Genomic DNA, 230686 nt, shown 5'->3' with positions numbered 1-230686 from the left:
CTCGGCCACCGCGGCGCCGTAGAGGTCCTGGACGACGACGCCGACCGGGCAGCCGCGCCCCCAGGTGCGGGCGACCCAGCGCGCCGCGCCCACGCTCAGCAGCGCCGGGCTGACGGCGATCACGACGTCGGGGCGGGGCCCGCGCACCATCGCCGCGCGCAGGGCGAACACCGCCTCCATGCCGATGCGCGAGGCACCGGTCGGGCGGGCGGGCACGGGGTGGGGCACGCGGGTGACGCGCACGGCGCCGTCGCGCTCGCGGCGGGTCCGGCGGGCGTCGCGGTAGTCGTCGGCGACGCGCCACTGCGGGTAGTGCGGCATCCCCGTGACGACGTGCACCGCGTGGCCGTCCGCGGCGAGCATCTGCGCGAGGCCGGTCGTGTAGGGGGCGATCCCGGTGGTCTCCGGGGCGTGGTTGAGGCCGATGATCAGGACGTTCACGGGGTGCTCCTGTCAGTACGCGCCGCGGGCGCTGACGACGGCGGTGACGGTGCGGGCGAGGATCAGCAGGTCGAGGGCGGGCGACCAGTTCTCGACGTAGCGCAGGTCGAGGCGCACGGTGTCCTCCCACGAGAGGTCCGAGCGGCCGCTGACCTGCCAGAGCCCGGTGAGCCCGGGCCGGACGAGCAGCCGCCGGCGGGCGTCCTCGGCGTAGGCGCCGACCTCCTCGGGCAGCGGCGGCCGCGGCCCGACCAGCGACATCGAGCCGCCGAGGACGTTGAACAGCTGCGGGAGCTCGTCGAGCGACCAGCGCCGCAGGACGGTGCCGATCGGGGTGACGCGCGGGTCGGCGCGCAGCTTGAACAGGGGCCCGGCGCCGTCGTGCTCACCCTCGGGGCGGACGCGGTCGGCGCCGACGACCATCGAGCGGAACTTGACCATCGCGAACGGGCGGCCGTCGCGGCCGATCCGGACCTGGCGGTAGAACACCGGGCCGCCGTCGCGGCGCACGAGCACCGCGACGACGACGAACACCGGCGCGAGCAGGGTGACGGCGAGCGCCGCGGCGACGCGGTCGACCACCGCCTTGGCCGCGTGCGGGCCGCCCCGGAACGACGGCGGGCGCAGGCGCAGCAGCGGGAGCCCGTCGACGGGCGCGACGTGCAGCCGCGGCCCGGCGATCTCCATGAGGCCCGGGTCGACGACGAGGTCGACGTCGAGGCCCTCGAGGCGCCAGGCCAGCTCGTGCAGGCGCCGCGGGGTCCAGCCGGGGGACGGGGCGACGGCGACGACCTCGGCGCCGGTGCGGTGGACCTCGGCGGCGACGGCGTCCAGGTCGCCGACGACGGGGACGCCGGCGATGTCCCTGCCCGCCCCGGTGGCGGTGCAGGCGGCGACGACCTCCCAGCCGTGCCCGGGGACGCGGCGGGTGCGGGCGGCGAGGTCGGCGACGGCCGCCGGGGTGCCGACCGCGAGCACGCGGGCGGTGAGGCGGCCCTTCCGGCGCGCGCGGGCGACGCCGAGGCGCAGGGCGATGCGGCCGAGCACCGCGGCCACCCCGGTCGCCGGGACCGCGAGCAGCGCCCAGGCGTGCCCGACCGGGTCCGCGCCGCTCGCGGTGAGCACGAGGGCGAGCAGGGCGATCGCGACGGTCGCGCTGACGGTGCCGCGGGCCAGCCGGGAGAACTCGGTGCTGCCGGCCCCGATCGCGGTGGCGTCCCAGGCGCGGGCGGCGGCGAGGCCGCCCAGCTCGGCGACGACGGTCGCGCCCGCCAGACCCAGGGTCGTGGGGGTCGCGCCGGCGACGGCGAGGGCGCCGCCCGCGACCGCGGTGACCGTGACGGCGTCGAGCACGACCGCCGCGCGCCGCAGGACCCGGCGGTGGCGGTGCCGCGCCGGGCGGTCGGCCACGGCGACCGGCCACCCCCCTGGGGTCGCCGCGGCCCGTCCCGGGACGGACCGCACGACCTCCGCTTCGCTGCTCATCAACACCCCTCCTCGCTCCCGGTGGTCGACGACCCCGGAGGTTCTGGAAGTCGCATCGGGCGAACGAGGGAGGGCGCTACAGCCGGTCGTCGTAACGAGATGCGCTCAGTGCGCTTTCGCGGCGTCCGTTCGGGGTAACAGAACGGCGACACGCGGACACGATGTGGCGTCATCGCGTCGTCCGGATCCGATCCGACGCGCGACCCCCGGAGACGTGTCGCGAGAACCCGCGATCTTCACCCGATGGGGTCGTCGCCACCCGAACCGCGTCATGAGTGCGGTCGTCGCGCGCGGCGACCGACCGGCCCCGCGGAGCCCTGCCCGCGTGATCGGGACAACACCCGTGCGAGTGATCGGCGGACGGTGCGCAGGGTGATCGCTCCGGGTGCTCCGTCGGGGCGATGACGTCGACCCGCAGGAGCACCCGGGGCGATCACGGCGGGAATCCGGGGGATCCGGGGGACGGCGAGCTGCGTCCAACCCGGTATGGACACCGAGACCGACCTCGCCGCCCTCCTCCGCCGCCAGGACGGGGTGGTCAGCCGCGCGCAGGCCCTCGCCTGCGGCCTCTCCCGCGCGGCGATCAAGCACCGCCTGGCCCGCGGGATCTGGACGCTGCTCTGGCCGGGCGTCTACCTGTCCGCGGCACACGCCCTCGGTCCGCGGGCGCGCCTGCGCGCGGCGTCGCTGTGGCTGGGCGGCTCCGCGACCCTGATCGGCGCCGGTGCGGCGTGGTGGTGGCGCCTGCTCGACGAGCCGCCCGAGGTCCTCCGTTTCGCGGTGCCGGCGGATCGCCGCGTCCGTTCCCGCCGCGGCGTCCGGGTGGTGCGACGGGTCGTGCTCGGGCGGCGCAGCACGGTCGACGGCGTCCCAGTGGTGTCGAAGGCCTACGCCGTGGTCGACGCGGCCGCCGAGCTGGGGCTGCGGCGGGGCGCCGAGCTCATGGACCGCGCCCTGCTCGCCGAGCGGGTGACCTTCGAGGCGTTGCTGCGCGCCCACCGCGCGCGTCTCGGCCGGCCGGGCTCGCGCACGGTGGCCCGTCTGCTCGCGCTCGCCGCCGGAGGTGCGCGGTCGGAGGCCGAGCGGCGCCTGCACCAGCTCCTGCGCACGGCGGGTGTCACCGGCTGGAGTGCCGAGTACCGCGTCGTGGTGCCGCGGTACGGCGTGGCCCTGCTCGACGTCGCCTTCCCCGGTGCTCGCGTGCTCGTCGAGGTCGACGGCTGGGCCTACCACCGCGATCTGCCGGCCTTCCGCCGGGACCACGCGCGACAGAACGCACTGGTCCTCGCCGGATGGACGGTGCTGCGGGTGACCTGGCACGACCTCGAGGGCGACCCCGACGCCGTCCTCGCGACGATCACCGAGGCGGTCGCCGCCGCGGCATGATCGGCCCGGGTGCTCCCGCCGGTCGACCACATCGCCCCGACGGAGCACCCGAAGCGATCACGCCCACCGTGCCTCCCGTCTCGACAAGGACGGCCCGACCGACGGAGGGTGCAGGGGTGACGACCACGGACAGCCCTCCGGACGCCGCCGCCCTCGCGCGGCGGGTCGAGGAGTTCCTCGCCGAGCACGACCCATCGACCACCGACTCCGCCGAGTTCCTCCGCGAGCGCTTCGCCGCCGGGCTGGCCTGGGTGCACTACCCGGCCGGTCTCGGGGGGCTCGGCGCCGAGAACGGCCTGCAGACCGCCGTCGACGCCGCCTTCGCACGGGCGGGCGCGCCGGAGAACCGGCCGCGCCTCAACGTCATCGGCCTCGGCATGGCCGCGCCGACGATCCTGCGCTTCGGCGACGACGCGCAGAAGGAGCGCTGGCTGCCGTCGCTGTGGACCGGCGAGGACATCTGGTGCCAGCTGTTCAGCGAGCCCGGCGCGGGATCCGACCTCGCGGGCGTCGGCACCAGCGCCGTCCGCGACGGCGAGGGGTGGGTGCTCAACGGGCAGAAGGTGTGGACCTCCATGGCCCACCACGCCCGCTGGGGCATCCTGCTCGCCCGCACCGACCCCGAGGCGGTCAAGCACCGGGGCCTGTCCTACTTCGTCGTCGACATGACCGCGCCCGGTGTCGAGGTGCGCGGGCTGCGCCAGATCACCGGCGAGGCGGAGTTCAACGAGGTCTTCCTGACCGACGTCCGCGTCCCCGACGACCAGCGCCTCGGCGAGGTCGGCCAGGGCTGGGCCGTCGCGCAGTACACGCTGATGAACGAGCGCGTCGCCATCGGCGGCGGCACGCTCCCGCGCGAGAGCGGGGCCGTCGGCGCGCTGGCGACGCGGTGGCGCGAGCACCCGGAGGCGCACACGCCCGGGCTGCACGACCGCATGCTGCGCCTGTGGGTCCGCACCGAGGCGGCCCGCCTGACCGCCGAGCGCCTCGGCCAGCAGCAGGCCGCCGGCCAGCCCGGCCCCGAGGGCTCCGGCGTGAAGATCACCTACGCCGGGCTCAACCAGGAGTGCTCGAGCCTCGAGCTCGAGCTGCGCGGCGAGGACGGCCTGCGCTACCCCGACTACACCGAGCGCCGCCCCGAGGTCGAGGACTACGGCAGCCGTGACGCCGGCTGGCGCTACCTGCGCTTCCGCGCCAACTCGATCGAGGGCGGCACGTCCGAGATCCTGCGCAACGTCGTCGCCGAGCGCGTGCTCGGCCTGCCCGCCGAGGCCCGCGCCGACAAGGACGTGCCGTGGAAGGACCTGCCCCGATGACCGTGACGACCCCCGAGACCGGCGACCTCCTCTACTCCGACGTCGAGGACGACCTGCGCGCCAGCGTCCGCGCGCTCGTCGACAAGCAGGCGCCCTGGGACGCCGTACTCCGGCGCACCGACACCGACAGTGACGATCCTTCTGGGCCTGTCGACACCGACCTCTGGAAGCGGCTCACCCAGGAGATCGGCGTGGCCGGGCTCGCCGTGCCCGAGGAGCGCGGCGGCGCCGGCGCCTCGTGGCGCGAGGCCGCCGTCGTCGCCGAGGAGCTCGGCCGCGCCGTGGCACCGGTGCCGTTCCTGGGCACCGTCGTCGCCACCGCGCTCCTGGCGGGGACGACCGAGGACGACCTGCTCGCCGCCGTCGCCGCGGGCGAGCGCACCGCCGTGCTCGTCGTCGGCGCCACCCACGGCGCCGGACGGCCGGTGCCGGTCACCGTCGAGCGCCAGGGCGCGGGGGATCTCCTGCAGGGCACCGTCACCGCCGTCGTCGACGCGGTCACCGCCGACGTGCTCCTGGTCCCCGTCGACGGCGGGATCGCGATCGTCGAGGCCGACGGCGACGGCGTCACGCGCACGACGTCCGAGTCGCTGGACATGACCCGGCGCCTCACCGACATCACCTTCGACGGGGCACCCGGCCGCGTCGTGGCCGCCGACGTGGACCACGCCCTGCAGGTCGGCGCCGCGATCCTGGCCTCCGAGCAGCTCGGGCTCGCCGAGCGCTGCCTCGCCGACACCGTCGCCTACCTGCGCGACCGCCACCAGTTCGGCCGCCGGCTCGCGTCCTACCAGGCGCTCAAGCACCGGCTCGCCGACCTCTGGGTCGCGATCACCCAGGCCCGCGCGGTGGCCCGGTACGCGGCGCGGTGTGCCGCGGACGTCTCGCCGGATCTGCCGGTCGCCGCCGCGGTCGCGCAGGCGCACTGCTCCGAGGTCGCCCTGCTCGCCGCCGAGGACGGCCTGCAGCTGCACGGCGGCATCGGGTTCACCTGGGAGCACCCGGCGCACCTGTTCCTCAAGCGCGCCCGCGCCGACGCCCTGGTCCTCGGCTCGGCCGACCACCACCGCTCGGTGCTGGCCGGTCTCGTCGACCTGCCGGCCTGACCGCCGTCGGGAGCGGGGCCTACCGTTGGCTGGTGGCCTCGCTCCTGACGACGACGGACCTCGACGGGCTCGGCGCCGACGCCGTCCGTGCGCGGGATCCGCGCCCGTACGCCGACGAGCTGGTGTCCGCCGTCGACGAGGGGCGGCTCGCGGACCCTGAGGACGCCGGCTACGCGCTGAGCATGGCCGCCGAGGCCCGCGAGCAGGCCGGCGACCACGACCGGGCCGTCGAGCTCTCGGCCCGCTCGGTCGCGGCCGGCGCGGAGACGCTCGACGCGTACTGGATCCGGGGCGGCCACGCCGAGCGCCTGCTGCGCCTCGGGCGCGAGGACGAGGGCATGGCCGAGCTGGCGACGCTGCGTCCCCTGTTGCTCCGCGAGCCGCGCGCGGTGCGGCCGATCAGCGACGCGCTCACCGAGAACGGGCGCGGCGAGATCGCCGAGCAGTGGCTCAGCGCGGCGATGATCACCATGATCGAGCGGGAGGAACGCCTCACCGAAGGGTCCGAGGAGCAGCTCGACGCCGCGGACCTGGTCGACGAGCTGCTCGGGCACCGGCGCACCGTCCGCGCCGACCTCGGGCTCCCGCCCGACGAGTACGACGCCCTCGTCGACGAGATGGACGCCGCGCCGGACCTGGTGTTCCTCCCGGAGGCGGAGCACACCCGGCTCCTCGCCGCCCAGCCGGACCTCGCCGACGAGTTCGGGCGGGACTGGGACGCCCACCGCGCGCTCGTCGAGAGCGAGCTGCAGGCCGCCGACGCCGAGGGCGACGCGCTCGTGGTCGAGGTCGCGACGCCGGCGATGGTCGCCGCGATGCTCGACGACACGAGCGACGCCGACCCCGTCGGCACCGCGCTCGCGTGGCCGCCGGGGCGCAACGACCCGTGCTGGTGCGGGTCGCGCACCAAGTACAAGAAGTGCTGCCTGCCCCGCGGCCGGGTGCCGCGGGAGAGCGCCGCGCCGGAACCGGCCCCGGAGCCGACACCGACCCCGGCCCCGGCCCCGGCGGCGTCGACGTCGGAACGCGTGATCAGGCGCGGCACCGGCTCCCGTCCCCGGGCTCGCTGAGCCGCCGGGTGCACTGGTCGGCCCTGGGCAGCCGGGCGCCGTCACGGCACACTGCGACGATGGCCGGTCGCCGGGGTCTGCGCTGGCTCCTGCGGCGTGACCCGGGGCTCGCCGCGTGCCGCCGGGCGCTGCGCGTCGGCGTCGTCGCCACCGTCGTGTTCATGGTGTGCCGGTACGGCTTCGGCAGCCCGACCGCCGCCACCTACGCGGTGTTCGGGGCGATCGGCTTCGGGGTGCTGTCGCAGGTCGTCGGGACGCCGCGGCAGCGCACGCGCACGCTGATGGGCTGCCTCGTCGTCGGCACGGTCCTGCTCACGATCGGGACGCTGCTCGCCGGCAGCACGGTCATGGCGTCGATCGGGATGCTCGTGGTCGGCGTGTCCGTCGCGTTCATCGCGGTCGGCGGGCCTCGCCTCGCCGGCGTCGCCAACGGCCTGCAGCTCATCTACATCCTGCCGTCGTTCCCGCCGTTCGCCCCGGACACGCTGCCCGCGCGCGTGCTCGGCTTCGTGTTCGGGGTGGGGCTGCTCGCGGTCGCCGACCGCACGCTCTGGCCGCCTCGCCCGGTCGAGACCTACGCCCACCGCGCGGCCGCGGCGGCGCGGGCGCTCGCCACGATGCTCGAGGCCATCGGGGCGGGGAACACGGCCGTGCTCCCCGCACGCCGGGCCGCGGCCGCGCACGCCGCCGACCGGCTGAAGCTGTCGGGCACGCCGTGGGAGGGGCGCCCGACCGGCCCGAGCCTCGAGGACCGCGGGCTCGCCCACCTCGGCGCCGCGCTGCGGGGGGTCCAGGGGCGCGTCGAGGCGCTGCTGTCGGCCAGCGCGGACGCGGTCCCCGTCGACGCCGGGACGACCCTCGGCGAGACCGCGGAGACGCTGCGCCGCACGGCGGACGCGTTGCGCGGGCGGGGCGCGGTGCCCGCCGTCGAGGAGCTCGACGCCGAGCGCGTCGCCTACACCCAGCGTCGCCTCGACGCGATCGCCCTGCTCGACGACGGTGACGACGCGGTCGCGCACGCGCGGGCGGCGGTGGTCGTGGGCCAGACGCTCGCGGCGGCCCGCGTGGTCCTCCAGGCGGCGGAGATCGTCGTGAACCCGCGCGGCTCCTGCTCCCCCGCGGCCGCGGAGCTCTCGTGGTGGGCGACCGCGCCGACCGTGACGCTGTGGTGGCGCCGGGTCCACGCCCACCTCTCCCTGCGGTCGGTGTACCTGCAGAACGCGCTGCGGCTGGGCGTCGGCCTCGCGCTGGCCCGGCTCGTGGCCGGTGCGCTCGACCTCTCCCACGGGTTGTGGGTGCTGCTGGCGACGCTGACGCTCATGCGGACGTCGGTGCTCTCGACGCGCGCCACGCTCGTGCCCGCCGTCGTCGGGACGGCGCTCGGCGCGGTCCTCGCGGGCGTGCTGCTCGCGCTCGCGGGTCCCGACACGGTCGTCTACGCGGTGCTCTTCCCCGTGCTGTGCGTGGTCGCGGTGGCCGCGGGCCAGGTGCTCGGGATGATCGCGGGGCAGGCGAGCTTCACGGTGCTGGTCGCCGTCCTGTTCGCCCAGCTCGCGCCGACGGGCCCGTCGCTCGCGGGGGTGCGGCTCCTCGACGTCGCCGTCGGCGCGGCGGTCGGGATCGGCGTCGGCGCGGCCGTGTGGCCGGCCGGCGGGCACGGCGAGGTCCGCCGCGACGCCGCCCGGTGCCTGCGCGAGACCGCCGCGCTCGTCGCCGCGTCCTCGTCGTGGCTGGCGGGCACCGGCACCCGCGAGGAGGTCGCCGCGCGCCTGAAGCCCGCCGAGCACTGGCTGCTGCTCTTCGAGGCCACGTTCCTGCAGTACCGCTCCGAGCGACGCGCCCGCCACGAGGGCGACGTCGACTGGTTCGTCGTGCTCGGCGTGGTGCACCGCGCCGTCCGCAGCGCGCGGACCTCGCTGGACGACGTCGACCCCGCCGGGCCCTGGCTCCCCGGCCGCTGGCCCGACCTCGTCGACCTCCTGCGCGACGACGCGCACGCCCTCGCCGACGGCTACGCGGATGTCGCCCGCGCGCTGGCCGAGGGCCGCACGCCGGCGGGTGTCCTGGCGATCCCCGCCGACTTCGTCGACCGCGCCTTCCGCGCGCTCGCCGCCGCGCCGGGCCGGCGCGAGCACCCGCACGAGACGGCCCGGCTCGCGGACGCGTGGGGCCGGCTGGGCTGGCTCGCCGACGACCTGGCCGCGCTGGGCGTCGTGCTCACCCCGGTGAGCGCGTCCCCGCCCGCGGCCACCCGGTCCCTCCGGCGCCGGCGGCCCCTTCCCGCGTGAGGGGTCAGCTGCTCTCGTCCACCGCGGCGCTCTCGTCCTCCTGGTCGAGGCGGGCGCGACGCTGCTGCTCGCGGGTGCTGTAGGCCGCGGCGCGCACGTCCTCGGGCGCCGCCGTTCAATCTCCGCACGCGGCGTGATCGATCGCGAGCGAAGTGCAACGTTCAACGGCCGGGAAGCGACAAGACGGGCATGGCCCTGTCTCCGCCCCCGTCGCGGCTGCCGCGCGACCACTTCGTCGACACCCCCACGGTGTCGCTCGAGATCCCCCGGGCGCGGCAGGGCGGGCGGTGGGTGGACCCCCCGGCGTCGCCCACTCCGCCGCCGGCACCCCCGCGGTCGACCCTCGCCCTCGCCCTCGCGGCGCTCGTGCTCGTGTGCCTCGTCGTGGCGGGCCTGGTGCTGGTGCTCGTCGTCAGCGGCCTCTGACGCGGACGGGCCGAGCCGCCGCCCCGGGCCGCGTCCGCACACCGTCGGCGCCCGAGGACCGAGGCTCTTCCACCGAGACGCTTCGATGTCCGAAGCAATCTCACGAAAGCGACCGGACCCTCCCGCGCGCCCGCGCGGCGCCCCGTCCGCGGATCACGGGCGTCCTCATGCACCTCGCCGACACGCTCAGGTGGATGACGTCGCCCGTGATCACTCCGAGGGCCCCGGCGCCCCGCTCACCGACTGCGTCGGCAGGCACAACACCGCGTCGTAGCCGGCGGCGACGTCGACGGGGATGTGGGTCGTCGCGTGCCGGATGCTGCCCGGCCCCGGCAGGCCCCGGGCCGCGCGCAGGTCGAGCAGTACCGGGTCCGCGCCGAGCCCGGCGTCCGCGACCGCCTGCTCGACGCTGTCGGGCGCGGGCTCGCCCAGCGGCTCGGACGAGAGCACGATGCCGTGGCGCGCGGTGTCGTCGAGGGCGAGCCCCGTCGTCGAGCCGGCGAGCGCCGTGAGCCCGAGGACGACGTAGTCGTCACCCAGGGACTCGGCGAGCAGCGTGCCCGTCGACGGCGCGCTCACCCCGGGCAGGAAGGTGAACGGGACGCGCTGGGCGTGCCCGTTGTGCAGGAGCAGCACGATCCGTTCGCCGGAGCGGCGCAGGAAGTGCACGGTCTCGGCCATGTACGCGTCGCGCGACGACACCACCCGCGACGGCGGGTCCGGCGCGAACAGCACCGCGAACTCGCGCAGCTGCTCGTCGAGCCGCAGGGCCCCGAGCGCGAGGTGCCGGGCGAGGTCGTCACCCGAGGCCCGCAGCAGCAGCCGCGCCAGCGCGGTCGTCGCGGCGTCCTGGGTCGCGGTGTCCAGCGCCGACCACCGCCCGGGCGCGAGGCCGTTGTTCGCCGACGCGTAGGGCGCGGTCGCCTCCCGGGCGCGGTCGACGACGTCGGCGGGGACGAGCTCGCGCAGCCGCCGCAGCGCCGCGTCCGGCGAACCGCCCGAGCCCGGGACGTCCAGCCCGGAGAAGCGCACCGGCCCCGGGTGCGCCCGCAGCTCCTCCAGCAGCGAGCGCATCTCGGCGTGGTCGCCGGCGCGGAAGGTGAAGCCGTCGCGGGCCAGGTCGTCCCAGGCCCCCGGGCCGCCCTGCACCCAGTCGTCGACCAGCGAGCCCTCGGCGAACCCGGACTCCAGCGCGACGACCCGGAACCCCCGCTCGCGGACCAGGTGGAGCGCGAGCCGCGCGCGGAGCTCGCCGAACTCGCGGATGCCGTGGTTGTTCTCGCCGATCGCGACGACCCGCGCGTCACCGATGACGGCGTCGACCACGGACTCGATCACGGAGTCGACGGGCAGCACACGCACGGCGTCGGGGAGCGTCACGCCCCCCAGCTTTCCGTGCACGTCGATCGCTTTCCGGCCACCTGGACGTCCAGGTTTCAACCGTTCGGGTGGCGTGGCGCACCGCCGATAACGACGGGGCTCTGAGCTGCGACGACCATGCAGCACGTCCCATCGGGGGAACGTCGGGGATCGTCGGGGGAAATCATGAGCGTTCTGGCTGCCGTCGGTGCGGTGGGCATCGGTGCCGGTGCCTGGGTGGTCACGCCGCTGGTGAGCATGGCTCGCCGGGGCACGCGCGACCAGCAGGCCGTCGACGCGTGGCGCGAGGAGGCCGACCGCGCCGCCGCCGTGCAGCGCGCCCGCCGCCGCTCCGCGATCGTCGCGAGCATCCCCATGCAGCGCAGCCGCAGCGTGGACGCGCCGGCCGGGGCCGAGGCCCCGCAGCAGCGCCGCTCGCCCCTCGCGAGCTGAGCCTCCGCCTGTTGTTAGCGTCCCGCGCCTGACCGGCCCGTTCGAGCCGGTCGGAGCGACCGGGGGGGTTCGCCCATGGCGTCACGCAGGACCTGGATCGTCGTCGCGCTGGTGGCCGCCGTGGCGGCGGGGTGCAGCTCACCACCGCCGCCCGCGGCGCAGCCCGAGCCGGCCGCCGAGGCCCGTGACGCGCGCGCCGCGGCCCCGGCGGACGGGAACGTCCTCGCCTTCGCCGACGCCCAGCTCGCCGCCACGGCCGACACGCTGGCGCCGCCGGCCTACCCGGTCCGCACGAACCCGGACGGGACGTGGCTGACCAAGGAGGCCGACGACTGGACCGCCGGCTTCCTGCCCGCGGCCCTCTGGCGGGTCTACGAGCGCACCCGGGACCCGGTGTGGCGTGAGCGCGCCGAGCGCTGGCAGGCACCCTTGGCGCCGGAGACCACGCACGACGACACCGACCTCGGCTTCAAGATGTTCATGACGTTCGCGGTCGACCACGAGCTCACCGGCGACGAGGGCGCGAAGCAGACCGCGCTCGCCGCCGCGGACACGCTCGCGTCCCGGTTCAACCCCACCGTCGGCATGATCCGCGTCTGGGACGACCGCGACGACGAGGAGAAGTACCAGGTCAACATCGACGCGATGATGAACCTGGAGCTCCTGTACTGGGCCGCGCAGAACGGGCGCCCGCAGTACGCCGACATCGCGAACCGCCACGCCGACCGCACGATGCGCGACCTCGTGCGCCCCGACGGCAGCACGTCGATGTTCGGCGGCTACGACCAGCGCACCGGCGCCCTGCAGCGCACGTACACGATGCAGGGGTTCCGCGACGACTCGACGTGGGGGCGCGGGCAGGCGTGGGCGGCCTACGGGTTCGCCATGGCCTACCGCTACACGCAGAACCCGGCCTACCTCGAGACCGCGCACCGCACCGCCGACTGGTTCCTCGGCCACCTGCCCCCGGACCGCGTCCCGTACTGGGACTTCGACGTCCCGCAGGCGCCGCCCGAGCCGCGCGACACCTCGGCCGCGGCGATCACCGCGAGCGCCCTGCTGGCGATGAACGAGCTGGACGCCGACCCGGCGAAGAAGTCCGCCGACGTCGACGGCGCCCGCGGCATGCTCGCGTCGCTGTCGACGCCCGCCTACCTGGCACGCGACACCCCGTTCCGCTCGATCCTGCTCCACGGCACGCAGAACCTGCCCGAGGGCCAGGCCGACTCGGGGATCATGTTCGGCGACTACTACTTCGTCGAGGCCCTGAACCGCTGGGAGCGTCAGGTCGGGCCGTCGGCGCAGCTGACCGCCAGCTAGCCGCGGAACCACCCGGCGAGCTCGAGGATCTGGAACGCCACGCGCGCGGTGAGCAGGGTGTCCAGCGCCGCCGGGTCCCGCCCGGTGATCTCGCGGATGCGCCCGAGGCGGTAGCGCACGGTGTTCTCGTGGACGCCGAGGTCGGACGCCGCGCGCTGCACGCGCGCCTCCGCCGCGAGGAACGCGCGCCAGGTCGGGAGCAGCGCCCCGTCGGCGCCGTCGTGGTCGCGCACGGGGCGGACGAGCTCGTCGGCGAACCGCACGGCCTCCTTGACCCGCCCGCTCGACACGACCACCCGGAACAGGCCCAGCTCGTCGACCGTCACCACCCGGCGCGACCAGCCGAACGACCGCGCCAGCTCCTCGATCTCGCGCAGCTCGCGGTGGGCGCGCGGGAACTCCTCGGGCTCGCGGCACACCGCCGAGACCACCGCGCCGCGGATGCGCACGCGCAGCACGAGGGCGTCGGCGACCGCGGCGACGTGGGCGCGCACCTCGTCGGGCGTCGACACCTCGCCGAGCCGCACCAGCACGACCACCGCGCCGGGCAGCGTCGTCGCGGGCGGCTCGTCGGTGCCCAGGCGCCGGGCGAGGTCGCCGACGACGAGGCGGCGCGCGACCGAGGCGTGCGGGTGGCCCTCCCCGCTCTCCACCGTCAGCCGCACGAGGACGTGGGGCTCGGTGAGGTCGACGCCGAACGGCAGGCCCCGGCGCGCGAGCTGGGTGACGTCGCGGTGGTTGTTGAGCAGGTCGGAGAGGAAGTCGTCGCGGGCCTGGCCCTCGGCCTCGATCTGGCGCCGCTCGGAGAGCACCTGCAGCGCGAGGACGGTGGCGCCGCGCTCGGCGAGCTTGGTGTCGAGGTCGCCGAGCGCGCGCCCGGCCTCGACGACGACGAGGTAACCGCTCGGGCGGCCCTCCACGATCAGGCGGCAGACGACGTGCCGGCGGCCCAGCCCCGTCGGCGACGACGGCTCGAGCACCGTGCTCGGCCGCGCCGCGGAGAGCTCGGTGAGCGCCGTGCGCAGCGCGGGCCGGTCCCGCGCGCGCTCCCCGATCGCCGGCGGGCCGGTGCGCAGGGCGCTCGGCGCGGTCCAGGTCAGGACGGCGAAGTCCTCGTCGAGCAGGGCGACCGGGGCGGCGGCGAGGTCGCTCAGCAGCTCGACGACCGCGCGGATGTCGGCGCCCTCGAGCACCGCGCCGGTCAGCCGCGCGTGGACGTCGGCGAGGAACTCGAGCATGCGCTTCTGCCGGTCGAGCTCCTCGGCCTGCGCGGCGAGCCGCGCGGCCTGCAGCGCCTGGCGGATGACCAGCGCCGCGAGGCCCCCGAACAGCTCGCCGAGGGAGATCTCGTCGTCGGTGTAGGTGTGGTCGCGGGCGACGTTGTCGACGAAGATCAGCCCGATGACGTCGCCGTCGAACACCAGCGGCACGCCGAGCATCGCCCGCACACCCCAGTGCTCCATGGTGCGGCGGTGCGGGCGCGGGTCGTTGGCGACGTCGGTGATGAGCACCGGCGCGGCGCTGCGGATGACCTCGCGGCTGAAGGCGTCACCGGGGATGCCGGCCTCCTGGGCCTGCACCGCCGCGCTGATGTTGCCGTCGTCGCCGCACCAGCCCGCGGCGCCGCGGAACCGCCCGTCGTCCTGGCGCAGGTAGACCGAGCAGCGGCCGACGCCGAGCAGCAGGCAGAGCTTCTGCCCGACGAGCGCGAGGAGGTCCTCGAGGCGGGTGGCGGTGATGGCCTCGGTGGTGATGTCGGCGAAGGCGGCGATGACCTCGCGCTCCCGGGGGCCGTCGTGGGCGTCCGGGCGCGCGACGGCGAGACCACCCATGCCGGTACCGCCTCCCCGTCGACGCGTCCGCAGGCCGAGTGTGCCCTGCGGGACGCGCCGAACGGGAGGGGTCACCTCAGACGGCGGCGGGCGTCTTGGTGCGCATCTTGTGCAGTTCGGGCACGACCTTCTCCCCGAACAGCTTCATGCTCGCGTGCACCTTCTCGTAGGGCAGGCCCGCGTAGGAGAAGGCCAGGTTGGCCATGAAGTCGCCGACCGCGTCGCGCCGCTCCTCGTACTTGCCGATGATCTGCTCGGGCGTGCCGTAGACGTTGGCGTCGACGTACGCGGTCGCCGCGGTCTCCATGCCGGCCTCGCGGATCATGTCCGCGCCGACCTGGTAGGCCTCGTAGCCCGGGGTCTCGCGCCAGTGCGAGCCGGCGAAGTCGTAGTGCTTGATCACCGACAGGAAGTACCGCGAGATGTACTCGTGGGCGATCGCCTTCGCCTCGTCCGGGTCCTCGTGGCAGTACGTGAAGTCCTGGAGCAGCGGCGGGCCGGGCTCGGTGCCGTGGTGCTCGCGGTGCAGCCCGCGCCACCGGTCGATCGCCTGCGCGTGCGTGCCGATGTCGTACTGCATGAACGTCATCATCTGCACCGGCAGCGACGCGATCGCCGGGATCGAGTCCGGCGACATCGCGACGCCGAACAGGCGGCCGTCCAGCGAGCGGCTCGGTCCGGGCCGGACGGCGGTGCGCGGCTGGTGGTAGTGCGTCCCGTCGTGCTCGACGATGCCGTCCCGCAAGCCCTTGATGATCATCGGGGCGGCCTCGTCGAAGCGTCCGCGCGCCTCGCCCATGTCGACCCGGAAGGCCTCGTACTCCATCTTCGCCAGGCCGCGGCCCATCCCGAACAGCACGCGCCCGTCCGAGAGCTGGTCGAGCATGATGACCTTCTCGATCACCCGCAGCGGGTCGTTCCACGGCAGGATCACCGCGCCGGTGCCGAGCTTGATCCGCTCGGTGCGACCGGCCAGGTACGACATGATCTGCAGGTTGTCGGGACACATCGAGTAGTCGTCGAAGTGGTGCTCGGCCGACCACACCGAGTCGAACCCGTACTGCTCCGCGAGCACCCCGAGCTCGGCGTCGGAGCGGAACACCTCCTCGTCGGTCTTGTCTGCGAACCAGTTCTGGAAGACGAGCAGGACGCCGACGTCCATGGATGTACCTCCTGGTGGGGGGTGACGGTCAGCCGAGGAAGACCGAGCGGGTGTGCTCGGTGTCGAGGTACTCCTTGACGCGGCGGATGCGGCCGTCGGAGAGCTCGAAGACGAAGTGGTAGTGGTTGTTGTAGACGCGGCCGTTGGTGAGCTCGGCGTACGACTCGGTCTCCGCGGCCACCCGGTCGCCCTCGGCGGTCAGCGCCTTCGGGGTCAGGCCGATCGCGCCGGTCGTCGACAGCGTGGAAAGGCCGGCGAGCATCTCGCCGAAGGCGGCCTTGTCCTTCTCCCCCGAGATGCCGTCGATCGTGCCCGCGACCCACCACGTCGCGTCGTCGGTGAGGAACGCGAGGATCGCGTCGACGTCCCCGCGCGAGAACACCTCCATGAACTCGGTGACAACGGCCTTGTTGGCCTCGGCCTGGCTCTGGGTCGCGGTGTCGGTGCTCATGGCGCGGACGCTAGGAACGACGGGCGGGCGACGGAACGTCACGGACCCGTCACCGTTGGAGGTCCGCACAAGGGCACTCATCCCGTCCCGCCGAACGTCGCCATCAGCCCGCCGTCGACGGGCACGACCGCGCCGGTCATGTACGTCGCGCCGGCCACGGCGACGACGACGTCGGCGATCTCCTCGGCGCTGCCGGTCCGTCCCGCCGGGATCGCGGCGACGATCCGTCTCCGCGCCGTCGACGACAGGCCCGCGGTCATCGCGGTGTCGACGAACCCCGGGACGACGAGGTTGACCCGCACCCCCGCCGGCGCGAGCTCCACGGCCAGCGACCGGGTCAGGCCCGCCAGGCCCGCCTTCGCCGAGGCGTAGGCGCTGTCGCCGGGGAAGCCGCGGAACCCGACGACCGCCCCCACGTTGACGATCGCGGCGCCGTCCGCGAAGTGCGGCACCGCGGCGTGGCAGACCTCGTACGCGCCGGTGAGGTTGGTCGCCAGCACCTCGTCCCAGCGGTGCCGCGCGAGGTCGGCGATGCGCCCGCCGCGGTGCACCCCGGCGCAGTTGACGACGACGTCGACGCGCCCGAGGTGCTCGCGGGCCCGGGTCAGGGCGGCGTCGACCGAGGCGCCGTCGGTGACGTCCGTCGGGATCTCCAGGACGTCGTCGGCGGCGTACGGCTCCGCGGCCGGCGTGCGGGCGAGGACGGCGACGGCGCCGCCGGCCTTGGTGACGTGGTCGACGACCGCCCGCCCGATGCCCCGGGTGCCCCCGGTGACCAGCCACCCCCCGGTCACGGTCACCGGCCCGTCGTCTCCAGGAATCCGCGCAGCTCGGCGAGGTAGGTCTCGCGGTCCTCGAGGTGCGGGGCGTGGCCGACGCCGTCGAACGGGACGAGGCGCGCGTCCTGGTAGAGGTCGATCGCGGCCTCGGCGCCGGAGAACGCGACGAAGCCGTCGTTGCGCCCGTGCAGGCTCAGCACCGGCACCTCGAGCGTGCTGATCGTCTTCCGCTGGTCGAGGTTCGCGAGGTCGCGCAGCGAGTCGTCGGCGCGCGGGCCGTTCTCGAGGAACATGCCCCACATCCAGTCGACGACGTCGCTGCTCACGGGCACCGCGCACACCGCCTGCGCGACGCCCTTGAAGGTCGTCGCGCGGTCCGCGGCGGCACCGGCGAGCACCGCCTCGACGTCGTCGGGGCTGCCGCCGTGCGGCCAGTCCGGCGCGGCGGTGTAGCGCGGGGTGGCGGCTCCGGTGAGGACGAGCCCGGCCGCGGCCGACCCGAGCCGGGCGACGGCGTCGACGGCGATCGCCCCGCCGAGCGACCACCCGTTGACGACCGGACGCTGCAGCCCGAGGTGCTCGCAGAGACGTGCGACGTCGGCACCCATCGCGGCGATCGAGACGTCGGCGAAGTCCTTGTCCGACCGCCCGCAGGCGCGCGAGTCGAGCAGCACGACCTCGTGCCCGTCAGCCTGGAGCGCCGGCGCCACCGTGTCCCACGAGTGCGCCGTGAGCCCCCACGCGTGCACCAGGACCACCGGTTGCTTCGTGCCCGCGTGGTGCTCGAAGTAGATCCGCCGCCCGTCCTCGACCTCGAGGTGTCCCACGTCGTCCTCCCGGTGCTGGTCGTGTGCTCGCCGGAACCTAGGAAGGTTCGACAGGGACCCGGGAGCCGTCGGCGCCCGCGGCGTTGTGGGTTCCTCCAAGGAGCTCGCGCAGCCCGCGCTTGTCGACCTTCCCGACGCTGGTGCGCGGCAGGGTGTCGACGACCTCGACGCGGTCGGGGCGCCACCAGCGCGGCACCCGGCCGTCGAGCGCGGCGAGGACCGCGTGCGGGTCGAGGTCGGGAGCGGCCGGCACCACCACGGCGACCGGACGCTCCTGCCAGCGTTCGTGCGGCACCGCGACCACGGCGACGTCGGCGATGCCGGGCGCCTCGAGCAGGACCGCCTCGAGGGCCAGCGAACTGATCCACTCGCCGCCGCTCTTGATGAGGTCCTTGGTGCGGTCGACCACCCGCAGCCGCCCGTCGGCGTCGATCGTCGCGACGTCGCCGGTGCGCAGCCAGCCGTCGACGAAGGCCTCGGGGCGCTCGCCGCGGTAGTAGGAGCTCGCGACCCACGGCCCGCGCAGCAGCAGCTCCCCGCGGGAGACGCCGTCGTGCGGGACGGTCGCGCCGTCCTCGTCGACCAGCCGCCACCGCAGACCGGGCAGCAGGCGTCCCTGCATCTGGATCTGCGCGTACCGCTCGGCCGGTGGCGCGTCGGGCTCGGGCCGCGAGAACGTCGCCATCGGGGAGGTCTCGGTCATCCCCCAGCCCTGGAACGCCGGCACGCCGAGGTCCTCCTCGATCGCCCGGATCAGCTCGCGGCTCGGGGTGGACCCGCCGAGCACCAGGGCCCGCAGGCTGCGCAGGTCGGCGCCGGTGCGCCGGGCGTGCGCGACGAGGTCGACGGCGAGCGTCGGGACCATGCCGAGGTACGTGGCGCGCTCCCGTTCGATGATCGCGGCGACGTCGGCGACGCGCGGGGACGGGCCCGGCAGGATCTGGTCGGCGCCGGCCATGAGCGCCGCGAACGGGACGCCCCAGGCGTTGGCGTGGAACATCGCGACGAGGTGCACGACGCGGTCGCGACGGCTGATCGCGTGCCCGTCGGCGAGCCCCGCGGCCATCGTGTGCAGGACGAGGGCCTTGTGCGAGTAGCCGACGCCCTTGGGCGCGCCGGTGGTGCCGGTCGTGTAGCAGAGGGCGGCGAGGTCGTCCTCGTCGCGCGGCGGGGGCCCGTCGATCTCCGTGCCGCCGCCGACGAGGTCCTCGTAGCGCAGCTCGCCCGGCTCGGGGTCGCCGTCCAGGGCGATGACGCGCATGCCCGGCCGGGCCGCCCGGGCGAGGGCGGCGGCCGGGCGCAGCGCGGCGTCGAGGAACAGCAGGGTGTCGTCGGCGTGGTCGACGACGTAGGCGATCTCGTCGGGGGCGAGCCGCAGGTTGACGGTGTGCAGCACCGCCCCGGCCAGCGGGATCGCGAGGTAGAGCTCGAGGTGGCGGTGGTGGTTGCCGGCGAGCGTCGCCACCCGGTCGCCGGGGCGCACGCCGAGCGCCACGAGCGCGCCCGCGAGCCGGCGCACCCGCGCGTCGTACTCGCGGTAGGTGCTGCGCCGGACGCAGGCGCCGTCGAGGTAGTCGACGATCTCGCGGTCGGGGTGGTGGTCGCGGGCGCGGTCGAGGAAGGCGGTGACGAGCAGCGTCACGCCATGGCCCCGGCCGTCAGACGCTGTCGCACGGCCGGCGCCACCTGCGTCGCCAGCAGCTCGATGCGCCGCGACCCGTGGTCGACGGACTCGCCGGGCAGCTGCGCCCAGAAGTGCACGTCGCGGATCTGCGGGCGCGCGGTGAGCAGCGCGGTGAGCTCGTCGACCGCCGTCGCGGGGTCCCACAGCGTGAAGGCGCCGGCGGCCACGATCTGGTCCGGGTCCTCGAAGCGCGGCACGACGTCGGGCGGCCCGAACGCGCCCCAGGTGATGTAGGTGTTGAGCTGCTCGAGCACCAGCGGGCCGATCTCCGCCCACTCGCGCTCGGGGTCCTCGGCGATCAGCGCCCACTGCCCGGCGTAGATGCGGCCCTGCTCGCGCGGGGTGCCCTGGCGCTCGAGGGCGTCGAGGTACATGTCGTGGTGGTGGTTCTGCGTGGAGAGGAAGCCGTCGCCGATGCGCGCGACGCGCTCGATCGCGGGCTCGGCCATGGCCCCGACCAGCAGCTGCGGGGGCTGCTCGGGCACCGGCGTCACCGGCAGGCCCGGGAAGCGGTAGCGCGTGCCCTCGTACGGCTCGGTCGACCCGGACCAGGCGCGTCGGATGATCTCGACGCCCTCGGTGAGCAGGCTCGGGCGGTTCTTGATGTTCTTGCCGAACGCCGCGAACTCGCGCTCCCAGTAGCCCTGGCCGACCCCGAGGTCGAAGCGCCCGCCGGTGAGCAGCGAGACGGTCGCGGCGTCCTCGGCCAGCCGGATCGGGTCGTGCAGCGGCGAGACGATGAGGTTCGTGCCGACCCGCATCCGCCGGGTCCGCTCGCCGATCGCGGCGGCGAGGGTGAACGGGCTCGGCGTGTACCCGTCGTCGCAGAAGTGGTGCTCGGTGAGCCAGACCGAGTCGAGACCGATCTCCTCGGCCCACGCGATCTGGTCGAGCACCTGGCGGTAGAAGGTGCTGAACGGCCGGTCTCCGACCGGGTTGCGGAAGTCGTACCAGAGCCCGAACGCCACCTCGCGGTTGTCCATGCGCTCGATGCTGGCGAGCACGGTGCCGCGTGCGGGACCACCGCGGCGCCCGGCGCTTGTGGACCTCCCCAACCCCCTTGTGAGCACTTTCCGGGTTTATAGGCCCGGAAAGTGCTCACCTGGCCAGCAGCGGGTGCTCGAGCTCGTCGGCGAAGCGGGCGAGGGCGGCGGCGCGGCGGGTCGGGACGTGCTCGGTGGGCACGTCGGTCGGCGTGTAGTCGCGCAGCAGGCGCCGGGCGACGCTGACGCGGTGCACCTCGTCGGGGCCGTCGTAGATCCGGGCGGCGCGGGCCCAGCGGTACATCTGCTCCAGGGGCATGTCCGTGGTGAACCCCAGCGAGCCGTGGATCTGCACGGCGCGGTCGAGGACGTCGTGCAGCACCTGGGCGCCGTGGTACTTGATCATCGCGATCTCGGTGCGCGCCGCCGGGGCGCCGACCTGGTCGATGCGCCAGGCGGTGTGCAGGGTGAGCAGGCGCGCGGCCTCGATCGCGGCGGCGCTGTCGGCCACCCAGTTCTGCACCGTCTGCTTGTCGGCGAGCGGCCCGCCGTGCACGGAGATCGACACGGCCCGCTCGGCGAGCATGTCGAACGCCCGCCGGCAGACCCCGATCCAGCGCATGCAGTGGTGGATGCGCCCCGGCCCGAGGCGCCGCTGCGCGAGGGTGAACGCCTCGCCGCGGGCGCCGAGCAGGTTCTCCGCGGGGACGCGCACGCCGTCGTAGACGACCTCGCCGTGCGCCCACACCGGGTTCTCGCCGCCCGGGTCGTTCATCAGCCCGAGATCGCGGACGCGGATGCCCGGCGCGTCGCCGGGGACGAGCAGCATCGACATGCGGTGGTGCGGGTCGGCGTCGGGCTCGGTGACGGCGAGGACGATGTGCAGGTCGCCGCGCGAGGCGTTGCCGACCATCCACTTCCGCCCGGTGATCACCCACTCGTCCCCGTCGCGCTCGGCGCGGGTGGTGAACTGCCGCGGGTCGGAGCCGGTGCCCTGCTCGGTCATCGCGAACGCCGACAAGATGCGCCCGTCGAGCAGCGGGTCGAGCCAGCGCCGCTTCTGCTCCTCGGTGCCGGCGAGCGCGATCAGCTCGGCGTTGCCCGAGTCCGGTGCCTGGCAGCCGAAGACGAACGGGGCGAGCTCGCTGCGCCCGAGCACCTCGTGCAGCAGGCCGAGCTTGAGCTGGCCGAAGCCCTGCCCGCCGAGCTCGGGGTCGAGGTGCGCCGCCCAGAGCCCGCGCTCCTTGACCCGGTCCTGCAACGGCGTCGCCAGCCGGCGGAACGTCGCGTGGTCGAGGTCGAGCACCTCGAGGGGATGGATCTCCTCCTCCAGAAAGGACCGCGCCCAGTCGAGCTCCGCGGCGAACTCCGGCTCGGTCGTGAAGTCCCAGGCCATGGTCCCGGACGCTAGGGAGCCCGCCGCTCCCCCGCGACCGGGTGCGGTCCGGCCGTTGGAGGTCCGCCCAAGGTGTCCCACGCGACACCCCGGCCCGTGGGCGACGTCGCAGGTCGATCACCCGCCGACCGCGGGCATCCTGGATTCGATGGTTGAGGACGGGACGACACGCCGCCGCACGTGGCGCCGCCACGCGTCCCTGTACGGCGACCACGTCGCCTTCTGGGACTCGGGGCCGGTCGACGTCAGCACCGACGACGACGGCGAGCTCGTGCTGCTCGTGCACGGCATCGCGGGCTCGGCGCACACCTGGAGTCCGCTGCTCGCGCAGATGGCCCGCCGCCGCGAGACGCGACGGTTCGTCGCCCCCGACCTGCTGGGCCACGGCTCCTCGTCCGCGCCCTGGGCCGACTACTCCCTCGGCGGCTACGCGACGGGCCTGCGCGACCTGCTCGTGTCGCTCGGCCACACCCGCGCGACGGTGGTCGGGCACTCGCTCGGCGGCGGGGTCGCCCAGCAGTTCGCGTTCCAGTTCCCCCAGCACACGAGCCGGCTGGTGCTCATCGACTCGGGCGGTCTCGGGCGCGAGGTCAGCCCCACCCTGCGGGCGGCGACGCTGCCGGCCGCCGAGTGGGTCCTGCCCGTCATCGCCGGCACCGGCGTCGTGACCGCCGCGCAGCGCCTCGCGTCGGCGGCGGGACGTCTCTCGCGGCACCTGTCCCCGTCGACGTGGGAGTCGGGACGCGCCTACGCCTCGCTCGCCGACCCCGTCCACCGGCGCGCCTTCGTGCACACCGCGCGCAGCGTCATCGACGCCGGCGGCCAGCGCGTGCGGGCCACCGACCGGCTCGACCTCGCCGGGGACCTGCCGCTGCTCATCGCCTGGGGCACCGCCGACACCATGATCCCCGTCGAGCACGGCCGGCGCGCCCATGCGCTCGTGCCGGGCAGTGAGCTCGCCCTGTTCGACGGGGCGGGCCACTTCCCCCACTGCGACCAGCCCGACGCGTTCGCCGACCGGCTGCTCCGCTTCCTCGACGAGCACCCGCCCGCCTCGCTCGACAGCGCCGACCTCGCCGACCGGATCGTCGCGCACGCCGATCTCGACGCGACGGGCTAGATCACCCCACGCGCACGCAGGTCGGCGCGCGCGGCGTCGTCGACGCCGATCCCGGCGAGCACCTCGTCGGTGTGCGCCCCGAGCGGCGGGCCGAGGTGGTCGACGCGCGGCGCGACGCCCGAGAGCCGCGGCGCCGGCATCTGCACGAGCAGGCTGCCGAGCTCGGCGTCGTCGACGCGCCGGAACACCTCGCGGGCCACCATCTGCTCGTCGGCCACGAGGTCCGCGACCGTGTAGACAGGGCCCGCGGCGATCTCCGCGGCCTCGAACACCGCCATCGCCTCGTCCTGGGTGTGCCGCCCGACCCAGTCGGCGACGACGGCGTCGACCTCGCCGGCGCGGGCGAGGCGGCGCTGCGGGTCGGCGAAGTCCGGGTCGTCGGCGAGGTCGGGGCGCCCGATCGCCCGGAACACGCGCAGCGCGACCGTCGGCGCGCTGCCCGACATGGCGATCCAGCGGTCGTCGGCGGTGCGGTAGGTGTTGCGCGGCGCGGAGATGTCCCAGCGGTTGCCCCGGCGCCCGGGCACCGCGCCGGTCGTGTCCCAGGTCAGCAGTGACTGCTCGATCAGCCGGGCGAGCGGGTCGACGAGGTTGACGTCGATCAGCCGGCCCTCGCCGCCCTGCACGTCGCGCTCGTAGAGCGCCGTCATCACCGCGTACGCGGCGGTCAGCGACGCGACGCCGTCGGCCAGCATGAACGCCGGCAGGGTCGGCGGCCCGCCGGGCTCGCCGGTGAGGTGCGCGAACCCGCTCATCGCCTCGCCCACCGTACCGAAGCCCGGGTGCTCGGCCTTCGGTCCCTCGAGCCCGAAGCCGGTGACGTGCAGCATCACCAGCCGCGGGTTCCCGGCGCGCAGCCGCTCGTGGTCGAGGCCCCAGCGGCGCAGGGTCGCCGGGCGCGTGTTGGCGACGACGACGTCGCAGCTCGCCGCGAGACGCCGCGCGAGATCCTGGCCGTCGGGGGTGCGCAGGTCGACGGTCACCGAGCGCTTGTTGCGGGCCACGCTCTTCCACATCACGCCGACGCCGTCGCGCTGCACGCCCCAGCCGCGGATCGCGTCCCCGACCCCGGGCGGCTCGAGCTTGACGACGTCGGCGCCGAACTCGCCCAGGTACGTCGCGGCGAGCGGACCGGCGGCCAGCGAGGCCATGTCGAGGACCTTGAGTCCGTCGAGGGGGAGCGTCACACCGTGACGGTAGGTCACCGAACTCTTCAGCCCAGACTGAACAGTCTAGACTGGTCGACGTGACGGAGACCCGGGAGCTCAGCGCGTCGGCGGTACGGGCGGCGCACGAGGTGCGCGTGGTGGTGGGGCGGCTGCGCCGGCGGCTGCGCGAGTCGCACCAGGCCGGGGAGCTGACGCTCACGCAGACCTCGCTGCTGAGCCGCCTCGAGCGCGAGGGACCGCGCACCGCCAGCGAGCTCGCGGCCGCCGAGGGCATCCGACCGCAGTCGGTGGCCGCGTCGACGGCGGTGCTCGAGGAGCGCGGGCTGGTGACGCGCCGCCCCGACCCCGACGACGGCCGCCGCCAGCTGCTGACGATCTCGCCGCGCGGCCGGGAGCTGATCGACAGCACGCGCGCCGCCCGCGAGGAGTGGCTGGCGGTGGCGCTGCAGGAACGCCTCACCTCCGACGAGCGCGCCACCGTCGTCGCGGCGATGGAGCTGCTGGACCGGGTGACGGACCGGTGACGACGGCACTCCAGCGGCTCTCCCCGAGAGCGACGGCCCCGGAGGGCCACTTCGACCGCCGCCTCATCACGCCGATGGTCCTCGGCGCGATCCTCAACCCGATCAACTCGACGATGATCGCGGTGGCGCTGATCCCCATCGGGATCGCGCTCGGCGCCCCGCCGTCGCAGACCACCTGGCTCGTGTCCGGGCTCTACCTCGCCACCGCGATCGGCCAGCCGGTCGTCGGACGGCTCGTCGACCTCTTCGGCGCGCGGCGGCTGTTCCTCGCCGGCGCCACGCTCATCGGCGTCGGCGGCGTCCTCGGCGCGCTGGCGCCGTCGATCCAGGTGCTCGTGATCGCCCGGGTGCTGCTCGGGCTCGGGACGTGCGCCGGCTACCCGGCGGCGATGACGTTGATCCGCGGCGAGGCCGACCGCACCGGCCGCGACAGCCCGGCCGGCGTCCTCACGGTGCTGGCGGTGTCGACCCAGACGGTGGCCGTCATCGGCCCGACGCTCGGCGGCTTCCTCATCGGCGTCGGCGGCTGGCGGGTGACGTTCACCGTCAACATCCCGCTCGCGATCGCCTGCCTCGCGCTCGGCGCGCTGTACCTGCCGCGCTCGGCCGCGGCTCGCCGCGACGTCCGCGAGGTGGTGCGCGCGATCGACCCGCCGGGCATCGTCCTGTTCGTCGCCACGCTGGTGTCGCTGCTGCTGTTCCTCACCCACCTGCAGGCCGACCTGTGGTGGCTGCCGGTGCTCTCGGTCGCCGCCGGCGCGGCGCTCGCGTGGTGGGAGCTGCGCGCGCCGCTGCCGTTCCTCGACCTGCGGCTGCTCGGCGGCAACCTCCCGCTGCTCGCCACCTACGGGCGCTCGCTGCTGGCCGCGATCTCGTCGTACGCGTTCCTCTACGGCTACACCCAGTGGCTCGAGGAGGGCCGCGGGCTGTCGCCGCAGGTCACCGGGCTCGTCCTGCTGCCCGTGTTCGGCGCGGCGATCCTCGTGTCGACGGCGACGGGACGCCGCCGCGAGATCCGCGGCAAGCTCGTCGCGGGCGCCGTCGGGCAGGTCGTCATCGCCGCGCTGCTGCTGCTCCTCGACGCCGGGAGCGCGCTGTGGCTGATCCTCGCGGTCTCGCTGCTCGCCGGGCTGCCGCAGGGGCTGAACAACCTCGCCAACCAGAACGCCGTCTACTACCAGGCCGACCCCGAGCGGCTCGGGTCCTCGGCGGGCCTGATGCGCACGTTCTTCTACCTCGGCGCGATCATCGCCTCGGCCGCCAACGGGATCGTGTTCCGCGACGGCGCCACGACACCGGGCATGCACGAGCTGGCGATCGTCATGCTCGCGGCCTCGGCGGTCTGCCTCGTGCTCACGCTCGCCGACCGCTCGCTGGCGCGGGTGGTGCAGCGCGTCGACACCCCCGACCCAGCGTGAGGCTCAGACGCGCGTGACCGGCCGCGCGTCGTCGGCGGGCAGCCGGACGGTGGGCAGCGCGGCCCGCCCGTCGCGGCGCGCCTCCACCGCGAGGATCGCCCGCTGCGCGCGCCGGACGAGGTCGGCGTCGGCGCGGTCGAGGGCGGCGGTGAGCCACCGCAGCGCGCCGCCGTCCCAGCGGCCCGGCTCGGGCGTGTACGCCGCGGAGCGCTCGGCGAGCACGACACCGAGGCGGTAGAGCACCTCGGGCTCGAAGTCGTCGGGCGGGACCTGGGTCGCGAGCCACAGGGCCGGCTGCCCCTCCCCGCGGGCGAGGGCGACGCGGGCGACGCGGGCGCGCTGCGCGGTGTCGAGGCGGTGCCACAGGTCGCGGGCGAGGTCCTCGGAGACGGGCCACCCCGTGTCGGCGTCGGCGAGGAACGAGAAGACCCGGTCGGCGGCGACGCGGGTCCGCGCGGACGGCACCGTGTGCAGCAGCCGCAGGCCGCCGTGGTCGGTGCGCAGGAGGTCGCGGATGGTGCGTCGCAGCTCGCCGCGCTCGGCCGGCGGGGCGCCGAGGGCGGTGAGGGACAGCGGTGCCACGTCGGCGAGCAGGGCGGGCGTGAGCGGCAGGGGGACGCCGAGGCGCTCCCAGTCGACGGCCGTGCGCAGCAGCGCGAGCGGGACGCGCGACGACCAGCCGACGGGGTCGAGCACCGCCCGGGCGCGCGCCGTCGGACGGATCTCCGCGCCGATCGTCCCGGGCATCGCGATCGTCGCGTCCTCGAGCAGCGCCCGCGTCGGGGCCGTCAGAGACGCGGCGAGGAACGTGCGCCGGGTGGTGAGGACGAGGCGGACGTCGCCGCCGAGCGTGCCGAGCAGCGCGTCGTCGACCTGGTCGAGCAGCGCGGGCGGCGCGTCGTCGACGGCGATCACGACCGGTCCGGAGCGCGCGGCGGTCGCGCGTGCTGCGCGGACCGCGGCCGCGAAGTCGACGGCGTGCGGGTCGGTGACGGGCAGCAGGAGGCGGTCGCCGAGCATCCGGCGCAGCGCGCGGTGCAGCGCTCGGGAGGCGCCGGCGAGCCGGTCGCCCGTGACGACGACGAGCGGGCGGTCGGCGCCGAGGGCGTCCTCGAGCACGTCGTCGACCGGACGCGGGCGGTACGGCCCCGCGGCCTGGGCGTCGTGCACCCCGAGGAGCTCCGGGCCCGCCTCCGCCATCGGCACCGGACCCCGGAACGACCCCTCGCGCGCTCTCACCACCTCCGAAGTGTCATGAGAAGGCCACCGAAGAACCAGTCACCGGTGTGAGTGTCACCCGTTTGCCCGGCGCGTCGCGTGGACACCGGGCGGCGGAGACGTCAGCCTGCCCACCGCTCCGTGACCGGACCGAGCCCGACGGAGTGGCGCCCGCCCGGAACCGCCCGCCGAGCAGGCGATCTCCAGGGTCCCGACATCACTCAGAGATTGTTCCGTGATGTGTTCGTTACTTCGATCCGCCGAACGTCGTTACCTGAACGGCGTACCGGGCGATGGCCGTTCACCCGAAGCGTCCTGCAAGCCGAACCCCAACCATGGAAGAAGGACGTCCGATGGGCGCACACACTGCTCCGAGCACGCTCCGGAGCGACCGCGTCGCCGGCATCGCCGGCCGCGGTGCCCTGACCGCCGCGGCGGCGATCGCCCTCGTCGGCGGCGGCAGCAGCATGGCGTTCGCGACCCCCGCGGACCTGGGTCACGACGACGGCCCCACCGACATCACCCACGAGGCGGCCCTGCCCGTCCTGGGCTCGCTCCCCGGGCTCCCCGCCCTGCCGAGTGAGTCCAGCCTGCCCGGTGCGCACAGCCTGCCCGAGGTCCAGGACCAGGTCCCGGCGCAGGTCCAGGACGAGATCACGAGCGCGACGAGCTCGACCTCGGAGGACTCGGAGGAGGACTCCGAGGACTCCTCCTCCGAGAGCACCGAGGCCTCCGACGACAACACCTCCGACGTCACCGCGGAGTCCGACGACTCGTCGGCCCCCGGGGCGTCGTCGGTGGGGATCCTCAACGGGATCCTCTGAGCTCACCGAGCTCTGTCGGGGGAGCGCCGCGGGTCCGTCCGCGGACCCGGGGCGCTCGTCCGTCCGTCCCCGGAACGTTCGCCCAGGTGTGAACCAGCGCACCGTGGCTACCCGGTCTCCTACGCCGACCAGCTCAGCGTGAGGGAGCGCTGGGGCCACGGAGGTACTCCATGGGACGCCACAGCCGCCCCGACCAGACCGAGCATGCAGAGCAGGCGGAGCACGCAGAGCAGACCGAGCAGGTCCGCCCGCGGCGGATCGCCCTCGCCGTCCGGCACACGATCCCCGCGCCGACCGCCGGCTCCCCCGCACCACCGGGCCTGGACGTCACCACGCTGACCATCCGCCCGCTCGGGCCCGCCGCCGCCCTGGACGGGGCCGCGCTCGCACCCCGAGCTGACCGGCGTCCCGACGCCCCGGTCCCGCCGACAGGGCCGCCGGCGCGGCTGAGCCGCCGCGAGCGCCGTGCCGCCCGCCACGAGCAGGAGGACCGGGCGGCGCTCGCCGCGCGGATCGCGCGCGCGAATCGACGGAATCGTCAGGTGGCCGCGTCGGCCGTGCGCGCCGCCGTTCCCGCGCCGCGTTCCGTCGACCCGTCCTCGATCAGCGGGCCCCTCTCGATCGACGCCCTGAACGCCGCCCGGCCGCCATGGGGAGGCGCGCCGCTCACCCATTCCTAGAAGAGCGCAGACGAATGGCCCGACCCACCCCCGAGGTGGGTCGGGCCATTCGTGCCCGCGAATACGGTGGACTAGCGCTCGTGCTTCGGCTTGCCCTGCCCGCTGTTGTCGATCAGCGTCACGTTGAAGCTGTCATTGAAGCTGTCGTCGATGAACGAGCTGCAGGTGAGGCCCCGGGCGTCGCCGCCCGCCGCGTCGGCCGTCGGGGTGACCAGCTGGCTGAGGGCGGTCGCGGCGCCGCGTCCGGCCTCGACCTCGCTGTTCGCGCCGCCGCCCGACTCCGAGGCCGCGTCCCCGCCGTTGATGCTGCAGTCCTGCGTCGGGCCGTGGTGACCGCCGTGGTGACCGCCGTGGCCGCCGTGGCCCTCGGTCGCCGAGGCCATCGGCGCGGCCGCCATGAGCGCGGCGCCGATGCCGACGGTGACGATTCCGGCCTTCTTGAGGATCATGAGCTTCTCCTTGTCCTTCACTTCGGGGGATATGCGGCTCGCACGACCGGGTGCCACCCCGCCCGTGCCCCCGCCACGAGCCACACACTCCGGCGTCACCGACACCATCGAGTGAGGTTCGCTCCCTCCAACGAGGCGGATATCGAACAGGTAACGAGAATGCGCGAAGATTTTTCCAGTCGAATTGCGCGCAGTTCGGATGATCAGAACCGAGCAGTCCGAACAATTCCCGTCGTGATGTTCAGCCGCACGTCGAGGCCACGTCTCGGCGCACCCACAGCTCGCCGTAGCCCGTCGCCGTCACGGCCACGCGGCGGTACGAGGCCTGCAGGTCGGCCTCGGTGCGGCGCCACTCCGGGTCGTCGAGGACAGCGGGCACGGCGTCCCGCCGCCCGGTCACCAGCACCGTCTCGAGCGGGTAGCCGGCTGCCACCGCGGCGCCCAGCGTGACGGCCGGCGGCACCTCGTCCAGGTCGGCGTCGGAGGCGACGAGCCGGGGCACGGGCCGCGCCGCCGGGGTGAGCGTCCAGACGTAGTAGTCGACCGAGCCGGCGGCGTTGCGCAGGTCGAGCAGGTCGCGGTCGGCCGCCAGGTAGCCGGAGAGGTCGACGAGCGGGGTCATCCGCGTCGCCCGGTCGTCGCCGCCGGCCACGCTGAGGGCGGCGATCGTGCTGCCCGCGGGCGCGCAGGGGGCGAGGGTGCGGACCTCGGCGAGGTCGCGGCCGAGCGAGAGCAGCGGGCCGGCCCGGGCCACCGGCAGCGCGACGGCGACGACCGCGGTCAGCGTTGCCGCCACGACCACGGTGCCCCGCACGAGCCGCGTCGCGTCCGGCCGCCACGCGGACGCGATCCACGCGCCCAGCAGCAGCGGCAGGAACAGCGAGAGCCGCCCGCCGATGTAGGACGCGGACCCGAACCGGTCCGGCGCGGCCGCGGCGGCGAGCCCGAGGACGACGGCGGCGACGAGCAGCCCGTCCGCGGCCACCACCGGCCGCCGCGCGCGGACCCGCACCACGAGCAGCACCGCCGTCGCCCCGTACAGGGCCAGCGCGAGCAGCGCGGCGAGCCGGTACTCGGGGTGGGCGAGCGCGACCAGCGGGGTGCGCAGCGCGAGCACGTCGCCCCCGCGGTCGAACAGCCCGACCGCCTGACTGCCGCCGGTGCCGCCGCTCGCGGCGAAGGCCGCCGCGAGCACGGCGAGCACCCCGAGCGGCACCGCGAGCCGGCGCACCGTGAGGACGGCCGCGCGGCCGACCCCGTTCTCCGCCAGGAGAGCGCAGAAGACCACGGCGACCACCGCGATCGTCGCCGCCACGGTCGGGACGAGGTGGGTCAGCCAGCTCAGCACGAGCAGCGCGGTGAGCCCCGCGGCCGGCGGGTCATGGGCCCGGCGCAGCGCGAGTGCGACCGCGAACAGCGCCGGCACGATGGCGACGACGAAACCGAGCAGGCCCACCAGCAGCGAGGCGCTCATCTGGACGGGCAGCAGGAGCAGCGCGGTCCACGTCGGAGCGCCGGCCGCCCGCACGAGCGCGACCGCCCCGGCCGCGAACCCGACCAGCGCGAGCACGACCGTGCCGCGGACGACGACGTCGGCGTCGAGGACCCCGCTGGTGGCGCCGAGCAGCAGTTCGACGAGCAGGTTCGGCGGCAGGCCCGGGTGCCACACCAGCAGGTCGGGCCACCGCCCGGCGAGCATCCCGCGCAGCGCCACCGACGACGACAGGTGCAGCCCGCCGTCCATGACGACGAGCTGGGCCGGCAGCAGCACGACGACCACCGGCACGGCGGCCACCGCGGCGGTGACGAGCGCGCCTCGATGCCCGCGCGTCACCGACGACAGCCGCTCAGGCGTCCGCAGGCCCCCCACCGTTCCCCCCGGGTGTGCTGCCTACTCGTCCCGCTCGGTCCGGAAGTCGTCGGGCGTCGCCTCGGACAGCGCGCGGCGCAGGGCCTCGACCTCGTCCTCGACGTCGGTCGGCGGCGCCGTGGCCGTGGGATCGGTCTCGTCGGGCTCGTCCTCGGTGCCCCCGACCGTGGCCACCGCGTTCGCCGGCAGCGCGGCCTCGGCGAGCACGTCCTCCGACGCGTCGATCGGGCAGCCCTGGTGCACGGCGAGCGTGACGGCGTCGCTCGCGCGCGCGGACACCGCGCGCGTCCGCCCGTCGGCCGTGATGAGGTCCAGCTCGGCGTGGAACTGCCCGTCGACCAGCGCCGTCAGCCGCACCCCCGTGAGCTGCGCGCCGAACGCCTCGACGGCGTCGAGCAGCAGCCGGTGGGTCAGCGGGCGCGGCAGCGTGGCCGCGACCTCCGCCGCCGCGAGCGCCGTCGCCTCGGGCGCCCCGATCCAGATCGCGAGGTAGCGCCGCCCTCCGCTCTGCTCACGCAGGAGGAGCACCGGGTCCTCACTGCCCTGTTCCTGGCCCACACCGGCGACCTCGACCACAGCCATGTCTCCACTATCCGCGCACCCGCCGCCCGCCGTCGACCGGCCCGGTCGATCCGCGTCCGACGGGGTGGATGTGCGAGCCGGACGCCGCGTCGGTCCTGGCCGCTGTGCGAGTGATTTTACCGGCGATCGCCGTGAATTTCGCTCACATAGCTGTCATCTCACGGGGCGAGGTACCCCTCACCAGCAGGGGTACCTCGTTCTCGTGCACGCCGAACTCTCGCTCACCGTCGACGGCCACCACCACGACCTGACCGTCGACACGCGCACCACCGTGCTCGACGCGCTGCGCGAACACCTCGACATCACCAGTCCCAAGAAAGGCTGCGACCACGGCCAGTGCGGCGCCTGCACGGTGCTGCTCGACGGCCGCCGCACGCTGTCCTGCCTGTCGCTCGCCGTCGCCCACGACGGCGCCGAGATCACGACTGCCGACGGGCTCGCCCCCGACGGCGAGCTGCACCCGCTGCAGGAGGCGTTCGTTCAGCACGACGCCTACCAGTGCGGCTACTGCACGCCCGGCCAGATCTGCTCCGCGGTCGGGATGCTCGACGAGGCCGCCCACGGCGCGCCGAGCATCGTCACCGAGGACCTGACCGGCGGCGTGCGGCTCGACCGCGCCGAGATCGCCGAGCGCCTCTCGGGCAACCTCTGCCGCTGCGGGGCGTACGCGCACATCGTCGACGCCGTCTCGCAGGTCACCGAGGAGGTCGCCCGGTGAAGCCCTTCGCCTACGAGCGCCCCGACGACGCCGCCGGCGCCGTCGCCACCGTCACCGCCGACCCGGACGCCGCGTTCCTCGCCGGCGGTACCAACCTCGTCGACCACCTCCGGCTCGGCCTCGCCACGCCGAGCACGCTGGTCGACGTCACCGGGCTGACCTCCACCGGGATCACCGACCTCCCCGACGGCGGGCTGCGGATCGGGGCCGGGGTGCGCAACGCCGACCTCGCCGCCGACGAGCGGGTCCGCGCGCGGTACCCCGCGCTCGCGCAGGCGCTGCTCGCCGGGGCGTCGGGCCAGCTGCGCAACATGGCCACCACCGGCGGCAACCTGCTCCAGCGCACCCGCTGCTCCTACTTCCAGGACCTCACGACGCCGTGCAACAAGCGCGAGCCCGGCTCGGGCTGCGCGGCGCTGGAGGGCTGGGCGCGCCACCACGCGATCCTCGGCGCCACCCACGAGCCGGCGGCGATCGCGTGCGTCGCCACCCACCCGTCCGACATGGCCGTCGCCCTGGTCGCGCTCGACGCGCAGGTGCACGTGCTGGGCCGCGACGGCGAGCGGACGTTCCCGCTCACCGGGCTGCACCGGCTCCCGGGCGACGACCCGTCGCGCGACACCGTCCTCGCCCACGGCGAGCTGATCACCGCCGTCGACCTGCCGCCCGCGCCGATCGCCGCCCGCTCGACCTACCGCAAGGTCCGCGACCGCGCGTCGTTCGCGTTCGCGCTGGTGTCGGTGGCGGCCGCGCTGACCGTCGAGGACGGCACGATCACCGACGCCCGGATCGCCCTCGGAGGCGTCGCGCACGTGCCCTGGCGGGCGAGCGCCGCCGAGCGGGCGCTGATCGGCGCCCCCGCCACCGAGGACGCCTTCCGCGCCGCCGCCGCGGCCGAGCTCGACGGCGCCCGTCCCGTCGACAGCCCGCGCGGCGGCACCGCGTTCAAGGTCCCGCTGGTCACGGCGACGCTCGTCGCGACGCTGCGCGGACTCGCCGGGGAGGAGACCGCATGACCACCGCATCCCGACCCTTCGTGCCCCGCGCCGTCGGCACGGCGATGCCCCGGCCGGACGGACCGCAGAAGGTCCGCGGGACCGCGCGCTACACCGTCGAGACGCCGGGCACGGACGCGCTGTACCTCTTCCCGGTGCAGGCCGGCGTCGCGCGCGGGCACGTCACGGCGATCGACACCACCGCCGCCGAGGCGCTCGACGGCGTCGTCGCCGTCCTCACCCACGAGAACGCGCCGCGCCTGGCTCAGGGTGACGGCGTCCTGCAGTCGGCGACGATCCACCAGCACGGCCAGTACCTCGCCGCCGTGCTGGCCACCTCCTCGGAGACCGCGCGGGAGGCCGCGTCGCTGGTGTCGGTCAGCGTCGTCGAGGAACCGCACGCGGCCGTCCTCGACGAGGACTCCCCCGACCTCTACGCCCCCGACGCCCTCGTCGTCGGCGCCACCGACGACACCCGCGGCGACCCCGAGGCGGCGCTCGCCGCGGCGGACGTCGTGCTGCGGCAGACCTACCGGACGCCGATGGAGCACCACCAGCCCCTCGAGCCGCACGCCACCGTCGCCCTGTGGATGGACGAGGGGGAGGGCGAGCGCCTGGTGGTCCACGACGCGACGCAGGCCGTGAGCTGGACGCGGCAGGCACTCGCCGGGGTGTTCGGGCTCGAGGAGTCGGCGGTCGACGTCGTCGCCCAGCACGTCGGGGGCGGCTTCGGGTCCAAGGGCGGCACCCACCCGAACACGACGCTCACCGCGCTCGCGGCGAAGGCGGTGCCCGGACGGTCGGTGCGCTACGCGCTGACGCGCCAGCAGATGTTCGACCTGGTCGGCTACCGGCCCGCGACCGTGCAGCACGTCGCCCTCGGCGCCGACCGCGACGGCCGGCTCACCGCGATCACCCACGACGTCGTCGACCAGGGGTCGCGCATCGGCGAGTTCGTCGAGCCGGCGGCCGCGTTCAGCCGCGGCATGTACGCGGCGGAGACGCGGCGCACGACCCACCGCGTGGTGCCCCTGGACATCGGGGCGCCGACGTTCATGCGCGCCCCCGGCGAGGCGCCGGGCAGCTTCGCGGGCGAGTGCGCGATGGACGAGCTCGCGACCGAGCTCGGCATCGACCCGGTCGAGCTGCGGGTGCGCAACGAGCCCGACGTCGACCCGGAGACCGGGCTGCCGTACTCCAGCCGCAACCTCGTGGCTTGCCTACGCCGGGGCGCGGAACGCTTCGGGTGGGCCGAGCGCGACCCGGCGCCGCGGGCACGCCTGGTCGACGGGTGGTGGCACGGCACCGGGGTGGCGGCGGCGTCGTTCCCGGTCGTGCGGTTCCCGGGCTCGCTGGCGACGATCCGGGCGGTGGGTTCCGGGGGCTATGTCGTGGAGATCGCCGCCTCCGACATCGGCCAGGGCGCCCGGGCGGCGCTCACCGCGATCGCCGCCGACGCCCTCGACGTGCCCGTGGAGCGGATCGACCTGCGCATCGGCGACACGGCGCTGGGGCCGGCGGGACCGGCCGGCGGCTCGGCGGGCACGACGTCGTGGGGTGCGGCGGTCGTCGAGGCGGCCGAGCGCTTCCGCGACAAGTACGGCGACGACCCCGACGACGGCGACGAGGCCGACGCGTCCACCCCGGACAACCCCTGGGCGTCGGACTACGCGATGCACGCCTACGGGGCGCACTTCGTCGAGGTGGCCGTGCACGCCGACACCGGCGAGATCCGCGTGCCGCGGATGCTGGGCGTGTTCGCGGCGGGCCGGATCGTCAACCCGCTGACCGCGCGCTCGCAGTTCCTCGGCGGCATGGTCTGGGGGCTCTCGGCGGCCCTGCACGAGGAGAGCGTGCTCGACGACCGCTTCGGGCACGTCGTGAACCGGGACTTCGCCGGCTACCACGTGGCGACCCATGCGGACGTCGGCACGGTCGACGTGGAGTGGCTCGACGAGGACGACCCCTACGTCAACCCGATGGGCACCAAGGGCATCGGCGAGGTCGGGATCGTGGGTGTCGCGGCGGCGATCGCCAACGCGGCGCACCACGCCACGGGCGTCCGCGTCCGCTCCCTGCCGATCACCCTCGACGCGTTCCTGTAGCGGTCCCACGTGAGTGCTTTCCTGCCCTATAGGGCAGGAAAGCACTCACATAGACCGGTCGGGTCAGCGCACCGAGGCGATCCCCTGGGCCAGGCGCGTGACCGCCGCGCGGGTCTCGTCGATGGCGGCGATGCAGGCGTTCGGGTCGGTGGGCGTGGAAGTGCAGCCGCCGCGCACGAAATGCTCGTGGCCCGCGCGGACGGCGACGGCGGGGTCGGTGATCTCGCGGTCGCCGGGCCGGGCGCCCGCCGCCGCGTTCCCGACGTTCAGGACCTCCTCCTCCCACCGCCCGCACACCGGCCACTGGCGGGCCAGGTCGGCGCTCGTGTAGCAGGAGTCCTGCTGGACGAGCCGCAGCTTGGTGCGCGCGGCGTCCAGCGACCCGTCCGGCCGCGCGGCGGGCGCCGACGTGCCCTCGGTGTACTCGGCGGAGCAGCCGGTGAGGGCGGTGAGGGCGAGGAGGGCGAGCAGCACCCCGACGACGACCCGCACCGATGCGATCACCGCGCCACGGTGGCACCGGCACGCCGGCGTCGCCACCGCGGCCGTGCCAGCGATGCGGCTTCGCTGGCATCTGACGCCAGGATCGCCACACGCTCGCTCGCGCGACACGCCGAGTGCGGGCCTGCAGGGAGATCACGGGCGTCCCTGTGCACCCCCGTCGCCGCGCCGCGGTCGATGACGTCGCCCCGGATCTCCCCCGCGCGCCCCGACGCTCAGGTCGCCGCGAAGTCCGTGTCGCTGCCCAGCGGTTCCACCGCGTCGACCTCCGCGAGACGCGCCCGGTAGGTCTGGCGCACGTTCTCGAACGCGTTCGGGCCGAGAGGGAGGCGCAGGGGCGGGTCGGCGAGGTCGGCGACGGCGAGCACGACCTGCGCGGCGCGGTCCGGGTCGCCGGGCTGGGTGCCGTGCAGCTTGACGAACTTCTCCCGCGACTCGTCGAGCACCGCCGAGTACTCCGGCATCGCCTCGGGACGCGCCGGCGATCGGCCGGCGAAGTCCGTGCGGAACGGCCCCGGCTCGATCATCGTGACCTTGATCCCGAATCCCCTCACCTCCGCCGCGAGCCCCTCGGACATGCCCTCGAGCGCGAACTTCGTCGCCGAGTAGATCGAGCCGCCCAGCGCCGAGCGCACGCCCGCGAGCGACGACATCTGGATCACGTGGCCCGACCCCTGCGCGCGCATCACCGGCAGCACCGCCCGCGTCACGGCGAACGGCCCGAACACGTTCACGGCGAACTGGTCGCGGATCTGCTCCTCGGTGAACTCCTCGAACGCCCCGCGGCTGCCGTACCCGGCGTTGTTGACCACGACGTCGATGCGCCCGAACTCGGCGACCGCGACGTCGACCGCCGCGGTCACCTGCCCCTCGTCGGTGACGTCGAGCGCCGCGACACGCGCGCCGTCCGACGCCGCGAGGTCGGCGATGTCGTCCACGCGCCGCGCGGTCGCGAGGACCCGGTCGCCCCGCTCCAGCGCGGCGAGGGCGATCGCGCGCCCGAACCCGGTGCTCGTCCCGGTGATGAGCCAGACCCGTCCGGCCCCGTCCTGCGGCGACATCGCCGCCTCCTCCCGCTGCTCGATCCCGACGGTCTCGGGGTCGAGTCTGCCCGGCGCCGGACCGCGGGGGACGGAGACAGCCCTCACCCCATGCGCACGACCTCGGACGTCCCGAAACGGCGCGCGACGAGGTGCTTCACGCCGCGCGGGAAGTCCTGCTCCGAGGCGACGTGCGCCGCGGCGATGGCGCGCTGGGCCGCGGCGTCGCCGGCGAAGGCCTCGACGCAGCGCTCCGGCTCGACGTTCGCGAGCGCGAGGATCGCGCCGGCCCCGCCGAGCAGGCCCGTGAGCAGCAACATCGCCGACGACCCGGTGTAGAGCGGGCCGTCGTAGACCTCGAGCGTCGCGAGCAGCCGCGTCGGGTCGCTCGTCGAGTCCTTGCACCCCGCGACCGGCAGCGACGGCAGGGTCTCGAGCGGGATGCCGGGCGGCGCGACGGCCGGGAAGTGGTACGCGAGGACGGGCACGTCGCCGGCCGAGTCGGCGACCGCCCGGTAGTAGCCGGTCGGGTCGGCGAGGCCCCGCGGGGTGCGGGCGATGACGGCGTCGACGCCGGTGTCGCGCGCCGCCGCGGTGAGGCGCGCGGCCTGGTGCGCCGACGACGCGCCGGTCCCGCCGACGACCACGGTGTCCGGCACCGCCGCGCGCACCGACGCGAACAGCGCCAGACGCTCGTCGTCGTCGAGCGCGTCGGCCTCGCCGGTGGTTCCGGCGACCACGATCGCGGTCGCGCCGAGCTCGCCGAGCTGGGCGGCGAGCTTGCCGGTGCCGTCGTGGTCGACCTGCTGGGCGTCGTCGAACAACGTCACGAGGGCGACGCCGACGCCGGTGAACACGGGCTCCGTCATTCCGGTCCTCCTCGCTGCAGGGCTGTGCGCTCCACGTTCGCTCACGGAGCGGCACGACGCGAGGGGCTTCGGGTGAGCGAGCAGTCGTTCTATCCCGCCACACGGGTGGCGCTGGGGTCGCCTCGCAGAGATCTCACACCATCGTGCCGGGCTCGTTACCTACTCGCGGAGCGAGACGTTGGGCCATTCGGCGTAAGGGGGCACGCCCCGGAGTCCCCCATGCGCCCCAAAGAATCCGGCACGCAGAAGGGGAACTCCCACATGGGTGTTCACACCGCTCCCCACACCTTCAACAGCGACCGCATCGCTCGTTACGCCGGCCGTGGCGCACTCACCGCCGCCGCCGCGTTCGCGCTCCTCGGCGCGGGCAGCAGCATCGCCTCCGCCACGGAGTCGCACGGGCACGAGCACTGCCAGGACGCCGACCACCACGGCGACAAGCACGACGACGGCGGCGACAACGGCTCCGCCGGCGGCAACGGCGGCAACGCCTCGGACGCTGGGGCCGGCGACGGTCTGGGCTCCGTCCAGGACGGCGGCGGTGACGGCGGCGACGCCGGTGACGCGGGCGACGGCGGCGCGGGCGATGACGGCGCGGCCGGCGGCGACGGCGGCCTCCTCGACCCGATCCTCGGCGGCGCTGCGGGTGCCGGCGACGCCGGCGACGCGGGTGACGGCGACGCAGGCGACGGCGACGCAGGCGACGGCGACGCAGGCGACGGCGACGCAGGCGACGGCGATGCAGGTGCCGGAGACGCGGGCGACGCCGGTGACGGGGAGGCAGGCGACGGCGATGCCGACGCCGGCGACCCGACGGGCGCGCTCGACCCGGTCGTCGACATCGTCACCGGCGGCGGTGACGCGACCGACGGCGACGCGACCGACGGCGGCGACGGTGGCGACGGTGGCGACGGCGGTGCGGGCGACGCCGGCGACGCGGACGCCGGTGACGCCGACGCCGGTGAGGAGCCGGACACGATCGGCATCATCGAGCCGGTCACCGACGTCGTCGACGAGGCCACGGGCGACGCCACGACGCCGGTCACCACCCCGGTGAACGACGTCGTCGACACGATCATCCCGCCGACGCCGGCCACGCCCGAGGCCCCGGAGGACGGCGACGGGGACGGCGACGGGGGCGCCGCCCCGGTCGGTCTCACCGAGCCGCTCACCAGCACGGTCGACGACGCCCTCGGCGGCGCCACCACGCCGGTCACGGACGTCGTCGACGACCTCGTCAACGCGATCGTCACGCCGGCGACGCCCCCGGGCGACACCGTCGGGGTCCTCGAGCCGGCCACCAGCGCCGTCGACAACCTCCTGGGCGGTGCCACCACCCCGGTCACGACCCCGGTGAACGACCTCGTCAACACGATCATCCCGCCGGTCGCGGCGCCGACCGCCCCGGCGCCGGCGCCCGCCCCGGGGCTGCTCGACCCGATCCTGAGCATCTTCTGATCCACCCCTGATCGACCCGGACCCCGGCCACCCGACGCGGCCGGGGTCCGCGTCGTTCCGGACCCGAGGACGAGGCCCCGGTCGCATCGCTGCGGCCGGGGCTTCGCCTGTCTGGGCGTCACGCTCGGCTGTGCGCGAGACGTCTGTGGGCGACGAAGATTCCCGCGCGGCCGGTGCCCTGTCGTGTGGTCAGCGGGAGGCGCCCCGCACCCGGAACCACCGCCCCGACCGCGTCCCCGCGAGGCGTTCCAGTCCCGCCTCCGGGAACCACGGGCGCGCCCGTTCCGCCGTGACGACGACCCACCGGCCGGCGACGGCGCGGGCGAGCTCGACCCAGTCCGGCGTCAGCGGGGTGGGGACGGTGTGGTCGCGCGCGAGGGCGAAGCCGTGGTCGGAGGCGCGGGGGTCGGTGAACATGGGGTCGAGGAGGACGACATCGACCCGCTCGCCCGCGGCGGCCATCGAGGCGAGCACCTGCCGGGAGTCGCCGTGCCGCACGCGCACCGGGGCCGAGCCGACCCGCGGCACGTCGCCGGCGAAGCCCTCCGTCGCGAGGATCGCCAGCACCAGGTCGGCCTCGACACCGAGCACCTCCCCCTCGGACCCGATCACCCAGGCCGCCACGAGCGTGTCGCGCCCGAGGCCGAGGGTGGCGTCGAGGACGCGGTCGCCGGGCTCGAGCTCCCCGGCCCGCACGAGCGGGTCGGTCTCGCGGTGACGCAGGGCGCGCAGTCGTTTCGCCGCCGTGCCCTGGTGGAACGTCAGCCGCCCGCGACCGGACTCGGCGACCAGGCCCTCCGCGGTGCAGACGAGCGCGGTTGCGGCCTCGCCGCGCGCCCCCGCCACCGACCCGCGATGGCGTTCGACGAGCCGCAGCCCCCACCGGTCGGCGAGCTCCCGCGCCTGCGCGCGCACGGCGTCGGACGGCGACTTGCTCGTCGTCACGACGACCTCGTGTCCCACGGCCCGCGATGGTGCCGGACCCGGGCGGGCGCTCAGCGACGTGGCGGTGGCGAGGGTGCCGGGCCCGGGGCCGGCGGCATCGGCCCGCGCTGTTGCAGGGTCGGCGGCGGGGACGACGCGACCTGCTCCCGGCCGGGCTCCGGGCGCGACGGACGGGGCTGAGGCGACGGAACCGGCCGCCGCCGCGACGGCCACGCGATCACCGCCGCCATGGCGAGCATGACCACCGACAGCAGGTCGGCGGTCGTCACGCCGTGCCGTCGCGTCAGTTCGAGCAGCACCTCGCCCTCGACGGGCTTGTTGATGCGCACCCAGATCACCGCGGCGACCACGAGCAGGGCCGCCAATAGGAGACGCCGCGTCGAGAACACCATGCAGAGAAGACGTGCGCGGGCCACGCATCGTTCCCCGGGGCGTCACCGGTGTGACGTGTCAGTGCTCCAGCACCAGCCGCAGGAGCAGCACGACGAGCCCGAGCACGCCCGCCCCGACCGCGCCGCGCAGCGCCCCGAGGAAGCGCCGTGCCCGCCACCCGCCGATCCCGCCGATCACGACCAGGAACGCCAGCCCGAGCCAGATGACGGCGTCGATCGCCGTGACGGGGTCGTACCAGTCGCTGACACCGCCGAGGACGACGACCGCCATCGGCACGACACCGAGCAGAAGGAACTGCGACGCGTGACGCGCGAGGCCACGGATCTCGGACCGCGTCGGCGGCGGCAGGTCCTGACGCGCGCGGCGGGCCAGCACCCGCGAGAAAAGGTGCGCGGCGAACGTCGCGATCAGCGGCCCGAGGATGATCTGCCCGGCGACGACGAAGTCCTCGATGCCGTCGTCCAGGGCCACCACCAGCACGGTCATCAGCACGACCGTCCCCTCGACGCCGATCTCGACGTCGAGGCGCAGCGGCCCCCACCGCACGACGGGCACGTCGCTCACGGGAGGTCATCTTGCCCGCGCCGCGGCCCGGGCAGCGGTCAGGACACGATCAGGGCGCCATCGCCAGGACGTCGCGGATGCCCCGGTCGATGAACGCCGTGTCCTCGGGGTTGTCGCCGCCCCCGGCGAAGTGGCCCCACACGCCCGGGATGACGCGCACCTCCCCGCGCCCGATGTGCTGCGACGCCCACTGCTCGTCCTCGGGCGGGAAGTACAGGTCCTTCTCCGCGGGCATCGACAGCACCGGGCAACGGATCGAGTTCAGCGCGGCGACGGTGTCGCCGTCGAAGCCGGGCGTCTGCCCCACGTCGCCGTGGAACCACGTCCACGCCATCGCGAGCAGGTTGTTCGGGTCGCGCCCGTCGAGCCAGAAGCCCTCCCAGAAGTCGACGAGGAAGTCCTCCAGCGACGAGGCCCCGAGGCGCCGCCACTCCTCCTGCCAGTAGAAGGCCTGCGAGAACCCCCACCCCGCGTAGACCCGTGCGAAGGCCCGGATGCCCTTCTCGGGGAGCCGGCGGTACCAGCCCTCCTCGAACACCGCGTCCGCCCGCAGCGCCGCGGTGATCGACTCGAGGAAGACGCGGTTGTGCGGACTGGTGACGCTCGACCCGCAGAACGGCACCGCCCGCTGCACCATCTCCGGGTGGCTGACCGCCCACTGGTAGGTCTGGCCCGCCCCCATCGACCACCCGGTGACCAGCGGCAGCGTCGAGATCCCGAAGTGCTCGGTGACGAGCTTGTGCTGGCACTCGACCTGGTCGTAGAAGGTGACGTGCGGGAACCTCGCCCGGTCGTAGGGCGGCGGGGTGTTGCTGGGCGACGACGAGAGCCCGTTGCCGAGCATGTTCGGCACGATGATGAACCACTCGTCGGGGTTCAGCGCCTTGTCGGTGCCGATGAGCCACTCGTTGTCGGTGTGCCGGCCCGAGTACCAGGTCGGGTAGACGATCGCGTTGCTCCGGTCGGCGTTCAGCGTGCCGTAGGTCTTGTAGGCGAGCCGGGCGTTCCGCAGCGTCGCCCCGTGCTGGAGGACGACGTCGCCGAGATCGAAGATCTCGTGATCGGTGGGAATGGGCATGAGCAGTCTCCCGTCGAGCGGTCGAGAAGCTTTCTCTGGAAACTAGTACGACGGTGACGGTCGTCAAGGCCAGCAGAGCCGAGCGCTGCGACGGGCGCCACGAACACGGAGGAACCGCGTCGGAGTTCCCTCGGGCCGCCGGGTTCTAGAGTCCGCACGTGACCCTGTGGCACGCGGTGCTGATCGCCGTCGCCGGCGTGTGGGCCGGCATGATCAACACAGTCGTCGGGTCCGGCACGCTGGTCACGTTCCCGGTCCTCGTCGCGCTCGGTTACCCCCCGGTGACGGCGACGACATCGAACGCGATCGGGCTGGTGCCCGGCAGCATCACCGGCGCGTGGGGCTACCGCCACGAGATCGCGGGCGCCCGGCGCCGGCTCGTGTCGTGGTCGGTGATGTCGGCGCTCGGGGCGCTCGGGGGCACCGCGCTGCTGCTCTCGCTGCCCGAGGACGCGTTCGAGACGATCGTGCCGTTCCTCGTCGGGATCGCCCTGGTGCTCGTCGTGGTGCAGCCGTTGCTGACCAGGCGCCTGCACCGCACCCCGTCCACGGCCCGCCGCACCTGGCCGCTGTACCCGCTGATCTTCCTGGTCGGCGTCTACGGCGGGTACTTCACGGCGGCACAGGGGATCCTGCTCATCGGCGTCATGGGACTCCTGCTCACCGAGCCGCTGCAGCGCCTCAACGGCTACAAGAACGTGCTCGCGGCCGTCGTCAACGTCGTCGCGGGCACCGTATACGCCGTCGTCGCCCCGATCAGCTGGCCCGTGGTCGCGATCCTCGCGGTGAGCTCGACGATCGGCGGCCTGCTCGGGGCGCGCGTCGGGCGCCGGCTCTCCCCGACCGTCCTGCGCGCGGTGATCGTCGTCGTCGGCCTCGTCGCGATCGTCCGCCTGGTCACGGAGTGAGCTAGTTCCGACGGTGCTCGGTCGCGCGGTCGTGCTCGCCGTCGCGCGGGGCGGGCAGGTCGGCCGGCTCCGCGCCCTCCGGGCCGCGCTGCGCCCGCAGCACCTCTCCCGTGGTGTGGCGGTTCCCGCGCACGAGCCGTGCCAGGACGACGGCGACCGCCACCGAGACGACCACCCAGATGGTGGCTCCGACCAGCACCCACCCCAGCACCGACACGCCGGCTCCCACACCCGTCCTGGACCGGGCCCGTACACCGCCCCCCGCCCGATCACCGGAGGTGACCGACACGTCCCAGACTAGGCGGGCCGCAGGACCCGGCGGGGCAGTCGATCATCACGATGCCGCGACGAACACGGCTAGACCGGAGGCTTGACGAGGCCCCCGAGCCGCCCCCGCGGCTCGCGCAGGACGGCGTCGGCGTCGGCCTCGAGCACACCGTCGAGGACGGTCGCGTAGACATCGCGGAAGTCGACGGTCGGCCGCATGTCCCCCGCGTCCAGGTCCGTCAGACTCGGCATCGTTCCGTGCAGGCCGCCCTGCACGCGGTCGCCCAGCAGGAACACCGGACCCGCGGTGCCGTGGTCCGTCCCGTCGCTGAGGTTGGCCTGCACACGGCGCCCGAACTCGGAGTAGACGATCACCACGACGTCGCGGCCGGCGGGCGTCCCGGCCATCCGGGCCAGGAAGGGCGCTACCGCGTCGTCGAGCACTCCGAGCAGTCGCTCCTGGGTGCCACGTGCGTCGGCGTGGGTGTCGAAGCCGCCCAGCGACGCCGAGTACACGCGGGTCGGGACGCGGGCGGTGATGAGGTCGGCGGCGAGGGAGAGCTGCTCGGCGAGCTCGGTGCTGTCGATGGGGGTCCGCCCTGCCAGCGCGGGGGCGAGCGAACTGCCGATCGACCCGAGGTGCTCGACCGACTGCGCGACGCGAGCGCGGAACGCATCGTCGGTCGCGTCGGGCAGGCCGAGGGCGGCTAGGGCCTCACCCAGGCGGCCCTGAGGCATCGGGAGGCCACCCAGCGGGAGGGTCGCCGCAGCAGATCGCTCCCCGACGAGCAGCGGCGGCAGAACGGGGTCGAGCGAGAGCGCCCGCAACGGGTCGTCGCCCGTCGCGTCGAGCCAGCGCCCGAGCCAACCCGCCCCGCTCGGCGTCACGGGCGAGGCCGTCTGCCAGATCGCCATGGAGCGGAAGTGGCTGTGATCCGGCCGCGGGTAGCCGACGCCCTGCACGACGGCCATCCGTCCCTGGCGCCACACCGCCTCGAGGCCCCGCATCCCGGGGTTGAGCCCCAGGCCGGCGGCCAACGGCAGCACCTCGTGCGGGTCGTAGGCCAGATCCGGGCGGGCGCGGACGTAGGCGGGGTCGGCGACGGGGACCACGGTGTTGAGGCCGTCGTTGCCGCCGTAAAGCGTGACCACGACGAGCACCCCCTGGCCGTCAGGGCGTGGGTCGCGGGCAGCCGCGGCGAGGAGGTCGGACCAGGGTAGGGCCGTCGCCCCGAGTGCGAGGGCGCCGGCGGCGACGCCGCTGAAGCCGAGGAAGCGACGCCGTGTCACCGCTTTCATCACCCGCTCACCACGTACTCCGGGCTGATCGCAGCCACCGCCAGGAGCTCGCGGGGCTCGTCGAGGCGGTCTAGGGCCGTCGCCGTGCGCGCACTCCAGGTCTCGACACCGAGCACGTCGCGCGCCCAGTCGAGGCGCCCGGACGTCGGCGGGCGCAGGTCCGCACGGCTCAGTACGAGGCGGGCGACGGTGAGCCGGTCGAGGTTGGCGCTCGGGGTCAGCCAGGCGATGCCGTCGGGCCAGCCGCCGACGGACGGCGGGCGGAACGGCAGCTGCCCGAGCGACTGCAGCGCGATGACGAGGTGATCGGCCTCGTCGTCGGTGAGCGCCACGGCGCGGACGCCGACCGCCCGCATGAGACCGATCGCCCACTCCACCGGCTGCTTCACCAGCACCGAGGCACCGTCCCGGAACTCGGGGGCGCCGACGATCGCCGCCAGGAGCGCGCGCAGGTCGGTGGCCGGACCGTAGGCCCGCCGGAGGACGTCTCGTGTGCCCGCCGACGGCGGCGTCGACGACACGAGGCGGGCCCACAGGCGTCCGATGACGAAGTCGGCGGACTCGGGTCGCGCGACCAGCACGTCCACGAGACCGACGGCATCGAGCTCACCCGTGCGACCCAGGACGGTCTTGGCCCCCGGGTCCCACCGTCCCGGATCGAACTCGGTCACCCGCAGGTCCGGGTCGATCGTCCACCCGGTCAACGCCCGAGACGCCTCCTTGACGTCGGTCTCGCCGTAGTGGCCGAGACCCAGCGTGAACAGCTCCATCAGCTCCCGGCCGAGGTTCTCGTTGGCCGCGCCGACAAGGTTCGCCTGCCCGTCGAGCCAGTAGACGAGCGCGGCGTCCACCACCATCGCCCGCGTCATCGCCCGGAAGTCACCGCGCACGTGGGCGCGCAGGGTCTCGTTCTGGGCGAGCACCAGATCGGGGTAGTCGACCTTCGCCTCGCTGGTGGCGAAGTGGCCGTGCCAGAACCACGTGAGCTTCTCGGCGCACGGGTCCTCGGCCGCGGTCATGCGGTCCAGCCACCATAGGCGCAGCAGTCGCTGCTGGTCCTCCTTCATCCGATCGGCTGCGGGTCGCCGGGGATCATCCACCTCCACCGCCGGAACGGGGGGGAGTTCTGGCGGTGGAGAGGAGACCGCGTCCGGCGACCCGCCCGGGCCGGTCAGCAGTGCCGCGGCGACGGAGTCGAACCCGCGCACCACCGACCGATCCAGCTCTCCCGGGCGCGCTCCGAAGGCGAGTCGGTCGTGAAGACGACGGATCGCGGCGCGCTCGGACAGGACCACCATCGCGTCAGCCCCCGGTAGGGCTCTTCTGCACGAAGACATGGTGCATCGACCGCAGCGGCGGCGGCGTGACGGCGTGCAGGGCCTGGAACAGCCGCCAGGCCGCCGTCGACGTGCCGGCGTATGCAGGTTCCGCGTCGTGCAGATAGCTGTGGTGGGTGAAGGCGGGGCTCGGGAAGCACCGCTCGAGCGCACGACGCGTGTTCATGCGGTACGCGGTCGGGAAGGTGTCCTCGGTCTTCTTCTGCGGTTGGAGCACCGAGAGCACCCGATCGTGCAGACCGTTGGGCACCGCGCGCGCGGCCATCCCGATGTAGCCCCACTTGTTGGGAGTGCGGGCGCAGAGCCATCCGCCCGGCCGCAGCACCCGGCCCAGCTCGCGACCCGCCCACACCGCGTCCTGGACGTGCTCGAAGGTGAAGTCGGAGACCACGACGTCGATCGTGTCGTCCTCGAGCGGGAGCGGCTCCCCGATGGTGATGACCTCGGCCGCGGTCAGCGTCGGGTTGCCGAGGACGACGTCGTCGACGTCCAGCCCGATCACCTCGCCCGCGTGGGCGCGCAGGTCCTGCAGGTGCCTCCGCAGGGCCACGGGGTCCTCCACGAACCGGCCGCGACCCGCGCCGAAGCTGAGCACGCGATCGTCGGGACCGAGAAGTGCCACCACCCTGCTGTAGAACGCGACGGTGCCATCGATGCGGCTGTAACCGCCGGCCGCCGCCTCGGGATAGAGGGTCGGCGGGAGATCGTGCTGGGCCAGGGCCATCGGGTTCACCTGCTCGCGGGTCGGGAGGTCGGGAGGGTCACGGAGGAGGCCGCGGTCTCGTACACCGCAGTGATCGAGCGCAGCCAGGTGGCGGCGGTGAAGCGCTCGGTGAACGACGCGCGCGCCCGATCACGCAGCGGTGGTCCCGCGGCGAGCACCCGGAGCAGGGCCTGGGCGACCTCGTCGGTGTCCGGCGAGGGGCCGGTGACGACACCGAGGCCGTGCGTGGCGACGTCGTCGGCAGCGCTGTTGCCGGGGAAACAGATGACGGGCACCCCGGCGGCGAGGGCCTCGAGGTAGACCGTCGGCAGCCCCTCGAACCACTTGCTCGGGATCACCAGGCCCGCGTAGCCGGGCATCCGATCGCGGAGGTCGGTGTTGTCGAGGCTGCCCAGGAGCCGCACTCCGGCCGGCGCCACCGTCCGGATGTCGTCGGCGAGCGCCCCGTCGCCGACGATGTCGAGGTCGACATCCGCGGGCCAGGACCGAACGAGGTCGAGCACACCTTTCTCCGGGGTGAGGCGCCCGACGCAGAGGAATCGCTTCTCGGGGTCACGGTGCACGGGCACGGACGCGGAGTCGGCGACGAAGTTCGGCACCACCTCGAGCCGGTCCTCGGGGACGCCTGCCCGGACGTAGACGTCGCGGGCTCGCGCGGACAGCGTCACGAGGACGTCGGCGCGCCGCACCAGAGGGTCCGCCGCGGCACCGTGGCGCCCCCGCCAGGCCAGCGGGAGCGTCGCGACCCGGGAGCCGTGGAAACACCCGTGCCGCACGCCTGCCCACGGGTCACCGTCGGGGCAGGCCGTGCACGTCGCGCCGTCGCGGTACAGGTATCCGGTCGCGCACATCGGGCGGAAGTTGTGCACCGTCACCACGAGGGCCCCGCGCCACCGGCCCAACCAGCGGGTGCCGAGGTTGGGGAACAGGTTGTGGACGTGGACGACGTCCGGGCGGAACGCCCGGAGCTCCTCGACCGGTTCGGGGCCGACGCCGGTGACGGTGGTCAGGGCCGCCTCGACGGGATAGGTGGGTCGGCGGAGACGGTCGTCGGTGGAGCGGGACACCAGCGCGACGTCGTGGCCGGCCTCGCGCAGCGCCGCGACCTGCGCGAGGACCACCTGGTTCTCGCCGCTGGGCACACGAGAGCTGTAGAAGCTGTGGACGACCGCGATCCTCATGGTGCGCTCCCGGCAGGTACCGGGGTGCGCGTGACGGCCACCGGATCGTCGTGGGTGGTGGCCAGGTCGCGCACGTGGCAGACGGCACGCCAAGCCAGGTCGATGAGGGCGGCGTACACGAGCAGTCGGACCGAGCTCCGCAGGTTGTACTGCAGGCTGTAGAGGATGAACAGCAGCGGCAGCGCGGTGAGGACCAGCGCCATGCCCCGGTGCCCGGCGGCCGTGAGCGAAGGAATCCGGACGGCGAGGTAGCCGAGGAACAGACCCGCGATCAGCCAGAACACCACGACGACGACCCAGCCGTGGTTGCCCAGCTCGCCGATCGTCGCGTACGGCGTGTACGGGTTGATGCGCACGCTGCTCGCGACGTCGTACCAGCCCGCCGAGTCTCCCGGCAGCGGATTGAGCTCGATCCACATCGTCGATCGCGGGATCGCCGCGAACTGGAACGCGGTCGCCCCGATGAGCGGGAACGAGATGAAGACGTTGTCGAGGGCGCCGGCCAGGACCTGGATCGGGGACTGCGCGTCGGGCAGGGCCGCGAGGTAGGGGAACAGCCCGTGCTCGCCGCCGCCGCGGAGGAACAGCGGCAAGGGCAGGAGCGCGAGGGCGACGACGGCCGCCGCGACGAGGGCCAGCTGCGAGCCCCGGAAGGGCCGCGCGACGTGGAACCCGACGGCGAGCAGGACCGGACAGAGCGCCATCTGACGGCTGCCCAGCGAGAAGTACAGCAGCAGGTAGCCGACGGCCACGACCGCCGGCGGGATCCGCCGGGCCCCCTCCTCCAGGTTGAGGAGCATCCCGCAGGCGATCACGCCCGCCATGCCGACGGTCGCGGCCGGGCCGGCGAGCGAACCGTCCTCGCCGATGAGGTAGTTGTTCCTGCTCAGGAGGTCGGTGCCGTCGATGCCGATGACGACCAGGAGCGGGGTCGCGGCCACGGCCAGGACCGCCGTCCGCCGGCCCGGTGAGAGCACCGCCCCGACGGGCCGCCGGGGCCGGGCACCCACCGCGCGCACGACGTCGAGCCGCCGGGCGATGTGGAGCGCGATCGCTCCGCCGACCAGCAGCGCCGACGCCGAGACGCTGAGCAGGACAGCGGTGAGCAGGGTCTCCTCGTCGTTGAGCGCCAGCTGCACGCTCACGTTGCCGGACAGGTTGACCGAGCGGGCGACCGTGACACCGAGGGCGGCGGTGAGGACGAACGCCGCGGGGACCACGATCACCGGCGACAGGTAGGTGTCGAGATAGGTGCGCCGCACGAGGACCGCGAGCAGGAGTGGTGTGCCCAGCAGGACGATGTAGCCGACCGCGTCGAGCTCCCGGGACACCCACAGCGTCCCGAGCGGGACGAGCAGGGCCGCCGCCGTGTAACCGACTGCGGCCGTCCTCGCGTCGGCCCGGTTCATCGTCACGACGACGTGTCCGGGGTGGAGACGGGCCGCGGGCGAGGGGGGCGTCCGTTGTACCGCGCCGAGGCCGGCCGCGGCCCGAGACGGACGGAGAGTCCCACCAGCGAGTCGACTCGGGACGTCCCGCCGCGGGCCTCGGGGATCGTGACGGTCTCCGGTTCCGGCGTCGGTGCCGTCTCCGGTGCCGTCTCCGGTTCCGGCGTCGGTGCCGTCTCCGGTGCCGTCTCCGGTGCCGTCTCCGGGGCGTCCACCGGAGCCACGTCCGAGACCGGCTCGGGCTCCGGCGTCCGTGGGTCCGCCACCGGCTCGAGCCCGGCCGGCGCCGGCAGGGGGATGTACGCCGGGACATGGATGGTGGGCGTGGCCGACGGTGCGGGCGCGAGCTGCTGACGCGACGTCCCCACTGGGATGCCGAGGCGACGCGGACGCAGGTCGGGAACCTCCGTCAGGAGGCTGCCCAGCATGATCGTGCCGACGGCCCGGAGCATCTCCCTCGCCCGGCTCACCGCGTCGCGCGACGTGACGCCGCTGCGGCACACGACGATCGCGCCGGTGCACAGGGGCGTGAGAGTGGCGGCGTCGGCCGAGGTGGAGAGGGCCGGGGTGTCGAGGACGACCCAGTCGTACGACTGCGTGAGATCGTTGAGCGTGACGGGCAACAGCGACGACGACAGCAGCTCGCCGGGATTGGTCGGCACCGACCCGGCCGGGACGACGTCGAGGCACGGGCCGTAGCGGTGCACCACCTCGGCGGCGGGCACCCCGCCGGCGAGCAGAGCAGCGAGTCCGGGGCCCTCCTCCGAAATCCCCAGGAGCCGCCCGACGGCGGGCACACGGAGGTTCGCGTCCACGAGCAGCACCCGGTCGCCGCTGTGCGAGAGGACGAGCGCGAGGTTGACCGCCGTCGTGCTGCGGCCCTCGCCGGGCTCCGCGCTCGTGATCGCGATGGTCACGGGACGGCGGGCCGGAAGGGTGTGGCGCAGCGTCGTCCCGATGCGCCGGTAGTCCTCCGAGGCCGGCGAGTCGGGACGGGCGACCATCAGCGGCGCGCCGGGGGCGTCGGTCGGAGCCGTCACGACGCGGCCCAGATCGCGGGAGCCCACCAGCTCGGCGAGGTCCGACGACGAGACCAGGCTGTCGTCACGGCGGCGGCGCACGACGGCGACGACGGCGCCGGCCACCAGCCCGAGGATGATGCCGACGGGGATGTCGACGGCCGCGCGGGGTGAGACCGGCTGATAGTTGGGCGCCGCGGGGAACGCCGTGCGCACGTCGACCACGGACTGCTGTGTCGGGTCGCTCGGCCGCTCGAGGCCCGTGACGACCTGCTGGAACGCGTCGCCGTAGGTGTTGGCGATCAGCGCGGCACGCTCCGGGGAGCGGTCGGTGACCGTGACCGTCAGCAGCACGGTCTCGGGCTGGTTCGCGATCTCGGTGTTGTCGACGATCTCGGCGACGGACACGTCACCGAGGCGGTCGGCGGCCGCCGTGGCGACCCGCCCGTCCTCGAGCAGCTCCTTGTAGGACTTCACACGGTCCTGCGAGAGAAGACCCGCGTTGTAGGCGCTGGTCGCCGAGTCGTCGCGCCCGGCTCGGGACACGATGTAGAGCGTGTCGGTCGCGGTGTAGACCGGTGGGGAGACCAGGAAGACGACGAGACCGACGAGCCCGCCGGCCAGCGTGCAGACCAGCACACTGCGCCAGTACGTCCTGATCGCGGACAGGAATCCGTTGCGGGTCACGGTGTTCTCCTCGGGGTGGTGTGACGGCACGGCTCGGCGCCCATCAGCGGCACCAGGTCTGGTGGAACCGGACGCCGCTTCCGCCGGCGCGGTCCTGGTAGAACTCCCAGCACGCCGTGGTGCCGGCGATCGAGTTCGAGCGGGGGTCGCTGACCGTGTGCTCGGAGCCGTCGGGCAGCACGAACGTCACCGCAGGTCCGTCGAGGGTGACGTCGACCTCGAGCGGGGTGCCGTCGCGCGGGAGAACGGGATCGAACCCCCCGGAGGCCAGCACCACCAGCGCGCCGTCGTCGACGACACCGTGCAGCCAACGGTCGGGGGTGACGACGAGGTGGACCGGGGTCGCGCTCCGGATCCCCTCCCCGGGTGGCAGGACGCCGCCGGCCCACGCCGCGAGGCAGAGCGAGCCGTCGGTGTTCCCCGGCCCGAACACGAACCGCGCACCCAGGCGCTCGACCCGCGTGCCGAGGTCGAGGTTGACGTATGTCGCGCCCCGGTCCGCGGGGGTCTGCGCTGTGAGGGCGCCGCCCACGATCCACGGTCCACCGGTGACCCCGGAGCGTCGGACCACGTACGGCCGCCCCAGGGCATCGGTGGCCGGGAGCGGCCCGTCGGGTTGCGTCGCCCAGTCCTGCACGCTGAGGTCCTCCGGGCCGGGTGCCGCGGCGCGGGCCTCGGTACGCCCGCAGCCCGCGATGAGCACCAGCGCACCGAGTCCGGCCAGCAGCGGACGACGAGCGATGAGCTCAGGACTGTTCCCGGACATCGGCACCTCCCCCGACCAGCGCGCCCTCGGCGTCCGGCCCACCGGTCGCCTCGCTCAGACGGGGCGCGAAGAGCACGAACACCGCGAGGGCGAGAACGCTCTCCGCGGCGAGAGCCCACCCGACGCCGACGACGCCGCCGACGACCATCCCCAGCGCGGCGCCCCCGACGAGCAGCGCCCCGCGCACGACCTGGAGACCGAACAGGGTGCGGGCCCGTTGGAAACCGCGGATGAGCGCGTCGAAGGGCACGGTGAACCCGATCAGCACCGACTGGAGGGCGATCGGCAGGACCAGGACCTCGAAGGCCGTGTACTGCGGGAAGAACACGTCCATGATCGGGCCGCGGGCCGGGACGAGAGCCAGCACGACCACGCCCAGCGCCGCCGCCCCGAGGAGCGCCACCCGACGGAGGCGACGCACCGCGTCGAGATCTCGGGCCGCCACCGCGCGTGCCGCCACCGGGGTGAGCAGGACGAGCATCGCCGCCATCAGCGTCACGGCCGGCTGGAAGACCATGAGCTGCACGGCCCGCAGCCCCGCTGCGTCGACGGGCGCGAGCAGGATCCCGGCGAGCACGAGAACCGCGTAGATCTCGGCCTGCCCCAGGATCGAGGTCAGGGTGAACCACCCCGAGAGGTGGCGGCTCTCCTGCGCCCAGGGCCGCGGGTCTCTCGGCCGCAGCCAGGCTCCCCGCGCCAGGAGCCCGGCCACGACGATGCCGACCAGGGCACCGATCCCCCAACCGAGCGACAGGGTCGCGACCGTGAGCTCTCCCGCGAGAGCCGCCACGACGAGCACCACGCCCTGGCCGATCGCCCAACCGGTGTCGGACGCGAGCGCCGAGCCCGTGTGCGACCGCGAGAGCAGCACGAACCGACAGGCGTCCTGAGTCACGGCGACCGGCACCCACGGCGCGAGCCACACGAGGGCGCCCAGCGACGGCACTCCGCTCACTCCCAGAGCGAGCGCGAGCAGGCCACCGCCGACGCCCACGCACAGCGCGGCCCCGATCGCCGAGCGCGCCTCGGCGGGCTGTCGTTCGGCGGGCAGGGTCGGGAGGTGGGCGAGCATCGGCTCGCCGATGAAGGCACGCGCGGCCGCCAGCGTCACGGTGACGACGGCGTACGCGACGACGAAGGCCCCGAACTCCGCGGGCAGGAGCACCCACGACGCGATGAACGCGGTGAGGAAGTTCGTCGCGGAGCTGACGACCTGGTCGACCACCCCGAGCGCCGACGAGCGGGAAGAGGCCATGTCAGGCATCCACCCCGGAGACTGCGAGGTTCACAGCACGTCACCCACGGCGTGGTGGAAGAACTTGATCCGCGGGCTGAGGCGACGCTCGGCCTGCGCCGGGACACCGCTGTACAGGTGGTGGCTCTCATGGGTGCTGTTGGCGGACACCACGGAGCCGGCCGCCACGATGGAGCACTCCGGGATGTCGGTACCGGGGAGCAGGACCACGCTGGTCCCGATCATCACGTGGTGGCCGATGGTCACCGGGGTGGTGCTCTGCCGCATCTTCACGAGGTCCAGCGAGTGCGTGAGGATCTGCGAGCCGAAGCCGCCGAAGTCGGCGAAGTCCCCCATCCGGATCTCGTCGCAGGCGTCGATCATGTGCAGGGAGCTGATCAGCGCGCCGCGCCCCATGATCAGGGCGGGGTGGCGCTCCTGCCCCACGAAGTAGCGGCCGGACTTGCGCACGGCGTTGACCCACACCAGGGGCCCGATGGTCGCCTCGGGACCGAGCTCGACGTCCTCGCAGCCCCGGATGGCGGTGAGGCTGCCGATGCTCGCCCCGGCGCCCACCCGCAGGCGGTCGACGTCGATGAACGCGTGGCCCACGCGTGCTTCCGGGTCGATCTCGTAGCCCAGGAGGCGGCGGTGAACGACGCCGCGCAGCGATCCGGGCAGCACCACGGCGATCGCGGCGAGGACGGTGCGGGTGCGGGCGTGACGGACGATCATGCCGGCACCTCCGCGACGGTGACGGTCGGCTCGACCGGGATCCACGTCTGTGGGCGCGACAGGTCCTTGCGGATGGTGAAGCCGAAGATGTTGCCCTGGCGGCGGGCGACGCCGTTGAGCCCCAGGTTCAGGCCCTTCACCAGGCGGGCGCGCGCCGGCGCTCCCCCGCCGCCGAGCACGGAGCGCATGCCGGGCGTCAGCGCGCGGTCGGTGCCGATGAGCCAGCGCGAGCGGAACTCGACCGGGACGGTGCGACCCGGGTCGAACGACGCGATGGTCTTCTCGACCTCGCGCCGGGTCCAGCGATACACATGGTTGGGCACTCCGGTGCCGTCCACCCCGCCGGTGGTCCCCCCGCCGTCGGCGACCGCGTCGTGCTCGTAGCTACCGACGAGTCCGAAGCGTCCCGCCACCCGCATGAGCGGCGAGTCCTGGTTCTCCACCGCGACGACGGTCCTTCGGGCGATGCGGTACATCTCGTAGAGCGCCTGGTGCGGCCTACTGCAGTGGTGCAGACCGGCGTGCCCGATGACGTGGTCGTAGCTGCCGTCCTCCGCCGTCATCCGGTGAGCGTCCGCCCGGAGGGCGGAGGGCAGCCGGCTCGACACCGAGGCCGGCTCCAGGTTGACGAAGGTGACGTCACGCAGACCGAGGCGCACGGTGACGCCGCGGTCGAACTCGCCCGCGAACTGCACCAGCACGCTGTGGTCGCGGTCGAGCACACGCCGGTCCAGGAGGTCCTGGAGGATCTCCTCGTACGTTCCCGCGCCGCTCTCGGCCATCGGGTGTTCCTCTCGTTCTCGTCGGGTGGTCGCTCGGGCAGCGGGCTCAGGCCGCGGACAGGGGGATCGGTGAGTCCAGCGCGAGGAGCTCGGCGTCGTACATCACCCGGGCGAGCTCCGGGGTGAACGTCCGCGGCGTCCAGCCGAGGGCGTCGCGGGCCTTCGACGCGTCGCCGATCAGCGCGTCGACCTCGCTGGGACGCAGGTAGCGCTCGTCGAAGCGCAGGTACCGGTCCGGATCGAGGCCGGCGTGGGCGAAGGTGAGGTCGACGAAGTCGCGCACCGTGTAGGCGGTGCCCGTCGCGAGGACGTAGTCGTTCGGTCGGTCGGCCTGGAGCATCCGCCACATGCCCTCGACGTACTCGGGGGCGTAGCCCCAGTCGCGGACGGCGTCGAGGTTCCCGAGGTAGAGGTGGTCCTGGACGCCGGCGCTGATCCGCGCGGCGGCGCGGGCGATCTTGCGGGTCACGAAGGTCTCGCCGCGGCGCGGGGACTCGTGGTTGAACAGGATCCCGTTCACCGCGTACATCCCGTAGGCCTCGCGGTAGTTCCGCGCGGCCCAGTAGCCGTAGACCTTCGCCGCGCCGTACGGGCTGCGCGGGTGGAACGGCGTCGCCTCGTCCTGCGGCGGCGGCGTCGCGCCGAACATCTCCGAACTCGACGCCTGGTAGAAGCGCGTGTCCAGCCCGATCATGCGGATCGCCTCGAGCAGCCGGATCGTGCCCAGACCCGTCGTGTCGCCGGTGAACTCGGGCTCGTCGAAGCTGACGCGGACGTGGGACTGCGCGCCCAGGTGGTAGACCTCGTCCGGGGCGATCTTCGACAGCAGCGTCACGAGCCGCGACGAGTCGACCAGATCGCCGTAGTGCAGGAACAGCTGCGGGTCCTCGTGGCGGTCCTGGTACAGGTGCTCGATGCGCGCGGTGTTGAACGTGGAGGCGCGTCGGATCAGGCCGTGCACCCGGTAGCCCTTCGCGAGCAGCAGCTCGGCGAGGTAGGACCCGTCCTGGCCGGTGATCCCGGTGATGAACGCGGTGCGTGTCGTGGTCATGGCTGCCTCTCGATGACGGGAGCCGGCGGGGCGGCCGGCGCCGTAGCGGTGTCGGGGCTCCGACGGGGGGCGGGCACGGTGATCGAGACGCGTGAGGCGAGCGAGTCGACCCACGCCAGGTAGTGGGCACGCGCGGTGCGTTCCGCGTAGACGCGGGCGGCGTAGTGGCAGGCGTTGCTCCCGAGACGGTCCGCGCCGGTCCGGTCGGCCCCGAGGGCGCAGGCCGCCTCGACCAGCAGCTCGGGGCGTGCCGGGGGCAGCACGATGCCGGCGTCGGCGGCGCGGACCTCGGTCGCGGCCGCGCCGTCGTCGGCCGTGGCGGCGATGACCGGACGGCCCGCGGCGAAGTAGGAGGTCAGCTTGCTGGGCACGCACATCTCGGCGATGCCGGGGCGCTCGTTGAGGACCAGCACGTCGGCTGCGGCCAGCGCGGTCTCGAACTCGCCGTCCGGCAACGACGGCTGGAAGCGCAGCCGCTGTACTCCCTCTGCACGGGCCTCCAGAGCGGCCCGCTGGTTGCCGTCGCCCATGAGCACGAACGTGATCGGCAGCCTGCGCTCGTCGGCGAGACGGGCCGCGTCGACGACGTTCTCCAGCCCCTGCTTGGCGCCCATGTTGCCGGCGTGCAGCGCGATGACGTCGCCGTCCGGCCAGCCGAGCCGCGTCCGCAGAGCGGCTGTGTCGCCGGAGGCGGGGGCCGTGTGGGTCCAGTTGCGCACGACGGTGATCCGGGCGGGGTCGACGCCGAGCCGCTCCAGCGACGCGCGGAAGGTGTCGTGGATCGCGGCGACGCCGTCGGCGCCCTGGAGCAGGGTCCGCTCGAGGCGTCGGGCGGCGCCCGCCCCGCGGCCGCGGAGTGCGCCGGTCTCGGCGAGCGCGGCGGTGTAGAGGTCCTGGGTCACGACACCGAGCGCCGTGCGCCCGGAGCGATGCCAGCGCCACCGGGCCGCCGCGACCGACAGGAGGGCCGGGCTGACGACGACCACGACGTCCGGCTTCGTCGTGCGGACCGTCGCGGCGCGCGCGGCGAACACCGCCTCCATGAGCACGCGGCCGAGGCCGGTGGGGCGGGCCGGGACGGGGTGGACCACGCGGGTGACCCGGATCGGGTTCGTGGCCGGGCCGTCGGTCTCCTCGATGCGCGCACCCCGGTACCCGTCGGCGATCCGCCACTCCGGATAGTGCGGGAAGCCGGTGACGACGTGCACCGAGTGGCCGGCCTCGGCCAGCATCCGCGCGAGTCCGGTCGTGTAGCGGGCGATCCCGGTGGGCTCGGGTGCGTAGTTCAGGCCGACGATCAGGACCGTGCGACGTCGCACCGGACCGGTACTCGGGAGGAGCAGGCGTCGGCGGAGCCATGACCGTGTCGTGCCGAGCGACGGACCGTCCTCAGAGATGACCATGTCGGAACGCCTCCTCGTGGGTCGACGATGGGGAGGACAGGCCGGCGGGATTCCGGTGGGCGAGCACGTCAGTACGCCCCCCTGCCACCGAGGACGGCGCGCACGGTGCGGCCGAGGATCGAGAGGTCCAGGCTGTGCGACCAGTTCTCCACGTAGCGGAGGTCGAGCCGGACGGACTCCTCCCAGGTGAGATCGGAGCGACCGCTGACCTGCCAGAGGCCGGTCATGCCCGGCCGGACCACCAGCCGGCGGCGGACGTCGTCGGCGTAGCCGTCGACCTCGCTGGGGAGCGGTGGACGCGGCCCGACGAGCGACATCGACCCGCCGAGGACGTTGAACAGCTGCGGCAGCTCGTCGAGCGAGTACCGGCGCAGCACCCGTCCCACCGGGGTGATGCGGGGGTCGAGGCGGAGCTTGAACAGGGGCCCGGCGCCGTCGTGGGCCCCGTCGCGCTCGTCCATGAGGTCACCGACCCGGCGATCCGCATCGACCGCCATCGATCGGAACTTCAGCATCTCGAAAGGGACGCCGTCGCGGCCGACCCGGACCTGGCGATAGAGGACCGGGCCGCCGTCGGCGCGCACGGCGACCGCGACGACGGCGATCAGGGGCGCCAGCACCGTCACGGCGACGAGCGCCAGCAGGCGGTCCGTCGCCGTCTTGAACCACCGAGCGGGTCCCCGCCATCGGGGCTCTCCGACGCGCAGCAGCGGGAGGCCGTCCATCACCTCCATGCGGAGGCGCGGACCGGAGACCTCCATGAGGCCCGGGTCGACGACGAGCTCGCGTCCGGAGCCTTCGAGTGCCCAGGCGAGGCGGTGGAGCGTGCGCGGCTCCGACGCCCCTGGTCCGACGGCGACGACGTCCACCGAGTGCTGCTGTGCCGCGTCGACGACGTCGTCGAGCCCGCCGACCACCGGGACCCCCGCGAGCCCCGTGCCCCCGTCCGATGCGCAGGCGGCGACGACGAGCCACCCGTGCTCGGGCGCCCGCCGGCTGCGCTCGACCATCGCGCCGACGATGAGCGCCGGACCGACGGCGAGCACCCGCGCGTGGTGCCTGCCTCGGCGGCGCGCGCGGTGGAGGCGGGCACGCTGGAGCCGCCGACTCGCCAGGAGGAGCACGGCGAGCAGCGGGAGGACCACGAACACCCAGGGCCGCAGGGTCGAGTCCTTGGTCGCGAGCGCCAACAACGATGCCGCGACCGCACAGGCGGCGATCGCGCGGAGGATCCGGACGTACTCCGCCTCCGCGGCACCTCGCGCCAGGACGCGGACGTCCCAGCACCCGAACAGCAGAAGCGCGACGATCACGAGCAGGGCGATCACCGAAGCCGAGACCACGGCGTCGGGAGTGCTCCACCGCGACGGCCCGATGTCGATGCGCACGATCGCGACGACCACGACGACGACGGCCACGAGCGCGAGATCGGCGGCGACGACCTGGAGCCGGAACCGCCGTCGGTCGCGCGTGGCCCGCGCTGATCCCGGCACCGGTTCGGCGGGCAGTGCGCCCAGATCGACGAGCTGGACCGAGCTCACGGCACCTCCCCCTCCAACGGTTCCCGCTGACGCCGGCGCCCGATTTCGGGCAGGCCGGAACACACTTCCCCCAACGTGTTCTCCACGGACGCGTGGACGATTCGACGCACATTTCGGGTGTACGTCGACAACACCATTCGCACAGATGGCGACGAGGTGCACCGGACATCGGAGAACCGGCGTGGGCACCATCGGACATCGCGGGCCACCGGGCGAGCAGGGCTCAATCCGGCATGGCACCGAATGAACGCGGGCAGTCGTCACCAGCTGATTCGTGGCGCGCCGAACACACTCCCGGATCCACTCCGGAGGCTCGACGTGTCGGGGCAGCCTTCAGCTCGCGACGAGCTCTCGATCGATTCGGAGAAGGACAAGGCAACGCCGGGCCGCAGCGCTGTATGCGCAGTGCAGCGAGGCCCGGGCCGCACACCGCCGTCGGGCTGCGACCCTCCTCGGGCCGGCAGCGGACATCGGGACGCTGCTCGTCGGGTGCGGCAGCGCGCCCGCGTCCTCAGACGACGAGATGACGAGGTCTGGCGCTTCGTCTCGTGGACGTTCGATACATCTGGAATCCCCCCCAGGACTCTCACATGTCAGCGGATGGCCCCGTCGAGGCCTCCTTGCCTCGCAGAACCACTCTGTCGTGTGACCCCCGTCTGGGCGTACCCAGCACGTTGTGTCGTCAACAGACCGTCGGGGAGTCCTGGTGCATCGTCCAGTACCTAGCGGTTTGTTCACTCGATCGGACTAGCGTTTATTACCGAACCGTACGCGCCGATGTTGACACACATCGTGAGAGATCCCTGTTCGCGGCCGCACGTGACGATATTGCTCGTGACGGAATCCCGTAGGCGTCATCCGGCAACGGACGGACAGCCTCGCCGCTTCCGTGATCTCCCGCGCGGACTCACGACGTACGGGTCGGACTCAGAACGTGTCAGGCGACACCGACGGCCGGGAATGCTTGCGATGCGGCCACGCAGAACTACATACTCCGGAACCGCCTGCCCCGACGTCGGCGAAATGACGAATCGAGGGCCGGCCGGCCGGAACGGTTCCCCGTCCCGACCGGTGAATCGATCTCCACCGAACGGAATCTGGCCACGGGGGGTGCGCCGATGATGAACGCGGGGACACGCAACGAGGGAGGACGGTCTCGGTGACCGCCGTCGCGGCAGCTCCGTCGGAACAGAACGTCCTCGACATGCTCGGGCTCGCGGCGCTCCGCGCACACGACGCACCTGCGGTGCGCGACCGTGACGGAGCCTGGACGTACGCCGAGCTCGACGCCGCCGCCGACCGCGTCGCGGGGCGCCTCGCCGAGCTCGGGGTCGGCCCCGGAGACCGGGTCGTGCTGCGGAGCCCGAACCGGCGCGAGGTGCCCGCGCTCCTCTTCGGGACCTGGCGGGTCGGAGCGGCCCTGGTCCCCCTGAGCCCACGCCTTCCGTTCGCCGGCCTCGCCACCGTCGTGGCCGACGCGGCCCCGGCCGTGGTCGTCACGGGCGCGGGCGACGTCCTCGAGGGTGACGTGGGCCCGGTGACCTCGGTCGAGCACCTGGTGTCGGGACCGCGCGCCGACGCCCGGCGCGCGGTCGACGACGCCGACCTCGCCCTGCTCGTCTACACCTCCGGGAGCACCTCGACCCCGAAGGGCGTCGTGTGCCCGCGCGGCGCCGTCGAGTTCGCCGCCCGCGCGATCGCGGAACGCCTGCGCTACCGCGCCGACGACGTGGTGCTGGTCGGGTCGCCGATGTCCTTCGACTACGGGCTCTACCAGGTCCTGCTCAGCGTGCTGGCCGGCGCCGAGCTCGTGCTCACCGACGCCGAGGACCCGATCGGCATGCTCCGCACGCTCCGAGAGACCCGCGCGACGGTCGTCCCGATCGTGCCTTCCAGCGCACGGATGCTCGTGCGGCTGGCGCGCCGCGGGGCCACGATCGGTCACGTCCGCCTCTTCACCAACACCGGCGCAGCGCTGACCACCGCCGACATCGCGGGACTGCGCGGGGCGTTCGACGGCGCCTCGGTGGTCGCGATGTACGGCATCACCGAGTGCAAGCGCGTGACGATCGCCGAGCCCGACGTCGACCTCCAGCGCCCGGGCTCGGTGGGCACCGCCCTGCCGGGGACCCAGGTGCAGATCCTCGACGAGGACGGGCTCCCGGTCGCGCCCGGCGTCGAGGGCGAGATCGCCCCGGTCGGGCCGCACGTCATGGACGGGTACTGGCGATCCCCCGAGCTCTCGGCCGGTCGCTTCGATCACGATCCCCGCTCGGGCTCACCCCGCTTGCGCACCGGCGACTACGGGCACCTCGACGCCGACGGGCACCTGTACTTCCACGGGCGGCGCGACGACCAGATCAAGCGCCGCGGCGTCCGCATGAGTCTGATCGAGATCGAGGCCGCGGCCGTCACCGTGCCCGGTGTGGTGGCCGCCGCGGCACTTCCGCCGGACGGCGAGCACGACCTGGAGCTCGTCGTGGTGGGCGACCGCCCCGGCAGCGAGGTCCTGGACGCACTCCGTGAGCTCGTGGAGCCGGCCAAGGTCCCCGACCTGTGCCACGGGCTGGACGAGCTCCCCCTGACCACCAACGGCAAGACCGACCGCAAGCGCCTGCGACAGCTCGTGCAACCCGATCTCGGGAGGACCTCGTGACCCCGGACGCCACCGCCGAGCACCACGCCTCGCTCGCGGTCACCTACGGCACCCCGCTCTACGTCTACGACCTCGACCGGGTACGCCGGGCGGCCGACGATCTGACCGGCACCCTGCCGTCGCCGTCGACGCTTCTCTACTCGCTCAAGGCCAATCCGCACCCGGACCTGGTGCGGGAGCTGCTGGCGCGCGGCGCGCGGCCGGAGATCAGCTCCAGTGGCGAGCTCGCCGCGGCCATCGAGGCCGGCGGCTCCCCGAGCGAGTTCTTCTACACGGGGCCGGGGAAGACCGCGGAGGAGATCGCCCTCGCGATCGACGCCGGCGTCCGCACGTTCTCGGTCGAGTCGCCACGCGACCTGCACCGCGTCGCCGCCGTCGCGCGGACCCGCGCCGTCGTGGTCGACGCCCTGCTGCGCGTCAACGGGTCGGAGGCGGCGGGGGGTGCCGGCATGCGGATGACCGGCGAGGCCTCGCAGTTCGGCACCGACGTCGAGGTCCTCCGGGCGCGCCGCGAGGAGCTGCACGGCCCTGAGGTGGAGGGCGTGCGCCTGGCCGGCTTCCACTTCTACCCGCTCACCAACGCCTCCGACGAGGACGTGCTCGTCGCCGAGCTGCTCGGCAGCGTCGCCCTGGCCGCGGCGCTCGAGGACGAGATCGGCGTCGAGGTCCGTGTCCTCGACCTCGGGGGCGGCTTCGGCTGCCCGTTCGCCAGGCCCGGGGAGCGGCCGGCCTACCCCGGTCTGCGCGCCAAGCTCGAGGCCGGCCTCGACGAGCGCTTCCCCGGGTGGCGCGACGGCGCGCCACAGGTCTACTTCGAGTCCGGCCGCCACCTCGTCGGCGACGCCGGCACCCTGCTGACAGCGGTGTCGGACGTGAAGACCAGCCGCGACACCCGCTTCGCCGTGCTCGACTCCGGCATCCACCACCTCGGCGGTCTCTCCGGCATCGGCCGGCTCCTGCCGCTCTCGGCGGTCCCGACCCTCGTGACGGGGCCGGACGTCGACGACGGGGCGACCGCTCAGCCGACGAAGCTCGTCGGTCCCTTGTGCACTCCCGCCGACACGCTGGGCCGCGGCGCGCCGGACCTGCCGCCGCTGGAGTCGGGCGACATCCTGGCCGTTCCCAACGTCGGGGCGTACGGGGCCACGGCGAGCCTGCTGGGCTTCCTCAGCCGCCCCGGAGCGGCGGAGGTCGTGGTCCGCGGTGGCACCGTCGTCTCCGCGTCACGCCTCACGCTGGTCCGCGCCTCCGTCGAGCCCCGCCAGACCGCGTCCGACGACATCGGGGCCGGGCCCGAGGCCGTGGTCCCGGAAGCCGCTCTGGTCGACACGGTGTCCGGACCCGCGATCGGTGACGTCACGGTCGGGCGGCCGTGGGACGACCGCTTCGTGCCCGTCCTCGTCGAGGTACTCCCCCGTCTCGCCGAGCAGAGCGCCCTCGAGCCCGGGAGCAGCCTGCGGTCGGTTGGGCTCGATTCGCTGGCCATGGTCGACCTGCTCGTACGGTTGGAGGAGGAGTACGGGGTCTCGATCCCTGACGACGCCCTGGACCGCGACGCCTTCGACACGCCGGGCAGCCTCTGGCAGGTCCTCGAGGGGGCCCGCCGGTCGGGGTGACCAGCACAGCGCGATCGGCTGGTCACCCTTCGCAAGGACAGCGCTGATCATTACGTCGAACAGCCCAATGACGTGGGCCAGGCTGGTCTGTCCGGGGGATGAAGCTGATCTTTCCCGACGGGATCATGATGGCGGGGAGGGGGTTCCCGTCGCGTGTCCGATCGCCTGCCGACCACACCGCCGTTGGTGATCGGTCGCGCCCGCGAACGGGACCAACTGGCGGCCGCGACGGACGTGCGCCGCCGCGATGGCACGGTCACGGTGCTGCGCGGCGAGCCCGGCAGCGGCAAGACGACGCTGCTCGACGAGGTCGCGGGCGCCACGCCGCGCAGGGTGCTCCGGACCGCCGGCGTGGAGGGCGAGGCGGTTCTGCCGTTCGCGGCGGTCGCCGACGTGCTGCTCCCGATCCTGTCCCACGCCCACGAGCTGCCGACCGTGCAGCGCGAGGCGCTCGAGATCGCGCTCGCGCTGCGCGCCGGCGACGTCGGCAGCCCGCTCGCCGTCTCCGCGGCCGCACTCGGCGTGCTAGCCGCAGCGGCCGACGCCCGGCCGTTGCTCCTCGTCGTCGACGACTTCCCGTGGATCGACGCGCCGTCCCAGCAGGTGCTGCTCTTCGTGGCTCGGCGTCTCGCCACCGAGCGGATCGCGCTGCTGCTGGGCGTGCGCGAGGAGATGCCTCTCGATCCCGCGATCTGGCGCCTGCCGACGATCGCTCTCGGTCCGCTGACCGCCGAGGAGAGCCGCGAGCTCGTGCGCACCCTGCCGGTCCGCACCTCGCCCGCGGTGCTCGAGACGATCGTCGAACGGTGCGGCGGCAACCCGCTCGCCGTGGTCGAGACGGCACGGACGGCGGGCCCCGACCTTCTCGACGCCGCCACCGCCCTCCCCCCGGGATCGACCCTCGAGCGGGCGTGGTCCGCGGCGATCGACGGGCTCCCCGCCACCACCCGCTCGGCGATGGCCGTCCTCGCGTTCAGCCATTCGACGCGCCGCGACGAGCTCGAGCCCGTCCTCGCCGACCTCGGGCTGGGCGCCGACGACCTACTGCCCGCCGAGCGCCGCAGGCTCGTGCAGCGCGACGACGAGCACATGGGGCTGCGCCACGACCTCCTGCGTCCCCTCGTCAGCGCCCGCACGTCCCGTGACCTGCGTCGACGGGTGCTGCACGGCCTCGCCCGCCACGCCCCCCGCGACGTCGCCGTCTGGTACCTGGCGGAGTCCACCGAGGCTCCCGACGACGACCTCGCCGGGCGCCTCGTCGAGGCCGCGATCTCCGCTCGGCGACGGTCCGCGCTGGAGGCCGCCGGGCGCGCCTGGGCCCGCGCCGCCGACTTCACCGCCGACCGGGCGACACGCGCCGCCCGCCTGCTCACCGCCGCCACGGATGCCGCCATCTCGGGCAGCTCCACGCTCGCCGAGACCTGGTGTGAGCAGGCCCTGGCCCTCCGCGACGACGAGACCTTCGCCGCCGACGTCGAGCTCGTCCGCACCCGCGCGCTGTCCTGGCTGGACCCGGCGCGGGCCGTCGACGGCGCGCTGCGGGCCGCGGACGCCGTCCTCCCCCACGACCGGGCGCGCGCGGCGCGCCTCTATATCGAGGCAGCCGTCCCGCTGACGATGACCGGTCGGCTGCGCGAGATGGAGTCCGTCGCCGACCGCGCCCGGACCGCGGGCGACGACACCCTCACCGGGCTCGCGACGGTGGCCCACGCCTATGCCCTCGTCGGCCGCTGGACGGACGCGCACCCGCTGTTCGACCAGCTCGTGGCGCGCGCCGCCGATGCCGACCCGCTCTGGGACGCGCAGGCCCTGGTCGCCGGGGCGCAGACCGGTTGCTTCCTCGAGCGCTGCGACGACGCTCGCGGCCTGTTCGGCACGGTGACGTCGACGGCCCGGCAGGTCGGCGCGCCGCTGGTCCTGGCGTTCGCCCTCACCGCACACGCGGAGATGGACTGGTGGGACGGGCGGTGGGCGGCCGCCTCCGCGGACCTCACCGAGGCCGTCGAGTGGGCCGACGAGCTCGGTCAGGCGGGCAGCCGCGCGTTCGGGGCGACGCTGCTGGCGCGGATCGACGGCGCCCGCGGCGACATCGCGTCGTGTCGGGCGAACGCCGAGGCGGCGCTGCGGGCCGCCGGACCGTTGGGGATCGCGAGCATCCAGGTCTACGCCGCCACCGCGCTCGGGGCGGGCGCACTCGCGGTCGGCGAGCCGGCCACCGCCGCCGCGCACCTCGGGCGGGCCCGCCGCGCGTTCGACGACATGGGCGCGCTCTGCGCGACGTCGATCCCCTTCGCAGGTGACCTCGTCGATGCCACGGTCCGGGCCGGTGACCGGGCGGGGGCCGAGTCGGCGGTGGCGTGGGTGACGCGGGACGCCGAGCACACCGGGTCCGCGTACGCGGCGGCGGTGGCCGCGCGGGGACGCGGGCTGCTCGCCGACGACCACGACGAGGCCGAGCGCTGGTTCGCGGAGGCCCACGCCGCCCACGAGCGGTTCCACGCCCCCTACGAGCGCGCGCGGACCGTCCTCGCCCACGCCGAGAGCCGCCGCCGCTGGCGGCGGCCCGGCGCGGCGCGGGCGTTGCTGCTCGACGCCGAGCTGACGTTCTCCGGGTTGGGGGCCTGGCCGTGGGCAGATCGCACCCGCCTCGAGCTCGCCGCCACCGGGCATCGGGCCGCCGGAGAGCCCACCGAGGACCGGACCGAGGACGGGGGCTCGCTCGAAGCCTTGACCCCGCAGGAGTTCCAGATCGCCCGGGGGATCGCCGACGGGCAGAGCAACGTCGAGGTCGCAGCGGCGCTGTTCGTCTCCCGCAAGACGGTCGAGGCGCACCTGACCCGGATCTACCGGAAGCTCGGGGTCCGGTCGCGCACGGAACTCGCGGCCGAGTTCACGCGCCGTCGACGCCTCCCCGAGGGAACTCCCTAGTACCGCCGTCGTCGTTCACTCGACAGGATGATCCACGAACACGGTGTGTAGGCACAACGAGGAGGTGGAATGACGGCGACAGCAGCCGAGAGGCCCGGCTTCACCGGATTCCACCACTTCGCGTCGACGGTCAGCGACGTCGGACGCAGTGCCGCCTGGTACGAGCGTGTCCTGGGTCTGACGCCGGCGTCCGCGCACTGCCCGGAGGACGGTGCCACCGACGGCGTGCTGCTGAGCGATCCCGAATCGGGGATCGCCATCCGGCTGCACGGCACGGGTGGCGGCGAGCCGAGGGGTCACGCGGCGCTGTCGGTGTCGAGCCGGTCGCAGCTCGACACCTGGGCGGGATGGTTCGACGGGCTGGGCGTCCTCCACGGCGGGGTCGTCGACGTCGGCGACCCGGAGCCGTACGCCTACCTCGTGTTCCGGGATCCGGACGATCTCCCGCTGGTGCTGGTGCACGTGGCGGAGTGAGTCCCGCAGGACCGCGGAGCGCGGTGTACACACGTCGGGCGAGTACAGGGGGCGACGTGTGGGGGGACGACGCGGGGGGCGTCGTGCACCGTGCTCCGCGACCCCGGTCCCGGTGGCGAGAGGGGGCGCCGCCGGGACCGGGCACACGTGTGCGCTGCGCTTTCGGGTGGCCGGTGGTGACCGGCGGGGCGTGAGTCGGCACAGTGACCCCCGATGAGGGACCTCCGATGACGCCCACCCCGACCTCGCGACGCCCTCCTGACCGGACGCGCGACGACGCCCGCCGCCGCCAAGCCCTCGGCCTCGGCGGCGGCGCTGTCGTGCTCGGCGTCGTCCTCGGCTTGGTCGTGCTCGCGCTCTACCCCACCCTCGACCCCGCCGACGTCGGGCGCGGCTTCGTCCTCGTCGGCGGGCTCGTCACGGCGATCCTCGTGAGCGCCGGGGGCCAGCGCGTGCGCGCCGTCCCCCGCGTGCCGGCGCGGTCCGTCGTCCGCACGCTCGTCGCCTACGCCGCGATCAGCGCGGCCGTCGGCGTGGTCCTCGTCCCGCTGGCGCACGGCGGCTGGACGCCGGTCCTCGTCGTCACCGTCCTCGGCAGCCTCGCCCTCGGCGCGCTGGCGGTCGTGGTCGGCCGGTGGTCCGGTCAGCCGTCGCAGATGTCCTCGTAGCCGCCGTTCACCGTGGTCTCGCCCTGGGTCGGGAAGTACCAGCCGACGCTGCGGTAGGCGAGGCGGCCGTGGCAGTCGCCGAGGTCCGACGCGACGACCACGACCGGCCTCTGCACGCCGTCGGAGGTGGCCACGCCGTCGGGGACCCACAGGCCCGTGCCGCGGCCGGTCGCCTCCGTGCCGCCCCAGGACTCCCACGTCACCCCGGTGACCTGGCCGGTCGAGCTGCCGCCGGCGTAGACCTCGCCGGGGCGCACGTCGCCGAACCCCGTCTGGTTCGGCGCCCAGACGGCCCCGAGCGTCGGCGTGCCGGACACCGGCGCCGATCCGGCGCCGGTCCGCAGCTGTGTGTTGTCGCCATAGCCGCCGCTCCGCGTGAGGCGCTTGGCGTAGCAGTCGTCGGGCCCGATCCCGGCCTGCGCGCACCAGGCGTTCGCCGCCTCGCCGCTCGAGAACGGCCGGTTCACCAGCGTGATCCAGAAGTCGCGGCCCCGGAAGCTCGTCCAGTCCCCCGACCACGCCAGGACGGCGTCCGGGTACGTGCGGCGGAGCTCCTGGTGGTCGGCGAGGACGGCCGCGTCGTCGTAGGTCCGGCCGCCGACGCTCATGCCGGCCTTCTTCGCCGAGAGCTGCGGCACCCACGTGCCGACCAGGCCCTCGACGGCGCCGGCGTCGGTGCTCTGCTGCGCGCGGAGGGCCTGCTGCGGGTCGGCCGGAGCGGTCGTCGATGTCCCGGTCGGCACCGGTGCGGCGGCGACCTGCGGGCCGGACTCGGGCGACCACGGCTGCCCGACGACGAGGAACCCGGCGAGCCCGGCGGCGACCACCGCGAGCACGCAGACCAACGCGATCAGCCCGCGCGACGAGCGCGGTGGCGCGGGCGGCGGGACGACGGGCGACGCCCACGGCCCCGACGGCGGTCCCTGGTACGCCGGGATGCCGCAGGTGGCGCAGAAGTGCGCGCCCGGCTGCCACGGCGCCCCGCAGCGTGGGCAGGTCACCCCGGCGGCGTCGATGATCGTCATGCGGTCCCCCGAATCCGTCACGACGCGGCGCGCCGTCGACCCGAGGTCGCTGCGCCGAGGGACGTCGTTACGACGTCCGGCCGAGCTTCACCCGCGCGAGCGCGCACACCATCCATTCCGCGTCATCGGTTGGGCCGCCAGTCCGACCCGTCGCCGTCGGCCGCGCTGGCGTCGGCCATGGCGTCGGTGTTCGGCACCGGCCAGCCCGCCTCGGTGTCGAACATCGCCTCCTCCATCCCGCGCTGCTCGGTGGCGATGCGCGTCGAGAGCTGCTCCACCTGCACGACCGCCGTCACGACCATGGTGGCGCCCGCGGTGATGGCGGTCAGGATCGCGACGCACGCCGCGGGGATGCCGACCGCGGTGGCGGCGGTGACCATCGCCGTGACCAGTCCGGCGGCCATGACGACGGCCGCGGCCTTGATCGCGGTCCAGAACGAGTCGAGCTGGTCGGCGTAGGTGTGCAGCGAGGTCGCCACGGCGTCGCAGTGCTCGCGGACCGTCCCGACGAACCCGGCCTGCGCCGGGACGAGCGCCTTGTAGGCCTCGGCCGCGCGGCCCTGCCACTCGAGGTTCGCCTGCATCCGGTCCAGACCGACCTCGCCGGCCGTCACCCCCAGCGCCGCGCCGATCCCGGACCAGCCGTCGGCGGTGTGGCGCAACTGCCCGGGGTCGCCGGCCCGGGCGATGAGCTCCTGCATCTCCTCGACGGCCTGGCGGTGCGCCTCCTGCACCCGGCGGACGCCCTCGCGCACGGCCTCGACCAGCGCCGGCGACACGAGGACGGGGCCGGCGACCGACGCGGCCGTCGCCATCACGTCCTCGACCAGGGCGTAGAACTCGCGCGCCTTCCGGTCGAACCCCTCGACCTCCGCCCGCACCTCGTCCACGACCGCCACCGCGCCTACCCGCCCTCCGGTCGCAGCGCCTCGAAGCGCCCGGCGTTCTCGGCGTCCTCCTGGCCGTAGACCGACGCCGCGCCGTCGAGCGAGGCGGACACCGCCCGGAACGCCTCGACGCCCTGGGCGATCACCTGGTCGATCCGCCGCCGCAGGTCCTCGTAGCTCCGGTCCAGGCCGGCGTCCACACCCCACTGCGAGAACGCGAGCGGGTCGACGGTGACGGTCTCGAGCGTCATGCGCCGCACCTCGAGCCGGTCCGACGCGCTGCGCCAGACCGCCGCGTCGTCGCGCAGGGCGTCGAGCGCGACGTCGACGCCGTCGTCGCCGGCCCCCGGCGCGCTCACGGCGCCATCCCGGCGAGCCGCGCGACCAGCGCCGGGTCGCCCGCGAGCTGCTGCAGCGCCACGGTCGCCGGGTGCGACGGCCCGTGTTTCAAGGCCTCGGGCACGGCCTCGCGGCGCAGGCCGGCGAGCACGTCGAGCAGTTCGGCCTCGACGTCGCGGACGTGCGCCGACCTCGCCCACCCCGCATCGACGGTGACCGCCGTGACCGTGCCGTGGCGCGCCGCCCCGCGGACGTGGCCGCCCGCGCTGGTGCGCTCGACGACCCGCCCGACCGCGACCGTCGCCGCCGCGGAGAACCGCGCGACGTCCCGGCTCGCGTCCTCCACCAGGCGCGCGAACGAGCCGCCCCAGGGCGCGAGGTCCGGCACGCCCGACGGGGCCGCCGGCGGGAAGACCGGCGCCGCGAGCGCCCCGGCGACCGCGCGTGCCGCCGCCACCACGACCTCCTCGCCCAGCCGGGACGGGTCGATCCGCGCGCGCCAGTCGTCGGCGAGGGAGACCCCGTCGGGATCGAGGGTGACCACCACGACGTCGTCGCGCCGCTCGACACCGGACGGCCGCGCCGACGACACGGACCGCGCGAACTGCGCGTACTCCGCGTCGTCGAGACCCGCGAAACCCCACCGGCGGTCGTCCACGCGAGCGAGCGTGACACGACCGGCGGTGACGCAAGGGCCGAACGGAAGAACTGATCCGGAGCCGCCGTCCTGATCGCCCTGATCGTGATCGGCGCCCTGGTCGGTGTCTCCGGGTGACGCCGCATATCGTCGCGCGGTGATGAACCGTCGCGTCTTCCTGGCCCTGGCCGGTCTGGCGGCGTGGCCCGTCCTCACCGGCTGCAGCAGCGCGGCGCCCGTCCCGGCCCCTCGCGCTCCCGGGCTCGACGACCCGGACCGCAAGCACGTCGCCGAGGCGATCATCAGCTCGTTCGAGAACTCGACGACGACGTTGCCCTACGACGCGGCGCAGCGCCTCGACGACGGCCGCGGGATCACCGCGGGCCGCGCCGGGTTCACCAGCGGAACCCATGACCTCCTGCTCGTCGTCCGGCGTTACGAACAGGTGGCCGGTCCCCAGAACCCCCTGCACCGCTACGTGCGGCCCCTGACCCGCATCGACGAGCAGGGCGGCGGGAGCGGCACCTCGGGGCTCGACGGGTTCGAGGACGTGTGGCGCCGGACGTCGCGCACCGATCCCCGGCTCAACCAGGCCCAGGACGCCGTCTACGACGAGCTCTACTTCCGGCCCGCGATGGACCAGTCGCGCCCGCTCGGCCTGACCACCGCGCTCGGCCAGCTCGTCATCCTCGACACCGCGGTCCAGCACGGCCGCGGCGGCCCGGACGGCCTGCTCGCGCTGATCGCAGAGACCGACCGCCAGCAGGAGGGCGGATCCGACGCCGAGCGCACCGTCTGGCTGCGCCAGTTCCTCGAGGTCCGGCGCGCGCACCTACGGGACCCCGCCGACGACGAGACCACCGAGGTCTGGCGCGAGTCGATCCCCCGCGTCGACACGCTCGTGAGCCTGATCGACCAGCGAAGGTTCGACCTCGCGACACCGCTGACGTGGACCTTCGCGGGGTCGCGGTTCAGCGTCGGCTGACCGACCGGGGCGGCTCGTGATCGACGGAGAGGACCACACTCACGTCGTGGGCACAGGACTCGCCGACCACCTCGCGACCCTCGACGAGACGTCGCTCGCCGTCCTGCTGCGCCACCGGCCGGACGCCTGCACCGAACCGGTGCCGCGCGACCTGAGCAGGCTCGCCGGCCGCCTCGCCGGTCGCGCCTCGCTCTCCGCCGCCCTGCGCCGGCTCGACCGCGACACCGTCGAGGTCGGCCGAGCGGTGGCGGCACTCGATGAGCAGGCGACGCCGGACACGGTCACGGACCTCCTCGACACCACGCCCGCGCTCGTCGAACGACCCCTGCAGGTACTGACCACGATGGGGCTGGCGTGGCCGGACGGGCCGGTGCTCCGGCTCCCCGAGGCGTTGTCCGAGCACTGGCTCGCCGAGATCGGCGCCGACGAGCCCATCGCCCGCATGGCCCGCCACGTCGTCGCCGAGGAGATGCGCCGGATCGCCGTCGCGCATGGCATCCCGCTGTCCACCCGCAAGGCCGAGGTCACCCAGGCGATCCACGACACCTGGGCCGAGCCCGGTTTCCTGCGCAGCCGGATCGAGGCGCTCCCCGCCACCGCCCGGCAGCGCCTCGGTGTGCTCTGCCGCGCCGAGTTCGACGGCCTGCGCCCGAGCACCGACGACCATCTCCTGCTCGACGCCGGCCTGCTCGTGCTGGAGGGACACGTCGCGCGCATCCCTCGGGAGATCGCCGTGACGGTGTGGGCCGCGGACGCGTCACTGACCGGTGTCCCCGACCTGCCCGCCCCGGCGGATCCGCCCGCTCGGGTCGCGGACGGGGCCGTCGCCGCCGCGCGGAGCCTGCTCGACATCGTCACCACGGTCCTCGACGACGCCGCCGACACCCCCGTCACCGCGCTCAAGAGCGGCGGGGTCGGCAAGCGCGAGCGCGCCCGTCTCGTCAAGCGCCACGACCTCGACGGCGATCACCTCGCCTGCCTGGTCATCGACCTCGCCGCGCACGCCGGCCTGCTCGGCCTCACCGAGGCCGGCTACGCACCGACCGCCACCTACGGCGACTGGCGCGAGGAGGACGCCGCGGCGCGGTGGACCCGGCTCGCCCGCACGTGGTTCGCGCTCGAGTACGCGCCCGGCGATCGCGAGGTCGACGGCAAGGAGGTCGCCCCGCCCCTCGCCCTGCTCAGCATGGCCGGCGACCTGCGCCGAACGCTGCTGGAGAAGAGCCGCGACCACTCGCTGCACGCGACCGAGGAGCACCTCGCCTGGTTCTCCCCCATGTCCGCGGAGGCCGTTCTCGCCGGCTCCGTGGCCGTGAGCCGCCGCGAGGCCGAGCTCCTCGGCATCGTCGTCGGCGACACCGTCAGCCCGCTGGGACGGGCGCTGGTCGACGGCGGCGACGTCGTCGCCGCGGTCGGCGAGCACCTCGTCGACGCCTCCTGCGAGGTCGTCCTGCAGTCCGACCTGACGGCGATGGTGTCCGGGCGCCCCTCGCCGGCGATCACCCGCCTGCTCGCCGACGCCGCCACCCCCGAGTCCCGCGGCGCTGCCACCACCCACCGGTTCTCGCCCGCGAGCGTCCGCGCCGCCCTCGATGCGGGATGGAACGCCGACGACCTCCTCGCCGAACTTCGCGCACTCTCCGCGCGCCCCCTCCCGCAGCCGTTGGAGTACCTCGTCACCGACGTCGCCCGCCGTCACGGCCACGTCCGCGTCCGCGCGGCCGGTGCGTGCCTCGTGCTGGACGAGGCGCTGTCCGAGGAGGTCCTGCGGTCGCGATCCCTGCGCGCCCTCGGCCTGGCCCGGCTCGCCCCCACCGTGCTGGTGAGCCCGTCCGACCCCGACGGCGTGCTGCGCGCGCTGCGCGCCGCCGGCTACCTCCCGGTCCGCGAGGACGACACCGGCGCGGTCGTCGTCGAACGCCGCGAGCGGCAGGTCGCCGACACCACCTCCGAGCCCGACGTCCGGGAGGTCATGGACCCCGCGGCCCTCGCCGGCCGGCTGATCGCCGCCGGCCTCGGCCACGACCTGGTGGACTCACCCACGGCCGCCCTCCTCGGCTCGTTGAACCCGCGCCTCGACCCCGCCGAGCTCGACCTCCTCGCCGACGCCGTCGACCACGGGCGCGACGTCCACATCACGTACTCCGACCGCAACGGCACGATCTCCCGCCGCGTCGTGACACCGGACCAGGTGCTGCACCGCTGGCTGATCGCCTGGTGCCACCTGCGCCACGACGAGCGCGAGTTCACCGTCGAGAACATCCTCGAGGTCGCGCCGGCGACGTGATCGTTCGGCGCCCCGCTACGGCGACGCCCTCCCGTCCATCAGGCCGCGCAGGAGCCGGTCGATCCGACGGACGTCGAGGTGATCGGCGGTGCGGAACACGCGATGACGTTCGGCGCGCACGTCGTCGAAGCACGCGATCGCCTCGTCGCGCCGGCCGCGCGCCTCGGCCGCCTGCCCCCTCTCCTCCAGCGCCCGCAGCGTGTCCACCGCCCGCGGCCCCTGCACCCGCACCTGGTCGACATGGAGCGCGACGGCCTCGCCGTACGCCTCGGCGGTGCGGCCCGACAGGCGCAGCGCCTGCACCCAGCCCCCACGCACCCGCAGGGTCAACGGGTGCTCCTTGCCGAGCTCGGACGCCACGGTCGTCCGGAGTGCGTCGTACGCCTCCAGCGCGGCGACGGTCCGGCCGCGCTGCAGCCACGCCCACGCGAGGCGCGCGCGGCTGGTGAACGTGTGCGGGTGGTGCGGCCCGAGGTCGCGCTCGCGAGCGGCGAGGACGGCGGCCGCCTCGGCGACGCCCTCGTCACGGCGGCCCGTGAGCACGAGTGCCCACGCGTGGTGGTCCCGCGCCACGAGGGTGTCCCGGTGCTCGGCGCCGAGGTACTCGCTGCGTTCGGCGACGACGCGCCGCAGCAACCCCCGCGCCTCCTCGGCGCGTCCCTGGAGCCCGCGTGCCAGCGCCAGGCTCTGCTCGACCGACAGGCGCAGGGAGCGCCGCGTCGTCCGCGGCGTGACCACCCCCGACACGGTCGTGTTCGGCACGCCCGGCTGTGCGAGGGCGACGACGTCGGCGTCCTCGAGGTCGACGAGCAGCTGCCGCGCCCGCTCCTCGGCGTCGGCGATACGGCCGCGGTGGAGCACGACGCGCATCACCCGGTAGCGCGTGGCGAGCGTCGTCTCGTGGAAGCCGCCCAGCGTCCGGCGACGATCGGACAGGACGGCGAGCAGCTCGCGGTCGGCCAGCTCGGCCCGCCCGGAGCGCAGGAGCGCCCACGCGTGCAGCTCGCGGCTGTCGAGGGTGAGCGGGTGGTCGACGCCGAGCACCTCCGAGCGCAGGTCGACGATGTCGCGCAGATCCTGCTCGGTGGCCTGGACCTCCCCGAGCTGGAGCCTGATCGCGGCGTGGTTGTGGGCGTCGGTGAGCCGTCGGGGGTGCCGACGACCGAGCACCTTCTCCTGGTCGGGCAGGAGGGTGGCGTACATCGACCGCGCCGTCTCCAGGTCGCCGGCCCACATGCGCGCCCAGGCGCGGCGGCTGCGCACGAGGTGGGCCAGCGGGTGGGCACGGTCGAGCACCGCCTCGACGTCGAGGAGGAGCGCGTCGAAGCCGACCATCGCGGTGATGTGGTCGCCGAGGCGGCTGTGCACCCAGGCCAACCGGTAGCGGGTGCCGTAGACGTCGAGATGATCGGCGCCGAGCACCTCGTACCGGTGGGCCAGCACGTGCTCGAACTCGGCACGGGCCTGCTCGAGGTTGCCGCGCAACCCGTGGATCCAGGCGAGCCGGTGACGAGTCGCGAGGATCTCGCGGTGATGCCGGTGGAGCAGGCCGAGGCGCACGTCGAGGAGGTAGCTGAGGATCTGCTCGGCCTGCTCGTGGTGGTCCTGCTCCGCGAGCGCCCAGGCGAGCGTGTCGTGGGCCGCGAGCGTGATCTTGTGAGCGGGGCCGAGGGCGCGCGAGGTGACGTCGACGAGCTCCCGGAGCTGTCGCTCGGCCTCGGGGAGGCCACCCCCGCCGAGCAGAGCGGTCATCCAGGCGCGCGTCAGCCGGGTACTGAGGATGCTGGGGTGGTCCTCCGGCATGTCGCCGAAGCGGACGGCCGCGGCGAGCAGGTTCGCAGCGCTCTCGGGCTGCCCCATGCGCACGAGCGCCTGCGCCTGCCGGTCGGCGAGGTCGAGAACGTCCGCGCGCATGTCCTCGTCGGCCGCCGAGAGCGCGAACGAGCGGCTCTCGACCAGCTCGGTGACGTGCGGGGTGAGAGCGAGCAGCGCGGACCAGGCGGCGGGGCGTCCGGCGTCCAGGCGGTCACGGCGGTCGGCCAGCAACCGCACAGCCCGGTGGTCGAGGTCCCTGACGACGGTCGGATCGTCGAGGTCGCGACGGACGTGCTCGGCGATCGCCGAGTGCAGACGCAGGGCATCGCCGTCGACCTCGCCACGGACCCGGCGCACCAGCCCGACGCGGACCAGCTCGTCGATGCCGTGGCGGGCGAGGCCGCCGTGCTCCCCCCACCGGCGTTCCGGCGCCCCCGCGAGCATCTGCTCCGGCACCATCTCGTCGGGCGCGAACGAGGCCAGCAGGCGCAGGAGCCGCCGGCCGTCGTCGCGGTGCCGTCCGAGGGCGTCGAGCGCGAGCTCGTAGACGGTGGCGACGGCACCACCGGGCAGGGACGGCACGAGCCGCTCGACCCACGGCGCGAGCGAGCGCTCCTCGGAGCGGGCGACGAGCTCGCCGACCACGACCAGCGCCACCGGCACCCCCGAGAGCAGCTTCGAGATCTCGCGTGCCTTCTCCTCGCGCGAGCCCGACTCGTCGTCGACGACCTCGTCGAGGCGGTCGAGCAGCACGCGCGCCCCGTCGTCGGCGTCGAGTCCCCCGATCTCGACGACCGTCGAGGGCGTCCACGCCTCGGCGTCGCCGTAGCGGGTCGTGACGATGACGTGGCCGCTCTTCGGACGCCGCGTCCACGCCGGCCTGCCCACCGCCCTCTCGCCGGCGTCGTCGAGGACCACCACCCACGGGCGCTCCGACGCGTCGAGCAGCCGCCACAGCGCCTCGGCGTGCACAGCGGGATCGTCGTGCCGCGCGGCGACCAGCTCCTGCACCGGACGCGCGAGCCGGATGGCCACACGCTCCAGCCCCACCACCAGGGCACGGACGTCGCCCGCCGGGAACCAGAACACGGACGCCCCTCCCGCCCGCGCGAGATCCCCGGCCGCGAGCGCGGCGGTGCTCTTCCCCGCGCCGGTGTCCCCGAGCAGCACGGTCGACGTCGAGGCCGACGCGTTGATCACCGCGCCCAGGTCGGCGACGAGTCGCCGGCGGGCGAGTGACCAGGGCTGGCGACGCGGCCCGGCCTCGACCGCGATCGCCGCGGAGCGCGGGTCGGCGGTGACGGCGCCGATCACGCCCTTGACGCGTGTGAACCCCGGACCGGACGCCTCGCGGAAGCCGAGGTCGAGACGCGCCGACCGGTAGAGATGCCGGTAGTTGCCGGTCGCCCAGTCCTCGCCCAGGACGTCGACGAGGGACCGGGCGGCCTCCTCACCGGTCGCGAGGGACCACACGCCGAGGTCCCCGTCCGGCCGGTGGTCCCGCGCTCGGAGCGCGGCGACCGCGCGCTCCTCCGCAGGCTCGTCCGGGAGGAGTCGCCGGATCTCGCGGCACCAGTCCCGGGCCGCGCCGGCGTCCGGGTCGTCCTCGGTCGTGTCGGCCTCACCGGCGGGCGCACCCGAGTGCTCCTCGTCGTGGGTCCGCCACACCACCTCGCGGTCGAGGAGCCGGGCGACGGCGTCCGGGTCGTGCTGGAGAGGGTCGGTCACGGGTTCCGGGTCCGCGAGCGACGAGCGGGCGAGCAGAGCGAGGAAACCGGCCACCTCGTGGTCGCGCTTCGCGTCGGGCCGTCCGGAAGCCAGGCGGTCGAGGGAGGCGACGAGGCGCTCCCGCGGCGCGGCGTCGGAAGCGTGACGGCGGCGGGCGAGGATGTCGGCGAGGGCCCGGGGGTCGACGGGATCGTCGGGACTCTCGGAAGGGTTGTTCGGCGGGACGGTCATGAGGTCTTCCCCCAGTCGGCGCGGAACCGCGCCAGGCGCTTTTCGAGGTTCTTCACGCTGGTGCCGATGCGGTCGGCGATGTCGGCCCAGGAGTCGCCGGTGTCGTGGCGCTCGAGGACGGCACGGCGCAGCAGGTCGTCGCTGCGCATCGTGTCGAGGACCCGGCGGAGCTCGTCGGTGGTGACCACCAGGGCCTCGGGACTGCGTGAGATCGACGACCAGAGGGAGGAACCGCCGTCACCGGCGGCCCGCCAGACCTCGGCGGGCTCGGTGGCGATCTCCCGGGCGTGGACGTCGCGATCGCGTCGCCATCGACGGACGAGGTCGGCGAGGGCGAAGACACCCCCGTGGACGAGGTACGAGCGCAACGACCGTCCCTTCTCGGGCCTCCAGCCGTCACCTGCGCGCTGCCGGCGCTCGAACAGGCCCAGCGCGATCACGACGGCTTCGTCGGCGAGACAGGTGAGCTCGTCCGGGTCCGCGACCAGCGCGGCACGTTCCTCCGGCGTCAACTGACACAGCGACGGGGGATGCGCCGGATCCCCGAGATGCCCGTGGTGCAGCAGTCCGCACAAGGCTCCCCTCGTCCTCTCCGCCCAGAACGCTCGGAAGGCCATCCACCGCGGATCGTCCGGCGGCAGGGTGACCAGCAGGTCGACGAGCTCGCTGTCGGCATCGGCGCTCTCGCCGTCCTCCGGCCCCGGTCCCCCCGCGACGGCCATGCGTGTCCTCGGCTTCGGTCGGTGTGTGGCGTTCCGGATGGAGCGCTCGACCCGACGTAGGTCGGGAACCCCTGTCCGCCCCCGGAGCACCGACGAGCTGTGACTCATCCCACAGCGGCCGCGCCATCGAGAGGGACGATTGACCCCAACCGACCTACGTCGTGAGTGCTCGGGCCGCACGGGACGGCCCCGGTCCGGGAGCACTCCTCATGCACCAGACACCACGTTCGTGGGCGCGTCGTCGCGCCGTCAAGGTCCTGCACATCGCCCTGGGCGGAGCGCTGTTGGCGACGGCGGCCTGCGGCTCCGGGGACGCGCAGGCCACCGCCTCGATCGCCGTGGTGACCGCGAGCCACGACGACGAGCTCGAGCCCACGTTCTCTCCGGGTGACATCGGCCTGCTCAGCGCACATGCGCAGTCCGCACGCGGCCGGGACGACGCCGCCCCCGTCCACGTCGTGACCGCCGACCCCGCGACGACCGAGACCGTCGACCTCACTCCGCGGCGCCCCAACGGCCAGGTCGAGCTCGGCGCCCGGCGGGACGCGCTGATCGCCGACCGGATCGCGCAGCTCGCCCGCGTCGTCGACGCTCATGTCCGCGCCGGCGGCGAGCCCGATCTGCTCGGGGCACTCGGCACCGCGACCCGCACCGACGCCTCGGTGATCCTCGTCCTCGCCGACGGCCTCGCACCCGGGCGCGGGTGGGACTTCCGGGTGTCGGGCTGGGACGTCTACCCGCCCGACCTGGGTGACCGGCTGCGCGCGACCGGCGCCCTGCCCGACGCCCGCGGCCGCACGATCGTGCTCAGCGGGCTGGGCCGGACCGCCGGCGACCAACCCCTGCTCGGGGTCCGCGAGCAACAGCGCCTGCGCGAGCTCTGGCTCGGGGTGTGCGCGGCGACCGGAGCCCGCTGCACCGTCGACGACGGCGTCCGGCCGGCTCGCCCGCCGCTGTCACCGGTGCCGGGACCCGTCGTCGACGTCCCGCGCATCGCGACCGTGCCGGGGCCCGGCGGCACGACCGAGATCACGATCCCGACCTCGGTGCTGTTCGGACCCGACTCGTGCCTGTTCATCGACCCGGCCGCGGCCACCGCCGCGGTCGCCGACGTCGCCGCACGGCTGAGGTCCGGCGGCGAGACCGTGACCGTCTCCGGGCGCACGGCCCCGGTCGGTGACGACGGCATCTCGCTGGCGAGGTGCCGGGCCCAGCAGATCGCCGACCTCCTCCTCGCCGCCGGCGTCGATCCCGACCTCGTGCTGGACGTCCGCGCCGACGGCTCGCGCGCCGATCCGCCCGACGCCGCCCGGGACGCCTCGGGGCGCCTCGACCCCGCCCGCCTACCGGCCCTGCGCCGTGTCGTCCTCACCCTCACTCCCCGGGAGATGCCATGACCCCGCCCGACGCCCCGTTCCCCGCGTCCGAAGTCGCCCTGCGGACCCGACCCCCGTCGGTCCCCGACGTCACGGACCCCGCGTTGGCCCGCCTCACGCGCCGGTGCCACCGCACCTGGACCGCCTGGGTCCAGCTGCCCGAGACGACCCCGCGAGGCCGGCACGGCGGCGGACGCACGGTGCGTCAGCTCGCCGTCGACATGGAGGCCGTCCGCAACAGGATCGACCGCGATCCGGACGATCGGCGGCACCGCCGGGTGTCGCGCTTCAGCCGCGTGCTGGTGCGCGCGCTGCCGGTGCTCGACGGCCTGATCCTCTTCTGGTTCCTGGCGAACGTCCTCAACGCGGACCTCGGCGCGCTCGACGTCCTCACGCTCGTCTCGGCCGGACTGGCCGTGCTCGCGAGCCTGGCCCTCGCCGAGTGGAGCCGGCTCACCGGTGAGCACCTGCAGGAGTTCAGGGACCGCAGCGGCGCCCTGCAGTGGGGTGCACTCGACACGACCGCACGGCTCATGCTCGCGGTGAGCCTGGTGGTGTGGCTGTTGGTCGCGGCGATGATGGTCGTGCGCGTCCGTGACGAGGTCTTCCAGGCGACCGGCGTCCTCGACGGCGCGGGGTTGCTCGTCGCGATCGTGCTCGGCGCCGCGCTCGTCGTCCTCAACGCCACGGTGCTCTACCTGGCGTTCGCCGACGGCAGCGCCGACACCCGCGAGCTCGACCGCCTCGCCCGTGTCGTCGTCCCGCAACGCCGCCGCCACGAGCGCCTGGCCCGCCGGCTGGCCGCGCAGACCGAGCGGCTGCGGACCCGGGCCGCCGCCCGAGCAGCCGTCGGCCCACCTCGCGAGCGAGAGGCTCGGACACCCCCCGGGTGAGGGACGCCGAACCCGACGACCGGGTCCGTCGGACGACTTCTCAGAACGGCGAGGTGCGGTGGGCGCGCGTGCAGAAGCTGTCCTCCGTTCGCGTGACCCCTCGCGCGGAGCGTCGTTGTCCGGTCACAGACGGCCTACCGGCGGCGCGAGGGCGCCGCGCCGACGGGAACCGGGCCGTCGGGAGGGCGCGTCGTGGCACCCATCGGACTCCTCCGGCGCGGCCTCGTCGCGGTGGTCGCGGCCTCCGGGCTGTTCGCCCTCGGCGTCCCGGCCGCTCTGGGCGACGAGGGTGGCGACGGCGGTGGGGGCGTCGCTTACGTCAACATGGGCGACAGCTACAGCGCGGCGAGCGGTGTCCTGCCGCCTGCGCCCGCAGCGCCGCCGCAGTGCCTCCAGTCCGCGCGCAACTGGGGTCACGTGCTGGCCGCGCGCTGGGACTACGAGCTCACCGACGTCTCCTGCGGCGCCGCCGAGACCCGGCACTTCACCGAGCCCCAGTACCCCGGCGTGGCGCCGCAGGTCGAGGCACTGTCCGCGGACACCGACGTCGTGACGATGACGATCGGCGGCAACGACAGCGGCGTCTTCATCGGCACGATCCAGGCCTGCGCGACTGCGGCGGCCCTGACCGCGGGCACCGGCAACCCCTGCGAGCAGCAGAACGGGGACCGGTTCACCGACACCATCTCCGACGTCACCTACCCGTCGCTGGTCGACGCCCTCGAGACGGTCAAGGCGGCCGCCCCGAACGCCCGCGTCGCGATCGCCGGTTACCTGCAGATCCTGCCCGCGGAGCGGGGCTGCTACCCGGTCATGCCCGTCGCCTCTGGCGACGTCCCCTACATCAACGGCATCCAGGCAACGCTGAACGACGCCGTCCGGCGGGCGGCCGAGGCCACGGACGTCACCTACGTCGACGTCACCGAGGCATCTCAGGGTCACGATGCGTGCCAGCCGATCGGCACCCGCTGGGTCGAGCCCGCCATCGGCAGCACCAACCCGGTCGTCGTCCACCCGAACGCCCTCGGCGAGGAGGCCATGGCCGACCGTGCCGTCGCCGAGCTCGGCTGACGGCGCACCGTCGAGCCCACCGCGTGCCACGGTGGGGGCGCGGATCAGGCGGCGATGCGGGCTCGTCCTCCGAGCCGGGGTTGTCGATCGACGTCCACGTACCACGGCGGGGTGAACCACGGCCGGCCGTCGATCATCTCGATGGTCCAGTGGCCGTGGTGGACGAGCTGGTGGTGGTAGCGGCAGAGCAGGCACATGGTGTCCACCGCGGTGACGCCGCCGTGGATCCAGTGGCGCACGTGATGGGCCTGGCAGCGGCGGGGTCGGCGGTCGCAGCCGGGGAACGCGCAGCCGCCGTCGCGCAGGTTGAGGGCACGGCGGATGGCGTCGGGGGCGGTGCGGTGTCGTCGTCCGACGTCGAGGGGTTCGGACTTGCTGCCGAGGACGATGGGGACGATGTCGGCGTCGCAGGCCCAGCGTCGGACGGTGGCGGCGTCGACGTTGTGTCCGGAGTCCAGGGTGCCGTAGCCGCCCTTGTTCTGGAGGGCGTCGCAGAGCCAGCGGTGATCAATGGTCACGGTGATCAGCGCGCTACCGGGCCGCTCGACCGGGCCCCTGCCGGCCGCCGTCGAGGCGTCGGGGCGGCGTGGTTCGGGGATCAGCGCCAGGGGCCCCTGCCCCTCGGCCTCGCCGGCAGGCGGGACGTCCGGCTCGCTGTCGGCGTCCGACTCCCCGTCGGTGTCGCCGTCGGTGTCGGCACCCGCGGGCGCGTCGGGATCGTCGGGGCGGTCCCCGCGGGCGTCGGTGGCCAGGCCGCGAGCTCCGCGGGCGTCGTGAATGAGGTCCTTGAGCCCGTCGGCGTTGCGCCGCTCGACCGTGCGCCGGTCCTCGGGGCCGGCCGGGGAAGCCAGCACCCCGAACACCTCGACCATCGCCTCCGCCTCGAGCGGGTCCCCGAACCGGCCTTTGAACACCACCGAGCCGTCCTTGCGGCGCAGGATGTGCATCTCGTCGGCGGCGTCCTCGCCCTCGGGTGGGGCGGCCCCGTCGGGATCGTAGAAGTCGACGAAGGCCTTCGCGAGCCGGCGCAGCATCTTCGGCGGCAACAGCTGCGCCTTCTCGGCGAGGGTCGACTCGACCCCCGCCAGCTCGTCGGGTGGTGGCGGACTCAGGAGCCCGGCCAGGTGCCACACCGTGCTCTGAATGATCTTTACGTGAGACGGGTCGATCAACCCCGCCGCCAGCGCCTCCGCGGTGACGGGGAGGCGAGCCGGAAGGAGTTCGCCCTGCATCGACATGCGCGCGCACAGGTCGGCAGCCTCGGCGACCAGCCGCTTCGCCTCGGGGTGGTCGATGTTGTCGCGGTCGGCCACCAGGTTCGCCAGGCTGCGGTAGCCGGTGGCGGCGACCGCGCCGAGCTCGTCGAGGGCGGCGATGTTCTGCAGCCGCCGGTAGTAGCCACACCGCTGAGCGACGAGCTCGGCGCGGGCACGGTCGAACGCCTCCCGTTCCCCCGCGCCCATCGATTCGCTCATGTGTTCGAGTGTACCAACTTCACGCCATCGGCGACACCCGCGTCAGTGCGACGTGCGACCGTCCACGCCCTCGTCTAGCTCCGCAGGAGCGGCGACTCAATGGATTTGCACTGTGATCCGTATGCCCGAGGAGGTCGCGGCGCCGTCGACCTTCAGCTGGCCGCCGACTTCTTCGGTTTCCGACCCATCTCTCCGCTCTATCCACGTGCTGTAATTCTCCTGGTCCTAGACGCGATCAGGTGGGCCTGGCTCTCTGTCGGAGACCCGTTGAGATCAGAGCCGACGCCGCGGCCGTCAGAGGCGCAGCGCCTGGGTCAGGGCCGCGCGGACCTGGCGCCACCAACGGCCCAGCGCTCGATGCGGAGCGTCGCCGTCCGCGCTTACCTTCGTGGCGGGCGGACCCGGGTCCCGCTCGCGCGCCACCTGTTCTGGCACGAATGCGGGCGGGCGGTGCTCGAGCGAGCGGTCGGGCTCCGCCGACGACACGCCGCCCACCGCGTCGCGATATGCGGTGAAGCTCGGGTCCTCGGTGTAGCGCGAGTGCCTCGCCAGTGGCGGCAGGACCTCGTCGTGCACGCGCGTGAGCGACCTCGGGTCCGCCAGACGGGCATCCTTCGTCCCCGCCCCGCCGCCGTGGCCGTGAGTGCCCCACTCGGCGACCGACGGATGCCATAGCGCCGTGACGTCGTCACCGGGCCACGAGAGCACCGGACCGCCGAGGGGATCGGTGGTGCGGTAGAGGTTGATCCACCGACCGGACAGCGCCCGGTACAGTTGCTCCTGGTGGTGGAAGCCCACGGAGCACGGAAACAGCCGGGCGAAGGCCCACTGCAGCTGCGATCCGTAGGTGAGCAGGCCCAGCCGGCCCACCGACTGCGCCGCCCGCCGCTCCTGGGCCAGGTCCCCTCGGCCACCGTCGGGCCAGGGGTTTCGGACGAGCAGGGTCGCCGCGGCCACGCACACGAGACTTCCCTGACTGTGCCCCGACAGCACGACGGCGGCCGCGTTGCGCTTGTCCAGGTGCCATGCCGCGCGATCAGCGAGTTCTAGCACCGCCCGTCCGCCGTACGGTGGTGGGCAGAGCGGGTGGACGAGCCGAGGCCAGAAGGACATCAGGTCCCACAGAACGCCGACCGACGCGCGGGTCTCCGGCTGCCGGAACGCCCGGTAGCCGAGGCCGACCACCGCGACGATCAGGGCGGCGGTCGCCCAGGCACCGAAGGCCGCGACGGCCACAGTGGGGCCGTCGGCCTCACTCTTAGCCGGTCCGGCCCCCAGCAGCGCCGCCAGCCACGCCGGCGGTGCGGCCCGGGCGTCGGGGACAACGCTGCGGACACCCGCTACGACGCCTCCGGCGATGAGCGCAGCGCCGAGCACCGCAGCGACGAGACCGAGTGGCAGGTGATATCGGTACTTCGCCTGTCCCGACAGCTGCGCGCGCGCCACCCTCCTGACCGCGCGACCCCGCTCCTCGACGAGCTCGTCGGCGACCACGCCGTCGTCCGCCTCGGCGCCCTGCGCCGGGAGACCGGTGGCGCGGCGCGCCCGCGGCTCCCAGACCCAGGCGGCCGCCCCGGCCGCGACGAGCCCTCCGGCGATCACGAGCGCCGGGACGTCGGTCTCGATCCCGGGCGCCCAACCGAGCTCGACGTCGGCGATCACGACGATCGCGGCGGCGGCGAGGAGGAACGCCGCCGTGACGCGCTGGAGCACCCAGGCCGCGATCGGTGGCACCAGCAGGATCACGACCAGGAGAACGACGCCCGCGAGCCACGCGCCGGTCCAGTAGCTGGTGCTCAGCACGATCGCGTCCGCGGGCATCGCACCGCCGGTGTGTGCCGGGGTGCCCAGGAGGTCCGCCACCTGGAACGCCGCTCCCGCGGTCCCCCCGAGCAGAACTCCCGAACCGAGCGCCACAGCCACCACCGGTGCGAACCCGAACCACATCGGGGCGAAGGCGGCCGGGCGACTGGCACCCCTGGAGGCCGCCGTGCGGACCCGCTCCCACCGCCGGAACCGCCCGGACAGCCACCCGCACAGGCCCAACAGCAGCACCAGCAGGACGGCAGTGCCGATCGCGGCGAGGTTCGTCACCGTCTCCAGCCCGGTAAGTCGGGGACCGCCATTCTTGCCCCGCTCGCCCCAGAGAACGACGACCGTCGCGACCAATGAACCGACGGCGTACACCCCGCACAGAGCGGGCAGCGCCCGCGCTGCCGCTGCGGACACGTCTGCGGCGATCGTCGCCACCACCAGCGCGCAGACCGCTGCGAGCACCGCGCCGGCGATCGCGAGTCCCAGCCCCAGGGGCTGGGCGTAGGACTCGGCGGGGAGCCCGACAGGGCTCTGCGAGGTCAGCAGCATCGCCCCGAAGAGCCCGCCGCCCACGGCCAGAGCGGCCGCGAGATGGCAGGAACGCAGGCGGCGCACCTCCACAACCTCGGTCCAGAAGGAACGGTCGCCGAACTTCCGCTCGGGGAGCCAGCACGGCTGTCGTGGACCCTTGTGATGGGTGGACGCGCGGCGCCCGAGCATGCCGATCCCGACGATCACGAGCACCACCGGCACGGCGGCCACCAGCGTCGCCTGGCCGATCGTCCAGGACTCCGCGAAATCGAGCCACGTGTTACGGGCCACGCATTCGGTGTCCGCCAGGCACTGGTTCACGACGAGCTCGGCGGGCACGTAGATCGCTGTCACCACGACGCTGAGCGTCATCACGAGCCCGAGCACGCGGAGCAATCCGTCGGCGATCTTGCCGGGGAGGCCGCGCTCCGGGTCCGGCTCCTTGGGCCCCACGAGCGCGTCGTCCCACGTGAGAAACGCGTATCGCGCGAGGTTGAGCAGGGCGAAGGGCAACAGCAGCAGCCAGAGCGCCCGCGTCCCCGCACCCGAGGTGAGGCGTCCCCAGTGGAAGGCCTCGACGGTCCAGGGCTCCTGCGCGCCAGCATCGCGGCGCCGGAAGAAGCGAGCGTCCCCGTCACCGGCGACCTGCTCGGGGTCGGGCTCGCCCAGCATCGCCGCCGGCGGCGTGCCGTGCACCCCGTGCACGCGGATCTCGACCCGCGGGCCGGTCACGGCCGCCTCGCCACGGTCGGCGCCGAGCCGTTGCGCGCAGCCGGCACATCGCCGGCCGCGACGGCACTCCGAGGCCGGTCCTGGCCGGCTGTTCGGGGGCCGCCATCACGCCGGTCACCGACCGCCGCCTCGAGGGTCGCGAACGTCTGCCGCCATTCCGTGGAGCCCATGCCCGACCGCAGTCCGCTGGCCTCGATCTTCTTCAGCATCTCGGCCGCGCCGAGCCCGTCCGCCTCGACGCGGTCGCGCAATTTCCGACCCCACGCGACGACCGTCGGGATGTCGTCGACCTCGGCGCCGCACTGCATCCGCAAGGTGAGCAGCAGGTCGGCGTCCGAGACCGAGAGGGGAGGTCCCGCCCGTCCGCGCAGCCCGGCGTCCTCGGGGTGCGCCGGGTAGAAGCGGTACATCATCGCGAGGCAGGGCAGGGGACGGTCGTAGAACGTCCGGGGACGTTCGCTGAGCAGCAGGGCATGTACGGCCCACAGCTCCACCGCCGCCCGGACGCCGCCGAGCCCGTCCTCCCGCTCGGATCGGGACGGGATCTCCTGGAGTCGGTCGACGACCCCGGCGTACTGCCGGGCCAGACGGAGGTCGATCTCGTGCCACCGGCGGTGGTACTCGGTGTAGCTCGCGAGGTCGTCGGTCTCCGGGTCGTCGAGATCGTCCTGCTGCCGCGCCATCTCCACTTCGTCGAGACGCGCGATCCGCTCAGTGCGGCAGAGCTGGAGGTAGTCGCTGACGGGCGGATAGGCGGTCCGGAAGTAGTCGCTGACCGTCAGCGAACCGAGCGTCCGGAACCATCGCGCCCAGATCCAGCGGCCCAGGGCGGTCGCGATGGCGATCAAGCCGATGAACGAGAGGATCGGGACGGCATCCACATCCGGGACGTCGACGACGGCGCCCCAGGTCTCGGCCGCGAATCCCACGAAACCCAGGACCAGCGCGACCACGACACCGTAGCTTCCGATCCGGTCGGTCTCGCGCACGCGTCGCTCGTCGAACGCCTTGGAAATCGCGTCGAGTAGGGACGTGAAGTGCTCCAGGGCCGAGGTCGCCGACACCTCGACGTCTCGGGCCCACCGATGGATGGGGCGGACGTAGCCGCCCGACCGGAGGGACTCACCGAGACCCCGGCCCAACTCGGGCATCTCCGATCCGACGAAGCTCTGTGTCAGACGGTCGATGTCGTCGTCGTTCGCCGACTCGAGCAGCGCGGCCTCGCGGGAGACCTTGGCCTTGAGGTAGCCCAGGTCGGCGAGCCCCTGCAGCAGGGTGAGGTGGACGAGCTCGATCAGCTGATGGAGGTCGTCGAGCTCTCGGCCACGCAGGAGCGGCAGCCGCAGAGCGAGCTGGTCCCATAGCTCCGAGGCTCGGTACACGACCGCCTCGTAGATGCCCGCGAACCCGTCGTCGATGTCCAGCTCGGTCGTTCGATCGAAGAGGTGCGCGGCGATCGTCGTCTCGACGTCGCTGAACTCGTAGATCAGTTCCTGGACGACGTCCTCCTGCAACGCCTCGTCGCCGGCGCGCCAGGGCGCGACCACATAGGCCGGGGCCGCACCCTCCGGGAGCCGCTTGAGACGTCGCAGGACAAGCAGCGGCATCTCGTCACCCATGAAGACACGGCGGGTCGACTCGACGACCTCGACGGCGACGTCGGAGGCTTCCGGCCCCGGTACGTCGAGCGCCGCGCGACACAGCTCCTGGACCCGACGGCAGTCCTGCGGAGGTGTGGACGCCTCGGCGTGTGCGCGGCAGCCCACGATCCAGAAGCGCGGCGCGCGGTACTTGCGCCGGAAGCTGGTCGAGTCCGCGTCCTGGAGGACGGTCGGCCGTAGCGGCAGGTGGTGGTGGTACAGGGTCTCGCGGAAGCCGTCCCGCCACTGCTGGAAGAGCCGACGGAACTGGCGGATGTCACCGTCCGCGGGCACCACCGCCGCCGGAGAGGGCGGCGCGTGCCGCCGACTCTGCGGTCGCGAGCTCCACAACGAGATCGTGGCGTAGAGCCAGAAGTAGCCGAGCTGGTGGCGCACCCGGAAGTCCAGGCAGGCGTGCAACCCGGCCCAGGTCGGCAATCCCGGACGGATCGTCCGCTGCGGCTCGGCGCCGAGCCGGAGCAGCTGCGGGCCCTCGAGGTAGACCCGGTGGGAGTAGAGGTTGGTGGCCGCCTCGAGCAGATCGATCGAGATGGGGGCTCTGCGGGTCCGTGCTTCGCCGAACGCACGCAGCCCGGAGATGATATCGAGACGATCACGATCCAGATGCTGCGACGTGCTCCACCTGGCCTCCGGCGGGTGATAGGCGAGGAGCTCATCCACCTGGGCGCGCTCGCCCGGCGCGGCCCGCGCCCACGCTCTCTCGAACTCCGGGACTCGAGGGACATGGCGCAGCGCGGCGTCACCGTAGGTGTCTCCGAGTGAACCGGCGCCGTGCAGGAGGCTGACGAGCAGCCCGTCGTGCCGCAGCGAGGACTGCGCGGCCGCGGGCTCCTTCGTCAGCGGCGCCCACCGTGCCCAGAGCACGTCGACGAGGACCAACAGACCCAGTGGGTGCTCGTCCTGATCTCCCGATTCACCGCTCATAGTCCCCCCTCGGCCACGTACTGGTACAGAGAGTCACAAGCGGCCGGATCGATCAACAAGAACCGCTCGAATGGTGCAGCGAAGTAGTCGGAAAGGCTCAAGGAGTAATCGACGCGACCGTTCCGCGTGCTCTCTCACTGAAACTGTGACCGGATCCAGCGCCGCACCAACGTCCCCGGTAGGACCCAGCTGAGCCTCGGCAGCGGACGTGGTCGGATCATCGAGCCCACCCACGGCGCGATCGTCGCGAGCAGCGCGGGCTGCCCCGGGTGTTCCGCGCGCAGGAAGCGCGAGGCGCTGCCGAGGAGCCCGTCGAGCCGACCCCGCGCGGCGAAGAGTTGACGCAGCTCCGCGTCCTCGAGCGCCACGACCTCCTCGAGACGGGTGTCGATGTCCTCGACCCCCTCCGCGGTCCGGATACGGTCCTGGAGAACCTCGATGTCGTCTGGATCAGCACCGAGGACATCGGCGAGGTTCGCCGCGGCGTCCAGGCGGCCCCACGTGTAGTCCCAGTCGCGCCACGACTCCTCGCCGAAGGCACCGAAGTGACCCAGCGCGGTGCCGAACAGCTTCTTCTGTCCCCACAGCGCGGACCCGGGCGCAAGAGGGCTCGGTGTGTCGGGTCCGATCCGGAGGAGTCGGAACGGTGGCGGGGCGGGGCGGGTCCGGGGGGAGACGGCCTGCATGACGATCTCCGTCGCCCGCACCACCCGCCCGACCGCCGCCCGGTCCGCCTCCACCGTGTTGCTGTAGGCGTCCAGGGCGCCCTCGAGGAGGGTGTTCCGCTCCGTGACGCGGGCGTCCAGCGCGGCTTGTGCCGCGCCCTCCGGATCCGTTGCAGCCTCCTCGCTCAAGAGCTCGTCCTCCATCGCCTCCCGACACACGACCAGCGTCGACAACGCCTCGCTGACCGTCGATGCGGCGGTCGTGAGCCCTTCCGAGGGGGGCGACTGCTCCAGCCGTTCGCGGATATCGGCGAGCAGCAGGCGCACCATCCGCTCCGACGCCGCGTGCCCCAGAACGCCCAGTGCCTCGGGAAGCGGGACATCGCCGGCGTCCGGGCCGACCTGCGGCGGCTCCGGGGAGGGCTCGATCCGGGTGCGACCCGTGCGGCGAGCCACTCGACCCACCAGCGCCGCGCGATCACGGGCCGGCTCCTCGGCCACGTACAGCGGGTAGAGCGCCTCCTCTGCGACCGCGAGGGCAGAACCGAGACCTCCGGCACCGCCACGGAGAACCGACCGGACGACCCGCGCTGAAGCACCGCGCTGCGCGTCGCTCTCCGCCAGCACGCCTGCGAGTGTCTCGATGTCGCCCCGGAAGTCGCTCTCCGAGCGGAACCCGAGCGCCGCCTTTAGGACCTCCGTCCACGCGGGCGCCGGCCCCGGGGAGGGCGGCGCGGCGGCGCCTCCCTCGTGCAGGGAGCCGTTCGAGGGAACGATGTAGGCGATGATGCGCTCGACAGCGGTGTCGACGTGGCGACGGAGCACCTCGTCCAGCACCGGTTCGAAAGGCGAGTTGTCGAGGACCCCGCCATCGATGAGCCACGCCGGGCGGCCGTCGACCCGCCGGTTGAGGCTTCGCAGCTCGTCGGTCTCCTCCACAGGCGCAAACGCGACCGGGTAGCCGGCCGACGCCCGGGCGGCGCGGGCGAGCGACGCGAAGGACGTGTCGAACTCGTTGCCGCCGTCCGGCGCGTGCGACCGGAAGCGGTAGACCCGTCGGTGGTCGGCGGCGTCGAAGTGCCGACCGTAGGAATCCTCGTAGTCGCGGTACTGCTCGCCAAGGGCGGTGCTGGTCACGAAGAGCGTGGTCGGCGACGACGGCACTTGCGCGGGTGGCGCCGCATCATTCGACGCCGTGGTCGCGGCGCCGCTGATCAAGTCGAGTGTGGCGGCTGCCGTGTCGGCGAAGTACTGCCCGTCGAGGATCGAGGAGGTGCTCTCGTCGGGCGGCAGGAGATGACCGGCCTCGATCTTCGCGCTGGTGCGCCACATCGTCTTGAGGTCGGGAAGCGACGACGACAGCGCCTGGCTGGTCGCGAGCAGCGTCCCGTTCAGACCCCCGGCGCTGGTGCCGGCGATGACGTCGATCTCGAGGCGGCGCCCGGCACAGATCCGTCGCCACTCCTTGCAGTACTCGATCTCCGCTGCCGACAGCCCCCCGGTCCGTCCGCTGGTGGCTCGCGCGGCCAGGTCCAGCTCTTTGACGACCCCGGCCATCCAGACGGCGAGGCTGATGCCGCCGTTGAGGACGAGCGCGAGCCGGACGGTGGGCGGGGTCATCGGGGGACCACCGCGGAGAGGCGGCTCAGAACCGTGCGCAGCGACGACGTCGACCCCGCGAGGAACGGGCGGGATCGGGCGACCTGGGTGGCGCCCTCCAGCGTCACCAGCGTCGGCGTCCGCGTCTGCACGGCGTCCTGCTGGGCTGTCCGGATCGCCTGCCCGCAGTCGCCGATCGACCGTCCCAGGCCGAGGTACTCGGTGAGCGCCGCGCCGTCCGCGGTGATCTCGCTGAGTCCGGCACCGAAGTCGTAGCCCTGAGCGAAGCACGTTGCGAACGCCCGGTTGGTCATCGATCCCCGGGTCGTCGCCTTGATGAGGGCATCTCGCCCACCGGTGACGACACGCTCCTTGAGCGTTTCCCCGACCTGCCACATCGCCTGCGCCGGGCCGTCGAGCCGCATGTGCAGCTGCTGGCCGCGGGACAGCGGGACGTAGACGTTCGTGTCCGGCTCAAGGGTCAGCCCGCTCACCCGACCCGTTGCAAAGTGGCGGTACAGCTCGACCTGCGGGCCGGCCTGGCTCGAACCGGACCGAACGAGGCCGGCCGGGCTGTCGATGACCCACACCGACTTCGATCGGTTCTGCAGGTACACCGACCGTCCCAGCACGTCTCCGCAAGCGGTCGTCAGCGCGACGAGCTCGGCTTCCTCAAGCGTCTCCGGTTGCAGCTCGAGAGGGCCGTAGCCCTCCGGACACACTGCGGACGCGGTCACGGCGAGCGACGACCGCCCGGAGGGCACGCCAGCCGCTTCAGTTCCGGTCGCGCCGCAGCCGCCCAGGACGACCACGGCAAGCACCACGCCGAGGGCCCTCACCGATACCCGTGACATCAGCCGACTCCGTCTCCCGCGGGACCTTCCGCGATCGATGCGAGATCTGCGGGAGCCCTGACATGACGGCTGCGCTCAGCCTTGGAGTCAGCACGACGACGTGCCCCCCATCGACGTAGTGCTGCACAGATCGTCACTGATGGTGTTCGCCGATACCAGTCTTGTGACCTGAACGGCCTAGCAACAGGCACCGAATGCCCACACGGGCCGGTTCCTGTCATCGAGTGCAGCGGGGCGCCCGACCATCTGCGCCGTCGCGCCCCAGCTACCCGCCCGCGCGCCGCACCCACGCGAGCACGGACCCGGCGACGCGTCGCGCCAGATCGCACGGCGACTCCGCGCCGGGCTGATCGCGGTAGCGGGTCAGCTGCACCCGCAGCCCCTGGTCCGGCGCGGTGCGCACGAACACGTCGCACTCGTCGCTCCCCCAACCCGGCCACAGCCCCGCCGGCAGCCCGCCCACCGGCGGCGTCGGCTCGAGTCCCAGCGCCGAGGCCTCCTGCCCGCCGACGATGTCGCGGTCGAACGGGGCGACGGTGACGTCGTCCTCGAACCCGCCCGCGCCCGGCGGCTGCTTCGCCACCGCCGCCTTGCAACCGGCGGGTTCCTCCGGCGACTCCGACCCGGGGACCGTCACGCGGATGTCGCCGAGACCGAACTCCGCGACCACCGCGGGCGGCACGAGGTTGCAGGGGAACTTGATGAAGGGCGTCAGGTCACGCTGTTACGCCGGGGCGGGCTGCCCGACGATGGGAGGCGGCGCCGGGGCCGGCGGCGGGACCGGCGGCGGAGCGCAGGCGATGAGCACCGCCAGCAGGCCACCCGCCCCGAACAACCGTCGTCGAGACGCCGCGACGATCACGCGGTGACCGTGCCACATCGGTCACCTCCTGCTGAGCACGACGAGCCGCCCGCGCGGCGCCGGCTCCGGCGCGTCCGGCGGCGTCGGGAACACGGCCGGCTCCTGGAGGTGCACCTCCAGCCCGCCCACGCGCCGCAGCTTCTGCCACCCCAGCCGGATGCCGCCCACGGCGGTGACCACCGACCGGATGAGCACCGCGTACATCAGCTGCCGGTAGACGATCTGCTGCAGCGGCAGCAGCCAGAGCACGCCGATCGGTTCGCGCTCCAGCCGGAACGCGATCACCGCGGCGACGAGCTGCATCCCCTGCACCGCCGACCACGCCACCAGCGTCGTCACCGGGTCGAGGAACAGCAGCCCGTAGACCAGGAAGATGTCCACCAGCGGCGCGAGCAGCGGCAGCAGCACCTGGAACACCGCGAGGTGCGCCAGCCCCGCCCGACCGAAGCGGCCCGACGCGCCGGACTCGAGCACCGCGCGGCGGTGCTTCCATATCGACTGCATCGTCCCGTAGCTCCAGCGGTACCGCTGTCGCCACAGCTGCGGCAGGGTCGCCGGCGCCTCGGTCCAGGCGCGGGCGGAGTCCTCGTAGACCACGCGCCACCCGGTGCGGCAGATCGCCATGGTGAGGTCGGTGTCCTCGGCGAGGGTGTCGTCGCTGACCCCGCCGACCTCGAGCAGCACGCCCCGTCGGAACGCCCCGACCGCGCCCGGGATCGTCGGCATGCAGCGCAGCACGTCGTAGACGCGGCGGTCGACGTTGAAGCCCATGACGTACTCGATGTGCTGCCAGCGCGCGATCAGCCTCGCCCAGATTCGTCCTTGGGCCTGCCCGGCGACCTTCGCGTTCCCCGCGACCGCTCCCACCGACGGGTCCGCGAACGGCGCCACCAGCCGACCCACCGTCGACGGCTCGAACACGGTGTCGCCGTCGATCATGACGATCAGCTCGTGACGGGCGTGCGCGATCCCGGCGTTCAGCGCTGACGGCTTGCCGCCGTTGGCCTGGCGCAGCACCCGCACGCGCGGCAGCCGGAGCGACTCGACGATCTCGGCGGTGCCGTCGGTGCTGCCGTCGTCGACGACGATCACCTCGACGGGGTGCTCGCTCACCACCAGCGAGCGCACGGTCGCCGCGATGTTCTCCTTCTCGTTGTAGGCCGGGACGATCACCGACACCGGCGCGGTCACCGGCGGGCCCCACGTGAAGCCGGGCCGGTGCCGCGCCCGGTGGTGCCGGACCGCGACCACCAGCATCAGCACCAGGCGCGCCACCACCAGCACCCCGACCACCAGCAGCAGCCAGGTCAGGACGTCGACGACGACGCCGGCCACCGCGACCAGGCCGATCGCGACGGCGCCGGCGAGGTGGTCGGCGGTCGACACCGGGCGGTTGTCGGCGGGCAGCCCGACCGCGACCTCGGGGGTGACGAAGCGGTAGCCCTGCGCCTGCAGCTCCGGGATCAGCCGGTCGAGCGCGGCGACGGTCTGCGAGCGGTCGCCGCCGGCGTCATGGAGCAGGACGATGCCGCCCGCCCCGTTCGCGGGCTGGGCGTTGCGGACGATGGCGTCGACGCCGGGGCGTTCCCAGTCGCGGCTGTCGGTGTCGGAGAGGACGGTGACGTACCCGTCGCGCCCGGCCGCCTCGAAGGAGCGCAGGGCGTCGGCGGTGACCGCGTCCGCGGTCGACGAGTACGGCGGACGCAGCAGGTAGCTCGACTCCCCCGTCGCGCCCTCGATCACGAGCTGGGTCTCGGTGAGCTCGCGGTCGATGCGCAGGTCCGAGGCCTGCGACAGGTCGGGGTGGGTGAACGTGTGCAGCCCGACCTCCGAGCCGGCCGCGCGGATGTCGCGCAGCAGATCGGGATGGCGCGCGGCGTTGGAGCCGACCACGAAGAACGTCGCCGGCACCTGGTGGCGGCGCAGCACCTCGAGGACCCGCGGCGTCCACGTCGGGTCCGGGCCGTCGTCGAACGTCAGCGCGACGGTCTTCGCGGGCATCCGCGCGCTCGCCGGAATGGCTCCGCGGGCATCGATCACCGGCCCGCCGTCGGTGATCGCGGGCGGGACGCCGTCGGTAGCGCTGGGCTCGGTGGTCTGCGTGACGGCGTCGACGCCGACCTGCGAGCGCGCGAGCCCGTCGACGACGAGCAGGCAGCTGAACAGCAGCAGGCCGACGACGACGAACACCACGCCAGGTCGGGGCAGGATGCGGCGACGATTCGTGGTGGGCGCGGCGGCGCGGTGGGCGGCCACGGTCACGCCTGCGTCGACGTCGACGTGTGCCCGGTGTGGAGCACGTCGGCAGTGGCCGCGTCGGTGGACCCGCTCGACCCGTGGGTGGGCGTCCCGTGCACGGTCGTGTGCCGGTGGGTCGTGTGCGTCCGGTGCTGGTGGTGATGCGTGGTCGCCCGCGGGATCTCCCGGGTGACGACGGTCGTGTGCGTGGTTGTCACAACGCGCTGTGGCGCCCGCACCACTCGCAGCTCCACCCGCCGGACGGGCTCGGCGCGGGGTGCGACGACGTGGTGCGGACGCTCGGCGCGGGTGTGGTGGGTGCTCGCGCGCTCGCTGTGTGGCGCGGCGTGGTGGGTCGCGACGGTCACGGCCTGCGCGGCCGCCGGCTCGATCTCCGGCTCCTCCGGTGCGCCCTCATCGCCCTCGTCGTCGGGTGCGGACGGGGTCGGCACGAGCGTCGCGCCGACCGGCTGCAACGCCACCGTCGTCGTGCCCAGCGTGAGACCGAAGGCGGCGAGGTAGGCCGTGGCCGCCGACGCCCCGAGATAGCCCAGCACCAGCACCCCGCGCCGCCGACGCCCACTGGCGTCGACGAACACGGGCGTCCGATCGCCCGGTTCCCGTCCCGACTCCGTCGTGCTCATCGCCTGCCCCCCGGTCTCGCCGATCTGTCACTCACCGAGGCCCGCGCGGACCCCGTTGACTACAGATCGCTACCTGACTGCCGTTTCGCTACGCACTTAGCCTCACCCAAGTAGGTGAATCGACTGATCCGTAACGGCTCTTCCGGCAATGCGACACGCACAGTGACAGCCGCCCGATCGGTGGCGTGTCGCGACCTCCGTCCGCGCCTGAACCCGAGGTGAACCCGTGACCGCCGTTCAGGATCTCCCCAGCACCCGCCTCGCCGCCGTCACCGCGCGGCGTCGCCGGCTCGAGGAGCAGGTCGCCGCCCTCCGATCCTTCGAGGGCAGGCTCACCGACGAGGTCCGCGCCGCCCGCCGGACTCCCGGTCGGGTCGACCGAGTGCGCGAGCTCCTCTCCCGCCTCGTCGGCGTCCGCGCCCGTCTGCAGGAGACCGAGCTCGCCGCGACCCGAGCCGAGTCGGACGAGGACGGTCTGCGTGACAGCGCGAGCGCCGAGGAGGCCGCGCTCGACGAGGCGCGCCGCGAGGCCGACGAGCGCGAGGCGTTCCACCGCGCCTGCCTCGAGGCGCCCATGATCCGGACGAAGGACCCCGTCGCCTGAGCGCTCGCCGCTACTGCGTGCTCGCGGCCGGCAGCCTCGTCGCGAACACCACCCCGAGCGCGGCGAGCGCGAAGCTCCCGACGACCGTCGCGGCGACCGGCGCGATCCCGCTCTGCGAGGTCTGCGACCCGACGACCGCCCCCACGACGCCGACCACCCAGCTCAGCGTGGCCAGCCCGCCAAGGAAGAGGGCGAAGCGGCGGAAACTGCGACGGTCGATGAACCCGTTGACCGTCACGCGCCGGAACGCCTTCATCGTCTGGGGCGGCGACCAGGAGGCAGAAGACGGTCACGAGCGGGACGAGCCGCGGCAGGACCAGCACCATCACTGCGGTCGCGGCGACCAGGCACGCTCCGAGGCACCACGCCGCGAGCGTGCGGATCGACCGGGTGTGTTCGTGGGCGACCCAGCTCCACGAGGCCGTCGGGGATCCGTGGGGTGTCGACGTCATCGCGGCCTCCACTGCGAGGGGGTGCCGTCGCCGGTCGTCGCGTCGGCCATGGCGCTGCGCGCCTCGGGCGTCGCGCGCGGCCAGCCCGCCCCAGGTCGACCATGCGCTGCGAGATCGCCCGGATCTCCGTCTCGGAGCGCTGGACCACGAGGACACCCTGCGTGACCCCGACGGCGATGGCGGCGATGGCGACCCCGAGCGCGGTCGCGGCCACGGCGACGGCGGCCGGCGCGGTGACGACGCCCATCGCCGTCGTGATCGCCCCCACGACACCCACCACGGCGGCGCCCAGCGCGATGCCGACCGCGATCCAGAAGTTGTCGATGGCGTCGGCCATCGCGTGCAGCGACGTCGAGAGCTGCGTCCCGGCGGCCTGCACCGTCTCCAGCGCGGCCGACTGAGGGGGGACGGAGAGACGGCAGGCCTCGGCGGCGCTCCCGTCCCACTCGACGGTGGTGACCATCCGGTCGGCGGCGACGGCGCCGGCCGTCGCCCCGATCGCGTTGCCCGAGCGCGACCACTGGTCGGCGACGCGACGGAGCAGGTCGGAGTCGCCGCGGCGCGCGAGGAGCTCGTCGATGCGCGCGCGCAGCTCCTCGACCTTCTGCCCCAGCTCGCGCATGCCGACCTGGATCGCGGGGATCACGGGCTACATCGGGTCGAGCCGCCGCAGGTAGGTGATCACCTCGTCGATCGTCGTGGAGAACTCCTGGATGCTGCCGTGCAGCTCGACGGCGGCGGCCGCGGCGTCGTCGGCCGGAGCCATGGGCTATCTCCCTCCCCGTCCCTGCGGGTCGAGGCGAGCCGCGGCCTCCCCGTCCTCACGCTGGTAGGTGTCGGCGGCGGAGACGAGCGTGTCCCCCATCGCCCCCATCGCCTCCTGCGCCTGTCCGAGCAGCTCCGGAATCCGCTGCTGGATCTCCGCGTACGCCGCAGGCAGACCGGCGGACTCGCCGAGATAGGAGAACGCCGCCGTGGGCTCCGCGAGCGACTGCGACGCCTCGTGCCACGTGCCGACGTCGCGACGCAGCGCGTCCAGCTCGGCCTGCAGGCGGGGGCCCGGCACCGGGTCGGTCATCAGGTCAGCCCCGCCGCGCGGATGATCGCCCGGGGGTCGCGCCCGAGCCGGGCGAGCACCCGGGCGGCGTCGCTCGCCGGGCCGTGGACGAGCCGTCCGGGGGCGGCGGCCTCCTGCAGCCGTCGCAGGACCTCGAGCGCCTCGGCCTCGATCTCGACTCGGTGCGCCCCCGACGCCCACGCCGCGTCCACCTCGACCTCGGTGACCGCGACCCCGACCGTGCGGCCTCGAACGTGGCCCCGGGCGCTGCGGATGTCGGCCTCTGCCGTGCGGTGACGGCGCAGGGCCGCGGAGAGACGACGCGCGTCGGCAACCGCCTCCTCGACAAGACGCCTCGGGTCTCCTCCCCAGGGCCGGAGGTCCGGGGCGTCCTCCGACGATGCCGCGGGCTCAGGTGGCGCTTCCAGGGTCTGGGCAAGGGCGTCGTGGAACTCCTGCAGCAGTCGTACGCCCAGCTCGCGCGGCTCGAGGTGCTAACGCCAGTCCGGCGCGATCTCCACCGCGACGACCCGCCCGTGCCCGTCCGTCGTCACCGACACTGGGCCCCGGGACGGCGGCGCGGATGGCTCGACCGGTCGGGGCGACGGCGCCGACTGCTCCGCATCCACGGCGAACGCGCGGTACTCCTCGTCCGTGAGCCCCGCGAAGCCCCACCGAGGACTCTCGGTCACCGATCACTCCCCCCGGGCGCCCTCGGGCAGCGGCAGCCGGAGTCTGGCACACGAGATCGCTCGGCAAGGTCCGTTCGCGAAGATTCCGAAAGCACCTCCGGCGCACGGGTCGACCTGGCAGGACCGTCGTAGCCGGGGGCTGGGGTGAGATCCGGGGTGAGCCGTGCCGGGCAATGGGCGCGACTTCCGGGCGACCCCAGGAGCGATCACGGACGCCGCCAGGCCGAGGGAACGCGCCGGCGCCGCGCTCCAGGCTTTCGTGGCCGCGACCGGACCGGACCGCTCGAGCGACCGCACGGGTCAGGGGCGCGCTCGACGACGAGGGCATCGACACACTCGTCGAGTCCGGAGACACCGTCGGGGACGGCATCATCAGTCTGGGCTCGTTCGGCCCAGGCCCGGACCACGAGTGAGTGGGAGCGACGCCCACGTTGAACTGCAGATCCTCGGCGATTGCCGGGTTCGGCTCGGCTGCCACTCGCTCCGGCCGCGTGCTCCCGTCCTGGTACTGGCGGCGGCTCAACCGAGGTCGACCGAGCCCCTGACGACGACGTCGCCTGCCTACCCGGTGCGCGGTGCGGGCTCAGGGGAATGCCAGGAACGGACGCAGGACACGCTGCTCGGACGGCGGTCGCTGCCCAACCACCGGCGCTCTCGTCGCTCCAGACGTCGTCTAGCGAGACCGCAACAACCAGCCTGATCCCGAGCGCGGGCGACGAGGACTCGCACCGTAGCTGCGGACGCACCATCACTTGCGTCATCCGATGCCCGCCTGATTACGCCGATCCATTTACGTAGCGCCCGATCCCGCGTGGCAAGATGCAACCATGGGTGATGAACATATCCGAGTGCTGGCCTATCCAGCATACCAATCAGCCGACGAAAATCCGTATATCACGGATCTCTACGAAGCAGTTAGAACCGACGGAATCTCGGTCGACGACTACACTAGGCGAGGCCTCCTGCGCCGATACAATATAATTCACATTCATTGGCCTGAGCAGCTGGTTGAATGGCGACGGGGACCATTCTACGCTACCGCAGATGCCGCAAAGGTGCTCGCTCTCCTCGCGGCAGCCAAGGCGCAAGGAACAAAGCTCGTATGGACCGGGCACGACCTCGGCCCGCACGACATGCCTCATCCCAGAATCTACAGAGCTTACGTTGCCACCTTCATGCGATTCGTAGACCTTCTCATCAGCCTCGACCAGGCATCTATTCCCCAACTTCTAGACCGCTATCCAAGACTAAGGAAGACTTCACTCTGCGTGATACCACATTCGCACTATCGCAACGGCTACCCGCACCCACCTACGCGAAAAGCAGCCCGAGAACGACTTCGCCTGCCCGGACAAACAAGAGTACTCCTACTTCTCGGTAGAGTGAAGCGATATAAGAGAATCGATAGTCTTATCCAGGGTTATGCTGAAAGGGGCTCGAACGGGTTCCGCCTAATAGTAGTAGGGCGAGAAGCTGAGTACGACCCTGACTACGCAATCGAGGTTTCGAGAGCCGCCCTTAACGCTGGCCCGAACGTCGAGGTCCGACTAGGCGCGGTTCCCGCCACCGAAGTGCCCACTTGGCACGCGGCGGCAGACGTCGTTGTGCTGCCGTACGCACGGACCACCGCACTTCACTCGGGTGCCGCCCTACTCGCTCTGTCTCTGCACACTCCTATAGTGGTCACCGACACGCCTACTATGCGAGAGCTCGCAGCTACTGTCGGCACGGGCTGGGTACACCTGTCGAACGGTACGATCGACGATACCCTTAGAGTCGCCGAACTGGCCGCAGACAGCCGACCGCCGGGCCCGCCCGATTTATCCAATCTGGATCCAGGCAACCTCGGTCGTGAAACGGCGCAATCCTACCGCACACTTGTAGATGGCTTCACGTAGGTCACTCGACATCGACCGCGTGCGGCGGCCCGCTGGGCCCGGAACCAGGATTCGCGAGCAACCTTTAGAAGCTGCTCACAATTTACCGGCCACCTTCGCCATTCCGCACCGCGATGAGGGACTTCGTCAAGCCAAGAAACCTTTCTCGCAGAATCCCGGATTCAGGGAAGAGATTCTGCATCTGCGAGACACTGACCAACTCCACTTCGTTCACCAATGCCTCGGCCTCAGCGCGCGTGGTGGCCCTCATGTGGCCGAACCGCCAACGCATCGATACCTGAACCCGCGCCTCGTAGGGCAAGAACTGCAACCCCGGGAACAGCCAATGCGGTTCGATCGGGAAGTAACGGTAGGGGGTCTGCACCCAATGCCGTTCGGCGAGTCGGCGCACGTTCTCCGCGACGCGGTAGCGCTGGAAGTGACCACCAACGTGCTCAAGAAGTGAGTTGGAGTAGACCAGGTCAAATGACTCTGCGAACAGACTGCTCGGAAGGTCCGTCGCATCGCCCTGCCGTGTCTCGACACCATCGACCTTCGCGTCCTGAACGTTCAAGTTCACCACCACGAGCCTCGCAGGACGCATCGGCGCGGACGACCACGAGACCACAGAGCCTCCAAGGTCCACCACACTCATATCATCGAAAGATGGAAACTCCGAATACAATTGCTCCCAGCGTCGGTGACGCGCTCTCGCGACCAACGAACCGGCGCTGTTAAGGTCGAAAAGTCGGCGCATCAAGGGATTACCCAGATTCGCCGTATGCGGATCGCTCGATCCCGAGAACTCGTTCGCGGCGGCCATGTCGTTCTCCTGTTTCTGGGCGTTTGGCTAGACTGTTTCGAGTCCGTACGTCTAATTGAGTCGCCTCGATGAGAGATCCCTTCCCCACGAGTAGTCACCTCTGACCCGCTTATAACGCGCAGCGACACGCGCACTTCCATAAATGAGAGCATGCACGGGCACCGCCATCCATAGACTCCGGTCTTCGGCCAGCACACTCCATCTAGCCTTCAGCCAGCCGATACGTCGGCTCCAGCGATCTTCCTCGGTCAGGACCTCCCGCTGACTCGCCAACTGATCGTTACCCACCCACTGGCGCGTCAACATTCTCAAGAGATTTCGAAGGTTGTACGGTGGATGAATTAGGAATGACGCGCACTCAACCGTAAGTCGGAGTTCGGGCGGAAAAATGTTTCGGATAAACAGATCATCAGCGATAATCGCCGGAAAGTCCTCGAATCGACCCCGGCCGGCTCTACTCAGAGCGTATACGCCAACGCCTACCAGGTTATCTTGTCCATACGGCATCTTTTCCCACACTCGATAATACGACTTAACCGCGAAACTTCGCCCAGCATCGGCCCACTCAAGCTTCGGCGCGGCCACCTCAGCACCTGACTCCTCCATGGCGTTTACCGTCACGAGAAGCGACTTGTAGTCCAGCTCTACATCCGCATCGAGGTAGAACCTTGGAAAGCCAACCGCCAACGAATCACCCGCATTGAGCGCAGCTGCCTTGCTCGCAGTACCGAGCTCTACGACATTAACACCCTCGAACTCTCGAGCTACATCGGCCGTCCTATCGGAGCATCCGTTTGCCACGACTATAACGTCCAACTGATCCGCGTCACAACGGTCACAAAGGCGTCGCAGGCACCTGGCGATAACCGTCTCTTCGTTATGGGCCGGAATCACGACCGATGTCATTACAACCTCCTGCACTTTTCCTGTACGCCGCCCGAGTCGAGTTAGAGCGTGCCCTCAGATGATCCAAACCGTCGAACAACTTCATCCGGAGCGCACGAAGAACGTATTTAGAGTATCGCCGCTACCAGCGACCAGTCTGTCCCCGCTCCAATGCATCGGCGCGTAGTCCAGATCCTTCAGAAACGCACCGACCTCGGCGATTGGCGTCTCGATCAACAGCACAGGCGAGTAGGCCTCAAGTGTTCCAACACCCCCTTGTAGAACATCCAACTCTAATCCTTGGACATCGATCTTTATTAGCGCCGGAGCCAATGCAAGATCGTCCAAGCTCACAGTTTGAACCTCGAACTCCTCGATGCTCAGGAGTCTTGGATCAAATCTGCATATCCTGCTCGCCAACCACGTCTCAGCTTCGTCTCTATTCAGAGAAGCTAAGCCGTCGAAAACGTAACCCCTGTACGCCGGGATGAAGAGAGTAAATGTCCCCTCCTGCCTTCCAACGGCGGCCTCGACCAGCGTCCAATGGGCATGCTTCCCATAACGCCCCCGAAGGCGCGCAGCCAGAAGCGGATTAGGCTCAAACGACACAACCCGACGCCCCGGGGCAGTAAGAGCCAGAGCATCAACGCTCTGCCCCCGGTTGGCTCCTACGTCAAGAATGAGTGCATCCTGCGTTAGACGAAGCTCAGGAACTCCGCGAAAATCGTCTTCGAACGGCCTACGTCGAACCTTCAGGTAGGCCCGCTGGACAGCGTACTTCACGTCGCTGCCCCCTGGCAGGAACGTTTGCGCGGTCCTGAGCACCTGCCCGACCGCTTCTCTGTTTGGGCCCATCTCAGTTTCCTCCGCTTTGGCTCAACCGCCGGACCTACTTCACTGGCCAGGTACTTGCTCGCGGCGGAAGCCTCACTAGGGAGCCCAACGAGACCGCACCCGCGACCGTCCACAGCACATAGTTCGGTTGAAGGTACGGGGCTGGCCCCAGCATTGCCGCGAATGTCCAGACAATCAGCATAGCTGCCAGGACCGACCGCAACGGTTCGAGCGATGAGTAGTCCGGCACCCGAACTACCGCTGCCACCACAGCCATGACCAGCACTGCAAGCCATAGCACAAAGCCCGGGATACCGATCTCCGCAAGGCGCGACAGGAACACGTTGTGAATCTCTACTTGGCCAGAGGAGACCGAAACCGGATAAGTGTCTCCTTGGCGAATGTACTCAACCATCTTACTGGCAGAATTGTTCCACCCGATTCCTGCAACTGGGTTGGACTCAAGCATTCTCGCCCCAGCAGAGTTCGTGTTCAGGCGGTCCCACACGGGGTACTCGTCCTCTGCCCTGGCTTCCGCTCCCTCTGACACCCCCGGGACGAAAGTGTATACAAGTCCTACCGCTAGAATTAAAGTCACCGCCCCGGGCAGGGCTAACCGCCGCAACTGCGGAATGAGGATCGTTGCGGCGATAGCGGCCGCGGCCGCGCCGAGCCATATGGCGCGTGTCAATGTGAGTAAAATTCCAACCGCGCACAGTGCAGCCACCACACCCCCGGCTACACGCCAGCGACGAGATCGATCGACAAGCGCCACGCCGACAGCAAAAGCGGCCGAGTAGCTGAGCATTAACCCGTTGGCGACCGATTCAACGTACGGGCCCCGAGCGCGTTCGATGTGGATGCCGACATTCGGATCGAGAATATAGGACGGCCAGACAAGGCTAGGAATGCCCGACAACTGTCCAATAGAAACGATACTTAGATAGATGCCCAATACTGCGAAGACCCGGAACAGGAACTCTCTACTCTCGTCTTCCCAATATACGCATGGAGCAATCGCGAAGACCAGGAACAGGCCCACTCCGAATCGGTCGAATAGGGCGAAGAGTCCGCCAGGACCCATCGTTCCCGCCAACACCATAGAAAGCGCGGCCCAAGAAATGGCTAGGACCATCACCACGTGGATGGCTTTGCCTTCCAACTGACCCCCTCGGGACCGGAAGGCGGCGAGACAGGCCAGTGCACCGCCGGCCATGAGCAGACGATCGATTGGAAGCGGGACCCCGAAGTCCTGCCAATGCCCCGAGAAGCAAGATGCCGCCAGACCGAGAGTGAAGGCCCGAGTGCCCCATTGATCTGCCCTCGCTATCCACGGCTCTGACCTTGAGCCAGCTCCCAGCGCCGGAAGTCGGACCGTCGCTGCTTCCAGAGAGTCGTCGGGCCGGCCTATGGACCTCATATCAGGTCAGTCCAACGCGTCGACCCGTATGGCGGCCAGGGCTGTTCGGTAGACCTGACTGGTCCGTCACGTCTGAACTCGGCCATTCACTGTCTCTGCGGCCGTCACCAGTGCCTGTCGCGGTCGGAGGGGTGCCGCGAGTAGGTCCGCCGCGCGTAACAAGCACCATGGCGCCAACGAAGCTGATAGCGAACCCGACTATCGCGCCGAGCTGGACGTTCCGGGCGCGTGTGCTGCCGGTCACGCTTGCGGACGCGAGCTCCTGCAGTCCGTTTCCCTGGCTAGAGTCTGAGATCGTTTGGTTCAGTTGGTTCGTGTAGGCATCCACAGCCGCCTGCGCGGTCCGCACATCGGCCGTAGCCGCTGCGGCATCGCTCCCGCGTGCACCACCGGCTCGAGCCTGCGCGCTAGAGAGATTCACGTACGCTTGTCGGAGATCGTCGACAGCGCGGTCACGGCTCTGTTCGTTACTCAACAGGCCTGCAACGACTTCCCGCAGCGCCCTAGCGGAAAGATTCGTCGCGTCAGCTGCGGAAGTGGCGGTGCTCGCTTGACCTTCCACTAGCACGATGCTAGACCCGGCGACGGGCGAAGCTGACGCCTCGACGGTCGAACCGTCAGGACTGAGCCAGGTCAGACGACCGTCGGCTTGGGCAGTGACATCCGATCGAGACTCACGCGCGATGGCAGCACGTACCTCATCACCGGAAAAGACCCGACTATACGTCTCCGCAAGCGACTTCCCAGCTTCAGCGAACGCGGGTACCGCGGATATGCTGACATTCGTTGACCCGGCAATCAACTTTGACTGTGCGATGTGACGCACTGGCACGAGTAGGGCGGCCAGGCCGCCGACGAGTACCCCAACGAGACAGCATGCGACAATCAGCCTCGAGTTTTCACGGAGCACATCAGTAACCGTGCTTCCCGCGAGCGATGTTCTATCGGACACTGACTTCCCCCAACTTAGGCAGTCGCCTCGACGCTCCTCAACGGAGCGACTAGCGGTACGACTCTATACAGACCGCTCAGTCAGCTCCTCTCATCTGGACAATCCCGTCGCGAAAGCCGCGAACTGACGGGCGAAGATACGAGAACCCCTGTCTCACGGACCGGAGTAGTTCGATTACTTGGGCCAGGTAGAAGAGAGTCACTTGCGGGGTTGTCGGCGTGATATCGAGATAGCGACATGCATCTCGAAAGAGGTAAAAGCGATTCCTCACTTGGTAGTACGCTTTCCAAGGCGCTGGCCTTCCTGGTGGAAGTAGCCGTCTCATGCGCGCGTTCGCCGTGTACGCAACGTTCGTGTGCACGGATGCCTTCAGTCCAAAGAGGGTGTCATCGTCGACAATGAAGTAGTTCGCGTCTGGCGGACCGATAGTTTCAACGATCCGCCTCGATACGAGCGCGCCCTCGAAGCAGGCTACATTCGAATAGACGACGTCCTTACCGTTCCTGAACGAAAGATTTCCGATCCGGGTACGGCTTCCAGTCAGAACGTCTAGGTAGTGCTCCTCGTCGGCGTCGGACCCGTCAGCACTAATGCGCCTCGGGTGAACCAGTTCAGACTGGCACGCGTATCCGAGCAGTAGCTCGAGGACATCCGGCTCTGGCGCGACGTCATCGTCCATCATCCAGATCCAGTCAGCCTGGTCGGTGAGCGCAGCTTCGATTCCAGCCTTAAATCCGCCCGCGCCTCCGGTATTGCGGTCGAGGCGAAGATACGAGAATCTCCTGTCAGACAGGAACTCCTCAAGTTCCTCAGCCCCGCGAGTTCCATCTGTAGACCCATTGTCGACCAGAATCACCTTGTCGATAGGTCTAGTCTGCTGGCGCACTGCGGAGAGTGTCTGGAGAAGAAGCTCACGCCTGTTAAAGGTCACAATAACAGCCGTCACACGAAAATCTCGCGAGTCGGGATCGGTCATTCAGGAAGCCTTCCTCTCTCGCTTCTTCGTTCGTCCCGTTGCCTTCATGATGACCAACCTCAAGTCTTCGAAGGTCGTAGGCGACAGGAGTCGTAGCCCTGCACAGTAGAGACCAAGCCCCGGGAGTGCGCATAGGATTACGGATACGAGATCGTTCCCAATCGCTTCGTCAACCAGCCCTACGCCGACACCAGCCAAGATAGGGACCGAAAGCAGGAGAACAAGGGGGGCGAGACTCGAGAGATACCCTCGTATCGCGCCGAGGTGTTTCGAAACGAGCCATGTTGTCACCGGCACCATCGCGACGGCCCGAGCTGCGAACGCCGCGGCCACCCAGACGATGCCATAATTGACCGCCAAGATGAACCCGACAACGTTGACTAGCGAGCCGACTAGCGAAGTCGCAAGGACCTGTCCCGCGCGGCCGGTCGCTTGGAGGAATGTATTGTTGATGTCGACCATTGTCGTAGCGATACCCGCGATCGCGAGAACCGACATGACCGGGGCCGCCGCCAACCACTGCGGACCGAGCAGAGCAGGAACCAGCTGAGGAGAGGCAACCGCCGTGAAGACAAAGGCCGGCGAGCTAACCGCGAAAGTGAAGCCAGCTGAACGAATAAACCCGCTTGTCAGCCTGTCACCCGCGCCTTGTAGACGCGAGTAGAGAGGAAAGGCAACTGTGTTCGAGACACCCTGAATAGTGTCTTGTAGTACCGTCAACAGACGGTAAGCAACGCTGTACAGGCCTAGGGCCGACGGCCCTAGTACCGCGCCGATAAGGATGTCGTCTGACTTCGTAGATGCAAGGACTGTCAGATCGATACCAATTACCTTCAGCCCGAAGCCGCCCATCTCGCGCACCGCCTGCCGTGAGATGGTTGCTCCTGGACGGTACGACCGGACAGTAGCCATCCAGAGAAAGACCGTACTTGTGACGCCTTCCACGAGAGTCTGCACCACAAGTGCCCACACCCCCGCGCCACCGAAGGCCAGTGCGAGCGCAGAAGCAATGCTAAGGAGCGTCGCTGCGAGCTGACGGATGCTCAGCGCTCGAAAGTTCATCTCCCGCGACAGAAGACCTTCTGGCACCATGTTCGCACCGACTAGAACCGGCATGGCACTGAGCGCCATCAGTACCGGACCTAACTCCTGCTGCCCCATCCACTCGGCGACAATAGGCGCCGAGAAGAACATTGCACCGCCCAGTATGAAGCCGGACACCGCACTTATCAGAAGGACGCTGTCGAGGTGCGACTTGGTGAGGGCTGGATGCTGGATGATCGCTTGACTTAGACCGCCACTCGCGAGGAATTGAAGGACGGTGATGATTGCGACCGCGAGAGCGACGGTTCCGAAAGCTTCCGGCGCGAGTAGACGGGCCAGTACGAAGAACACCCCTACCCGCAGGAGCCGTGTCGCTAGCGTTGTTAAACCTCTCCACGCGACACCCTGCACCGCGGCGGCGGTGTAGGTTTGCCCACTTGAATCGGTCAACTTGTCGGCTCCAAATCGAAGCTATCCGGCGCAGGCGTTATCTGGCGAGCCCGCTTTGGTCGCCGCTAGCGGGGTAGCCCGCGTTCGGCGCGACGTTATCTGAACCTCGAAGTATGACAGTCTCCAGTAATCGCTGCGCATTCGGGCGCACTTGGAACTCACGTTGCACCACTCCTCGCGCTTTGGAGCCCAACCGAACTCTCCGCTCGGCGTTTGCACAAAGATCCCGTAGCCCTTGTGTCAAACCGGACACATCTCCCGGCGCAACGAGTAAGCCGGTCTCGCCGTGAGCCACCAGCTCGGGAATACCAGCGACGCTTGTTGTAAGCACCGCAATTTCCGAGGACATCGCCTCCATGAGAACAACAGGTACGCCTTCAGCATAGCTCGGCAAGCAAAAGACGTTTGCCCAATTGTAGAGACGGGGAAGCTTGTCTTGTCCCACTGGCCCCACTAGCCGCACGTATTCTGTAAGGCCGAAGTCATTAATTGCCGCGGCGATGTCGCCTTTGAGAGGTCCCGCGCCAACTATTTCCGCTTCGAACTCCACGCCCTCGTCAGCAAGCTCTTTGAGCGCCTGAAGAAGGTTCATCACCCCCTTCTCCTTGACCAGCCTACCTACGTAGAGAATCCTAGGCTTGTGAGTATCGGTGGAGCTCATGACTCTCGGACGGTAGGTATCGACGTCCACGCCCATTCGGATTATCTCCAACTTCGACCCCTCCATCCCGGGATCGAGCGCGATAAGCTGATTTCTACAGTAGTGCGAGATGCAAGCTATCGCGGCTGCTGACTGAGCCTTCTTTGCGAGGTCAAATGATTCCGGCGCGAGAAACTCAGTCGGACCATGCATGGAGAGGGTCCATCGCCAAGTAGAATTGGATTGGCGAGCAACGAATAGGACCGCGACTCGCGCGATATCGGCTGCATTATTGGCGTGATGTACGTGGATTTGACTCAAGTTCCGATGGCGCATCTCATGTACAAGCACGAGAGCTTCAACAAGGTAGAAGAGTTGCCAAACCCGCCCACGTACAGTCGATCCGTACTCGGATATGGCTGTTATCAGGGTGCTGACTAGCGCGCCAGGAGATCGAGCGAGGGAACATAAGACCACACGCAAGTAGTCTCTCTTTGGCCTGCCGAGCAACGAAGTGGTGCGACTCGCCTCGCGAATCATGGACTGATTTAGTTGTTCACTCGGAGGAGTCGGGTGAACAGTGAAGGTTTCGACGTTGACGCCGAGTTCGCGCAGAGCTGCGATCTCTCGCTCGATGAACGTGTGCGATACGGCTGGGTACTTGCTGACCAAGTACGCGACCGATATAAGCCGCGCAGCCTGCTGGCGATCTGACATGGACTTGCGGGCCCCCATACCCCGGAAGGCCCCGGCCACGACTCACCTGAGGCTGGCGGGGCCCGGCACACGTATCGAGCGGTCATAGACCAGATGGATGATTGTCGACGCCCGAACAGCCCAGTACCGCTATAGGATGCGAGACTGTCACCTTCCGGGTGGTGTTGCAACTCATGGTGGTCCGAGGTGGCGATCGTCCCACCCTGTCGAGTCTCCGGAGCACCCGGGTCGCGTGATGGTTGGCTTGCCCGTCAGCTGTCGCTCAAGCTCCGATGCGCTGCCGGGTGCGGAGCGCTGACACAGTGCCGTGCGCCGTGGGACCCGAGTGGCACGTTCGCTGGTTGGCGGCGCACCCGCGTGCGCAGCGGTCGAGGCGGTGAGCCTTCGAGTGCACTGGCACACCAAGCGTGGCTGCCCCGTGGACCAAGAGGATCGTCACGAACATCAGGAGGAAACGGGTGTCGCGCACCAGGTAGCGCCGCCACAGTCGTCGGAAGTCGGTGCAGAGGCGGTAGGCCGCCTCAGTGCCCGTCTTCTGGAAGAACTGCGGAGCTCGCGACTGGTAACCCGAGAGGAAGTCGATCGTGGCGCCGGCCCCAACAAGCGTGGCGCCAGGGAGGTCCGCGCGGTGCCGGGCGATCCAAAGCTCCTGCTTCGGAGCCCCAAGGCAGACGACGACTACGTCGGGTCGGTAGGCCTGGAGCGCAGCCACGAGCCGGTCGTCTTCGCTGTCTCCGTGTTCGAAGCCCATGCGGGGGCTGTCGACAAACATTTCCGGCAGCCCGGGGAATCGGGAACGGAGGTTGGCCGCGGCCCGGGTAGCCCGTCCCTCGGCTCCACCGACCAGCGCGACGCGAAGCCCGCGCTTGGCGGCCAGGGCGATCATCGCGACCGTGAGGTCGACGCCCGTCACGCGGGAGGCGTTGCTCGTCCCGGTCCACTTCGACAGGAGCGCGAGAGGAGCGCCGTCAATCGTCACGACATCAGCGCTCTCGTATGCATCGCGAAAGCGCTGGTCCGTGTTCATGAGCATCACGTGGTCGACGTTGCACGTGTACACGCTGGTCCCGCGTGCACGCTTTGCAGCGCGCGCGAGGATCTTCTCCGCGGCGTCTGCCTCGGACTCGAAGACCTGCAGGTTGATGTCCAGCAGATGATGATAAGCCTGAGCCTGCGATCCTTCGATACGGCCTTGGAGCTGGGTCTCGACGCGGCTCGCGGAGCGCGGAGCCGGGATGATGGTGCTGACGTCGGAGTCTTCGATGATCTTGTTCATGACAGACTTCTCCCCGATGAACTTAGGAAATCAGCAGGATCAGTAAGCGCCGCGGCCAGTGAAAATCGCGCCGACCGTCTTCCAGAGAATTGAGACGTCCAGCGCCGGCGACCAATTCTCGACGTAGCGCAGGTCCAGCCGGACCGACTCCTCCCAGGTGAGGTCCGAACGGCCGCTGACCTGCCAGAGGCCCGTGAGTCCAGGGCGGACGAGGAACTTGCGGCGGGCGTCGTCCGCGTACGTGGCGACCTCCCGCTCGAGCGGCGGGCGCGGGCCGACCAGCGACATCGAGCCGCCGATGACGTTGAACAGCTGGGGCAGCTCGTCGAGCGAGAGCCGGCGCAGGACGCCGCCGATGCGGGTGATCCGCGGGTCGCGCTTCATCTTGAACAGCGGGCCCGAGCCCTCGTTGGTGGCGGCGAGCTGGTCGACCAGCTTGTCGGCGTCGACCACCATCGAGCGGAACTTGATCATCTGGAAGCGCTGGCCGGCGCGGCCGACGCGCTCCTGGCGGTAGAACACCGGGCCGCCGTCCTGGCGGATCGCGATCGCGAGGAAGAGGAACACCGGCGCGAGCAGGACCACCAGGGCGGTCGCGGCGGTGCGGTCGACGATGTTCTTGACGATGCGGGCCGGGCCGCCCCAGCGGGGCTCCGTGAGGCGCAGCAGCGGGAGGCCGTCGACCGGCGCGACGTGCAGGCGGGGCCCGGTGATCTCCATGAGGCCCGGGTCGACCACCAGCTCGACGCCCTCGCCCTCGAGGTCCCAGGCGAGGCGGTGCAGGCGCTTCGGACCCCAGCCCGGCGCCGGGGCGACCGCGACGACCTCGATGCCGAGCTCGCGGACGTGGCGGGCGACGTCGTCGAGGTCGCCGATCACCGGGACGCCGGCGATCTCGATGACGCCGGCGGTGCCGGTGGAGGTGCAGGCGGCGGTGACGGTCCAGCCGTGGTGCGGGACGCGGCGGGTGCGGGCGACCAGGTCGGCGATCGAGGCCTCGGAGCCGACGACGAGCACCGAGGACATGCAGCGGGCGTCGCGGCGGGCGCGGTGCAGGGCGCGGCGGACCGCGTAGCGGCCCAGCAGCAGGGCGCCGGCGGTGGCGGGGATGACCCCGAAGATCCAGGGGCGGACCTGCTCGACCTTCAGCGCCATCCCGGCCAGCGCGAGGACGACCGTGGCGGCCGCCGTGCCGCGCAGGACCCGGTTGAACTCCTCGGCGCCCTGACCGAGCACCCCGCGGTCCCAGGCGCGGAAGACCAGCAGGCCGGCGAGGACGAGCGTCGCGGAGACCAGGTTGAACTGGGCGGCGGGCCCGAGGCCCCAGTCGCCGACGATCGTGGCGGCGGCCGCGACCAGGGCGATGACCGCGAGGTCGGTGGCGACGACGACGCGCACGAGGCGCTGCTGCCAACGGCGCGAGCTCGGGCGAGCAGTGACGCTCGGTGACACCGGCTCTGCTCCGCGAGGAGCAGGCACCGTTGCCTCAATCGATTCCGTTATCGCGAGCCGACCAGCCACTTCGATGTCCCCCCGGATGGCGACGGATGGTGTGCACCCGTCCGACCGACTGTCACGCCGGGGAAGCTCTTGGTTGAACTTCGAACCCGCCGTTCTTGTCCCGCTATCGCGTGGTCTTGCCCGACCCGTTACACACCACGTATCCGCACTTCACGGCGTGTCGCACCGACACCCCGCTGGACATGACGTGCGTTCACCTGTTCAGCCCTGTGTGGTCTAGATCGCATCTCCGGGGAGTAACACTTCGAACTACGACGATCCGAGCAATGACGACCCCGATCTGTCCCTCCAACGAGGGACAAAGCCACATACCGCGAACGGCGGAAGGGGCACGCCGAAACGCCCCGACACGCTGGCTCATTGGGCCGTACGGACCAGCTCCGTCTGTCACGTCCGGTGGAGCGCGAAAGGTAGGTGAAAGCGGGACGGGCTTTGCTCTCCGTCACGGGCCCCGGGCCCGGCGGCAGGAGGGAGCGAGTCGATGCGAATCGTCTCGCGGGCCCGCCCGGGCAGCCACCACGCGGGGTCCGGGGCCACGGGTGACGGCCCGGTCCGTCCTGACGAGGGGGGTACGTCAGGACGGCGGGATCAGCCCGAGCGGGCGGGCGTCCGGCGGCAGGGTGGGGACTCCCGCCGGACGACCCGTCCCGCTCGCCATGGCGCGCACGACGCGGGCGAACCCGCGGGCGGCGTCGGCCCAGGGCGCCCAGCCGAGACCGTCGGCGAGTGCGGCGGCCTGGGCGAGGAGCTTGCGGGCCTCGGCGCGCTCGCCGAGCACGGCGGCGGCGAGACCCTGGTAGAGCGTGATCGGCCCGAAGGTCGCCGAGCCGATGCCGACCACCGCCACGGCGCCGGCGTCGGGCGGCAGGTCGCGGCGGACGACCTCGGCGGTCGGGGCGTCACCCAGCGCGAAGGCCGCGCAGGCGGCGAGGCAGAGACCCGGCCGGTCGAACAGCGCGCCCTCGCGGCCGTCCCGCTTGCGGTGCCAGTCGGTGAGGTGGGCCGCGGCGGTGTCGAGGTCCCCGGCGACGGCGGCGTCCACGGACGCGGCGGCCGACCAGGCGGCGACGAGCGGGTACATGGACGCCGCGCCGGCGGGCAGGCCCTGGAGCGCGGGCAGGGTGCCGCTGAGCAGGTGCCGGACGAGCAGGTGCACTCCGTAGGCGCCGACGGCGTCGGGCAGCCCGAGCTCCTGGCCGCGGTGCAGGGCGGCGAGGGCGGCCTCGTCCGCCTCGGCGGTGTCGCCGCGCGCGAGGGTCAGGCCGGCGTCGAGCAGCGAGACCATCCACATCGTCCTCGGCCGGTGGCGGTCGACGGCGAGCGGCTCGAGGTCGCGGCGCGCGGCGAGGGCCTCGTCCTGGCGCCCGGTGGCGAGCAGGGCGGCGATGCGCAGCTCCTCGGCCTCGAACCACACGGCGTCCTCACCCGTCTCGGCGGCCAGCCGGCAGGCCTGCTCGCAGACCGCGAGGCGCTGGGTGGCGGGCACGGGCGCGTCGACGAGGTGGTTGGCCTCGAGGACGCGGACGCCGGCGAGCAGGCGGCGGTCGGCGAGCCCCTGGGAGGCGAGGGCGAGCAGCTCGGGCAGGGCGGTGGGGTCTCCCACGTCGCCGTGGAGCTGCTCTTCCTCCAGGATGAGACTGCGCAGCACCTCGGCGCGCTGCCTCTCCGAGAGCGGCAGCGCCCGAACGCGCCGGAGTCGCCGGGCGCGTCGGGGGCGCCCGGCGACGCTGATCCCCATGGCGTCGTGCCCGACGGCGGCGACCACCGCGTCGTCGACCTCGGCCTGGTCCGCGCCGGGCGCCGCGGCCTGCTCGACGACCTCGTCGAGCACCTCGTCGGCGTCGTCATGGCGTCCGAGCGCTTCCATGACCAGGCCCCGGTGCAGCGCGACGGTGCTCGGGTGCGACGTCTCGAGCACCGCGTCGAGCTGAGCGAGGGCTTCCTCGAGCGCGCCCTGGCGGTACGCGGCCGTGCCCGCCGCGAGCCGGGCGTCGCCCAGCTCGCGGGTCGGGACGAGCGGCCCGGCCCCGACGGCGTGGCGCAGCAGCGTGAACGGCTCGACGCCGCCTCGCGCGACGAGGATGCGGTACCGGGCGTCGTGCAGCGTCTGCGCGCTCGCCGGCGGGACGGCGTCGAGCACGGCGTCGCGGGTCAGGGCGTGCCGGAAGGCGAACCCGTCGGCGGTGGCGGCGAGCAGCCCGCGGTCGGCGGCGACGCGCAGGTGCTGGGCGAGCGCCCGCGGCGTCGTCTCCAGCAGGACGCCGAGCTCGGGCAGCGAGAGCGGGGCGAGCACCGCCAGCGCCTCGAGGGCCTCCCGCGCGTCGGGCCCGAGCCCGGCGAGCTGGTGGTCGAGCAGGGGCCGCAGGCGCCCGGGGATGGCGGTGGCGAGCTCGTCGCACGCCTTCTCCCCGTCGGGCTCGTCGAGGCCGGTGAGCGACTCGATGAGCGCGGCGACGTGCAGGGCGTGCCCGTGGGTGCGCTCCCAGAGGGCGGCCGCGACCCGCTCGGCGCCGTCGGGTGCGAGGCCGGAGAGGTCGCGGACGACGAGGCCGCGCACGGCAGCGCGCGCGAGCTCGGGCAGGCGCAGGTCGGTGACGGCGTCGAGGAGCGCGAGGTCGGCGTGGGTCGCGCTCCAGGCGGGGTGGGCGTGGCTGTCCGGCTCGCGGGCGGCGACGAGGACGACGACGCCGGCGGGCAGCCCGAGGCGGGCGAGCTCGCGCAGGGCCGCGAGGGTCACCGAGTCGGCCACGTGGGCGTCGTCGAGGGTGACGAGCACGGGCCCCGACAGGCCGGCGAGACGCTCGCGCAGGGCCCGCCCGGGGGCGGGTTCGGCGGGGTGCACGGGGTCGACGCCGAGGTCGCCGAGCGCCTCCGTCCACGCCGTCCACGGCGGCGAGCCCGCGTCGCACGTCCCGCCGCCGACCACTGCGCCGGCGGCCTGCGCCTCCTCGCGGGCGGCGCGCAGCAGGGCGGTCTTGCCGATGCCGGCCTCGCCGGTGACCACCAGGACCGCGCCACGGCCGGGGGCGTCGACGAGCGCTCGGACGGCGCCGAGCTCGTCGTCGCGGCCGAGCAGCGTGGCTTTCGGCTGGCGGCTGGGCGCGGGGGCCTGCAGGCGCAGGGTGAGGTCCTCGATCTCCGCGCCGGGCGCGACGGCGTACTCGTCGTGGAGGAAGCGTCTCGTCGCGCTCAGGACGTCGAGGGCCTCGCCGGTGAGGCCCTGGCGGTGCAGGCCGGAGGCGGCGACGACGGCGAGGCGCTCGCGGGACCGGTCGGCGGCGAGGTCGGTGGCGACGAGGTCGACGGCCTCGGCGGGGCGGTCGAGGTCGAGCAGCGTGGCGCCCATCCGCTCCAGCAGTCGGAGCCGGCGGTCGCGGGCGCGGGTGCGCTCGGCGTCGAGGCGCGGGCCGACGGGGGTGCCGGCGAAGGGTTCGCCGCGCCAGGTGGCGAGTGCTGCATGGCCTTTCTCGAGCACGGTGTCGCGGGTCGCGTCGGGGGCAAGGGCGGCAGTGGCGTCGTCGTGGAACCGGTGCAGGTCGACGGCGTCGCGCGGGAGGTCGAGGCGGTAGGTCTCGCCGATCGGCGGGATCGGCAGCCGCGTCCCCTCGTCGGGGGCCTCGCGGCGCAGGCGGCTGACGAGCACCTGGAGGGCGCCCTCGGGCCGCTCGGGAAGATCCTCGCCCCAGATCTCGTCGATCAGGGCGGGCACCGCGACGGTGCCCCTGCACGCCGCGGCGATGAGCGCGAGCAGGGTGCGCAGCCGCCGTCCGGGTCGTCCGATCTCGCCGGACGCGCCCTCGACGGCGACCTCGCCCAGCACACGGATGCGGATGCCGTCCGACGATGACAACGAGCCTCCAGGGACACACAGCGTGACCGCGAATGATGAGGGTACGTCCTTCCGGGGTATCGATCCAAGGGAGGTGCAGCAGGGCGACCTACTCCTGGTGACCCAGATCCCCGGCGAGCCGCTGGGGCAGCTCATGGAGTCGCTGGACGGGACGCGCTTCTCGCACTCGGGGATCGCGGTGCGCCTCGACGGCGGCTCCGGGCCGGCCACCGGTCTCGCCAGCGCGCTCGCCACCAAGCTGGACGGCGAGGGCTTCGACGTCGGTGGCGTCCGCTGGGACCCGTTCGGTGAGCTGTGGGACAAGCACCGCGACCTCTACTGCATCCCGATGTCGTCCGCGATGCGGGCTCGGGCGCTGCGCTACCTCGGCGAGTTCCGGCCGGAGCCGGGCGAGGAGGGCACCTTCTCGCTGGTCAAGCTCGTCGCCGTGGCGGTGGCGTTGCGGGCCGTGGAGATCGCTGTGGACGAGCCGGCGCACGCCTCGGAGCTGTTCTCGGCCGCGTCGGAGATCGCTTCCGCGTGGGCGGCGACCGACGAGGAGCCGAGCTTCTACTGCGCCGAGCTCGTCGCCACCGCCTACGGCCTGACCTTCTTCCGCGCCGACCTGGTGCCACCGGGCGGGACGACGGGGATCGGCGGCGACCTGGAGGAGTCGTGGTGGGTCCGCCGTCTCGCGGAGTGGCTGTCCGACCGGTTCGAGAACATCGACGACCCGCGGGGACGGGCCTGGGCGAGCCTGACCTCGGCGCTGGCCGGCAAGGACTGGGACTTCGTCGTCAACGCCGTCGGCGCGTCGACCCGCTCGGCGATCTTCATGCTGCGGGGCCGCGTCGACGGACCGGTGGCGACGCCGTCGGCGCTGCGCGAACCGATCGTCGGGCATCCGGACCTGGCCCGTACCGACATCCCTGTTCCGCCTGCGCTCGTCACGCCGCGGATGCTCTGGGCGGCGTTCGGACGGGAGACGATCCGGCGGATCGAGCGGCCCTGACAACCGTCATACCTTCGACGGACATCACCGGCGAACGCCCCCAGTGGGTCCTACCTTCGCTCAATGGCGGCTGTCCCCCCTCGCTGGCTCGTTCGAGGCTCAGCTGGCGACGAAGAGCCCCGCGCGTGGATGACGGAGACGCTGGAGGAGTACTTCCACCGCGAGAAGCAAGGAGGACCGGCCTTCTCGGGCTCTCAGTTCGAATCGATCGGCGGAGGCGGAGACCAACTCGGGTCGGCGACGCGCATCACGGCCGAGGATCTCGTTGCCGTGTCCCTGCTCGGCGTCACCATCGCCGAGCACTCCGCGCTGCGACTCCTCGGTCGCGACGGCGATGCCATCTCCACGCTGCTCGAGCAGATCCCTGTCAACCTCGATCTCCACGCGGCGACTGATGAGGAGATCGGACCGCGGTCGCATGCAGCGCGCCTCTGGGACGTCGTGCGCAAGCGTCGCGATAGGTCGTCGGTCGGTCCGACGAGAACGTCGAAGCTTCTTGCGCGGAAGCGCCCACGATTGCTCCCGGTCTACGACAAGGTCGTTCGGAAGGAGCTCAGACTGCCTCATCACCGGGACTACTGGCTCGAGATGCGAGACCTGCTTCGTGACCATCCGCCGTATGTCGACGAGCTGAGGTGCGCCCACCACAGGGCCGGGCTGGCCGAGAGCATCAGCACGGCACGCACCCTCGACGTCCTGCTCTGGATGAGCCACCCGCGTCGGAAGCCACCACCGTCGTGATCGGAAGGGACGGGACCGACGTCCTCCGTCCGCAGCGCCCCGCCTCGACCGGACTCCTCTTGACCACCCGTGTCCTCAGGACACGGGTCGGCTCGCCTACCGATAGGTGACGTGGGCGCCGTTGGTCTCGAGCTGCTCGCGGCTATAGCTGACACCGTCGCCGCCTGCGCTGCCGGCCTTGATCCGGTAGAAGTCGTCGGCCGCGGAGACGTCGTTCATGGTGAAGGAGTAGGAGCAGCTGTCGGCGTAGCCGTAGGCGTACGTGCTCCAGGTGTTGGCAGCGATCCCGGACCCGCTCAGTGTCGCCGTGCCGACGACGTTGCCCGTCGCGTTGTAGAGCGTCACCGGCATTCCGGTCGCCGCGGCGCCTGTGCAGCCCGAACCGGGGCTCACGTAACCGGACATGCCCCAGATCGTCACGGTGCCGCTCACGGTCATCGTCCGGTTGTTCGCGGCGACGGTCCCGACGAGGACGACGGCGGCGATCGCCGCGACGATCGCGATGACGATCCATCCCCATCGCATGCCGGAGCGGGCCGGCGGCATCGGGACGCCGGGCGCCACCGGGCCGAGACCGGCCGGGGGCATCGACCAAGGCGCCGGGTAACCGGGCACCATCGCGTTCCCGACCGGCGGCGCGAACGGCGCCGGCCGCGGCGGCGACCACGGTCCGGTCGGCCGCGCCATGGCCGCGGTGGTGTCGTCCGCGACGGACGTCGGACCGGTGGTGTGCGGACGCTGCTCGATACCGCTGCTCATGGCTGTCTCCCCCGACGGGTCGGGCGCCGTCATTGGTGCCCGGATGACCGCCATCTCGCCGAGGAGAGCTCGACCGTTACAGGCCCACCACTCATCCGGGTGGTCGCTTCTGAATCGTTCTGATCACCGGTAACGACGGGCCGCGCACAGCGATGTCGTGGCCATCTGGGCCGCATCATCGTGGCCCCGGGGATCGTCGGGGGATGATCACGTGATCGAGCGGTGCGGCTGTGGAGCGGACCTGATCGCCGACGTGCCGATGTGCCTGGCCTGCGGAGCTCGGCGCCCGGCGCCGCGAGTCCTGGTCGGCGCCGGCGCGCCGCGGGCCATGGCTCCGATGCGGCCCGCGCCCGCTCCCCGCCCGGCGGTGATGCCCGTGGCCGTCGCCCCGCGCCCGATCGCACCGATGCCCATGCCGATGCCGGTTCCCGTGGCCCCCGCGCCTTTTCGTTCGTCGTCGGCCCCCTGGATCGTCGCCGCCGCGGCCGTGGTCGTCCTTGCCGTGACCGGTGCCGTGCTGGTCGTGCTGATGCGCCCCGTGCCGGCCGGCGGGACGACGACGCAGGTCGTGCCCGCCCCGGCACCGGTCACGGTGACCGCCGCGCCGAGCACCTCGCCGTCGTCGTCCCCGTACTCGACCGTCGGCGCAGCCGACGACCTCCAGGACGCGGTCGACGCGAGCCGCGGCTCCGCCGGGAGCCTCGTCGACCTGTGGGTGCCGCAGCTGTCGTCGAAGAAGACTGGCACCGTCGACAACGGCACCACCTACGACGCGTCGTCGATCTACGCGCACTACCGGTCCCTCGAGGCCTCGCAGCCCGGCGCGCTCCTGCTGTGGTCCGGGGACTGGTCGACCTACCGCGAGAGCGACTACTGGGTCGTGATCCACGGCCAGGGCTTCACGACCGCCGCCGGCGCGAACGCCTGGTGCGACGCGCAGGGGTTCTCCGCCGACGACTGCTTCGCCAAGCGTCTGTCCCACACCGCCGGGCCGACCGGCAGCACCGAGCTCCGCTCGTCCTGACCCTCCCTGCTGACGCCCGGAGAACCCGATGAACCCGCCCGCCCCGCGCCTGCCCGACCTGTCGGTCCTCTTCCCCTTCCGCGCCTGGCTGCGCCACCCCGCCCTGCGGGCCTGGACGACCTGGCTCTTCGTCGCACTGGTGGCGACGCCGCCCGCCGCCATCGCCCTCTTCCGCACCGCGTCGGGCTACGACGGCGAATCGATGATGTTCGCGGCCTACTTCGCTGCGGCGTGGTTCCTGGTGCTGTGGGTCGTTGTCCGGCCGCGGGCCGTCGAGGGTGCGCTGCTCCTGCAGGTCGTCGTGCTCGCGCTGGTGCTCGAGGCGCCGCTGGCCATCTGGTTCGAAGGGCTCATCGACGGCGATCTCGACAGCTTCGTGGGCAGCGTCCTCGGCGTCGGCGTGCCGGAGGAGCTCGCCAAGATGGTGCCCGTCGTCATCCTCGTGCTGGCGCGCCAGCGCCGCGGCCTCCTGCCGCGCGACACGCTCTTCCTCGGCGCGGTCAGCGGGCTCGTGTTCGGCGCGGTCGAGGCGTTCCTGTACGCCACCGCTCACCCGGACGGCACCATGAGCGTCTACGGCGGGTTGATGATGGTCTGGCGTTTCGTCACCGACCCCGTGACGCACGCGCTGTGGTCCGGAGTCGCCGGCTACTTCGTCGGGCTCGCCGCGCACTATCGCGCCCCGAAGCCGTTCCTCGCGCTGACCGGTGTCGGCATCGGCGTGCCCGCGCTCCTGCACGGGTTGAACGACTGGACCCCGATCAACACGAGCCTGCTGTGGGTCGCCGTGACGATCGTGAGCGCCCTGCTCTTCCTCGCCTACGCGCGCATCGGTCTCGTGGCCGCACGACCGGTCGCGGTGGTGCGCCCGCAGCCCATCGATCCGCCGACCGCTCCCCTCGCCGTCCGGCACCTCGTCGGAGCGACGACCGCGCCGGCCGCGCGGCCCGGGCGCCACGCGGACACCTGATCGTGGTGGCTTTCCTGACGTTCAACGTCAGCGTGGCCGCCCGGCTGGAACACCCCGGACGACGCCACCCCCGCGTCAGCGACCCCGCGCGAACAGGACCTCGCTGATCGTGCGCAGGAGCACCTTCGCGTCGAGCCAGAGCGACCAGTTCTCGATGTAGAAGTTGTCGAACCGGGCCCGGTCGGAGATCGGGGTGTCGGCGCCGCGCAGGCCGCTGACCTGCGCCAGCCCGGTCAGCCCCGAGGGGACGCGGTGGCGGTGGCCGTAGCGCGGCAGCTCGGAGGAGAACTTCTCGACGAAGTGCGGGCGCTCGGGGCGCGGGCCGACGAGCGTCATGTCGCCGCGCAGGATGTTCCAGAGCTGCGGCAGCTCGTCGAGCGAGGTCCGGCGCAGCAGCCGCCCGACCGGGCCGACCCGGTCGTCGTTCGCGATCGACCACTGCGTCGCCGACTCGCGCTCGTCCGCCGGGCGCATCGAGCGGAACTTCAGGCACTCGAACAACCGGCCGTCCCGGCCGACCCGGGCCTGGCGGAAGATCACGCCGGGCCCGCCCTCGAGGCGCACGGCCAGTGCGATCACGCCGAGCACGGGGGCGATCACGACGAGCGCGATCGCGCTGACCACGACGTCGAACACGCGCTTGAGCGCCCAGCTGATCCCGTCGAGCGGGGGCGTGCGGATGCGCATGATCGGGACGGAACCGATGTGGTCGCCCGTGGTCGTCTGCGTGACGAACGCGGGCAGGCGGGGCACGACGAGCAGGTCGCAGCCGGCGCACTCGGGGCTGCGGACGCGGTCGAGCAGCTCGGCCTCGTCGAACTCGCCGCCCGCGACCAGCACGACGTCGATGCCGTTCTCGGCGACGATGCGCTCCAGGTCGGACAGGGCGCCGACGTGCGGGGCGATGTCCGCCGCCGCCGGGTGGCGCCCGTCGTCGAGGAACCCGGCCACGGCGAGGCCGTAGCGGGGGTGACGCTCCAGGAGCTCGATGACGTCGGCGGCCAGCGACCCGCCGCCGACCACCAGCGTGCGGTGCGCGACGACCCCGCGCTTCCGGGCGGCGAGGATGAAGCGGGACGTGGCGATGCGGCCGAGCACGACCAGCCCGAGACCGGGCAGGACGATCAGCAGGAAGGTCTCGACACCCTCGCCGTCGTGGCGCAGCGCGAACACCGAGGCCACGAGCGCCGCGGCCACGAGCAGCCGGCCGATGACCATGGGGAGCTCGTCGAGGACCGAGAGGTGCAGACGCGCGCGGTAGCGCCCGCCGCCGGAGAGCAGGGCGAGCGCGATGAGCGTCATCGCCAGCACGGCCTTGGCGTACTGCGGCAGCCAGAACACCGGCATGACGAGCAGGATCGCGTCGACCGGCAGCACGAGCATCCAGGCCTGCCAGTGCACCGCCGACCGGAAGCCCAGCAGGGGGCGCGCCGGCGCGGGGGCGGCGGGGTCGTCGTGGCGGAGGGGGGCTCCCGCGGGCCGTGCGGGCAGCCGGGACACCTCGCCCTCCGGTCGTGTGTCGGTCGATCCGGCGGCCACCGGTGTCAACGTCTCCGCCCCTTCCACGGCACACGGGGCGTTCGGCAGATGGGGGAACCGCCGTACGTCACCCGATCGAGCGAACGGCAATCTACGTGCCGATCACCTTCGGGTGAAGGGAGTGGTCATCTGGACGACAGTGTGATTGGGCTCGACGGCGTAATCGTCCGATCGCCCTCGGTCAGATCGCCAGGTCGCGGCGGTGTGACGCCGGCGGATCGGTGACGATCATCTCCAGCCGGCCCGCCCGCGCCGGGCCGGATCGAGCAGGCGGGCGGCGACGCGGTGGGCCCGCGAGTCCGGGTCCGAGGCCGCGGACATCAACATCTGGTGTCGCAGATACGTCAACGGCCAGCGGGCGAGCCCGCGCACGACGTCCTGGCGACGCACGACGTCGGCGTGCTCGCGGCACAGCCCGCGGACGAAGCCCCGCTGGGCCTGCAGGTGGTGGCGACGGGCCGACCCGCTCTCCGACGCAGACGCCAGCCGGAACCGCGAGAGCGTCTCGGGCACCCCGTAGAAGTCCCCGACCGTCGTGAGCCGGACGGCCAGGGCGACGTCGATGACGAAGGAGTCGCCCTCGGTCGGGAAGCCCCCCACGGCGTCGAACGCCGACCGCCTGAACAGCATGTTTCCCGGCACACCAAGGGGATTGCCGCCGTGACGCACCACGCGGCGGACCACCGTGGCCCGGTCCTGGCGGCCCACGAGATCGGGGGTGCGCAGGGTGCGGTCGCGGGCGACGACCCGGTCCCGGTCGTCGACCAGGTGGTGCCGGCTCGAGACGACGGCGACGTCCGGCTCGGCGTCCATCACCGCGACCTGGCGGGCCAGGGCCTCCGGCTCCACGAGGTCGTCGGCGTTGAGCACCTTGACGAGCGGGGCGCGCGTGGCCGCCACCGCGGCGTTGAAGTTCGCGATCATCGGCACGGTCTCCGTGTGCCGGACGACCCGCACCCGCGGGTCGTCGTAGGCGTCGACGACCGCCGCCGACCCGTCGGTGCTGGCGTTGTCCAGGATCACCAGCTCGAAGTCGGTGAAGGTCTGCGCGAGGACGCTGTCGATGGTCCGCCCGATGTAGTCGACCTTCTGGAAGAGCGGGACACACACCGACACCCGTGGTTGCACATCGTCACTCTGCGCCAACTGTGATGCCGACGTCAGAGTGATGGCGGGATCGGGGGACGACACGCTGTTATCGTCTGGGTGATCGACGGCGCGGTCAACGGCTAGGCCGCTCGGACCATCACCGGTCCCCGCTTCGGGTGACGCCTCACCCCGCGAGAGAGGGCACGCTGACCGATGGAGGACGTACGTTCGGGTGATCCGAACGCCCTCGACGTGCTCGTGCTCGGCATGCACTACCCGCCCGAGCACACCGGCAATGCGCCCTACACCGCCGGCATGGTGGCCGCGCTGAGTGCCGCAGGACACCGTGTCCGGGTCGTCACCGGTTACCCGCACTACCCCCAGTGGGCCGTGCACGACGGCTACACCGGGCTGCGGCGCCACGAGACCGACCGCGGCGCGCGCATCACCCGCGTCCGCCACCCGGTGCCCCGGTCCCCCAGCGCGCTGCGGCGCGTGGTGATGGACGCGACGTTCACGGCCCACGCCGCCGCGATCGGCCGGCAGGGCGCCCGGCGTCCCGACGTCGTCGTCGCCGTGAGCCCCGTGCTGCTCACCGTCCTCGCGGGCCTGCGCTGGAAGAAGCCCGGACGCACGGCGCTCGGTGTCGTCACCCAGGACCTCTACAGCCGGGCGGTCACCGAGACCGGCATCGCCTCCGCCGGGGCCGGCCGCGCCGCCGCGAGGCTCGAGGGCTGGCTGCTCGGACAGGCCGACGGCGTCGCGGTGGTGCACGAGCAGTTCGGCGACGGGATCGCCGCGCTCGGCGTGGACCGCGACCGCGTCACGGTGATCCGCAACTGGGCGCACGTGGAGTCCGGGAACGGCGACCGGACCGCGACGCGACGGGCGCTCGGCTGGCGCGACGACGAGGTCGTCGTGCTGCACGCCGGCAACATGGGTCTCAAACAGGGCCTCGAGAACGTCGTCGACACCGCGCGCCTCGCCGACGAACGTCAGGCACCGATCCGCTTCGTCCTGCTCGGCGACGGCAACCAGCGCTCCGCCCTCGAAGAGCGCGGAGCCGGGGTCGGCCGCCTGCAGTTCCGCGATCCGCTGCCCGGCGATCACTTCTCCGACGCTCTCGCCGCCGCCGACGTCCTGCTGGTCAACGAGGCCCCGACCGTCGCCGAGATGTCCGTGCCGAGCAAGCTGACCTCGTACTTCACGGCGGGACGCCCGGTCGTCGCGGCATCCTGGGAGCGCAGCGCCGCGTCGGCGGAAATCCGCCGTTCGGGGGGTGGGGTGCGCGTCGACCCCGGTAGCCCCCAGGATCTGCTCGACGCCGTGGGCGGGCTCGCCGGGGACCCTGCCCGCATCGACGCGCTCGCCACCGCCGGACGCGCCTATGCGGAGGAACACCTCGGCGCCGCCGCCGCACACCGTGACTACCAGCGCTGGGTGGAGGGCCTCGCCGCCTCCCGCACAGCCCAGGGGGGAACTCCATGACAGCACCGCTCACCGGCTGGGAGATCGGCCGCCCGCTGCCCCGCGACGCGCGGGTGTTCGTCGCCGGCTCGGCGGGGCTCGTCGGCTCCGCGGTCGTGCGCCACCTGCGGGCCGCCGGCTTCACCGACGTCGTCGGTGTCCGCTCGTCGCAGGTCGATCTGCGGGACCTCGCCGCCACGACGCGCTTCCTCGCCGAGACCAGGCCCGCGATCGTCGTCGACGCCGCCGCGCGCGTCGGTGGCATCGCGGCCAACGCGGCCGAGCCCGTCGAGTTCCTCCACGACAACCTGCGCATCCAGGCCAACCTGCTCGACGCCGCGCACCGCGCCGCCGTCCCGCGGCTGCTGCTGCTCGGGTCGTCGTGCATCTACCCGAAGTTCGCCGAGCAGCCGATCCGCGAGGACTCCCTGCTCACCGGCGCGCTCGAGCCGACCAACGACGCCTACGCGATCGCGAAGATCGCCGGGATCATGGGCGTGCAGTCCTACCGCCGCGAGTACGGGCGGTCGTGGATCTCCGCGATGCCCACCAACCTCTACGGGCCCGGCGACAACTTCGACCTCGAGAAGTCGCACGTGCTGCCGGCCCTGATGCGCAAGTTCCGCGAGGCGAAGGTCGCGGGCGCGCCGACGGTGACGGTGTGGGGCACCGGGACGCCGCGGCGCGAGTTCCTGCACACCGACGACCTCGCCGCCGCCTGCCTGCACCTGCTCGAGCACTACGACGACCCGTCGCCGATCAACGTCGGCGTCGGCGAGGACGTCCCGATCGCCGACCTCGCCTCGCTGGTGGCCCGGACCGTCGGCTTCACCGGCGAGATCGTCTACGACACGTCCCGCCCCGACGGCACGCCGCGCAAGCTGCTCGACGTCTCCCGCCTGCAGGCACTCGGCTGGAAGCCCACCATCGGGCTCGCCGAGGGCCTGGCCTCGACCTATCAGTGGTTCCTCGACCAGCAGGGGGCGCAGCCGTGAAGCGGGCTCTGATCACCGGGATCACCGGGCAGGACGGGTCGTACCTGACCGAGCTGTTGCTCGGTAAGGGTTATGAGGTGCACGGGATCATCCGGCGCTCGTCGACGTTCAACACCGGCCGGATCGATCACCTGTATCAGGATCCGCACGAGCGTGATCAGCGGCTGGTGCTGCACTACGGCGACCTGACCGACTCGAGCCGTCTGGTGACGTTGATCGAGAAGGTGCGCCCGGACGAGGTGTACCACCTGGCCGCCCAGTCGCATGTGCGGGTCTCGTTCGACGAGCCGGAGTACACCGGCAACACCACCGGCGTCGGCACCGCCCGGCTGCTCGAGGCGATCCGGATGGTCGGGGTACAGACCCGCTACTACCAGGCCTCGTCCTCGGAGATGTTCGGGGCGACCCCGCCCCCGCAGAACGAGGACACCCCGTTCTACCCGCGTTCGCCGTACGGGGCGGCGAAGGTCTACGGGTATTGGATGGCGCGGAACTACCGCGAGGCGCACGGCATGTTCGCGGTGAACGGGATTCTGTTCAACCACGAGTCCCCGCGGCGCGGGGAAACCTTCGTGACCCGCAAGATCGCGCGTGCGGCGGCCCGGATCAAGGCCGGTCTCGAGGAGCACGTGTACCTCGGGAACCTGGACGCGGTGCGGGACTGGGGATATGCCGAGGAGTACGTCGAGGGCATGTGGCGGATGCTGCAAGCCCCCGAGCCGGCCGACTACGTGCTCGCGACCGGCACCGCCACCACCGTCCGCGAGTTCACGGCGTGGTGCTTCGAACGCGTCGGGCTGGACTGGGAGCGCCACGTCCGGTTCGACGAGACCTACCTGCGGCCCACCGAGGTCGACGCCCTGATCGGGGATGCGTCGAAGGCTCAGCGTGACCTGGGCTGGAAGGCCCAGACCATGCCCGAACAACTCGCCCACCTCATGGTCGACGCCGACCTGGCGGCCATCGCGAAGTGAGAGCTCCCGGCGGCGCCCTCGGGCTCCTCCTCGGCCGCATCGGCGGCGTGGCGGGCACGCTCGTGGCCGGCCAGCTGGTGCTGGGCCTGACCTACGTGGTCGGTGCCCGCTCGATCGACCCGGCCACGCTGGGTCTCATCGCCACCGTCGCCGCGGTGGGACAGATCGCGGCGACGGTGTTCGATGCCGGCTTCATCAACTACTCGGTGCGCGAGACCGCGGCCGGGCGGATGCCGGTCGCCACGGCGCGGGCGCTCGTGCGCGCGAAGCGGCGCTGGTCGTTGCTGCTGCTCGCGGTGGGCCTGGGGGTGGCGCTGTGGCTGGCGCCGTCGCTCGCGGCCGCGGTGCTGCTCTCGCTCACCGGCCCGGCGATGTGGGAGGCGCAGACCGCGCACGGGCTGCTGCGCGCCGCCGAGAGGTTCTCGCAGGCCTCGATCGGCCAGCTCGTCGGCCGGGTCGTCGGGCTGCTCGTGGCGCTGGCGCTCGTGCCGTTCGGGGCGGGCGAGGTGGCGCTGGCGGCGGCGATCCCGGCGAGCTTCGTCGCCGAGGCGCTGCTCGACCGATGGTTCCTCGGCGCGCCGCCGGAGCCGGCGCGGGCGTCGCGGGAGCTGGTCGGCCACCAGCGCGAGGGCATCGGCTTCGGGCTGGCCAACCTCGCGGCGCAGGCCCAGCAGCTCGACACCCCGCTGGTGACGCTCGGCGCCGGCGCGTTCCAGGGCGGCCTCTACGCCGCAGCCGGGCGGCTGATCGGGCCGCTGACCTTTCTCGCGACATCTCTCCAGCTCGTGGCCGCGCCGTGGCTCGCGCGCGCCGGGAGCGACCCCGACGCCCTGCACGCCGAGGAGCGCCGGGTCATCAAGGTCGCCGGCGCCCTGGCCGTCGCGCCCCTGCTCGCCGCGCTCGCCGGGCCGCCGCTGATCCCGCTGCTGCTGGGCGAGGAGTACGCGAGCTCCGGCACGGTGTTCGCGGTGCTGGCGATCGGGGCGGCGATCGTGACGCTGAACCAGCCGCCGGCGATCATCGCGCAGACCCGCGGGCACCAGCGCGGCGTCGCCACGGCGATCGCGATCGGTCTGGCCTTCGGGCTCGTCGCGACCCTGGTGCTCGCGCACCTCGGCGGCGCCGTCTGGGCCGCCGCCGGCTACGTCGTCAGCCAGGTCGTCATCTTCGTCCTGCTCTGCGTCGTCGCCCGCCGCGCCCGCCGCTCCCCCGTCGCCACCCCTATGTGAGTGCTTTCCTGCCCTATAGGGCAGGAAAGCACTCACATAGGTTGGCCGGCGTGGCGCTGTTCCCGGGGTTCGACGTCGTCGACGTGACCGTCGGCGGCACCACCGTGCACGGCCGCGTCGGCGGCGCCGGTCCCCCGCTGCTGCTCCTGCACGGCATCCCCGAGACGCACCTGATGTGGCGCCACGTCGCGCCCGCCCTCGCCGCGTCGTTCACCGTCGTCGCCACCGATCTGCGCGGCTACGGTGGCAGCGGCGTCGGCTCGGGCGACGACCACTCCATGCGCGCGCTGGCCGCCGAGCAGCTCGCCGTGATGCGCGCCCTCGGCCACCAGCACTTCACCGTCGCCGGCCACGACCGCGGCGCCCGCTGTGCCTACCGGATGGCCCTCGACCACCCGGACCACGTCAGCCGTCTCGCGGTGCTCGACGTCGTGCCCACCGGCGAGGCCTTCGCCCGCGCCGGCCGGGAGTTCGCGCTGGGCTACTGGGTCTGGTCGTTCCTGGCGGCGCCCGCCCCGGTGCCCGAGCAGATGGTCCTCGGCGCCCCGGACACCCTCGTCGACCACATGCTCGACTCCTGGTCCGACGACCCCGCCGCCTTCCCGCCGTGGCTGCGCGAGCGCTACACCGCCACCTTCCGCGACCCGGACCGCGTGCACGCGATCTGCGAGCAGTACCGCGCCGCCCCCGACGTCGACGCCGCGCACGACGAGGCCGACCGCGGCGCCCACCGCCTGCGCTGTCCCGTCCTTGCGCTGTGGAGCGCAACCGGGGCGGTCGACGCCTGGTACGAGCCGCTCGCCGTCTGGCGCGAGTGGGCCGACGACGTCCGCGGCGGGCCGGTCGACGCCGGGCACTTCCTGGCCGAGGAGGCGCCGGAGACGATCACCGCGGCGCTGCGCGAGTTCCTGCTCTAGTCGGCGTGGTGCCCGTTCGGGCTGGGCACCGTGATCGTCCCGCGGGTGGCGCGGCGGCGGGGACGCGAGGACCCGTTGGTCGTCTCCTCCCCCACCGGCGCGCGCTCGGCGGTGGTCCGCTTCGGCGCGGCCTCCGCGTCCGGCGCCTCCCCGCGGGCGCGCACGCGGGCGGTCGGGTGCTCGCCGTCGTCCGGCACGGGCTCCGGCGAAGGGCGAGTGCGGACCGTGCGCGTGGCGCTCGCGGCCGGGGACCAGGCGGCGGGGGCCGGCGCGGGTGCCGGTGCGGGTGCCGGCGCGGGTGCGGGTGCGGGCGCCGGTGTGGGGGCGGGCGGCTCGACCGGCGCCGGCTGCGACCCCGACGGCAGCGCGAGCACCGTCCGCCGCCCGCCGCCGGGGGCGTCGCGGACGTCGGTCGCCCACGTCAGCAGCGCGCCGAGCACGGGGACACCGGCGAGGCCGAGCCCCGAGGCGGCGGCGTCGACGTCGTCGGGGCGTGTGCTGCCGCGCCGGCACACGAGGACGACGCCGTCCGAGTGGCGGGCGACGTCGACGGCGTCGGCGGCGTCGGTGACCGCCGGGGTGTCGACGAGGACGTGGTCGTAGCGCTCGCGCAGCGTGGCCAGCACGGAGTCGAGGCGGCCGCCGATCAGCACCTCGCTCGGGCGCGAGCCGGTGGCGCCGGCGGTGAGGACGTCGATGCTGCCGCACGACCAGCGCTGGATCGCCACCTCGAGCGCGACGCCCTGCTCGAGGACCTCGCGCAGGCCGACGTGGGACTCGAGGCCGAGGGTGTCGGCGAGGCTCGGGCTGCGCAGGTCGGCGTCGACCAGCAGCACCGACGCGCCGGACGCGGCGAAGGCGACCGCGAGGTCGACCGCGGCGGTCGACGTGCCCTGGTCCGGCCCGGTCCCGGTCAGCACGAGGCAGCGGCGCTCCCCGGCCACCGACCGCAGCGCGGCGCGGGCGCGCCGGTACGACTCGGCGCGGGCGCGCGCCCGCCGTGCCCGCCGCCCGGTGGCGCCGGTCGGCGGCTCGGCGAGCAGCGCCGGGTACTTCGGCGCGCGGCGCAGTGCGGGGATCACGCCGAGCACCGGGGCGCCGAGGCGGTCGGCCAGCGTGTCGGCGTTGTCGATCGCGTCGCGCAACGCTCGCCGAGCGAGCGCGACGCCGACCCCGAGCACGAGGCCCACCAGCAGCGCGACCGCGAACAGGATCGTCGTGCGCGGGCCCGACGGCTCGTCGGGCGTGGTCGGCGGGAGGATGACCTCGGCGGTCGCGATCGGCCGGTTCACCACGCCGCCGGTCGACTCGATCGCGCCGACGAGCCGGGTGAACGCCGTCGACACCGCGCCGGCGACGAGCCGCGCCTGGTCGGGCGAGTCCTCCGTGACCTCGAGCGTGAGCACCACGGTCTCGGTCACCGAGCTCGCGGTGATGGCGCCCTGGATCTCGTCCGCGGTCGGGCTGCCGCCGAGCAGCAGCGACGCGTCGCGCGCGACCCGCGGGCCCTGGAGCAGCTCGGTGTAGGACTTCACCCGCTCCGTCGACAGCTGCGCGCCCGAGTAGGCGTCGGTCGACGAGCTCTCGGGCTGCGCCGACGCGACGTAGAAGACCGCGGACGACGTGTAGGTCCGGGGCAGGACGAGATCGAGCGCCAGCGCCCCGAGCAGGCACACCACCAGCACGCCGGCGATGAGCTTGCGGTCCTCGCGCAGGACGGTCCAGTACTCGCGTGCGCTCATGAACGATCTCCTCCGAGGGCCGCGGGGGGTCGGGCCGGGGACGGGACGGGGACGGCGGGCGGCGTCGGCGGTGACGCCGGTGTGATGTGTCCGGCCCACCGGCGGTGCCAGCGGGCGAGAAGCGGCGTGCCCGGCTCGGCGCGCTCCTCGGCGGTGAGCCCCTCGGCCGCGCAGGCCACCGCGAGCAGGGCGAACGCCCAGGTCGAGGCGGCCGCGGGCTGCGAGAGCAGCAGGGTCAGGAAGACGACGAGCGCCACCGGGATCGCCCGGCCGACGCGCACCGCGCCGCGGCCGGGGGCGACGAACGGGGGCACGAGGATCGTCAGCGACACCAGGACGACGAACGGCAGCCCGTTGACGGCGACGTCGGAGATCAGGTTGATGCCCGCCTGCTTCTCGCTGCCGAGGCCGCCGAGCGGCGACTCGGTCAGCGCGCGCACGCCGGCGGCGGTCGCGTCGGAGCGCTCGTCGAGCGAGGCCTCGTTCGACGTCTGTTTCGCGTTGAGCCCGAGCACCGGCGCGTAGAGCGCGAGCCACCCGGCGCCGGCGATCGCGGCGAGTCCGCCGATCTGGCGCAGGAAGCCGCCCAGGGCGATGCCGCCGCGCGGGCGCAGGAACAGGTCGAGGGCGAGCACGACGACGAAGACCCCGAACCCCGCGGTCGAGAGCGTGCCGACGAGCCCGGCGAGGATCAGCACCTTGACCCAGCGCGCGCGGTAGCCCACGGCGTCGGACAGGAACCAGGCCGCGGCGCAGTACATGGCCATCCAGCCCGACTCGCGGCCGAAGCCGGTCAGCCGCGGCACGTCGACGCCGAAGACCTCGGAGGTCGAGTAGCTGATCGTGAACGGGAAGTACACCGGCTGGGGCTCGACCGTGCCGACGGGCACCATCGTGATCTGACCCGAGCCCAGACCGGCGACCGCCCAGAACAGGGCGGTGACGAGCCACGACGCGCTCACGAGCACGACGGCGATCACGAAGCCCCGGGCGACCGCCCGCCGCGCGCGGGGGTCGGCCAGCACGATGGCGAAGGCGACCAGCGAGCCGATGGTGAGGACGAAGTCCTGGAAGAGGTCGCGGATGCGGTCCGGGGCGAACACCGCGGCGCCGTGGCCGACCATCCAGAGGTAGGCGACCGCCACGAGGCCCACGATCAGCGGCACCGCGGGCACGGGCCGGGCGGGCACCCGCTCGCGGCGCAGCAGGGCCGCCACGCCGGCGAGCAGGGCGATCGCGCACCCGGCGAGGGCGGTGCTCTCGCCGAAGACCCCGGGGCGCAGCAGCGGCAGCGTCGCGAGCATCGCGGCCGCGCCGACGAACGCCGGCAGGGTGGGTGCGGTCAGCGAGCCCCACAGGGTCCGCATCGGCCGCGCCATGCCACCCCCGCTCGTTCTGGTGCCCCGTGGCACGGCCATTCGGCCCAGCGTCAGGCTACCCGATCGGGTCAATGCTGTCCGGGCTGCGCGGGCCTGAATCTCACTCTCGGTCGCCGACGAGGGCGGAGACGAAGTCGTCGACCCCCAGGACCCCGGCGGCCTTCTGCGCCGAGACTACGTAGCGTCCGCGATCGGCCAGCAGGCGGGTGATCGCCTTCACGACGTCCTCGGCGTCGTCGACGCGGGCGCCGACGCCGCACCCGGTGGCGTCCAGCACGGTCGCGATCCAGCCGCGGTCGGGACCGAGCACCGGCACCCCGCGGGCGCACGCCTCGGCGACGATCCCGCTCGGGGCGTCGTTGTCGTGGAGCACCGCGGCCACGTCGACCGAGCGCAGCGCGGCGTCGAACTCGTCGGAGTCGAGGAGGCGGTCGTCGACCTCCAGCCGGCCCTCGGCGCGCAGGCGCGCGGCGTCGGGGTCGGCGTCGAGGAACGCCCGCACGTCGGGCTCGCAGCGCCCGGCGAGGACGACGTCGACGTCGTCGCGCCGGACCGCCGCGCGGACCAGTACCGGCACGTTCTTCCGCGCGCTGATGACGCCGAGGGCGCCGATGCGCGCCCGTCCCGTGCCGCTCCTCGGCGTCACCCCGGGCGGCGGCGTCACCGGGTCCCGCACCGGCATGACCCCGGGGAAGCCGCGCCGGCGGATGACGACACCGAAGGCGTCGGTGAGGAAGAGGACGCGGACGCCGGGGAGCCGGCGCAGGGCCGCGACCAGCGCGGGCTTGAGCGCCATGCCGACCGTGGCGGCCTCTGGGCCGCCGGGCACCGCGGTGCGCATCAGCAGCAGGGTGATCCGCGGCCGGCGCGGGCGCGCCAAGGTCAGCGAGCCGCGCAGGAGCGTCCGGAGCAGGGGGCGGACGGCCTTGTCGCCGTCGGGGATCACGAGGTCGCTCGCGCCGTGCGTGGTCGCAGCGGCCAGGGCCTCGGGGATCGCGGCGGCGTGGTCGTCGCTGCTCAGCAGCACCGGGTCGACGCCGGCGAGGTGCTCGGCGAACTCCCGCGACACGGCGACCTGCGGCGACACGAGCAGGAGACGCTGCGTAGGCGGGAGGGCATCGAGGAGCAACCGGACGTAACGCAAACGGTGCCCGAGTGGCTCCAACTCGACCACTGCGGTAGCCCGAGAGTGATGCACGTTGCTCCATCCTGACGAAAGTTGTCCGCGATCGTTAGGTTACGCAGGCTGACTGAGCATGGGGTGAGGTGTCGATGGAGATCGCGTGGATGACCGACGCGCAGGCTCCCTACCGTGAGCCGCTGTTCTGCGAGCTCGCGCGGCGCGGCGACCTGACGGTCCACTTCCTCTTCACCGAGGAGCCGGAGCGCCACTTCCGCTACCGGCCCCATCCCGGGTACGCCTCGGCGCTGGTCCCGTGCTGGCAGATCCCGCGCACGGGCCCGCTGGCGAGCCTCGACTCCTACCAGGCGATCCTGCGTCCGGGCGCGACGCGACCGGTGCTCGAGGCCGACGTCATCGTCATCCCGACCTGGGCGCAGCTCGCGAGCGCGTGGACGATGCTGCGCGCGGTGCGTCGGGGCGTCCCCTACGTGATCTTCTCGGAGAGCACGCTGACGAGCCGCCGCTTCGCGAGCGGGCCGGTCGACTGGCTGCGGCGCTGGCTGTTCACCCACGCCGGCGCGGTCGTCGTCCCCGGGCCCGCCGCGCGCGACGCGTCGATCGCCTCCGGCGTGGCGCCCGAGCGGATCGTCGAGTCGGTCAACAGCGTCGACCTGGGGCTCTTCGGCGACCGCACCCGCGAGCTGCGCGCCCGCGCCGGCGAGGGCACCGGCCCCGACGCCGCCGGGCACCGCTACGTCTACGTCGGCCAGCTGATCGCCCGCAAGAACGTCGGCGCGCTGATCGACGCGTTCGCGCGCCTGGACGGGTCGCCGACGCTCGACGTGGTCGGCGACGGAGTGGAGCTGCCGGCGCTGCGTGCCCGGGCCGCCGAGCTGGGCGTCGCCGACCGCGTGCACTTCCGCGGGTTCCTCGACGAGGACGGGGTGGTGGAGGTCCTCGCGACCGCCCAGACCCTCGTGCTGCCCTCGCTGGAGGAGGTCTACGGGTTCACGCCGCTCGAGGCGCGCGTCGCGGGCCTGCACGTCGTCGTGTCCGACAAGGCCGGCATCGCCGAGAACCTCCGCGACGTCGACGGCGCGTGGATCGTGCCGCCGGACGCCGAGGGCCTGCTCGGCGGGCTCGAGGGGTCGCGGCGGGCGTGGACCGGCTGGGCCGAGGACGTGCCGACCGACTCCGCGTCGCCGGAACGCTCCGCCGACGACGTCCTCGCCGCCGCGAAGATCGCGCTGGGCCGCTGAGCGGGCCGGGGCCGAAGATCAGGGGCGTCCTGATGCACCCCGCCGGCGCGATCGCGTGCACGGCGTGCTCGTGATCTCGGCGAACACCCCCGGGCCTCGCCCAGGGCATTCCGGCCGAAGGTTCCCCTCGCTGATCTAGGCGAGCGAAGGTGCCCTTCGGTCGGAAACGGGGGCGGGCGCGCGCCGACTACTGCGCCCGCCCGTTCAGGACGTTGCCCGCGACGCGGACGGCGCCGGTACGCCGGAGCGCGAAGGCCCCGTCGAGGGTCCCGACGCCCGGGCCGTCGACGCGGTTGCCGACGATCGCCCCGGCCGGCACGTCGTCGAACGCCACGGCGCGCACGACGGGCCCGCAGCGCATCTCGTTGTCCTCGACGACGACCTCGGTCGGCGGGTCCTGCGGCCGGCCGCCCGCGGTGAGGGCGTCGCCGCCGGCGAGGGCGCCGACGATCGGGATGGCGGCGGTGTTCATCGTCGCGTCGTGCCGGTTCCCGCGGACGGTGACGCGGCGCGCACCGCTGATGATCTGGAGGTGCGCGAACTCGCGCAGCCCGCACGCGGTGAACGTGTTGCGCTCGACGAGAACGTCCGTGGAGAAGTCCTCGACGTGCACGGCCTCCATCCGGTAGCGCTCCATCGTGTTGTCGCGGATCACGACGTCGGCGCAGTAGGCGATCCCGACCGCGAAGCCCGGGGAGTCGTTGTCACGGAACGTGCAGCGCTCGACGAGGACGTCGCGGAACGAGCCGTAGGGGCTGTTGAGCTCGAGGTCGGTGTTCGCGTTCCGCACGAACGTCCCGCCCCGGACGACCATCTGCTGGGTCACCGCCCGCGACTCGTTGGCCTGGTACAGCCCGTAGGTGGTCGTCGCGACGGAGAGATCGCTCAGCTCGACGTCGGTGGTCGTGTCGTCGACGGTGCCCATCTGGATCCCGTGCGCGAACGTCCCGAGCGCGTCGGTGTGCCCGAGCAGCACCGAGCGCGAGAGCCGGAAGCCGTCGGCGCGGCCCAGCCGCACGAGCACCGTCTCGACGTCGGCCAGGCGCTCGACGACCAGCCCGTCGAGCCGCACCCCGGGCGCGTCGACGAGAAGGCCGACGAGGATGTCGCCCGCCGCCCGCTCCGGGCGGAGGAACGACCGCCCGGGCTCGCCGGCGACGGTGACCCCGGCGGGCACCGCCAGCGGTGCGTCCAGCACCAGCCGGTAGGCGCCGGCGGGGACGGCGACGGTGCGCGGGCCGTCGGGAGCGCCCGCCGCCGACAACGCCGCGCGGAAGGCCGGCGCGTCGTCGGCGCGCCCGTCGCCCCGCGCGCCGAGGGCGCGGACGTCGACGACCGGACCGCGGCGCAGCGGCGCCCCGGTGGGCGTGGGGACGTCGACCGGGATGCCGGGGACCGGCGGCGCCGCGGCCCCGGCGCACGCGGCCGGCGCGGCCACCGCGGCCAGCCCGGTCGCCAGACCGAGACGGCCCGCGAGGCGCAGCGCGTCCCGGCGCGACCACGAGTCGATCACCGCGTCAGTATGCCGCCGGGCGGGTGACCGAACGGCCCTGCGACATCCCCCGTCCGGCGCGTAACGACGGTCGGGGGTGTGGCGACAGAGCGCGTAGACGTTCGGGGACGACGGAGGTTGCCTGTCATGACCATGGTTCTCACGGCGGTGGCCGGTGCGACGGCAGGTGCGGCGGCGTGGCTCATTGCTCCCTGGGCCAGCATGGCCGTCCACGGGACGGTGGACCAGCGTCAGCTCGCCGTCCGGCGCTGACCCTCCGGTCCTAGGCCCCCGACGGCTTGAGCACCCGCGCCTGCTCCACCTCGGCCGAGCTCATCTCCTGGAACTCCACGAAGCGTCGTCCCATGAGCCGCTTCTCGACGCGATTGATGTAGGGCAGGAAGCCCGCGCGCTCGCAGCCCTTCAGGCTCGCGATGTTGTCGGTGCCGACGAAGGTGACGACGTAGCGAGCCCCCAGGTCGGTGGCCTTCTCGGCGATCATCGACATGCCTGCGCTCATGATGCGCTGCCCCTGGTGCTTCACCGGCGTGAACGCACCCTCGAGGAGCGCTTCGTTCGGACCGAGCACCGGGAAGATGCCGTGGAAGAACGACCGCACCTTGTCGTTGTCCTCGGAGGAGAAGAGCCACTGCACGTAGCAGGGCTCGTCGTCCTCGTTGACCGCCACATAGGGGCGTCCGATGCCGGAATCCAGGAGACGGCCCCGCGTCTGGCGCTCCCAGCGCTCGGTGAGGTCGACCTCGGCGTGTAGATCGAGAATGGGCTCGACGTCGGCGTCGATCATCGGACGCACCGTGATCGGGATCTTGGCGACCGGGGTCTCGTGTGGAGCCGTCAGGTCCCTCTTGAGCCCGTAGGACGGGGTCGAGGATCGCACCCGATGGCCGATGGACCGAATTGTCGGCTTGATCGTCCCGGCTTCCAGCGTGGTCTTCGCAAACCGGACGTAACGCGTCAACGTCCCGCCGGCACTGATGTTGTCCTGCACAGCGCGGTCCTCACCCTCGGGAATCAACAGAAGGTCGCGAATGTGTCTCGACCGGCTATCCACCACCCGAGCGCGGTCACAGTGCCACAGGACGTAGATCGAGGGCTTCCCGTCACACTCTAATGGCCTAAGATCGGTACGAATGCCGCATTCCCTATGACGCTGAGTATCAGTACGGCACGACGAGCCCTCATCTCCCGGTGGCCGTCCGCCCTTCGGACGGGCGCGACGCGGCGAACGAGGGATCCCGTCTCACGGTTCGGTCTCGTTCGTCCCGTTGACCACAACCGTCCCGCACGATGCGTGCGCCACGGACTTCCGCGGCACCCGGGGGGAACGCGCGGTGGGGGCCGGCATGGAGAGATCATCGATTGCGGTCGCCGTGGTCGGCGCCGCGGTCCTCGGGTGGGCGGTGGCACCCGTGATCAGCATCGTCCGGCGGGGAACCGTCGACGCGCGGACCGTCCGCGCCTGGCGTGACGAGGTCGGACGCCCCCGGTGCCGGGAGGTGGACGTCCCGGACCAACGATCTCCCGCGGCCGACGGCGCCGTCCGTCGATAGAGCCGGATCTCCTGCATCGGCAGTACGGGCCGTCGCACACGCGCGCGATCCCGAGGGGGGTGCACTTCCCTAGCGTCGACACCACACCCGTCGTCCACGAGGAGCCGTCGATGCAGGTCGACGTGGTCGATCCCCTGGACCTCGGTCCCGAGGAACGCGAGCGGTGGACCGCGTTCCAGAAGCAGGACGACCGCCTGCAGAGCCCTTTCCTCTCGATCGAGTTCGTGCAGGCCGCCGCGCGCCACCGGCCGCGGACCCGCGTCGCCGTCCTGTCCGAGGACGGTGAGATCGCCGGCTTCCTGCCCTTCGAGCGGGGCCCGTTCGGCGAGGCGTCGAGCCCCGCCGCCCTGATCAACGAGGCCCACGGCGTGATCCACCGCCCGGGATGGACGTGGGACACCCGCCGGCTGCTCGACCTCTGCGGCGTCGGCGTCTTCGACTACGACCAGATGCCCGGCCGCCCGGCGCCGTTCGAGCAGTACACGACCTGCCGCGCCGAGTCCCCGATCATGGATCTGCGGGACGGGTTCGACGCCTACCTCGCCCGCGCGCGGCAGCGCTCGTCCCGGATCCGGGACCTGCCCCGGCGGCGACGGCGCCTGGAGCGGGAGATCGGGCCGGTACGCGTCGAGTTCGCCGCGGACGACCCGGAGGCGGTCCGGACCCTCGTGGCCTGGAAGTCCGCGCAGTACCGGCGGACGGCCCGAAAGGACCGGTTCGCGATCCCGTGGGTCCGCGCGCTCGTCGACGACGTCGCGACGCTGCGGACGCCCGGCTGCTCCGGGGCCGTCTCCCTGGTCTGGGCCGGCGACACCCTGGTCGCCGGGCACATCGGCCTGCGCTCCGAGCAGGTCCTCCCCACGTGGTTCCCGACCTACGGCCCGGAGTTCGCCCGGTACTCGCCCGGCCTGCTCCTGCACGTCGCGATGGCGGAGTCCGCGGCGGCCCTGGGGATGGAGTACATCGACCTGGGCCGGGGACCCAAGGACTACAAGGACTGGCTCGCCGACCGCTCCCACGAGGTGTGGGAGGGCCGGGCCGTCACGCGCCGGCGCGCGGGCCTCGTCCACTGGGCCCGTCGCGTGCCAATGCGCGAGCTGCGCAACACGGTCGTCGCCCACCCGCGCCTCTTCGAGGTCACCGACCGCACCCTGCGGACCTACGCCTCGCTCCGTGCCTCCGTGCGCACGAAGGAAGGCCACCCATGACCACCCTGCCGATCCTCATGTACCACTCGGTGGCGGCCGACCCCGATCCCCAGGTGCTCGACCTGTCGGTCCACCCGGCCGACTTCGGGGCGCAGCTCGAGGTCCTCCGCGAGGAGGGCTTCACGACGATGACGTTCGGCGAGGTCCGGGCCGCCCTCGCCGGAGAAACGGAGCTGCCGGCGCGGCCGGTCGTCCTCACCTTCGACGACGGCTACGCGGACTTCCACCGCGAGGCACTGCCCCGGCTGATCGCCCACCGGACCAGCGCCACGCTGTTCGTCACGACGGGGTGGCTCGCCGACGCCGGGCCCTTCGCGAGCGGGCGTCCGCTGGACGACACCCTGACCTGGGAGCAGGTCGGCGACGTGGACGCCGCGGGGGTCGAGATCGGTGCCCACAGCCACAGCCACCCGCAGCTCGACCAGCTGCCCGGGGACCTGCTGCGCGAGGAGCTCACGACGAGCCGCGAGCTGCTCGAGGAGCAACTCGGGCACCGCGTCACCTCGCTGGCCTACCCGTACGGCTACTCGAGCCGCCGCGTCCGTGAGGCCGCCGCGGCCGCCGGGTACCAGCACGCCGCCGCCGTCGCGAACACCGCCGCGGGCGCCACGAGCAGCACCTACGCAGTGCCCCGCCTGACCGTGGACCGCTCGACCGACCTCGCACGGTTCCGGCGCATCGTCGCCCAGCAGGACCTCGGCGCGCTCTACCTCCGGCAGCGCGTGCTCACCGCGGGTTACGCGGCCGTGCGGCGCTCCCGATCGGCGGCCCGCACGTGGTGCCGCCTTGGCTGACCTCGCCGCGCGACTCGCCGCCGTCCCGAGGAGCCTGCCCGTCGTCGGACGGCTCCGGTCACACCTGTCCGACTCCTTCTCCCGCAACGCCTACGCGCTGATGGTCAACACCGGCATGAACGGTGTGCTCGGCCTCGCGTTCTGGGTGGTCGCCGCCCGCCACTACGCCCCCGCCGACGTGGGGCGGGGCTCTGCGCTGATCTCGGCGTTCACGCTGCTCTCGGCCGTCATCGGCATCAACGTCACCGGGACCCTGACGCGGTTCCTCCCCCGCACCGGGCGCCACACCACCCGGTTCGTCCTCACCACGTACTGGCTCAGCTCCGCGATCGTGGTGGCGCTCGCGCTCGGCTTCGTCGCCCTGGTGCCGCTGTGGGGCCCGTCGTTCGCCGGCCTCGCCGACCCGGGTGCCGCGGCGCTCTTCGTCGCCGTGGTCGTCCTGAGCGGCATCTTCACCGTGCAGGACGGCGTGCTCGTCGGGCTCCGCCGCTCGGTGTGGGTGCCGGTCGAGAACACCGTGTTCGGCGTCGTCAAGCTCGTGCTGCTGATCGCGCTGGCCACCGTGCTCCCCGGCGACGGCGTCTACGTCTCGTTCGTCGTGGGCATGGCCGTCGTGACCCTCCCGCTCAACGTCCTGATCTACGGGCGGCTGCTGCGGAAGGCCCGCGCGACGGCCGGCGCCGGCGAACCGCCGAGCCGCGCGGAGGTGCGACGGTTCCTCGCCGGGGACTACGTCGGCGCGCTGTTCTCGTTCTCGGCGGCCTACGTCGTGCCCGTGATCGTCGCCGCCGTCGTCCTCCCCGAGACCTTCGCGTCCTTCTACATCGTCTGGATGGTCTGGGGCAGCCTGCAGCTGATCCCGATCAACCTCGCCCAGTCGCTGACCGTCGAGGGCGTCTACGACGCCGGGAGGCTCGTCTCCTACACCCGGTCGGCCCTGCGTCGTGCCGGAGTGATCCTCCTGATCGCGGCGCTCGTCCTGGGCCTCGGGGCGCCGGTGCTGCTCGGCGTGCTCGGGCCGGGCTACCTCGAGGCGACCACGCTGCTGCAGCTGCTGGCGCTGACGGCCTTCCCGCGCGCGGTCCTCGAGGTGTGGCTCGGGGTGCTGCGGGCCCGGGGCCGGTCGCGCGCCCTGGCCCGGGTGCAGGTGGCCTCCGGGATCGCCGTGGTCGGGTCGGTGACGCTCGGGCTCCTGCTCGACGACGGGCACCTCGGGATGGGCCTGGCGCCGATCACCGGGGTCGGCGTCCTGGTGCTGGTCAGCCAGACCGCCGTGACCCTCAGCATCCTCCCGGCTCTCGTCCGGTTCCTCCGGTCGTCCCGTGCCCGGGGCGGGCCGCCCCCGGGCCGCACCCGCCTCATCGAGCTCACCGTCGTGCGTGCCGACGCACGCGAGACCACGGACCGGGTGCCCCCGCGCCCGGCCTCCCCGCGGGGGCGAGCTCCCACCCTGCCCGGTCGGGTGAGACTCCGCGGAGATCGCTAACGACCCGACCGTCCCACGCGAGAACCAGTCGAGACGCCGGCACGGACGCCGGCGCCGTCACCCGGGGGGTTGTCATGGCCAAGCACTCGGCTCCGCAGACCGTCGCGGTCGTCCCGAGCACCACCACGATCATCCGGCCGGTGGCCGTGTCGGCGCAGGCGTACCTCGGGAAGCTCCGGGCCATGGCCCAGATCGCCCCGGCGCCGCCCGGGCGGCACTCCCGCTGAGCGCGTCACCCGGACCCCGTCGGCCGGCGCGGTGCCGACGACTCCGGGTGCGCTCAGGCCGGCAGGACCGTCCCCGCGTGCAGCGGGCCCTCGTCGTTGACGGCGAGCAGGCACGGGACGGAACCGCTGGTGTCGATGCGGCAGACCGCGGCGTCGACGAGGAACATCCGCCAGGCGATCTCGATGCCGACGCCCAGGGCCCAGCTGATCGCGGCCTTGATCGGCGAGACGTGGCTGACGACGACCACCTCCCCCGTGGCCGCCTCGGCCGCGAGCTCGCTGCACGCCGCGGCCACGCGGGCGCGCACGGCCACGAGCGACTCGCCCCCGGCGGGCACATGCTCGGGGTCGGACTGCCACGCCCGCCAGCCGTCGCCGTCGAGCGCGGTCATCGGCTGGCCGTCGAGGTCGCCGTAGTCCATCTCGGTCCACCGCGGGTCGCACTCGACCTGGAGCTCACTGCCGAACAGCGCGGCGGTCTCGCGGGCCCGCGCGAGCGGGCTGGACACGAGCCGTGTGGGCCGAGGGAGGCCCGCGGCGAGCGCACGGGCCTGTCGTCGCCCGGTCTCGGTGAGCGGCGGGTCGGACCGGCCGCACATCAGCCCGCGGGCGTTGGCCTCACTCTGACCGTGGCGGACGAGGGTGAGCACGTACGCCACGGTAATGCCGCCCAGCCCGGCATCCGGCGCGCATTCGGGCGACCGACGGCGTCCGCGAGCAGGACCACGGCGCCGGGCAGGCACGAGATCAACGCCAGCACGCCGTAGACGACGGAGGTCGCGAGCCCTTGGCCCGGGTCGAGCCCGACCGCGGCGAACGCGACCGCGGCGGCCGCCTCGCGGGGGCCCCAGCCGCCGACCGTGAGCGGCACCGACATGGCGAGCAGGGCCACCGTGACCAGCGGCAACAGCTGGCCGAGCGGCGCGCCGACCCCGGCCACGCGGGCCGCGAGCACGAACAGCGACAGCAGGCCGGCGAGCGCCACGAGCGAGAGCACCAGCACCGCGGGCGCCGTGCGCACCCGGCCCAGCCCCTCGCGCACGTCGCCCAGCGCGGCGAGCAGCGCGACGCGGATCCGGGCGGCGCGGCGGGCCGTGGCGATCCACACACCCGCGCCCGCCAGGGCGAGGGCGAGGGCGCCGGCGACGACCCCGAGCCCGGGACCGACGAGCGAGTGCAGCAGCGCGGGGCTGGCGACGAGGACGGCCACGCCGGCGGCGACCACCACGACCTGCCCGGCCACCCGCTCGATGACGACCGCCCGCGCGCCGCGGCCGTCGCCGGGGCGGTGGTGGCGCACGGCGCGGTGCACGTCGCCGAGGACGCCCGCGGGCAGCAGGGAGTTCAGCAGCGTCGCGCGGTAGGCGTCGGCGGTCGCGTCACGCAGCGACAGCGTCAGCCCGACGCCGCGCGCGACGACGCACCAGCGGGCGGCGCCGGCGAGGGTCGTCACGGCGCCGAGGGCGAGGGCGGCGACGACGGTCGGCCAGGTGATCGCGCCCAGGGCCTCGACGACGCCACCGGCGCCGAGGCGGATGGCGAGCAGGGCGGGGAGACCGAGACCGACGGCGAGGCGGAGCACGGCGCCGAGGGTGCACCGTGAACGCAGCGAAGATCCGGCGTTCTGAGGAATCGGGGGAGAGTTCTCAGGACTCGTACGGGCAGCGGGGAGCTCTGTCGCGGGGAGCGGCACGGGGAGATCCAGACGGGGAGCTGGGGAGCGGGTCTGTTCCGGTGGTGCGGGGTGGGTCTAGGGCAGGGCCAGGAGGTCGAGGTGGCCGACCGTGACGCGCAGGCGTCCCTGCTCGGCGGCCTCCAGACGGCGCTCGAGGTAGGCGTCGGCGTGTCGCGCGAGGTCGGGGTCCTGCGCGACGGCCGCCGCCACCCAGCCCTGGAGCCAGGCGCAGGCGAGGTCGACGTCGTCGAGCCCGAGGTGCCACGGGCTCGCCCGGGAGCGGACGGCGGCGCCGTGGCGGGCGAAGGCCTCCTCGGCGACGGCCGCGGCGTGCGGGCCGAGCAGCGCGCGCCCGTCGACGGTGCGCTGCTGGTGGGCGTCGAAGGCGGTCGCCATCGCGACGTCGCGGGGCTCGCCGGGGTCGATGCGCACCGAGCCGACCACCGACAGCGTCAGCAGTGCCGCGCAGCCGGCCCCGACGCACGCGGCGGCGATCGCGTCGATCTCCGCGGCGGTGAGCAGGTCGAGCAGCGCGGACGCGGTGACGAGGCCGACGCCGGCGAGGTCGGCGGCGGTCAGCGTGGTGACGTCGAGCTCGCGGGTCTCGGCGGTGACGGGCGAGCCGTCGCGGGCGACGTTCGGGAGCGTGTCGGCGACGTGGCCGAGCAGCGCGGCGTCGCGGTCGGCGAGCACCCAGTGCTGCGGCCCGCCCAGCTGCGGCGCGAGCCAGCGGGCCATCGACCCGGTGCCGGCGCCGAGGTCGAGGATGCGCCCGGGGGCGGGGTGTCCCGCGCGCAGCTCCTCGACGAGGTCGATCGCGCGCGCCTCGGCGTCGGCGGCCTCGCGCAGCGCGAGCCAGTCCGCGGCGGCCGGGGCGCCGGGCGTGGCGTGATCGGGTCGTTCGCTCACGCGGGGGGCGGGAACGCCGGCAGCTCGGCGAGCGCCCGGTCCACCCGTCGCGACGTCTGTGTCCACGCCGTCAGACTGCATCGTTGGCGCGACGCTGAGATCCGTAACCCGTCCCGCAGCGTGGGCTCGGCGAACCAGCGGTGCAGCGTTGCGACGAGTGCCGGTACATCCTCAGGAGGCGTTAAGACTCCGCCGTTCGCCACAGTGTCGGGTAGCCCGCCGGCGGCGCTCGCGATCACCGGGATGCCCCGCGCGAACGCCTCGCTCACCACCATGCCGTACGTCTCGACGCGCGAGAAGGCGACGAGCAGATCCGTGGCGTGCCAGATGTCCTCGAGGTCGGCGCGCGGCCCGTGGAGGCGGACGCGGTCGGTGAGGCCGTGCCGGTCGATCCTGTCCCGCAGGTCGGCGACGAACCCGGGCGCGCGGCCGATGGGGCCGACGAGGTCGAGCGTCCAGGGGTGCTCGCGCAGGGCCGCGAGGGCCTCGACGAGCAGGTCCTGGCCCTTGGTGGGGGTGACGGCGCCGAGGCAGAGCAGGCGGTGGACACCGTCGGTGCCGGCCGCGGGCGGGGCGAGGTCGACGCCGGGGACGGCGACGACCACGTCGGGCATCCCCAGCCGCCGCGCCGTCCAGGGGCTGGTGGCGATGACGCATGCGGCGTGGTGCAGCACGGCCTTCTCGCCGGCGTCCAGGTCGGGCGCCTCCTCGCCGAGCGGCAGGTGCACGAGGACGGCGAGCGGGCGTCGCGCGGCGTGGGGCACGACGACGTCCGGGACCCCGCCGGCGACCAGACCGTCGAGCAGGACGGGGCCGTCACCGTCGGCCAGGAGCGCGTCGAGCCGTCGCCGGGCGGGCAGGGCGGGACGCGGCCACGACCCGGGCACCTGGGCGTCCTCGACGGCCCACCCGAGCTCGCGCAGGCCGGCGATGACGCGCGCGTCGTACACGTCACCACCGCTGACCAGCGCCGCCTCGGCGACGGGGCGGACCACGGTGAGCGAGGATCGGTCCCGTGCGCGCGGCTCCGGTCGACCGGCAGAGCCCGGTCCCTCTCTGGTCACAGGTCCAGCATGACCTGCGGCACCGGCTGTCCCGGGGTGAGTTCGACGCCGTCTTCCCCGGCGAGAACGCCCTGGTCACCGAGTACGAGGTCAGCCGCAACACCGTCCGCCAGGCGCTGCGCGGGCTGCGCGCGGAGGGTCTCGTCACCGCCGAGCGGGGGCGCGCGCCGCGCGTGCGGCGCGCGGAGATCGAGCAGCCCGTCGGCACCCTGTACAGCCTGTTCGCGTCGGTCGAGGCCGCCGGGATGACGCAGCGCAGCGAGGTCCGGGTGCTCGACGTGCGCGCCGACGGCGTCGTCGCCGCGCGCCTCGGGCTCGAGGAGTCGACGCCGCTGCTGCACCTCGAGCGCCTGCGCCGTGCCGACGAGGCCCCGCTCGCCCTCGACCGCGTGTGGCTGCCGGCGTCGGTCGCCGCCCCGCTGCTCGACGCCGACTTCACCCACACCTCGCTCTACGGCGAGCTCGCCGACCGCACCGGCACGCGCCTCGAGTCCGGGCACGAGCGCATCGCGGCCCAGGTGCCCACGGACGCGGAGAGGGCGCTGCTGGAGAGCCCGCCGCGCACGGCGGTGTTCGTCATCGAGCGCACCGGGTTCGCGGGCGGGCGGCCGCTGGAGTGGCGCCAGACGGTGGTGCGCGGGGACCGGTTCGCGCTGGACGCGAGCTTCTCCGCGCGGGGGTTCCACCTGGGGGTGGCGTCACCATGAGGCAGCCGTGAGCCTCCCGCCGCTCACCGCCGAGGACCACGAGTGCGTGCCGTGCGGGATGCGCTTCGCGGAGCTGACGATCGCGGGGGCGTCCGGGATCGTCGCCGACGTCCCGCGTCGTGCGCGGGAGGCCGTGGCCGCGGTGCCGGTCGAGCGGCGCCACGGGCGCCCGGCCGAGGACGTGTGGTCGGTCGCGGAGTACGTCTGCCACCTGCGCGACGTCGCGATGACGTTCACGATCCGCCTGCACCGCGCCCGCACCGAGGACCGCCCGGCCCTGGAGCCGATGTTCAACGACCTGCGCGCGCGACGCTTCCGCTACGACGACCACGACCTCGACGCCGTCCTCGACCAGCTCGCCGCCGTGACCCCGGGCCTGCTCCGCGAGGTCGAGCGCTTCGGCGACGCCGACTGGGACCGCACCGTCACCCGGCTCCCCCACGAGGAGCGCACGGCCCGCTGGCTCCTGCGCCAGGCCGCGCACGAGGGCGTGCACCACGTCCGCGACATCATCGCCATGTGAGCACTTCCGGGCCTATGGGCCCGGAAAGTGCTCACGTGCCGGGGGCGCGCGGGGCGGGCGGGAGGCGGCCGGTGGAGGTCGTGACGGTGACCGTCTGACCCTCGACGCCGCCGCCGAGCGGGTTCTCGCCGATCACGGTGCCCGCCGGCGCCCGGTTGTCCGCGGTCGCCGTCGCCGTCGCGAACCCCGCCGCCCGAAGGGTCTGCACCGCCTGGTCGGCCGTGTCGCCGACGACCTGCGGGATCGTCGTCAGGCGCCCGCCGCTGAGGAACCGGGGGTCGGGTGCGGGCAGCGGCTGCACCGGGCTCGACCCGAGGATCGAGGTCATCGCCCGGTACCAGGTCTGCGCCGGCGTGGTCCCGCCGAACAGGTTGCCCGTCCCGCACGAGGTCGGCGGGCTGCCGGTGCAGATCGGCCGGGGCGACGACGAGTCGTCGAACGTGATCGCCGCCGCCGACAGCGACGGCGTCGCCGCGACGAACGCGCCGGACTCCGAGGTCTGCGTGGTGCCGGTCTTGGCGGCGGTCGGGCGGTTCCAGCCCGCGGCGGTCGCGGCGGCGGCCGAGGTGCCGCCGGGCTGGTCGTCCTTCGACAGCGCGGTCATCTCGGTATCGGCCAGGGGTCCCGGCACGGCCTGCTCGCACGCGGCGTCGTTCACCGGCACCGGCGCGCCCGACGCGTCGGTCACCGACGTGACGGGGCTGGGCGGGCACCACACGCCGTGCGACGCCAGCGTGGCGCCGACGTTGGCGAGCTCCAGCGAGCTCGTCGGCGCGACGCCGAGCGTGAACGACGCCTGGTTCTGGGCCTTCACGGTGTCGGCGATCGAGGCCCGTCCGGGTCCCGGCGCATCCGCCAGCGACCGCAGGCCCAGCTTCACCGCCATGTCGACCACGGGCGTGACGCCGGTGGTCTCCTCGAGCTTGACGAACGCGGTGTTCGGTGACTGGGCGAGCGCGTCCTGCAGCGTCATCTGCGGCGGGTAGTCGCCATCGTTGGACACGACGAAGCCCGGCGTCAGCGGCGACGCGTAGCCGTTCGCGGGCACCGGGATCACCGTGTCCACCCCGCCGCCCTGCGCGAGGTACGCCGACGACGTGAAGATCTTGTAGACGGAGCCGGCGCCGAGGTTCTCGGGCGTGCCGGGCAGGTCGTAGGTCGTCTGCTCCTGGCCGGCGTCGAGGCCGTAGCCGCGGTTCGCCACCATCGCGGTGACCCGGTGCGCGTCCGCCCCCGGCGCCACGATCGACAGGACGTCGGCGACGTGCGGCTGGGTCGGCGGCACCTCGGCGTCGACCGCGGCCTTGGCCTGATCCATCGCGGCGCGGTTCATCGTCGTGCGCACCGTGTAGCCGCCGCGGCGCAGCTCGTCGGAGGTGATCCCGGCGCGCGCGAGGTGGTCGAGCACGTACGAGCAGAAGAACCCGGCGTCGCCCGCGCCGATGCAGCCCTCGGTGAGCCCGTGCAGCGGGGCGTCGACACCCAGCGGCGCGGCGGTGGCCTCCGCGGCCTGGGCCGGGGTGATGTCGCCCTGCTGGGCCATCTGATCGATGACGACGTTGCGCCGTCCCGTCGCCGCGGCGGGGTGGCGCACGGGGTCGTACGCCGCCGGGCTCTGCACCATCCCGGCGAGCAGGGCGGCCTGGGGCACCGTCAGGCGGTCGGCGGTCGTGTCGAAGTACGTCCGCGCGGCCGCCTGGACGCCGAACGCCTGGTTCCCGAAGGAGACCACGTTGAGGTACCAGGTGAGGATCCGGTCCTTGGGCACCGTGTGGTCGAGCTGCTCGGCGACCTCGGCCTCGCGGACCTTGCGCCCGAGGTTCGGCGCGGTGGCCCGCAGCTGCTCGGCGGGCGTCTGCGCGGCGACGTACTCGTCGTAGTTCTTGACGTACTGCTCGGTGAGCGTCGAGGCGCCCTGGGTCGCCCCGCCGGTCGAGTTGTTCACCAGCGCCCGCACCACGCCGCGGGCGTCGAGCCCCGACTCGACGAAGAACCGGCGGTCCTCGATCGCCACGATCGCCGCCTTCATCGCCGTCGAGATCTGGTTCGACGCGACGGACTGGCGGTTCTGGTCGTAGAGGTAGGCCAGCGGCGCGCCGGCGTCGTCGGTGATCGTCGTGACCGACGGCATCTCGCCGTCGAGCACCCCCGGCGTCGTCGCCTCGACGCCGTCGACGGCCTGCCCCGCGAGCCCGCCGAGCGCCCCCACCACCGGGTAGAGCAGGCCGGCGACGAGCACCCCGCCGACCACGCCGATCGCCAGCAGACGCGCCCCGAGCGTCATCGATCTCCGCACGAGGATCCATCTTGCGCCGGGGCCGGGCGGTTCCGTGTGAGCGGGTGACCTGCGGAAACACCCAGACGGGACGCCGAGGGCGCGGGCGGGGCGAATCCCCGGGGAGATCCTCGCGACACCGCCCCGACGACACCCCGGACGACACCTCGCCGACACCCCGAGCACCCCCGTACCGGCGAATCGACGTGTGGATGCGACCGTGCGGGGGAAGCCGACAGTGCTCGACAGACCGTGACCGACTACTTCGTCGACCCCGAACGACGAGGAGGCTGTGCCATGGCGGGCCGACACCGCCGCTCCCCTGATCTCCGGACCGTCTCCCGGACCGCGCTCGCTCCGCTGGGCATCGCCACGATGGCCGTCGCGGCCGCCGCGCCGATGGCCGCCGCCGCTCCCGCGCAGCCCGCTCCGGCCGCCGGGGGCCTCGGCGCCCCGCCGTGCGAGGAGACCGCCGACGTCTGCGTCGACCTGAGCCGCAAGAAGGCCTGGCTCACCGACGACGGGCGCGCCACGAGCGATCCCATGCCGATCACGTCGGGCTCCCCGGAGGACCCGACGCCGACCGGGACGTTCGCGGTGCAGCGCAAGGAGCGCTACCACGTGAGCAAGGAGTTCGACGACGCGTCGATGCCCTACTCGGTGTTCTTCGACGAGGAGGGCCGCGCGTTCCACAGCGGCAGCCGGGCGAGCAACTCGCACGGCTGCGTCCGCCTGGACAAGGACGACGCGAAGCAGCTGTTCGCGGCGCTGGAGCCGGGCGACGAGGTCCAGATCGTCCGGTGATGCTCCGCAGGTGAGTGGAATGGGTCGCTCTGGCGACCCATTCCACTCACCTGAACGTCAGCTCGTAGCTCGCCGACGCCACGTGCGACTCGTGCAGGGTCACCGTGATGCCCGCGAGCCCGCCCGCGTGCGGGCCGAGGCGCCCGTCGCCCACGCGCGTCGCCAGCCGCTGCGCGATCAGCTGCGCGAGGAACTCCGTCGTCGTGTTGACACCGGCGAGCTCGGGGTGGTCGTCGAGGTTGGTGTAGGTCAGGTCGGCGAGCGCCTCGTGCAGCTGCGCGGTCGCGAGCCCGATGTCGACGACGATGTTGTCGGCGTCGAGCTCGGCGCGCCGGAAGCTCGCGTCGACGACGAACGTCGCCCCGTGCAGCGCCTGCGCCGGGCCGAAGACCTCTCCCCGGAAGCTGTGGGCGATCATGATGTGGTCGCGGACCGTCACGGCGAACATGCCCGCCATGCTGCCCCGACTCCCCCGGCGGCCTGTCAGCCGCCCCGGCGCACCAGGGCCGACCGCCGCAGGGCCGAGGCGTGCGACCACACGCGGCGCGCGGCCCCGCTGCGCTCGGCCACCTCGCGCGCCTTGACGTAGACCGTCGGCGGCAGGTGCGCCAGCAGCGAGGAGCACCGGCGGTGCAGCAGCGTCGCGAAGCTGTCGACGTCGGTGCCGATGTAGCGCTCGAGGTCCTCGAGCCAGCGGGCGCTGTTGCGGGCGTCGCGCTGGCTGGGGACGAGTGCCGCCTGGCGGTCGGCCTGGTAGCGCTCGAGGGCCGCGGGGACGTCGGCCGCGCCGTCCAGGGCCCGGCCCAAGGCGATCGCGTCCGCCAGGGCCAGCGTCGTCCCCGAGCCGATCGCGAAGTGGGTGGTGTGCGCGGCGTCGCCGGCCAGCACCGTGCGCCCCGACCACCACTGCTCGCAGCGCAGCGTGCGGAACTCCAGCCACGGCAGCGGGGCGTCCGGGTCACCGGGCAGGCCGATCAGCGGGTGCCCCTCGAGGTGCCGGGCGAAGAGGCGTTCCAGCAGTTCGCGGCTCTCCTCGGCGCCCAGGCGGTCGAGCCCCAGGCCGCGCCAGGTCTCCGGCGAGCACTCGACGATGAAGGTGCTGTGGCCGTCGTCGTACCCGTACGCGTGGCACCACAGCCAGCCCGCCGAGGAGCGGACGAAGGCGAACAGGAACGACGTGTAGACCTTGGTCGTCGCCAGCCAGACGTACTTGTTGGTCCCGACGTCGACGGTCGGCGCGAAGACGTCGGCCTGCGCGCGGCGGTGGGCGCTGCCGACGCCGTCGGCGGCGACGACCAGGTCCGCGTCGAGCTCGCTGCCCGGCTCGATCGCGCGCTCGAACTCGGTGCGGACGCCGAGCTCCTGCGCGCGGGCGGTGAGGATGTCGAGCAGCCGCTGGCGGGAGATGCTGTAGCCGCCGCTGGGCCGCGACACCCGCCCGCGCCCCTCGACCTCGACGTCCTGGCCGTCCCAGCGGAAGGCGGCGTCGGCGATCTGCTCGGCGCTGGCCGGGTCGCCCTCGCGCAGGGACGCGAGCAGCGGCTCCCAGAACACGACGCCCCACCCGTGCGTGGTCCCGGCCGGGTTGCGCTCGGCGACCGTGACCTCGTGGCCCTGCTGCGCGAGCAGGACCGCCGCGTACAGGCCGGCGGGGCCGCCGCCGATGCAGGTGACCTTCACTGAGCACTCCCTCGGCGAGCGGCCCGGCGCCGGCGCAGACGGGCACGTCCCGCGTCGACGGCGGCGAAGAGGGCGGGCACACCGCGCGCGGTCCGGCCGAGGCCGACCACCGTCGTCGCCAGCTCCATGCGGTCACCGTAGATGTCGGCCTCCGAGCGGTTCGGGTCGGAGGACGTGTCGATCCACTGCAGCTCCGGCCGCTCGTGGAACCAGTCGAGGAGGTCGACGTCGAGCAGGGTGCCGGGCGAGCTGCGCGCGAGCTCCTCATCGAACGCGCGCTTGAAGCCGAAGAGCCCGGGTCCGGCGGTGATCGCGAGGCTCCGGGCCAGGACCCGCGGGCCCGCCTCGAGGGCGAAGGCGAGCAGGCGCCCGTCGGCGGCGAACCCGGCGGCCATCTCCTCGAGGAAACGGCCGTGCCCGGGCCGGACGGCCATCGCGGTGCCGGCGCGGCCCTTCCACCCGCCCGCCTCGAGCGCGAGGAACCCGGCGACGGCGCGCGGCGGGTCGTCCCCGTGCTCCACGGCGACGACGTCGGCGCCGAGGTCGCGCTGGAGGACGCGCCGCTTGCGCTTGAGCTCGCCGCGGTTCTTGCTGCTCGTCCACTCGGCGAGGTAGGTGGGCGCCGGCCGGCGGTGGGCGAACGAGCGGTGTCCGAGCGACGTGTGCCGCGCAGGCCGCGCGGCGACCACCCGGCGCAGCGAGCGCCCGACCGGCCCGTCCGCCGGAATCTTGGGCAGGTCCAGCCACGGTGCCGTCGGCAGCGCGTCGAGCACGGCCTCCCACAGCCCGTCGAGGTCGACGTCGGGGTCGACGAGCGGGGTGCCGAGGAAGCAGTAGGGGTGCATCCACGTGCGCAGACCGACCAGGCCGAGGACCCCGAGGCGGCGCAGCGGGAGCCGGCGGGGCGCCCGGGCGAGCGCGTGCGGCGGCGCGTCGACCACGGGGAGCAGGAACACCGTGCGGCCGTCCTGCTCGACGGTGACCAGGCGCAGCGACGGCGGCGCCCCGAGGTGACGGACCGCCGGGAGCAGCATCGGCGGGGCGAGGAACGGGTTGGGCTCGAGCGCCCGGCCCTCCAGGTCGCGCCACCGGGCGACGAACGCGGGGTCGCGCTCCGCCGACGCCACGGCCGTGACCGCTACCGTGACACCTCTTCCCGGTCCGGACGAATTGCGCGGTAACCCGGAGGAATCACTCGGCGGAACGGATCTCCCGATCACCGGACCTGTGACCAGCACTGCGAGAGGCTAACAACACCCCGACAACGCCATTCTCCAGGGGCTGCCACGAATGAGGGACACAGCCTGTTCCGATTCCGACGATTCTGGACAATTCCCGGTCCCGCACTACGCCCCGCTGCGCGGACCAGCGACGACGAGGTCGAACAGACGCCCCAGCCGCGCCCGATCGGCCGAGTCGCCGGCCGCGACGACGACCCCGACGAGGAGGGTGACGACGCCGTCGGCCGGATCGGGCTGGCGTGGGTGCTGTCGCGGTCGCCGGAGACGCTGCTCATCCCCGGCACGCGCAGCGTCGCGCACCTCGAGGAGAACCTCGCCGCGGGGGACGTCGTGCTGGACGGGGAGGCTGGCGGCTCTGGCGGCTCTGGCGGCTCTGGGCTAACCGCAGCAGCCCCCGCCGCAGCAGCCCCCGCCGCCCGCGGGGGCCATGGCGGGCGGTGACGCGGTGCGGGCCATGCCGCCGAGACCGACGGTGGTCAGCAGCTTCACGGTGTCGCCGTGCCCGCCGGGGCAGTCGGCGGGATCGCTCGCCGCGCTCATCGGCCGGTCGACCTCGAACGTCGACGCGCAGGTCCGGCAGCGGAACTCGTAGCGCGGCATGCCGGTGAGCCTACGAACCGGGAGCGCGTGCGCATAGGCGCCGCGACCGCCACGGTGTGCATGATCGAGAGCGCTCGGTGCCTGTGCACCGTGCCACTCGTCCCGGGAGCCGCGATGTCGCCGTTCGCGACCGGCACGTCGAGCATGGTCGAACAGCTCGCCGGCGTGCCGGAGGTGCCGCTCGCTGTCGGCTCGCCCGGACCGACTCCCGTGATCCGCCCGGGTGCTCCGTCCACCCGATGACATCGGGTCGGCGGAGCACCTGGAGCGATCTTGCTGGTGCCGGGGCAGCGGGAGAGTGATCAGGGGCGTCGTCATCCACCTGACCAGCCGGATCGCGCGCACCACGACGCCCGTGATCTCCCGAGCACGCCGAGAGGACTCTCGCTGCTTCTCTGTCGGGTCAGGGCGCGTAGTCCACGCGCACGCCCAGACCCGGGCGCGCTCCCGATGCCAGGGCCGGCAGGATGTCGGGGAGGTCGTCGAAGGCGCAGGTGTCGGTGATCAGCGCGTCGAAGCGCGGGTCCGCGAGGAGGCGCAGGGCCAGGCGCAGGCGGTCGGCGTTCGCCCAGCGGGCGCGGCGGGCGGGGGCGACGCGGCCGACCTGGGTGGCGCGCAGGGTCAGGCGCCGGGAGTGGAACGCCTCGCCCAGCGGCACGCGGGGCGCGCGGTCGCCGAACCACGACAGCTCGACCACCTCGCCCTCGTCGCCGAGCAGTTCCAGCGAGCGCGCGAGACCCGCCTCGGTGGTGCTGGCGTGCAGGACGAGGTCGCACTCCCCCTGCGCGTCGGCGGGCGTCGCGAACCCCACGCCCAGGGCGTCGGCGACGGAAGCCCGCGAGGTGTCCACGTCCACCAGCTCCACGCGCACCCCCGGGAACGTCGCGAGCACCGCGGCGACCGACGCGCCCACCATGCCCGCGCCGACCACGGCGATCCGGTCGCCGACCCGCGGCGCCGCGTCCCACAGCGCGTTCACGGCCGTCTCGACCGTGCCCGCCAGCACGGCGCGCGACGGCGGGACGTCGGACGGCACCTCGATCACCGCGTCCGACGGCGCGACGAAGAGATCCTGATGGGGCTGGAGGGAGAACACCGTCCGCCCCGCCCCCGGCCCGGACTCGACGACCCCGACCGCGAGGTAGCCGTAGACGACGGGTCCCGGGAAGTCGCCGGTCTGGAACGGCGCGCGCATCAGCCCGTACTGGCTCGCGGGGACGTCCCCGCGGAACACGAGCGTCTCGGTGCCGCGGCTGACCGCGGAGTGCAGCGTGCGCACGACGACGTCGTCGGGACCCGGCTCGCGCAGCGGGATCGCGGCGATTCCGCCCCGCCCGGGCGCTTCCACCCGGAACGCCCGCGCCGTCCGCGCCATGAACCCACCCTCCACACCCCGCGGCGATCACGGGACGTCCATGCTGGCACGTGTGCGTCGTCCGCCCCCGGTCCTGACCGCCGAGCTCCTCGGCGGCGCGCTCGCGAGCGCGGGGCTCCTCGGCGCCCTCGGCTCCGGTCCGGGCCTCGGACCCTTCGGCATCGTCGTCGGGGCCACCGCCGCGGCCGCACTCGTCGCGCTGCTCGCGGGCGCGCCGGTCGACGCGCTCGGCCCGGCGGGACGGGTGACGCTGATCCGCGCGGTGCTGGTCGTCGGCGTCACCGCCCTGGTCGCCGACCACGTCTCGACGCCCGCGCTGGTGGTCCTCGCGGCGGTCGCGCTGGTGCTCGACGGGGTGGACGGGCAGGTCGCGCGCCGCTGGAACGTGGCGTCGGCGTTCGGGGCGCGCTTCGACATGGAGCTCGACGCGTTCCTGCTGCTCGTGCTGTCGTGGCACGTCGCGGGCCAGCTCGGGAACTGGGTGCTGCTGATCGGCCTCGCGCGCTACCTGTTCGTCGCCGCGATGGTGGTGCTGCCGTGGCTGGGCGGCGAGCTGACGCCGCTGCGCTCGGGCAAGGTCGTCGCCGCGGCGCAGGGCATCGTGCTCGTGGTCGCCGCGTCGACGCTGCTGCCCGTCGTCGTCGCGGGCGTGCTCGTGGCCGCCGCGCTCGCCGCGCTGCTCTGGTCGTTCGGGCGCGACGTCGTCCGCCTCTGGCGGGCCGCCGGGGAGCACCCGGTGCGGATCCGGCGCGGCCTGGCCGGCGTGCTCACCGCGCTCGCCGGGGCGCTCGTCCTCGTCGCGCTGCTCCTGCCCGGGGACATCGCCCGGCTCGTCCCCGGCTCGGCGCTGCGCGTGCCGATCGAGGTGCTGGTCGCGCTGGTCGTCGCCGTCGTGCTGCCGGCCTGGGCACGGCGGGTCCTCGCCTGGGTCGCGGGCGTGGTGCTGGGGCTCATGCTGGTGCTGACGCTGTTCGACCTCGGCTTCTCGGTCGCCATCGCCCGCCCGTTCGACCCGGCCCGCGACGCGGTGCTGCTGGGCAACGCCTACGACTTCGTCGCCGAGACCTCCGGGCCGGCCGTCGGCACCGTCGTCGCGGTGCTGGTCGCGCTGCTCGGGGTCGCGCTGCTGGTGGGCACCGGCGGCGCGGTGGCCCGGCTCGCGCGCATCGCCGCCGACCACCGCTCGGGCGCGCTGCGCCTCGCCGCCGTGCTGGCCGTCGCGTGGTTCGTGGCGTGGACGATGGCGGTGCAGCTGGTGCCCGGCGTGCCGGTCGCGTCGCGGGACACCTCGATCCGCGCCGTCGACCGGGCCGTCGCGATCGACGCCGGCGTCCGCGACCAGCAGGCCTTCGAGCGCGAGGCCGGCGTCGACGCCTTCCGCGACGTCCCGCCCGACCGGCTGCTCACCGCCCTGCGCGGGCGCGACGTCGTCGTCGCGGTCGTCGAGAGCTACGGCGTCTCCGCGCTCGACGACCCCGGGCTCGCGGGGCCGGTGCGCGCCGTCGTCGAGGACGGCGAGCGCCGCCTCGGCGCGGTCGGGTACGGCGCGCGCACCGGCCTGCTGACCTCCCCGGTGGCGGGCGGCGGCAGCTGGCTCGCCCACGCGACCCTGCTCTCCGGGCTGTGGATCGACGGCGAGCAGCGGCACACCGACCTCGTCTCGTCGGACCGCCTGACGCTGTCGCGCGCGTTCCACGAGGCCGGCTGGCGCACCGTCGCCGTCCAGCCCGGCACGACGGGCCCGTGGCCGGAGGCGGGGTTCTTCGGGCTCGACCGCGCCTACACCCACGACGACCTCGGCTACCGCGGCCCGCGCTACAGCTGGTCGCCGATGCCCGACCAGTACCTGTTCAGCGCGTTCGACCGCCTCGAGCGCGGCCCGGGCGCGCCGCCGACCATGGCCGAGCTCGTCCTGACCTCCAGCCACGGACCGTGGGCGCCGTTGCCGCGCACCGTGCCGTGGGACGCGGTCGGCGACGGCAGCGTGTTCGGTCCCGAGGAGCCGCAGCACTCCTTCCAGTCGATCTTCACGACGCCCACGCCCCAGGTGCGCGAGGACTACCGCCGCAGCATCGAGTACTCGCTCTCGACGCTCTACGACTGGGCCGAGCGCCAGGCCGTGGCGGACCCGGCCCGCGCGCCCGTGCTGGTGATCCTCGGCGACCACCAGCCCTCGCCCGTCGTCACCGGCCCGACGGCGGACCGCAACGCGCCGATCTCGATCGTCAGCCGCGACCCGGCGGTGCTCGACGCGATCAGCGGCTGGGGCTGGGCGGACGGGCTCACGCCGGACCCGGCCACCCCGGCCTGGCGGATGGACGCCTTCCGCGACCGGTTCCTCGACGCCTACGGGCCGCGTCCCTAGGTGCGGAGCCGGGCTAGGCGACGGCGTCTGCCGAGAAGCCCGCCGAGGAGAAAGTGATCACGGCGCCCTCCTCGGCCTTCGAGAGCAGGCCCGCGACGGCGTCGCGGTTGCGCGAGGCGTCCTCGCGGTGGTCGAGCCGGCCGGTGACGTCGATGTTGTCGTGGCGGTGGGTCTCGACGGTGACCATGTACCCGCCGTCGGGGTGCGGCAGGGTCTTCACCGCGACCACCTCGGACACGCGGTACCAGTCGCCGTCCTCGGCACGGATCCAGCTCGGCTTCGCCATGGGCGGAGATTCTGTCCGCCGCGGCGGCCCGGCGTCACGCGTCCGTGAGTTCCTCCTCGGCGGGGTTGCCGGAGTCCTCCGTGCCCGCACGCCAGGCCGACGAGAGCAGTCCGCTGGGGTCCCGCGGCGCCGGTCGGGGCGCCGTCCCGGGGGTCTCGGCCAGGGTGGCGACGGCCGCGGCGAGCTCGGCGGCGTCGACGCCGAGGGCGGCGAGCATCTCCGCCGCCTGCCCCCACGGGCGGGTGCCGAGCGCGGTGAGCAGGCCGGCGGCCGTGACGTCACCACCGCGTTCGGCGAGCGTCGACGCCTCCTGCAGCACCGCGGCCACCGCCTCGCCGGGCAGCGGCCGGGCGCCCGCGGCGGCGCGGATCACCGGCTCGGACACCGACGACAGCACGACGAGCGCCATCGCGGCCTCGGCGCGCTCCGGTGTCACGCCGGCGACCTCGAGCACGTCGGCCTCGGTGGCCCCGGCACGGACGAGACCGAGCAGCAGGTGCCCGGTGCCGAAGTACGCATGGCCGCGCTCGTCGGCTTCCTGCCAGGCGAGTGCGACGACCCGCTCGGCGTCCTCGGCGACCGAGGGCGCGGTGCGCGGGGTGGGTGTGGGCCGGACCGGGACCGCGAGCGGCGTTCCGGCCAGCGTGTCGTGGATGGGCGTCGTCGTCCCCATGGACGCTCCCTAGCGGGTCGTCGCGCCCCGGACGAACAGGCCCGCGGGTCGCCGCGCGCGTCCGGGTCCGGCGCGGCACCGCTGGTCAGCGCCCGTGGTCCCGGCCGGGGTGCGCCCGGCCGGGGCGAGACGAGTGTGGGGGACGGCGCCTGCCCCGCCGTCACCCTCCGCCGACCGGCGCGCCCGCGACGGCCCGACCGGCGGAATCGGGACCGACACGCCGACCGGGACGGCGACGCTTCGTTCCACGGATCACTCGGCCGAGTGCACCGCGTGGTCGTAATAGCGCAGCAGCCGCGCGATCACGGGTTCACAGCGCGGAGATCACGGGCGCTCCCACGCACCGCAACCCGCCTCCGAGGTGCACACGGACGCCCGTGATCTCCACCGCCGGGGCGAGCGAGCCGAAGAATGCGTCGCCAACAGTGACCGTTCCGGCGTTCCGGGCGGTCCGCTAGCCTGACCGAGTGAGCACCTGGGGCGGGTCGCTCACGTTCAGCGATCTTGGGGGGCTGACATGGGGAGCGTCACCGCGATACGGCCGCCGCAGGGCCGCCGGCGCGCCGGGCTCGCCGGGCTGGCCGGGCTGCCCTCGCTGCGGGGCATGACCCCCGCCGAGGCGCGGGGCGCGCAGGTCCTCGGCATGGCGTGGGACCCCGCGGACGTCGTCGAGCTCGCCATCGAGTGGGTCGGCGACGGCCTCGACAGCGCGGGGCTGGTCGACCTCGCCGGCACCGACTGGGACGACCCCGATCTCCCCGCGCTCTGGGACCGCGTGCTCGACGACCTCGCGGCCGCGCACCCCGCCCCGAGCACCGCCCGCCGCCGGGTGGCCGGCTACCTCGCGCGCCGCCGCGGGGTCACCGTCCGGGCCGCGCTCGTCCCGGCGCCCCGCAGCGGCTCCTGATTCTCAGCCGACGAAACCGGTGCGCGGCCCCTCGTCGTGGACGCGCGCCATCACGACGGCGTCGGTGCGCACCGTGGTGCCGTCGCCGAGGTCGAGCGTGGGGTGGGACCCGCGGGCCTCGAGGTGGTCGACGATCCGCTGGCGCAGCGCGGCGGCGGCGTCGTCGTCGAGGCCGGTGACGGTGTGCTCGTGGCCGCTGCGCAGGGCCACGTACAGGCTGGAGCTCATGGGCCCAGCGTGATCCCCGGCGAGCCCGGGCGGGGGCGTGTTCGCGCAGAGCAGGACGGCCGCACAGGGGCGTCGCAGAACCCGGAACCGGAAGTCCCGGGAAAGGCTCCGAACGGTCCAATGACCCGTTAGGGTGACCGGGTGCCGCGGGGTGACTGGGTCGATGCGCTCCGTGCGCACCGGCGCGGGGTCGCCGCCGTGGTCGCGCTGGCCCTGGTCGTCGCCGCCCTCGTCGCGCTGCTGCGCTCGCCGACGTTCGCGGCCACCGCCACCGCCGTCGGTACTCCGGCCGGGGCCGCGCGCACGGCGGTCGGGCTCGCCGCGACGACGCCGGTGCAGGCCGAGGTCGCCGCGGCCGGCGGGATCGCGGCGGCCGACGTCGCCGACGCCGTCGAGGTCGGCGCCACGGACGCCGGCATCGTCACCGTCGTCGCGCGCGCCGCCGCCCCGGAGCAGGCGCGGGCCCTTGCGGACGCGATGACGCGGGCCCTGGCCGCAGCGCTGACCCGGGTCGACGCGGCGGGCCTGCGGGCGGCCGTCGAGCCCCTCGACGACCAGCTCCGGGAGACGGGCACGACGTTGCTCGCGACCCCGCTGGGCGACCCCGCCCGGCCCCTGCTCGAGCAGCGGTACGCCGCGCTCACCACCGAGATCACCGCGCGGACGGCCGCCCCCGCGCCGCGCCTGCTCCCCGACGGCGACCCCGTGGTCACCGAGGAGCGCTCGGCGGTCGCCGAGGCCCTGCTCGCCGCGCTCGCGGTGCTCGTGCTGGCCGTGGTCGCGACCCTCGTCGTCCGGGGGCTGCGCGGGGAGCGGGCGGCCCGGGCCCGCCGGGACCGCACGCTCGCGCTCGCCCGCGTCGACGGCCCGCACGCGGTGCTGCACCCGGGTGACGACGTGCCCGCGGTCCTCACCCGGCTCTACGCCGACGTCGTGCGCGGGCGCGGCCCGGTGCTCGTGCTCCAGCTCGCCCACCCGCGCGTCCGCGACCTCGGCCGCGACCTCGTCGAGGCCGCGCGGATCACGGGCGACGTCCTCCCGCTGCGCGACCTCACCCCCGACGTGCGCCTCCCCCCGCCCGACGACCGCGACGCCCCCGCCGTGCACTCCCTGCGCCGCCGGCGGGCGGACGAGGACGCGCTCGCACGGATCCGCGAGGTCGGCGTGCGCGCCGCGCTCGTCGCCGTCGACACCCGCCGCGGTCCCCCGACGCGGCTCGCCGACGCCGTGTCGGTGCTCGAAGGGCGCGCCGTGGAGGTCCGCGGCGTCGTCGTCTGGCGTGGCCGCTTCCCCCGACCCACCTGATCTCCCCGAGGAGCTCCCCCCGTGCCCGCAGAACAGGACACCCCCACCGAGGAACACCGCACGCCGTGGTCCCGCCGACCCCTGACCTGGGTGGCGCTCGGCGCGGTGGTGCTCGCGATCGTCGGGGTGACGGTCGGGCTCGGGGTCCGCGAGGCGACCGCCGACCCGTCGACGGGCATGCTGCGCATCGCGCACCTGTCGCCGGTCACGCCGTCGGTCGACATGTACGTCGCGGGTCCCGACGTGCCCGAGACCCTCGTCGCGCCCGGCGTCGGCTACCGCGGCACGTCGCCGTACCTCACCGAGCCCGCCGGGACCTACACGCTCTCCGCGCGCCCCGCGGGAGCGGCCGCGGACAGCCCGCCCGCGGTGCGGGTCTCGGTCGAGGTCCCCGCGGGCACCGCGCAGACCGCCGCGTTCGTCGACTCGACGACGTCGGGCGCCCCGGAGCTGCAGGTGCTCGACGACCAGACCGCCCCGGCGCCCGCCGGCTCCGCGCAGGTCCGCGTGGTGCAGGGCGCGAACGGCGTCGGCGCGCTGGACATCGAGCTCACCGGCGGCCCGCCGCTCGCGCAGGACCTGTTCTACGGCTCGACCACCCCGTACGTGACCGTGCCCGCGCGCGAGTGGGAGGTCGACGTCCGCTCGCGGCTGGGCTCGACGAACGAGACGACGGTGACGCTGCCCGACACCGGCGTGACCACGCTGTTCGTCGGCCGCGAGCCCGACGGCCAGCTGATCGTCGAGGCCGTGCCCGACGCCGCCACGGTGGCCGGCGTCCCGGGTCCGGGCACCGAGCCGACCACCCCGCCGGCGACCCCGACGCCCCGCCCGACCCCGGACCCGGAGACGCCCCTGCCCACGCCCCCGCGGGTGCCGCCGGTCCCGCGCGGCGGGACCGAGGCCGGTCTCGGCGGGCTGGCGACCCCCACCGTGCTCGGCACGGTCGGCGACTGGTTCTCGGGCCTGTTCTCCGACTCCGACGAGGCCCCGCCCGCGCCCCGGATGCCGCTGGCCGCGGCGCTCGCGGCCCCGGAGGGGCTCCGTCCCACCGGGATGCAGATCCCGTCGATCGGGCTGGCGGCGCTGGACCTCACCGACCTGCGCATCGACTACCGCGGCGCCCTGCAGGTGCCGACCGACTTCGGGGAGGTCGGCTGGTACACCGCCAGCGCGGTGCCCGGCGACCCCGGCCCCGCGGTGTTCGCCGGCCACGTCGACACCCGCCGCGGGCCCGCGGTGTTCGCCCAGCTCGACCGGCTGCGCCCCGGCGACCTCGTCGAGGTGCCGCGGTCCGACGGGGAGACCGCGCGTTTCGCCGTCGACAGCGTGGAGTACTTCCCCAAGGACACGCTGCCCTCCGACCGGATCTACGGGCCCGCGACAACGCCGCAGCTGCGCCTGCTGACGTGCGGCGGACCGTTCGACGAGGGCACGCTGTCGTACCAGGACAACGTCGTCGTCTTCGCGACCGCACGCTGAGGAGATCCATGGACGCCATCGACGTGCTCGTCGACGCCTTCGGCCGGGCGCGGGGCGACGCACAGCGCGCCGTCGACGGGCTCACCGCCGACGAGCTGAGCTGGCGCGCCGACGCCGAGGCCAACCCGATCGCCTGGCTGGTCTGGCACCTCACGCGGGTGCAGGACGACCACGTCGCCGACCTCGCCGGCACCGAGCAGGTGTGGACCGCCGACGGCTGGGCGCGCCGCTTCGACCTGCCCCTCGACGACGCCTCGATCGGCTACGGGCACACCTCCGAGCAGGTCGCGTCCGTGCGCGTCGACGACCCGGCGCTGCTCACCGGCTACCTCGACGCGGTCCACGAGCGCACCGTCGCGTACCTGCGGACGCTGCGCGGCGAGGATCTCGACGAGGTCATCGACGACGCCTGGGACCCGCCGGTGACGCGCGGGGTGCGCCTGGTCAGCGTGGTCGACGACGACATCCAGCACGCCGGCCAGGCGGCCTACCTCGCGGGGCTGGTGCGCCGCCGGCGCTGATCTCCACTGATCATGTGTTCCTCACCACTCTCCTACCCGATCGAGGGCTAGACTCCACGCGCGTCGATCACGCGTGGGGGTGGGGGGAGATGCGCAGCCAGGGATTTCGATGGCCGCGGGTGGTGGCGGCGATGTCCGCGGTGGCGGCCCTGCTGCTCGTGGCGGGCTGTGAGAGCGGGTCGGCGCGGGCGTCGGCGGCGCCGTCGAACGTCCTCGGTCCCGGCATCACCCACACCCAGTTCGGCGCGATCGACGGCGACCCGCAGGCGGCGAACCAGATCGCCGCGGCGCTCGCCGCGCAACCGATGCCGCAGGTGCAGCACATCATGGGGTTCGGCACGGTCAACCCGGAGCCCTCGCCCGGCCGGTACGACTTCGCGAGCCTCGACGCGCGCATGGACTTCATCCGCCGCAGCGGCGGCACCCCGGTGATCACCCTGTGCTGCGCGCCGGACTGGATGAAGGGCGGCGCCGAGGGCGCCACCGACTGGAGCCGTCTCGAGGTCGCGCCCGAGCCGGAGCACTACCAGGACTTCGCCGACCTCGCCGCCGAGATCTCCCGGCGCTACCCGGACGTCCACCACTTCCAGGTGTGGAACGAGTTCAAGGGCTTCTTCAACGAGCAGACCAAGACCTGGGACGGCCCGGCGTACACCGACCTCTACAACCGCGTGTACGACGCGCTGAAGGAGGTCGACCCGGGCAACCAGGTCGGCGGCCCCTACATCGAGATGACCGCGCCGCCGCCGGGCGTCGACACCGGGCCCTCCGAGCTGACCGGGCCGTGGGGGCTGGTCGACCAGCGCATCCTCGACGCGTTCGACTACTGGAACCAGAACAAGAACGGCGCCGACTTCGTCGTCGTCGACGGCCACGCCACCACCGAGGAGGGGGCGCCCGACGACGTCACCGCCCTCAGCAAGATCGCCGACGTCAACCGCTGGATCCAGGGCCGCACGTCGCTGCCGCTGTGGTGGGCCGAGTGGTACGTCGAGCCCGACGCGGCGCGCTGGCCACCGGAGAAGCGGCTCGCCCAACGGGCGGCGGGGCTCGTCGAGTTCGCGCGCTCCGGTGTCGCCACGTCGTTCTACTGGAACGCGGCGCGCAACGCCGGGTCGCCCACGGGGCTCTGGACCTCCCCGTCCGCGCCCGGCGGCGGGCAGCCCGAGCCGTTCCTGGCCACGCTGCAGGAGTTCGCGCGCCAGTTCCCGCCGGGCGCTCCGGTCGCCGGCGTCGGGGTCGCGCCGCCGGTGTTCGGTGCCCGTGGCCCGCGGGCGACCGTTCTTGTCAACACCAGCGACGCGCCGGTCACCGCCGCCGTGGAGGGCGCGGACGTCGAGCTCGGGCCGTACGAGGTCCGCTGGGTCCCCGCAGGCGTGTAGTCGCCGGTCAGGTCAGCGCGAACAGGCGCTCGACCACGACCGCGGCGAACACCAGCAGCAACGGTCCCCACACGAACACCGTGGTGCGCAGGGCCGCCCGCCCGGAGCGGCGCAGCGCCCGGACCTGCAGGGTGAGCAGTACGCCGACCAGCCCGATCAGCACCGTCACCCCGACCGGGGTCCACTCGGTCGGCCCGATGCGGACGCCGAGACGCTCCGGCACGCGCCCGGTGATCGGGTCGTAGGCCTGGGGGTTACGCGGGACGTAGACCTGGGCGTCGCCGGTGTCGAGGACCTTCTCCAGGCGGGGGTCGGCGGCCAGCGCCGCCCGGAACTGCTGCCCCCAGCCGGCCGGGTAGCCCGCGCTGATCTCGAGGTAGCGCTCCTCGGCCGTCGAGGTCATGAAGTAGGTGCTGCCGCCCCAGTAGGTCAGCTGCTCCATCACCACCCCGGTGTTGTCGGCCGCGTTCGGGGACGCGATCGCCGCCCGCACACCGACACCGATGGTGTCGGTGTAGCCGATCGGCATCATCGGGGTCGCCCCGGAGTCCAGGGAGTCGGTGAGGAAGAGGACCTGGGCGTCGCCGGGCCGGTCGTAGACCCACTGCACCGCGGCCATCTCCCCCGGCGTGACCCGCTCGAAGGCCTCGTTGCCGTAGGCCGCGATCCCGTAGGACGCACCGAGCACGAGCACCACCAGCCCCGCCGCCACGTAGCGCCACACCGAGCCGAACGCCGCGCGGAACCCGGTGCCCCGCGCGGTCTCGGGGAAGAACGCCATCGCGAGCAGCACGCACGCGCCGGGCAGCGCGAACATGTACACGCGCAGCCCGATCTCGCCGCCGTAGTTCTGCACCAGGACGGCGAGGAACGGGACGGCGAGCAGCAGCAGCACCGCGCGGTCGTCGACCCCCCGGTGGCGGCGGCGCCACAGCCCCACGACCGACCCGACCGCGAGCACGCCGAACAGGGCCACGCGCACCATCAGCACGACGCTGTGCGCGACGTCGCCGCCGGCGCGGGCGGCGATGCTGGTGGCGACGTTGCCCGAGAGGTCGCCGACGCCCCCGAGCACGTCGGTCAGGTGCCCGGTCCAGTAGGCCGCGGTCATCAGGCTCACCCAGGCGATCATCAGCACGCCGAGCAGCACCGGCAGCCCGCGCAGCGTGGAGCGCCGCCCCAGCGCCAGCGCCCCCGCCGCGACGACCATGACGAACGGGGTGAGCTGGTGGCTCACCGTCGCCGCGGCGAAGATCACGAGCAGCAGGCCGAGGAGCGCGATGCGGGTGGCCGGCGACGACGGCCGCGCGGCGCGCTCGCCGGCGTGGGTCGGGGTCCCGACGACGCGGCCGACGAACCGCCGGGTCGCACCCCCCGCGCGCCGCAGCGTCGACGGCGTCCGGCGCCACGCGCCGTCCACCCACGCCGGGCGCCCGACCTGCCCGACGGCCTCGCGGCCCACCGGGCGGAACCACGTCAGCAGGATGCCGATGAAGATCATGTAGAGCAGGAACGTGAAGCCCTGCGGCGAGAAGTAGTCCTGCCCGATCCACTGCAGGACCGTGAACAGCAGCGCCGCGAACCACTTGCCGCGCCAGCTGATGCGCAGGTTGCGCAGGATCAGCCACAGCGCGAGCAGGTAGAGGAGGTTCGACAGCAGCGGCGTCCACTGCACCAGCGGGAGCAGCTGGGCCGGTGCCGCCCCGTCCGACACGAACGACACCAGGGCGAAGAAACCCGGCCAGCTGAAGCGGGCGTCGACGTCCGGGGCGACCGTGCCGAACCGCGAGATGAAGTCGACGAACCCGAGGTGCACGTAGGACGTCGGGAACCGCGGGAGCGGTTCGATCAGCGCGGTGAGCCCGTGCAGCGCGGAGCACACCGCGACGAGCTGGCCGGTCAGCAGGACCTTCCGTTCGCGGGCCAGCGCGATGGCGGCGACGACGCTGACGAGCAGCAGCGCGATCCCGGCCAGCGTCACCACCGGCAGCACCGACACCAGGCCCCAGCCGTCCATGGCGGCGAGGTCCACGCGCCCGAGCGGTTCGACGATCATCACCAGGGACAGCAGGCTCGCCACGGCCACGATCACCGCGGGGCCCTGGCGGTCGACCGCCTGGAGGAACCGGCGGCCGCGGGAGGGCGCGGGCCTCTTCTCCGGAGGTGGCGCCTCGGGCGCCTCGGCCGTCGCGGGGGCCCGGACGACGACCTTCAGCGGCACGAGGCGCCTGCCCGTGGCGGTCGGGGAGGTCGTGGGCCGCGCCGGGGCCGTTGTTGTCGGCGGCGTCCACGGGTTGAACCGGTCCGCGCGCTTCACGCTGATGACCCGGAGCAGCCGGGGCAGGACCACGAGCGCCACGGCCACCTGGCTGACCAGCACCAGCACGCCCACCCCGGTCACCGGGTCGATGGGCATCCCGAGCGTCCCGCCCCCGAGGAAGAGGCCCGCGACGACGGTGCCGACGACGACGGTCCCCGACGCGACCTGCCAGCGCACGATCGACCGCGCGCGGCCCTGCGCCCGCAGCACCCCGAGCCAGACCTCCATCACCGCGCGGCCCAGCGCCCCGAGCGCGAGCAGCTGCAGCAGCGGCGCGGCGGCCGCGTAGTCGGGTCCGAGGAACGCGAGCATCGGGCGGGCGAGCACGAGCAGGGCCGCAGCGGCGGCCCCGAGCAGCACGGTCGAGCGCACCAGCGCGGAGCGCGCGTACCGGGCCAGCCGGGCGGCGTCGAAGACACCCTCGACGGTGAGCGTCTGCGCGAGGTTGTTCGCCACCAGGTTGAGGACCCCGGCGATCATCCAGGCGATGAAGAACACCGCGAACGTCGACGGCGGCAGCGCGGCCGCGACGATCACCGGGACGAGGTAGATGGCGCCGAACCCGAACAGGGCGCCGACGAAGTCGCCGGCCAGGAACCCGCGGATCTCGCTGCCCGTGGTCGTGGCCGCGTCCGCGGTCTCGCGGGCGTGGCGCGGCACCCGCCGGGCGAACACGAGGAGGTTCACCGGCAGGCAGAGCAGGATCATGGGCACGATCCAGGCGACGTAGACCCCGGTGGCGGGCATCGTCGTGGCGAGCAGGATCAGCAGGCCGGCCTTGACGACGCCGAAGACCGTGTTCTCGAGCGCCACCCAGCTCGCGCCGCGCAGGCCGACGAGCACGCCGTCCTGCACGGTGAAGATGTTCGCGGCCACCGCGACGCCCACGAACCCGATCGCCGCCCAGGGACTCGCCAGCAGCCCGAACGACGGCCCCCACCAGCCGAGGGTGAGCACGAACCCGGTCGCCAGCACCGCGACCGCGAGCGAGCTGAGCCCGTAGCTGACCAGCACCAGACGGGCGGTGCGCGCCCCGCTGCGGGGCAGGAAGCGGCTCAGGGTGCCGGTGATGTTGATGCCGACGATCGCCGAGAGCAGGGTCATCGCGGAGATCAGGGCGGAGGAGCGCCCGACGTCCACGGGCGTGTAGAACCGCGCGGCGAGGAACCAGAAGACGAGCCCGAGCAGCCCGGTCATCACGGTGTTGACGATCAGCGCGTAGGAGTTCCGCGAGAACGGGTCGGTCAGGTGGGCGCGCAGCCGTGCGCGCCGCGAGGGCGCCGGGGCGTTCCCCACCCGCAGCGCGGCCGTGTGGGCGTCGAGGGACCCGGCCGTCACGAGGCGCTCCGCGCCAGGGAGCCCACGGCGTAGCCGGCGGTGGTGGTGAGCAGCCCGGCGGTGATCGCGCCGGCGCGCGCCAGCCCGGCGCGGTCGCCGCGCCAGGCCTGCGCCACCCCGCGGGTCACGCCGCGGCGCAGCGTCACCGCCGCGTAGCTGCGCTCGGCGGCGAGCCCGGCAGCGGCGCCGACGCTGCGCGTGACCAGCGCCTTCGACAGTCCCTCGGCGTAGCAGCGGGCCCGGAAGTAGCGGAAGCCCTCACGGGCGGGCGGGACCCGGTGCCAGATCACCGCGCGCGGGTCGTGGACGAAGCGCGCGCCCGGCCGGTGCGCCGCGACCCGGATGCAGAACTCGGTCTCCTCGCACCCGAGCGGCCGGGTGCGGGCGGCGGTGCGGCCGATGTGGGTCGGGAAGCCGCCGGCGATCTCGAAGGCGTCGCGGCGGAACGAGGCGTTGCCGCCCAGCAGGTTGCGCACGGGCCCGGGGTCGCGCCCGACGAACGTGCAGCCCACCACCCAGTCGAACTCCTCGGGGAACCACGCCGGCCGCGCCGTCGCCCACCACGGCAGCGTGAGCCCGCCGACGCCGAGCACGTCCGGGTCGGCGTAGCCCTCGGCGAAGGTCCGCACCCAGTCGGGACCGGCGACGGCGTCGTCGTCGAGGAACGCGACGACCTCGCCGGTGGACGCCGCGACCCCGGTGTTCTTGCCGCCGGACAGGCCGCGGCCCTGCGCGTTGGCGATCACGAGCGCATCCGGCAGCGCCCGCGCGAGGCGGTCGCGCAGGGCGGGGTTGTGGTCGACGACGACGATCAGCTCGTGGGGCGCGGTGCTCTGGCGCTCGCCCACCGACGCCGCCGCGGCGAGGACGTCGTCCCACCGCTCGTCGGTGTAGGCGCAGATGACGACCGAGACCGTGCGCGTCATGCCGACACCCCGTTCACCTGGCCGGGCCGCCAGCGGCCGCGGGCGCGCAACATCCGGTCGGCGACGTCGTAGAGCCGCGGGTTCCGGTCGACGGCCCGGCGCGCCGACCGGACGGGCGCGGTGCGGGCCCACGCCAGCGCCGCGGTGGGTACGAGCCGGGCGACCCGCCCCTCGGCGACCGTGGCGTCGCCGGACTTGAGCTCGTCCTTGTACGTCTTCGCCCCGCGCCCCATGTCGATGAGCTCGACGCCGTCGTCGGCGGCGGCCCGCGCCATGGCGAGGTGCAGCAGCAGACCCGGCGAGTAGCGGCCCATGCTCGGGGCGTACGCCGGGAACCAGGTGGGGACGACGCCGTGGTCGCGCAGGCCGAAGTGGCCGGCGACGAGCTCGTCGCCGGCGTAGAGCAGCGACAGGCAGCCCCGGAAGGCGGTCGTCCGCTCGCCGAGCAGCTGGTGCACCAGCCCGCGGATCCACGGCCGGGCGAAGCGGTCCGAGCGACCGGTGCGCTGGTACTGCGCGGACTTCCATTCCAGCACGGTGTCGAGCGCGCCGGCGGCGGCGTCGTCGGTGGCCTCGAGGACGAAGCGCACCGGGCCGTGCTCGCGCTCGAGGCGGCGCGCCCGGCGCGGCAGGTCGCGGACGCGGGAGGAGCGGGCGCGCACCACGCGGTGGTAGGCGTCGAAGCCCTCGCTCAGGTCGATGACCGGGGACGCGGCCTCGGCGGTGCGGTGCTCGTCGAAGATGCGCTGGTCGGCGACGAGGTGGTCGAACTCCCAGACCGACAGTCCGCAGGCGCGCACCATCTCCCGCGCGTCCCACGTGACCCCGTCCGCGTGCACGAGACCCTGCGCGTCGCTCAGTCCCGGCGCGACGGGCAGCCCGCGGCCCAGCGGCGCGTGCTCGAACGGGAAGAAGCCGACGATCTCGTCGCCCTCGTGGACCACCGCGACCCGCGTGCGGGGGCGGAACCGCGCGACGACCCGCGTGAACTCCGGGGACAGGAACGGGGTGCGCAGCGTCGGCGTGAGCGTCTGCAGCCCCCGCCACCGGCCGATCTCCCCCGGGGTCAGCTCGCCGGGGTGGACGACGTCGAACCTCACGGGCCCACCTCGGCGCGCTGCTCCGCCGCCCCCGCCGCGCGGCGTGCCGCCGCCCGCTCGGAGCGTGCCGTCGCGAGCTCGACGCCCACCCACACCGCGACGCTGATCCCCGTCACGACGAGGACGCCGAGCCGCACGTCCCACAGCCCGAGCGACAGCATCACCTGGGCGACGACGGTGTCGAGGGCGAGCGTCCAGCCCACGGCGATGACCGCGCGGGCCACCGGTTCCAGGCGGTGGGTGGGCACGGCGACCGCGAGCGCGGGCACGAGCAGCAGGACGACCGTGACCGCGAGCCCGTCGCGGCCGTCGAGGACCACGGCGACCCACACGCCGGCGGCCAGCGCGAGCGCGGCACCGACGAGGCTCGCGACGAGGCGCGCCGTGGGGACGGGCACGCGCCGCAGCAGGGCGGCGGGGCTCACGTCAGGACCCCACGCGGTCCGGGACGGTCGTCTCGACGGCCGCGTCGCGCTGGTGGACGAAGCGGCGCAGCTGCTGGACGGCGCGCCCGCTGGGGCCGCGGTCGTGCTCGCGCAGCAGCGTGCGCAGCACGCGGGTGCCGTCGCGGACCACGTGGAGGTTGGACTGCCCGTACCGCCTCGGCATCTCCCAGCTGGGCACCTCGGCGATCCGGAAGCCGGCGCGCAGCGCCGAGACCGTCAGCGACGTCTCCACCTCGAACCCGGGCCGGGTCAGGTCCAGGTAGGGCAGGCAGCGGCGGTGGAACGCGACGTAGCCGTAGCAGAGGTCGGTCAGCACGGTGTCGTGCATCCGGTTGACCATGCCGACGAGCACGCGGTTGCCGCTGCGGCGCAGGCGCGTGATGTCGCGCGAGCCGCCGCCGCCCATGAAGCGCGAGCCCTTGACGAAGTCGTAGCCGGTGTCGAGGTAGTGCAGGAAGTGCGGGATCTCGTCGGGCGCCATGCTGCCGTCGGCGTCGATCATCACGATGTGGTCGCCGGTGGCCGCGAGGAAGCCCTCGCGCAGCGCGTCGCCCTTCCCGGTGCCGACCTGCTCGACGACGTGGATGTCCGGCCGGACCGTCTGCGCGATCATCACCGTGGCGTCCCGCGAGTGGCCGTCGACCAGCACCACCTCGTCGACGCAGCCCGGCACCTGCTGCAGCACCCAGGCGATGTTGGTCGCCTCGTTCATCGCCGGGATCACCAGCGACACTTTGTCCAGGCGTTCCTCCGCCGCCCGGGGGCCGACCCGCGGGGCCGGGACGTCGGGGAAGACGGCGAGCGGAGGCGGGATGAGGGGCACGCCGTGGCGTGGACGCCCCTCTCCCTCCTCGCCGGTGCGCTGGACGGTCACCATTCCTCCATCAGGACGATCGGGACCCCGGATGCGACGGTGGTGGGTCGAGGCCCTGCGACCCGCACGGCCGATCTGGTGGCTCGGAGGGCGCGGGAGGAGGGCCGGGGTCCCTCGGGTAGGGGACGCTACGGCGCGGTCCGCGTCACCGGATCGCTTCGGAGGAGCAGCGCGAGTAGTCCTAATTCATCAGAGATCCAGGCCGTCCTCGTGACGTTCGCGCACCAGGCGGACGGGGCGGGACGACGCCGGCACGGCGTCCGCGAGCGGGGCGAGCCCCTCGGCGCGGGCGATGCGGACGGCCTCGAGCCGCCCGTGCACGCCGAGCTTGCGGAAGATCCGGTGGGTGTGCGTCCGGACGGTGTTCACCGCGACGTCGAGGTGGTCGGCGACGTCGCGGGCGGAGAGGCCGTCGACGAGCGCGCGCAGCACGTCGACCTCCCGCTCGGTGAGCGCGCTCAGCCGCCCGGTGGGACGGCGGGCCTCCGCGATGTCGCCGCGCAGGCCGTCGAGGACCGCTCCCAGGAGCCGGGACGGGTAGACCCCGTGGCCCGCGTGCACCAGGCGGACCGCCTCGGTCAGCTCGTCGACCGACGACCCGGACGGCAGCCAGCCCGCGGCGCCGGCCCGCGCGGCCTCGTGGGCGCTCTCGTCGTCACCGGGCTCCGCGAGGACCAGCACCCGGGGCCCGGTCTCCCGCACGCGCAGCGCCTCCACCGCGCTCTCCCACCGGGGCGGCCGGAGCGCGAGGTCGAGCACGACGACGTCGGCGCGCCGGGCGGCCAGGTCCTCCCAGACCTCGTCGGTGCGCCCGGTGACCACGGTCAGCCACGACTCGCGGGACCACCGCGCGACGAGGAGGTCGCGGAGCAACTGGTCCGCGACGACGAGGATCTGGACGGGACGCACGGTCCGTGGACACTAGGCACGCCACCGGGGCGAGTCGTCCTCAAGATGGAGGAGAAGCCCTCCGTAGTCGGTATCGGTATCGTTCTGTGACTCACCGTCAGGCAACCTTCGGCGATGTACGCCTCTCCAGACTCCTCGCCACCCCCGAATGGTCGCTAATTGACCATTGAAGCTTCTCAGATTCCCAGGTTTCGTGACTCTTCGTGCTTGACGACGCCTCATTCGAGTGGTCACGCTGGACGCGCCGGGAGCTCACGAGGACGTCACCCGGCGGGGAGTTCCTGGGGGGAACCATGGAACTGATCATCGGGGGCCGCGGGACGCTGCTCACGGATCTGCTGGAGTCGACGCTGAGTGCGCAGGGGCACCGCGTCGCGCTCGGCCCTGCGACCCGGGAGGGACTGGCCGCCGCCGTGGCGGCCGCCCGACCCGAGGTGGTCATCGCGGACCACCTCGGCGACGCCGACCGCGACGTCGCCGGCTTCGTCCGCGCCCTGACCGCGGCGGGCGGCGGGCGCACCGCGGTCGTCGTGCTCACCTCCGACGCGCACGGCGCCTCGGTCGACGCCGCGATCGCCGCCGGGGCGAAGGCCTACCTGCACCGCAGCCACGGCGTCGACTCGCTGCTGCGCGCGCTGCGGCGGGTGGCCGCCGGCGAGACCGTCGTGACCGCGGCGCGCGCCCCCCAGGACCAGGACCCCGCGGGCGCGCAGGCCCGGCGGCTGGTCACCCTGCTGACCGACCGCGAGCTCGAGTGCCTGTCGCTGCTCGTCGACGGCGTGACCACGCGCGAGATGGAGCGCCGCCTCGGCATCGCCACCCTCACGGTCCGCAGCCACGTCCAGTCGATGCTCTCGAAGCTCGGGGTCCACTCGCGGCTCGAGGCCGCCTCGCTCGCCGTGCGCCACGACCTGCTGGGCGCGCGGGCGCTGCCGTCCCGGGCGGGCTGACGGTGGGGCTCGCCGAGGCCTCCGCGGCGCCGGATCTCACCGACCTCGCCTTCTGGGCCCGTCCCGAGGCCGAGCGGCTCGCCGCGTTCGCCCGCCTGCGGGCCGAGGACCGCCCGGTGTTCTTCCCGGAACCGCACGTGCCGCTGCTGCGCCCGGGCCGCGGGTTCCACGCGCTGGTCCGGCACGCCGACGTCCTCGAGGCCAGCCGGAACACCGCGGTGTTCTCGAGCGAGCCGGCCGCCGTGAGCCCGGAGCCGCCGCCGTGGCTGCCGATGGTGTTCGGGCGGCCGCTGGTGAACATGGACGACCCGCGCCACGCGCGGCTGCGCCGGATCGTGTCCCGCGCGTTCGCGCCGCGACGCCTCGAGGCGCTCGACGGGGAGATCACGGAGATCGTCGACGAGATCGTGGCGCGCCTCGCCCGGCACGGCTCGGGCGACTTCGTGGCCGACGCCGCCCGCGAGCTGCCGATCCACGTGATCTGCTCGATGCTCGGCATCCCGCGCGAGCGCCGCGACCACGTGCTGTCGCGGATCGACGTGATGACCGAGTACTCCGGCGTGCGCGGGGAGATGCACCGCCTGGCCACCGCGCGCCTGCTGATCGGGAACCTGCGCGCCATCGTCGACCTGCGGCGGTTCGTCGTCGGCCTCGGGCGCGAGCGGCGGCGCGACCCGGGCGACGACATCCTCTCCGCGCTGGTCACGGCCGACGTCGACGGTGAGCGGCTGTCGCTGCGCGAGCTGGGGTCGTTCTTCGACCTGCTCCTGGTCGCCGGCAACGAGACCGTGCGCAACGCGGCGTCGCACGGGCTGGTGCTGCTCTCCGAGCACCCCGACCAGCGCGAGCGGCTGGCCGCGGACCCGGACGCGCTGATGGGCACCGCGATCGAGGAGATCGTGCGGACGTGCTCGCCGATCGTGCAGTTCCGCCGCACGCTCACGCAGGACCACGAGCTGCGCGGGCACCTGCTGCCCGCCGGCTCCAAGGTGGTGCTGTTCTACGGGTCGGCCAACCGGGACGAGGCGGTGTTCGACGCGCCCGACACCTTCGACGTCGGGCGGCGGCCCAACCCGCACGTCGGCTTCGGGGGTCCCGGGGCGCACCTCTGCCTCGGCGCGCACCTCGCGCGCCGGGAGCTCGGCGCCCTGTTCCGGGCGATCCTCGAGCGCCTGCCCGGCCTGCGCACCGACGGGCCCGCGGTGCCGCTGCGCTCCGCGTTCGACAACGGGATCGTGGCCCTGCCCTATCGTGTGTGAGCCCTACCGTGTCTGAGCGGCGCCGACGACCCTGGTGTGCACCGACGCGGCCTGCTTGAGGACCCTGTCCGCCGCCCGGTACAGGCGCGGGTCGGCGAGGACACGGTTGCGCAGCCGGCGCACCGGCTCGCGGCGCGCCCAGTGCACCGCGGCCGCCGGGCTGCGCCGCACGATCCGGCCCTCCGCGACGACGAGGTCGCGGCTGCGGAAGCAGTCCTTGTAGCCCTTCGCGCCGCGTCCCATGTCGATCTCGACGACGCCGTCGGCCGCGGCGTGCTCGGCGAGCATGAGGTGGTGGAGCAGGCCCGGCGAGTAGCGGCGGAACCCGGCGTCGAAGGCCGGGAACCAGCCGGCGAGGGCGGCGCCGTTGCGCAGCCCGAAGTGCCCGGCGATCGGGGTGTCGCCGGCGCGGAGCACCGAGAGGGTGCCGGTGAAGGTGTCCGTCCGGGTGGTCAGCAGCGACTCGAGCAGCTCGCGGATCCAGGGGACGCGGAACCGGTCGCTGCGTCCGGTGCGCCGGTACTGCTCCGACTTCCACGCCATGATCCGGCGCAGGTCGTCGACGTCGGCGGAGCCGAGGGTGAACGTCAGGGCGCCGTGATCGCGGCCGAGCGCCCGGCCCTTGCGCTCCAGCTCGGAGAGGAACGACTTCGACCGTGAGCGCACGTCGGCCCGGAACGCCGCGTAGCCGCCGCTGAGGTCCATGACCGGCGACGGCACCCGCAGCACCTGGAAGCGCTCGAACGGCTTCTGCCCGTCCACGAGGTGGTCGAACTCCCACACCGACAGCCCGCAGGCCCGCAGGAGCTCCTGCGGGTCCCACTCCGCGTCCGGGGCGTGGACGAGCCCGTGCGCGTCGGTCAGGCCGGGGGCGGGTGGGGTGCCGTAGCCCAGGCGCCCGCGCTCGAAGGGGAAGAAGCCGACGGTGCCGCCGTCGTCCTCCATCACGGCGACCCGCACCTGCCGGCGCAGCCGTCCGACCGCCTGCACGAACTCGGGGGCGAGAAAGGGGTGGGCGGTCGGGCCGGAGCACTGGAACGACCGCCATCGGTCGAGGTCGGACGCGCCCAGCTCGTCCGGCCTGACCACGCTGATCTGCACGTCGCCGCCCCCATGTCGCCCCCGAGGAGGTTAGGCGGCCGGATGCCCGCGAGGCGTCGTCAGAGTGGAGGAGCCCGTGTCATCCCCCTGAGGGTCGTCATCGGCGCGGGCACAGGCAGAACGGGTGACCGACCGGGTCGATCAGCACCGTCCACGTCTGTCCCGGCTGGTGCTCGGGCACCGTGGCGCCGAGCTCGCGGGCCCGGGCGACGGCGGCGTCGAGGTCGTCGACGGCGAGGTCGAGGTGGTAGCGCTTGACGCCCTCGGGGTCGGGCCACGGCGGCGCCGTCCAGCCCGGCACCCGGCCGAACCCGATCGGCGCGCCGTCGGACGAGATCATCGCGTACTCGTCCTCGGCGTGGACGGTCTCCCAGCCGAGCAGGGTGCCGTAGAAGGCGGCCTGCGCCCGCGGGTCGGGGCCGTCGAGGTTGATCATGGCGAGTGAGGTGGACACGGCACCGACGCTAGGAGCCGTTCCTGTCAGGAGACGTCAGGTTCCCGGGACCTCGTCGGTACTCCTCCGGAGTGCTCCGTTCACCCGACCCGGTGGACCCGGCCTGTACGGGTCTCGGGGAGCTAACGGAAGTCCGGCCCATGGCGACATCGCTCACACAGCGTCCAACCGGGCGCTCGCCGACTAGGCCGTTCGGGGGTCGACATGGGGCAGCACCACCGCCGTGAGGACGGAGCGGTCACGCATGCGGTGGTCCCGGTCCTCGTCCCCGGTGACCTCGACGGGCGAGCTCCGCTCCGCTGCGTCTCCCGCCGCGTGGTCCCCGCCGACGCCCCGCCCGCCGGCCTCGGCTACCCGCCGCCGACCGCGTACCGCCGCGACCCCGTGACCGGCGTGCCGACCCCGCCGCGGGCGATGCCGTCGACGCCCCCGGTCGCGCCCGCCCCGCGACGCCGCCGCGCCGCCACCCGCGCCCCGCTCGCCGTCGCCGTCGCGGGCGCCGCGATGGCGCTGGTCGGGATGGGCGCGCAGATCCCGGGCCTCGTCACCGCGGTGAGCGCGTCCGCCGCCACCGCGCCGGCGCCCGCCGCGCCGACCGTCGTCGGGCAGTGCGCCACTGTGGTCGCCGACGCCATCGACGAGACGGTCGTGACCCTCGGCCGCACGCCGAGCGGGCAGTGGGCGGGCGTCGTCGCCGCCCGCGAGGGCGACCTCGCGGCGACGTACGGCGACTCCTCGCCCGAGCAGCGCGCCTACGCCGCCGGCGTCGACGACGTCATGGACTGGCTGCAGACCGACCCGGTCGCCGCCGAGGACTGGAACCTCGTCACCACCCGCGTCGCCCGCACGGTCGCCACGACCTGCGCCCACTAGGACGTGCGTGAGCGGCGGGCACGGACCACGCCGGCGGCGACGAGGGCGGCGGAGACGGCCGCGGTCGTGACGGCGACGTCGCGCAGCACGATCGGGAGCAGCACCACGCCGCTCGAGTCGAGCGAGATCAGCATGCTCGGCTTCCCGCCGGCCCCCTCGGCGGGCGGCGCACCCGCGGGCCCGGTGCCGGGCATGTCGTGGGTCGGCGCGTTGGCCGCCGGCTCCGAGCGCGGCGGCGCGGTGTCGGTCACGAGCATCTCGTGGCCCGAGTCGTCCCACGCGTCCTCGAAGGTCGCCCGCGGCACCACCGAGATCGCGCCGCTCGGGTCGCCCGGGTCGGCGAGGTACACGTTCTCGTCGTCGATCCCGGTGACGACGACCGCGTGGTTGGCGTCCGAGCCCCCGTCGGAGCCGTCGTCGTCGGCGCCGTACCAGATCTCGTCGGAGTCGACGTAGGCGATGATGTCGCGGTCCGCGTCCAGCAGGGACTCGAGGTCCTTGAGGCTGCCGTGGGTGGTCGTCGCCGGGATGCCGTAGCTCTCGAGCAGCGCCTCGGCGTCCCGGGACGTCATGCCCGAGGCGTCGTCAGGCACCCCGTCGCCGTCCGTGTCGGTGGTGGTCAGCCAGCCGTGCGCGACCGCGCGGGACACGACCTCCGGCTCGCCGACGTTCTGGCCCTGCCACTCCCCGACGATCTGCGCGACCGCCGCCGGCACGCAGTAACCGTTGACCGACTGCGCGTACCAGTAGGACGACGCCTGCTCCGGGTCGCCGTGGATGTCGTCGTCGCCTGCCGGGGGCAGCACCCCGTCGCGGTCCTCCAGGCGGTACCCGTCGCTCGACCACGCGCCGTCGGTGACCGGGTGGACCTCGTCGCCCGTGACGGCCCCGTCGCCGTCGAGGTCGGTCCAGGCCAGGTCGAGCACCCCGTCGCCGTCGGTGTCCACCGCGGTGACGTCGACCAGACCGTCACCGTCGAGGTCGGTGAAGAGATCGGCCGGGTCGACGTCCATGCCGCTTCGACGGTGACGGGGCCGCGGAATGTTCCCGTCAGGAGTGCGAGAGCAGCGACTCGGTCCGCACCGCCGAGATGTGCCGGTCGCGCTGGTTGCGACGGGCTCGGTCGGCGGCGCCCGTCTGCGCGACGCTGACACCCAGCAGCGCCCCGCACAGGAAGATCACACCGACGACGACCACGGCAACGATGACGAACATCCGACTCTCTCCTTCTGCCCCCGAGCGCGGTCACTCCCTGCGCTCATGGATCCAGACGGGTGTCGAGATCGACGGTTGGCGGTCACCCTGCGTCGCCCATGTCACGGACCCCGCGACGCAACCCCACGCCCGCAACGTGCCCGTGACACGGCCGCCCGCGTCGGACGCGCGCATCCCGGGTACCGCTGCCCGTGATGAGCAGCGACCCGCGTTCCCCCGACGAGCAGCCCCCGGACGACGCGCCCGACACCGCCCCCGACGCCGACCCCGACCAGGTCGAGCCCGCGTTCGACCTCGACCTCGACCCCGAGGACCAGGGGACCGCCGCGGCCGGCGAGGAGCCGACGGGCTGAGCAGGCGCGAGCGCTACCAGCCGAGCAGCGACGGCAGCTGGTTCCCCACCGCCGGCGACATCGTCCGGCTGTAGGACGCGGTCAGGTGGTTGTCGTCGAGGTAGACCAGCACGTTGCCGATCTCGGGCGGGCAGGTCCCCGGCGTGCAGATCTCGTTGCTGAGGTCGAGGAACGAGACGTTCGACGGCACGTCGTCGCGCAGCGCGTACGGCGGGTCGGGCGCGAGCAGCTCGGCGCGCGGGATCTCGCACTGCTCCGCCCCGCGGCCGTAGGTCTCGAAGCACTCCGACGGGCGGTGGTCGTAGCGCGGGTTGTCCCGCACGGCCACGACGGGGATGCCGAGCCCGTCGAGCGCGCGCCAGCCGGCGACGAACCCGTCCGGCGTCGACTCGGTCAGCCCGGCCCGGACGTCCCGGCTGGCGCCGACGATCACGGCGTCCGGCCGGTCGGCGGCGAGGTGCTCGACGGCCGCCGCGTTCCAGTCGACGCACGTCGCGTCGTTCGGGTCGGTCTCCGAGGCCAGCGAGAACGGGCAGCGGGCCCGGATGAGCGTGGTGACCTGCCACCCGCGCTCGCGCGCCAGCGGCTCGATGGCCGGCAGGAGCTGCTGCATGTGCGAGTCCCCGACGAGGGTGAGCCGGCGCTGCGGCTCGCCCGGGGGCGCGATCGGCACGCACTGCTCGAGCACCGGGTGGCCGGGCACCGGCGCGCACGCGTCGCGGTACTGCGCCCAGTCGTCCTGCACGCGGGCCGTCGACGGCTGCACCGGCGCCGAGGGATCGCCGATGGACTCGTGGTCGGCGACGAGGACGGCGGCGCCGGGGTGGTCCTGGTCGCCGACGGCGACCGGCGTGCCCCGGTCCGCGGCGACGACGGCGGCCCAGACGCCGAGCCCGGTCATCGCCGGGATCAGCGTCGCCACGACGGTCAGCGAGGCGAGGCCGACGGGGCGCGGCAGCGACACCCGGCGCAGCGGTTCCTCGACGAGGTGGTGGGTCGCGATCGCGAGCGCCAGCGACACGGCCACCACGACCACGCCGCCGACCAGCCCCGGCGTCGTCGCGCCCGTGAGCACCAGCGCCACGACCAGCACCGGCCAGTGCCACAGGTAGAGCGGGTAGCTGATGCTGCCGAGGTACTGCGCGGTCGGCGTCGCGAGGCGCTCGCCGGCGCCGGCCCGGCCCGCGACGACCACCGCCGCCGCGGAGAGCACCGGCCACAGCGCGAGGTAGCCGGGGAAGGCGGCGCCCACGTCGAGCACCGCGCCGCACGTCACCAGCCCGATGACGCCGGCCCAGCCGAGCACCGCCCGCGCCCGCCGTCCGAGCCGCACCCGGTCGAGGACAAGCGCGAGCACCCCGCCGAGCGCGAACTCCCACAGGCGCGTGCGGGTGTCGAAGTACGCGAAGGCCTGGTCGGTGGCCGTGGCGTGCACCGAGTGCACGAACGACACGACGGCGACCGCCGAGAGCGCCGCCAGCAGCGCGGAGCGCACGTCGACCCCGCGGGAACGCGCCCACCAGGCCACGAGGATCACCAGCAGCGGGGCGGCGAGGTAGAACTGCGCCTGGATCGACAGCGACCAGAAGTGCTGGGCGACGCTCGCCGACCCGTGGTTCGCGTAGTAGTCGACGGCGTCGGTCGCGAGGCGCCAGTTCTCGACGAACAGGCCGGAGGCGAACAGCTCGCGCAGGTTGCGGGCCCACGTCGAGGGCGGGAGCAGGACCGCCGCGGCGACGGTGCTCGCGAGCAGCACCAGCCCGGCGGTCGGGACGAGGCGCCAGAACAGTCGCGTCCACGTCGCGCCGAGGTCGACCGGCTCGCCGCGCATCGCCCGGCGGGCCACCATCCCGAGCACGAAGAAGCCCGAGAGCAGGAAGAACACGTCGACGCCGCCGGACACGCGCCCGACCCAGACGTGGTAGACGACCACGAGGACGGCGGCGAGGCCGCGCAGGCCCTCGATCTCGGGGCGTCGCTCGCTGCGGGTGCGGGCGCCGGACGGGGCAATCGATGTCCCGCTGCTCACCACGTCTCCCGGCCCTCCCCCACGGTGTTCACGCCGTCACCGTCGGTCCAGTTTTCCGCATGGCGTCGCTCACCCCGACGTCGGGCCGCCGTTCATCATCACGGGACACTGATCAGGTGAGCGTGACGCGGCGGCTCGTCGTCTGCTGCGACGGCACCTGGAACACCGCCACCGACCGGACGAACGTCGCGCGCCTCCACGACCGGCTGGCCACCACCGACGACCAGCTCCCGCGCTACTTCGAGGGGCTCGGCACCGACGGCGGCCCGGTGCGCCGCGTGCTCGACGGGGCGTTCGGCGCGGGCCTGCCCGAGGCGATCCGCGAGGTCTACCGCTGGCTCGCCGAGACGTTCCGGCCCGGCGACGAGCTCGTGTTCCTCGGCTACAGCCGCGGCGCGTTCACCGCGCGCAGCACGGTCGGGATGCTCGCGGCGTGCGGCCTGGTGGCCTTCTCCCCGGACCAGGACGACGCCGCCCGCGACGCCCTCGTCGAGCGCGTCTTCGCCGAGGGCTACCGCGCGAAGCGGGAGCTCACCGGCCTGACCCACCACCCCGGCTTCGCCCCCGACGACCGCGCGCCGATCGCGTTCCTCGGGGTGTGGGACACGGTCGGCGCGCTCGGGATCCCGCGCACCTTCGGGCTGCTCTCGGGGCTCGCCGGGCGGCAGATGATCGAGTTCCACGACCTCGAGCTCGCCCCGGACGTCCGCCACGCCCGCCACGCGATCGCGCTGGACGAGCGCCGCGGGCCCTACGTGCCCTCGGTGTGGCCCACCCCGCCACCGGACCGGCACACCTCGTTCGCCCAGGTCTGGTTCCCCGGCGGGCACGGCGACGTCGGCGGCGGCAAGCCCGAGACCGACCTCTCCGACGGCGCCCTGCGCTGGATGGCCGACGAGCTCGACGCGACGATCGCCCCGCGCTGGCGCGCCGACGCCCCGCCCCGCCCGCGGGGTGACCCGTGCGCCCCGCTCGACGACGGCGTCGACGGGCTGTGGCGGGTGCTGAGCCCGCGCCCGCGCACCGCCCCGCGCGTGGTCGAGGGCGCGCCCGACGTCAGCGCCTCCGCCGTGGCGCGCCGGCGCTGCGAGCTCGACCCGCCCTACCGGCCCGGCCGGGTGCTGGCGGTGGGCGAGTCCGCCGCCGTGCCGGTCGCCGCCGACGAGCCGTGGGTCGAGACCGGGCTCTACCTCGTGCCGGGCCGCTACGCGCTGGCGGTGTCGGGCGCGTGGCGCGACCACGGGGCCGCCTCCCCGGGCACCGGCGCCTCGCCGTGGCCGCTGCTGTCCTGGCCGTCCTACGCGCTGGGCACCGTGCTCGACGGGGTGCGCCGGGCCGTCGAGCACGTCACGGGCAACACGCGCAGCGACATCGTCGGCAGCCGGCGCGTGCCGGGGGCGGCGTGGCTGGAGCTGGTCGCGGCGGTCGCCGACGACGTCGTCGACCTCGACGGCACCGTGCACGAGGGCACCACCGTGCCGATCGGGCCGACCGGGCGCCGCGAGCTCACCGCCCCGCGCGGCGGCTACCTCTACGCCTTCGCCAACGACGCGTGGACCGGCTACGGCGCCAACGGCGGCGCCGTGACGCTCGAGGTGGCCCGCGTCACCTGAGATCCCGCCGCGGAGCCGTGCGCTGCGCGGACGTGACCGGGACATCGCCTGGTGAGCCGCACGAGGCCCCGAGGTTCGTCGCTCGTCCGGGTGAGTCGCCCGAGAGCCCCGTTATCGAGTCGTGACCTTCTCGTTGATCGCCCCAGAGGACGCAGCGTCACGCCCTCCAGACGGACGGGGTCACTCTGCCCGTGCGTCGCCACCGCTTCCCACCCTGACGCGATGAGGTACAGACCCATGGGTCAGCACTCCGCGCGCCGCTCCGGCGGCGCCATGACCTCCGTCGCCGGCAAGAGCCTGTTCACCGCCACCGCGGCGGCGGCGCTGCTCGGCGGCGGCACGAGCATGGCCTTCGCCGGAGAGGCGCCGTCGTCCGGCGGCCACGACAGCGAGAGCGCGAGCTCGAGCAGCCACGAGTCGGAGAACTGCCGGATCCCGGTCGTCGACGACGCGACGCACACCGGCGAGGACACCGTCAACGGCGTCACGTCCGACGCGAGCGCCCCGGTGTTCGAGGCGGGCGGCCAGGTCACGCAGCCGGTGCACGACGTCGTCTGCGAGCCGGCGAACGCGCTCCTCGGCGGGGTCCTCGGCGGGGGCGACTCCGACGAGCAGAGCGCGGACACCCAGTCCGCCACCCAGTCCGCCTCGGCGGAGCCGTCGAGCGAGTCGTCGTCGACGCAGTCGGCGTCGAGCGAGGGCTCGGACGACGAGGGCTCGGACGACGAGGGCTCGTCGTCGGAGGGTTCGTCCTCCGGTTCGGGCTCCGGCGTGCCGATGGAGCTCCCGATCCAGTAGTGACCACGCCCGCCGGCCGGCGGGCAGCAGGACCGGCACGGCCCCGGTGGCGTCCCCGAAACGCCACCGGGGCCGTGTGCTTTCCCGGTGCGTGCGGGGTGCTTCTCCCGGGGCCCGAACCGCGGCGACCCCGGCCCGTCGGGGGATGCCGGGCCGGGGTCGTGCGGCGCTGGGGAGCGGGGTTCGGGAAGAGCGGGACGAGTGCGGGTCAGCGCACGTCAGCGCACGCGTTCGCGGCGGGCCGACCGGCGGCCGGCGGTGTTCGCCTCGAGCTGGCGGCGCCACAGCTCCCAGGTGTCCGGGTCCATCGACTGGCCCGCGGGCGGGGTCTGCGGGTGGCGCGGGGCCGGGAGCGCGGGCTGGCGGCCGGTGCCGACGGCCAGGGCCGGCAGGCTGCCGGTGACCGGCTTCCACGGCCACGCCCGGCGCACCGATCGGGAGCGGTAGAAGCCGAGACCCATGATCCAGCCGAAGATCAGGTGGCCGATCAGCGAGAGCGTGATGGTGACCCAGGTCAGCGGGAACATCATCGTCTGACCGCGCGGGGCGATCGCGACGGTGCCGATGAGACCGGCCCAGACCGGGAAGACCGAGAAGGCGATCGACGCCCCGACGACCGCGCGGCGCGACCAGCGCTGCAGGCCGAAGGCGCAGGCCAGGGCGAAGAACGTGATCCCGATGCCGCCGCCGTCGCCGACGTAGCGCCAGAGATAGCCGACGACCGCGCCGGCGGTGAGGTCGTCCGGGTTCCCGGTGATCCAGGTGCCCATGGTGGGGATGAAGTCGGCCCACCAGCCGAACACGTGGACCGTCGTGAGCCGGAAGCCGTCGTAGATCGCGCAGCCGACGACGCCCCAGATCATCCCGTCGGCGACGACGCGGTCGCCGGTGTGCGGCGCGAGGACCGTCAGTGCGACGATCGCGGCGGCCAGGGGGATCACGAGGATGCCCGCCGAGACGTTCATCGTGATCAGCCCGAAGACGTGGGCGGAGATCGCGAGGAGCGGCAGCGCGGCCAGCAGCAGGTGCAGGCCGATCCGGACCATCCCGGCGCCGTCCCGCCCTCCGAGCTCACGGCCCCCGAGGTGGTTCGCGGTGGCCGGGCCCGACCCCGTGACGGGGTGCTCCGGCGTGGTCGTCGTACGCATCGCCGGGAACGCTAGGCATGCGGCCGGTCACGAACCGCGAACCTGAGAGACCCTGAGGACGCCGCCGCCCACGCGCCGTCGGGACGCGACGACCGGCCGGGCGGCTCCCCCGATCGGAGGAGTGTCCCCGGTGGCCCGGGACACCGGCCCCTCAGCTCCGGCACCACCGCGGCCGCACGGCGACGACCCGCCAGGAGCGAGCGCCGAGCGGAGACGATGATCGGTCGCGCTCAACCCGTCCCGCCGTCGGGCCGACCGGTCGTCGACGCCGGGGCGACACCGTGCCGTGACCCGACCGCGACCCGGTCCGGACGGTCTCGGACGACTCCCGCCGACGTGCGGTCACCGTCGGGCAGCGGTCGGCCACGTGACGTGGTCGTGAGCTGACGGCCGGACGGCGGCGCCATCCGCCGCGAGGACCACGCCGTTCGGCCCAAGACCACGCTTCGGCAGCAGGAGAAGTCACGGTCGGGTGACAAACTGGGCACACGAGCACGACTGCACGGCCCCGCGACGGGGGCTCCCCCTTCACCCGTCCGGACCGACCCGGGAGACGCCCTCGATGACCGACGTGGCCAGCCACGCCGACACCACGCCCGACCACGGGCGTCGTCCCGCGCGCAGCCACCGCACCCGCCGCGCGCAGCGCGGGATGCGGGTCCCCGGCGCTCCGTCGCCGGCCTCGTCCCCGGCGGTCGGCGGCGACGAGAGCGCACGGGCACGCCACCGCCGGGCCCCGGGCACTGGGCCGTTCGTGCTGCCCGCGACGGACACGACCGACACGACCGACACGACCGCCGCGACCGACACGACCGCCGCCACCACCACCGCCGCGCCGCGCAACCGCCACCACGCCTCCGACCCCACGGAGGCCTTCGGGGCCGCGGCGTCCGGTCGGCAGGACACGGGCCGGCACACCGGCGCGCCCACGGCCGTCACGCGCGCCATCGAGCCGCGTGCCCGCCACCGCCCCGACCCCGCCGCCGACCCGGCCACCGGCCCGATCGTGACGGCGGGCATCGCGGTCGCCACCCCGACCTCCACCGGGCGGCACGCGCGGGTCGACGCGGACGCGGTCACCGCGCTCCCCACGCCCACGCCCACGCCCGCGGTGACGTCCGACGCCGGGCCGAGGCGCCGCACGGGCCTCCCGCTGCGCGCCACGATCGGTCTCGTCGGCGGGGGCGGCGTCGCCGCGCTGTTCGCGCTGATGACCCCGGGCTCGCCGCTGCCGTCGTCGGCGCCGAACGACCCGCAGCCGTCGGTGGCGGCGCCCGCCGGCCTGTTCGACTCCGTGCTGCCGAGCACGCCGGGCGTCACCCCGCCGTCGTCGGTGGTGCCGGTGTCCCCGTCGGAGATCACGACGACCACGCCCACCGAGGAGGGCCCGCAGCCCGTGGTCGGTGCCCTGTTCGACGCGGCGGCCGGCGCGTTCAGCCGGCTCTTCGACAACAGCGCCAACGACGGTCTCGTCGAGAACGGGCCGCGGCCCCGGATCGTCGCCAACCCGGACGACCCGGGGCGTCAGGCCTGGCAGTTCTCCCTCGGGCCCGGCGGGAAGCGCAGCGAGGTCCTGCCGAAGGGTCCGGGCACCGAGCCGACGGACGGCGACGAGCAGTTCATCCGCTACACCGCGCACCTGTCGGACGACTTCCCCACCGACACGGGCAACTGGCAGGTCATCCTGCAGTGGCACCACACCTCGCCGAACGGTTCGCCGCCGCTGGCCCTGCAGGTCACGCGCGGGCAGCTGTACATGGTCAGCGAGGGCGACGACATGCAGGCGATCGGCCCGGTCTCGCCCGGACAGCGGATCGACCTGACGATGCGCGTGAAGTTCGCCCAGGACCCGAGCGAGGGCTCGGTGACGGTCTGGCGGGACGGGCGCCCCACCGGCGTCACGAACTGGCAGCCGCGCGACGGCACGATGAGCACCCGGGACGCCTACCTGAAGATGGGAATGTACCGGGCGCAGGCCATCCGCGAGAACGGCTCGATCATCGTCACCGACCTCAAGATCGGCCGTGACGCGGAGGGCATCGGCGGCATCGGTCCGCGCCGCGCGGACTGATCTCCGACCTCACACCGGGCCACCTAGTGTGGTCCGATGCCCTCCCGCGCCGCCGACCTCGTGCGGCGCGAGCCCGGCCCTCCCCCGTCCCGCCGCCCGGTCGTGCGGGTCGTGGGCGTCGTGCTGGTGCCGGTGGTGCTCGCCGCGCTCGTGCTCCTGCCGGACCTGGTCGGCCTCGACCGCCACCTCCCGTTCGCGGTGTTCACCGCGCTGCGGCCGGCCCTCACGGTGGCGGGAGCGGTGCTCGTGGCGGTGGTCGGGCTCGTGCTGGTCGTGCGGCGCCGTGCCCGGGCGGCCGGGGTCGCCGGGCTGATCGGGGTCGCGGTCGTCGTGGCGGTGGCGGCGGCGTTCGTCGTCCCGCGCGCGATCCCGGGCGCCGCGCCGCCGCCCGGGGGCACGCCGCTGACCGTGCTCGAGTTCAACGCGTTCGAGGGCAAGGCCGACGTCGGCGCACTCGCCTCGCTGGTGCGGCGCGAGCGCCCGGACCTCGTCGTGCTGCCCGAGGCCGGCGAGCGCTTCCGGGCCCGGATCGCGGCGCTGCTGCCGGAGTACCGGTCGTGGACGAACGTGCCCGCGCGGGCCGCCGACGTCCGCGGGATCACGGTCCTGTCGTCGCCGCGCGCCGGCGACGTGACCGCGCGCACGATCTCCGACGCCCCGGGGTCGCCGACCGACACGCGCTACCCGTGGGCCGAGGTCACCGGCGGCATCCTCGGCCCCGTCCGACTGGGCGCGGTGCACGTGGTGTCCATCGTCCCCGGCTGGGTGTCCTACTGGCCGGGCGAGCTCGCGCAGATGCAGCGGTGGTGCTCGGCGGGCCCGGCGCTCGTGGTCGGCGACTTCAACGCCACTCCCGACCACTCCGCCTTCCGCGCGGGCACGCGGGGCTGCGACGACGCCGCCACCGAGCGCGGCGAGTCGCTGACGGGCACCTGGTTCGCCGGCGTCCCGCGCGCCCTCGGCGCCCAGATCGACCACGTGCTCACCACCGGCGGCCCGCGGGCGCGTGAGGTCGAGGTCCTCGACATCCCGGGCTCCGACCACCGCGCCCTGCTCGCCCGCCTGGTGCTCTGAGGGGACACGAGGACCCGTGTCCTCGGGACACGGATCGGCCGCTCACATCCGGGTCAGGGCCCCCGCGTGGGCGTGGCGAGGGCGGACGGGGCGGCCGTGGAGGTCGTGGTGACCGCCCGCGAGGCCGCACCAGGAGCACGCGCGCCCCGGGAGCGCCGACGAGACCGCGGGGGCAGCAGACGCCGTGCGCGACACCGGTCCGGTCGCCGCCGGCGGCGCGACCGCCGACGCCGCTCGCGCCGCCCGCCGGGCGCGCGCCGCTCGCACGACCCGCCGCAGCGCGAAGCGCAGGACCGCGAGGAGCACGAACGCGGCGATGGCGACGACCGCGAGCCACTTCGCGAGGAGCACGGCGCAGAACGCGATGAGCAGACCGACGATCATCGTCGTCACGCGCGCGTCGTCGTCCACGCGGCAGAGGGTACGTCCGTCGAGGGACGCGGAGCCGTCACATTCACCCCGCGTGTCACTGTGACACCTTGAGTCACACGACCGGTGATCGTCGGGCGACCTCGAAGCGGGCACGAAAAGCCCCGCGGCCACCGGGTCGGGGGTCCGGTGGCGCGCGGGGCACCCGGGATGTCGTCCTGGGCCGGCGGGTCGTTACACCGCCTCGGAAGAATTTTCCTCCGCGCTGTGTACGCCGTCCGGCCACGCGACCGTGCGGGTCCGGACCGTCACCCCGTCCGCCAGGCGTCCGCCGGCGAGCGACGCCGCCCGCACGCAGAACTCGACCCAGAGCAGGTACTGGATCTGCTTCGCGAGCCCGAGGCGCGAGTAGAGCAGGTCGGCGACGCGGTCGCCCGCGCGCGCCCAGGTCGTGATCCCGAACTCCAGGTCGCCGCCGGAGAGGTCGCGCGCGGAGAACTCGATCTGCCCGGCCTCGAGGTGCCCGACGAGCGTGCCCAGGCGGAACGACGTCGCCGAGCGCCGCAGCACCCGCACCGGCCCGTCCCAGGGACCGGGCATCCGCACCACGAGCTCGTCGCCGACGCGCAGCGCCTCGCTCGCCGCGACGTAGTCGAAGCGCGCCACGCCGGGCACGACCGCGAGGTTCATGTCGCGGGCGATGACCCCGATCAGCTCGGCCGCGCTGCGCCGCGCCCCGACGACCTGCACCCGGAACTCCCGGTGCAGCGCCGGCCCGAACCCCTGCTCGAGGGGCTGGTCGCGCAGCGTGACGTCGGGCAGGGGCGGCGGCAGGTCGCGGTGGTCGCCGGCCTCCTCGACGGTGTGCACCGGGGCGTCAGGGCGCACGCAGCGCCAGAGCACGCCGGCGACCCCGCGCGGGAGCCGCGTGAGCATCAGCGCCTCGCGGACCACCTGGCTCGGCCCCGGAAGCCAGCTCGAGGAACCGAGGGAAGGATCGACAGCCACATGGCGTGACATACCCGGTCAGCAGCGGATCACCCCGTGACCGCCCTGACGTAGTCCTGACGCGTCACCCCGGACGCGGGGTCGTCGAGCACGCTCTCGAACGCCAGGAAGAAGCCGATCAGCGAGCACGAGCGCGCGTACCCGGGGCTGCGGCGGATCTGCTCGGCGATCGGGTCGCTGGTCGCCGTCCCGCCGGTCTCCGGACCGGGTGGGCCGGGGTTCTCGCCGACGGCCGCGAGCCCCGCCCGCGCGGCCTGGGCCCGCGCGAAGCGCAGGTTCGACCAGTTCTGCACCGGCGTCCCGGACGCGACGCTGGTGGTGGCGTCGGACGCCGCGCACCGGTCCTGGGGCGGGTTCAGCGCCCGCGCGCTGACCGCCGTCGCGTCGTCGACGCCGGTCAGGTCGACGACGAGCGGGCCGGCGACGTTGCCGGCGAGCGCCGGGAACTGGTCGACGTAGAACAGGCCCCGTCCGAGCGAGCCGTCACGGTCCCCGGCGCCGCCGAGCAGCGCGTTCGTCGCCGTCGTCAGGTCGGCCGGCAGGACGCCCTTGCCCGGCGACGGCACGTGGACGGGGCGCGTGTAGCCGGCGGCGCGCAGCGTGTCGACCTGCCCCTTGATCGCGTAGAGCAGCGAGCGCGAGTACCAGAGGAACCAGTTCTGGGCCATCGCCGGCGTGACCGTGCGCCCGTTCCACGTGCGCTGACCCGGGATCCACCCGGGCATCGGCGTGACGGGCGTGCCCGCGGCGAGCCCCGTGCCCTGCTGGGCGTCCGCGCCGAAGGCCCACCAGCTCTGCAGGAACCCGTCGCCCGCCTCGTTCGGCCCCGGGAACCCGATCTCACCGGCGGTGCTGGTGCCGACGCGGAACCCGTCGAGACGCGCGGAGGGCAGGTCGGCGACGAGGCGGCGCAGGTAGTCGTCCTGGGCCTGCCGCGCGGCCGCGGAGTAGACGACGTCGATCGCCCCGGTCACGGGGCTCTTCCCGCGCTGGTCGACCAGCGCTGCGCCCGGGAGCCCGCGGACCCAGGCGGGCGGGTACTGCGTCCCCGGCCCGAGCACGACCTGGATGCCGTTGTCGAGGCAGGCGGTGACGCGGGCCCGGAGGTCGGCGGCGTAGGCGGTGTCCACGGCGCCCGGGCCGCTCGGGAGGTAGCGGTCCCAGTACGCCTCGACCTCGACGAGCCCGATCCCCACCGCGCGGTTCGCGGCGATCGCCGGCGGGGTGCACGACGACGCCACCAGACCCCACGCGGGCTCGGCCGCCTGGGCCGGCACCGGGCCGGTCAGGAGGGCCAGGACCGCGGCGAGGCCCGCGGTGACCGCGAGACGGGTGGTGCGGAAGAGGCGCATGCCCAGTCGAGTGGCCTCGCCTCACGGCGAACTCACCCCGGACGGCGCGACACGCCCCGTCCGGCCCAGCACCACCACCCGAGCAGAGCAGCGACGCAGCAACCGTTCGGCTCAGCCGGTCGGCGCGACCACCCGGCGGCGGGACTCGCAGTGCTCCTTGAGGTCGCCGGCCAGGAGCTGGAGGTTCGCCTCCACCGTGCGGGCGGTCAGGCGGGCCATCGGCGAGCCGAGCCAGCCGGCGCGGTCGTGTGTCACGACCAGGCGGGTGCGCGCCCCGTCTCCGACCAGCGCGAACCGGACGTTGGCGCGCCCGCCGACACCCTCGCTCTGCAGGCCGAAGCGGTGCCGGCGCGCCTGGAACTCGGCCACGCGCCACGTCCGCTCCGGCATGCGGGGAACGTGCAGGCGCACGGCGCCGTGCAGGGCGAGCGTGCCGCCGCCGAGCAGCGCCGCCTCACGCACCGCGGTGGTCCAGCGCGGCCAGCGGGTGAGGTCGGTGATGACGGCCCAGACGTGGTCGGGGCAGGTGTCGATGTCGACCGCGATCTCGCAGCGCATGCTCGCCTCTCCGATGAGACCGACGCGCCGCGTCCCACGGCCGCCCCGACGTACCTCCCCACGGTAAGCGTGCGGCCACCGGGAGCACAGACCCGGGCGGGTCAGGTCTCGCGGCGGCCGAGGCCGATGCCGGTCAGGCCGGCGCGACGCAGCGTGGCCGGGTCGAGCAGGTTGCGGGTGTCGACCACCACCGGCTGCTTCATCGCCCCCGCCATCGCCACCCAGTCCAGCGTCCGGAACACCGGCCACTCGGTGAGCACCACCAGCGCCTCGGCCCCCTGCGCGGCCTCCATCGGGTCGCTGACCAGCGGCACCCCGTCGACCTCGTCCACCAACGGACGATCCGGATTGCCCGGCTCGGCCACCAGCGCCGGGTCGTAGCCCACCAGGTCCGCGCCCGCCTGCCGCAGCAACGCCGCGATCGCCAGCGCCGGCGAGTCCCGCAGGTCGTCGGTGCCCGCCTTGAACGTCAGCCCCAACAGCCCCAGCCGCACCCGGGTCAGCGACCCCGTGCGCCGTCCGGTCACCGCGTGCCGCACCTTGTCCACGATCCGCTGCCGCTGCCGGGTGTTCGTGTCGATCGTCGCCCGCAGCAGCCGGAACTCGAAGTCCGCCGCGTCCGCCACCTGCAGCAACGCGTGCGTGTCCTTCGGCAGGCACGACCCGCCCCACCCCGGGCCCGGCGACAGGAACGCCTGCCCGATCCGCCGGTCGTACCCGATCCCCTCGGTCACGTCCCCGATGTCCGCCCCGACCCGCTCACACAGCTCGGCCATCGCGTTCACGTACGACAGCTTCATCGCCAGGAAACAGTTCGCCGCGTACTTCATCAGCTCCGCCGACGCCGCATCGGTGAGCACCGTCGGCGCCCCCAACCGCGCGTACAGCGCCGCCACCCGCTCCGCGGCCTCCGCGGTGTCGCACCCCACCACGATCCGGTCCGGGTTCAGGAAGTCGTGCACCGCCGAGCCCTCACGCAGGAACTCCGGGTTCGACACCACCGCCACGTCCGACCGGTCCAGCAGCTCCGCGGTACGCCCCGCCGTGCCCACCGGCACCGTCGACTTGTTCACCACCACCGTGCCCGCCGCCAGCAGCTCCCGGGTCTCCTCGACCACGGCCTCCACCGCGCGCAGGTCCGCCACGCCGCCGACCCCCATCGGCGTCGGCAGGCACAGGAACACGATCTCGGCGTCCAGCCCGAGACCGTCGGACCCGGCCGGGAAACCCTCGGAGACCGCCGACGCCGCCCCCACCACGAACGACAGCCGGCCCGCCGACACCTGCTCGGTCACCAGCTCCGACAGGCCCGGCTCCACGATGTCCACCACACCGCGACGCAGCCGCTCCACCTTCGCGGTGTCGATGTCCGCGCACACCACCTGATGCCCCAGCGACGCCAGACACGCCCCGGTCGTCAACCCGACATAGCCCGTTCCCACCACGGCCACCCGGCGTGTGAACACGGCGTTCCCCCTCGGTTGCCCGGGACCGGCGGCCCCGATCGATCTCGGCGACCACGCTGCCAGATCACGCTCCGCGCCCGTGGTGCCGGTCCGCTACGCGTCCTGGGCGGCCCCGGTCCGCCGCCGGTCGAGCAGCGACTCGAGCAGGAGGAACACGAGCAGCGACGCGCCGAGCAGCGGCAACGCCACCCCGACCGCGATCGTCACCACGACGACGCCGGCGAGCAGCGGGCGCGGCAGCGACCGCAGCACGCCCTCGGCCGGCACGTGCCCGGGACGCCGCCCCGGTCCGCGCCGCCACCAGAGCACGTAGCCCCAGACGACCATGCAGGCGAGACCGGCCGCGAGGGCGGCGAGGACGACCTGGTTGGCGACGCCGAAGAGCAGCCCCATGTGCGCGTCGATGCCCCAGCGGGCGAGCTTGGCCGCGACCGGCCAGTCGGCGAACCGCACGACGTCGGTGATCTGCCCGCTCGCCGGGTCGACGGCGACCGCGTCGAGGTGCTGGGGCCAGAGGCGGTCGATCTGCGCGACGGTCGCGGCCGCCCCGTCGCCGCCCGGCGTGATCTCCACCGGGCCCGCGAGGCCGAAGTCCGCGGCGGCACGGGCGGCGGCGTCGATGTCCGCCGGCGCGCCGGTGGCCGGCAGGGTCGTCGCCGGCTCCGGGGTCTCCCACGACAGCTGGGCGCGCAGGACGCTGATGTTGTCGCCGGCGTAGGTCGACCACGTCAGCCCGGTCGCGGACAGGAACAGCAGCCCGCCCGCCGCCCACAGCCCGACGACGGCGTGCCACGACAGGAGCCGGGCCCGGCGCCCGCCCGAGACGCGCGGCACGAGGAGCGCCGAGGTTCGTTCCGGGAGACGGAGCGGAGCGGAGCTCGACCCTCGGGCACGGCGGCGCCGGCGGATCAGCCCGACCCACAGCGCGAGCCCGGCCAGCACGAGCACCCACAGCCACGAGGCCGCGAGCTCGGTGTAGAGCCGCCCGGCGTCGCCGAGGTGCAGGTTGCGGTGCAGCTGGTCGACCCAGGCGCGCATCGGCATCGCCTGCCCGGACCCGTAGGTCTCGAGGACCCCGCGCAGGTCGCCGGTGTGGGGGTCGACGAACGCGGTGCGGTAGGACGACTCCGGCAGGGACGGGTCGGTGGCGATGACCTGGGTGCTGTCGGTGGGCGTCGCCCCGGGCCGCACGGACGAGAGCTCGGTGCCCGGCATCGCGTCGAGGCCCGCGCGGACCTGGTCGGAGAGCGGCACCTGGGCGCTCGACGGCGGCACCGTCAGCTCGTCGCGGTAGACGACCGTCTCGAGCGAGGGCATGAGCGTGTAGACGAGCCCCGTCAGCGCCGCGACCAGCAGGAACGGCCCGACGAGCACACCCGCCCAGAAGTGGATGCGCAGCACGAGGGGCCGCAGCAGCGCCCACGTGCCGCGATCCGCGGGCGTTTTCGGGCGCGCGGGGGCCTGGTCGACGGTCACGACAACCTCTCGGGGAGCGGGAAGGGCGTCAGTGCAGGAGCAGCATCAGGGCCATGCCGGCCCCGGTGACCGCCTGGCAGCCGAGCTGCACGGCGGGGGTGTCGACGACGCGGCCGACGCGGGCCACCGGGCCGCCGCCGAGGGAGGCAGCCCCGCCACCGCCGGCCGTCACGGCGACCGCCGAGGTGGAGCGCACGACCGCGCCGACGGTCAGGACGGTGTGCAGGATCAGGTAGACCGCGAGCCCGAACGACACGGCCGACAGCGCGAGCGACGATCCGGCGCCGCCGCCGTGGCCGGCGTGCTCGCCCGCGCCCATCCCGGCCATGGCGCCGCCGCTCGGCACCATGGCGACGTACATGACGGCCATCGCGGCGTTGGACAGCAGCAGGTGGGTCGGGTGGGCCGCGCAGCGGTCGCCGCCGATCGACGAGCCCAGCGGCATGTCCCGGGCGCGCAGCACGACGAGGCGCGCTCCCCACACGGCACCGACCAGGCCGAAGGCCACGGCACCCGCGACGGGCGGCACGAGATCCATCGTCGCGGGCAGCACCATCGCTGCCATCCCGACGCTCATGACGACGTGGTTCGCCTCGGCCGCCGCGGCGGCGCGCTCGTGTCGGGCACGGCGCCGCCACAGGCTCGCGACGCACAGCGCCGCGGCGGCCAGGAAGACCGCCGCGAGGAACCCGGCGACGGAGGTGGGGAGGGTCACCGGGCGCCCGCGGCACGCAGCGGAGCGGAGCTGCCGCCGGCACCGAGCAGGTCGTCGAGGACGCCGTTGCGGGCGTCGTCGACGATCACGGCGAGCTGCGCGAGGCTCATCCGGATCGAGGAGCCGAAGTCGTCGGTCACGACCACCCGGCGGTCCTCGTCGGCGGCGGGGTCGACGAAGAGCTCGGGGCAGCCGCACGAGCACTGGCCGCAGAACGTCGTGACGTGCTGCAGGCCTGCCGTCGGCAGCGGCTCGTGGTCCGTCATGGCGGGTCCTCCGTGGAACTGTGCTGTCCTGAGAGATGTCCTGCGACCTGCGGGGACGGTACGGCGGTCCGATCCGGCCGCACACCTCTCACCTCGCCGCCGAGGGGTGGTGTGCCCGGACGGCGGAGCGTTCTCAGGTGCAGGCCCGTTGGTTCTCAGGGAGTACCGGGGGCCTACCGTCGGAGAGGCACGGTAGGGACCGTCGGGGCGCCCACGGACCCCTGTTGTCGCGACGGTCACGGCCGGGAACTCCGGGGCCCCGCGCGACGACCACGTGCGTGAGACCGAGGAGGAGTACCCGGGTGGACGACGCGAGGATCACCGCGCTGGCGCTGCGCGCCCGGGAGGGCGACCGCTCCGCCGCCGGCGAGTTCGTCGCCGCCACCCAGCACCAGGTCTGGCGCCTGCTCGGGCACCTCGCCGATCCCGGCGTCGCCGAGGAGCTCGCCCAGGAGACCTACGAGCGCGCGCTCGGGTCGCTGCGCCGCTACCGGGGTGACGCCCCGGCGCGCAGCTGGCTGCTCTCGATCGCCCGCCGTGTCGCCGCCGACCACCTGCGCCGCCGCGCCCGCCGCCCGGTCGCCCCCGCCGAGCCCGCCGAGGACGACCGGCCCCTCGGGCGCGCCCCGCAGTCCGACCCGGCCGAGTCCGCCGCCGTGCGCGACGCGCTGGCCGCGCTCGACGCCGACCGGCGCGAGGCGTTCGTCCTCACCCAGATGATCGGGCTGAGCTACGAGGACGCCGCCGCGGTGTGCCGATGCCCGATCGGCACGATCCGCTCGCGCGTCGCCCGGGCCCGCGCCGACCTCGTCGAGGCGCTCGGCGAGCCCGGGGCCGAGCGGGCGCACCGATCCGGTTGAGCGCGGGCGGGAACTCCGGCGGCCCCCGCGGCGACCAGCAGGGCATGGCCAGCTCCACCGACTGCGACGTCTGCCGCGAGGCGATGTCGGCGGCGCTCGACGGCGAGGCCGACCCCGCCGAGGTCGCGCGTGCCGACGCGCACCTCGCGGGCTGCGCGGCGTGCCGGGCGTGGCAGCGGGACGCCGAGGCCGTGACGCGGCGCGCCCGCACCGGCGTCGTGGTCGGGGGACCCGATCTCGTCGACCGCGTCGTCGGCGCCGCCCCGGGACCGCGCGCGCGGTGGTGGGGCGTGAGCGCGCGGGTCGGCCTCGCCGCGGTGGGGCTCGCGCAGGCCGTGCTCGGGCTCGTGGGGCTGCTCGGGGCGACCGCGGGCGACGCCGGCCACGCCGACCACACCGGCCACACCGCCGATCCGCTCATGGTCCTCGGCGCCGGCATGGCGCACGCGGCCCACGAGAGCGCCGCCTGGAACCTCGCGCTCGGCGTCGCCTTCGTCGCGGGGGCCGTGTGGGTCCGGCACCTCGCGGGCCTGATGCCCGTGCTCGGCGCGTTCATCGCGGTGCTCGCGGTGCTGTCCGGCGTCGACCTCGTCGCGGGGCGTGTCGAGCCGGGTCGCGTCGCCACGCACCTCGTCGTCGTGGCCGGCTTCCTGCTCGCCCTCGCCGTGGTGCGCACCGCCCCGCGCCCCGGCACCGGCCCCACCCCGGGCGCGCGCCGGCGCTCCCGCCCCGCCCCCGGCAGCGCCGCGCCCGAGGGCCCGCGCACCCCCGCCCCGGTCCCCTGGGAGCGTGAGTCCGACGTCGCCTGACCGCCGGACCCTTCTCGGCGCTTCCGTCCTGGCCGCCGGTGGCGTCGTCGTGTTCGCCCTGCTCCGGGGCGCGCTGCCCGCCGCGGCGCTCGGCGTCACCCCGCCGCCGGTCGTGGTGCAGGTGGCGACGCCCCTGGCCCGCCTGGTCGTCCTGCTCGCGGCCGGGGCGACGCTGGGCGGGCTGGCCGGCGCGCTCGTCGCCCGACCGTCGCGCGACGGGGCCCGGGCGCTCGGCGCGCAGGCCTACGCCGCGGTCCGGTGGGCGGGCGCCGCCGCGTCGGTGTGGGCGGTCGCCGCGCTGGCCGCCGCCGCGCTCTCGGTGCTGACGGGAACCGGCAGCGACCTGCAGGTCCTGGCCCGGCCCGACGCGTTCCTCGCCGCCGCGGGCGCGCTCGAGGAGCCGGCCGCGTTCCTGCTCACCGCCGTCCTCGCGGGCGTCGTGGCCGCGCTGTGCCGGGTCACGCTGTCGTGGCGCACCACGGCGGGCGCGGCGGTGCTCGCCGCGCTCGGGGTCCTCGCCCCGGCGGTGACCGGTCAGGTCGCGAGCGCCCGCGCCGGCCACGACATCGCCACCGACGCCGCCGCGCTCGCCGCGGTCGCCGCGGCCGTGTGGCTCGGGCTCGCGCTGCTGGAGACGGTGCGCCCCGCGCCCGGCCCGGCGCCGGCCGCGCGCACGATCGCCCTGGTCGCCGCCGGGACGAGCGTCGCCGGCGTCGCGATCGCGGAGTCGGTCCTCCTGCGCGGGGCGTGGTTCTCGGGGCTGCACGGCCCGCTCGTCCTCGTCCAGCTCGCCCTGCTCGCGGCCGCAGCGGTGCTCACCGCGAGGTCCCGGGTCCCCGGATCCGCCGTCGCCGCCCTGCTCGTGCCCGCCGTCGGTCTCGGCGCCGTGCTGGCCACCGAGCTGCCGCCGGCGCTCACGGAGCCGGTCCTCACCACGCTCGAGGGCATCCAGGACGCGGCGCTGGGCTACCGGCTCGACCCGCCGACGGTGCTCGGCATGCTCGGGCCGGGGCGTCTCAACCTGCTGTGGGCCGTCGTGGCCGTGGTGCTCGCGGGCGCGTACGTCGCCGGGGTGCGCCGGCTGCGCCGGCGGGGCGACGCCTGGCCCGCCGGGCGCACCGCGGCGTGGCTCGGGGGCTGCGCGCTGCTGGTGTGGGCGACGAGCTCGGGGCTCGGCGCGCACTCGATGGCGACGTTCAGCGTGCACATGGGCGTGCACATGATGCTGTCGATGGGCGTGCCGATCCTGCTGGTGCTCGGCGGTCCGGTGACGCTGGCGCTCCGGGCGCTGCCCGCCGGCGAGACGGGGCCGCGGGCGTGGCTGCTCTCCCTGCTCGACGCCCCGCTGACGCGCCTGCTCACCCACCCGCTCGTGGCGCTCGCCCTGTTCGTCGGCTCGTTCTACGCGCTGTACCTGTCGCCGATCTACGCCGCCGCGCTGCCCTTCCACTGGGCGCACCAGCTGATGTTCCTGCACTTCCTGCTGACCGGCGCCCTGTTCTTCTGGCCGATCATCGGTGTGGACCGCCCGCCGCGCCCGCTGCCGCACCTCGGGCGCCTGGCGATGCTGCTGGCGTCCATGCCGTTCCACGCCTTCTTCGCCGTCGCCCTCATGAGCACCGACGTGGTGATCGGGCAGGCGTTCCTCGGCCAGGTCGCGCTGCCCTGGGTGCCCGACCTGCTCGCCGACCAGCGCCTCGGCGGCGGCATCGCCTGGGCCTCGGGCGAGGCGCCGCTGGTCGTCGTGCTGCTCGTGCTGCTCGTGCAGTGGTCGCGCGCCGACAGCCGCGACGCCGCCCGCGGCGACCGCCACGCCGACCGTGACGGCGACGCCGAGCTCGAGGCCTGGAACCGGATGCTCGCCGACCTCGCCCGAGGCCGGTGACACGCAATGCCCCGACACCCCTGATACGAGGAGGATTCCCGGATGGCCACGCGCCCCAAGCGCCCCGCGCCGCCGAAGCGCACCACGTCCCGGACACCGATGATCGTGGCGATCGCCGTCGTGGTGCTGGTCGCGGCGGTGGTGTTCGGCGGGGTGTTCCTGGCCGGCAACAGCTCGGACGACGCGCAGGGCGGCATCCCCGCCGTGCCCGCGCCCGCCCAGTACACGACGGTCGTCGCCGACGGCGTCATCACCGCCGGCGCGCCCGCCCCGCGCACCCTCGACGTCTACGAGGACGCGCTCTGCCCGGCGTGCCAGGCGTTCGAGCAGCGGTACGGCGAGCAGATCGCGCAGGCCACGGAGGCCGGGCGCGTGCAGGTCCGCTACCACCTCGTCAACCTGCTCGACCAGCGCTCCAGCCCGCCCGGCTACTCCTCGGCCGCCGGCAACGCGATGATGTGCGCCGCCGAGGACAACGCCTTCCCCGCCGTGCACGCGAGCCTCTACGCCGCCCAGCCGTCCGAGGGCGGGCGCGCCTACGACACCGGCCAGCTGATCGACCTCGGCCGGCGCGCCGGCGCCGGCCCGGGCTACGCCGAGTGCGTCACCAACGGCCGCCACCTCGGCGAGGTCGCCGTCAACTTCCAGAACGCCTCGAACGACCCCGCCCTCCAGCGTGACGGCGGCTTCGGCACGCCGACCCTCGTGCTCGACGGCCGCACCGTGCAGGCCGGCTCGCCGGAACTGGAGCAGGCGCTGGCCGGCTGACGGCCATGATCGCTCCGGGTGCTCCGTCGACCTGACCACATCGGGTCGACGGAGCACCTGGGCGGATCATGCTGCGTGGACCGTCGCCAGGTGGTGCGAGGGACTCCCCCGCTGCGTGGGACGCAGCGAGCGTGACCCTCGCTCGTCCCGGTCACCGCCCGCGGAGGCGCAGGCTCGAGGTCACGACGAGCAGGGACGACAGGGCCATCGCGAGCCCCGCGAGCAGCGGGTTGAGCAGCCCGGCGACGGCGAGCGGGATCGCGGCGACGTTGTAGCCGAACGCCCAGCCGAGGTTCACGCGGATCGTGCGGTGCGTCGCCCGGGCGAGCGCGAGGGCCTCGGGGACGGCGGTGAGGTCGTCGCGCACGAGGATGACGTCGGCGGCGTCCAGGGCGACGTCGGTGCCCGAGCCCACGGCGAGCCCGAGGTCGGCGGCCGCGAGGGCGGGGCCGTCGTTGACGCCGTCGCCCACCATCGCGACGACGGCACCCGCGGCGCGCCGCGCGGCCAGGAACGCGAGCTTGCCCTCGGGCAGCACGCCGGCCACGACCTCGTCGATCCCGACGGCGTCGGCGACGTGACGCGCCGCGCGCTCGTGGTCGCCGGAGAGCAGCACCGGGTGCAGCCCGGCCTGCTTCAGGGCCGCGACGGCCGGGGCCGCGCTGAGCTTCACCTCGTCGGCGAGCACCACCGCGCCCTGCACGCGGGCGTCCCAGCCGACGGCGACGACCGTGTGCCCCGCTTCTTCGGCCGTCGCCCACTCCGCCGCGAGCGACGCCGGCACCTCGCCGACCAGGTCCGGGCGCCCGACCGTCACCGCGACCCCGGAGACCACCGCCCGCGCGCCCAGGCCCGGGAGCGCGACGAAGTCCTCGGGCTCGGCCGGGACCGGCACCGACGACACGACGGCCGACGCGATCGCGTGCTCGGACCCCCGCTCCACGGCGGCCGCCCGCTCGAGCACCAGGTCGGGCGCGGAGCCCAGCACCGACACCACCGTCATCCGCCCGGTGGTCAGCGTCCCGGTCTTGTCGAGCACCACGGTGTCGACGCGGCGGCTCGTCTCGAGGGCGTGGTGGCCCTTGAGGAAGATGCCGCGCCGGGCGCCGCGGCCGGAGGCGACGACCATCGCCATCGGCGTCGCCAGCCCCAGCGCGCACGGGCAGGCGATGACGAGCACCGCCAGCGCCGGGGAGAACGCGCCGGACGCCCCGGCTCCGGCGAACCACCACCCGAGAGCGGTCGCGAGGGCGAGCACCACGACCGCCGGCACGAACCACGCCGAGATCCGGTCGACGAGGCGCTGCACGTCCGCCTTGTCGGCGCGCGCGTCGCGGACCAGGCGCACCATCCCGGCGAGCGCCGTGGCCTCGCCGACCGCGGTCGCCTCGACCACGAGACGCCCCGACACGGCGACCGTGCCGCCGACCACCGCGTCGCCGACCTCCGCGTCGGCGGGCACCGGTTCGCCGGTGAGCATGCTGCGGTCCACCGCGGAGCGACCCGCGACGACCCGGCCGTCGGCGGCGATCTTCTCGCCGGGCCGCACCACGAACCGCATCCCGACGGCCAGCGCAGAGACCGGCATCCGCGTCTCGGTCCCGTCGTCGACCAGCACCGCGACGTCCCGCGCCGCCAGCCGCGCCAACGCCGCCAGCGCGTCCCCGGAGGCCCGGCGCGCCCGGCGCTCGACGTAGCGCCCGGCGAGCACGAACGTCGTCACCCCGGCCGCGACCTCGAGGTACACGGGTCCCGCGGGGTGCAGCAGCAGGTCCCAGGTGCTCGCCGCCGCCGGCTCCACGGACGCCACGGAGCCGCCGAGCACCGCGCCCACCGACCACACCGTCGCCGCGACGATCCCGAGCGAGACCAGCGTGTCCATCGACGTCGTGCCGTGGCGCAGGCCGGCGAGCGCGCGCCGGTGCAGCGGCCACGCCGACCACCCGACGACCGGCGCGGCGAGCAGCGCGAGCACCAGCTCCCAGCCCGGGAAGCGCAGCGAGGGCACCGCGGTCATGACGAGCGCGAGGTCGGCGACCGGCAGGAACAGCGCGGCGGCGACGACCAGCCGGCGCCAGAGGTCGCGCAGCTCGGCGTCGTCGGCCGGGGCGTCGGACGGGTCGGCGCCGACGGGACGGGCCGGGCGGGCCGTGTACCCGAGCTTCGCGACGGTGTCGACGACGGTCGTGGTGGTGACGTCCGGCGAGTCGATGACGACGCGGGCGCTGTCGCCGGCGAGGTCGACGGTCGCCGCGACGCCGTCGAGACGGTTGAGCCGGCGCTCGATGCGCGACGCGCAGGCGGCACAGGACATGCCGCCGATCTCGAGGTCGAGGACCGCCGGGGAGACGACCGCCGTCACGGACCCACCAGCCCGGCCGCCCAGGCGGGGAACGTCGCGACGATCGCGACGACGATCGCCAGGTACCAGGCCGCGAGGCCCCACCCGTGGTGGCGCAGCGGGGCCGGGGCGCCGCCGAAGGTGCCGGCGCGCAGGTTGTGCACGGTGGTGAACCAGAACATGGCGATCACCGCGACCCACGCGACCATGCACCAGGGGCACAGCGCGTGGATCACCGCGAGGCTCTGGACGATCAGCCAGTGGACGAACAGCAGGCCCGCGGTCGTGCCCGCCTGCAGCGACCACCAGGCCCACCTCGGAAGCGCCACGCGGGAGAGCACCAGCGCCCCCATCGCCGCCGCGACGGGGAAGGTCACCAGGCCGATGACGGGGTTCGGGAACCCCAGCAGCGACGCCTGCGGCGTCCGCATGATCGTCCCGCAGGACAGCACCGGGTCGATGCTGCACGAGGGCACGAACGTCGGGTCGGCGAGCAGCGCCAGCTTGTCGAGCAGCAGCACCAGCGAGACGACCGCGCCGACCAGCCCGCCCCCGAGCAGCACCGCGCCCACGCCACGGGAACCTGCTTCGGTCGCGGAGGCCTCGGGGGCCGGCGCCTCGACGACATCCACCCCCCGATCGTCCTCCCGGAGGGCGGGCAGGACATCGGTGGGGGCGCCGGAGGACGCTGCGGTGGCCATCACGCTGCTGGTCGCCCGGGAGCGGTCAGGAGTTCCCGGTGATCGCGCCCACGTAGTCGGCGAGCGTCACCCCGGAACGCGGCGTGTGCAGGTCCTCCTCGAACGCCAGCGTGAACGCGGCGAGCCCGCAGTCCCGCGCGTACCCCGGGGCCCGGCGCACCTGCTCGATCTCGGGGTCGGAGTCGTCGCTGCCGCCCGTGGTCTCGCCGGGCGGGCCGGGGTTCTCGCCGACGACGGGCAGCCCGGCCCGCGACGCCTGGGCGCGGGCGAAGCGCAGGTTCGACCAGCGCTCCACGCGCACGGTCGGCTCCAGGGAGGCCGCCGGGTCGTCGGGCCGGCAGGTGTCCTCGGGCGGGTCGAGGGCGCGGGCGCGCACGGCGGTGGCGTCGTCGACCGAGGTGAGGTCGATGACCACCGGGCCGGGCACGGCGTCGCGGATGCCGGGCATCGCGGCGACGTAGTCGAGACCGCGACCCAGCGCGCCGTCGCGCTCGCCGTGCCCGTCGAGCAGCGACCCCATCGCCACCGACCGGTCGGCGGGCAGGACCCCGCGCCCCGGGACGGGCAGGTGCACCTCGCCGGTGAACCCCGCCCCGCGCAGCACCCGGGCCTGGGCGGCGAGCGCCTCGACCAGCGCGCCGGAGTACCAGCCGAACCACTCCCCCGCGCCGACCGCCGTGGCCGCGCCGCCGGACCACTGGGCGCTGCCCGGCACCCAGCCCGGCATCGGGGCGGGGCGCTGGCCCGGCGCGAGCGGCGCGGTGCCCTGCGCAGGCCCGGAGAACGCCCACCACGAGTTGAACCCGTACCCGGACTCGTGCGGACCCGGGTAGCCGATCTCGCCGGCGGCGCTCGTGCCCACCCGGATGCCGGTCAGACGGTCGGCGGGGACGGCGGCGACGAGGCGGGTGAGGTAGTCGTCGAGGGCGGCGCGGGGCGAGGCGCCGAACACGAGGTCCACCGCGCCGGTCCGCGGGACGCCGCCGCGCTGGTCGCGCAGCAGCGCGTCGGGCAGGTCGCGCACCCACGACGGCGGGTACTGCGCGCCCGACCCGAGCACCACGCGCATCCCGGCGTCGAGGCACCGCGTGATCCGGGCGGCGAGCCCGTCCGCGGCCTCCCGGTCGAACGCGCCGGGCACCGGCTGCAGGCGGTCCCAGTGCGCGTCGACGACCGCGATCTGCAGGCCGGCGGCCCGCTGCGCGGCGAGCCGGTCCGGCGCGCACGTCGAGTCGACGACCCCCCAGGCGGGCTCGGCCGCGGCGGCGGAGGACGCCGGGCAGGCCGCACCGCCGACCAGCACCCCGGCGAGCGCGGTGGCCAGCGCGACGAGCCCGGCGCGTCTCACCGCCCCGTCCGCGCCTCGTCCCGCGCCTCCTCGCGCGGTGCGGACGGGGCGGGGCTCTCCACCACCGCCTCGGTCCTCTCCTCCACCGACGCCGCCGGCGCCTTCGCGGGCCGCTTGACCATCGCGCGCATGATCCTCTGCCCGGGCTTCTCGACGAGCACGAACGCGAGCCACCCGCACACCCCGACGCCGACGAGCAGCAGCGCGATCCCGAGCCAGCCCCACGCGCCGGGGAAGGTCCGCGGGTTGATCAGCAGCGACGCCCCGAGCAGCCACGGCACGTGGGTCAGGAAGATCGCGACGCTGACCTCGCCGAAGACCATGCTGAACCGCGTCGAGAGCACGCGGTCGAGCCACCCGCGCTCCTCGCCGAGCGCGAGGACCACGAGCCCGACCACGGGCAGCGCGTACATCGTGGACAGCTGCAGGTTCGACGTCAGCACGATCAGCCCGAGGGCCGCGATCGCGAGCGGGCCCGTGATCCGGCCGGCGAGCTCGGGCACGCGGCGGTCGACGTGGACGAGCTGCTGCAGGCAGGCCCCGGCGAGGAAGAACCCGAGCGCGCGGGGCAGCGGCATGCCGTAGGTGATCGTCCCGTCGTCGAAGCCGATGATCGTGTACGAGACGAGCGGGATCGCGCAGGCCACCAGGTAGCCCGCGAGGCACGCCCAGCGGGTGCGCAGCAGCAGCACCAGCGGCTGGAGCAGCGGCAGCAGCAGGTAGCAGAACCACTCCGCCGACAGCGACCACACCGGGCCGTTCCAGGTCAGCGAGTCCGCGCCGCCCCAGCCCGAGGTGAGCGTGATCTGACGGAGCAGGTCGACGCCCAGGTCGCCGCCGTGCGGGATCTCCCGCCCGATCGCCCGCGCGCCGAGCACCGCGCCGACGAGGACGGCGAGGACCGCGAGGTGCACCGGGTAGAAGCGCGACAGACGCGCCCACAGGAACTTCCCGAACACGCCCCAGCCCGGCCAGCGCGCGAAGACCTTCCGGTACCCGGCGGTGACCACGAACCCGGACAGGACGAAGAACATGTCCAGCGCGACGTAGGCGTGGTGCCAGATCGGCAGGAAGACCGGCCGGGTGACCGGCGCCAGCGCGATCGCGAACGGCGCGAGGTGCACCGCGACGACCACCACCGACAGGTAGCCGCGGATGCCGACCAGGCTCTTGATCAGGCCCTGGGACTTCGGCTTCGGAGTTGTCATCGCGGCGGCCCCGGGGCGACCGGCGGGGTGCCGTCGAGCGGCTGGTTGAGGTCGTAGAGCCGCAGGTCGCCCGCGGTGCGCCCGTGCGCGGTGAACACGAGCGTGTAGCGGCGCGCGAGCTCGTCCACCAGCTCCGGCGAGGCGGGCGCGAGCCCCAGCTCCGTGAGCTCCGTCGAGACGATCGCGTAGCGGGAGAACGTCGCGCGCGCGTCGTCCACGGACGTGAGCTCGTGGATGCCGTACCCGGGGAGGACGAACTGCGCGGTGTGCTCCCCGACCGCGACCTCGTTCTGGACGTCGATGTTGGCGTACATGAACTCCACCAGTTGGAGATAGGTGTCGTCGCGCTCGGTCCGCAGGGTGAACCAGATGATCGAGGAGCCGGTGAGCACGAGGGTCACGACGACGGTGAGCACCGTGCGCGCGACCCCGCGCCAGGAAGCCATCTGCGTGACGAGCATCGCGACGACCACGGTCGACGGCACCGCGAGCAGGTAGAAGGTCTGCTCCTCGACCTCGCCGAGCCCGAACGTGTAGACGATCGCGCCGAGCACGCCGGCGAGCCAGCAGGTCAGGAGCCCCAGGTCGTCGCCGTCGCCGCGCAGCGCGTGCGCCCCGCGGGTGCGCTGCCCGTGCGCGCCGCGGTCCTCGCGGGTGACCCGGAGCGAGCGCCAGCCGATGAGCAGCAGGTACGACGCGTAGGTCACCGCGACGCCGATGAGCAGGTAGGACGGGAAGAACCAGACGCCCTGGACGACCAACCGGTCGACGAACGACGGGGCGTGCCCGGAGTTGAACCCGGTCTGCTTGATGATCCCGATCGCGCGCAGGGTCCCGGCGATCGTCTGGTCGAACCACGGGGCGACGTTGCCGCCGGCGACGACCCAGACGAGGTACCCCAGGTACACCGACGCCTGCAGGCCGAGGACCCCGATCGCCTCCTTGCGGCGCAGGCCCCACGACGTGACGATCATGATGAGCAGCGGGAACGCGGTGATGAGCGCCGCCGTGCTCTTCGTCGTGATCGCGAGACCCCAGGCGAGGCCGCCGACGGCGAGCCACGCCCACCGCGCCCGGCGCGAGGTCTGGTCGACCGCCACGAGCAGCGCCAGGATCCCGACGAGGATGCCGAACATCATCGGCGCCTCGAGCATGAGGCGGCTGTCGAACCGCACGACGAAGGGGTCGAGCGCGTAGACGAGGCCCGCCAGGAGCGCCGCCCACGGCCCGACCACCCGGCGGGCGACACCGACGACGAGCAGCACGTTCGCCGCGGCGAACATCAGCTCGATCGGGCGCAGACCGAGGACGAACTGGACGGTCATGTGCGGCACGGGCTCGCCGATGAACAGCCCGAAGAGCGCGAACAGCAGGGGCGGGTGCAGGAAGAACGGCTCGTCGAAGAGCTGCGGACCGACGCCCGCGGCGAACGAGTTGCCGACGTCGGCGTACTGGATCTCGTCCATGAACAGCTCGTAGGCCGAGCTCTGGTGCCACGCGCGCAGGGCCACGGTGCCCGCCGCGAGCACGACGAGCAGCACCCAGAAGGCGATCCGCGACGCCCGCCCCGAGCCCGTGCCGCGGCGGCGCTCACGGTCGCGGACCGTGCGCCGGCCGCCCGGTGCGGCGGGCGGGTCGGGGTCGCGCTCGGGGTGCAGCGTGCTGGTGATCGGGTCGCGCGCGGGCCGCTCCTGCAGCGGCACGAGTGCGGCGAACGTCCCGCTGCGTGCGGCGCCGGCGGTCATGTCGGCTCCCTGTCGGATGCGAGAGGCCCGGTCGGTAGGGGCCGGGGGAAGCGGGTGGTGACGGGGCCCTCGGTGGTGCGCGCATCGGGCACCGGACCGGGCCGCGGCGCGGGCGGCAGGCCGGCGGCGTCGCGCAGCACGTCGTCCTGGGCCCGCGCGAGCGCGTCCCAGTCGTGCCGCGAGGCCAGGATCGGGCCGCGGTCGGCCGCCTGCTCGCGCAGGCCGTCACACACGGCCACCGTCCGGACGGCGACGGCGAGCGCCGCCACGTCGTCGCCGTGCTCCCCGGTGTAGGGCACGAGGACCCCGGCCTCCGAGGGCACGACCTCCCGCAGGCACGGGATGTCGTAGGCAACCACCGCGGTGCCGCAGGCCAGGGCCTCGGCGGCGACGATCCCGAAGGTCTCGAACCGCGACGGGACGACGACGAGCCGCGCGTTGGCCATGAGGTCGTACTTGTCCTCGCCGGCGGTCCAGCCGACGAAGTGCACGCTGTCGCCGACCCCGTGCCGGCTCGCACGCTCGCGCAGCGTCTCCTCGTCGGGCCCGGTCCCGGCGAGCACGAGACTGCCGCCGACCTTGCCCGCCACGCGCGCCCAGGCGTCGATCAGCAGGTCGAGACCCTTCTGCGCGGTCTCCAGGCGCCCCACGAACACCACGTCGTGGCCGGGGCCGCGGCGCCGCGGGCGGAACGCCGCCTCGTCGACGCCGTTGCCGATCACGGCCACGTCGGCGCGGGGGTTCATCTCGAGCAGGGCGTCGGCGACGCCCTGCGACATGCCGATCAGCCGGGTGTGGCTGCGCACCCCGGCGCGCTCGACCAGGTGCAGCGGCAGCTTGTACTGCGCGGCCTTCTCCCGGGCGTTGAGCCACTGCACGATCCCGACGGTCGGCGCCGGCGAGAACCGCGGCACCGACAGGGACGAGAACGGCGCGAAGAAGTCCTCGATCACGACGTCGGCGTCGATGCTGCGCGCCGCGAACGGCAGGCCCGCGACGTAGCCGAGCAGGCGGGTCAGGCGGTTCGACCCGCGCCCGACGCCGAGGTGCATCCAGCGCACCGAGCCCTCGCCGTAGTACTCGGTGCGGCTGCGCGCGCCCGGGTAGGTCTGGGTGACGACGGTGAGGCGGTGCCCGGCCGCGGCGAGCCGGCGGTCGATCTCGGCGGTGCGCTTGGCCCCGCCGCCCGCACCCGGCATCTCCGGGTCCTCGAACGCCAGGTGCAGCACGTGCAGCCCGCCCGGCGCGGGGCGCAGCTCCCCCTTCGGGTCGGCGGCCCGCCGCAGTCGCCCGGTGAACGCCGGGAAGCCGACGACGAACGCGCCGACCAGCAGGACCGCCACGAGCCACCCCACGAGCTCGCCGCGGGCGGTCAGGACCAGGACGCCCACCACCACGGCCGTCCAGAGCAGGCCCCGCAGCACCGCGGCGAGGAGCCCGCGGCCCGCCCGGCCGGCGCGCGGGCGGTGGCGCAGGCCGAGCAGCAGCACCAGCACCGCGCCCACGACCGCGCCGATCGCGGTCCCGGTCGCGAGTCCGGGGGCGCCGCCGCGCAGGCCGACGGCCACGCCGATCCCGAGGGCCGCGGCCGCGAGGACCAGGCCCGCCGCGAGGGACCGCCGGGCCCCGACCGCGAGCAGCAGGGTGGCGAGCACGGTCGTCGCGCCCAGCCCGGTGCCGGCCACGGCCAGCGGACCGAGCAGCGCGAGCGAGGGCGTGTAGGCCGCCGGCAGGACGAGCCCGACGATCGCCGGCGGCACGGTGGCGACCACCGCGGCCGCGGGCACCGCGAGGCGGACGAAAGTCGCGAGGGCGTCGCGCAGCACGCGGTCCCGGGCCTCGGCCGTCGTGGCGCCGCCGTCACGGGGCATGGCGCGCAGGACGGGGAAGCTCACGAGCGCCGTGCCCACCGCGACGTAGACGGGAGCCTTGGCCAGCGTCGCCACCGCCTGGTAGCCGGCGGCCGCGACCACACCGACCTGCGTGTCGGCGGCGGCCACGACCACGACGTCGAGCACGGCGAGCCCCGAGAGCACGAGCTGCACCGCCGCGACGCCGCCGGTCTCGGCCCACCGCGCGCGGTCGGACAGGACGCGGCGCAGCCGGGCGCGTGAGGACTCCAGCACGTCCGCGGTGCCCCCGGACGTCCCGGCGTGCCCGGCGGCGAGCAGGACGACCGCCGCGCCGGCGGCGAACGCCCCGACGGCTCCGGCCGCGCCCGCGCCGGCCAGCACCACGCCGACGCTGACCGCGAGCCGCACGGCGACCTCGGCCACCGTGAGCAGGGCGTAGCGCACGAAGCGGGACTCGCCCTGCAGGCGGCCCCAGACCGGGGCGATCGCGAACAGCGACCAGGCCGCGACCCCGGCCGCGGCCGCCGTCGTGGCGGCCGCGAACCCCGCGACGACCGCACCGAGCAGCAGCCCCACGGCGAGCCCGACCAGCACCGACACCGCGGTCGCGAAGGTCAGCGCGTCGCGGCGGGCGGGGCTCCCGGCCGGGTGCGCGCGCACCACGTGGGCCAGCGGCAGCGGGACGAGCGCCGCCGACGCGACGCCGGCCGTGCCGACGAGCGCGGCCGCCCCCGCGAACGCGGTGTACTCCGCCGGCGCGAGCAGGTGCGCCATGACGAGCGTGCAGGCGTAGCTGAGCAGGCCCACGAGGCCCGCGGAGGCGGAGAGCAGGGTCGCGTGCCCGCCCGTCGGGGCGGGGGCGGGGGCCGCGACCGCGCTGGTGCCCGCCCCGGTCGCCGGTCCGGTGGTGACGGCGGCGACCGGGGGGACGATCTCCGGGACGACCCCGGTCATCGGCCGCGTCCACGCGCGGTGCGGACGGCGCGGGACTCCGCCAGGGCGGGCCCGCCGAGCAGCTCGTGGCGCGAGGCCAGGCGCACCCGCGGGTCCTGCGCCCCGATGCGGGCGAGCGTCGCGAGCGCGTCGACCTCGTCGCAGCCCCGCAGCAGCGCGGTGACCTCGCGGCCGCGCACCGCGCACTCGTCGGTGAGGCGCAGCGCGGCGGCCGCGGCGGCCGGGTCGTCGTGCTCGAAGCGCGCCAGGGTCGTCATGTCCGAGCGCGCCTGCCGGCGGGTGGCGGCGCGCCGCAGCAGCGAGCGGTCCGCCGGGGGCAGGTGGGCGTCGTCGGCGCCGCTGCGGTGGAACCCGCTGATCTCGGAGACCACCACGCCCGCCAGCAGCTCGGCGGAGCGGTCCCACGAGAAGCAGTCGGTCCAGGCGCGGCAGTCCTCGGCGACCTCGCGGGCGCGGACCGGGTCGGCCAGCTCGCCCAGCACGCGGGGCAGCGCGGCGGCGAGGTCGTCGACGCCGTCGACCAGCCAGCCGGTGGCGCCGTCGATCACCGAGTCGCGGATGCCGGGCGCGCGCAGCGCGAGGCACGGGACCCCCTCGGCCGCGGCCTCGAGCACCACGCAGCCCCAGCCCTCGCCCTCCGAGGTGCTGGTGGTGAGCCACGCGGTGCTCATGAGCTCGTCGCGCTCGTCGTCGGGCAGGCGGCCGTGGAAGCGCACGACCCGGCCGAGACCGAGCTCGACGGCCATCCGGCGCAGCTCGGTGAGCTGGGGACCGCCGCCGATGACCTCGACCGCGAGGTCCGGCACGTCGGGCAGCGCCGCCGACACGGCGTGCAGCAGCAGGTCGATGCGCTTGTGCGGCACGAGACGGCTGGTGACGACGACGGTGGGGGTCGCGGCCCGGCGCCGGTCGCGGGTCTCCGCGCCCGGGCGGCCGGCGCACCCGTTGGGCACGACCTCGATGACGTCGGAGAACTTCAGCCGGCGGCGCAGCTCCTGGCGCGTCGACGCGGACACCGCCACCGTGCGGCGCCCGCGGTAGACGCGGCGGGCGACGCGGCCCTCGAGCAGGCGGCCGATCGCGGCGCCCGCCGCCCCGAAGCGGGTCGAGAACTGGTCCTGGTGCACGTGGTGCACGACCTGCACGACCGGGACGTCCCCGCGGGTGAACAGCGGGGAGAAGAACGGGATGCCGTTCTGGCAGTCGACGATGGCGTCGAACCCGCCGCCGTGGCGGACCAGGTCCGTCGCGGCACGCAGGTAGACCGACAGCGTGCTGCCGGAGCGCCGGATCTGCACGCCGTCGATCTCGTCGCGCTTCGACTGGCCGGCGTCGCGGGCGGTCAGCCACACGACCTCGGCGCCCGCGGCGACCCAGCGCGTCGAGATCTCGTGCGCGTAGGCCTCGGCGCCGCCGGCCTGCGAGTGCCGGACGTCGCGCCAGTTCAGGACGAGGATGCGCCGGCCGGCGATGTGGGACATGGCGCGGCCGCCGACGAGGACGGCCGGCAGGGTCTCGGGGGTGGTCTCGAGGGTGGTCTCGAGGGTCGTCATGCGGGGCTCCCGGCGACGTGGAGGGCGGGCGTGCGGCGACCGGCGCGGGCGTCGACGGCGTCGTCGAGGGCCCGCTCGGGGCGGCCGCCGCCGAGCTGGTGGTGCAGGCGGGCGACGGCGCTGAACGCGGCCAGGCCGTCGCGCACCGGCCGCAGGCTCGAGCCGGCCGCGTCGGTCCACGTCACGGGGATCTCGACGATCCGTCCTCCGTCGTCGCGGACGTGGCGCAGCAGCTCGACGTCGAACGCGAAGCCGACCGAGCGCGAGCGCCACAGCGCCGACTGCACGACCGCGCGGTCGAAGAACTTGAAGCCGCACTGGGTGTCGCGCACCCCGGGCAGCAGCGGGCGCGACAGCGCGCGGAAGGCCGCCCCGCCGAGGCGGCGTCCCAGCGGCTGCGGGGTCGCGATCTTCGCCCCGGGCGCGTGCCGCGACCCGATCGCGGCGGCCGCGCCGTCCTCCAGCGCCTCCATGACCGGCCGGAACGTCTCCAGCGGGGTGGACAGGTCGGCGTCGGTGAACCCGACGAAGCGCGACCGGCTGGTCCGCAGGCCGCGGTAGACGGCGGCGCCCTTCCCGGCCCGGGAGCAGCCGATGGCGACCACCTCGACGCACCAGCCCGTCGCCACGTTGCAGGCGCGGCCGTCGACCGCGAGCACCGAGGCGGCGGTGTCGTCGACGCTGCCGTTGTCGACGACCACGACGCGGGACGTCCACGGCTGTTCCGAGAGGAACGCGACCATCGCCGTGAGGGTCGCGGGCAGCCGCCCGGACTCGTTGTAGGCGGGGATGACGACCTCGAGGTCCACGGGGTGGCGCAGCTCGCGCGGCTCGGGCCCCGCGGGCCCGGACGCGCCGTGGCGCTCGTAGTCCAGGAGGGCGTCGCTCGCCTCCGTCACCCGCGCCGCCACCTCGGCGACGACCGCCTCGTCGACGGCGTCCACCAGCTCCGTGCGGCCGACCCCGGCAACCACCTCGGCGGGCCCCAGGCCCCCGGTCCGGCCGGGGAGCGCGGGATGCGGCGCGGTCATGTCGCTCACCGGCTCCACTGCGTTCTGCACCTCCCAGATATCGACCACTTGGCCCAATCTTTAACCCAGATGCCACGATCACAGTGAGCTGGTCAGCCGCCGAAACCCCAGGTCGAACGGTGGGCGTCGTCCGATCGAGGCGCACCGGTCAGCCCGGATTTCCGCCCCTTCGGGTGAGGCCGTGGGCGGCGTGTCGTCCGCGGACCGACCCCGGCGATTCGCGCGCCGGCCGCCGGCTCCGGCGGTCGGCCTAGACTCGACGGGACGCACCCCTCACTCGACGGGGTGACACGGGGGAGGAACCGGCACGGTGGAAGCGCTCGGCCCATGAGCTCCGACAGGACCTCGGATCCCGGGGGATCGACCACACCGCCGCGCCGGGCGCCCCGGCCGGTCTACGGCCTCCTCGCCCGCTGGCGCGACCGGCGGCAGGCGCGCGCCGACGCCCGGGCCGGGCTGCCCGGCGTCGAGCCGGGGCGTCCGCGGGGGACGCCGACGCTCGAGGAGTACCACCAGGACTTCCTCGCGCGCCTGCACCGCGAGCGGCTGCGGCTCGACCGCGAGGCCGCCCCCCTGCACCAGTCGCGCGCGGCGCTCGCCGTGCGCCTGCCCGCCACCGAGGACGCGCTGGCCCGGGCGCGCGCGAGCCTCGACGCGATCCCCGTCCTGCTCGACGCCGACGCGCTCGCCGTGCGCCGCGGGGGCGAGGCGAACACCGCCGACGACATCGTCGCCGCCCGCCGGGCCCGCGAGCACGAGGCGCGGCGGCGCCCGCTGGTCGACGAGGCGGCGCGCCTGCACGCCCAGCTCACGGCGATGCGCGCGGAGGACGCCCGCCTCGAGACCGCGATCCGCGCCGGCGAGCTCGCGGGCGCCACCCGCGTGCGCCGACTGCACGCCCAGGTCATGCGCCGGATCAGCGCCTACGAGCGCCACCTCGTGCGCCGCCACCCCGCGGGCGACCGCATCGGGCCGGCGCTCGTCACCCAGCACCCCGTCGTGCCCGCCTGGGTCGCCGCCGCCGAGAGCGCCGGCCCCCGCCCGCGCGACACCGGTCCCGAGTCACCGCCCACCGGCATCCCGTCACCCCGGGCCTCCGCCGGGCCCAGCGTCCCGTCCGGACAGGAGTAGCCATGGCCCGCCTCTTCCGGCGCAGCGCTCGACGTGGGGCCGACGTCGTCCGCCCCCCGACTCCGGCCGGGTCCTCGTCCGGGCCCCGTCTGGCGAGCATCTCCGCCTCGCCGTCGGGCGCGGCGAGCCCCGAGGAGCACCGGTTCGCGCAGGTCTACGCGGCCGACCGGGTCGGCCCGATGCCCTACCCCAACCAGCCGACCCCCGACGTCTCCGAGGCGCGCGGGCGGGTCCGCGCGCTGGTCGAGGGCATGCTCGGCGGGGTCGACGAGGGCAGCGGCCGCGCGCTCGACCCGCTCATCGCGTCGATCGCGTCGGGCTGGCTCGCCCGCGTCGACTCCCAGCACGCCGACCACCACGCGGTCATCGACCGCCTCGTCGGCGGCGCCCGCCGGCAGCTCGCCGAGGCCGAGGCCGCCCACGAGCGCGACCGGCGCGCCCTCGAGATCGCGCGGCGGGACTACGCGGAGGCGCGGGAGCGGCTGGGGGAGCCGGTGTCCGCGGCCGTGTCCGCGACCGTGCCCGCGGCCGCGCCCGAGCCGGTCGACCCGCCCACCGGCCCGCTCCCCCGCGGGGACGCCCGATGAGCCGCGAGCGGTCGTACCGCGACGCCACCTTGATGATCAAGCGGTCGCGCGAGGACCACCTCGCGCTCGTGATCGTCCTGCTCGCCATCGGCGGCGACATCGCGGCGTTCTACGTCGTGCTCGCCCGCGTCTTCCGGGGCTCGCCGCTGCTCATCGCGGTCGGGACGGTGGGCTTCGCGGCGGCCGCGGTCGGCCTCGCCCACCTCGTCGGGCAGGGCCTCGCGCGGCGGCGCTGCGGCGACCCGCGGTCGTCGGTGGTCCTCACCGTCCTCGCCGTGCTGACCTGGCTCACGCTGGGCGCCGCGGCGTTCTACACGCGGCTGATGACCCCGAGCACGTCCTCGTCGGGCGGGTTCGGCTCCGGGGGCGGCGGGTTCGGCTCGGACTCCGGCTCCGGTTTCGGGTCCGGGAGCGGCGGCGGGTTCGGGTCGGGAGGCGGCGGGTTCGGCTCCGGGGGCGGCGACATCGAGCTCACCGCCCTGCTGCCCGCGCTGCTGTTCGGCGCCCTGTTCCTCGCGAGCGGGATGGCCGCGATGATCGCCACCTTCGTCTCGTTCAACCCCGTGGCGAGCGCCCTGCGCCGTGCCGAGCGCCGGATGCGTGAGGCCACCGAGCGCGAGCGGGCCAGCCGCGCCGAGCTCGAGCGCGCCCGCGAGGCCGTGCGCCAGCAGGAGAACGAGCGCGCCCGCGAGGACCAGCGCTGGCGCGCGGCTCGCCAGCAGGTCACCGCCGAGATGCTCGAGCTGCAGAACTACGCGCGCACCCTGATGGCGTCGCGCAAGGCCGACCCGACCGTCACCGACGGCCTCACGGGCAACGCCCCCTTCCCGCTGTTCACCCCCGCGAGCGACGTGGTGCCCGGTGAGGAGGCCCCGCCCGCGATGCGCGAGGGCACGCGCCCGTTCTCCACCGCCGACACCAGTCCGAACGGAGACTCTCGGTGACCCGACGGGCTCTCGTGCCTGCCCTGGTCCTCGCCACCGCCCTGACCGCCGCCCTGGCCGCCGGCTGCTCGAGCGGCGACGACGCCGCGGGCGGGTTCTCCGGTGGCGGCGGCGGCGCGCTGTCCTGCCCGGTGCCGGTCGGCCCGATGGCGTTCGCGGTGTCCGGTCGCGCCAACTCCCCCGCGCCGGGCCTGCCGCAGAGCCTCCAGGACGCGACGATCTCGGTGCTGACACGCGCCGTGGACCAGGACTACCAGCCGCGCGTCACGCTGATCGACCTCGACGGGCGCCCGACGTCCGCGGGCAGCGACACCTTCTCCACCGACGCCGGCAACGGCATCGCCGCCGAGGACGACCGCAACGGGTTCCTGAGCGGCTTCGGCGAGGCGCTGACGGGGTTGCGCGCCCGCGCCCCCGAGGCCGACGTGCTCTCCGCGCTCGACCTCGCGGGCCGCTCCGCCGGAACAGGTGGGCAGGGCGGCGAGCGGCCCGGCACCGTCGTCCTCGTCGACTCCGGGCTCTCCACGGTCGCCCCGCTGGACTTCCGCCAGCGCGGCCTGCTCGACGCCCCGCCCGCCGAGACCGTGGCGGCGCTGCGCGCGAACGACGCGCTGCCGGGGCTGCAGGGGGTCACGGTGGTCCTCGCGGGCCTCGGTGACGTCGCCGAGCCCCAGGCGGCCCTGAGCCCCGCCCAGCGCTCGTCCCTGGTGGCGCTGTGGACCGCGGTCGCCGAGGCGGGCGGCGCCACCTGCGTCGCGGTTGTCGACGAGCCGCGCGGCGGCGACGCCCCGAGCGACGTCCCGCCGGTGAGCCTCGTCGACGTCCCGCCGCCCCCGACGATCACGCCCGGACAGACCACGACGCTGCCCGACGACAATTCCGTCGGATTCCAGCCCGACACCGCCGAGTTCCGCGACAGGAATGCCGCGCGCGCCGTTCTCACGCCGTTCGCGCAATTCGTGGCGCAGTCGCCGACCGCGCGCCTGGCGCTGACGGGCACCAGCGCCCGCGCGGGCCCCCCCCAGGGGCAGGTCGACCTGTCCGCGCGCCGGGCCGAGGCGGTGAAGTCCCTGCTGGTCGAGCTGGGTGCACCCGCGGACCGCATCACGACCCGGGGCGTGGGCAGCGAGTTCCCCGGCTACGTGAACGACGTCGGGCCGGACGGGCGCCAGCTGCCCGGTCCGGCGAGCGCGAATCGGACGGTGATCGTCGAGCCGACCGGGTAACCGGGGCGTGACTCAGTGTCGCGTCTCACGACGGTTGCGCATTCCCGACGAAACGTGGCTGCCATCACAGCACGATGTGGTCACGGAGATCCAGGGTCGCGCACACCCGGTCAGAGCAGCGCCGATGGCGCCTTTCAGCAGAGCCGTCGAGGCCCGGACTGTATCGATTCTGTCGACCGTACGAACTCGGCGGTGGTTCCCCGGTCGCGCAGACCTGCCTAGCGTCGTCTCTCCGGAAGCGTCACCGACGTCCGGAGGACACATGACCGCAGCCGCAGACCGGAGCCCCGACACCGCGGCTGGCCTCGACGAGTACACCGAGGCCGAAGTTCATCAGGAGTTCGGCGAGAACCCGAACGAGGTCCGAGACACGAACCACTACCAAGAGGAATACGTCAAGGGGTTCGTGGACAAGTGGGACGACTACATCGGCTGGGAGGGTCGCGCCGCCAGCGAGGGGTCGTTCTTCATCGACCAGCTCAGTGCCCGCGGGGTCGAGAAGGTCCTCGACGTCGCCACCGGCACGGGGTTCAACTCCGTCCAGCTCCTCAAGGCCGGATTCGAGACGGTCTCCGCCGACGGCAGCGCGGAGATGCTCGCGAAGGCCTTCGAGAACGGTCGCCAGCACGGGCACGTGCTGCGGGTGGTCCAGGCCGACTGGCGCTGGCTCAACCGTGACGTCCACGGCGAGTACGACGCCATCATCTGCCTCGGGAACTCGTTCACGCATCTGTTCAACGAGCGTGACCGGCGCAAGGCGCTGGCCGAGTTCTACGCGATGCTCAAGCACGACGGCGTGCTGATCCTCGATCAGCGCAACTACGACGAGATCCTCGACCACGGGTTCTCGTCGAAGCACAAGTACTTCTACTGCGGCGACACCGTCACCGCGGAGCCGGAGTACATCGACGACGGTCTCGCCCGGTTCCGGTACACGTTCCACGACGACGGTTCCGTGTACCACCTCAACATGTTCCCGCTGCGCAAGGACTACGTGCGCCGGCTCATGCGCGAGGTCGGGTTCCAGAAGATCGACTCGTACGGCGACTTCCAGGAGACCTACGGGACCGAGAGCCCCGACTTCTGGATCCACGTCGCGGAGAAGACCTACCGACCGGATGACGAATTGACCGAGAGCTACTCGACCGCGGTCCACACCGCGCGCGACTACTACAACTCGACCGACGCCGACACCTTCTACCACGAGGTCTGGGGCGGCGAGGACATCCACGTCGGGCTCTACGACTCGCCCGACGAGGCCATCGCGCCGGCCTCGCAGCGCACCGTCGAGCGCATGGCCGAGGGCATGGGCATCACCGCGGAGACCCGCATCCTCGACATGGGCGCGGGCTACGGCGGGTCGGCCCGCTGGCTGGCCAAGAAGTACGGCTGCCACGTGACCTGCCTGAACCTCTCCGAGGTCGAGAACGAGCGCAACCGCGAGAAGAACCGCGCCCAGGGCCTCGACCACCTCGTCGACGTCGTCGACGGGTCGTTCGAGAGCATGCCGGTGCAGGACAACTACTACGACCTCGTGTGGTCGCAGGACGCGTTCCTGCACTCCGGCGAGCGCGGCCAGGTCGTCGAGGAGATCGACCGCGTCCTCCAGCCCGGCGGGCAGGTCGTGTTCACCGACCCGATGGCCGCCGACGGCGCCGACGTCTCGGCGCTCGCGCCGATCCTCGCGCGCCTGCACCTCGACACCCTCGGCTCGCCGGGCTTCTACCGCCAGGAGTTCGGCAAGAAGGGCTACAACTCGGTCGAGTTCGAGGACCACACCCACCAGCTCACGACCCACTACGGGCGCGTGCTGAGCGAGCTCGAGGCCGCGGAGCCGAAGTTCAAGGGTGCGATCTCCGACGAGTACGTCTCGAACATGAAGACGGGCCTGAAGAACTGGGTGAACGGCGGCAAGAGCGGCCAGCTCGCCTGGGGCATCTTCCGCATCAAGCGCTGATCTCCTCGGCGCCGCACGGCACACGGGGCCGGCCGGGACCATCGCGTTCCGGCCGGCCCCGCTGCATTCCTCGTACGAGCGATGCGGCATCGCTGGCGTCTCTGAGCCAGATCAAGACGAGCACGCCGATAGGGCCACATCCTCGCTGCGCGACACGCCGAGGGAGGACGCCAGCCATGCGTCTCGGGGCCACGCTCGTCCACCTGACCCCGGCGCCGCCGTTCCCGATCGCGGCCTGGGCGCGGCGGCTCGTGGACGCGGGCTTCGAGAGCCTCTGGACGCCCCAGCTGATCGGGCGCGGCTCGCTGGTCCCGGACCCGTTCGTCACGCTCGCGGCCGCCGCGACGGCGACCGACGGCGTCGAGCTCGGCACCGCCACCGTCCAGGTGCCCCTGCACCACCCCGCCGACCTCGCCCACCGGGTGCTCTCGCTCGCGTCCGTCGCCGGCGACCGCCTGACCCTGGGCGTCAGCCCGGGCTCCACCCAGGCCGACTACGCCGCCCTCGACCGCGACCACGCCACCCGCTTCGCGACCTTCCACCGGGACGTGGCCCGGCTGCGGACCCTGCTCGCCGACGGGCGGGACGAGCACGCCGAGCTGGCCCCGGCTCCTGCGACGGTCCCGCCGCTGCTGCTCGGCTCGTGGGGCGCCAACGTCGAGCGCGCGGCGCGGGAGTTCGACGGCTGGCTCGCGTCCGGGTACCGCCGCTCCCCCGACCAGATCGTCGACGCCCTCGCGCGGTTCCGCGCGGCCGGCGGCGGCCGGGCCGTCGTCTGCGCAGTGCCGGTGACCGACGACCTCGGCCACGTGCTCGCCCGGTACGCCGACGCCGGGTTCGACGACGCCGTCGTGCTGTTCGCCCCCGGCGATCCCGAGCCGGAGCGGGTCCGCGCCCTGCTTCCCTAGCGACTCTCCTCGAGCGCCTTGTCGAGCGCCTTGTCGAGTGCCGCCGCGACGGCGTCGCGACGGTCGGCGTCCCGGCGCAGCGAGCGGGACAGCTCGAGGTGCACGAACGCCGTCCCCGCCCGCGCCGCCGCCCGGCCCTGCACGTTGCGCCGGCCCAGCAGGTCCTCCCAGCGCTCGCCCTCGCCGACCCGCTCCCCGAGGTCCACGAGCCGGTCCCGCACGGCCGCCAGCAGCGCCGACGGCGCCGCCGCGCCGGGCGAGAGCACCACGTCGACGTCGCCCCGGTCGGCGAACCCGTGCAGCTGGATCTGCGGCAGCCCCCGCCGGACGAGGACCTCCGCGACCCGGGAGAACGGCGCATCCTCGCGGGAGGACACGTCGGCGGGGCACTCGACGCGGTCGCGCGCCTCCGGCGGCGCCCCGGCGACCCGGTGTGCGCCCGACTGGAGGTACAGCACGTCGGCGCGGCGCCCGGCCAGCGCGAGCCCGACGTGCTCGGTGGCGAGGTCGGCGTTGGGGTGCGGCACCTCGACGACCGCGGCCGGCGCGGACCCGAGCACGACCGCCAGCCACGCCCGCTCGTCGCCGGGGTCGGACGCGAGCAGCACCCGGTCGCCCGCCCGGGTCGCCGCGAGACCCAGGGGCGCGCCCGTCGCGACGGCGGCGTCACCGTCGCCGCGGGCCAGGGCGTCGGCCAGCGCGTCGAGGGCGGCGATCTCGGGACCCCGCGGCAGCCGGTAGGGCCCGTCGCGGTGCATCCGCCGCACGAGCCGGGCGACCTGCCGCGCCAGCTCCGTCCCGCCCACCACCGCGACTCTGCCAGCGATCACGTCGCGAGGGGCGCGTCCGGTATGCCGACCGGGCCGACGGCGCTGCCGAACGTGCCGGTCGTGTCGGCACCCGCCGCGCGGCGGTCGGGCGAGAGGCACACCCGGCGGCGACGAGTCCTCGGGGCGCTGCCGCACGTGCCGGTCGTGTCAGCGGGCGGGCTGTGGCGGGCCCCACACCGCGCGGCTCTCCACCACCGGCGTGCCCGGCACGCGGTCGCGGTGGATCGGCGCGCGCCGCGGCGGACCCGCGGGCCCGGGCGTCGCGGGGATGCCCGCCGAAGCACCCGGCCCGGGCGGGGGCGGCACGGTCGGCGGCGCCGCGAGACCCTGCGGCCCGGACGACGGCACCGACGGCACCGGCGGACCGGACGACGGCACCGACGGCACCGGCGGCACCGGCGGACCGGGCGGCGGCCCAGGGGGCGCCACCCGGAGCCCCGGCACACCGGCCTGCGCGGTCGGCGCGGCGGGCGACCCGGGGAGGAGGGTCGTCGCCGGCGGTTCCGGCGCCACGTGGCGCGGCTCCCCGGCGAAGGTCTCGGTCACCGCGTCGGGGTCGGCGGCGACGGGCCAGGGGACGCGCCGCAGCGGCGTGGTCGCCAGGCGTCGGCGCGAGCGCCGGGGCGCGGCGGGGAGGTCGTCGGCGTCGTCGTGCCGCGCGTGACGACCGATCGGCCCAGGTGCTGCTCCGGGAGGTGCGGCCGGTGCTGCCATGTGGCCCAGTGTGGACGTCACGAACATCCGTTCTTGACCGGGGGATGGCCGCTGCGCCGTCGGGGTGGTAGGCCGCCGCCGCCTCGTGACGACCCGGAGCGCAGGATGGCGACACGCCCCGTCCGGGGCGACGGATCTCCCGCGCGGCGCAGCGGGTTCGTCACCCTGGACGTCGCCACCACGTGCCGACCAGGGAAGCTGAGGCCCATGACGTCCGTGCCACCGACGCCTGCACAGCCGGTCTTCACCGAGTCCGCCCGCCTCCAGGCACGGCTGCACGATCTCGTGCCCGGCGGCGCGCACACCTACGCGCGCGGGTCGGACCAGTACCCCGAGACGATGACGCCGATCATCGAGCACGGCCGGGGCGCGCGGGTGTGGGACGCCGACGGCAACGTCTACGTCGAGTACGGCATGGGCCTGCGCTCGGTGACGCTCGGGCACGCCTACGAGCCGGTGAACGCCGCGGTCCGCGACGTCCTCGACCGCGGGATGAGCTTCTCCCGGCCGAGCCGCCTCGAGGTGGAGGCGGCCGAGGACTTCCTGGGGCTCGTGTCGGGCGCCGACATGGTGAAGTTCGCGAAGAACGGCTCCGACGCGACCACCGCGGCCCTCAAGCTGGCGCGCGCCGCCACCGGGCGGGACATGGTCGCGGTCGCCGACCAGCCGTTCTTCTCCACCGACGACTGGTTCATCGGCGGCACCCCCATGAACGCCGGCATCCCCGCCACCACCCGGGTGGGCACGGTCGGCTTCGTCTACAACGACCTCGGCTCCCTGCGCGCCCTGTTCGACGCGCACCCCGGCCGCATCGCCGCGGTGTTCATGGAGGCCGCGACCGCCCTGCACGACCCCGCGCCCGGCTTCCTCGAGGGCGTGCGCGAGCTGTGCACGGCGCAGGGCGCGGTGCTGGTGTTCGACGAGATGATCACCGGGTTCCGCTGGTCGGCGCACGGCGCGCAGGCCGTCTACGGCGTCACACCCGACCTGTCGACGTGGGGCAAGGCGATGGGCAACGGCTTCCCCGTCTCGGCGCTCGCCGGCCGCCGGGAGCTGATGGAGCTCGGCGGCCTGCGCACCGACGCCGAGCGCGTCTTCCTGCTCTCGACCACCCACGGTCCCGAGACCGTCGGGCTCACCGCGTTCCGCGCCGTCGTCGAGGCCTACCGGCGCGAGGACCCGGTCGCCACCATGCGCCGTCAGGGCACCAAGCTCGCCGAGGCGTGCAACGAGGTCATCGCCGCGGCCGGGCTCACCGAGTTCGTCGACGTCGTCGGCCACCCCGCGTGCCTCGTCTTCCGCACCCGCGACGCCGAGGGGCGCCCGTCGCAGCCGATGCGCACCGTGTTCCTCGCCGAGCTCCTGCGCCGGGGGGTGCTCGGGCAGTCGTTCGTCATCTCCGCGGCGCACACCGACGCCGACGTCGAGCACACCGTCACCGCCGTGGCGGGCGCGCTGCCCGCGTACGAGAAGGCGCTCACCGACGGCCCCGAGGCGGTGCTCGACGGCCGCCCGGTCGCCCCGGCGCTGCGCGCGACGGCCGCGCCGAGGCGTCTGAAGTGACCGCGGCGGGGGGACGCTGGCTGGTCACCGGCGGGGCCGGTTACATCGGGGCCCACACGGTGCGGGCGCTGCGGGCGCGCGGCGACACCGTCGTCGTGCTCGACGACCTGTCCACGGGCCTCGTCGAGCGCGTCGACGACGACGTGCCGCTGGTGCGTGCGAGCGTGCTGGACGAGGACACCGTGGCCGCGACGCTGACCGACCACGGCCTCGACGGCGTCATGCACTTCGCCGCCCGCAAGAGCGTGCCCGAGTCGGTGGCGCAGCCGCTGTACTACTGGCGCGAGAACGTCGAGGGCCTGCGCAGCGTGCTGTCGGCGTGCGACCGGGCCGGCGTCGGGCGGTTCGTCTACTCCTCGAGCGCGGCGGTCTACGGCGCGACGGCGGGGGCCGCGGTCGCCGAGGACGACCCGTGCGAGCCCGTGAACCCCTACGGCACCACCAAGCTCGCCGGCGAGTGGCTGCTCGCCGACGTCCACCGCGCCACCGGCCTGCGCTACGTGGCGCTGCGCTACTTCAACGTCGCCGGCGCGCGCGACGCGCGGCTCGCCGACCGCGGCCAGGCCAACCTCGTGCCGATCGCGCTCGACGCCGTCGCGCGCGGGAGCTCGCCGACCGTGTTCGGCCGCGACTACGACACCCCCGACGGCAGCTGCGTGCGCGACTTCGTGCACGTCGACGACCTCGCCGACGCCCACGTCGCCGCCACCGCCCTGCTCGACGCGCCGGGCGCCGAGACGCTCAACGTCGGCGTCGGGCGCGGGTTCTCGGTGCTCGAGGTGATGGCCACCGTCGCGCGGGTCGTCGGCCGGCCCGTCGACCCGGTGATCGCGGAGCGGCGCCCCGGCGACCCGGCGTCGGTCGTCGCGGACGCCTCCCGGATCGCCGAGCGGCTCGGGTGGCGCGCCCGCCACGACCTCGACGACATCGTGTCGTCGGCGTGGGAGGCGCGGTTCGGGCAGGTCAGCCCGTCGGCGCCAGGGTCCTGACGACCTTCCGCGCGAGCCCCGTGCCCTTGCGCGCGACCTTGCCGAACAGCTCGCCGACGTCGGTGAGCGGCGTGAGCACGATGCGGTGCATCGCGAACGGGGGCTCGTGCGGGCCGACGAGGCCGGGGCGCGTGGTCACCGCGGCCTTGTAGCCGGCCTCGCGGGCGAGCGCCATCGTCTGCTGGTCGTAGTCGCCCGCGTTCCCGTTCGGGTAGGCGAGGAGATCCACCGTCTGGCCCAGCCCCTGCTCGAGGGCCTGCCGGCTGGCGACGAGCTCCTCGCGCTGGGTGTCGACGTCCTCGCGGGCGAGGATCGGGTGGGTGACGGTGTGCGAGCCGACGCCGTGCCCGGTGGCGGCGAGGGCCTTCGCGCCGGGCCAGTCGAGGAACATCGGCGCGCGCGCGGGCGGGGGCGGCGCGATCCGCTCGGCGATGCGGGCGACCGCCTCGACGCGCGTGGCGCGGTCGACCAGCTTGAGCTCGTCCTTGAGCGCCGCCTGCGCCCCGAGCCGGGCGGCGGGGGTGGAGAGGTCGTGCGTGCGCCCGGCCCAGTCCAGCGACGTCGCGGTGCAGCGGTCGAACGCGTCGGCGAGCTCCTCCCACCAGGCACCGATGCGCCCGGAGAGGATGTCGGAGACGAGGAAGAAGGTGCCGTGCATGCCGCGCCGGTCGAGGGCGGGCACGGCGGCCTCCACCCAGTCGGCGTACCCGTCGTCGAAGGTCAGGGCGACCGCCCGCGGCGGCAGCGAGCCGCCGGCGGCGAGCGTGTCGACGGCCTCGGAGAGCGGGACGACCGTGGCGAGCCTGTCGATCGCCGCGAGCTGGCGGTCGAAGCCGCGCCGCCCGGCGCCGGGGTCCGCCGGGTAGAACGGCGTCGGGTCGATGTTGTGCCAACCGAGCACGAGGAGCCGTCGACTCATGGCGGTCGACGGTAACGGCCGCCCCGCGGCGTCGATCGACGTGGTGGATTTCCTGACGTTCAACGTCAGGGAAGGGGCCACGCTGGAACACCCCGGACGACGCCCACCGGCGTGTCGCGCGGGCGAGGATGTGGCGATCCTGGCGTCACGTGCCAGCGATGCCGCATCGCTGGTCCGGGCGCCCCGGTCAGCGCGAGCGGGTGCCCGGCATGCGGGCGAGGACGGGCTTCGCGAGGTCGCGCAGGCGCGCGCGGAGCTCCGGCGAGAGGCCGTCGGTGGCGCGGCGGACGCCGGCGTCGACCTGGGCGAGCAGGCGGGTGGGGTCGAGCGCGCCCGCCACGACCAGCGTCTCCACCGCGCGCTCGTCGGTGGCGAAGCGCGCCTTGTAGGTCTCGTCACCGAGGAGCAGGTCGTACTCGTCGGCGCCCTCCTCGATCGCCTCGCGCACGGTGTGCGCCATGAGCACGAGACCGACGCTCTTCTCCGCCCACTCCGGGTCGAAGCCGGCCTGGAAGTACGCGTAGCGCCCGCCGATCCGCCAGGCGTAGAGCGCGGCGACCGCCGTCCGGTCTCCTGGGGTCGAGCTCCGCTCCGCTACGTCTCCCGGGACCTCGAGGAACGACATCCGCAGCCAGCCCCGCTCGAGCGCCGCCGCCGCGAAGTCGGCGTGGAACGCGTGCACGGTCGGGCTCGTGATCGTCGAGCCGCCCTCGCGCTCGTCCCACCGCAGGTTGTGCAGCCGGAAGAACTCGGCGACGTCGCCGACGACCTCGCCCGGCGACGACGTCGCGCGCACCTTCGCGCCGAGCCCGTCGACCAGCGCGCGCTCCTTGCGGCGCACCTGCTGGCGGAAGTTGCGGCTGCGCGCGCCGAGGAAGGAGTCCCAGGTGTGCCCGGTCAGCGGCACGAACGGCATGACCCCGCCGCGCAGCCGGGTCGCCGCGACCCGCCCGCGCAGCCCCTCGCCCAGCGCCGGCACCCACGAGGCACCGGCGTCGACGTTGTGCAGCACGACGGCCTCGCGGCCCAGCGCGCCGGCCGCCGCCCGGGCGACCTCGGCCTCGCGGCCCGCGACGGCCACCGGGGCGAAGCGGTCGCCGACGTTGGCGCCGGCGAAGCGCACGGTCCGCCCCGACCGGCAGAGGGGCAGCAGCCCCGCCAGCGCCCCGTCCGCGTCGCGCACCCGCACCACGAACGGCGGCGCGTCCTGCCCGTAGTGCCGCGCGTAGGCCGCGAACCACTCCGGGGAGACGAAGGCGTTGCCCGCGGCCTCGGCGAGGGCGCGCCACTCGTCGACCAGGCCCGGCTCGTCGGCGGGATCGGCGAGGATCTCGACGTCTCGGCTCACCCGCCCGAGGCTAACGGGCCCGTTCCGACAGCCTTCCGGGCCAACCTCGCCGGCTCCCGGACGTCCTCCTATCGGTGAGCGAATCCTCAGTGTCGGGCCCCGGCCCGCTGCCCGACGGCGGTGGCGCCGAGAGCCGTCGGTACCGTTGCCCCACCCCGGCGTGCGGTTCGCTCCCCATCGGCCCGCCGCGACCCCGACCCTTCTGCGAGGACTCCCTGCGATGAAGGTCAGTGTCTTCGGTCTCGGTTACGTGGGCACCGTGAGCGCCGCCTGCCTGGCCACGGAAGGCCACGACGTCATCGGCGTCGACGTCAACCCGGCCAAGCTCGCGATGATCGGCGAGGGCCGCACGCCCGTCGTCGAGGAGCGGATCGGCGACATCGTCGCCGAGGTCGTCGCCTCCGGCCGCCTCACGGTCACCGACGACGTCGCCGCCGCGATCCACGCCACCGACCTCTCGCTGGTGTGCGTCGGCACCCCGTCGGCCGGCAACGGCAGCCTCGACACCACGTACCTCGAGCGCGCCGCCCGCGAGATCGGCGCGGCGCTCGCGGTCCGCGACGACGCCGCCGGCCGCCACACCGTCGTCTTCCGCTCGACGATGCTGCCGGGCACCTGCCTCGGCGTGCTCGTGCCGATCCTCGAGGACGCCTCGGGCCTGGTCGCCGGGCAGGACTTCGGCGTCGCGGTGAACCCCGAGTTCCTCCGCGAGGGCACGAGCGTCAAGGACTTCTACGACCCGCCCAAGACGGTGGTCGGCGAGCTCGACCCCGCCAGCGGCGACGCGGTGCTCTCCCTCTACGCCGGTCTCGGCGCCCCGGAGTTCCGGGTCGAACCGCCGGTGGCGGAGATGACGAAGTACGTCGACAACACGTTCCACGGCCTCAAGATCGGCTTTGCGAACGAGATCGGCGCGCTGGCCCGCGAGCTCGGCGTCGACTCCCACGACGTCATGGAGATCTTCCTGTCCGACACCAAGCTGAACATCAGCCCGGCGTACCTGCGCCCGGGCTTCGCGTTCGGCGGATCGTGCCTGCCCAAGGACCTGCGGGGCCTGGTGCACGCCGCGCGCCGTCACGACGTGCGCGTGCCGATTCTCGAGAACGTGCTGCCGTCCAACGACGAGCACATCCAGCGCGCGTTCGAGCACGTCGCGGCCACCGGGAAGCGCAAGGTCGGCGTGTTCGGCCTCGCGTTCAAGGGCGGCACCGACGACCTGCGCGAGAGCCCGCTCGTCGAGCTCTGCGAGCGCATGCTCGGCAAGGGCTTCGACCTGCGCATCTACGACCCCGCGGTCGTCGAGTCCGCGCTGCTCGGCGCCAACCGGGCCTTCATCGAGGCCCGCCTGCCCCACCTGCGTGACCTGCTGGTCGACTCCGTACAGGACGTCGTCGACCACGCCGAGGTCCTGGTCGTCGGGAAGGCGGACGACGACGTCCGCAGTGCCCTCGGCCACGGCACCTCGGTGCCCGTGATCGACCTCGTCCGGCTCCCCGACGCCGCGGCGCGTCGCCAACAGGAGGGATACGTCGGCCTTGCCTGGTAGAGCACTGATCGTCGTCGAGAACCTCTCGGTCCCCTTCGACCGGCGGGTCTGGCAGGAGTGCCAGACCCTCACCGGGCACGGATGGGAGGTCGAGGTGATCTGCCCGCTCGGCACGAAGCGGGACACCGAGACCGAGATCGTCATCGACGGCGTCCGGATCCACCGCTACCCGCTCGAGGCGGCGACCGGCGGCCCGCAGGGCTACCTCAAGGAGTACGGCACCGCCCTCTGGCACACCAACCGGCTGATCAAGCGCATCCAGAAGCGCGCGCCGGTCGACGTCGTGCACCTGTGCAACCCGCCGGACCTGCTCTTCCTGCCCGCGCTGCGCGCCAAGGCCCGCGGCGCACGGGTCATCTTCGACCAGCACGACCTCGTCCCCGAGCTCTACCTCTCGCGGTTCCGCGAGAAGAAGGACTCGATGTACTGGGCGATGCGCCTGCTGGAGTGGGGGACCTACCGCACCGCGGACACGGTGATCGCCACCAACGAGAGCTACCGCGCCGTGGCCACCGGCCGCGGGCGGGTGCCGGTCGAGGACACGTTCGTCGTCCGCAGCGCCCCCGCCGTCGAGCGGTTCGCGCTGCGCGACCCCGAGCCGGCGCTGGCCCGCGGGCGTGAGCACCTGCTCTGCTACCTCGGCGTGATGGGCCCGCAGGACGGGGTCGACTACGCGATCCGCGCCCTGGCCGACCTCGCCGAGCGCCGCGACGACTGGCACGCGGTGTTCATGGGCACCGGCGACGCCTTCGACGACGTCGTCGCCCTCGCACACGCCTACGGGCTCGACGACCGGGTGTCGTTCACCGGCCGCATCCCCGACGAGGACGTGCTGCGCCATCTGTCCACCGCGTCGGTCTGCCTCGCGCCGGACCCGCGCAACCCGCTCAACGACGTGTCCACCATGAACAAGATCATGGAGTACATGGCGATGGGGCGGCCGGTGGTGTCGTTCGACCTGGTCGAGGCGAGGGTCTCGGCGGGGGAGGCGGCGGTGTACGCCCGACCCAACGACGTCGGCGAGTTCGCGGGCCTCGTGTCCGAGCTGCTCGACGACCCCCGTCGCCGCCGGGCGATGGGCGAGATCGGCATGGAACGCGTGTCCGGGCCGCTCTCCTGGACCAACTCGGAGAAGGAACTGCTGGCCGCCTACGAGTCGGCCACGCGGGATCGCTCCGAGGACCGCTGAAGCGATGACCAGCTCCGTCGACGACCCGCTCGCGGGCCTCGTCGGCGGTCGCATCACGGCAGTCGCCTTGATCCACCACAGTAGGATGCCCACCGGCGTCCCCCGGGGGCGACACGCCGACGACCGGACGAAAGGCACGTCATGAGCCCGCTCCAGATCCAGTGGGATCGCATCCGCCGCCGGTGGGTGCTGATCCTCGTCATCGGCATCGTGGCGGCAGCCGGCTCGCTCGGGGCCTCGCTCCTGCAGGGATCGAGCTACACCGGCCGGTCGGCGCTGACCATCGTGTCCCAGGACCGCGCTCCCGAGCAGGACACCGTCCTCGCCCAGGGCTACGCCGACTACTTCAACCAGGCGTCCTCGCAGCAGCAGCTGCGCCAGACCGCCGGTGTGCCCGACTCGGTCGGCCTCAACGCCCGCATCGCCGCGGCCAGCCCGATCGTGTACATCGAGGCCGTCGCCGACAGCCCCGACGTCGCCTCGGACTCGGCCACCAAGATGGCCGTCGCCCTGCGCGACGACGTCAACTCGAGCCTCGGCGGCGACGCCCAGCAGCAGCAGCTGGACTCTCTGAACCAGCAGCTCGCGGGCGCCCAGCGCGCGAACAACCAGGGCGAGGTCAGCCGGCTCCAGGAGCAGATCAACGACATCCAGGGCCGCAACACCAACCAGCTGCAGGACCTGCAGCTCAACGCCGGTGTCGTCTCCAACCCGACCAACGCCGCCCGCAACGCCGGCGCGGCGCTGATCGGCGGGCTCGTGCTCGGCGCCCTGCTCGCGATGGCGCTGGGCCGCTTCGAGAACCGCATCGTGACGCCCAGCGAGGTCCGCGACCGCCTCGGCCTGCAGGTGCTCGCCGTCGTCGGCGGCAAGCGCCGGTCCGGCGAGAACGCCCGCAACGAGATGCTGCGGGCGCTCATGGGCCTCACCAACGCCCACGGCATGCCGACCCCGGGCTCGCTCGCGATCACCGGCCCGGCCACGGCCCGCGCGTCGAAGACCCGCATCGCCGTCGCCCTGGCCGGCCTGCGCGCCCTGCAGGGCCAGACGACGCTGCTGGTCCAGGCCGACCTCGAGAGCGACGCCGGCGGTTCCACCGAGCTGGCGTCGATGTCCGGTGTCGCCGACTTCCTCGCCGAGCGCGGCGACAGCCGCATCGACGGCAAGGTGTTCTCCAACGGCCGCGCGCTGCTCGTCTCGCCGCGGGGCAGCAAGCGCGACGACCTGTTCGCGCTGTACTCCCGCTCGCACGTCTCGCGCCTGCTCGGGCAGGGCACGATGCTCGCCGACCTGGTGATCATCGACGCGCCGCCCGCCGAGACCGTCGAGGGCCAGGTCGTCTGCTCCGCCGCCGACCGCTCGCTGCTGGTCGTCGAGGAGGGCGAGACCCGCTCCCGCGACGCCTCCAACGCGCTCGACTCGCTGGCCCGCGCCGGCGGCACCGCGCTCGGTGTCGTGCTGGTGCGCAACCCCGGCCAGCTCACCGACCCGGGCTTCCTCGCCGAGCGCAACTGGACGCCCGCGCGCCTGCCCGCGGGCCCGGTGCCCGCCGCGCGTCCCGCCGGTGGCCCCGCCGGCCCGGGTGGGCCCGGTGCCCCGGCTGCCGCGCCGGCCCCGCGGCCCGCGCAGGTCCCGCCGGCCGACCGCACCGCCCCGATCTCCCGCGAGAAGCTCGAGGAGGCCCGCGCCGCGATGGGCGCGGGCGCCGCGGCCGAGGGCACCAACGGCGCGACCGTGAACGGCGCCAAGCCCACCAACGGCACCGCGGTGCGCGGCTCGTCAAGCCAGCCCTCGCAGGGCACCAACGGCAGCGCGGCCCCGCGCCAGGACCAGGCCTCGGGCAGCCGCCCGGCCAAGCCCGCCGGAGGCCCGAACCCCGGCTCCACCCCCGGTGCCACGCCGAGCGCCGCCCCGCGCGGCGGGTCGGACGGGGCCGGGGCGCAGGGCGCCCAGGGCGGCAAGCCGTCCCCCGCCGCGAAGCCCTCCCCGGGCGGCGCGCCGCAGGGCGGCTCGGGTGCCGCCGGCGCGGTGGGCGCCGCGGGTGCGGCCGGAGCCGCCGGCGCGGCGGGTGCCGCCGCGGCCGCGGGGGCCAAGCCGTCGTCGCCGGGCCAGGGCCCGGCCGGACAGCAGGGCCCCGGCGCCAAGCCGGGCCAGGGCAACCAGCCGAACCAGGGCGCCCAGGCCGGCGCCCCCAAGCCGGCGGGCGGCGCGCCGCAGCCCGGCCCGGGCGCGCCGGCGGGCACCGAGGCGCCCGGCGTGAGCGTCCACACGCGCCGCGGCGCCGGCGCCAAGCCCTCCCCCAGCCCGAAGCCGACCCCCGGCGGCGGGCCCAAGCCGACCGGGCCGCAGCCGGGCGCCAACCCCGGGGCCGGCCCGTCCGCGTCCGGCCCGGGCTCCGCGCCGGCGGGCACGCGCCCCGGCGGGGCGCCCAAGCCGGCCGCCAAGCCCACCGGCAAGGCCGACGGCGCCTCGGCGTCGCCGAGCTCGCCCCCCGGGGCGAAGCGCGTCGGCACCGCGCGGTTCACGCGCAGCGCCGCGCCCTCCGGTGCGGGCGCGAAGGACGGTGACAAGAAGTCCTCCGACGTGTCGTCGGGCCCGCACACCGGCGGTCTGTCCGCTCCCACGGTCACCCTGCGCACGGAGAAGTGAGTGAGCCAGCTGACGGGACGCTTCCGTGGTTCCTCGCGCCGTGACCTGGTCGTCGGCGCCGTCGCGGTCGTCGTCGTCCTCGGTCTCGCGTTCAGCGCGCCGAGCGACGTCGGCGTCCTGCTGGCGGGCGGCGCGGTAGCCGCCGGCGTCGGTCTCCTCGCCCTGGGCAACCCGCTCCTGGCGCTGCTGCTGGTCTACGGGGCGAGCTTCCTGCGGTCACCGCAGAAGGAGTTCGTCTCGATGGAGGCGCTGACGCCCTGCTTCTACGCGATGCTGCTGGCGCTGGCGATCGCGGTGGCCCAGCGCGCCCGGGAGCTCCCGCGCCTCGGCGCCGTCGAGTGGCTGATCACGACCTACATCGTCTGGAACATCCTCTCGATGTGGCTGCCGCACGAGTACGACGCGATCGACCCCATCACGGGCGCCTCGATCGACGTGTGGCGCTGGATCTTCAGTGGGGTGCTGCTGCCGCTGGTCACCTACATCGTCGCCAAGGCCGTCCTCACCGACGAGCGCTCGGTGCAGTGGGTCCTGTGGATCACCGTGGCGATGGCCGCCTACTCGGCGTGGGTCAGCATCATGCAGTTCCACGGCCCGGACTGGGCGGTGTGGCCGTCGTACATCGTCGACTCGCCGAACTGGAAGGGCCGCGCCAACGGCGTGTTCAACCAGCCCGTCGTCAACGGCATGATCCTCACCGTCGGGTACGTGGTCTGCCTGTTCCTGGCCTCGCGACCCGGGGTGCAGCGCTGGCTGCGCTGGGGCCTGTGGGGCCTCGCCGCGGCGTGCGCGTACTCGGTCTACCTCACCCACACCCGCGCGTCGCTGCTCGCGCTGGTCGTCGTGGTCGGGCTGGGTGTGGTGTTCGCGAAGCACTGGCGCCGCGCGTTCGTGGTGTCCGGCCTGCTCGGCCTCGCGGGCGTCGCCGCCAACGCCGCCACGTTCTTCTCCGACGACCGCTCCGCGGGCGGCATCGGCTCCTCGAACGAGGTCTACGACCGGCTCAACATCATGGCGACGTCGCTGCGCGCCGTGGCCGAGCACCCGTTCGTCGGCATCGGCATCGGGCGGTTCCAGGTCTACAACACCTGGGAGCACACCGTGTGGTCCCAGGAGATCGACTGGAACCGCGGGCTCGGCATCATCTCGCACGAGAACGAGCTGGGGATCGCCGCCGAGCTCGGCATCCCGGGCCTGCTGCTGTGGCTCGGCATCCTCGTGACGGTGTTCTGGGCGCTGTGGCGCGCGATGCACGAGCTGCCCGAGAACACCTTCCTCGGGCGTCCGCTGGCGCTGGTCGGCGGCATGGCGATGGTCGTCCTCGTGGTCAACGGCGTCACCGTCGACCTGCGCCTGCTCGACTTCGCGTCGATGATGCCGTTCCTGTTCGCCGGCATGGTGGTCGGCCAGCTCGACCGGCACCGCGCGGGCCGCTGGACCGCCCGGCCCGGGGCCGCCGGCAGCGGCCTGCCCGGCGGGATGACGCCGGACGAGGTCGCCACCTGGCACGACGAGCACCCGCGCGAGAAGCCGGCCGGACCCGACGGGACCGGCTCCCGCGGCGGCCTCGTGGGCGCTCCGTGAGCCGACCGCGGTCGCCCCGGCCGCCCCGGGTCCTCTGGGTCTCGACGAGCATGCGCACCCAGGGCGGGATCGCCACCTGCGTGCGCACGCTGGCCGCGACCGGGCTCTGGGAGCGGTGGGGCGTGCGGCACGTGGCCACCCACCGGGACGGGTCGACGGCCGACAAGGTGCTGGCGTTCGCGTCGGGACTCGCCCGCTACACCGCGACGATGGTGCTGCGCCGCCCCGACCTCGTGCACATCCACATGTCCTCGGCGGGCAGCTTCGTGCGCAAGGCCGCCATGGCGTGGCTCGCGTACCTGCTGGACGTCCCGGTGGTGCTGCACGTGCACTCCGGGCGCTTCCACCTCTTCCACGACAAGGCGCCCGCCCCGCTGCGACGCCTGATCGCCGCGACCCTGACGCGGGCCGACCTCGTCATCGCGCTGGGCGAGCTCATGCGCGCCCGGCTCGCGGCGATCGCCCCGGACGCGCACCTGACCTCGCTGCCCAACCCGGTGCGCATCTCGCCGGTGACCCGCCGCCCCGCGGGCGCCGCGCCGCACGTCGTGTTCCTCGGGCGGATCTGGGACAAGAAGGGCGCGTTCGCGCTGATCGAGGCCTGGGCGAAGTCGTCCGGCGGGGAGTCCGGCGGGCACCTCACGATGGCCGGCGACGGCGAGCACGAGCGCGCCCGCACCCTGGCCCGCGAGCTGGGCGTCGCCGACTCGGTGACCGTGCACGACTGGCTCCCGGCCGACCAGGTGGCGGAGCTGCTCGCGAGCGCCGACGTCCTCGCGCTGCCCTCGGAGAACGAGGGCCAGCCGATGGTCGTGCTCGAGGCCATGTCGCGCGGGCTGGCGGTGCTCGCCACCGAGGTCGGCGGCATCCCCGAGCTCGTCACCGACGGCGTCGAGGGCCTCCTCGTGCCGCCGCACGACGCGGGGGCGCTGGCCGACGCGCTCGGCGAGCTGCTCGGCGACGAGACCCGCCGGCGCGCCCTCGGCGAGGCCGGGGCCGCCCGGGCACGGGCCGAGTTCGCGGCCGACGCGGTCGCCGCACGGATCGAGGGTCTGTACCACGACGTCCTGTCCGGGCACGGACACCCGGCTCGGGGACGCGTGTCCGGGTGACGGCTACTCTCCGCGCCATGATCGACGCGACGGTCCGGCCGTGAGGCGGCCCCGCCGCCCGGTGCGGCCGGAGGGTCCGCTGCGGGTCCTGTTCGTCGTCCCCACGCTCGCCGTCGGCGGGGCGGAGCGCCACGCGGCCACGCTGCTCGCGGGCCTCGACCAGGACCGCTTCTCCGGCTCCCTGGTCTGCCTGCAGGACGGCGGGCTCGGCACCAACTGGTCGGAGCTGCAGGCCGCGGGCGTGCCCGGCGTCGAGTTCCGCCGCAGCCGCCGCGATATCCCGGGCATGCTGCTCGACCTCGTGCGCCACCTGCGCCGCGA

Annotated in this window: 200 protein-coding genes (2 of these 200 running past the window's edge); 81 read left to right on the top strand and 119 right to left on the bottom strand. The window is 73.9% G+C overall.

Translation table 11 applies throughout. The annotated features are described in order from the left end of the window. Both WCD58_RS15090 and WCD58_RS15085 read right to left on the bottom strand, forming a co-directional pair. Positions 1-441, bottom strand: partial view of a glycosyltransferase family 4 protein gene (locus WCD58_RS15090; protein WP_337703870.1) — the 5' end (the start) only. Its footprint begins 834 nt before the window's first position; 441 of the gene's 1275 nt are visible here — the first part of the coding sequence; it begins with the start codon at positions 439-441; its stop codon lies beyond the left edge, outside the window. A gap of 12 nt (positions 442-453) precedes the next feature. Next, a complete protein-coding gene (locus tag WCD58_RS15085) occupies positions 454-1926 on the bottom strand; it encodes a sugar transferase (RefSeq protein ID WP_337703869.1) in 1473 nt (490 codons plus the stop codon). A gap of 486 nt (positions 1927-2412) precedes the next feature. Here WCD58_RS15085 and WCD58_RS15080 point away from each other — a divergent pair, with 486 nt between their 5' ends. The 6 genes from WCD58_RS15080 (at position 2413) to WCD58_RS15055 (ending at position 9518) form a co-directional block, all read left to right on the top strand. Next, complete coding sequence (locus WCD58_RS15080) at positions 2413-3312, top strand: DUF559 domain-containing protein (protein WP_337703868.1); 900 nt, start codon at positions 2413-2415, stop codon at positions 3310-3312. A gap of 116 nt (positions 3313-3428) precedes the next feature. Continuing rightward, positions 3429-4628, top strand: a complete 1200-nt coding sequence (locus WCD58_RS15075) for an acyl-CoA dehydrogenase family protein (protein ID WP_337703867.1) — start codon at positions 3429-3431, stop codon at positions 4626-4628. Then, on the top strand, positions 4625-5734 hold the full coding sequence (locus WCD58_RS15070) for an acyl-CoA dehydrogenase family protein (protein WP_337703866.1): 1110 nt from the start codon (positions 4625-4627) through the stop codon (positions 5732-5734). Before WCD58_RS15075 ends, WCD58_RS15070 begins: the two co-directional genes overlap by 4 nt. Before the next feature lie 32 nt (positions 5735-5766). Beyond that, complete coding sequence (locus WCD58_RS15065) at positions 5767-6804, top strand: SEC-C domain-containing protein (protein WP_337703865.1); 1038 nt, start codon at positions 5767-5769, stop codon at positions 6802-6804. Positions 6805-6863: 59 nt separating this feature from the next. Beyond that, the gene (locus WCD58_RS15060) at positions 6864-9092 is read left to right on the top strand and encodes an FUSC family protein (protein WP_337703864.1); all 2229 of its coding nucleotides are present in this window, start codon (positions 6864-6866) and stop codon (positions 9090-9092) included. Positions 9093-9281: 189 nt separating this feature from the next. Continuing rightward, positions 9282-9518 (top strand): hypothetical protein, encoded by a 237-nt coding sequence (locus WCD58_RS15055; protein WP_337703863.1) that lies wholly within the window; start codon positions 9282-9284, stop codon positions 9516-9518. A 210-nt stretch (positions 9519-9728) separates the two neighbouring features. Here WCD58_RS15055 and WCD58_RS15050 read toward each other — a convergent pair whose 3' ends face one another. Beyond that, positions 9729-10898, bottom strand: coding sequence for an erythromycin esterase family protein (locus WCD58_RS15050; RefSeq protein WP_337703862.1), 1170 nt, complete (start codon positions 10896-10898; stop codon positions 9729-9731). Between the two features lie 165 nt (positions 10899-11063). Here WCD58_RS15050 and WCD58_RS15045 point away from each other — a divergent pair, with 165 nt between their 5' ends. Then, positions 11064-11330 carry a hypothetical protein gene (locus WCD58_RS15045; RefSeq protein WP_337703861.1) on the top strand — a complete coding sequence of 89 codons (267 nt, stop codon included), beginning with the start codon at positions 11064-11066 and terminating at the stop codon, positions 11328-11330. A gap of 75 nt (positions 11331-11405) precedes the next feature. Further along, a complete protein-coding gene (locus WCD58_RS15040; protein ID WP_337703860.1) occupies positions 11406-12650 on the top strand; it encodes a glycoside hydrolase family 88 protein in 1245 nt (414 codons plus the stop codon). On the opposite strand, the gene WCD58_RS15035 is transcribed toward WCD58_RS15040, so the two are convergent. From WCD58_RS15035 to WCD58_RS15000, 8 genes are all read right to left on the bottom strand, one after another. Beyond that, positions 12647-14482, bottom strand: a complete 1836-nt coding sequence (locus WCD58_RS15035) for a GAF domain-containing protein (RefSeq protein ID WP_337703859.1) — start codon at positions 14480-14482, stop codon at positions 12647-12649. The two genes, WCD58_RS15040 and WCD58_RS15035, sit on opposite strands and share 4 nt — an antisense overlap. Before the next feature lie 76 nt (positions 14483-14558). Further along, complete coding sequence (locus tag WCD58_RS15030) at positions 14559-15644, bottom strand: LLM class flavin-dependent oxidoreductase (protein ID WP_337703858.1); 1086 nt, start codon at positions 15642-15644, stop codon at positions 14559-14561. Between the two features lie 28 nt (positions 15645-15672). Beyond that, on the bottom strand, positions 15673-16095 hold the full coding sequence (locus WCD58_RS15025; RefSeq protein ID WP_337703857.1) for a nuclear transport factor 2 family protein: 423 nt from the start codon (positions 16093-16095) through the stop codon (positions 15673-15675). A gap of 77 nt (positions 16096-16172) precedes the next feature. Next, on the bottom strand, positions 16173-16895 hold the full coding sequence (locus WCD58_RS15020) for an SDR family NAD(P)-dependent oxidoreductase (RefSeq protein WP_337703856.1): 723 nt from the start codon (positions 16893-16895) through the stop codon (positions 16173-16175). Next, entirely contained in the window at positions 16892-17701 is an 810-nt protein-coding gene (locus WCD58_RS15015) for an alpha/beta fold hydrolase (protein WP_337703855.1), read from the bottom strand. Before WCD58_RS15015 ends, WCD58_RS15020 begins: the two co-directional genes overlap by 4 nt. 37 nt (positions 17702-17738) lie before the next feature. Then, positions 17739-19343: a long-chain-fatty-acid--CoA ligase gene (locus WCD58_RS15010; RefSeq protein WP_337703854.1), complete on the bottom strand. Its 1605-nt coding sequence runs from the start codon at positions 19341-19343 to the stop codon at positions 17739-17741. Further along, positions 19340-20368 (bottom strand): LLM class flavin-dependent oxidoreductase, encoded by a 1029-nt coding sequence (locus WCD58_RS15005; RefSeq protein ID WP_337703853.1) that lies wholly within the window; start codon positions 20366-20368, stop codon positions 19340-19342. The genes WCD58_RS15010 and WCD58_RS15005 overlap by 4 nt, the downstream gene beginning before the upstream one ends. A gap of 115 nt (positions 20369-20483) precedes the next feature. Then, positions 20484-21764 carry an acyl-CoA dehydrogenase family protein gene (locus WCD58_RS15000; protein WP_337703852.1) on the bottom strand — a complete coding sequence of 427 codons (1281 nt, stop codon included), beginning with the start codon at positions 21762-21764 and terminating at the stop codon, positions 20484-20486. A gap of 148 nt (positions 21765-21912) precedes the next feature. Between WCD58_RS15000 and WCD58_RS14995 the strand changes: the two genes are divergently transcribed. After that, complete coding sequence (locus WCD58_RS14995; protein ID WP_337703851.1) at positions 21913-22884, top strand: alpha/beta fold hydrolase; 972 nt, start codon at positions 21913-21915, stop codon at positions 22882-22884. Here WCD58_RS14995 and WCD58_RS14990 read toward each other — a convergent pair. Next, positions 22881-24071 (bottom strand): CaiB/BaiF CoA transferase family protein, encoded by a 1191-nt coding sequence (locus WCD58_RS14990; RefSeq protein ID WP_337703850.1) that lies wholly within the window; start codon positions 24069-24071, stop codon positions 22881-22883. The genes WCD58_RS14995 and WCD58_RS14990 overlap by 4 nt on opposite strands. A gap of 59 nt (positions 24072-24130) precedes the next feature. Between WCD58_RS14990 and WCD58_RS14985 the strand changes: the two genes are divergently transcribed. Continuing rightward, positions 24131-24577 (top strand): MarR family winged helix-turn-helix transcriptional regulator, encoded by a 447-nt coding sequence (locus tag WCD58_RS14985; RefSeq protein ID WP_337703849.1) that lies wholly within the window; start codon positions 24131-24133, stop codon positions 24575-24577. Further along, positions 24574-25995 carry an MFS transporter gene (locus WCD58_RS14980; RefSeq protein ID WP_337703848.1) on the top strand — a complete coding sequence of 474 codons (1422 nt, stop codon included), beginning with the start codon at positions 24574-24576 and terminating at the stop codon, positions 25993-25995. The genes WCD58_RS14985 and WCD58_RS14980 overlap by 4 nt, the downstream gene beginning before the upstream one ends. Positions 25996-25998: 3 nt before the next feature. On the opposite strand, the gene WCD58_RS14975 is transcribed toward WCD58_RS14980, so the two are convergent. Continuing rightward, a complete protein-coding gene (locus WCD58_RS14975) occupies positions 25999-27234 on the bottom strand; it encodes an amino acid adenylation domain-containing protein (protein ID WP_337703847.1) in 1236 nt (411 codons plus the stop codon). Positions 27235-27566: 332 nt separating this feature from the next. Here WCD58_RS14975 and WCD58_RS14970 point away from each other — a divergent pair, with 332 nt between their 5' ends. Together WCD58_RS14970 and WCD58_RS14965 are read left to right on the top strand one after the other, a co-directional pair. Beyond that, positions 27567-28037 carry a hypothetical protein gene (locus tag WCD58_RS14970; protein WP_337703846.1) on the top strand — a complete coding sequence of 157 codons (471 nt, stop codon included), beginning with the start codon at positions 27567-27569 and terminating at the stop codon, positions 28035-28037. Between the two features lie 170 nt (positions 28038-28207). Continuing rightward, complete coding sequence (locus WCD58_RS14965; RefSeq protein ID WP_337703845.1) at positions 28208-28717, top strand: hypothetical protein; 510 nt, start codon at positions 28208-28210, stop codon at positions 28715-28717. Positions 28718-28788: 71 nt separating this feature from the next. Here the strand turns inward: WCD58_RS14965 and WCD58_RS14960 are convergent, their stop codons facing one another. The 3 genes from WCD58_RS14960 to WCD58_RS14950 all read right to left on the bottom strand — a co-directional run bounded on the left by WCD58_RS14960 (position 28789) and on the right by WCD58_RS14950 (position 31618). Next, a complete protein-coding gene (locus WCD58_RS14960; protein ID WP_337703844.1) occupies positions 28789-29166 on the bottom strand; it encodes a hypothetical protein in 378 nt (125 codons plus the stop codon). 241 nt (positions 29167-29407) lie between these two features. Further along, complete coding sequence (locus WCD58_RS14955) at positions 29408-31000, bottom strand: hypothetical protein (protein WP_337703843.1); 1593 nt, start codon at positions 30998-31000, stop codon at positions 29408-29410. Positions 31001-31057: 57 nt separating this feature from the next. Beyond that, positions 31058-31618, bottom strand: coding sequence for a bifunctional nuclease family protein (locus WCD58_RS14950; RefSeq protein WP_337703842.1), 561 nt, complete (start codon positions 31616-31618; stop codon positions 31058-31060). Positions 31619-31820: 202 nt separating this feature from the next. Between WCD58_RS14950 and WCD58_RS14945 the strand changes: the two genes are divergently transcribed. Genes WCD58_RS14945 through WCD58_RS14935 form a run of 3 tightly spaced genes read left to right on the top strand, consistent with a single transcriptional unit; the run spans position 31821 to position 35436 of the window. Continuing rightward, positions 31821-32336 carry a 2Fe-2S iron-sulfur cluster-binding protein gene (locus tag WCD58_RS14945; RefSeq protein ID WP_337703841.1) on the top strand — a complete coding sequence of 172 codons (516 nt, stop codon included), beginning with the start codon at positions 31821-31823 and terminating at the stop codon, positions 32334-32336. Then, entirely contained in the window at positions 32333-33352 is a 1020-nt protein-coding gene (locus WCD58_RS14940; RefSeq protein ID WP_337703840.1) for an FAD binding domain-containing protein, read from the top strand. Before WCD58_RS14945 ends, WCD58_RS14940 begins: the two co-directional genes overlap by 4 nt. After that, positions 33349-35436, top strand: coding sequence for a xanthine dehydrogenase family protein molybdopterin-binding subunit (locus WCD58_RS14935; protein ID WP_337703839.1), 2088 nt, complete (start codon positions 33349-33351; stop codon positions 35434-35436). The genes WCD58_RS14940 and WCD58_RS14935 overlap by 4 nt, the downstream gene beginning before the upstream one ends. A 63-nt stretch (positions 35437-35499) precedes the next feature. Here the strand turns inward: WCD58_RS14935 and WCD58_RS14930 are convergent, their stop codons facing one another. From WCD58_RS14930 to WCD58_RS14920, 3 genes are all read right to left on the bottom strand, one after another. Then, complete coding sequence (locus WCD58_RS14930) at positions 35500-35940, bottom strand: hypothetical protein (protein ID WP_337703838.1); 441 nt, start codon at positions 35938-35940, stop codon at positions 35500-35502. Between the two features lie 212 nt (positions 35941-36152). Next, positions 36153-37085 (bottom strand): oxidoreductase, encoded by a 933-nt coding sequence (locus tag WCD58_RS14925; protein WP_337703837.1) that lies wholly within the window; start codon positions 37083-37085, stop codon positions 36153-36155. After that, complete coding sequence (locus WCD58_RS14920; protein ID WP_337703836.1) at positions 37082-37846, bottom strand: dihydrodipicolinate synthase family protein; 765 nt, start codon at positions 37844-37846, stop codon at positions 37082-37084. Before WCD58_RS14920 ends, WCD58_RS14925 begins: the two co-directional genes overlap by 4 nt. Positions 37847-38107: 261 nt before the next feature. Between WCD58_RS14920 and WCD58_RS14915 the strand changes: the two genes are divergently transcribed. Then, a complete protein-coding gene (locus WCD58_RS14915) occupies positions 38108-39304 on the top strand; it encodes a hypothetical protein (RefSeq protein WP_337703835.1) in 1197 nt (398 codons plus the stop codon). A gap of 189 nt (positions 39305-39493) precedes the next feature. Here the strand turns inward: WCD58_RS14915 and WCD58_RS14910 are convergent, their stop codons facing one another. The 4 genes from WCD58_RS14910 to WCD58_RS14895 are packed head-to-tail and all read right to left on the bottom strand — an operon-like array spanning position 39494 to position 42284. Continuing rightward, the gene (locus WCD58_RS14910) at positions 39494-40267 is read right to left on the bottom strand and encodes a class I SAM-dependent methyltransferase (protein ID WP_337703834.1); all 774 of its coding nucleotides are present in this window, start codon (positions 40265-40267) and stop codon (positions 39494-39496) included. A 32-nt stretch (positions 40268-40299) separates the two neighbouring features. Further along, positions 40300-40665: a hypothetical protein gene (locus WCD58_RS14905; protein WP_337703833.1), complete on the bottom strand. Its 366-nt coding sequence runs from the start codon at positions 40663-40665 to the stop codon at positions 40300-40302. Positions 40666-40699: 34 nt separating this feature from the next. Beyond that, positions 40700-41206 (bottom strand): hypothetical protein, encoded by a 507-nt coding sequence (locus tag WCD58_RS14900; protein WP_337703832.1) that lies wholly within the window; start codon positions 41204-41206, stop codon positions 40700-40702. Positions 41207-41255: 49 nt separating this feature from the next. Then, positions 41256-42284, bottom strand: coding sequence for an alpha/beta fold hydrolase (locus WCD58_RS14895; RefSeq protein ID WP_337703831.1), 1029 nt, complete (start codon positions 42282-42284; stop codon positions 41256-41258). Positions 42285-42442: 158 nt separating this feature from the next. On the opposite strand from WCD58_RS14895, the gene WCD58_RS14890 reads away from it, so the two are divergent. After that, positions 42443-43192: a sulfite exporter TauE/SafE family protein gene (locus WCD58_RS14890; protein WP_337703830.1), complete on the top strand. Its 750-nt coding sequence runs from the start codon at positions 42443-42445 to the stop codon at positions 43190-43192. Position 43193: 1 nt separating this feature from the next. Here WCD58_RS14890 and WCD58_RS14885 read toward each other — a convergent pair whose 3' ends face one another. From WCD58_RS14885 to WCD58_RS14820, 14 genes are all read right to left on the bottom strand, one after another. Beyond that, positions 43194-43409, bottom strand: coding sequence for a hypothetical protein (locus WCD58_RS14885; RefSeq protein ID WP_337703829.1), 216 nt, complete (start codon positions 43407-43409; stop codon positions 43194-43196). Between the two features lie 140 nt (positions 43410-43549). After that, positions 43550-44758, bottom strand: a complete 1209-nt coding sequence (locus tag WCD58_RS14880) for a DUF1501 domain-containing protein (RefSeq protein WP_337703828.1) — start codon at positions 44756-44758, stop codon at positions 43550-43552. Next, complete coding sequence (locus tag WCD58_RS14875) at positions 44758-46056, bottom strand: DUF1800 domain-containing protein (RefSeq protein ID WP_337703827.1); 1299 nt, start codon at positions 46054-46056, stop codon at positions 44758-44760. The genes WCD58_RS14880 and WCD58_RS14875 overlap by 1 nt, the downstream gene beginning before the upstream one ends. Before the next feature lie 4 nt (positions 46057-46060). Then, positions 46061-46819 carry a class I SAM-dependent methyltransferase gene (locus WCD58_RS14870; protein ID WP_337703826.1) on the bottom strand — a complete coding sequence of 253 codons (759 nt, stop codon included), beginning with the start codon at positions 46817-46819 and terminating at the stop codon, positions 46061-46063. A 5-nt stretch (positions 46820-46824) separates the two neighbouring features. Beyond that, a complete protein-coding gene (locus WCD58_RS14865) occupies positions 46825-48000 on the bottom strand; it encodes a glycosyltransferase family 4 protein (protein WP_337703825.1) in 1176 nt (391 codons plus the stop codon). Continuing rightward, on the bottom strand, positions 47997-49409 hold the full coding sequence (locus tag WCD58_RS14860) for a hypothetical protein (RefSeq protein ID WP_337703824.1): 1413 nt from the start codon (positions 49407-49409) through the stop codon (positions 47997-47999). The genes WCD58_RS14865 and WCD58_RS14860 overlap by 4 nt, the downstream gene beginning before the upstream one ends. A gap of 2 nt (positions 49410-49411) precedes the next feature. Further along, a complete protein-coding gene (locus WCD58_RS14855; protein ID WP_337703823.1) occupies positions 49412-51154 on the bottom strand; it encodes a polysaccharide biosynthesis tyrosine autokinase in 1743 nt (580 codons plus the stop codon). 43 nt (positions 51155-51197) lie between these two features. Next, the gene (locus tag WCD58_RS14850) at positions 51198-51920 is read right to left on the bottom strand and encodes a hypothetical protein (RefSeq protein ID WP_337703822.1); all 723 of its coding nucleotides are present in this window, start codon (positions 51918-51920) and stop codon (positions 51198-51200) included. After that, complete coding sequence (locus tag WCD58_RS14845) at positions 51901-53175, bottom strand: MATE family efflux transporter (RefSeq protein ID WP_337703821.1); 1275 nt, start codon at positions 53173-53175, stop codon at positions 51901-51903. Before WCD58_RS14845 ends, WCD58_RS14850 begins: the two co-directional genes overlap by 20 nt. Positions 53176-53205: 30 nt before the next feature. After that, positions 53206-53889, bottom strand: coding sequence for an acyltransferase (locus tag WCD58_RS14840; RefSeq protein WP_337703820.1), 684 nt, complete (start codon positions 53887-53889; stop codon positions 53206-53208). Beyond that, the gene (locus tag WCD58_RS14835) at positions 53886-54671 is read right to left on the bottom strand and encodes a class I SAM-dependent methyltransferase (RefSeq protein WP_337703819.1); all 786 of its coding nucleotides are present in this window, start codon (positions 54669-54671) and stop codon (positions 53886-53888) included. The genes WCD58_RS14840 and WCD58_RS14835 overlap by 4 nt, the downstream gene beginning before the upstream one ends. A gap of 46 nt (positions 54672-54717) precedes the next feature. Further along, positions 54718-55722 (bottom strand): GDP-mannose 4,6-dehydratase, encoded by a 1005-nt coding sequence (gene gmd / locus WCD58_RS14830; RefSeq protein ID WP_337703818.1) that lies wholly within the window; start codon positions 55720-55722, stop codon positions 54718-54720. Next, positions 55719-57041, bottom strand: a complete 1323-nt coding sequence (locus WCD58_RS14825) for a glycosyltransferase (RefSeq protein ID WP_337703817.1) — start codon at positions 57039-57041, stop codon at positions 55719-55721. The genes gmd (WCD58_RS14830) and WCD58_RS14825 overlap by 4 nt, the downstream gene beginning before the upstream one ends. Before the next feature lie 152 nt (positions 57042-57193). After that, entirely contained in the window at positions 57194-58666 is a 1473-nt protein-coding gene (locus tag WCD58_RS14820; protein WP_337703816.1) for a sugar transferase, read from the bottom strand. 1159 nt (positions 58667-59825) lie between these two features. On the opposite strand from WCD58_RS14820, the gene WCD58_RS14815 reads away from it, so the two are divergent. The 5 genes from WCD58_RS14815 to WCD58_RS14795 all read left to right on the top strand — a co-directional run bounded on the left by WCD58_RS14815 (position 59826) and on the right by WCD58_RS14795 (position 67008). Beyond that, complete coding sequence (locus WCD58_RS14815) at positions 59826-61322, top strand: class I adenylate-forming enzyme family protein (protein ID WP_337703815.1); 1497 nt, start codon at positions 59826-59828, stop codon at positions 61320-61322. After that, positions 61319-62938, top strand: coding sequence for a phosphopantetheine-binding protein (locus WCD58_RS14810; protein ID WP_337703814.1), 1620 nt, complete (start codon positions 61319-61321; stop codon positions 62936-62938). Before WCD58_RS14815 ends, WCD58_RS14810 begins: the two co-directional genes overlap by 4 nt. Before the next feature lie 153 nt (positions 62939-63091). Continuing rightward, a complete protein-coding gene (locus WCD58_RS14805; RefSeq protein WP_337703813.1) occupies positions 63092-65866 on the top strand; it encodes a helix-turn-helix transcriptional regulator in 2775 nt (924 codons plus the stop codon). A 69-nt stretch (positions 65867-65935) separates the two neighbouring features. After that, positions 65936-66340 carry a VOC family protein gene (locus WCD58_RS14800; RefSeq protein ID WP_337703812.1) on the top strand — a complete coding sequence of 135 codons (405 nt, stop codon included), beginning with the start codon at positions 65936-65938 and terminating at the stop codon, positions 66338-66340. A gap of 227 nt (positions 66341-66567) precedes the next feature. After that, positions 66568-67008: a hypothetical protein gene (locus tag WCD58_RS14795; RefSeq protein ID WP_337703811.1), complete on the top strand. Its 441-nt coding sequence runs from the start codon at positions 66568-66570 to the stop codon at positions 67006-67008. Here the strand turns inward: WCD58_RS14795 and WCD58_RS14790 are convergent. From WCD58_RS14790 to WCD58_RS14775, 4 genes are all read right to left on the bottom strand, one after another. Beyond that, a complete protein-coding gene (locus tag WCD58_RS14790) occupies positions 66984-68033 on the bottom strand; it encodes a zinc ribbon domain-containing protein (protein WP_337703810.1) in 1050 nt (349 codons plus the stop codon). The two genes, WCD58_RS14795 and WCD58_RS14790, sit on opposite strands and share 25 nt — an antisense overlap. Positions 68034-68155: 122 nt before the next feature. Beyond that, positions 68156-68923 (bottom strand): hypothetical protein, encoded by a 768-nt coding sequence (locus WCD58_RS14785; protein WP_337703809.1) that lies wholly within the window; start codon positions 68921-68923, stop codon positions 68156-68158. Positions 68924-68937: 14 nt separating this feature from the next. Further along, the gene (locus WCD58_RS14780) at positions 68938-69279 is read right to left on the bottom strand and encodes a hypothetical protein (protein ID WP_337703808.1); all 342 of its coding nucleotides are present in this window, start codon (positions 69277-69279) and stop codon (positions 68938-68940) included. Beyond that, on the bottom strand, positions 69276-69917 hold the full coding sequence (locus WCD58_RS14775) for a hypothetical protein (RefSeq protein WP_337703807.1): 642 nt from the start codon (positions 69915-69917) through the stop codon (positions 69276-69278). The genes WCD58_RS14780 and WCD58_RS14775 overlap by 4 nt, the downstream gene beginning before the upstream one ends. 139 nt (positions 69918-70056) lie before the next feature. Between WCD58_RS14775 and WCD58_RS14770 the strand changes: the two genes are divergently transcribed. Together WCD58_RS14770 and WCD58_RS14765 are read left to right on the top strand one after the other, a co-directional pair. Further along, entirely contained in the window at positions 70057-70881 is an 825-nt protein-coding gene (locus WCD58_RS14770; RefSeq protein ID WP_337703806.1) for a chitosanase, read from the top strand. A gap of 46 nt (positions 70882-70927) precedes the next feature. Further along, entirely contained in the window at positions 70928-73168 is a 2241-nt protein-coding gene (locus tag WCD58_RS14765; RefSeq protein WP_337703805.1) for a helicase-associated domain-containing protein, read from the top strand. 15 nt (positions 73169-73183) lie between these two features. On the opposite strand, the gene WCD58_RS14760 is transcribed toward WCD58_RS14765, so the two are convergent. After that, positions 73184-76942 carry a tetratricopeptide repeat protein gene (locus WCD58_RS14760; protein ID WP_337703804.1) on the bottom strand — a complete coding sequence of 1253 codons (3759 nt, stop codon included), beginning with the start codon at positions 76940-76942 and terminating at the stop codon, positions 73184-73186. Beyond that, complete coding sequence (locus tag WCD58_RS14755) at positions 76939-77664, bottom strand: hypothetical protein (protein ID WP_337703803.1); 726 nt, start codon at positions 77662-77664, stop codon at positions 76939-76941. Before WCD58_RS14755 ends, WCD58_RS14760 begins: the two co-directional genes overlap by 4 nt. Before the next feature lie 209 nt (positions 77665-77873). On the opposite strand from WCD58_RS14755, the gene WCD58_RS14750 reads away from it, so the two are divergent. The 3 genes from WCD58_RS14750 (at position 77874) to WCD58_RS14740 (ending at position 81004) form a co-directional block, all read left to right on the top strand. Then, the gene (locus WCD58_RS14750) at positions 77874-79061 is read left to right on the top strand and encodes a hypothetical protein (RefSeq protein WP_337703802.1); all 1188 of its coding nucleotides are present in this window, start codon (positions 77874-77876) and stop codon (positions 79059-79061) included. Continuing rightward, entirely contained in the window at positions 79058-79933 is an 876-nt protein-coding gene (locus tag WCD58_RS14745; protein ID WP_337703801.1) for a hypothetical protein, read from the top strand. Before WCD58_RS14750 ends, WCD58_RS14745 begins: the two co-directional genes overlap by 4 nt. A 192-nt stretch (positions 79934-80125) precedes the next feature. Next, the gene (locus WCD58_RS14740) at positions 80126-81004 is read left to right on the top strand and encodes an SGNH/GDSL hydrolase family protein (RefSeq protein ID WP_337703800.1); all 879 of its coding nucleotides are present in this window, start codon (positions 80126-80128) and stop codon (positions 81002-81004) included. Positions 81005-81048: 44 nt separating this feature from the next. Here the strand turns inward: WCD58_RS14740 and WCD58_RS14735 are convergent, their stop codons facing one another. From WCD58_RS14735 to WCD58_RS14700, 8 genes are all read right to left on the bottom strand, one after another. Beyond that, positions 81049-82479, bottom strand: coding sequence for an HNH endonuclease signature motif containing protein (locus WCD58_RS14735; protein WP_337703799.1), 1431 nt, complete (start codon positions 82477-82479; stop codon positions 81049-81051). Positions 82480-82773: 294 nt separating this feature from the next. Next, positions 82774-85338 (bottom strand): hypothetical protein, encoded by a 2565-nt coding sequence (locus tag WCD58_RS14730; RefSeq protein WP_337703798.1) that lies wholly within the window; start codon positions 85336-85338, stop codon positions 82774-82776. A gap of 215 nt (positions 85339-85553) precedes the next feature. Then, positions 85554-88142, bottom strand: coding sequence for a hypothetical protein (locus WCD58_RS14725; RefSeq protein WP_337703797.1), 2589 nt, complete (start codon positions 88140-88142; stop codon positions 85554-85556). Between the two features lie 134 nt (positions 88143-88276). Further along, positions 88277-90427, bottom strand: a complete 2151-nt coding sequence (locus tag WCD58_RS14720; protein WP_337703796.1) for a DUF3376 domain-containing protein — start codon at positions 90425-90427, stop codon at positions 88277-88279. Continuing rightward, complete coding sequence (locus WCD58_RS14715; protein WP_337703795.1) at positions 90424-91218, bottom strand: hypothetical protein; 795 nt, start codon at positions 91216-91218, stop codon at positions 90424-90426. The genes WCD58_RS14720 and WCD58_RS14715 overlap by 4 nt, the downstream gene beginning before the upstream one ends. 307 nt (positions 91219-91525) lie before the next feature. Beyond that, positions 91526-91942 carry a DUF3558 family protein gene (locus WCD58_RS14710; RefSeq protein ID WP_337703794.1) on the bottom strand — a complete coding sequence of 139 codons (417 nt, stop codon included), beginning with the start codon at positions 91940-91942 and terminating at the stop codon, positions 91526-91528. 201 nt (positions 91943-92143) lie between these two features. Then, a complete protein-coding gene (locus WCD58_RS14705; RefSeq protein ID WP_337703793.1) occupies positions 92144-94384 on the bottom strand; it encodes a bifunctional polysaccharide deacetylase/glycosyltransferase family 2 protein in 2241 nt (746 codons plus the stop codon). Continuing rightward, positions 94381-95004, bottom strand: coding sequence for a hypothetical protein (locus WCD58_RS14700; protein WP_337703792.1), 624 nt, complete (start codon positions 95002-95004; stop codon positions 94381-94383). Before WCD58_RS14700 ends, WCD58_RS14705 begins: the two co-directional genes overlap by 4 nt. Positions 95005-95230: 226 nt before the next feature. Between WCD58_RS14700 and WCD58_RS14695 the strand changes: the two genes are divergently transcribed. Beyond that, positions 95231-95608 carry a hypothetical protein gene (locus WCD58_RS14695; protein ID WP_337703791.1) on the top strand — a complete coding sequence of 126 codons (378 nt, stop codon included), beginning with the start codon at positions 95231-95233 and terminating at the stop codon, positions 95606-95608. A 10-nt stretch (positions 95609-95618) separates the two neighbouring features. On the opposite strand, the gene WCD58_RS14690 is transcribed toward WCD58_RS14695, so the two are convergent. From WCD58_RS14690 to WCD58_RS14670, 5 genes are all read right to left on the bottom strand, one after another. After that, positions 95619-95846: a hypothetical protein gene (locus tag WCD58_RS14690; protein ID WP_337703790.1), complete on the bottom strand. Its 228-nt coding sequence runs from the start codon at positions 95844-95846 to the stop codon at positions 95619-95621. A 14-nt stretch (positions 95847-95860) separates the two neighbouring features. After that, positions 95861-96706 carry a hypothetical protein gene (locus WCD58_RS14685; RefSeq protein WP_337703789.1) on the bottom strand — a complete coding sequence of 282 codons (846 nt, stop codon included), beginning with the start codon at positions 96704-96706 and terminating at the stop codon, positions 95861-95863. Positions 96707-96829: 123 nt separating this feature from the next. After that, on the bottom strand, positions 96830-97138 hold the full coding sequence (locus WCD58_RS14680) for a hypothetical protein (RefSeq protein ID WP_337703788.1): 309 nt from the start codon (positions 97136-97138) through the stop codon (positions 96830-96832). Continuing rightward, on the bottom strand, positions 97138-97329 hold the full coding sequence (locus tag WCD58_RS14675; protein WP_337703787.1) for a hypothetical protein: 192 nt from the start codon (positions 97327-97329) through the stop codon (positions 97138-97140). The genes WCD58_RS14680 and WCD58_RS14675 overlap by 1 nt, the downstream gene beginning before the upstream one ends. A 282-nt stretch (positions 97330-97611) precedes the next feature. Further along, positions 97612-97809, bottom strand: a complete 198-nt coding sequence (locus tag WCD58_RS14670; protein WP_337703786.1) for a hypothetical protein — start codon at positions 97807-97809, stop codon at positions 97612-97614. An 827-nt stretch (positions 97810-98636) separates the two neighbouring features. Here WCD58_RS14670 and WCD58_RS33660 point away from each other — a divergent pair. Next, positions 98637-99707, top strand: coding sequence for a glycosyltransferase family 4 protein (locus WCD58_RS33660; protein WP_373696226.1), 1071 nt, complete (start codon positions 98637-98639; stop codon positions 99705-99707). 82 nt (positions 99708-99789) lie between these two features. On the opposite strand, the gene WCD58_RS14665 is transcribed toward WCD58_RS33660, so the two are convergent. The 7 genes from WCD58_RS14665 to WCD58_RS14635 form a co-directional block, all read right to left on the bottom strand. Then, a complete protein-coding gene (locus WCD58_RS14665) occupies positions 99790-100509 on the bottom strand; it encodes a class I SAM-dependent methyltransferase (RefSeq protein ID WP_337703785.1) in 720 nt (239 codons plus the stop codon). A gap of 51 nt (positions 100510-100560) precedes the next feature. Then, the gene (locus tag WCD58_RS14660) at positions 100561-101415 is read right to left on the bottom strand and encodes a glycosyltransferase (RefSeq protein WP_337703784.1); all 855 of its coding nucleotides are present in this window, start codon (positions 101413-101415) and stop codon (positions 100561-100563) included. Positions 101416-101496: 81 nt separating this feature from the next. Then, a complete protein-coding gene (locus WCD58_RS14655; RefSeq protein WP_337703783.1) occupies positions 101497-102177 on the bottom strand; it encodes an FkbM family methyltransferase in 681 nt (226 codons plus the stop codon). 106 nt (positions 102178-102283) lie between these two features. Beyond that, positions 102284-103444: an O-antigen ligase family protein gene (locus WCD58_RS14650; protein WP_337703782.1), complete on the bottom strand. Its 1161-nt coding sequence runs from the start codon at positions 103442-103444 to the stop codon at positions 102284-102286. A gap of 1232 nt (positions 103445-104676) precedes the next feature. Then, positions 104677-105576: a glycosyltransferase gene (locus WCD58_RS14645; protein WP_337703781.1), complete on the bottom strand. Its 900-nt coding sequence runs from the start codon at positions 105574-105576 to the stop codon at positions 104677-104679. Next, positions 105577-107031 (bottom strand): lipopolysaccharide biosynthesis protein, encoded by a 1455-nt coding sequence (locus WCD58_RS14640; RefSeq protein ID WP_337703780.1) that lies wholly within the window; start codon positions 107029-107031, stop codon positions 105577-105579. A 76-nt stretch (positions 107032-107107) separates the two neighbouring features. Further along, positions 107108-107923, bottom strand: coding sequence for a glycosyltransferase (locus tag WCD58_RS14635; RefSeq protein ID WP_337703779.1), 816 nt, complete (start codon positions 107921-107923; stop codon positions 107108-107110). Positions 107924-108283: 360 nt separating this feature from the next. Between WCD58_RS14635 and WCD58_RS14630 the strand changes: the two genes are divergently transcribed. Continuing rightward, on the top strand, positions 108284-108424 hold the full coding sequence (locus tag WCD58_RS14630; protein WP_337703778.1) for a hypothetical protein: 141 nt from the start codon (positions 108284-108286) through the stop codon (positions 108422-108424). 265 nt (positions 108425-108689) lie between these two features. Here the strand turns inward: WCD58_RS14630 and WCD58_RS14625 are convergent, their stop codons facing one another. From WCD58_RS14625 to WCD58_RS14615, 3 genes are all read right to left on the bottom strand, one after another. Continuing rightward, positions 108690-109703 (bottom strand): WecB/TagA/CpsF family glycosyltransferase, encoded by a 1014-nt coding sequence (locus WCD58_RS14625; RefSeq protein WP_337703777.1) that lies wholly within the window; start codon positions 109701-109703, stop codon positions 108690-108692. Positions 109704-109742: 39 nt separating this feature from the next. Next, entirely contained in the window at positions 109743-111101 is a 1359-nt protein-coding gene (locus tag WCD58_RS14620) for a sugar transferase (protein ID WP_337703776.1), read from the bottom strand. Between the two features lie 697 nt (positions 111102-111798). After that, a complete protein-coding gene (locus WCD58_RS14615) occupies positions 111799-115074 on the bottom strand; it encodes an ATP-binding protein (RefSeq protein ID WP_337703775.1) in 3276 nt (1091 codons plus the stop codon). Positions 115075-115171: 97 nt separating this feature from the next. On the opposite strand from WCD58_RS14615, the gene WCD58_RS14610 reads away from it, so the two are divergent. Together WCD58_RS14610 and WCD58_RS14605 are read left to right on the top strand one after the other, a co-directional pair. Continuing rightward, entirely contained in the window at positions 115172-116065 is an 894-nt protein-coding gene (locus WCD58_RS14610; RefSeq protein WP_337703774.1) for a hypothetical protein, read from the top strand. Between the two features lie 129 nt (positions 116066-116194). After that, a complete protein-coding gene (locus tag WCD58_RS14605) occupies positions 116195-116806 on the top strand; it encodes a DUF6308 family protein (RefSeq protein WP_337703773.1) in 612 nt (203 codons plus the stop codon). Positions 116807-116902: 96 nt separating this feature from the next. Here the strand turns inward: WCD58_RS14605 and WCD58_RS14600 are convergent, their stop codons facing one another. Next, positions 116903-117565 carry a hypothetical protein gene (locus tag WCD58_RS14600; protein ID WP_337703772.1) on the bottom strand — a complete coding sequence of 221 codons (663 nt, stop codon included), beginning with the start codon at positions 117563-117565 and terminating at the stop codon, positions 116903-116905. 418 nt (positions 117566-117983) lie between these two features. Between WCD58_RS14600 and WCD58_RS14595 the strand changes: the two genes are divergently transcribed. After that, positions 117984-118589, top strand: a complete 606-nt coding sequence (locus tag WCD58_RS14595) for a hypothetical protein (RefSeq protein WP_337703771.1) — start codon at positions 117984-117986, stop codon at positions 118587-118589. A gap of 28 nt (positions 118590-118617) precedes the next feature. Beyond that, entirely contained in the window at positions 118618-119559 is a 942-nt protein-coding gene (locus WCD58_RS14590) for a PrsW family glutamic-type intramembrane protease (protein WP_337703770.1), read from the top strand. A 75-nt stretch (positions 119560-119634) separates the two neighbouring features. On the opposite strand, the gene WCD58_RS14585 is transcribed toward WCD58_RS14590, so the two are convergent. Together WCD58_RS14585 and WCD58_RS14580 are read right to left on the bottom strand one after the other, a co-directional pair. Next, positions 119635-121098 (bottom strand): sugar transferase, encoded by a 1464-nt coding sequence (locus WCD58_RS14585; RefSeq protein WP_337703769.1) that lies wholly within the window; start codon positions 121096-121098, stop codon positions 119635-119637. Between the two features lie 228 nt (positions 121099-121326). Further along, positions 121327-122289 (bottom strand): glycosyltransferase family 2 protein, encoded by a 963-nt coding sequence (locus WCD58_RS14580; protein WP_507237430.1) that lies wholly within the window; start codon positions 122287-122289, stop codon positions 121327-121329. Positions 122290-122400: 111 nt separating this feature from the next. Between WCD58_RS14580 and WCD58_RS14575 the strand changes: the two genes are divergently transcribed. From WCD58_RS14575 to WCD58_RS14555, 5 genes are read left to right on the top strand one after another with little or no spacing between them, the layout of a single operon-like run. Beyond that, a complete protein-coding gene (locus tag WCD58_RS14575; RefSeq protein ID WP_337703767.1) occupies positions 122401-123675 on the top strand; it encodes a glycosyltransferase in 1275 nt (424 codons plus the stop codon). Further along, positions 123672-124649, top strand: a complete 978-nt coding sequence (locus WCD58_RS14570) for a GDP-L-fucose synthase family protein (protein WP_337703766.1) — start codon at positions 123672-123674, stop codon at positions 124647-124649. Before WCD58_RS14575 ends, WCD58_RS14570 begins: the two co-directional genes overlap by 4 nt. Then, positions 124646-125623, top strand: coding sequence for a GDP-mannose 4,6-dehydratase (gene gmd / locus WCD58_RS14565; RefSeq protein WP_337703765.1), 978 nt, complete (start codon positions 124646-124648; stop codon positions 125621-125623). Before WCD58_RS14570 ends, gmd (WCD58_RS14565) begins: the two co-directional genes overlap by 4 nt. Continuing rightward, complete coding sequence (locus tag WCD58_RS14560) at positions 125620-126852, top strand: lipopolysaccharide biosynthesis protein (protein ID WP_337703764.1); 1233 nt, start codon at positions 125620-125622, stop codon at positions 126850-126852. The genes gmd (WCD58_RS14565) and WCD58_RS14560 overlap by 4 nt, the downstream gene beginning before the upstream one ends. 50 nt (positions 126853-126902) lie before the next feature. Continuing rightward, complete coding sequence (locus WCD58_RS14555; protein ID WP_337703763.1) at positions 126903-127769, top strand: alpha/beta fold hydrolase; 867 nt, start codon at positions 126903-126905, stop codon at positions 127767-127769. On the opposite strand, the gene WCD58_RS14550 is transcribed toward WCD58_RS14555, so the two are convergent. The 3 genes from WCD58_RS14550 to WCD58_RS14540 all read right to left on the bottom strand — a co-directional run bounded on the left by WCD58_RS14550 (position 127766) and on the right by WCD58_RS14540 (position 131977). Next, entirely contained in the window at positions 127766-129511 is a 1746-nt protein-coding gene (locus WCD58_RS14550; protein ID WP_337703762.1) for a tyrosine-protein kinase domain-containing protein, read from the bottom strand. The two genes, WCD58_RS14555 and WCD58_RS14550, sit on opposite strands and share 4 nt — an antisense overlap. Then, positions 129508-130890: a hypothetical protein gene (locus WCD58_RS14545; RefSeq protein ID WP_337703761.1), complete on the bottom strand. Its 1383-nt coding sequence runs from the start codon at positions 130888-130890 to the stop codon at positions 129508-129510. Before WCD58_RS14545 ends, WCD58_RS14550 begins: the two co-directional genes overlap by 4 nt. A gap of 100 nt (positions 130891-130990) precedes the next feature. Continuing rightward, on the bottom strand, positions 130991-131977 hold the full coding sequence (locus WCD58_RS14540) for a glycosyltransferase (protein ID WP_337703760.1): 987 nt from the start codon (positions 131975-131977) through the stop codon (positions 130991-130993). A 185-nt stretch (positions 131978-132162) separates the two neighbouring features. Here WCD58_RS14540 and WCD58_RS14535 point away from each other — a divergent pair, with 185 nt between their 5' ends. Next, complete coding sequence (locus WCD58_RS14535) at positions 132163-133272, top strand: glycosyltransferase (RefSeq protein ID WP_337703759.1); 1110 nt, start codon at positions 132163-132165, stop codon at positions 133270-133272. 187 nt (positions 133273-133459) lie between these two features. On the opposite strand, the gene WCD58_RS14530 is transcribed toward WCD58_RS14535, so the two are convergent. Beyond that, on the bottom strand, positions 133460-134785 hold the full coding sequence (locus tag WCD58_RS14530) for a glycosyl hydrolase family 28-related protein (protein WP_337703758.1): 1326 nt from the start codon (positions 134783-134785) through the stop codon (positions 133460-133462). A 126-nt stretch (positions 134786-134911) separates the two neighbouring features. Here WCD58_RS14530 and WCD58_RS14525 point away from each other — a divergent pair, with 126 nt between their 5' ends. Then, the gene (locus WCD58_RS14525; RefSeq protein ID WP_337703757.1) at positions 134912-135037 is read left to right on the top strand and encodes a hypothetical protein; all 126 of its coding nucleotides are present in this window, start codon (positions 134912-134914) and stop codon (positions 135035-135037) included. A 10-nt stretch (positions 135038-135047) separates the two neighbouring features. Here the strand turns inward: WCD58_RS14525 and WCD58_RS14520 are convergent, their stop codons facing one another. Further along, complete coding sequence (locus WCD58_RS14520; RefSeq protein ID WP_337703756.1) at positions 135048-135773, bottom strand: GNAT family N-acetyltransferase; 726 nt, start codon at positions 135771-135773, stop codon at positions 135048-135050. 672 nt (positions 135774-136445) lie between these two features. On the opposite strand from WCD58_RS14520, the gene WCD58_RS14515 reads away from it, so the two are divergent. The 4 genes from WCD58_RS14515 (at position 136446) to WCD58_RS14500 (ending at position 140050) form a co-directional block, all read left to right on the top strand. Then, the gene (locus WCD58_RS14515; protein WP_337703755.1) at positions 136446-137543 is read left to right on the top strand and encodes a GNAT family N-acetyltransferase; all 1098 of its coding nucleotides are present in this window, start codon (positions 136446-136448) and stop codon (positions 137541-137543) included. Further along, a complete protein-coding gene (locus WCD58_RS14510; RefSeq protein ID WP_337703754.1) occupies positions 137540-138337 on the top strand; it encodes a polysaccharide deacetylase family protein in 798 nt (265 codons plus the stop codon). The genes WCD58_RS14515 and WCD58_RS14510 overlap by 4 nt, the downstream gene beginning before the upstream one ends. Continuing rightward, positions 138330-139823 carry a lipopolysaccharide biosynthesis protein gene (locus WCD58_RS14505; RefSeq protein WP_337703753.1) on the top strand — a complete coding sequence of 498 codons (1494 nt, stop codon included), beginning with the start codon at positions 138330-138332 and terminating at the stop codon, positions 139821-139823. Before WCD58_RS14510 ends, WCD58_RS14505 begins: the two co-directional genes overlap by 8 nt. Before the next feature lie 74 nt (positions 139824-139897). After that, positions 139898-140050 (top strand): hypothetical protein, encoded by a 153-nt coding sequence (locus WCD58_RS14500; RefSeq protein ID WP_337703752.1) that lies wholly within the window; start codon positions 139898-139900, stop codon positions 140048-140050. Between the two features lie 53 nt (positions 140051-140103). Here the strand turns inward: WCD58_RS14500 and WCD58_RS14495 are convergent, their stop codons facing one another. From WCD58_RS14495 to WCD58_RS14480, 4 genes are all read right to left on the bottom strand, one after another. After that, positions 140104-140700 (bottom strand): histidine phosphatase family protein, encoded by a 597-nt coding sequence (locus tag WCD58_RS14495; protein ID WP_337703751.1) that lies wholly within the window; start codon positions 140698-140700, stop codon positions 140104-140106. Further along, on the bottom strand, positions 140649-141632 hold the full coding sequence (locus WCD58_RS14490) for a lysylphosphatidylglycerol synthase transmembrane domain-containing protein (protein ID WP_337703750.1): 984 nt from the start codon (positions 141630-141632) through the stop codon (positions 140649-140651). Before WCD58_RS14490 ends, WCD58_RS14495 begins: the two co-directional genes overlap by 52 nt. 168 nt (positions 141633-141800) lie before the next feature. Further along, entirely contained in the window at positions 141801-142634 is an 834-nt protein-coding gene (locus WCD58_RS14485) for a class I SAM-dependent methyltransferase (RefSeq protein ID WP_337703749.1), read from the bottom strand. After that, positions 142631-143629 (bottom strand): glycosyltransferase family 4 protein, encoded by a 999-nt coding sequence (locus WCD58_RS14480; RefSeq protein WP_337703748.1) that lies wholly within the window; start codon positions 143627-143629, stop codon positions 142631-142633. The genes WCD58_RS14485 and WCD58_RS14480 overlap by 4 nt, the downstream gene beginning before the upstream one ends. Positions 143630-143649: 20 nt before the next feature. Here WCD58_RS14480 and WCD58_RS14475 point away from each other — a divergent pair, with 20 nt between their 5' ends. Then, positions 143650-144405: a GntR family transcriptional regulator gene (locus WCD58_RS14475; protein WP_337703747.1), complete on the top strand. Its 756-nt coding sequence runs from the start codon at positions 143650-143652 to the stop codon at positions 144403-144405. A gap of 7 nt (positions 144406-144412) precedes the next feature. Beyond that, complete coding sequence (locus WCD58_RS14470; protein WP_337703746.1) at positions 144413-144928, top strand: DinB family protein; 516 nt, start codon at positions 144413-144415, stop codon at positions 144926-144928. Between the two features lie 31 nt (positions 144929-144959). Here WCD58_RS14470 and WCD58_RS14465 read toward each other — a convergent pair whose 3' ends face one another. Next, positions 144960-147212 (bottom strand): transglycosylase domain-containing protein, encoded by a 2253-nt coding sequence (locus WCD58_RS14465; protein WP_337703745.1) that lies wholly within the window; start codon positions 147210-147212, stop codon positions 144960-144962. Positions 147213-147500: 288 nt separating this feature from the next. Here WCD58_RS14465 and WCD58_RS14460 point away from each other — a divergent pair, with 288 nt between their 5' ends. Beyond that, positions 147501-148007: a L,D-transpeptidase gene (locus WCD58_RS14460; RefSeq protein ID WP_337703744.1), complete on the top strand. Its 507-nt coding sequence runs from the start codon at positions 147501-147503 to the stop codon at positions 148005-148007. 46 nt (positions 148008-148053) lie between these two features. Here the strand turns inward: WCD58_RS14460 and WCD58_RS14455 are convergent, their stop codons facing one another. The 5 genes from WCD58_RS14455 to WCD58_RS14430 all read right to left on the bottom strand — a co-directional run bounded on the left by WCD58_RS14455 (position 148054) and on the right by WCD58_RS14430 (position 152903). After that, entirely contained in the window at positions 148054-148455 is a 402-nt protein-coding gene (locus tag WCD58_RS14455; RefSeq protein WP_337703743.1) for a 6-pyruvoyl trahydropterin synthase family protein, read from the bottom strand. A 35-nt stretch (positions 148456-148490) separates the two neighbouring features. After that, the gene (locus tag WCD58_RS14450; protein WP_337703742.1) at positions 148491-149687 is read right to left on the bottom strand and encodes an FAD-dependent monooxygenase; all 1197 of its coding nucleotides are present in this window, start codon (positions 149685-149687) and stop codon (positions 148491-148493) included. Continuing rightward, positions 149684-150814 (bottom strand): GNAT family N-acetyltransferase, encoded by a 1131-nt coding sequence (locus tag WCD58_RS14445; protein ID WP_337703741.1) that lies wholly within the window; start codon positions 150812-150814, stop codon positions 149684-149686. Before WCD58_RS14445 ends, WCD58_RS14450 begins: the two co-directional genes overlap by 4 nt. A gap of 492 nt (positions 150815-151306) precedes the next feature. After that, on the bottom strand, positions 151307-151528 hold the full coding sequence (locus tag WCD58_RS14435; protein ID WP_337703740.1) for an FmdB family zinc ribbon protein: 222 nt from the start codon (positions 151526-151528) through the stop codon (positions 151307-151309). 403 nt (positions 151529-151931) lie between these two features. After that, positions 151932-152903 carry a zinc-dependent alcohol dehydrogenase gene (locus WCD58_RS14430; protein WP_337703739.1) on the bottom strand — a complete coding sequence of 324 codons (972 nt, stop codon included), beginning with the start codon at positions 152901-152903 and terminating at the stop codon, positions 151932-151934. Positions 152904-152955: 52 nt separating this feature from the next. Here WCD58_RS14430 and WCD58_RS14425 point away from each other — a divergent pair, with 52 nt between their 5' ends. Then, on the top strand, positions 152956-155268 hold the full coding sequence (locus WCD58_RS14425) for a CDP-alcohol phosphatidyltransferase family protein (protein WP_337703738.1): 2313 nt from the start codon (positions 152956-152958) through the stop codon (positions 155266-155268). 13 nt (positions 155269-155281) lie between these two features. Here WCD58_RS14425 and WCD58_RS14420 read toward each other — a convergent pair whose 3' ends face one another. Together WCD58_RS14420 and WCD58_RS14415 are read right to left on the bottom strand one after the other, a co-directional pair. Then, entirely contained in the window at positions 155282-155554 is a 273-nt protein-coding gene (locus WCD58_RS14420; protein ID WP_337703737.1) for a hypothetical protein, read from the bottom strand. A gap of 34 nt (positions 155555-155588) precedes the next feature. Then, positions 155589-156227 carry a Clp protease N-terminal domain-containing protein gene (locus tag WCD58_RS14415; protein WP_337703736.1) on the bottom strand — a complete coding sequence of 213 codons (639 nt, stop codon included), beginning with the start codon at positions 156225-156227 and terminating at the stop codon, positions 155589-155591. A 517-nt stretch (positions 156228-156744) separates the two neighbouring features. Here WCD58_RS14415 and WCD58_RS14410 point away from each other — a divergent pair. Continuing rightward, a complete protein-coding gene (locus WCD58_RS14410) occupies positions 156745-157134 on the top strand; it encodes a hypothetical protein (protein ID WP_337703735.1) in 390 nt (129 codons plus the stop codon). 3 nt (positions 157135-157137) lie between these two features. Here the strand turns inward: WCD58_RS14410 and WCD58_RS14405 are convergent, their stop codons facing one another. Next, positions 157138-157362 (bottom strand): hypothetical protein, encoded by a 225-nt coding sequence (locus WCD58_RS14405; RefSeq protein ID WP_337703734.1) that lies wholly within the window; start codon positions 157360-157362, stop codon positions 157138-157140. Positions 157363-157503: 141 nt separating this feature from the next. On the opposite strand from WCD58_RS14405, the gene WCD58_RS14400 reads away from it, so the two are divergent. The 4 genes from WCD58_RS14400 to WCD58_RS14385 all read left to right on the top strand — a co-directional run bounded on the left by WCD58_RS14400 (position 157504) and on the right by WCD58_RS14385 (position 162052). Continuing rightward, complete coding sequence (locus WCD58_RS14400; RefSeq protein ID WP_337703733.1) at positions 157504-158667, top strand: hypothetical protein; 1164 nt, start codon at positions 157504-157506, stop codon at positions 158665-158667. A gap of 21 nt (positions 158668-158688) precedes the next feature. Continuing rightward, entirely contained in the window at positions 158689-160149 is a 1461-nt protein-coding gene (locus WCD58_RS14395) for a class F sortase (protein WP_337703732.1), read from the top strand. Between the two features lie 8 nt (positions 160150-160157). Next, on the top strand, positions 160158-160670 hold the full coding sequence (locus WCD58_RS14390) for a mycothiol transferase (RefSeq protein WP_337703731.1): 513 nt from the start codon (positions 160158-160160) through the stop codon (positions 160668-160670). 89 nt (positions 160671-160759) lie between these two features. Further along, positions 160760-162052: a GH39 family glycosyl hydrolase gene (locus tag WCD58_RS14385; protein WP_337703730.1), complete on the top strand. Its 1293-nt coding sequence runs from the start codon at positions 160760-160762 to the stop codon at positions 162050-162052. A gap of 7 nt (positions 162053-162059) precedes the next feature. On the opposite strand, the gene WCD58_RS14380 is transcribed toward WCD58_RS14385, so the two are convergent. The 6 genes from WCD58_RS14380 to WCD58_RS14355 form a co-directional block, all read right to left on the bottom strand. Then, the gene (locus WCD58_RS14380) at positions 162060-165710 is read right to left on the bottom strand and encodes a lipopolysaccharide biosynthesis protein (protein WP_337703729.1); all 3651 of its coding nucleotides are present in this window, start codon (positions 165708-165710) and stop codon (positions 162060-162062) included. Continuing rightward, positions 165707-166636, bottom strand: a complete 930-nt coding sequence (locus WCD58_RS14375) for a glycosyltransferase family 2 protein (RefSeq protein ID WP_337703728.1) — start codon at positions 166634-166636, stop codon at positions 165707-165709. Before WCD58_RS14375 ends, WCD58_RS14380 begins: the two co-directional genes overlap by 4 nt. Next, positions 166633-167736 (bottom strand): GNAT family N-acetyltransferase, encoded by a 1104-nt coding sequence (locus WCD58_RS14370; RefSeq protein WP_337703727.1) that lies wholly within the window; start codon positions 167734-167736, stop codon positions 166633-166635. Before WCD58_RS14370 ends, WCD58_RS14375 begins: the two co-directional genes overlap by 4 nt. Then, a complete protein-coding gene (locus tag WCD58_RS14365; RefSeq protein WP_337703726.1) occupies positions 167733-168161 on the bottom strand; it encodes a hypothetical protein in 429 nt (142 codons plus the stop codon). The genes WCD58_RS14370 and WCD58_RS14365 overlap by 4 nt, the downstream gene beginning before the upstream one ends. A gap of 1 nt (position 168162) precedes the next feature. After that, entirely contained in the window at positions 168163-169056 is an 894-nt protein-coding gene (locus WCD58_RS14360) for a glycosyltransferase family 2 protein (protein ID WP_337703725.1), read from the bottom strand. 189 nt (positions 169057-169245) lie between these two features. Further along, positions 169246-169965, bottom strand: coding sequence for a helix-turn-helix transcriptional regulator (locus WCD58_RS14355; protein WP_337703724.1), 720 nt, complete (start codon positions 169963-169965; stop codon positions 169246-169248). Between the two features lie 293 nt (positions 169966-170258). On the opposite strand from WCD58_RS14355, the gene WCD58_RS14350 reads away from it, so the two are divergent. Both WCD58_RS14350 and WCD58_RS14345 read left to right on the top strand, forming a co-directional pair. After that, positions 170259-170915, top strand: a complete 657-nt coding sequence (locus tag WCD58_RS14350; protein WP_337703723.1) for a helix-turn-helix transcriptional regulator — start codon at positions 170259-170261, stop codon at positions 170913-170915. Between the two features lie 2 nt (positions 170916-170917). After that, complete coding sequence (locus tag WCD58_RS14345) at positions 170918-172174, top strand: cytochrome P450 (protein ID WP_337703722.1); 1257 nt, start codon at positions 170918-170920, stop codon at positions 172172-172174. A 3-nt stretch (positions 172175-172177) separates the two neighbouring features. On the opposite strand, the gene WCD58_RS14340 is transcribed toward WCD58_RS14345, so the two are convergent. Both WCD58_RS14340 and WCD58_RS14335 read right to left on the bottom strand, forming a co-directional pair. After that, positions 172178-173263 carry a GNAT family N-acetyltransferase gene (locus tag WCD58_RS14340; RefSeq protein ID WP_337703721.1) on the bottom strand — a complete coding sequence of 362 codons (1086 nt, stop codon included), beginning with the start codon at positions 173261-173263 and terminating at the stop codon, positions 172178-172180. A 109-nt stretch (positions 173264-173372) separates the two neighbouring features. Further along, positions 173373-173729, bottom strand: coding sequence for a VOC family protein (locus tag WCD58_RS14335; RefSeq protein WP_337703720.1), 357 nt, complete (start codon positions 173727-173729; stop codon positions 173373-173375). Between the two features lie 249 nt (positions 173730-173978). Here WCD58_RS14335 and WCD58_RS14330 point away from each other — a divergent pair, with 249 nt between their 5' ends. Further along, a complete protein-coding gene (locus WCD58_RS14330) occupies positions 173979-174602 on the top strand; it encodes a hypothetical protein (protein WP_337703719.1) in 624 nt (207 codons plus the stop codon). Here WCD58_RS14330 and WCD58_RS14325 read toward each other — a convergent pair. Next, positions 174599-175615 (bottom strand): C39 family peptidase, encoded by a 1017-nt coding sequence (locus WCD58_RS14325; protein ID WP_337703718.1) that lies wholly within the window; start codon positions 175613-175615, stop codon positions 174599-174601. The genes WCD58_RS14330 and WCD58_RS14325 overlap by 4 nt on opposite strands. Before the next feature lie 37 nt (positions 175616-175652). Then, on the bottom strand, positions 175653-175817 hold the full coding sequence (locus tag WCD58_RS14320; RefSeq protein WP_337703717.1) for a hypothetical protein: 165 nt from the start codon (positions 175815-175817) through the stop codon (positions 175653-175655). A 194-nt stretch (positions 175818-176011) separates the two neighbouring features. Between WCD58_RS14320 and WCD58_RS14315 the strand changes: the two genes are divergently transcribed. Next, positions 176012-176170 carry a hypothetical protein gene (locus WCD58_RS14315; RefSeq protein ID WP_337703716.1) on the top strand — a complete coding sequence of 53 codons (159 nt, stop codon included), beginning with the start codon at positions 176012-176014 and terminating at the stop codon, positions 176168-176170. 13 nt (positions 176171-176183) lie between these two features. On the opposite strand, the gene WCD58_RS14310 is transcribed toward WCD58_RS14315, so the two are convergent. Next, positions 176184-178199 carry an acyltransferase family protein gene (locus WCD58_RS14310; RefSeq protein ID WP_337703715.1) on the bottom strand — a complete coding sequence of 672 codons (2016 nt, stop codon included), beginning with the start codon at positions 178197-178199 and terminating at the stop codon, positions 176184-176186. Positions 178200-178315: 116 nt separating this feature from the next. Between WCD58_RS14310 and WCD58_RS14305 the strand changes: the two genes are divergently transcribed. Together WCD58_RS14305 and WCD58_RS14300 are read left to right on the top strand one after the other, a co-directional pair. Then, positions 178316-179812 (top strand): T6SS phospholipase effector Tle1-like catalytic domain-containing protein, encoded by a 1497-nt coding sequence (locus WCD58_RS14305; protein WP_337703714.1) that lies wholly within the window; start codon positions 178316-178318, stop codon positions 179810-179812. A 237-nt stretch (positions 179813-180049) separates the two neighbouring features. Further along, entirely contained in the window at positions 180050-180610 is a 561-nt protein-coding gene (locus WCD58_RS14300; RefSeq protein WP_337703713.1) for a hypothetical protein, read from the top strand. Between the two features lie 218 nt (positions 180611-180828). On the opposite strand, the gene WCD58_RS14295 is transcribed toward WCD58_RS14300, so the two are convergent. Then, entirely contained in the window at positions 180829-181758 is a 930-nt protein-coding gene (locus WCD58_RS14295) for a hypothetical protein (RefSeq protein WP_337703712.1), read from the bottom strand. Between the two features lie 562 nt (positions 181759-182320). Here WCD58_RS14295 and WCD58_RS14290 point away from each other — a divergent pair. Both WCD58_RS14290 and WCD58_RS14285 read left to right on the top strand, forming a co-directional pair. Next, complete coding sequence (locus tag WCD58_RS14290; protein WP_337703711.1) at positions 182321-183829, top strand: heparin lyase I family protein; 1509 nt, start codon at positions 182321-182323, stop codon at positions 183827-183829. 36 nt (positions 183830-183865) lie between these two features. Beyond that, positions 183866-184903: an endonuclease/exonuclease/phosphatase family protein gene (locus WCD58_RS14285; protein WP_337703710.1), complete on the top strand. Its 1038-nt coding sequence runs from the start codon at positions 183866-183868 to the stop codon at positions 184901-184903. 42 nt (positions 184904-184945) lie between these two features. Here WCD58_RS14285 and WCD58_RS14280 read toward each other — a convergent pair whose 3' ends face one another. The 8 genes from WCD58_RS14280 to WCD58_RS14245 all read right to left on the bottom strand — a co-directional run bounded on the left by WCD58_RS14280 (position 184946) and on the right by WCD58_RS14245 (position 192113). Beyond that, positions 184946-185314 (bottom strand): hypothetical protein, encoded by a 369-nt coding sequence (locus tag WCD58_RS14280; protein WP_337703709.1) that lies wholly within the window; start codon positions 185312-185314, stop codon positions 184946-184948. Positions 185315-185506: 192 nt separating this feature from the next. Then, a complete protein-coding gene (locus WCD58_RS14275; protein WP_337703708.1) occupies positions 185507-186208 on the bottom strand; it encodes a DUF1990 family protein in 702 nt (233 codons plus the stop codon). A gap of 101 nt (positions 186209-186309) precedes the next feature. Beyond that, positions 186310-187632, bottom strand: a complete 1323-nt coding sequence (locus tag WCD58_RS14270) for a hypothetical protein (RefSeq protein ID WP_337703707.1) — start codon at positions 187630-187632, stop codon at positions 186310-186312. Between the two features lie 111 nt (positions 187633-187743). Continuing rightward, entirely contained in the window at positions 187744-188190 is a 447-nt protein-coding gene (locus tag WCD58_RS14265) for an SRPBCC family protein (RefSeq protein WP_337703706.1), read from the bottom strand. Between the two features lie 101 nt (positions 188191-188291). Continuing rightward, the gene (locus WCD58_RS14260; protein WP_337703705.1) at positions 188292-189656 is read right to left on the bottom strand and encodes a UDP-glucose dehydrogenase family protein; all 1365 of its coding nucleotides are present in this window, start codon (positions 189654-189656) and stop codon (positions 188292-188294) included. 93 nt (positions 189657-189749) lie between these two features. Further along, entirely contained in the window at positions 189750-191132 is a 1383-nt protein-coding gene (locus WCD58_RS14255) for a PepSY-associated TM helix domain-containing protein (RefSeq protein ID WP_337703704.1), read from the bottom strand. A gap of 28 nt (positions 191133-191160) precedes the next feature. Next, on the bottom strand, positions 191161-191847 hold the full coding sequence (locus WCD58_RS14250; protein ID WP_337703703.1) for a DUF5134 domain-containing protein: 687 nt from the start codon (positions 191845-191847) through the stop codon (positions 191161-191163). Next, on the bottom strand, positions 191844-192113 hold the full coding sequence (locus WCD58_RS14245; protein ID WP_337703702.1) for a hypothetical protein: 270 nt from the start codon (positions 192111-192113) through the stop codon (positions 191844-191846). Before WCD58_RS14245 ends, WCD58_RS14250 begins: the two co-directional genes overlap by 4 nt. Positions 192114-192415: 302 nt before the next feature. On the opposite strand from WCD58_RS14245, the gene WCD58_RS14240 reads away from it, so the two are divergent. Genes WCD58_RS14240 through WCD58_RS14225 form a run of 4 tightly spaced genes read left to right on the top strand, consistent with a single transcriptional unit; the run spans position 192416 to position 196435 of the window. Further along, positions 192416-192973, top strand: coding sequence for a sigma-70 family RNA polymerase sigma factor (locus tag WCD58_RS14240; protein WP_337703701.1), 558 nt, complete (start codon positions 192416-192418; stop codon positions 192971-192973). Between the two features lie 44 nt (positions 192974-193017). Next, positions 193018-193782 (top strand): zf-HC2 domain-containing protein, encoded by a 765-nt coding sequence (locus tag WCD58_RS14235; RefSeq protein ID WP_337703700.1) that lies wholly within the window; start codon positions 193018-193020, stop codon positions 193780-193782. Next, positions 193763-195667: a cytochrome c oxidase assembly protein gene (locus tag WCD58_RS14230; RefSeq protein ID WP_337703699.1), complete on the top strand. Its 1905-nt coding sequence runs from the start codon at positions 193763-193765 to the stop codon at positions 195665-195667. The genes WCD58_RS14235 and WCD58_RS14230 overlap by 20 nt, the downstream gene beginning before the upstream one ends. A gap of 42 nt (positions 195668-195709) precedes the next feature. Further along, complete coding sequence (locus tag WCD58_RS14225) at positions 195710-196435, top strand: DsbA family protein (RefSeq protein WP_337703698.1); 726 nt, start codon at positions 195710-195712, stop codon at positions 196433-196435. 151 nt (positions 196436-196586) lie between these two features. Here WCD58_RS14225 and WCD58_RS14220 read toward each other — a convergent pair whose 3' ends face one another. The 8 genes from WCD58_RS14220 to WCD58_RS14185 all read right to left on the bottom strand — a co-directional run bounded on the left by WCD58_RS14220 (position 196587) and on the right by WCD58_RS14185 (position 209169). Continuing rightward, on the bottom strand, positions 196587-198797 hold the full coding sequence (locus WCD58_RS14220; protein WP_337703697.1) for a heavy metal translocating P-type ATPase: 2211 nt from the start codon (positions 198795-198797) through the stop codon (positions 196587-196589). Then, positions 198794-199348: a vitamin K epoxide reductase family protein gene (locus WCD58_RS14215; RefSeq protein WP_337703696.1), complete on the bottom strand. Its 555-nt coding sequence runs from the start codon at positions 199346-199348 to the stop codon at positions 198794-198796. The genes WCD58_RS14220 and WCD58_RS14215 overlap by 4 nt, the downstream gene beginning before the upstream one ends. Positions 199349-199502: 154 nt before the next feature. Beyond that, on the bottom strand, positions 199503-200825 hold the full coding sequence (locus WCD58_RS14210; protein WP_337703695.1) for a beta-galactosidase: 1323 nt from the start codon (positions 200823-200825) through the stop codon (positions 199503-199505). Next, entirely contained in the window at positions 200822-202033 is a 1212-nt protein-coding gene (locus WCD58_RS14205; RefSeq protein WP_337703694.1) for an acyltransferase family protein, read from the bottom strand. Before WCD58_RS14205 ends, WCD58_RS14210 begins: the two co-directional genes overlap by 4 nt. Further along, positions 202030-203778, bottom strand: coding sequence for an ArnT family glycosyltransferase (locus tag WCD58_RS14200; protein ID WP_337703693.1), 1749 nt, complete (start codon positions 203776-203778; stop codon positions 202030-202032). The genes WCD58_RS14205 and WCD58_RS14200 overlap by 4 nt, the downstream gene beginning before the upstream one ends. Then, on the bottom strand, positions 203775-206585 hold the full coding sequence (locus WCD58_RS14195; RefSeq protein ID WP_337703692.1) for a glycosyltransferase family 4 protein: 2811 nt from the start codon (positions 206583-206585) through the stop codon (positions 203775-203777). The genes WCD58_RS14200 and WCD58_RS14195 overlap by 4 nt, the downstream gene beginning before the upstream one ends. Next, positions 206582-208138, bottom strand: a complete 1557-nt coding sequence (locus WCD58_RS14190) for a glycosyltransferase family 4 protein (protein WP_337703691.1) — start codon at positions 208136-208138, stop codon at positions 206582-206584. Before WCD58_RS14190 ends, WCD58_RS14195 begins: the two co-directional genes overlap by 4 nt. Then, complete coding sequence (locus WCD58_RS14185) at positions 208135-209169, bottom strand: glycosyltransferase (protein WP_337703911.1); 1035 nt, start codon at positions 209167-209169, stop codon at positions 208135-208137. Before WCD58_RS14185 ends, WCD58_RS14190 begins: the two co-directional genes overlap by 4 nt. A gap of 327 nt (positions 209170-209496) precedes the next feature. On the opposite strand from WCD58_RS14185, the gene WCD58_RS14180 reads away from it, so the two are divergent. The 6 genes from WCD58_RS14180 to WCD58_RS14155 all read left to right on the top strand — a co-directional run bounded on the left by WCD58_RS14180 (position 209497) and on the right by WCD58_RS14155 (position 215922). Continuing rightward, positions 209497-210300: a hypothetical protein gene (locus WCD58_RS14180; RefSeq protein ID WP_337703690.1), complete on the top strand. Its 804-nt coding sequence runs from the start codon at positions 209497-209499 to the stop codon at positions 210298-210300. Between the two features lie 2 nt (positions 210301-210302). Next, positions 210303-210887 carry a hypothetical protein gene (locus tag WCD58_RS14175; protein ID WP_337703689.1) on the top strand — a complete coding sequence of 195 codons (585 nt, stop codon included), beginning with the start codon at positions 210303-210305 and terminating at the stop codon, positions 210885-210887. Beyond that, positions 210884-211831, top strand: a complete 948-nt coding sequence (locus tag WCD58_RS14170) for a hypothetical protein (RefSeq protein WP_337703688.1) — start codon at positions 210884-210886, stop codon at positions 211829-211831. The genes WCD58_RS14175 and WCD58_RS14170 overlap by 4 nt, the downstream gene beginning before the upstream one ends. Further along, a complete protein-coding gene (locus WCD58_RS14165; protein ID WP_337703687.1) occupies positions 211828-213057 on the top strand; it encodes an OmpA family protein in 1230 nt (409 codons plus the stop codon). The genes WCD58_RS14170 and WCD58_RS14165 overlap by 4 nt, the downstream gene beginning before the upstream one ends. A 262-nt stretch (positions 213058-213319) precedes the next feature. Continuing rightward, a complete protein-coding gene (locus WCD58_RS14160) occupies positions 213320-215014 on the top strand; it encodes a glycine/sarcosine N-methyltransferase (protein ID WP_337703686.1) in 1695 nt (564 codons plus the stop codon). Positions 215015-215190: 176 nt separating this feature from the next. Further along, a complete protein-coding gene (locus WCD58_RS14155; RefSeq protein ID WP_337703685.1) occupies positions 215191-215922 on the top strand; it encodes an LLM class flavin-dependent oxidoreductase in 732 nt (243 codons plus the stop codon). Here WCD58_RS14155 and WCD58_RS14150 read toward each other — a convergent pair. Then, on the bottom strand, positions 215919-216728 hold the full coding sequence (locus tag WCD58_RS14150; RefSeq protein WP_337703684.1) for a hypothetical protein: 810 nt from the start codon (positions 216726-216728) through the stop codon (positions 215919-215921). The genes WCD58_RS14155 and WCD58_RS14150 overlap by 4 nt on opposite strands. A gap of 171 nt (positions 216729-216899) precedes the next feature. Next, the gene (locus WCD58_RS14145) at positions 216900-217466 is read right to left on the bottom strand and encodes a hypothetical protein (RefSeq protein WP_337703683.1); all 567 of its coding nucleotides are present in this window, start codon (positions 217464-217466) and stop codon (positions 216900-216902) included. 207 nt (positions 217467-217673) lie between these two features. Between WCD58_RS14145 and WCD58_RS14140 the strand changes: the two genes are divergently transcribed. Together WCD58_RS14140 and galE are read left to right on the top strand one after the other, a co-directional pair. Next, on the top strand, positions 217674-219029 hold the full coding sequence (locus WCD58_RS14140) for a glutamate-1-semialdehyde 2,1-aminomutase (protein ID WP_337703682.1): 1356 nt from the start codon (positions 217674-217676) through the stop codon (positions 219027-219029). Beyond that, positions 219026-220018 (top strand): UDP-glucose 4-epimerase GalE, encoded by a 993-nt coding sequence (gene galE, locus WCD58_RS14135; RefSeq protein ID WP_337703681.1) that lies wholly within the window; start codon positions 219026-219028, stop codon positions 220016-220018. Before WCD58_RS14140 ends, galE begins: the two co-directional genes overlap by 4 nt. Here the strand turns inward: galE and WCD58_RS14130 are convergent. Then, complete coding sequence (locus tag WCD58_RS14130) at positions 219993-220937, bottom strand: polysaccharide deacetylase family protein (RefSeq protein ID WP_337703680.1); 945 nt, start codon at positions 220935-220937, stop codon at positions 219993-219995. The genes galE and WCD58_RS14130 overlap by 26 nt on opposite strands. A 187-nt stretch (positions 220938-221124) precedes the next feature. Next, positions 221125-222285 carry a GNAT family N-acetyltransferase gene (locus tag WCD58_RS14125; protein WP_337703679.1) on the bottom strand — a complete coding sequence of 387 codons (1161 nt, stop codon included), beginning with the start codon at positions 222283-222285 and terminating at the stop codon, positions 221125-221127. 220 nt (positions 222286-222505) lie between these two features. Between WCD58_RS14125 and WCD58_RS14120 the strand changes: the two genes are divergently transcribed. From WCD58_RS14120 to WCD58_RS14095, 6 genes are all read left to right on the top strand, one after another. Next, positions 222506-223831, top strand: coding sequence for a nucleotide sugar dehydrogenase (locus WCD58_RS14120; RefSeq protein WP_337703678.1), 1326 nt, complete (start codon positions 222506-222508; stop codon positions 223829-223831). Then, a complete protein-coding gene (locus tag WCD58_RS14115) occupies positions 223821-225020 on the top strand; it encodes a glycosyltransferase family 4 protein (RefSeq protein WP_337703677.1) in 1200 nt (399 codons plus the stop codon). The genes WCD58_RS14120 and WCD58_RS14115 overlap by 11 nt, the downstream gene beginning before the upstream one ends. Positions 225021-225161: 141 nt before the next feature. Next, positions 225162-227669, top strand: coding sequence for a hypothetical protein (locus WCD58_RS14110; protein ID WP_337703676.1), 2508 nt, complete (start codon positions 225162-225164; stop codon positions 227667-227669). Next, on the top strand, positions 227670-229253 hold the full coding sequence (locus tag WCD58_RS14105) for an O-antigen ligase family protein (protein ID WP_337703675.1): 1584 nt from the start codon (positions 227670-227672) through the stop codon (positions 229251-229253). 50 nt (positions 229254-229303) lie between these two features. Next, positions 229304-230365: a glycosyltransferase family 4 protein gene (locus WCD58_RS14100; protein WP_337703674.1), complete on the top strand. Its 1062-nt coding sequence runs from the start codon at positions 229304-229306 to the stop codon at positions 230363-230365. 40 nt (positions 230366-230405) lie between these two features. Beyond that, positions 230406-230686, top strand: the start of a protein-coding gene (locus tag WCD58_RS14095) for a glycosyltransferase (RefSeq protein ID WP_337703673.1). 919 nt of this gene lie beyond the right edge of the window; 281 of the gene's 1200 nt are visible here — the first part of the coding sequence; it begins with the start codon at positions 230406-230408; its stop codon lies beyond the right edge, outside the window.

Origin of the sequence: Actinomycetospora flava, from assembly GCF_037400335.1 — a bacterium.
Classification (GTDB): domain Bacteria; phylum Actinomycetota; class Actinomycetes; order Mycobacteriales; family Pseudonocardiaceae; genus Actinomycetospora; species Actinomycetospora flava.
This window is presented reverse-complemented; position numbering and strand designations above follow the sequence as displayed.

What these genes read in the sequence shown, in the direction of transcription:
- WCD58_RS14265 (WP_337703706.1), bottom strand. Translation starts at nt 188,190, where the DNA reads ATGCGCTGCGAGATCGCGGTCGACATCGACACCTGCCCCGACCACGTC.
- WCD58_RS14795 (WP_337703811.1), top strand. Translation starts at nt 66,568, where the DNA reads ATGACGCCCACCCCGACCTCGCGACGCCCTCCTGACCGGACGCGCGAC.
- WCD58_RS14650 (WP_337703782.1), bottom strand. Translation starts at nt 103,444, where the DNA reads ATGGCCGGCGGTGCACTGGCCTGTCTCGCCGCCTTCCGGTCCCGAGGG.
- WCD58_RS14130 (WP_337703680.1), bottom strand. Translation starts at nt 220,937, where the DNA reads ATGAGTCGACGGCTCCTCGTGCTCGGTTGGCACAACATCGACCCGACG.
- WCD58_RS14720 (WP_337703796.1), bottom strand. Translation starts at nt 90,427, where the DNA reads ATGACCCCGCCCACCGTCCGGCTCGCGCTCGTCCTCAACGGCGGCATC.
- gmd (WP_337703818.1), bottom strand. Translation starts at nt 55,722, where the DNA reads ATGACCACGACACGCACCGCGTTCATCACCGGGATCACCGGCCAGGAC.
- WCD58_RS14510 (WP_337703754.1), top strand. Translation starts at nt 137,540, where the DNA reads ATGACCACCCTGCCGATCCTCATGTACCACTCGGTGGCGGCCGACCCC.
- WCD58_RS14850 (WP_337703822.1), bottom strand. Translation starts at nt 51,920, where the DNA reads ATGTCCGGGAACAGTCCTGAGCTCATCGCTCGTCGTCCGCTGCTGGCC.
- WCD58_RS14170 (WP_337703688.1), top strand. Translation starts at nt 210,884, where the DNA reads ATGAGCCGCGAGCGGTCGTACCGCGACGCCACCTTGATGATCAAGCGG.
- WCD58_RS14895 (WP_337703831.1), bottom strand. Translation starts at nt 42,284, where the DNA reads ATGCCCATTCCCACCGATCACGAGATCTTCGATCTCGGCGACGTCGTC.
- WCD58_RS14140 (WP_337703682.1), top strand. Translation starts at nt 217,674, where the DNA reads ATGACGTCCGTGCCACCGACGCCTGCACAGCCGGTCTTCACCGAGTCC.
- WCD58_RS14110 (WP_337703676.1), top strand. Translation starts at nt 225,162, where the DNA reads ATGAGCCCGCTCCAGATCCAGTGGGATCGCATCCGCCGCCGGTGGGTG.
- WCD58_RS14195 (WP_337703692.1), bottom strand. Translation starts at nt 206,585, where the DNA reads ATGACCGGGGTCGTCCCGGAGATCGTCCCCCCGGTCGCCGCCGTCACC.
- WCD58_RS15000 (WP_337703852.1), bottom strand. Translation starts at nt 21,764, where the DNA reads ATGGCCTGGGACTTCACGACCGAGCCGGAGTTCGCCGCGGAGCTCGAC.
- WCD58_RS14645 (WP_337703781.1), bottom strand. Translation starts at nt 105,576, where the DNA reads ATGACCGATCCCGACTCGCGAGATTTTCGTGTGACGGCTGTTATTGTG.
- WCD58_RS14325 (WP_337703718.1), bottom strand. Translation starts at nt 175,615, where the DNA reads ATGGACGTCGACCCGGCCGATCTCTTCACCGACCTCGACGGTGACGGT.
- WCD58_RS14665 (WP_337703785.1), bottom strand. Translation starts at nt 100,509, where the DNA reads ATGGCCGCCGCGAACGAGTTCTCGGGATCGAGCGATCCGCATACGGCG.
- WCD58_RS14190 (WP_337703691.1), bottom strand. Translation starts at nt 208,138, where the DNA reads ATGACGACCCTCGAGACCACCCTCGAGACCACCCCCGAGACCCTGCCG.
- WCD58_RS14865 (WP_337703825.1), bottom strand. Translation starts at nt 48,000, where the DNA reads ATGAGGATCGCGGTCGTCCACAGCTTCTACAGCTCTCGTGTGCCCAGC.
- WCD58_RS33660 (WP_373696226.1), top strand. Translation starts at nt 98,637, where the DNA reads ATGGGTGATGAACATATCCGAGTGCTGGCCTATCCAGCATACCAATCA.
- WCD58_RS14390 (WP_337703731.1), top strand. Translation starts at nt 160,158, where the DNA reads ATGGACGCCATCGACGTGCTCGTCGACGCCTTCGGCCGGGCGCGGGGC.
- WCD58_RS14860 (WP_337703824.1), bottom strand. Translation starts at nt 49,409, where the DNA reads ATGAACCGGGCCGACGCGAGGACGGCCGCAGTCGGTTACACGGCGGCG.
- WCD58_RS14385 (WP_337703730.1), top strand. Translation starts at nt 160,760, where the DNA reads ATGCGCAGCCAGGGATTTCGATGGCCGCGGGTGGTGGCGGCGATGTCC.
- WCD58_RS14145 (WP_337703683.1), bottom strand. Translation starts at nt 217,466, where the DNA reads ATGGCAGCACCGGCCGCACCTCCCGGAGCAGCACCTGGGCCGATCGGT.
- WCD58_RS14270 (WP_337703707.1), bottom strand. Translation starts at nt 187,632, where the DNA reads ATGCGCCTCTTCCGCACCACCCGTCTCGCGGTCACCGCGGGCCTCGCC.
- WCD58_RS14460 (WP_337703744.1), top strand. Translation starts at nt 147,501, where the DNA reads ATGGCGGGCCGACACCGCCGCTCCCCTGATCTCCGGACCGTCTCCCGG.
- WCD58_RS15045 (WP_337703861.1), top strand. Translation starts at nt 11,064, where the DNA reads ATGAGCGTTCTGGCTGCCGTCGGTGCGGTGGGCATCGGTGCCGGTGCC.
- WCD58_RS14950 (WP_337703842.1), bottom strand. Translation starts at nt 31,618, where the DNA reads ATGGCTGTGGTCGAGGTCGCCGGTGTGGGCCAGGAACAGGGCAGTGAG.
- WCD58_RS14960 (WP_337703844.1), bottom strand. Translation starts at nt 29,166, where the DNA reads ATGATCCTCAAGAAGGCCGGAATCGTCACCGTCGGCATCGGCGCCGCG.
- WCD58_RS14285 (WP_337703710.1), top strand. Translation starts at nt 183,866, where the DNA reads ATGCCCTCCCGCGCCGCCGACCTCGTGCGGCGCGAGCCCGGCCCTCCC.
- WCD58_RS14245 (WP_337703702.1), bottom strand. Translation starts at nt 192,113, where the DNA reads ATGACGGACCACGAGCCGCTGCCGACGGCAGGCCTGCAGCACGTCACG.
- WCD58_RS14770 (WP_337703806.1), top strand. Translation starts at nt 70,057, where the DNA reads ATGAACCGTCGCGTCTTCCTGGCCCTGGCCGGTCTGGCGGCGTGGCCC.
- WCD58_RS14635 (WP_337703779.1), bottom strand. Translation starts at nt 107,923, where the DNA reads ATGCATGGTCCGACTGAGTTTCTCGCGCCGGAATCATTTGACCTCGCA.
- WCD58_RS14120 (WP_337703678.1), top strand. Translation starts at nt 222,506, where the DNA reads ATGAAGGTCAGTGTCTTCGGTCTCGGTTACGTGGGCACCGTGAGCGCC.
- WCD58_RS14185 (WP_337703911.1), bottom strand. Translation starts at nt 209,169, where the DNA reads ATGACCGCGCCGCATCCCGCGCTCCCCGGCCGGACCGGGGGCCTGGGG.
- WCD58_RS14570 (WP_337703766.1), top strand. Translation starts at nt 123,672, where the DNA reads ATGACAGCACCGCTCACCGGCTGGGAGATCGGCCGCCCGCTGCCCCGC.
- WCD58_RS14515 (WP_337703755.1), top strand. Translation starts at nt 136,446, where the DNA reads ATGCAGGTCGACGTGGTCGATCCCCTGGACCTCGGTCCCGAGGAACGC.
- WCD58_RS14725 (WP_337703797.1), bottom strand. Translation starts at nt 88,142, where the DNA reads ATGAGCGGTGAATCGGGAGATCAGGACGAGCACCCACTGGGTCTGTTG.
- WCD58_RS14405 (WP_337703734.1), bottom strand. Translation starts at nt 157,362, where the DNA reads ATGAGCTCCAGCCTGTACGTGGCCCTGCGCAGCGGCCACGAGCACACC.
- WCD58_RS14600 (WP_337703772.1), bottom strand. Translation starts at nt 117,565, where the DNA reads ATGAGCAGCGGTATCGAGCAGCGTCCGCACACCACCGGTCCGACGTCC.
- WCD58_RS14180 (WP_337703690.1), top strand. Translation starts at nt 209,497, where the DNA reads ATGAGCTCCGACAGGACCTCGGATCCCGGGGGATCGACCACACCGCCG.
- WCD58_RS14660 (WP_337703784.1), bottom strand. Translation starts at nt 101,415, where the DNA reads ATGACATCGGTCGTGATTCCGGCCCATAACGAAGAGACGGTTATCGCC.
- WCD58_RS15025 (WP_337703857.1), bottom strand. Translation starts at nt 16,095, where the DNA reads ATGAGCACCGACACCGCGACCCAGAGCCAGGCCGAGGCCAACAAGGCC.
- WCD58_RS14175 (WP_337703689.1), top strand. Translation starts at nt 210,303, where the DNA reads ATGGCCCGCCTCTTCCGGCGCAGCGCTCGACGTGGGGCCGACGTCGTC.
- WCD58_RS14700 (WP_337703792.1), bottom strand. Translation starts at nt 95,004, where the DNA reads ATGAGCACGACGGAGTCGGGACGGGAACCGGGCGATCGGACGCCCGTG.
- WCD58_RS14295 (WP_337703712.1), bottom strand. Translation starts at nt 181,758, where the DNA reads ATGCGTACGACGACCACGCCGGAGCACCCCGTCACGGGGTCGGGCCCG.
- WCD58_RS15080 (WP_337703868.1), top strand. Translation starts at nt 2,413, where the DNA reads ATGGACACCGAGACCGACCTCGCCGCCCTCCTCCGCCGCCAGGACGGG.
- WCD58_RS15040 (WP_337703860.1), top strand. Translation starts at nt 11,406, where the DNA reads ATGGCGTCACGCAGGACCTGGATCGTCGTCGCGCTGGTGGCCGCCGTG.
- WCD58_RS14840 (WP_337703820.1), bottom strand. Translation starts at nt 53,889, where the DNA reads ATGATCGTCCGTCACGCCCGCACCCGCACCGTCCTCGCCGCGATCGCC.
- WCD58_RS14545 (WP_337703761.1), bottom strand. Translation starts at nt 130,890, where the DNA reads ATGGCGCGGCCGATGCGGACCCTGTGGGGCTCGCTGACCGCACCCACC.
- WCD58_RS14350 (WP_337703723.1), top strand. Translation starts at nt 170,259, where the DNA reads ATGGAACTGATCATCGGGGGCCGCGGGACGCTGCTCACGGATCTGCTG.
- WCD58_RS14375 (WP_337703728.1), bottom strand. Translation starts at nt 166,636, where the DNA reads ATGACGCGCACGGTCTCGGTCGTCATCTGCGCCTACACCGACGAGCGG.
- WCD58_RS14160 (WP_337703686.1), top strand. Translation starts at nt 213,320, where the DNA reads ATGACCGCAGCCGCAGACCGGAGCCCCGACACCGCGGCTGGCCTCGAC.
- WCD58_RS14435 (WP_337703740.1), bottom strand. Translation starts at nt 151,528, where the DNA reads ATGCCGCGCTACGAGTTCCGCTGCCGGACCTGCGCGTCGACGTTCGAG.
- WCD58_RS14550 (WP_337703762.1), bottom strand. Translation starts at nt 129,511, where the DNA reads ATGAGCGCACGCGAGTACTGGACCGTCCTGCGCGAGGACCGCAAGCTC.
- WCD58_RS14320 (WP_337703717.1), bottom strand. Translation starts at nt 175,817, where the DNA reads ATGTTCGTCATCGTTGCCGTGGTCGTCGTCGGTGTGATCTTCCTGTGC.
- WCD58_RS14735 (WP_337703799.1), bottom strand. Translation starts at nt 82,479, where the DNA reads ATGAGCGAATCGATGGGCGCGGGGGAACGGGAGGCGTTCGACCGTGCC.
- WCD58_RS14605 (WP_337703773.1), top strand. Translation starts at nt 116,195, where the DNA reads ATGACGGAGACGCTGGAGGAGTACTTCCACCGCGAGAAGCAAGGAGGA.
- WCD58_RS14595 (WP_337703771.1), top strand. Translation starts at nt 117,984, where the DNA reads ATGCCGGTTCCCGTGGCCCCCGCGCCTTTTCGTTCGTCGTCGGCCCCC.
- WCD58_RS14970 (WP_337703846.1), top strand. Translation starts at nt 27,567, where the DNA reads ATGGGCGCACACACTGCTCCGAGCACGCTCCGGAGCGACCGCGTCGCC.
- WCD58_RS15030 (WP_337703858.1), bottom strand. Translation starts at nt 15,644, where the DNA reads ATGGACGTCGGCGTCCTGCTCGTCTTCCAGAACTGGTTCGCAGACAAG.
- WCD58_RS14525 (WP_337703757.1), top strand. Translation starts at nt 134,912, where the DNA reads ATGACCATGGTTCTCACGGCGGTGGCCGGTGCGACGGCAGGTGCGGCG.
- WCD58_RS14315 (WP_337703716.1), top strand. Translation starts at nt 176,012, where the DNA reads ATGAGCAGCGACCCGCGTTCCCCCGACGAGCAGCCCCCGGACGACGCG.
- WCD58_RS14870 (WP_337703826.1), bottom strand. Translation starts at nt 46,819, where the DNA reads ATGGCCCTGGCCCAGCACGATCTCCCGCCGACCCTCTATCCCGAGGCG.
- WCD58_RS14680 (WP_337703788.1), bottom strand. Translation starts at nt 97,138, where the DNA reads ATGACCGACCCGGTGCCGGGCCCCCGCCTGCAGGCCGAGCTGGACGCG.
- WCD58_RS15055 (WP_337703863.1), top strand. Translation starts at nt 9,282, where the DNA reads ATGGCCCTGTCTCCGCCCCCGTCGCGGCTGCCGCGCGACCACTTCGTC.
- WCD58_RS14235 (WP_337703700.1), top strand. Translation starts at nt 193,018, where the DNA reads ATGGCCAGCTCCACCGACTGCGACGTCTGCCGCGAGGCGATGTCGGCG.
- WCD58_RS14430 (WP_337703739.1), bottom strand. Translation starts at nt 152,903, where the DNA reads ATGGCGCGGACGGCGCGGGCGTTCCGGGTGGAAGCGCCCGGGCGGGGC.
- WCD58_RS14915 (WP_337703835.1), top strand. Translation starts at nt 38,108, where the DNA reads ATGGGTGTTCACACCGCTCCCCACACCTTCAACAGCGACCGCATCGCT.
- WCD58_RS14500 (WP_337703752.1), top strand. Translation starts at nt 139,898, where the DNA reads ATGGCCAAGCACTCGGCTCCGCAGACCGTCGCGGTCGTCCCGAGCACC.
- WCD58_RS14535 (WP_337703759.1), top strand. Translation starts at nt 132,163, where the DNA reads ATGGAGATCGCGTGGATGACCGACGCGCAGGCTCCCTACCGTGAGCCG.
- WCD58_RS14750 (WP_337703802.1), top strand. Translation starts at nt 77,874, where the DNA reads ATGCACCAGACACCACGTTCGTGGGCGCGTCGTCGCGCCGTCAAGGTC.
- WCD58_RS14845 (WP_337703821.1), bottom strand. Translation starts at nt 53,175, where the DNA reads ATGGCCTCTTCCCGCTCGTCGGCGCTCGGGGTGGTCGACCAGGTCGTC.
- WCD58_RS14205 (WP_337703694.1), bottom strand. Translation starts at nt 202,033, where the DNA reads ATGACAACTCCGAAGCCGAAGTCCCAGGGCCTGATCAAGAGCCTGGTC.
- WCD58_RS14590 (WP_337703770.1), top strand. Translation starts at nt 118,618, where the DNA reads ATGAACCCGCCCGCCCCGCGCCTGCCCGACCTGTCGGTCCTCTTCCCC.
- WCD58_RS14455 (WP_337703743.1), bottom strand. Translation starts at nt 148,455, where the DNA reads ATGTTCGCCGTGACGGTCCGCGACCACATCATGATCGCCCACAGCTTC.
- WCD58_RS14800 (WP_337703812.1), top strand. Translation starts at nt 65,936, where the DNA reads ATGACGGCGACAGCAGCCGAGAGGCCCGGCTTCACCGGATTCCACCAC.
- WCD58_RS14420 (WP_337703737.1), bottom strand. Translation starts at nt 155,554, where the DNA reads ATGGCGAAGCCGAGCTGGATCCGTGCCGAGGACGGCGACTGGTACCGC.
- WCD58_RS14965 (WP_337703845.1), top strand. Translation starts at nt 28,208, where the DNA reads ATGGGACGCCACAGCCGCCCCGACCAGACCGAGCATGCAGAGCAGGCG.
- WCD58_RS14875 (WP_337703827.1), bottom strand. Translation starts at nt 46,056, where the DNA reads ATGGTGGTCCTGTCCGAGCGCGCCGCGATCCGTCGTCTTCACGACCGA.
- WCD58_RS15060 (WP_337703864.1), top strand. Translation starts at nt 6,864, where the DNA reads ATGGCCGGTCGCCGGGGTCTGCGCTGGCTCCTGCGGCGTGACCCGGGG.
- WCD58_RS14275 (WP_337703708.1), bottom strand. Translation starts at nt 186,208, where the DNA reads ATGCTCACGCGGCTCCCGCGCGGGGTCGCCGGCGTGCTCTGGCGCTGC.
- WCD58_RS15070 (WP_337703866.1), top strand. Translation starts at nt 4,625, where the DNA reads ATGACCGTGACGACCCCCGAGACCGGCGACCTCCTCTACTCCGACGTC.
- WCD58_RS14760 (WP_337703804.1), bottom strand. Translation starts at nt 76,942, where the DNA reads ATGACCGTCCCGCCGAACAACCCTTCCGAGAGTCCCGACGATCCCGTC.
- WCD58_RS14995 (WP_337703851.1), top strand. Translation starts at nt 21,913, where the DNA reads ATGGTTGAGGACGGGACGACACGCCGCCGCACGTGGCGCCGCCACGCG.
- WCD58_RS15035 (WP_337703859.1), bottom strand. Translation starts at nt 14,482, where the DNA reads ATGGGTGGTCTCGCCGTCGCGCGCCCGGACGCCCACGACGGCCCCCGG.
- WCD58_RS14935 (WP_337703839.1), top strand. Translation starts at nt 33,349, where the DNA reads ATGACCACCGCATCCCGACCCTTCGTGCCCCGCGCCGTCGGCACGGCG.
- WCD58_RS14625 (WP_337703777.1), bottom strand. Translation starts at nt 109,703, where the DNA reads ATGAACAAGATCATCGAAGACTCCGACGTCAGCACCATCATCCCGGCT.
- WCD58_RS14755 (WP_337703803.1), bottom strand. Translation starts at nt 77,664, where the DNA reads ATGGCCGTCGCGGGGGGACCGGGGCCGGAGGACGGCGAGAGCGCCGAT.
- WCD58_RS14415 (WP_337703736.1), bottom strand. Translation starts at nt 156,227, where the DNA reads ATGGGGACGACGACGCCCATCCACGACACGCTGGCCGGAACGCCGCTC.
- WCD58_RS14100 (WP_337703674.1), top strand. Translation starts at nt 229,304, where the DNA reads ATGCGCACCCAGGGCGGGATCGCCACCTGCGTGCGCACGCTGGCCGCG.
- WCD58_RS14465 (WP_337703745.1), bottom strand. Translation starts at nt 147,212, where the DNA reads ATGACGCTCGGGGCGCGTCTGCTGGCGATCGGCGTGGTCGGCGGGGTG.
- WCD58_RS14300 (WP_337703713.1), top strand. Translation starts at nt 180,050, where the DNA reads ATGGGTCAGCACTCCGCGCGCCGCTCCGGCGGCGCCATGACCTCCGTC.
- WCD58_RS15005 (WP_337703853.1), bottom strand. Translation starts at nt 20,368, where the DNA reads ATGGACAACCGCGAGGTGGCGTTCGGGCTCTGGTACGACTTCCGCAAC.
- WCD58_RS14920 (WP_337703836.1), bottom strand. Translation starts at nt 37,846, where the DNA reads ATGACGGAGCCCGTGTTCACCGGCGTCGGCGTCGCCCTCGTGACGTTG.
- WCD58_RS14575 (WP_337703767.1), top strand. Translation starts at nt 122,401, where the DNA reads ATGGAGGACGTACGTTCGGGTGATCCGAACGCCCTCGACGTGCTCGTG.
- WCD58_RS14225 (WP_337703698.1), top strand. Translation starts at nt 195,710, where the DNA reads ATGGCCACGCGCCCCAAGCGCCCCGCGCCGCCGAAGCGCACCACGTCC.
- WCD58_RS14200 (WP_337703693.1), bottom strand. Translation starts at nt 203,778, where the DNA reads ATGACCGCCGGCGCCGCACGCAGCGGGACGTTCGCCGCACTCGTGCCG.
- WCD58_RS14155 (WP_337703685.1), top strand. Translation starts at nt 215,191, where the DNA reads ATGCGTCTCGGGGCCACGCTCGTCCACCTGACCCCGGCGCCGCCGTTC.
- WCD58_RS14745 (WP_337703801.1), top strand. Translation starts at nt 79,058, where the DNA reads ATGACCCCGCCCGACGCCCCGTTCCCCGCGTCCGAAGTCGCCCTGCGG.
- WCD58_RS14290 (WP_337703711.1), top strand. Translation starts at nt 182,321, where the DNA reads ATGACCGACGTGGCCAGCCACGCCGACACCACGCCCGACCACGGGCGT.
- WCD58_RS14410 (WP_337703735.1), top strand. Translation starts at nt 156,745, where the DNA reads ATGGGGAGCGTCACCGCGATACGGCCGCCGCAGGGCCGCCGGCGCGCC.
- WCD58_RS14790 (WP_337703810.1), bottom strand. Translation starts at nt 68,033, where the DNA reads ATGACGATCATCGACGCCGCCGGGGTGACCTGCCCACGCTGCGGGGCG.
- WCD58_RS14880 (WP_337703828.1), bottom strand. Translation starts at nt 44,758, where the DNA reads ATGAAAGCGGTGACACGGCGTCGCTTCCTCGGCTTCAGCGGCGTCGCC.
- WCD58_RS14835 (WP_337703819.1), bottom strand. Translation starts at nt 54,671, where the DNA reads ATGGCCGAGAGCGGCGCGGGAACGTACGAGGAGATCCTCCAGGACCTC.
- WCD58_RS15085 (WP_337703869.1), bottom strand. Translation starts at nt 1,926, where the DNA reads ATGAGCAGCGAAGCGGAGGTCGTGCGGTCCGTCCCGGGACGGGCCGCG.